This is a genomic window from Psychromonas sp. KJ10-5, from assembly GCF_055808325.1.
Window position 1 is genome coordinate 2,018,501 of sequence record NZ_CM147864.1, and the last position, 230,686, is coordinate 2,249,186.

190 protein-coding genes, 2 tRNA genes, 2 pseudogenes and 1 riboswitch (2 of these 195 cut by a window edge) are annotated in these 230,686 nt (G+C 37.7%); of the genes and pseudogenes, 57 read left to right on the forward strand and 137 right to left on the reverse strand.

What is annotated here, in order from left to right:
• The 4 genes in view from AC0L3W_RS08985 to AC0L3W_RS09000 are tightly spaced (at most 18 nt apart) and all read right to left on the reverse strand, a layout consistent with a single transcriptional unit that may run on beyond the window.
• On the reverse strand, window positions 1–1,092 hold the beginning of the coding sequence (locus AC0L3W_RS08985) for a type I restriction endonuclease subunit R (RefSeq protein WP_409439123.1). The gene continues 2,262 nt to the left of window position 1, outside the view; only the first 1,092 of its 3,354 coding nucleotides appear in the window; the start codon lies at window positions 1,090–1,092; the stop codon falls past the left edge of the window.
• An 18-nt stretch (window positions 1,093–1,110) separates the two neighbouring features.
• Window positions 1,111–4,635 carry a hypothetical protein gene (locus AC0L3W_RS08990; protein WP_409439122.1) on the reverse strand — a complete coding sequence of 1,175 codons (3,525 nt, stop codon included), beginning with the start codon at window positions 4,633–4,635 and terminating at the stop codon, window positions 1,111–1,113.
• A 9-nt stretch (window positions 4,636–4,644) separates the two neighbouring features.
• Window positions 4,645–6,087, reverse strand: a complete 1,443-nt coding sequence (locus AC0L3W_RS08995; RefSeq protein WP_409439121.1) for a restriction endonuclease subunit S — start codon at window positions 6,085–6,087, stop codon at window positions 4,645–4,647.
• A complete protein-coding gene (locus AC0L3W_RS09000) occupies window positions 6,077–7,708 on the reverse strand; it encodes a type I restriction-modification system subunit M (RefSeq protein ID WP_409439120.1) in 1,632 nt (543 codons plus the stop codon). Before AC0L3W_RS09000 ends, AC0L3W_RS08995 begins: the two co-directional genes overlap by 11 nt.
• 265 nt (window positions 7,709–7,973) lie before the next feature.
• On the opposite strand from AC0L3W_RS09000, the gene AC0L3W_RS09005 reads away from it, so the two are divergent.
• On the forward strand, window positions 7,974–8,186 hold the full coding sequence (locus AC0L3W_RS09005) for a DUF3892 domain-containing protein (protein WP_409439119.1): 213 nt from the start codon (window positions 7,974–7,976) through the stop codon (window positions 8,184–8,186).
• 29 nt (window positions 8,187–8,215) lie between these two features.
• Here the strand turns inward: AC0L3W_RS09005 and AC0L3W_RS09010 are convergent, their stop codons facing one another.
• Window positions 8,216–8,527, reverse strand: coding sequence for a helix-turn-helix domain-containing protein (locus AC0L3W_RS09010; protein ID WP_473572787.1), 312 nt, complete (start codon window positions 8,525–8,527; stop codon window positions 8,216–8,218).
• Window positions 8,528–8,632: 105 nt separating this feature from the next.
• On the opposite strand from AC0L3W_RS09010, the gene AC0L3W_RS09015 reads away from it, so the two are divergent.
• A complete protein-coding gene (locus tag AC0L3W_RS09015; RefSeq protein ID WP_409439117.1) occupies window positions 8,633–9,202 on the forward strand; it encodes a hypothetical protein in 570 nt (189 codons plus the stop codon).
• Window positions 9,196–10,590, forward strand: coding sequence for a DEAD/DEAH box helicase (locus AC0L3W_RS09020; RefSeq protein ID WP_409439116.1), 1,395 nt, complete (start codon window positions 9,196–9,198; stop codon window positions 10,588–10,590). The genes AC0L3W_RS09015 and AC0L3W_RS09020 overlap by 7 nt, the downstream gene beginning before the upstream one ends.
• 321 nt (window positions 10,591–10,911) lie before the next feature.
• Here AC0L3W_RS09020 and AC0L3W_RS09025 read toward each other — a convergent pair whose 3' ends face one another.
• From AC0L3W_RS09025 to rpmE, 14 genes are all read right to left on the reverse strand, one after another.
• On the reverse strand, window positions 10,912–11,121 hold the full coding sequence (locus AC0L3W_RS09025) for a hypothetical protein (protein WP_409439115.1): 210 nt from the start codon (window positions 11,119–11,121) through the stop codon (window positions 10,912–10,914).
• A 96-nt stretch (window positions 11,122–11,217) separates the two neighbouring features.
• Window positions 11,218–11,388, reverse strand: coding sequence for an endonuclease (locus tag AC0L3W_RS09030; RefSeq protein WP_473572788.1), 171 nt, complete (start codon window positions 11,386–11,388; stop codon window positions 11,218–11,220).
• 13 nt (window positions 11,389–11,401) lie between these two features.
• On the reverse strand, window positions 11,402–11,728 hold the full coding sequence (locus AC0L3W_RS09035; RefSeq protein WP_409439113.1) for an endonuclease: 327 nt from the start codon (window positions 11,726–11,728) through the stop codon (window positions 11,402–11,404).
• A gap of 257 nt (window positions 11,729–11,985) precedes the next feature.
• Entirely contained in the window at window positions 11,986–12,513 is a 528-nt protein-coding gene (locus AC0L3W_RS09040) for an ion channel (protein ID WP_418135134.1), read from the reverse strand.
• 521 nt (window positions 12,514–13,034) lie between these two features.
• Entirely contained in the window at window positions 13,035–13,850 is an 816-nt protein-coding gene (locus tag AC0L3W_RS09045) for a hypothetical protein (protein ID WP_409439111.1), read from the reverse strand.
• Between the two features lie 224 nt (window positions 13,851–14,074).
• A complete protein-coding gene (locus AC0L3W_RS09050; protein ID WP_409439110.1) occupies window positions 14,075–16,570 on the reverse strand; it encodes a S8 family peptidase in 2,496 nt (831 codons plus the stop codon).
• Between the two features lie 53 nt (window positions 16,571–16,623).
• Entirely contained in the window at window positions 16,624–17,604 is a 981-nt protein-coding gene (locus AC0L3W_RS09055; protein ID WP_409439109.1) for an AAA family ATPase, read from the reverse strand.
• Window positions 17,605–18,351: 747 nt separating this feature from the next.
• The gene (locus AC0L3W_RS09060; RefSeq protein WP_409439108.1) at window positions 18,352–19,443 is read right to left on the reverse strand and encodes a TniB family NTP-binding protein; all 1,092 of its coding nucleotides are present in this window, start codon (window positions 19,441–19,443) and stop codon (window positions 18,352–18,354) included.
• A complete protein-coding gene (locus AC0L3W_RS09065; RefSeq protein ID WP_409439107.1) occupies window positions 19,443–21,299 on the reverse strand; it encodes a Mu transposase C-terminal domain-containing protein in 1,857 nt (618 codons plus the stop codon). The genes AC0L3W_RS09060 and AC0L3W_RS09065 overlap by 1 nt, the downstream gene beginning before the upstream one ends.
• Window positions 21,296–21,925 carry a TnsA endonuclease N-terminal domain-containing protein gene (locus AC0L3W_RS09070; protein WP_409439106.1) on the reverse strand — a complete coding sequence of 210 codons (630 nt, stop codon included), beginning with the start codon at window positions 21,923–21,925 and terminating at the stop codon, window positions 21,296–21,298. Before AC0L3W_RS09070 ends, AC0L3W_RS09065 begins: the two co-directional genes overlap by 4 nt.
• Before the next feature lie 241 nt (window positions 21,926–22,166).
• Entirely contained in the window at window positions 22,167–22,919 is a 753-nt protein-coding gene (locus AC0L3W_RS09075; protein ID WP_409439105.1) for a class I SAM-dependent methyltransferase, read from the reverse strand.
• Entirely contained in the window at window positions 22,919–26,071 is a 3,153-nt protein-coding gene (locus AC0L3W_RS09080) for an ABC transporter substrate binding protein (RefSeq protein WP_409439104.1), read from the reverse strand. Before AC0L3W_RS09080 ends, AC0L3W_RS09075 begins: the two co-directional genes overlap by 1 nt.
• A gap of 162 nt (window positions 26,072–26,233) precedes the next feature.
• A complete protein-coding gene (locus AC0L3W_RS09085) occupies window positions 26,234–30,802 on the reverse strand; it encodes an ATP-binding protein (RefSeq protein WP_290040324.1) in 4,569 nt (1,522 codons plus the stop codon).
• 536 nt (window positions 30,803–31,338) lie between these two features.
• Window positions 31,339–31,554 carry a 50S ribosomal protein L31 gene (gene rpmE, locus AC0L3W_RS09090; RefSeq protein WP_290040327.1) on the reverse strand — a complete coding sequence of 72 codons (216 nt, stop codon included), beginning with the start codon at window positions 31,552–31,554 and terminating at the stop codon, window positions 31,339–31,341.
• Window positions 31,555–31,887: 333 nt separating this feature from the next.
• On the opposite strand from rpmE, the gene priA reads away from it, so the two are divergent.
• Window positions 31,888–34,122 (forward strand): primosomal protein N', encoded by a 2,235-nt coding sequence (gene priA, locus AC0L3W_RS09095; protein WP_409439103.1) that lies wholly within the window; start codon window positions 31,888–31,890, stop codon window positions 34,120–34,122.
• Window positions 34,123–34,220: 98 nt separating this feature from the next.
• On the opposite strand, the gene relA is transcribed toward priA, so the two are convergent.
• Together relA and rlmD are read right to left on the reverse strand one after the other, a co-directional pair.
• Window positions 34,221–36,434 (reverse strand): GTP diphosphokinase, encoded by a 2,214-nt coding sequence (gene relA / locus AC0L3W_RS09100; protein WP_290040331.1) that lies wholly within the window; start codon window positions 36,432–36,434, stop codon window positions 34,221–34,223.
• Window positions 36,435–36,674: 240 nt separating this feature from the next.
• Window positions 36,675–38,012: a 23S rRNA (uracil(1939)-C(5))-methyltransferase RlmD gene (rlmD, locus tag AC0L3W_RS09105; RefSeq protein WP_409439102.1), complete on the reverse strand. Its 1,338-nt coding sequence runs from the start codon at window positions 38,010–38,012 to the stop codon at window positions 36,675–36,677.
• Window positions 38,013–38,127: 115 nt separating this feature from the next.
• On the opposite strand from rlmD, the gene barA reads away from it, so the two are divergent.
• Window positions 38,128–40,911 carry a two-component sensor histidine kinase BarA gene (gene barA, locus AC0L3W_RS09110; protein ID WP_409439101.1) on the forward strand — a complete coding sequence of 928 codons (2,784 nt, stop codon included), beginning with the start codon at window positions 38,128–38,130 and terminating at the stop codon, window positions 40,909–40,911.
• Window positions 40,912–40,962: 51 nt separating this feature from the next.
• Here barA and AC0L3W_RS09115 read toward each other — a convergent pair whose 3' ends face one another.
• The 5 genes from AC0L3W_RS09115 to rplU form a co-directional block, all read right to left on the reverse strand.
• Complete coding sequence (locus AC0L3W_RS09115) at window positions 40,963–42,072, reverse strand: mechanosensitive ion channel family protein (protein ID WP_290040338.1); 1,110 nt, start codon at window positions 42,070–42,072, stop codon at window positions 40,963–40,965.
• A 256-nt stretch (window positions 42,073–42,328) separates the two neighbouring features.
• Window positions 42,329–43,195, reverse strand: coding sequence for a mechanosensitive ion channel domain-containing protein (locus AC0L3W_RS09120; RefSeq protein WP_409439100.1), 867 nt, complete (start codon window positions 43,193–43,195; stop codon window positions 42,329–42,331).
• A 453-nt stretch (window positions 43,196–43,648) separates the two neighbouring features.
• Window positions 43,649–44,818, reverse strand: a complete 1,170-nt coding sequence (cgtA, locus tag AC0L3W_RS09125) for an Obg family GTPase CgtA (RefSeq protein ID WP_290040341.1) — start codon at window positions 44,816–44,818, stop codon at window positions 43,649–43,651.
• Between the two features lie 153 nt (window positions 44,819–44,971).
• Window positions 44,972–45,229 carry a 50S ribosomal protein L27 gene (gene rpmA, locus AC0L3W_RS09130; protein WP_113818176.1) on the reverse strand — a complete coding sequence of 86 codons (258 nt, stop codon included), beginning with the start codon at window positions 45,227–45,229 and terminating at the stop codon, window positions 44,972–44,974.
• 16 nt (window positions 45,230–45,245) lie between these two features.
• Complete coding sequence (rplU, locus tag AC0L3W_RS09135; protein ID WP_113818175.1) at window positions 45,246–45,557, reverse strand: 50S ribosomal protein L21; 312 nt, start codon at window positions 45,555–45,557, stop codon at window positions 45,246–45,248.
• A 572-nt stretch (window positions 45,558–46,129) separates the two neighbouring features.
• Here rplU and ispB point away from each other — a divergent pair.
• Entirely contained in the window at window positions 46,130–47,101 is a 972-nt protein-coding gene (ispB, locus tag AC0L3W_RS09140) for an octaprenyl diphosphate synthase (RefSeq protein WP_409439099.1), read from the forward strand.
• A gap of 456 nt (window positions 47,102–47,557) precedes the next feature.
• Here the strand turns inward: ispB and AC0L3W_RS09145 are convergent, their stop codons facing one another.
• The 10 genes and pseudogenes from AC0L3W_RS09145 to tsaE form a co-directional block, all read right to left on the reverse strand.
• Window positions 47,558–48,874, reverse strand: a complete 1,317-nt coding sequence (locus AC0L3W_RS09145; RefSeq protein WP_409439098.1) for an adenylosuccinate synthase — start codon at window positions 48,872–48,874, stop codon at window positions 47,558–47,560.
• A 173-nt stretch (window positions 48,875–49,047) separates the two neighbouring features.
• On the reverse strand, window positions 49,048–49,914 hold the full coding sequence (hflC, locus tag AC0L3W_RS09150; protein WP_409439097.1) for a protease modulator HflC: 867 nt from the start codon (window positions 49,912–49,914) through the stop codon (window positions 49,048–49,050).
• Window positions 49,914–51,098 carry an FtsH protease activity modulator HflK gene (hflK, locus tag AC0L3W_RS09155; RefSeq protein ID WP_409439096.1) on the reverse strand — a complete coding sequence of 395 codons (1,185 nt, stop codon included), beginning with the start codon at window positions 51,096–51,098 and terminating at the stop codon, window positions 49,914–49,916. The genes hflC and hflK overlap by 1 nt, the downstream gene beginning before the upstream one ends.
• Before the next feature lie 138 nt (window positions 51,099–51,236).
• Window positions 51,237–52,568 carry a ribosome rescue GTPase HflX gene (hflX, locus tag AC0L3W_RS09160; protein ID WP_409439095.1) on the reverse strand — a complete coding sequence of 444 codons (1,332 nt, stop codon included), beginning with the start codon at window positions 52,566–52,568 and terminating at the stop codon, window positions 51,237–51,239.
• A 209-nt stretch (window positions 52,569–52,777) separates the two neighbouring features.
• Complete coding sequence (gene hfq, locus AC0L3W_RS09165) at window positions 52,778–53,005, reverse strand: RNA chaperone Hfq (protein ID WP_113818168.1); 228 nt, start codon at window positions 53,003–53,005, stop codon at window positions 52,778–52,780.
• A gap of 154 nt (window positions 53,006–53,159) precedes the next feature.
• Window positions 53,160–54,095, reverse strand: coding sequence for a tRNA (adenosine(37)-N6)-dimethylallyltransferase MiaA (gene miaA / locus AC0L3W_RS09170; protein ID WP_409439094.1), 936 nt, complete (start codon window positions 54,093–54,095; stop codon window positions 53,160–53,162).
• A 1-nt stretch (window position 54,096) separates the two neighbouring features.
• A complete protein-coding gene (mutL, locus tag AC0L3W_RS09175) occupies window positions 54,097–55,989 on the reverse strand; it encodes a DNA mismatch repair endonuclease MutL (RefSeq protein ID WP_409439093.1) in 1,893 nt (630 codons plus the stop codon).
• An 18-nt stretch (window positions 55,990–56,007) separates the two neighbouring features.
• A pseudogene (locus AC0L3W_RS09180) lies at window positions 56,008–56,292 on the reverse strand (LysM peptidoglycan-binding domain-containing protein); the annotation flags it as partial.
• A 990-nt stretch (window positions 56,293–57,282) separates the two neighbouring features.
• Window positions 57,283–58,557, reverse strand: a pseudogene (locus AC0L3W_RS09185) (N-acetylmuramoyl-L-alanine amidase); the annotation flags it as partial.
• A gap of 74 nt (window positions 58,558–58,631) precedes the next feature.
• On the reverse strand, window positions 58,632–59,090 hold the full coding sequence (tsaE, locus tag AC0L3W_RS09190; protein WP_409439092.1) for a tRNA (adenosine(37)-N6)-threonylcarbamoyltransferase complex ATPase subunit type 1 TsaE: 459 nt from the start codon (window positions 59,088–59,090) through the stop codon (window positions 58,632–58,634).
• 281 nt (window positions 59,091–59,371) lie between these two features.
• On the opposite strand from tsaE, the gene queG reads away from it, so the two are divergent.
• Complete coding sequence (gene queG, locus AC0L3W_RS09195; protein WP_290040359.1) at window positions 59,372–60,553, forward strand: tRNA epoxyqueuosine(34) reductase QueG; 1,182 nt, start codon at window positions 59,372–59,374, stop codon at window positions 60,551–60,553.
• 163 nt (window positions 60,554–60,716) lie between these two features.
• On the opposite strand, the gene tsaD is transcribed toward queG, so the two are convergent.
• Window positions 60,717–61,736, reverse strand: coding sequence for a tRNA (adenosine(37)-N6)-threonylcarbamoyltransferase complex transferase subunit TsaD (gene tsaD / locus AC0L3W_RS09200; RefSeq protein WP_290040361.1), 1,020 nt, complete (start codon window positions 61,734–61,736; stop codon window positions 60,717–60,719).
• A gap of 289 nt (window positions 61,737–62,025) precedes the next feature.
• On the opposite strand from tsaD, the gene rpsU reads away from it, so the two are divergent.
• The 5 genes from rpsU (at window position 62,026) to AC0L3W_RS09225 (ending at window position 66,987) form a co-directional block, all read left to right on the forward strand.
• Entirely contained in the window at window positions 62,026–62,241 is a 216-nt protein-coding gene (rpsU, locus tag AC0L3W_RS09205; RefSeq protein WP_025563760.1) for a 30S ribosomal protein S21, read from the forward strand.
• Window positions 62,242–62,259: 18 nt separating this feature from the next.
• The gene (locus AC0L3W_RS09210) at window positions 62,260–62,703 is read left to right on the forward strand and encodes a GatB/YqeY domain-containing protein (protein ID WP_409439091.1); all 444 of its coding nucleotides are present in this window, start codon (window positions 62,260–62,262) and stop codon (window positions 62,701–62,703) included.
• A 304-nt stretch (window positions 62,704–63,007) separates the two neighbouring features.
• Entirely contained in the window at window positions 63,008–64,756 is a 1,749-nt protein-coding gene (gene dnaG, locus AC0L3W_RS09215) for a DNA primase (RefSeq protein ID WP_409439090.1), read from the forward strand.
• 97 nt (window positions 64,757–64,853) lie between these two features.
• Window positions 64,854–66,701: an RNA polymerase sigma factor RpoD gene (gene rpoD / locus AC0L3W_RS09220; RefSeq protein ID WP_290040367.1), complete on the forward strand. Its 1,848-nt coding sequence runs from the start codon at window positions 64,854–64,856 to the stop codon at window positions 66,699–66,701.
• Between the two features lie 209 nt (window positions 66,702–66,910).
• A tRNA-Ile gene (locus AC0L3W_RS09225) sits at window positions 66,911–66,987 on the forward strand.
• 422 nt (window positions 66,988–67,409) lie between these two features.
• On the opposite strand, the gene AC0L3W_RS09230 is transcribed toward AC0L3W_RS09225, so the two are convergent.
• A complete protein-coding gene (locus AC0L3W_RS09230) occupies window positions 67,410–69,077 on the reverse strand; it encodes a sensor domain-containing diguanylate cyclase (RefSeq protein ID WP_409439089.1) in 1,668 nt (555 codons plus the stop codon).
• Window positions 69,078–69,523: 446 nt separating this feature from the next.
• On the opposite strand from AC0L3W_RS09230, the gene AC0L3W_RS09235 reads away from it, so the two are divergent.
• The 3 genes from AC0L3W_RS09235 to AC0L3W_RS09245 all read left to right on the forward strand — a co-directional run bounded on the left by AC0L3W_RS09235 (window position 69,524) and on the right by AC0L3W_RS09245 (window position 72,051).
• Entirely contained in the window at window positions 69,524–69,916 is a 393-nt protein-coding gene (locus AC0L3W_RS09235; RefSeq protein WP_290040372.1) for a DUF2750 domain-containing protein, read from the forward strand.
• A 12-nt stretch (window positions 69,917–69,928) separates the two neighbouring features.
• Window positions 69,929–70,585 carry a DUF1007 family protein gene (locus AC0L3W_RS09240; protein ID WP_290040373.1) on the forward strand — a complete coding sequence of 219 codons (657 nt, stop codon included), beginning with the start codon at window positions 69,929–69,931 and terminating at the stop codon, window positions 70,583–70,585.
• A gap of 98 nt (window positions 70,586–70,683) precedes the next feature.
• Window positions 70,684–72,051, forward strand: a complete 1,368-nt coding sequence (locus AC0L3W_RS09245; protein ID WP_409439088.1) for an L-serine ammonia-lyase — start codon at window positions 70,684–70,686, stop codon at window positions 72,049–72,051.
• 48 nt (window positions 72,052–72,099) lie between these two features.
• On the opposite strand, the gene AC0L3W_RS09250 is transcribed toward AC0L3W_RS09245, so the two are convergent.
• The 4 genes from AC0L3W_RS09250 to AC0L3W_RS09265 all read right to left on the reverse strand — a co-directional run bounded on the left by AC0L3W_RS09250 (window position 72,100) and on the right by AC0L3W_RS09265 (window position 77,991).
• Window positions 72,100–72,513: an FKBP-type peptidyl-prolyl cis-trans isomerase gene (locus AC0L3W_RS09250; RefSeq protein WP_409440406.1), complete on the reverse strand. Its 414-nt coding sequence runs from the start codon at window positions 72,511–72,513 to the stop codon at window positions 72,100–72,102.
• A gap of 197 nt (window positions 72,514–72,710) precedes the next feature.
• On the reverse strand, window positions 72,711–75,830 hold the full coding sequence (locus tag AC0L3W_RS09255) for a multidrug efflux RND transporter permease subunit (RefSeq protein ID WP_409439087.1): 3,120 nt from the start codon (window positions 75,828–75,830) through the stop codon (window positions 72,711–72,713).
• Window positions 75,830–76,912, reverse strand: coding sequence for an efflux RND transporter periplasmic adaptor subunit (locus AC0L3W_RS09260; protein ID WP_290040378.1), 1,083 nt, complete (start codon window positions 76,910–76,912; stop codon window positions 75,830–75,832). The genes AC0L3W_RS09255 and AC0L3W_RS09260 overlap by 1 nt, the downstream gene beginning before the upstream one ends.
• A gap of 401 nt (window positions 76,913–77,313) precedes the next feature.
• Window positions 77,314–77,991: an NAD(P)H-dependent oxidoreductase gene (locus tag AC0L3W_RS09265; protein WP_290040538.1), complete on the reverse strand. Its 678-nt coding sequence runs from the start codon at window positions 77,989–77,991 to the stop codon at window positions 77,314–77,316.
• Between the two features lie 181 nt (window positions 77,992–78,172).
• Here AC0L3W_RS09265 and AC0L3W_RS09270 point away from each other — a divergent pair, with 181 nt between their 5' ends.
• Window positions 78,173–79,084 (forward strand): LysR family transcriptional regulator, encoded by a 912-nt coding sequence (locus AC0L3W_RS09270; RefSeq protein WP_473572796.1) that lies wholly within the window; start codon window positions 78,173–78,175, stop codon window positions 79,082–79,084.
• A gap of 64 nt (window positions 79,085–79,148) precedes the next feature.
• Here the strand turns inward: AC0L3W_RS09270 and AC0L3W_RS09275 are convergent, their stop codons facing one another.
• Entirely contained in the window at window positions 79,149–81,995 is a 2,847-nt protein-coding gene (locus AC0L3W_RS09275) for an FAD-binding and (Fe-S)-binding domain-containing protein (RefSeq protein ID WP_409439085.1), read from the reverse strand.
• 221 nt (window positions 81,996–82,216) lie between these two features.
• Between AC0L3W_RS09275 and AC0L3W_RS09280 the strand changes: the two genes are divergently transcribed.
• On the forward strand, window positions 82,217–82,513 hold the full coding sequence (locus AC0L3W_RS09280; RefSeq protein ID WP_409439084.1) for a hypothetical protein: 297 nt from the start codon (window positions 82,217–82,219) through the stop codon (window positions 82,511–82,513).
• Between the two features lie 136 nt (window positions 82,514–82,649).
• Here the strand turns inward: AC0L3W_RS09280 and AC0L3W_RS09285 are convergent, their stop codons facing one another.
• Entirely contained in the window at window positions 82,650–84,563 is a 1,914-nt protein-coding gene (locus tag AC0L3W_RS09285; RefSeq protein ID WP_290040385.1) for a methyl-accepting chemotaxis protein, read from the reverse strand.
• Between the two features lie 271 nt (window positions 84,564–84,834).
• Here AC0L3W_RS09285 and mnmA point away from each other — a divergent pair, with 271 nt between their 5' ends.
• The 3 genes from mnmA (at window position 84,835) to purB (ending at window position 88,147) form a co-directional block, all read left to right on the forward strand.
• Window positions 84,835–85,977, forward strand: coding sequence for a tRNA 2-thiouridine(34) synthase MnmA (gene mnmA / locus AC0L3W_RS09290; RefSeq protein WP_417697013.1), 1,143 nt, complete (start codon window positions 84,835–84,837; stop codon window positions 85,975–85,977).
• 95 nt (window positions 85,978–86,072) lie between these two features.
• Window positions 86,073–86,702 carry a high frequency lysogenization protein HflD gene (gene hflD / locus AC0L3W_RS09295; protein WP_290040387.1) on the forward strand — a complete coding sequence of 210 codons (630 nt, stop codon included), beginning with the start codon at window positions 86,073–86,075 and terminating at the stop codon, window positions 86,700–86,702.
• Between the two features lie 74 nt (window positions 86,703–86,776).
• Window positions 86,777–88,147 (forward strand): adenylosuccinate lyase, encoded by a 1,371-nt coding sequence (gene purB / locus AC0L3W_RS09300; protein WP_290040389.1) that lies wholly within the window; start codon window positions 86,777–86,779, stop codon window positions 88,145–88,147.
• Window positions 88,148–88,212: 65 nt separating this feature from the next.
• Here the strand turns inward: purB and AC0L3W_RS09305 are convergent, their stop codons facing one another.
• Complete coding sequence (locus AC0L3W_RS09305) at window positions 88,213–89,142, reverse strand: DMT family transporter (protein WP_409439082.1); 930 nt, start codon at window positions 89,140–89,142, stop codon at window positions 88,213–88,215.
• Between the two features lie 161 nt (window positions 89,143–89,303).
• Between AC0L3W_RS09305 and AC0L3W_RS09310 the strand changes: the two genes are divergently transcribed.
• On the forward strand, window positions 89,304–90,431 hold the full coding sequence (locus AC0L3W_RS09310; RefSeq protein ID WP_409439081.1) for a ribosomal protein uL16 3-hydroxylase: 1,128 nt from the start codon (window positions 89,304–89,306) through the stop codon (window positions 90,429–90,431).
• Window positions 90,432–90,495: 64 nt separating this feature from the next.
• On the opposite strand, the gene AC0L3W_RS09315 is transcribed toward AC0L3W_RS09310, so the two are convergent.
• Window positions 90,496–90,912, reverse strand: coding sequence for a 3-phosphoshikimate 1-carboxyvinyltransferase (locus AC0L3W_RS09315; RefSeq protein ID WP_290040394.1), 417 nt, complete (start codon window positions 90,910–90,912; stop codon window positions 90,496–90,498).
• A gap of 122 nt (window positions 90,913–91,034) precedes the next feature.
• Between AC0L3W_RS09315 and AC0L3W_RS09320 the strand changes: the two genes are divergently transcribed.
• Window positions 91,035–91,655, forward strand: coding sequence for a flavin reductase family protein (locus AC0L3W_RS09320; RefSeq protein WP_290040395.1), 621 nt, complete (start codon window positions 91,035–91,037; stop codon window positions 91,653–91,655).
• Window positions 91,656–91,677: 22 nt separating this feature from the next.
• On the opposite strand, the gene AC0L3W_RS09325 is transcribed toward AC0L3W_RS09320, so the two are convergent.
• From AC0L3W_RS09325 to AC0L3W_RS09435, 23 genes are all read right to left on the reverse strand, one after another.
• The gene (locus AC0L3W_RS09325; RefSeq protein ID WP_409439080.1) at window positions 91,678–92,232 is read right to left on the reverse strand and encodes an NlpC/P60 family protein; all 555 of its coding nucleotides are present in this window, start codon (window positions 92,230–92,232) and stop codon (window positions 91,678–91,680) included.
• A 66-nt stretch (window positions 92,233–92,298) separates the two neighbouring features.
• Window positions 92,299–92,943, reverse strand: a complete 645-nt coding sequence (adk, locus tag AC0L3W_RS09330; protein ID WP_290040398.1) for an adenylate kinase — start codon at window positions 92,941–92,943, stop codon at window positions 92,299–92,301.
• 132 nt (window positions 92,944–93,075) lie between these two features.
• On the reverse strand, window positions 93,076–94,980 hold the full coding sequence (htpG, locus tag AC0L3W_RS09335) for a molecular chaperone HtpG (protein WP_290040400.1): 1,905 nt from the start codon (window positions 94,978–94,980) through the stop codon (window positions 93,076–93,078).
• A 253-nt stretch (window positions 94,981–95,233) separates the two neighbouring features.
• Window positions 95,234–96,115 carry an alpha/beta hydrolase gene (locus tag AC0L3W_RS09340; RefSeq protein ID WP_409439079.1) on the reverse strand — a complete coding sequence of 294 codons (882 nt, stop codon included), beginning with the start codon at window positions 96,113–96,115 and terminating at the stop codon, window positions 95,234–95,236.
• Window positions 96,116–96,277: 162 nt separating this feature from the next.
• The gene (locus AC0L3W_RS09345; protein WP_409439078.1) at window positions 96,278–96,838 is read right to left on the reverse strand and encodes a hypothetical protein; all 561 of its coding nucleotides are present in this window, start codon (window positions 96,836–96,838) and stop codon (window positions 96,278–96,280) included.
• Between the two features lie 26 nt (window positions 96,839–96,864).
• Complete coding sequence (locus AC0L3W_RS09350; RefSeq protein WP_409439077.1) at window positions 96,865–97,800, reverse strand: YHYH protein; 936 nt, start codon at window positions 97,798–97,800, stop codon at window positions 96,865–96,867.
• A 168-nt stretch (window positions 97,801–97,968) separates the two neighbouring features.
• Complete coding sequence (locus AC0L3W_RS09355; protein ID WP_290040408.1) at window positions 97,969–98,880, reverse strand: DMT family transporter; 912 nt, start codon at window positions 98,878–98,880, stop codon at window positions 97,969–97,971.
• Between the two features lie 800 nt (window positions 98,881–99,680).
• On the reverse strand, window positions 99,681–100,427 hold the full coding sequence (locus AC0L3W_RS09360; RefSeq protein WP_409439076.1) for a tyrosine-protein phosphatase: 747 nt from the start codon (window positions 100,425–100,427) through the stop codon (window positions 99,681–99,683).
• A 27-nt stretch (window positions 100,428–100,454) separates the two neighbouring features.
• On the reverse strand, window positions 100,455–102,638 hold the full coding sequence (locus AC0L3W_RS09365; protein ID WP_290040412.1) for a GumC family protein: 2,184 nt from the start codon (window positions 102,636–102,638) through the stop codon (window positions 100,455–100,457).
• Window positions 102,639–102,661: 23 nt separating this feature from the next.
• Window positions 102,662–103,180 carry a polysaccharide biosynthesis/export family protein gene (locus AC0L3W_RS09370; RefSeq protein WP_409439075.1) on the reverse strand — a complete coding sequence of 173 codons (519 nt, stop codon included), beginning with the start codon at window positions 103,178–103,180 and terminating at the stop codon, window positions 102,662–102,664.
• Window positions 103,177–104,364, reverse strand: coding sequence for an outer membrane beta-barrel protein (locus AC0L3W_RS09375; RefSeq protein WP_409439074.1), 1,188 nt, complete (start codon window positions 104,362–104,364; stop codon window positions 103,177–103,179). Before AC0L3W_RS09375 ends, AC0L3W_RS09370 begins: the two co-directional genes overlap by 4 nt.
• A 96-nt stretch (window positions 104,365–104,460) precedes the next feature.
• A complete protein-coding gene (locus AC0L3W_RS09380; RefSeq protein ID WP_290040419.1) occupies window positions 104,461–105,867 on the reverse strand; it encodes an undecaprenyl-phosphate glucose phosphotransferase in 1,407 nt (468 codons plus the stop codon).
• A 341-nt stretch (window positions 105,868–106,208) separates the two neighbouring features.
• Entirely contained in the window at window positions 106,209–107,186 is a 978-nt protein-coding gene (locus tag AC0L3W_RS09385; RefSeq protein WP_409439073.1) for an acyltransferase family protein, read from the reverse strand.
• On the reverse strand, window positions 107,179–108,369 hold the full coding sequence (locus tag AC0L3W_RS09390; RefSeq protein WP_290040423.1) for an O-antigen ligase family protein: 1,191 nt from the start codon (window positions 108,367–108,369) through the stop codon (window positions 107,179–107,181). The genes AC0L3W_RS09385 and AC0L3W_RS09390 overlap by 8 nt, the downstream gene beginning before the upstream one ends.
• Window positions 108,366–109,397, reverse strand: a complete 1,032-nt coding sequence (locus AC0L3W_RS09395) for a glycosyltransferase (RefSeq protein WP_409439072.1) — start codon at window positions 109,395–109,397, stop codon at window positions 108,366–108,368. Before AC0L3W_RS09395 ends, AC0L3W_RS09390 begins: the two co-directional genes overlap by 4 nt.
• On the reverse strand, window positions 109,394–109,969 hold the full coding sequence (locus AC0L3W_RS09400) for a serine O-acetyltransferase (RefSeq protein ID WP_290040427.1): 576 nt from the start codon (window positions 109,967–109,969) through the stop codon (window positions 109,394–109,396). The genes AC0L3W_RS09395 and AC0L3W_RS09400 overlap by 4 nt, the downstream gene beginning before the upstream one ends.
• Complete coding sequence (locus tag AC0L3W_RS09405; RefSeq protein ID WP_409439071.1) at window positions 109,969–110,907, reverse strand: glycosyltransferase family 2 protein; 939 nt, start codon at window positions 110,905–110,907, stop codon at window positions 109,969–109,971. Before AC0L3W_RS09405 ends, AC0L3W_RS09400 begins: the two co-directional genes overlap by 1 nt.
• A gap of 1 nt (window position 110,908) precedes the next feature.
• A complete protein-coding gene (locus tag AC0L3W_RS09410) occupies window positions 110,909–112,018 on the reverse strand; it encodes a glycosyltransferase (protein WP_409439070.1) in 1,110 nt (369 codons plus the stop codon).
• On the reverse strand, window positions 112,019–113,176 hold the full coding sequence (locus AC0L3W_RS09415; RefSeq protein WP_409439069.1) for a glycosyltransferase family 4 protein: 1,158 nt from the start codon (window positions 113,174–113,176) through the stop codon (window positions 112,019–112,021).
• Window positions 113,173–114,216 (reverse strand): acyltransferase family protein, encoded by a 1,044-nt coding sequence (locus tag AC0L3W_RS09420; protein ID WP_409439068.1) that lies wholly within the window; start codon window positions 114,214–114,216, stop codon window positions 113,173–113,175. Before AC0L3W_RS09420 ends, AC0L3W_RS09415 begins: the two co-directional genes overlap by 4 nt.
• 57 nt (window positions 114,217–114,273) lie before the next feature.
• Window positions 114,274–115,719, reverse strand: coding sequence for a lipopolysaccharide biosynthesis protein (locus AC0L3W_RS09425; RefSeq protein WP_409439067.1), 1,446 nt, complete (start codon window positions 115,717–115,719; stop codon window positions 114,274–114,276).
• A 184-nt stretch (window positions 115,720–115,903) separates the two neighbouring features.
• Window positions 115,904–116,902: an NAD-dependent epimerase gene (locus AC0L3W_RS09430; RefSeq protein WP_409439066.1), complete on the reverse strand. Its 999-nt coding sequence runs from the start codon at window positions 116,900–116,902 to the stop codon at window positions 115,904–115,906.
• Between the two features lie 801 nt (window positions 116,903–117,703).
• Entirely contained in the window at window positions 117,704–118,591 is an 888-nt protein-coding gene (locus AC0L3W_RS09435; protein ID WP_409439065.1) for a sulfotransferase family protein, read from the reverse strand.
• A 303-nt stretch (window positions 118,592–118,894) separates the two neighbouring features.
• Between AC0L3W_RS09435 and AC0L3W_RS09440 the strand changes: the two genes are divergently transcribed.
• Window positions 118,895–120,841, forward strand: a complete 1,947-nt coding sequence (locus tag AC0L3W_RS09440) for an acyltransferase family protein (RefSeq protein ID WP_409439064.1) — start codon at window positions 118,895–118,897, stop codon at window positions 120,839–120,841.
• 154 nt (window positions 120,842–120,995) lie between these two features.
• Here AC0L3W_RS09440 and AC0L3W_RS09445 read toward each other — a convergent pair whose 3' ends face one another.
• The 27 genes from AC0L3W_RS09445 to AC0L3W_RS09575 form a co-directional block, all read right to left on the reverse strand.
• The gene (locus AC0L3W_RS09445; RefSeq protein WP_409439063.1) at window positions 120,996–121,757 is read right to left on the reverse strand and encodes a transporter substrate-binding domain-containing protein; all 762 of its coding nucleotides are present in this window, start codon (window positions 121,755–121,757) and stop codon (window positions 120,996–120,998) included.
• A gap of 437 nt (window positions 121,758–122,194) precedes the next feature.
• Complete coding sequence (locus AC0L3W_RS09450) at window positions 122,195–122,644, reverse strand: DUF302 domain-containing protein (RefSeq protein ID WP_409439062.1); 450 nt, start codon at window positions 122,642–122,644, stop codon at window positions 122,195–122,197.
• A 162-nt stretch (window positions 122,645–122,806) separates the two neighbouring features.
• Window positions 122,807–123,832 (reverse strand): threonine-phosphate decarboxylase, encoded by a 1,026-nt coding sequence (locus AC0L3W_RS09455; RefSeq protein ID WP_409439061.1) that lies wholly within the window; start codon window positions 123,830–123,832, stop codon window positions 122,807–122,809.
• A 52-nt stretch (window positions 123,833–123,884) separates the two neighbouring features.
• Window positions 123,885–124,811: an adenosylcobinamide-phosphate synthase CbiB gene (gene cbiB / locus AC0L3W_RS09460; RefSeq protein ID WP_409439060.1), complete on the reverse strand. Its 927-nt coding sequence runs from the start codon at window positions 124,809–124,811 to the stop codon at window positions 123,885–123,887.
• Window positions 124,808–125,416 carry a histidine phosphatase family protein gene (locus AC0L3W_RS09465; RefSeq protein WP_290040456.1) on the reverse strand — a complete coding sequence of 203 codons (609 nt, stop codon included), beginning with the start codon at window positions 125,414–125,416 and terminating at the stop codon, window positions 124,808–124,810. Before AC0L3W_RS09465 ends, cbiB begins: the two co-directional genes overlap by 4 nt.
• A gap of 210 nt (window positions 125,417–125,626) precedes the next feature.
• Window positions 125,627–126,805, reverse strand: coding sequence for a sirohydrochlorin chelatase (locus AC0L3W_RS09470; RefSeq protein WP_409439059.1), 1,179 nt, complete (start codon window positions 126,803–126,805; stop codon window positions 125,627–125,629).
• A 95-nt stretch (window positions 126,806–126,900) separates the two neighbouring features.
• The gene (gene bluB, locus AC0L3W_RS09475; protein ID WP_409439058.1) at window positions 126,901–127,554 is read right to left on the reverse strand and encodes a 5,6-dimethylbenzimidazole synthase; all 654 of its coding nucleotides are present in this window, start codon (window positions 127,552–127,554) and stop codon (window positions 126,901–126,903) included.
• Window positions 127,551–131,342, reverse strand: a complete 3,792-nt coding sequence (cobN, locus tag AC0L3W_RS09480) for a cobaltochelatase subunit CobN (RefSeq protein WP_409439057.1) — start codon at window positions 131,340–131,342, stop codon at window positions 127,551–127,553. Before cobN ends, bluB begins: the two co-directional genes overlap by 4 nt.
• A 6-nt stretch (window positions 131,343–131,348) precedes the next feature.
• Entirely contained in the window at window positions 131,349–132,440 is a 1,092-nt protein-coding gene (gene cobW, locus AC0L3W_RS09485; protein WP_409439056.1) for a cobalamin biosynthesis protein CobW, read from the reverse strand.
• Window positions 132,427–133,230, reverse strand: a complete 804-nt coding sequence (gene cobM, locus AC0L3W_RS09490; RefSeq protein ID WP_290040464.1) for a precorrin-4 C(11)-methyltransferase — start codon at window positions 133,228–133,230, stop codon at window positions 132,427–132,429. Before cobM ends, cobW begins: the two co-directional genes overlap by 14 nt.
• Before the next feature lie 155 nt (window positions 133,231–133,385).
• Window positions 133,386–134,171 carry a precorrin-3B C(17)-methyltransferase gene (gene cobJ / locus AC0L3W_RS09495; protein ID WP_409439055.1) on the reverse strand — a complete coding sequence of 262 codons (786 nt, stop codon included), beginning with the start codon at window positions 134,169–134,171 and terminating at the stop codon, window positions 133,386–133,388.
• A gap of 23 nt (window positions 134,172–134,194) precedes the next feature.
• Window positions 134,195–134,971 (reverse strand): cobalt-precorrin 5A hydrolase, encoded by a 777-nt coding sequence (locus tag AC0L3W_RS09500; RefSeq protein ID WP_409439054.1) that lies wholly within the window; start codon window positions 134,969–134,971, stop codon window positions 134,195–134,197.
• Window positions 134,968–135,705, reverse strand: coding sequence for a precorrin-2 C(20)-methyltransferase (cobI, locus tag AC0L3W_RS09505; protein ID WP_409439053.1), 738 nt, complete (start codon window positions 135,703–135,705; stop codon window positions 134,968–134,970). Before cobI ends, AC0L3W_RS09500 begins: the two co-directional genes overlap by 4 nt.
• On the reverse strand, window positions 135,702–137,117 hold the full coding sequence (cbiE, locus tag AC0L3W_RS09510; protein WP_409439052.1) for a precorrin-6y C5,15-methyltransferase (decarboxylating) subunit CbiE: 1,416 nt from the start codon (window positions 137,115–137,117) through the stop codon (window positions 135,702–135,704). Before cbiE ends, cobI begins: the two co-directional genes overlap by 4 nt.
• Window positions 137,117–137,758 carry a precorrin-8X methylmutase gene (locus AC0L3W_RS09515; protein WP_290040474.1) on the reverse strand — a complete coding sequence of 214 codons (642 nt, stop codon included), beginning with the start codon at window positions 137,756–137,758 and terminating at the stop codon, window positions 137,117–137,119. The genes cbiE and AC0L3W_RS09515 overlap by 1 nt, the downstream gene beginning before the upstream one ends.
• Window positions 137,748–138,542, reverse strand: a complete 795-nt coding sequence (locus AC0L3W_RS09520) for a precorrin-6A/cobalt-precorrin-6A reductase (RefSeq protein WP_409439051.1) — start codon at window positions 138,540–138,542, stop codon at window positions 137,748–137,750. Before AC0L3W_RS09520 ends, AC0L3W_RS09515 begins: the two co-directional genes overlap by 11 nt.
• Complete coding sequence (locus AC0L3W_RS09525; RefSeq protein ID WP_409439050.1) at window positions 138,542–139,705, reverse strand: cobalt-precorrin-5B (C(1))-methyltransferase; 1,164 nt, start codon at window positions 139,703–139,705, stop codon at window positions 138,542–138,544. The genes AC0L3W_RS09520 and AC0L3W_RS09525 overlap by 1 nt, the downstream gene beginning before the upstream one ends.
• Window positions 139,706–139,718: 13 nt before the next feature.
• Entirely contained in the window at window positions 139,719–141,158 is a 1,440-nt protein-coding gene (locus AC0L3W_RS09530; RefSeq protein WP_409439049.1) for a cobyrinate a,c-diamide synthase, read from the reverse strand.
• Window positions 141,155–141,436 carry a nucleotide-binding protein gene (locus AC0L3W_RS09535; RefSeq protein ID WP_409439048.1) on the reverse strand — a complete coding sequence of 94 codons (282 nt, stop codon included), beginning with the start codon at window positions 141,434–141,436 and terminating at the stop codon, window positions 141,155–141,157. The genes AC0L3W_RS09530 and AC0L3W_RS09535 overlap by 4 nt, the downstream gene beginning before the upstream one ends.
• Before the next feature lie 24 nt (window positions 141,437–141,460).
• Window positions 141,461–143,266 carry an ATP-binding protein gene (locus tag AC0L3W_RS09540; protein ID WP_409439047.1) on the reverse strand — a complete coding sequence of 602 codons (1,806 nt, stop codon included), beginning with the start codon at window positions 143,264–143,266 and terminating at the stop codon, window positions 141,461–141,463.
• A gap of 9 nt (window positions 143,267–143,275) precedes the next feature.
• Window positions 143,276–143,971 carry an energy-coupling factor ABC transporter ATP-binding protein gene (locus AC0L3W_RS09545; RefSeq protein ID WP_409439046.1) on the reverse strand — a complete coding sequence of 232 codons (696 nt, stop codon included), beginning with the start codon at window positions 143,969–143,971 and terminating at the stop codon, window positions 143,276–143,278.
• On the reverse strand, window positions 143,955–144,749 hold the full coding sequence (cbiQ, locus tag AC0L3W_RS09550; protein WP_290040485.1) for a cobalt ECF transporter T component CbiQ: 795 nt from the start codon (window positions 144,747–144,749) through the stop codon (window positions 143,955–143,957). Before cbiQ ends, AC0L3W_RS09545 begins: the two co-directional genes overlap by 17 nt.
• Window positions 144,749–145,348, reverse strand: a complete 600-nt coding sequence (locus AC0L3W_RS09555; RefSeq protein WP_409439045.1) for an Ig-like domain-containing protein — start codon at window positions 145,346–145,348, stop codon at window positions 144,749–144,751. Before AC0L3W_RS09555 ends, cbiQ begins: the two co-directional genes overlap by 1 nt.
• Window positions 145,348–145,956 (reverse strand): cobalt transporter CbiM, encoded by a 609-nt coding sequence (gene cbiM / locus AC0L3W_RS09560; protein WP_290040487.1) that lies wholly within the window; start codon window positions 145,954–145,956, stop codon window positions 145,348–145,350. Before cbiM ends, AC0L3W_RS09555 begins: the two co-directional genes overlap by 1 nt.
• A 63-nt stretch (window positions 145,957–146,019) precedes the next feature.
• On the reverse strand, window positions 146,020–147,000 hold the full coding sequence (locus tag AC0L3W_RS09565; protein ID WP_409439044.1) for a DUF4198 domain-containing protein: 981 nt from the start codon (window positions 146,998–147,000) through the stop codon (window positions 146,020–146,022).
• A riboswitch (cobalamin riboswitch) is annotated at window positions 146,999–147,131 on the reverse strand. (Overlaps the previous gene by 2 nt.)
• Window positions 147,132–147,708: 577 nt before the next feature.
• Window positions 147,709–148,887, reverse strand: coding sequence for a hypothetical protein (locus tag AC0L3W_RS09570; RefSeq protein ID WP_290040492.1), 1,179 nt, complete (start codon window positions 148,885–148,887; stop codon window positions 147,709–147,711).
• Window positions 148,888–149,283: 396 nt separating this feature from the next.
• Window positions 149,284–150,105 (reverse strand): AraC family transcriptional regulator, encoded by an 822-nt coding sequence (locus tag AC0L3W_RS09575; RefSeq protein WP_409439043.1) that lies wholly within the window; start codon window positions 150,103–150,105, stop codon window positions 149,284–149,286.
• A 159-nt stretch (window positions 150,106–150,264) separates the two neighbouring features.
• Between AC0L3W_RS09575 and AC0L3W_RS09580 the strand changes: the two genes are divergently transcribed.
• Window positions 150,265–150,750: a YHS domain-containing (seleno)protein gene (locus AC0L3W_RS09580; protein WP_409439042.1), complete on the forward strand. Its 486-nt coding sequence runs from the start codon at window positions 150,265–150,267 to the stop codon at window positions 150,748–150,750.
• Window positions 150,751–151,183: 433 nt separating this feature from the next.
• Here the strand turns inward: AC0L3W_RS09580 and AC0L3W_RS09585 are convergent, their stop codons facing one another.
• The 8 genes from AC0L3W_RS09585 to AC0L3W_RS09620 form a co-directional block, all read right to left on the reverse strand.
• Window positions 151,184–151,654, reverse strand: coding sequence for a nuclear transport factor 2 family protein (locus tag AC0L3W_RS09585; protein ID WP_409439041.1), 471 nt, complete (start codon window positions 151,652–151,654; stop codon window positions 151,184–151,186).
• A gap of 250 nt (window positions 151,655–151,904) precedes the next feature.
• Window positions 151,905–152,723 carry a MetQ/NlpA family lipoprotein gene (locus AC0L3W_RS09590; RefSeq protein WP_290040497.1) on the reverse strand — a complete coding sequence of 273 codons (819 nt, stop codon included), beginning with the start codon at window positions 152,721–152,723 and terminating at the stop codon, window positions 151,905–151,907.
• 47 nt (window positions 152,724–152,770) lie between these two features.
• The gene (locus tag AC0L3W_RS09595) at window positions 152,771–153,457 is read right to left on the reverse strand and encodes a methionine ABC transporter permease (RefSeq protein WP_113819748.1); all 687 of its coding nucleotides are present in this window, start codon (window positions 153,455–153,457) and stop codon (window positions 152,771–152,773) included.
• Window positions 153,447–154,481, reverse strand: coding sequence for a methionine ABC transporter ATP-binding protein MetN (metN, locus tag AC0L3W_RS09600; RefSeq protein ID WP_290040500.1), 1,035 nt, complete (start codon window positions 154,479–154,481; stop codon window positions 153,447–153,449). Before metN ends, AC0L3W_RS09595 begins: the two co-directional genes overlap by 11 nt.
• 487 nt (window positions 154,482–154,968) lie before the next feature.
• Window positions 154,969–157,233, reverse strand: coding sequence for an Lcl domain-containing protein (locus AC0L3W_RS09605; protein ID WP_409439040.1), 2,265 nt, complete (start codon window positions 157,231–157,233; stop codon window positions 154,969–154,971).
• A gap of 201 nt (window positions 157,234–157,434) precedes the next feature.
• Window positions 157,435–159,315 carry a methyl-accepting chemotaxis protein gene (locus tag AC0L3W_RS09610; protein ID WP_409439039.1) on the reverse strand — a complete coding sequence of 627 codons (1,881 nt, stop codon included), beginning with the start codon at window positions 159,313–159,315 and terminating at the stop codon, window positions 157,435–157,437.
• 275 nt (window positions 159,316–159,590) lie between these two features.
• Window positions 159,591–160,646, reverse strand: coding sequence for an alcohol dehydrogenase family protein (locus tag AC0L3W_RS09615; RefSeq protein WP_409439038.1), 1,056 nt, complete (start codon window positions 160,644–160,646; stop codon window positions 159,591–159,593).
• 3 nt (window positions 160,647–160,649) lie between these two features.
• The gene (locus AC0L3W_RS09620) at window positions 160,650–161,165 is read right to left on the reverse strand and encodes a TetR/AcrR family transcriptional regulator (RefSeq protein WP_409439037.1); all 516 of its coding nucleotides are present in this window, start codon (window positions 161,163–161,165) and stop codon (window positions 160,650–160,652) included.
• Between the two features lie 262 nt (window positions 161,166–161,427).
• Between AC0L3W_RS09620 and AC0L3W_RS09625 the strand changes: the two genes are divergently transcribed.
• The 5 genes from AC0L3W_RS09625 to AC0L3W_RS09645 all read left to right on the forward strand — a co-directional run bounded on the left by AC0L3W_RS09625 (window position 161,428) and on the right by AC0L3W_RS09645 (window position 165,066).
• Window positions 161,428–162,123 (forward strand): hypothetical protein, encoded by a 696-nt coding sequence (locus AC0L3W_RS09625; protein WP_409439036.1) that lies wholly within the window; start codon window positions 161,428–161,430, stop codon window positions 162,121–162,123.
• Window positions 162,120–162,347 (forward strand): helix-turn-helix domain-containing protein, encoded by a 228-nt coding sequence (locus AC0L3W_RS09630; protein WP_409439035.1) that lies wholly within the window; start codon window positions 162,120–162,122, stop codon window positions 162,345–162,347. The genes AC0L3W_RS09625 and AC0L3W_RS09630 overlap by 4 nt, the downstream gene beginning before the upstream one ends.
• Before the next feature lie 8 nt (window positions 162,348–162,355).
• A complete protein-coding gene (locus AC0L3W_RS09635) occupies window positions 162,356–163,540 on the forward strand; it encodes an alpha/beta hydrolase (protein ID WP_409439034.1) in 1,185 nt (394 codons plus the stop codon).
• Window positions 163,541–163,640: 100 nt separating this feature from the next.
• A complete protein-coding gene (locus AC0L3W_RS09640) occupies window positions 163,641–164,102 on the forward strand; it encodes an Lrp/AsnC family transcriptional regulator (RefSeq protein WP_409439033.1) in 462 nt (153 codons plus the stop codon).
• A gap of 334 nt (window positions 164,103–164,436) precedes the next feature.
• Window positions 164,437–165,066, forward strand: a complete 630-nt coding sequence (locus AC0L3W_RS09645) for a YitT family protein (protein ID WP_290040508.1) — start codon at window positions 164,437–164,439, stop codon at window positions 165,064–165,066.
• An 80-nt stretch (window positions 165,067–165,146) separates the two neighbouring features.
• On the opposite strand, the gene AC0L3W_RS09650 is transcribed toward AC0L3W_RS09645, so the two are convergent.
• The 5 genes from AC0L3W_RS09650 to AC0L3W_RS09670 all read right to left on the reverse strand — a co-directional run bounded on the left by AC0L3W_RS09650 (window position 165,147) and on the right by AC0L3W_RS09670 (window position 170,683).
• Complete coding sequence (locus tag AC0L3W_RS09650) at window positions 165,147–165,722, reverse strand: TRAP transporter small permease (protein ID WP_409439032.1); 576 nt, start codon at window positions 165,720–165,722, stop codon at window positions 165,147–165,149.
• A complete protein-coding gene (locus AC0L3W_RS09655) occupies window positions 165,722–167,011 on the reverse strand; it encodes a TRAP transporter large permease (RefSeq protein ID WP_409439031.1) in 1,290 nt (429 codons plus the stop codon). The genes AC0L3W_RS09650 and AC0L3W_RS09655 overlap by 1 nt, the downstream gene beginning before the upstream one ends.
• 224 nt (window positions 167,012–167,235) lie before the next feature.
• Window positions 167,236–168,219: a TRAP transporter substrate-binding protein gene (locus tag AC0L3W_RS09660; RefSeq protein WP_409439030.1), complete on the reverse strand. Its 984-nt coding sequence runs from the start codon at window positions 168,217–168,219 to the stop codon at window positions 167,236–167,238.
• A gap of 1,529 nt (window positions 168,220–169,748) precedes the next feature.
• Window positions 169,749–170,318: a PEP-CTERM sorting domain-containing protein gene (locus AC0L3W_RS09665; protein ID WP_290040513.1), complete on the reverse strand. Its 570-nt coding sequence runs from the start codon at window positions 170,316–170,318 to the stop codon at window positions 169,749–169,751.
• A gap of 280 nt (window positions 170,319–170,598) precedes the next feature.
• Window positions 170,599–170,683, reverse strand: a tRNA-Leu gene (locus AC0L3W_RS09670).
• A gap of 161 nt (window positions 170,684–170,844) precedes the next feature.
• Here AC0L3W_RS09670 and AC0L3W_RS09675 point away from each other — a divergent pair.
• Window positions 170,845–171,390 (forward strand): RDD family protein, encoded by a 546-nt coding sequence (locus AC0L3W_RS09675; protein WP_409439029.1) that lies wholly within the window; start codon window positions 170,845–170,847, stop codon window positions 171,388–171,390.
• Window positions 171,391–171,455: 65 nt separating this feature from the next.
• Here AC0L3W_RS09675 and lptG read toward each other — a convergent pair whose 3' ends face one another.
• Both lptG and lptF read right to left on the reverse strand, forming a co-directional pair.
• On the reverse strand, window positions 171,456–172,520 hold the full coding sequence (gene lptG, locus AC0L3W_RS09680) for an LPS export ABC transporter permease LptG (RefSeq protein ID WP_290040515.1): 1,065 nt from the start codon (window positions 172,518–172,520) through the stop codon (window positions 171,456–171,458).
• Window positions 172,521–173,621 (reverse strand): LPS export ABC transporter permease LptF, encoded by a 1,101-nt coding sequence (lptF, locus tag AC0L3W_RS09685; protein ID WP_409439028.1) that lies wholly within the window; start codon window positions 173,619–173,621, stop codon window positions 172,521–172,523. It lies immediately after the preceding gene.
• Window positions 173,622–173,807: 186 nt separating this feature from the next.
• On the opposite strand from lptF, the gene pepA reads away from it, so the two are divergent.
• The 4 genes from pepA (at window position 173,808) to AC0L3W_RS09705 (ending at window position 179,859) form a co-directional block, all read left to right on the forward strand.
• Complete coding sequence (gene pepA / locus AC0L3W_RS09690; RefSeq protein ID WP_409439027.1) at window positions 173,808–175,322, forward strand: leucyl aminopeptidase; 1,515 nt, start codon at window positions 173,808–173,810, stop codon at window positions 175,320–175,322.
• Window positions 175,323–175,354: 32 nt separating this feature from the next.
• Window positions 175,355–175,831, forward strand: a complete 477-nt coding sequence (locus AC0L3W_RS09695; RefSeq protein ID WP_409439026.1) for a DNA polymerase III subunit chi — start codon at window positions 175,355–175,357, stop codon at window positions 175,829–175,831.
• Entirely contained in the window at window positions 175,831–178,689 is a 2,859-nt protein-coding gene (locus AC0L3W_RS09700) for a valine--tRNA ligase (protein WP_409440405.1), read from the forward strand. The genes AC0L3W_RS09695 and AC0L3W_RS09700 overlap by 1 nt, the downstream gene beginning before the upstream one ends.
• 273 nt (window positions 178,690–178,962) lie before the next feature.
• The gene (locus AC0L3W_RS09705) at window positions 178,963–179,859 is read left to right on the forward strand and encodes a type 2 periplasmic-binding domain-containing protein (RefSeq protein ID WP_409439025.1); all 897 of its coding nucleotides are present in this window, start codon (window positions 178,963–178,965) and stop codon (window positions 179,857–179,859) included.
• 11 nt (window positions 179,860–179,870) lie between these two features.
• Here AC0L3W_RS09705 and AC0L3W_RS09710 read toward each other — a convergent pair whose 3' ends face one another.
• A complete protein-coding gene (locus AC0L3W_RS09710; RefSeq protein ID WP_290040520.1) occupies window positions 179,871–181,385 on the reverse strand; it encodes a YifB family Mg chelatase-like AAA ATPase in 1,515 nt (504 codons plus the stop codon).
• 300 nt (window positions 181,386–181,685) lie between these two features.
• Between AC0L3W_RS09710 and AC0L3W_RS09715 the strand changes: the two genes are divergently transcribed.
• From AC0L3W_RS09715 to ilvD, 4 genes are all read left to right on the forward strand, one after another.
• Window positions 181,686–182,156, forward strand: a complete 471-nt coding sequence (locus tag AC0L3W_RS09715) for a hypothetical protein (protein ID WP_290040521.1) — start codon at window positions 181,686–181,688, stop codon at window positions 182,154–182,156.
• A 410-nt stretch (window positions 182,157–182,566) separates the two neighbouring features.
• Complete coding sequence (gene ilvG / locus AC0L3W_RS09720; RefSeq protein WP_409439024.1) at window positions 182,567–184,213, forward strand: acetolactate synthase 2 catalytic subunit; 1,647 nt, start codon at window positions 182,567–182,569, stop codon at window positions 184,211–184,213.
• On the forward strand, window positions 184,210–184,461 hold the full coding sequence (gene ilvM / locus AC0L3W_RS09725) for an acetolactate synthase 2 small subunit (protein WP_290040523.1): 252 nt from the start codon (window positions 184,210–184,212) through the stop codon (window positions 184,459–184,461). Before ilvG ends, ilvM begins: the two co-directional genes overlap by 4 nt.
• 99 nt (window positions 184,462–184,560) lie before the next feature.
• Window positions 184,561–186,399 carry a dihydroxy-acid dehydratase gene (gene ilvD, locus AC0L3W_RS09730; RefSeq protein WP_409439023.1) on the forward strand — a complete coding sequence of 613 codons (1,839 nt, stop codon included), beginning with the start codon at window positions 184,561–184,563 and terminating at the stop codon, window positions 186,397–186,399.
• Between the two features lie 296 nt (window positions 186,400–186,695).
• Here ilvD and AC0L3W_RS09735 read toward each other — a convergent pair whose 3' ends face one another.
• From AC0L3W_RS09735 to rbsD, 6 genes are all read right to left on the reverse strand, one after another.
• Window positions 186,696–187,703: a substrate-binding domain-containing protein gene (locus AC0L3W_RS09735; protein WP_409439022.1), complete on the reverse strand. Its 1,008-nt coding sequence runs from the start codon at window positions 187,701–187,703 to the stop codon at window positions 186,696–186,698.
• 24 nt (window positions 187,704–187,727) lie between these two features.
• On the reverse strand, window positions 187,728–188,648 hold the full coding sequence (rbsK, locus tag AC0L3W_RS09740) for a ribokinase (protein WP_290040526.1): 921 nt from the start codon (window positions 188,646–188,648) through the stop codon (window positions 187,728–187,730).
• A 143-nt stretch (window positions 188,649–188,791) separates the two neighbouring features.
• Window positions 188,792–189,670 (reverse strand): ribose ABC transporter substrate-binding protein RbsB, encoded by an 879-nt coding sequence (gene rbsB / locus AC0L3W_RS09745; RefSeq protein ID WP_290040527.1) that lies wholly within the window; start codon window positions 189,668–189,670, stop codon window positions 188,792–188,794.
• 37 nt (window positions 189,671–189,707) lie between these two features.
• The gene (gene rbsC / locus AC0L3W_RS09750) at window positions 189,708–190,691 is read right to left on the reverse strand and encodes a ribose ABC transporter permease (protein ID WP_290040528.1); all 984 of its coding nucleotides are present in this window, start codon (window positions 190,689–190,691) and stop codon (window positions 189,708–189,710) included.
• On the reverse strand, window positions 190,688–192,193 hold the full coding sequence (gene rbsA, locus AC0L3W_RS09755) for a ribose ABC transporter ATP-binding protein RbsA (protein WP_409439021.1): 1,506 nt from the start codon (window positions 192,191–192,193) through the stop codon (window positions 190,688–190,690). The genes rbsC and rbsA overlap by 4 nt, the downstream gene beginning before the upstream one ends.
• 21 nt (window positions 192,194–192,214) lie before the next feature.
• Window positions 192,215–192,619 (reverse strand): D-ribose pyranase, encoded by a 405-nt coding sequence (gene rbsD, locus AC0L3W_RS09760; protein WP_290040532.1) that lies wholly within the window; start codon window positions 192,617–192,619, stop codon window positions 192,215–192,217.
• 258 nt (window positions 192,620–192,877) lie between these two features.
• Here rbsD and tal point away from each other — a divergent pair, with 258 nt between their 5' ends.
• Window positions 192,878–193,837, forward strand: coding sequence for a transaldolase (gene tal / locus AC0L3W_RS09765; RefSeq protein ID WP_409439020.1), 960 nt, complete (start codon window positions 192,878–192,880; stop codon window positions 193,835–193,837).
• A 337-nt stretch (window positions 193,838–194,174) separates the two neighbouring features.
• Entirely contained in the window at window positions 194,175–195,014 is an 840-nt protein-coding gene (locus AC0L3W_RS09770) for a capsular polysaccharide synthesis protein (protein WP_290040535.1), read from the forward strand.
• Between the two features lie 83 nt (window positions 195,015–195,097).
• Here AC0L3W_RS09770 and tkt read toward each other — a convergent pair whose 3' ends face one another.
• The 3 genes from tkt to glpE all read right to left on the reverse strand — a co-directional run bounded on the left by tkt (window position 195,098) and on the right by glpE (window position 198,033).
• Window positions 195,098–197,086, reverse strand: coding sequence for a transketolase (gene tkt, locus AC0L3W_RS09775; RefSeq protein ID WP_409439019.1), 1,989 nt, complete (start codon window positions 197,084–197,086; stop codon window positions 195,098–195,100).
• Between the two features lie 233 nt (window positions 197,087–197,319).
• The gene (locus AC0L3W_RS09780) at window positions 197,320–197,670 is read right to left on the reverse strand and encodes a DUF6572 domain-containing protein (RefSeq protein WP_409439018.1); all 351 of its coding nucleotides are present in this window, start codon (window positions 197,668–197,670) and stop codon (window positions 197,320–197,322) included.
• 51 nt (window positions 197,671–197,721) lie between these two features.
• Window positions 197,722–198,033, reverse strand: a complete 312-nt coding sequence (gene glpE / locus AC0L3W_RS09785) for a thiosulfate sulfurtransferase GlpE (RefSeq protein WP_290041079.1) — start codon at window positions 198,031–198,033, stop codon at window positions 197,722–197,724.
• 394 nt (window positions 198,034–198,427) lie between these two features.
• On the opposite strand from glpE, the gene AC0L3W_RS09790 reads away from it, so the two are divergent.
• A complete protein-coding gene (locus AC0L3W_RS09790) occupies window positions 198,428–199,267 on the forward strand; it encodes a glycosyltransferase family 2 protein (RefSeq protein WP_417696187.1) in 840 nt (279 codons plus the stop codon).
• A 69-nt stretch (window positions 199,268–199,336) separates the two neighbouring features.
• Here AC0L3W_RS09790 and AC0L3W_RS09795 read toward each other — a convergent pair whose 3' ends face one another.
• Both AC0L3W_RS09795 and AC0L3W_RS09800 read right to left on the reverse strand, forming a co-directional pair.
• On the reverse strand, window positions 199,337–200,437 hold the full coding sequence (locus AC0L3W_RS09795; protein ID WP_409439016.1) for a glycosyltransferase family 4 protein: 1,101 nt from the start codon (window positions 200,435–200,437) through the stop codon (window positions 199,337–199,339).
• A 252-nt stretch (window positions 200,438–200,689) separates the two neighbouring features.
• Entirely contained in the window at window positions 200,690–201,739 is a 1,050-nt protein-coding gene (locus AC0L3W_RS09800) for a CDP-glycerol glycerophosphotransferase family protein (protein WP_290041082.1), read from the reverse strand.
• Window positions 201,740–201,822: 83 nt separating this feature from the next.
• Here AC0L3W_RS09800 and waaA point away from each other — a divergent pair, with 83 nt between their 5' ends.
• On the forward strand, window positions 201,823–203,109 hold the full coding sequence (waaA, locus tag AC0L3W_RS09805; RefSeq protein ID WP_409439015.1) for a lipid IV(A) 3-deoxy-D-manno-octulosonic acid transferase: 1,287 nt from the start codon (window positions 201,823–201,825) through the stop codon (window positions 203,107–203,109).
• Here the strand turns inward: waaA and AC0L3W_RS09810 are convergent.
• Window positions 203,090–203,794 carry a 3-deoxy-D-manno-octulosonic acid kinase gene (locus AC0L3W_RS09810; protein ID WP_409439014.1) on the reverse strand — a complete coding sequence of 235 codons (705 nt, stop codon included), beginning with the start codon at window positions 203,792–203,794 and terminating at the stop codon, window positions 203,090–203,092. The two genes, waaA and AC0L3W_RS09810, sit on opposite strands and share 20 nt — an antisense overlap.
• 37 nt (window positions 203,795–203,831) lie before the next feature.
• On the opposite strand from AC0L3W_RS09810, the gene AC0L3W_RS09815 reads away from it, so the two are divergent.
• The gene (locus AC0L3W_RS09815; RefSeq protein ID WP_409439013.1) at window positions 203,832–204,872 is read left to right on the forward strand and encodes a glycosyltransferase family 9 protein; all 1,041 of its coding nucleotides are present in this window, start codon (window positions 203,832–203,834) and stop codon (window positions 204,870–204,872) included.
• Between the two features lie 140 nt (window positions 204,873–205,012).
• Here the strand turns inward: AC0L3W_RS09815 and AC0L3W_RS09820 are convergent, their stop codons facing one another.
• The 4 genes from AC0L3W_RS09820 to pgi form a co-directional block, all read right to left on the reverse strand.
• Window positions 205,013–206,206 (reverse strand): polysaccharide pyruvyl transferase family protein, encoded by a 1,194-nt coding sequence (locus tag AC0L3W_RS09820; protein ID WP_409439012.1) that lies wholly within the window; start codon window positions 206,204–206,206, stop codon window positions 205,013–205,015.
• 391 nt (window positions 206,207–206,597) lie between these two features.
• Window positions 206,598–207,365, reverse strand: coding sequence for a sulfotransferase family 2 domain-containing protein (locus AC0L3W_RS09825; RefSeq protein WP_409439011.1), 768 nt, complete (start codon window positions 207,363–207,365; stop codon window positions 206,598–206,600).
• 155 nt (window positions 207,366–207,520) lie between these two features.
• A complete protein-coding gene (locus AC0L3W_RS09830) occupies window positions 207,521–208,369 on the reverse strand; it encodes a glycosyltransferase family protein (protein WP_409439010.1) in 849 nt (282 codons plus the stop codon).
• A 363-nt stretch (window positions 208,370–208,732) separates the two neighbouring features.
• Complete coding sequence (gene pgi, locus AC0L3W_RS09835) at window positions 208,733–210,385, reverse strand: glucose-6-phosphate isomerase (RefSeq protein ID WP_409439009.1); 1,653 nt, start codon at window positions 210,383–210,385, stop codon at window positions 208,733–208,735.
• A gap of 376 nt (window positions 210,386–210,761) precedes the next feature.
• Here pgi and ubiE point away from each other — a divergent pair, with 376 nt between their 5' ends.
• The 8 genes from ubiE (at window position 210,762) to hemB (ending at window position 217,332) form a co-directional block, all read left to right on the forward strand.
• Window positions 210,762–211,517: a bifunctional demethylmenaquinone methyltransferase/2-methoxy-6-polyprenyl-1,4-benzoquinol methylase UbiE gene (ubiE, locus tag AC0L3W_RS09840; protein WP_290041097.1), complete on the forward strand. Its 756-nt coding sequence runs from the start codon at window positions 210,762–210,764 to the stop codon at window positions 211,515–211,517.
• 26 nt (window positions 211,518–211,543) lie between these two features.
• Entirely contained in the window at window positions 211,544–212,194 is a 651-nt protein-coding gene (locus AC0L3W_RS09845; RefSeq protein ID WP_409439008.1) for a ubiquinone biosynthesis accessory factor UbiJ, read from the forward strand.
• A complete protein-coding gene (gene ubiB, locus AC0L3W_RS09850; RefSeq protein WP_354669237.1) occupies window positions 212,191–213,831 on the forward strand; it encodes a ubiquinone biosynthesis regulatory protein kinase UbiB in 1,641 nt (546 codons plus the stop codon). Before AC0L3W_RS09845 ends, ubiB begins: the two co-directional genes overlap by 4 nt.
• Window positions 213,832–213,912: 81 nt before the next feature.
• The gene (gene tatA / locus AC0L3W_RS09855; RefSeq protein ID WP_290041100.1) at window positions 213,913–214,122 is read left to right on the forward strand and encodes a twin-arginine translocase TatA/TatE family subunit; all 210 of its coding nucleotides are present in this window, start codon (window positions 213,913–213,915) and stop codon (window positions 214,120–214,122) included.
• A gap of 163 nt (window positions 214,123–214,285) precedes the next feature.
• Window positions 214,286–214,675: a Sec-independent protein translocase protein TatB gene (gene tatB, locus AC0L3W_RS09860; RefSeq protein ID WP_409439007.1), complete on the forward strand. Its 390-nt coding sequence runs from the start codon at window positions 214,286–214,288 to the stop codon at window positions 214,673–214,675.
• A gap of 15 nt (window positions 214,676–214,690) precedes the next feature.
• A complete protein-coding gene (tatC, locus tag AC0L3W_RS09865; protein ID WP_409439006.1) occupies window positions 214,691–215,467 on the forward strand; it encodes a twin-arginine translocase subunit TatC in 777 nt (258 codons plus the stop codon).
• On the forward strand, window positions 215,460–216,245 hold the full coding sequence (locus AC0L3W_RS09870; RefSeq protein WP_409439005.1) for a TatD family hydrolase: 786 nt from the start codon (window positions 215,460–215,462) through the stop codon (window positions 216,243–216,245). The genes tatC and AC0L3W_RS09870 overlap by 8 nt, the downstream gene beginning before the upstream one ends.
• Before the next feature lie 79 nt (window positions 216,246–216,324).
• Window positions 216,325–217,332: a porphobilinogen synthase gene (hemB, locus tag AC0L3W_RS09875; protein ID WP_409439004.1), complete on the forward strand. Its 1,008-nt coding sequence runs from the start codon at window positions 216,325–216,327 to the stop codon at window positions 217,330–217,332.
• Between the two features lie 118 nt (window positions 217,333–217,450).
• Here the strand turns inward: hemB and AC0L3W_RS09880 are convergent, their stop codons facing one another.
• Window positions 217,451–218,407: a helix-turn-helix domain-containing protein gene (locus tag AC0L3W_RS09880; protein WP_409439003.1), complete on the reverse strand. Its 957-nt coding sequence runs from the start codon at window positions 218,405–218,407 to the stop codon at window positions 217,451–217,453.
• 271 nt (window positions 218,408–218,678) lie between these two features.
• Here AC0L3W_RS09880 and AC0L3W_RS09885 point away from each other — a divergent pair, with 271 nt between their 5' ends.
• The 3 genes from AC0L3W_RS09885 (at window position 218,679) to AC0L3W_RS09895 (ending at window position 221,543) form a co-directional block, all read left to right on the forward strand.
• Window positions 218,679–219,101: a TRAP transporter small permease subunit gene (locus AC0L3W_RS09885; RefSeq protein ID WP_290041108.1), complete on the forward strand. Its 423-nt coding sequence runs from the start codon at window positions 218,679–218,681 to the stop codon at window positions 219,099–219,101.
• Complete coding sequence (locus AC0L3W_RS09890) at window positions 219,098–220,417, forward strand: TRAP transporter large permease (RefSeq protein ID WP_290041110.1); 1,320 nt, start codon at window positions 219,098–219,100, stop codon at window positions 220,415–220,417. The genes AC0L3W_RS09885 and AC0L3W_RS09890 overlap by 4 nt, the downstream gene beginning before the upstream one ends.
• An 85-nt stretch (window positions 220,418–220,502) precedes the next feature.
• Window positions 220,503–221,543 (forward strand): TRAP transporter substrate-binding protein, encoded by a 1,041-nt coding sequence (locus AC0L3W_RS09895; RefSeq protein ID WP_290041112.1) that lies wholly within the window; start codon window positions 220,503–220,505, stop codon window positions 221,541–221,543.
• Window positions 221,544–221,742: 199 nt separating this feature from the next.
• On the opposite strand, the gene AC0L3W_RS09900 is transcribed toward AC0L3W_RS09895, so the two are convergent.
• The 7 genes from AC0L3W_RS09900 to AC0L3W_RS09930 all read right to left on the reverse strand — a co-directional run bounded on the left by AC0L3W_RS09900 (window position 221,743) and on the right by AC0L3W_RS09930 (window position 226,700).
• Entirely contained in the window at window positions 221,743–222,108 is a 366-nt protein-coding gene (locus tag AC0L3W_RS09900) for a NirD/YgiW/YdeI family stress tolerance protein (protein ID WP_290041114.1), read from the reverse strand.
• Window positions 222,109–222,236: 128 nt separating this feature from the next.
• Entirely contained in the window at window positions 222,237–222,713 is a 477-nt protein-coding gene (locus AC0L3W_RS09905) for a LabA-like NYN domain-containing protein (protein ID WP_409439002.1), read from the reverse strand.
• Between the two features lie 47 nt (window positions 222,714–222,760).
• A complete protein-coding gene (locus tag AC0L3W_RS09910; RefSeq protein WP_473572829.1) occupies window positions 222,761–222,955 on the reverse strand; it encodes a hypothetical protein in 195 nt (64 codons plus the stop codon).
• Window positions 222,956–223,030: 75 nt separating this feature from the next.
• Window positions 223,031–223,600: an energy-coupling factor transporter transmembrane component T family protein gene (locus AC0L3W_RS09915; protein WP_409439000.1), complete on the reverse strand. Its 570-nt coding sequence runs from the start codon at window positions 223,598–223,600 to the stop codon at window positions 223,031–223,033.
• Window positions 223,597–225,297 (reverse strand): ABC transporter ATP-binding protein, encoded by a 1,701-nt coding sequence (locus AC0L3W_RS09920; RefSeq protein ID WP_409438999.1) that lies wholly within the window; start codon window positions 225,295–225,297, stop codon window positions 223,597–223,599. Before AC0L3W_RS09920 ends, AC0L3W_RS09915 begins: the two co-directional genes overlap by 4 nt.
• Window positions 225,298–225,303: 6 nt before the next feature.
• The gene (locus tag AC0L3W_RS09925; RefSeq protein ID WP_409438998.1) at window positions 225,304–225,852 is read right to left on the reverse strand and encodes an ECF-type riboflavin transporter substrate-binding protein; all 549 of its coding nucleotides are present in this window, start codon (window positions 225,850–225,852) and stop codon (window positions 225,304–225,306) included.
• Window positions 225,853–226,130: 278 nt separating this feature from the next.
• The gene (locus AC0L3W_RS09930; RefSeq protein ID WP_290041122.1) at window positions 226,131–226,700 is read right to left on the reverse strand and encodes a DNA-3-methyladenine glycosylase I; all 570 of its coding nucleotides are present in this window, start codon (window positions 226,698–226,700) and stop codon (window positions 226,131–226,133) included.
• A gap of 350 nt (window positions 226,701–227,050) precedes the next feature.
• Between AC0L3W_RS09930 and AC0L3W_RS09935 the strand changes: the two genes are divergently transcribed.
• Entirely contained in the window at window positions 227,051–227,644 is a 594-nt protein-coding gene (locus tag AC0L3W_RS09935) for a type II toxin-antitoxin system RelE/ParE family toxin (RefSeq protein WP_409438997.1), read from the forward strand.
• A complete protein-coding gene (locus AC0L3W_RS09940) occupies window positions 227,631–227,945 on the forward strand; it encodes a helix-turn-helix domain-containing protein (protein ID WP_409438996.1) in 315 nt (104 codons plus the stop codon). Before AC0L3W_RS09935 ends, AC0L3W_RS09940 begins: the two co-directional genes overlap by 14 nt.
• Window positions 227,946–228,454: 509 nt before the next feature.
• Here the strand turns inward: AC0L3W_RS09940 and AC0L3W_RS09945 are convergent.
• A complete protein-coding gene (locus AC0L3W_RS09945) occupies window positions 228,455–229,717 on the reverse strand; it encodes a DEAD/DEAH box helicase (RefSeq protein ID WP_409438995.1) in 1,263 nt (420 codons plus the stop codon).
• A gap of 177 nt (window positions 229,718–229,894) precedes the next feature.
• Between AC0L3W_RS09945 and AC0L3W_RS09950 the strand changes: the two genes are divergently transcribed.
• Window positions 229,895–230,686: the start of an ABC-F family ATPase gene (locus tag AC0L3W_RS09950; RefSeq protein WP_409438994.1), read on the forward strand. It continues 801 nt past the right edge of the window; only the first 792 of its 1,593 coding nucleotides appear in the window; its start codon is at window positions 229,895–229,897; its stop codon lies beyond the right edge, outside the window.

Below are 230,686 nucleotides of genomic sequence, written 5' to 3' on the forward strand. Positions count from 1 at the left end.
AAACTGCATGGTATAGCTCTTACCACAGCCCGTTGCACCGAAGTAAGTCCCCCCTTTACCATCCCCCAATGGTTTTTGATGCACTTTGATATTTTCAAAGAGCTTCTTTGCCGCATAATATTGTGGATAGCGCGGTACAATTTTTATCTCTTTTTTGCTCGTATCAGGGAAAAAGACAAAATGGCGCATCACTTCACGTAAACGCGCTTTATCAAACAAACCTTGAAGCAGTGTATGTAAGGAGTTTATACCATCTTCTGCAACCAACTCTTGGCCAGTCACCTTTCCCCAAGAGTAAAAGAATTGATAAGGGGCAAACAAGTTTCCCATTTTATTATTCACGCCATCACTGATCACACACAGGGTATTAAATACAAACAATTGTGGAATATCACGACGATAACGAATCGTTAACTGTTCAAAGGCTTCAAATATTGGGGCTTTTTCGCGTATTGCACTTTTAAATTCAAACACAACGAGCGGTAAACCATTGATATACAAAATCGCATCAGGAATACGTTTTTCACCTGTTGCGCCAACAATCTCTAACTGGCTAACGACTCGGTAAATATTCTCATCATCTGTTATTTTATTGGCTTTAGCATCTGCTAAATAAGCCACATTATCTTCGGCTACCTTTAACGTTTTTTGATCAACTACAGAATCAACAACCGCAGCATCAACCAGATCAGGAAATAACGACTGCCTAACGCTCATTTCTACATTGTCGTAATCAAGCAGTTGAATATACAAATCTTTTTGAGAAGCACTGCCCGCAGTACTAGCAGATTCACGCTTTAATAAAAAACCATCGCTCAGCCACTTACAAAACGTTTTGTTACTGTCATATAAATCACTGGCAGGCAGGGTTTCTAGCTTACGAATAATCGATTCAATTTCACCGTCAGTAATTCCCGAAGATTGATAGCGTTTTACTAAAAAAGCTTTTAAATCCGCTTTAATTAACACCTCAGATTGAGCACGCACACCATCGACTAATAATGGATGCTCTCCACCTTTATTGTGTGGGTAACCTTGCTCGCCTAACAGCTCAATAATCGCTTCTTCTAACTTGGCTTCAGTGAATTTCATTCAATTAATACTCTTAAATTAACTTTTTAGTCGTGTTTGTTTGACGTCTCTATCATAACTATCAGCCAACTCTCTAAGTGCGATAGCAATACGGTTAAAGCCATATTCTTCAACTTGTTCGGCTTGCTCTCTATAACTACTTGCAATTTTCATTTCAGAATTCCCCGTAGAATCACGAGTATATACACCACGAGCATTATACTTAGCAGTACGAAACCCATCCCTCATAGTTGGATACTTTTTATCATTCAAAACTTTAGCAATATCTAAATTAATCCATAACCCATTAGAATCACTCGGCGAATAAATCAATTGTTCGCCTACAACAAGTAAAGCAATATCTAGGTGGCCTGATTTTTGAGTTATTTCTATGACTTCATCCAACCAAGAATTAAAAAGAGAACTATCAAAAATATCACTAGATGTACCAGGAACTTGCTTCCACTGTCCCAATAAATTATAAGCATTTGAAGCTAATTTTCTCTGAGCCTCAGTCGCTTCAGGTTGCCTTTCATCATTAGTTGAACGATACATTAACTGAATTAACTCACAAAAAAATGCTGGCTCTGTCGCTAACTTATTTTCTAATGTTAAAGGATTAATATCATTATCTTCAAGTAAAGGAAGATAAGCCCACTCAATATGAAAAAGATCATTAATATCAGTAGCAGAAGTTTGTTGAAGATATTCAATCATTTTAATCGCAGTATTTTGTTCAACTCTATTTTGTTCAGATTTGACCGTTAGAGCCCCGAGTAATGCTTTACTCGCTTGCTCTACATTAATTAAATGCTCATTGCCATAGATAAGTGCTTGATAGCAATTTATTGCTGCTGAAAATCGCCCCACTTCAATTAGCTTACTTATTGCTAATTCAAAGTTTTCATCGTCGTCCCCCCTAAAAGCCCTAGCTTCGGAGTTTTTCCAATAACTTTCTTGTTTATCTCCCAGCCAGCTCTCTACTCGTTTCCAAGTTTCTGTTTTAAATGGCAAGCATAATAAAAAAGTAACATTTTGAGATCGATGCCAAGTACTACGATCTAGCTTATCTACCCATTCCCAACCACATAAAGCCTGTCTAGCCCATATATAAGCTTTTATAAACGGCCAGTTTTTATTGTCTTTGCTCAATAAATTATCAGGTAACAAATTGGAGTCTATTTCAGAATCTCCAATTTTTGCTAGGGTCTGCCCTACAATTTCCGAGTCTTCGACAGTATTAGAAAATCGTAAAACCAACTCTAACTCGCCTACTTCTAATAACTCTTTGATAGCAATGTCCCTTCGTTCACTTCTTACATCTTCATCACGTTCAATTTGAGACGACTGACGATAAGAAAATAAACTTAGATACAAGTTTTCAATTTTTTGGGGAGCAAGTTTATTTGCTAAATGCTGTAGTGGTAATAGTACTTCTTCTGACAGAGACCACTTGGCATTTGAAAATTTTCTATGACGTGCGATTAAAGCATTTAGTTTATTCCAAAGTAATAAACGCTCAGTCTCATCAGCTTCTATTACCGCAGAAACTAAACATTTATGTAAAAAATTCTCTTGGGATTGTTTAGGTAAATTAGAAAAGTGACTAACAATATCGGCAAGAGACTCAATATCAGAGCCTGCTAAATTAATAAGTAAGTTGGCACAAAACAGTGATTGTTCCCAATACTCTTGCTTAGTTACTCCCTTATTCTCCCAGTCATCAGGAAGAACCTTTCTCCATTTGGGTTTATGATTTGGAGTAGATGTTCTGTGTTCATTTGGTAATAAGCTAACAAGTAAGCGACGTCCAACTAATGATTGTTCATTACAAATGGTTTGAATAGCAACGGTTCTTTTTTTAAGGTTAGCTGTAGTCTGGGGTTTCCAACTAAGTAGAATCTCAGTTAAAGAGTTGATTGGGCGGTTTGACCAACGCCCACCGGGGTCTAGTGAAGCTAATTCAGCCAAAACAATTGATACACGAACAAGTAAATTTTCATCCCAAGCTAATGCTTCTAAAGCCCATAATAAACCAGTTAAATAATTTGTTCCAAATACCCTAGTATCCTCCTGATGAAATATCTCTTTAAATATTTCAGGAGTGGAAATAAGTGTATTTTCTAATGCCGTTAAAAAAGCCTCTGGAGCAATTTCAGATAAATCAGGCAGTAACCCATTTAGACCAGCCCAAAGACGCCAATCTGCATTTTCAAAAACATTCCTAATTACTAACGCACCTAAAGATTCGGCTTTATAAGAGCTAGCATTTACAAGCAACTCAGATTGATTACTAATCATTGCCAGACCTTCTACAATACCAGCCCTAAGATTAAGTGAGTATTTAAAGCCTTTTTTATAAATGTTGGCGGCATATCGTTCTTCTGCTTTAAGTTCAAAAGCGGTAGAGATATCTTTTAAGACCGTTAAAGATATCTCTTGAAAACGATCTAAATTCTCATCAAAAATACGAGGAGTTAGTTGCTTAAATAAAATATCTCTATTTTCAACTTTCCAAATACCATTGCTAAAATCTAACGGGCAGTGACTAGACTGTAACGCTTCCCTCAACGATATTTTCCAAACAGAATAATCACTATCTGTTAATACTTTTAATACGTCGACATCAGATTCTTCAGCTTCACTCCAACTACCTATCATCACCGCTACTGAGTAGTAAGTAGCGTAATCAGTGTTGTTAAAGTCGATTAGTTCTTTGTTGCTATTTTTTTCTTCTTGTTCATTCTGCAAATTGGCCGGTATTTGACTTAATTCAGGTAGCTTAAAATGTTTAACTAATTCGCTAGGCAAGTTTTCTAGGGTAATAGTTCCTGCATTCTGATTAAATGACTGAACTGTTGTTATTATTTGAGACAAAATTTCATTCGGAATCTGCTTATTGTACTGACCAATATGAGACTGTAGCAATGATGAAATGATACTGCCTGGCTTCGCTAAGTCATAACCAAGAAGGTGAAAGTCTTTAAGAAATTCATGAAGTTGCAAATTACTAACAGCAACATTGTTATTTGCTTTGGCTAATTGTGTTCGAATTACTGCAAGTTTAGTTCGTGCATTATTAGAGCTAAATTTAGCTCTATCAACATTTGTTAAAAATTCATCAGAATTTTTCGTGTGTCGAGCTTGCTCTAATAAGCCACACACGCCTTGATAATCTGTAGTACTAATGGGGCCAGTTATTAACGCAATAACATCCTTACCCTTTATGAACAAGTCTTCATTATTAAAGTCATCCCATGCTGCTTTAATAACCTCTGCAAAAGTTTCACTGCCTGCAGTAATCGAGATAGAGTGCTTTACCTGACCTAATAATTTTCTGCGATCTTTACTTACAGGTTCTTCAATAAATACGATTAAGTCATCTGTCGCATAACCATCAACCATACCCTGCAATTTAAGTTCTACAATAGGCCAGCAAGGCAAACAAGGAGCATACCCTCCAGTCAGCATTAAGGTAACGAAGTTTGCTTGAACCTGAGATTCAAATCGACCACCACCATTCCCAGTAGAAAACGGATTACTTAACTGCTTTGCTTTTGCCATATTAAATACTTACCTCAGTTTTTTAACATCGGGAATTTCTAATTCGCCTGAGATTAATTTGGGTAACAGCGTGTCACGGAGTTTGGTTAAAACACCGGTTTCATTAGTTCGAATCGTATTCGCTTGATAAAAATCTTTAACAAAATTTGAATAATGCTTTTGGATAACATTTGGCGGAATAACTATATTCCAGTCCATTATTGCTGTTTTATCACCCCTTGGCATTTTAGATCCTTTGGATGTTGCCAGCATGTAATCAAAAAAAACATCTTGAAATAGCAAGTTTAATACGTACTCATTACATTGCTTATCTAGAGCGACGAAGCCTAGTACATCATTTGAGCGACCACCAGATGATGTCGCGAACCAAATCTTCTTAAAATAGGGACGAATATTTGAAATTAATATATGCCCTTCATCAAAAGCAGGGGTCATCTTTATGCTAGGTAGTTTCGATGCTTGAATTACACCAGCTTTATTAGAGAGCATGTTGTCTGTAGATATATAGTTATCTAACGTTAATTTTGTATCATCAATACGGTCTGTGGAAAATTTTACAACAGATGATAACTTACCTTCTTCCCATCCTTTTGGGATCCAACCATTGATGCCGATTGATGGTTCGTCGGTTAATTCAAACTCGCTTGGGAAGTGTTGGTGGGTATTTTCTGCTTGTGATGCTTGTGCCAGTGCGGTGTTATTTTCAGTCACTGCTAGGTTTTGCTGTGTTAGTTTGGCTTTTAGTATTGGGTTATCTTGCAACACCTGTAAGCGTAATGTTGCACGTTGTAGCAATGTTTCAGGCCACGTACTTGGTAGGTTTTCTAGGTTAAAATCAGCTTTCGCTAATGCGTTATCAAACACAGGATCAAAATCAACAAACCAGCTTTTAAACAAGGTCTGCGCCATTTGTTCAAGGGTTTGGTTGGTTTGTTGGTTGAGATTTAATTTTTGATCAAGAATCTTTAGTAGTTCAACAGCTTTATTTTGTTCTTTCTCAGATTCAGGAATACGAAATGTAAAGTCACGCATCATTTTCAAAGACACATTTTTTATTGTGCTACCAGTAGAGCATCTTTGAATATACTCTTGAAATAAATAACCAGACAAAATGTATCTTATAAACTCTTTACTTATACCTGCCTTCAGGTTTATGTAACAGGCACTCTTACCAAGAACAACCTCTTCTCCGTTATATAACGCAACATTACCTATTGTTCCATTTATAGAAACTAATACTGTCGAATTACCTAATTCTTTTTTGTACTTTTGATATTCATCAAAACTTACTCGCTTTGTAGAATCTTTATAAACGATGGTTCCACTTTCCAAATTATTACCATTTACAAAGTAGTACCCTCCATCTTCCGTGTATTTTGGCGTGCCATGTAAACCATCCCCAATCCTTTCTGATATATCAGCAAGGGCAACTGTTTTCCAATCACTTCCCATAACCCAGCGCCTCCAAGTTTTTACGGATGGCTTTGTCCAACTCAGCTGCTTGATTCATTTGGCTGTATAGCGTCTGACTGAGTTCGGTCATTTTGGTTTCAAAGGGAATACCATCATCAACAAGATCTGCTGCACCCACATAACGACCAGGTGTTAATACATAATCGTTGGCTTTCATCTCGTCTAGGGTGGCTGATTTGCAGTAACCTGCGATGTCTTGATATGCGTTGTTTGTTGCTTTCTCACCTTCAACAACCAGTTCTTCACCGCGCCAAATATGGTAAGTTTCGGTGATTTTGGCAATATCGTCATTGGTGAGTTCTTTTAAGGTGCGGTTAACCATCGAGCCCATTTCACGCGCATCAATAAATAAGGTTTCACCTTGGCGATCACGGCGTTTTAATAGCCCTTTCTCGTCATTGCCGCGTTTGTCTTTACTGATAAACCATAAACACACGGGGATTTGTGTGGTGTAAAACAGTTGCCCGGGTAAGGCAATCATACAATCGACTAAATCATTTTCGATTATTTTTTGACGAATGTCGCCTTCACCACTGGTATTTGAACTCATTGAACCGTTGGCTAATACAAAACCAGCTGTACCATGCTCGCTAAGTTTTGAAATCATGTGCATGATCCAAGCGTAGTTAGCATTACCTGTTGGTGGTGTTGGATAACCTGCCCAACGTGCATCGTCGACTAATTCGTTATCAGCACGCCACTGTTTTTGGTTAAAGGGTGGGTTTGCCATAATGTAATCGGCTTTTAAATCAGGGTGTTGGTCTTTAAAGAAGCTGTCCCCAGCTACATCCCCTAAATTGCCCGAAATACCACGTACTGCGAGGTTCATTTTCGCCAGTTTGTAAGTGGTGTTGGTATATTCTTGCCCGTAAATAGAGATGTTTTTTTGGTTACCGTTATGGCTATTAATAAATTTAAGCGATTGCACAAACATACCGCCCGAGCCACAACACGGGTCGTAAATCTTACCTGAGAACGGTTCAATCATATCGGCAATTAAGGTAACTATAGATTTTGGCGTATAGAACTCACCACCGCCTTTACCTTCTGAGGCCGCAAATTTACCTAAAAAGTACTCGTAAACACGGCCGACTAAATCTTCTTCGCTTTTAGCTTCTTCTGGGCTATCGGCACTTTCTTTAGCGATTGTGTCGATATTGTTAATGGTATCGATTAATGCAGACAGTTTGCTGCTGTCTAAGCCTAAACGAGAAAAGTAGTTATCTGGTAACGCGCCTGCCAATGATTTATTGCTTTTTTCGACGGCATGTAACGCTGAGTCAATTTTTACTGCGATATCATCTTGTTTGGCATTCATTTGAATAAACGACCAACGTGCGTCTTCAGGTAAATAAAAGATATTTTCCATGGTGTAAAACTCCACCATATCGATATATTCATTACCATACTCTTCAACAATGGCATTTTTACGCACTTCAAACTTATCACTAATGAATTTAAGGAAGATAAGGCTTAATACGATGTGCTTATATTCAGCAGATTCAACACTACCTCGTAATTTATTAGCAGCATCCCAAAGGGATTCTTCAAATCCAACTTTTGATTTTTTTGTAACTTTTTTAGCGGGAGATTTTGCCATGATTTTTTACCTAAAACGTTGCCTGAAAGAGCTTACTCTTTAATAGCTATAATCATACCGAACTATTCACAAAAATTTTACTTTTAAATCAAGGTGATCAGCACATATTGAAGAATATGTGCAAGAGAAGCTATTTAACATTATTCCACTGTTTATATAAACAGCAAAATTTGAAGCAACGCTTGAGGTGTCGTATAATATATGAGCAGATCAGTATTGATTTGTAATACGTTGCATTAAATAAAAATTATTGAGAGGTTCAAAAATGGCTATAAATATCAGCGGTAATGCAGATAGTAAGAACGGTAGTAATAACAGCTATACAATACGTGGCAGAGGGATAGTCACTCGTGCACAATTAGTTAAAGAGACAATTAACGGGCAACACCCAAATCATCATGTCGTAACAAATAAGAGTGGTAAAAAAGCAATAAGAGCCAACCCTGATAAAACTAAAAATAATAATATAGATAAGTAAGAGACAGATTTGTGGGAAAGGATTCCCTGTTAATCCTTATTACCCGTTAACGCCTCTATTAGCTTGCGTTTTCCTTCATCATCGAGTTTATCAATCAAACATGCCAACGTAGCGCTCTCTTCAGACTCACAAAAAAAATAATTAACGGGTACATTTAATTCTTTAGCCATCTTTTTTAATGTATCTACGTCTGGCATATGGCGACCTGTTTCATAGTGATTCATGCGACCACTTGCTGAACTTGGATCAATCCCTATATTAATGCCTAAATCTTTTTGACTGATTTTCATTTTTTTTCTGGCCTGTTTAAGGCGCTCTGTAAAAAAGGATTTAACCTGCACTAGTACATTATCTCTATGAGTTTTATATAAAACTGATTGTCTAGTTTTTACATTGCCATGTATACTTAGGAATTCTAAGTTTATGATTATTTCCGAGGCAGTGCAATGAGCAATAAAGTAGATATGAATGTATTTTTACATTCCCTTTTAGTAACTAAGCAAATGGATAATTTCACTATATCTGAAGCTAAAGAGGCTCTAATAGCTCATCACGTTGAATTTACAGATTCCGTTGAAGCAAGAAAGTTTATATACCGCCAGTTAACCAGAGGTATTGAAAAAGGCTTAATTAATCGTAGTGACAACCCAAATAACAAAATTAGAAAAGTTATTTATTCAAAAACAGAGTTATTTTTTAACTCTACTTTTGTACCAATAAAAAGAGTAAATAAAGCTAAAAAGCTAATTCAACGTAAACAGCGCCAACAAGAAGTAAAAAGACTAAGTTACCAAGATGAGTTACAAAAAGAACTTTTAACCTATGAAATAGACTTAAACACCTTACTCGAAGAGGCTAAGGAATATAAACGACTATCATCTCGTTTTCCTGAGTTACAAGAAAAATTACAAATACATCAATCTCAAGCTAAACAAAGGTCTGTCAAGCTATTAGGAAAAGTACATGCACTACAAAACTTGCTAGGTTATGAGACTACTGGCACGCCAGCATGTTAAGACAATGGCAACAGGAATGCTTTCAAGAAGCAAGAAAGCACTATTCGGAGCTTAATAAGCATTTTTTATGCTTAGCTACACCTGGTGCAGGAAAAACTGTTCTCGCGTCTGAAATAGCCGCTTATTTGATAGATGAAGATAAAATAGACTTTGTCATTTGCTTTTCCCCATCAACTGAAATTTCAAATGGAATGAGAAAAACATTTTCTAAGCGATTAAACTGTAACTTTGATGGTGTGATTGGTTCAATAGGTTGCTCATACACGTACCAAAATATGCGCTTCTTTAATGATGACTATTGGAAACTGTTAAGAAATAATCGTGTGCTTGTTGTTTTTGATGAAATTCACCATTGCGCTGGTTCATCTAACGAAGATACAAATATGTGGGGTGAAGACATCATTAAAAATATCCAAGATAATGCTTCATATACATTAGCGTTAACAGGTACTCCTTGGCGCTCAGACTTACTCCCTATTACATTAGCTACTTACAGCGATCCGGGTAATAAAATTCAATGTAATTACATCTATTCTCTTCAGCAAGCCGTTAATGATGGCGTTTGTCGTAACCCTAAAATTGTTTTAATTGATAATGAAGAGATCTCAGTTACAACCCAAGCTCAAGAGACTAAAATATTTAGATCATTAAAAGCTCTTTTAAAAGCACCACTCATTTCTTATCAAGACTTAATTACACATGATGCTGTCATTCAATATATTTTGGCAAAAGGTTGCCATAAATTATCTGAGATAAGAAGATTAAATCCAGATGCAGGTGGTTTGATTGTCGCTTCATCCGTTGATCACGCCCAAAAAATAATGACGTTACTTACAGAAAAATTGCTACAAACCGCAGTTATTGTGACTTATAAAGAACAAAATTCATCGGATAAAATTAAATATTTTCGTTGTAGCAATACGCAATGGATAGTTAGTGTTGGTATGGTATCAGAAGGTACAGATATTCCTAGACTTCAAGTTTGTTGTCACTTAAGCAGAGTGAAAACAGAACTATATTTTCGACAAGTATTGGGTAGAATTTTGAGGGTTAATAATTCAATGAATCAAGAGGCTTGGTTATTTACCTTCGCGGAAGAAAAGTTAAGTATTTTTGCTAACAGGATAGAGCAAGAGTTACCCGATACATGCGTGTTAGTTAGAAGCAATGAGGCCACAAGCCGTTTTGATATAGCAGCAAATAACTATAAAACAACACCGTTATTAGACAACTCACCAACTTCAGTTAATACACCACTCAATGATTTATCATTTCAAGAGAAAAGTAGTAATACACAAATTGTAAATGGAACCTCATCCCCTCCAGCTTATTTAAAAAACTTTGGCGGATTCAGAGAAAAGTTAATTGAAGCATTTACTTCTATTTAGATGAATAAAAGCTTATTTTTCTAAGTCGCTTTCGCCCCCAAAACTGAGATAGATAAATTGATTAATGATAGTTGATGTTATCTTTAGATAGGGTTATATTGAATGAGCATTCCAAAGTAGCTTTCTTAATTTGTCCACTAACCAAATTAAACTGCAAAGATGCGTAGTGGCTTTACTTACCATTTAGCCAACTCGCAATAATTAAGCCTGTTTACTCGGGCTTTTTTGTGCCTAAAATAACTACACAAGTTCATTTTACCAAGTCGTTATGTGCCCCGAAATGACTTAAAAATAAAATAGTCTATAGTACCTGTTTAAAGGTTATAGCTCATGGAGTTCAACCGCTATCTCTGGTTGATCTTTTCTACTTTCAACTAGTCGAATTAATTCCATATTTTCTTCAAACTCCACCACTAAATCCGCTAGCTTATCGAGTTCCTCGCCCTCAGGAGTATTAGGCTTAGCATCCCAAAGCTCAGTTATGCGAGATAAAGTAGCCTGATGCTCTTCTTCTGTTTCGATTTTTTTCATATTTTTCTCACTTTAATCGTTTTACCGCCCAGCTTATTAATATTTATACACTTAGGGATCATTAATTACCAAGAAAGAAAATGCTTAAGATTTAAGTTAGCGCTCATTACATCGACTTTCAACTATCTCATTTTTGTTTTTCTGAATGTTTGCTATTGTTCTAGATCTTGTGCATTCCCATTCTGATACTGGGTACATTTTATCCCAAGCGTTCATTAACTGCTTCTGAGACTTACTCATACTATATCTCGAATATGTATCATTCATGTAAAGATACGTTCTAGCAATGCGCCCCACGCGACTCCACTGGCGGTTCTGCTTTCTTATTATTAACCTTCATTAAACAACTACCAAAACCACTTTCAACCTGTGGTAACAACTGAAAGTTGTAATTACTTCTCATCGCATTAACTGCCCAGATAGCAGGAAATAAGTTGTGCATATCTGCCTTCATGTATTTATATTCATCATTTACTCTGTTAGCACACTTTCTGCCTTTATATGCTTTCCCTTTACTCGTCACACATTGCTTATCTCCCTCTCGCCATTCAATAAATGTTCGACCAAAGTTTTCAGCAGGTACTACATGCTCCCATTCAACACGCATTGAACGTTTAACATGTTTATCTGTATGGAGTCCTTGAGGAGAAATAATATTTTTCTTGGGTCATTCTAAACTGGAAAGTACCATTGAGTATTTAGGTGTTGAAATAGAAGATGCTTTAACTATTTCTCAAGCAACAGAAATGTAGTCAGGGGAGCAGCTTAATGGGCCGATAACGCCCCCTAAACGAGACAAAACACTTTAACCTCAAAGAAAGCCAGATAGAACAAGCAAAAATATTAATTTATTATTTAGCTTGTTTATTCTGAATTAATTTCCGCACTATTTTTCATCTTGCTCTTTTTTGAAGAGGAGCTAATCAAATTAGTGTAATTTCTGGCTGATGCTAGAGAATCATTTAACCACAGCCCGATCAGAGCAATTAATATAGCCATAGATAAATAACCATTTAGTGCTTCTATTGTGGTTAACAATCTTAATTCTACTGGCGCAGAAATATCACCATATCCAACTGTAGTCCATGTTGTCCCACTAAAATATAAAGCTGTGGCGAAGTCTACGGATTGATATTGCCCGTTAACAATTAAGCCACTTTTAAAGTATAAAATTGAATACATTAATATAGAAAACACTATGTTAATGATGCATTGAAATAATAATTTATCATATGAACCATTAAACCAAGCAATATTAACTGGCATCATTCGAACGGTTAAAATAGCCATATAAATAAGTAGAAAAGGCACCACATAAATACCTATTGAGGTAAACGATAATGCCACACTCAAAATAATGCATAACCAATAATATATTTTCATCATAACCATATGAAGTACCATTAAACTCTCCGACGAGCACAATAACAAATTAATCTTTCTACAATAGCAATAGGGTATGAGTTTAGTATGAAATCTTTTGGGTTTGTAATTAACACATCAGGATACGAGTTTCTTAATTTCATTTTCAATGATCCTAAATCGATTAAAAAGAACTTGTTTTAGCGACTCTGAGTGCAGCTAAATCTAAATTTATTTAGACTACTTTTCAATAACTATATCGAAAGGCTGTGTGCATTCTTCATAGTTCGTAAAAGTATATAAAAACTACTCTTTCAGCCCCTTCTTTTTATCAATAAACTGGAGTACCAATTTAATTGGCACCGCTAAAGTATCAAGCCCTAATTAAAAAAGAAGTATTAATATCACGTCATCATACTTCAGTTTTTACTTATGATTCGGAAACGCCCCATAGCGTGCCAGAAACTTACGAAAACATGACCAAATTACTCAGCCACAGCTTTCATCAGAAAAGTGTTCAATGACGCACTAACAGCTGCTCGATACAGCATTTACTTATCTATGCTATGGCGAATTCTATTAATGTAAACATCTAGATTGTCGGAATAACTACATGCATTCGCACCAAATTCAGGGCTAATGCATGCTTTCTTTAGAACTAAAAATTCTCTCTTGTACTCTTTGCGGTAATTCATTAAGAACTTTATGCTCGCAAACCTCTTTAGAGGTGATAGCAGAGGGGATTTAAACTGGTTGTCCCAGTGGTACTGGTGCTCTCCATTAACCAGATAAAGTTGCTTGAGTGCTGATTGAATTTCAACATCATATTCCTTTCTAAATGCCAGAATCTGTTCTTCTTCAGCTTTAAGCCAGCCCTTAATCCAAACTTCATAAGGGAAATAGACCGCTGAATTGTATTTACGGTCTATTGGATTAAATATTTTTTCAATAGAATACGGCACGTCTTTAATGTTAATGTTTTGTTTTCTTGCCAAGTATCCCTCTTGAAAGACCTTTAATTCTTGTCCTTGAGCAGCATAAAGCCACCCTTCAAGCAAGCCCGCTAAAACATCACTATAGCTATAACGCCCCAACTCATCATTTATTTTAATAAAAAGACTCGGTACTTTTTTCACTTCACCAGTGAACAAACGGAACCCTATTTCACACGATGCCAACAAATAGCCTTTATACCATTTTCCTCCTTCAGTATTTAAATCATTCCAATTATTGCTGTTACATAACTCGAATGGACAGGCCTGTACTTGCTCATTGGAGTAGCATGCTTTATATCCAAGAGCTACACATGTATCGACTAACCACTCTTCTAATGGTTTATCTTCATAATTGCGACCGTAAATTTTCATGGTTAAACTTATAGTGAGTTTTAAATAATAGAAAATAGTGTATATCACAATATAGGAAGAACAATCCCTTATATCAAAAAAACATCTGCATGGAAAAGTGTTTTACATTCTCAGTCTCCGTAAAAATTCTAAGTCGGTATGTGCCCCTTAACTGGCTAGATTGGTGAGGCGCTAACGCCCCCATAGCGAGATAGATACACATTACACAAATTACTGTGTACAGACTATATAGTAATATTGGCGGCGACTTGAACCCTAACTATATTTTCAACCGCAGTATAAATATCCACTTCTACTTCGGGCGTGGTAATTGAAATAATTAATGCATAGCGTGCTTGTTTTTCAAAATTATTTAATTTTGTTCTTGTTCTCCACCACCCCATAGCGGGATAAACAGCTACTTGTCCACGCTCAGCTAATTCTGCAGCACTTCCTTTCCAAACATCTTTGTGAATTGAACCTTTATTTCTAAAGCTGCCTAATTGCCAATTACTATCACCAGCAGATCGAGCTGTTCCTTGTTCCTCTGATCGAGCATTTCTGTTTAGTCTCGCTTTAAATTGCTGAGTTGACTCATCAGGCCTTTTAACATCGAATCTAAATTGATGACTAGGATAACTATATTTCCCTGACACATTGCGGCTAGAAGGGTTAGGCTCTATAAAATACGAAAGAGTAACTGTCATCTCTACGTCAACATCACCTAGCTGTAATAAAAGGTCTTTTGGCCAGGGTAGTTCATGAATATGCATGTCTTTTGTAGACGGCTGTTTACCTGATTTTTTTTCATACGGTTGAATAACATCTTGAACTATCATGGATAGTGAATTTTTTGCACTCCAAAGAGCTTTATCTATGTTAGGTACACCATAGCCGACAAGTCGCACTAACCGTTTTAACTTCTGCTTCTCTGTCCTCTCTGCGCTAACTAAATTGAACATTTCATTTGTCCAAGTTGCAGAGTGTACTGTTAATGCTCGGATAGTTTCAGGCCAAAAGTTGGGATATTCAGCGCACAATTGTGCATTAAAACGAGCAGAAAGTGCAGTTGCTGCACTTGTCGCATTTGTAGGAGAAAACAGTCTTTGCGATATATCAGAATATGTTGATAGGGGCATTAAACTTGCGAATGTTAGGCATGTGTCATTACCTTTACCTACATTGCCACCCTCAAAGACAACTTCAGGCTTGATAGGTTTACTGTTACCCCATAACACAGAAGTGCTACTATGAGGCGATAGTGAGCCGGCTTTTGCTAATGGAGTATAACTTGCATCTTCAGTGATAGTAACTTTGTTAGTATATGCACCAACAGTCAATACATTCCAAGCCTGAGCTGGATCATGGATGTCCTGTAATTCATTATTTTGAGGGTACTCTAGTAAGTCTTCCTGAAAACCACTTGTGTTTCCAGCACAAACTGTAAATAGTCTTGGGTTAGAGTTATCGCCTAAATCGTCAGAAGCTAACCCATCTAACGCACTCGACCATGAAGAAGGCCTACCAAAATCTCTTCCATCTTTTGACCCTAATGCCATGCTAAAAATACGATTACGATTTGGATTAGCTATTTCGGCCTCAGATACGCCATCACTAGTAATTAATCCTAACGGTTTACCTTGGTTATCTCCTCCTTGTCTTAAAACCTTTACTGACTCTAATCGGTGATTAATGCTAATAGGTTCATTACTTTGTAAAACATCAGCTAAATCTCCCCAAATTGCTAAACCAGCCATTTCAGTGCCATGGCCATCATCATCACTAATAGTCCAGTTAGGCTCTATAACAAACTGATCTTGAGTCGTTGTAAATGGCGATATAAGAGGATGCTCAGGATTTATTCCTGTATCTAATACGCATACATAAGGCAACTCTCCTTCAGCTACATTTAGCCTGGATATTAGCTCATCTGACCATTCTCGTTGTTCTGTTAGATTAAGTTCATCAAAAAATTCTGAGGTTTCCTTAGCTAATCGTAATTCAGATATATTACTTAACAATAAAGTACTAGCGGATAAGAGCTGCTTAGCCCCACAAACATTGATAACAGTTCGCTCAGGGAAGTTCAATTTTCCGGCTTTAATTTCAAGACCTAACTTGGTAGCTATGACAGTAAAATCATGGAGGACAGCTTGTCTATCATCTAATACAGGTAACCACACTTCCCATAAAATATTTTCAGTTTCACTTTGGGGAAATAATGATTCATCATCGGACCATAATGACTCTAAAGCAGCTACTTTGAATGATTGAATGGCATCAATCAGTTTTTGGTTATCTATAGGTTTACCATTCCTATTTGTTTTATATTCAATATAAGCTCGAATCTTTTTCTCAAAAACATTTAACTTACCTTCGGGGATAAATACTGTAGCAATAACTTTCCTATCAACACGTTTCACATTCAGCAACTCAATGCCTTGAGCGGCATTAGCTAAACTTTCAACCACCATATCAACGCCTTCAAAGCTTTCAAAAGCGACTTGAATACCTAATTTAGATTCTAATTCATAATTAGCGGCCTCTTCTTTCTGGCTTTCTAGCTCTGAATTTACCGAAGCTAAATTATTTAAAAGCCTTTCGCTATGAGTTTCTCGAACTTGAAGTGGCGTAGCTACGCTACCCCCACCACCAGAAGCTGGGGAGGTATATGCTTCAGATTGACCTGTGGCGCCTAGAAAAAAGTGAGGTTTATTACTTGTTGTTGAATTGTCTGCCACTGAAGCTCCATTATTTTAATCTGAAATTACCAAGCAGAATATCGAGAGATAAATTACTTTGAGATATGTTCTTTTATCATGCGTCTATCACTGATAGCATGCTTTAATATAGGAAGGGTTATTTTTTCATGATCGTTGATTAAATACTCTTTAATGGCATCTTCTGCTGCCAATGTTATTTCCGCATTACTTAAACCCTCTGCTAATTCCGGTAATTTCTTCCATGCAAAATTCTTAGAAACGTAAGTAGTGAGCTTATTTTTAAATAAAGTAGTAATTTCTTTTGCAGTGGGGAGTTGATATTGAATGACATCATCAAAACGCCTAAACAATGCAGGGTCTAATACCTTCATGTGATTAGTTGCACACATAATAACGCTATTAGAATTATCTTGTTCAATCATTTGTAAAAAACTATTCAATAAACGTCGAGCTTCACCAACATCATTAGAGCTGCCACGATCAGATCCAAGAGCATCAAACTCATCAAAGAAATAAACACCTCTTACTTCTCTTATTGCATCAAATACCTGTCTTAATTTTGCAGATGATTCCCCTAAAAATTTTGTGATTATAGAATCCAATCTTACTTCAAATAATGGGAATCCTAATTCACCTGCTAATATCGAAGCTGTATAGGTTTTTCCAGTTCCAGGGGATCCTGCAAGTAGCAATTTACGACGTGGTGATAATCCATGGTTTTTCAATTTTTCTAGGTGGCGTTGCTCTCGAATTAAACGATCTAGCTTAGTCTTGATACAGTCTGATACAATTAAATTAGCAAGCTTTAGCTTAGGGTGGCTGACAACAAGTAAACCTGTAGAGTCTTTAATACCATTAGCAATAGATACAGGTATATTGTTGAAAGATTTTCTTTTTGCATCTTCAACAATATCTCTTAACTCTTGAGCAATCTTAGAGTGTCCACTCCTCGCTTCATGGGCAGCAACCTGCAATGCGATAGATAAAAATCTATCGTTATCTTGGTCAATATGAGACGTTAATAACGCCTTAATGTGTGAAGAACTGGCCATGGAATCTCTAATGTTTTAAGTTAAAATTAAGAAGTGATAATAATTTTAGTATAACAAAAATTTCGCTGTAAATATTGTTGTTTGCTACTAGTCCAACATATTTAAAATTAAAGCGACGACTTGTCGTCAGAAATAAGTACATCGACTACAGTCTATAATGTGATAACACGGTAAACTTGGACTCTAATTGAGAGTAACATTGATTGTTTTTCTATTTCGTAAAGTGCCCGAAGAGCGATAGCAAGCTGTACTTAACCACATTTGTCTGATTTTTCTAGATTGTGTCGAACTAAGTTTGAATCTCTTTCTTTATATTTTACCGTTCTTTGAGGCGTAGCAATGCAAGTAATTATTTCTATTCTGTAATCGTCTTTGTATTTACGTTTACTGAAAAGCTGATGAATTTACTCTGTAAAATCATTTGCGAGTTCAGCTGAATCTAAATAAAGATCTCTGTGCCTAAGCCTACCATTAGGCTGCACACCAATACCCCGAGTGGGGGAAGAATATTTACTATCTCGTTATGTGCCCCGAAGCGCCTCAGCGAATAAAAATAGTCACGATCGCTTTTTTCCGAAAGCAAGCATAATAGTAAACAGATATTTTTTGATTTTATGGGTAGCTAAGGTAGGAGATGCGAGATAGCCCCCTCATTTAAAATGACGTAAGTTAATTATATAGGCTCATGCAGACCTCGTTGCTAGTCAGCTCAGGTATAAACTAATCCAATCAATCCTACTATCAACATCACTTAGATAAAAGTTGAGCCAACGTTTTCGATTGAGAAAAAATTCTTTCTGTTAACATATCTTCAGGATCCATTGCATTTGGATTGTACTTAGAATGTTGAATAACTTGAGATATCTCGATATCCTCTACGTTTTGCTCAAAAGGGTTCATTGTTTTGACTGGATCATTGTTATTTTCTATATCAGCGGAGTTCTTTTTATTTTTTTTATCCGCCGATTTATCGCTAGAAACCTTTTGCTTTAATAAATAAAGTTTATCATAAGCTTCTATAAAGTGTTTTGTTTCAAGAAACTCTCCATAACTTAATGCTAACTTTAGAGATTCTATAAGAAAATGCTTTAACTTTCTATTTTCACCTCTACAGACAGCAAACAGAGCAACGGCAGTATGCTTACCTCCAAGTTTAGGCGGTTCATTAAAGGGCATATGTTTTGCTAACCCCATCAGGTATTCACGGTAGTATTTATGATCTTTTAGAAGGTTAAAGTACTCAAGCTTTCTTCTGCGAAACAAACGGGATGACCATTGTGGCTCTTCTGCTATTTTATCCGCCCAAGGCATCCCTACTAATACAATTGGCACTTTAGCTTCTTCGCTAATGCGCTTTAATGTATTAGCAACATCTTGCCGATCTCTAAAGTTTTTGAACTCTAATAACTCTTGAAATTCATTTAGAATTAGCAACTCAACTTTAGCCCGTATTAAACTTTTTATTACCTTTCCCGTTAAATCCGTTTGATATCCACGCTTTTTTCTTTGACTACTGCCAAACAGTTCAAGATCAATGAGTATCTGAATTAATGTTGCATCCAATCCTTTTCCATTTGATATTCGACTCACCAAGATTGGCATAGTCCCTCGACTATAATTTTGAGTCGCTAAGACTCTTTTTTTATAATGTTTAATTATATGAGTTTTCCCAACACCTGTATCTCCTGTTAATAACATACATTGTTGATCTGATTGAAATTTACGATTTAATCTTAACTCATCAAAGTCATTTAAAATCACCTGAATTTGAGGGTGAATAACAATACAATCACCAAATATACGCAACTGTTCAAGCTGAGATTCAGTTAACTCATTCATTAAAAAGCCTCTAAATCTTCATCATCATCCCAACTATCCAAGATATTACCCGTACTGATAATTTGCTTATCAAGTACTTCGATCCTTTTTTTATCGCCTTTTATATTAATGGTTCCCTTTCCTGTATTACTAATATCAGCTAATTGAGCCTGTTTTTTCGCAGCAGAAATTTTACGCTTGCTTTTGGAGTTTTTAAAAATTTCTTGTTCTTGCTGTATTCGATCATAAGTTGCCATTCTAGCTTTAGCTAAACCTAAAACATCTTTGCCCTCTCTAATTATTTCACGATTTATTTTTTTTATTATTTTATGCTCGTATAGGCTAAGCCCTTCAGCATACCCAGAGGCATCTGTACAGGGGACTTCAAGATAACCATCTAACTCTTCAAGATAAACATTAATTTTTGAAATATCATCTGGATCAACCTTAATAAGCTTTTTAACTGAGTTTTTAGTTTGCGGATATCGCTTACGATAATCAGCTAATGCTGTTGAGTCATACATTAACTCTTCGAATTTAAATCCATTTCTCGTTAACGTTCGTTCATCAGAAATATACATCAACACATTAAAACGCTCTTCGTCTTGTTCACTCATTTTGAGGGGAGGATAGATTTCAAAGCCTCTTCTCCATTGCTTGATAGGAATACGAGTATCTCGGGAATCACTGTCTTGATGGTAAATATCAACAACCCAACGATGAAACTCTTCAACAAACGTTGAAAACCTCATAATTGCATCTTTCTTTGGATTATATTCTTCTTTTTCAAGAATATTTGAAAAAGTCTTACCGGGTAACTCAGATAAAAAGTATTGATTAATCATTCCAAAAAACCTTTCAACAAAAGGTTTTAACCAGGGTTTACGCACAGGGTTGTATTGAATATTGATGCCTGTAGCTTGACATGCATGCTCTAGGCTTTTTGACCAAAACTCTGCTCCGTTATCTACAACTAAGCTTTCAAATTTTCCATAGCAGGGCCATTCATTTTGCAGCTTAATATTTAAGTGGTCTAATTTTTTTGGTTTGATTGCATGTGAAATAGCCTTTGCTGCAGACACATAAGATGGCGCTTTATAGCTTAGGTGAAACCCTAAAACACAGCTACTAAACACATCAACGACTAATGTTAAGTAAGGTCGCCCAATCGGAATCATTAACTCATCATCCAGTAAAATCAAATCAAGTGGAGTATGATCTATTTCTACCCGCTCTAATATACGTGTAGGCGGTATATGAGATGAGCAATAAGCAAACCATTGATCAGCTTTGAATTTACCATGTCGAGCAATGGCTGTCGGATAAGGGGGAAGTGATTTAATTCGTTTATTAAACGCGTTATAAGAAACAGTTGGAATTTTTCCATCAACAATATTTTCATTCGCAATAATAATAAGATCTTTATAATATTGGTAAGCTATAGATATTTTAGGTCTTTTGGCATCTAGAAAGCGCTCTAACGCTTTATTAAAAAACGAGCTATCACCATCTACACGTTTTGTTCTGTTGCCCATTTTATGATTTCCAGCGACCAATGAAGCAACATCGCCATCACTTTCTATATATTTTTTACGCCAGCGAACAACCGTCCGCCAATTAGGCCTTATTGAATTGTCTTTAACAAATAACTTATCCAATATTGGATCTATATTTTTTTGAGTCCATCCGCCAGGATTTTGTTTGTCTATGATGCTTATAAGCTTATATTTATCAAACGCTTTATCTTTCAAGAAATTAGAAAAGGTATCTAAATCTCTTTTAACCAGGTTTGCATCTTCTAATTTAATATACTGAGGTGGGGTATCGGGCTTGATGGGTATTAACTCTTCCGAAAATTCATCAAAAAAATCACTCATACTGAAAACCATAACTTAGGATTATTAGTTAAATCATCATTGTTTAAATCTGCTTTTAAAAAACCTTTATGAAGCAAAGCATAAAGGAAAGATCGGGCCTCACCTGTTGATAAGTTAAATTCCGAAGATATGTCGTTAAGCTTTACCACACCTGAATTTTTTATTGTTTTAAGCAACTCTTTTTGGATAGCACTTACCCCATAAATACCAGAATAACGATGTAAAAGTTTTAAGTTATTCAAAACAGGATTAACACGGATTTGTTTATCTGTAACTAAAATAAGATCACATCCCAATGCCAATGAAGCTTCTCTTCTAGCTACAAATTTCTCTCTGAATATAGGAGATGAAATTTTACTGTATGGTTTGTATTCATGAAATATTTCTACACCATCAAAATATTCAATTAGTGTATCTGGAGTGTAAGGAAGTGTTTTCCCTCTAAATTGATATTTAAAGCCTTGAGGTTGGCTTCCATAACTTTTAATTGCATCATTATATTCATGATGAAAACAGGCATCGAACTCCAGTGTACTTTCACACATAATCACATCACTAATTTTTGTACTAGCAAATTTAAATACATTTTTATTCGGTGAAGGCTTACGTAAATTTCGTATATACATAAAACAAACCTGATTATTTTTTGTACAATAAAGTATATACTAGTTTAAAAATAAAACAATTTGTCAGACTATGATTGTGATTCACAATAATCCATTGATTTATAAACCTATTTTTTTGTAGTTTAATTACATTATTATTTTTTATGTCAATGTATGGTTTAAAATTGTCAAAGTATGGTTGTTTTATGTCAAAGTATGGTTGTAGCGACAAACAAATATCTATATGGAATAGCTTCCTAGGTTAAGCACCAATAGCTTTTTTGACGTATACGTCAAATCTGTTTTTCTTTGTTTTAATGCTCATGGAAGGCTTTTTATCGTTTAGGAATGGCGCGTAATCGGGGCGCTTTACTACCACTCTATATTTAGCCGCATTTAATGCTACGTCCAATAAATCATCTGCATCGAGATCTGCGCCCACAACGCCTTGGAATACACGCATCTCTTTTTTTACTAATGCGGATTTCTTTTTATGCGGGAACATGGGATCTAAATAAACCACGTCTGCTTGGTGGTGTTGTAAATAATCGTAACCACTGGCATGCGTTAAACGCATACGTTGTTGCATCCAATCGCCTATCTCTGCATCCAAATAGGCACGCTCAAGGCCATCTTCTAATAATGCAGCGGCAACGGGTGAACGTTCAACCATATCCACGTTACAGCCTAGTGAGGCTAATACAAAGGCATCTCTTCCTAACCCTGCTGTTGCATCAATCACATGTAATTGAACACCTGCTTTCATACCAACCGCTTTAGCAATTGACTGCCCTTTGCCACCACCAAACTTTCGACGATGGGCTACAGCACCAGAAGCGAAATCAACAAAAACCAGCCCTTGTTGTTTATCATCTAATTGCTCTAAGGCTAAATATTCTGGTAACAGGCGTAATTGAAACTGTTCACTTTTTTGTGCAACAAAGCCCCATTTTTCACGTAATTTTTTTGCTTTAGGCGCTAAAATATTTTCATTACAAATTAATGCGATATCCATTACATATCATCCTCGGTTAATGAAGTAGATAATAATGCCATCATATCGATCGGCATGGGTTTGCCTAAGTGATATCCTTGCGCAAAATCGACACCAATTTCATTTAACTTTTCAATTATCGCTTCGTTTTCTACATACTCTGCGATGGTTTTTTTACCAAACAGATGGCTTAATTCATGGATCGTTTTAACGATACCAAAGTCTTGCTCGTCAGTGGCCATGTCTTTAACAAAGACACCATCAATTTTTAAGTAATCGACATTAAGACGCTTTAAATAACCGAATGACGATAACCCAGTTCCAAAGTCATCTAAAGCTAATTGGCAACCCAGTTGTTTTAAAGAGTTAATCAGTTTAGAGGCATTAGTAAAATTACCAATGGCGACGGTTTCAGTGATCTCAAAACATAATTTTTCTAAAGGCAGAGAAGAGTGCATGAGTAGCTCTACTAAATCATCAATAAATTGTGGGTCACCTAAGGATTGTCCAGATAAATTAATGGAACACATATTTAACTGTAAAACATGCTCTGGATGATTTTTCAGCCAGTTTAATGTTTTAGTAATGATGATCATGTCTATCTTGTCCGCTAAGTTATAGCTTTCAGCGATAGGAATAAACTTAGCAGGCGGCGCAAGCTCACCGTTCTCATCAATCATGCGTGTTAATATTTCATAATGCAGGTAGTTTTCATCACCATTAACTGGCTTAATTACTTGTGCATATAAACAAAAACGCGTTTCATCACGTAAAGCATCTTGTACTTTATTGACCCACACCACCTCTTCACGGCGCAGTTCTTCTTGGATATCCTCTTCATAAATATGAATACGATTACGGCCTGATTGCTTTGCTGTGTAGCAAGCACTGTCTACACAATTTAAGGCATGAACCCCATCACGATAGAAGTGTGATAACTCAGTTAAACCAATACTAACCCCTAAGGAGAAGTGATGCCCTTCCCATAGGAAATAATGCTTAGCAATGGCTGAAATAATGCTCTCAGCTGTTTTTTGTGCCTCGTCAAGCTCTGCATTAGGTAAAATAATAGCAAACTCATCTCCACCTAACCTTGCCACCATTGCTCTTGCAGAAACACTCTCCGTCAAGATGGTAGAAATTTGACGTAAGACTTCATCACCAGCATGATGCCCACAGGTATCATTGATGATTTTAAATTTATCCATATCAAGATACATTAAACAACATGGTGTGTGGTGCTGTTTTACTTCATCTAAGTTTTTCTCTAACTGGCTTTCAAAAAATAATCTATTTTTTAATCCGGTTAAATAATCATGAGAAGCACGATAATTTAACTCTTTCGATAGCTCATAACGCTCGGTGATATTTTCACAAACTAAAAAGTATTGATCGTGGCCTTCTATTTTACGCACTCTTTCGTTAATCCATACTTTTCTACCATTTTTAGTAGAGTAGGATATTTCGCGAGTACGTAACATATCTTCTTGATCGGCACATTCTGCTAAATAATTTTTTAAATCATCGATATTAATTAACTGAGAATAAAGGGTGACTAAATTACGCCCAACTAACTCTCCGTCACCGTAACCTAATAAGTTACAACCAAATTTATTACATGAAAGAATCAAGCCCTGAACGTTTAACATTAATAGCATGGAAGGACTTTCATCCAACAATAGGTTAGAACGTTTATTGGCTTTTTGAATCTCTTCTTCAACGGCTTTGATGGAACTTATGTCCCTTGCTTCAACAATGATAGAGGTAATTTCGTGACGAGGGTTATTGACACTACGCTCATTTTTTACCGGCTGTATGAAAACATCAAAGGCATTACTATGATGATTTTTATCGATTAAACGACATTCAAAACGTGCGGTTTTACCAACTCTTGCTTGACCCATTGCAGACTTTAGTTTTTTCTTGCTCGCCGCGTCATGTTGCCACCACGGAGTTTCCCATAGGATCTCTCCATTGATGTCATTTTCATCCATGTTAATGAAGTCTAATGCTGTTTGGTTAGCTATTTTTATTTCGCCAACCAGATCTAGAATAAAAATAAAATCATAGGAGACATTAAAGATATTATTCACTCGCTCATGTTGTGCTTTAAGCGAGGTTGTGGTGTTGACTAAGTTCGTATATTTGCGCCATATCCAAATGGTGATTAAACCTAAAATAAACAAAATGGCAGATAAGATAATGATGCTAAAATCAGTTTCATTTTGTTGTATAGGCTCATTAATGATTTCATAACCACTTGGTAAATCGTTACCTTTTAGCCCCCACCTTAATAACTCAGCATATTGTATTAGATGCTTATTACTTAAACTGACTTCCGTTGGTAAATCTTCTACTGCAACCCCCTGAAGTAAAGTTAATACTTTATCTGCAGCTGCTTCACCTTGAGAAAAGCCACTGGTTACTACGCCGCCTAATACTCCTTCCATTAAGTCATGCTGATGAATAACAAATAAAGGAATTCTAGCAATAGCGGTCAGAGATTTGAGGACATCTGTACGGTTTAAACTTAACCCGCCACTATCTTTTGAGAAGTCACTAAAGACTAACAAGGAGTTACTAGGTGCTTGACTAATAGTTTTCTTCAAAGAAGAGGGAGTCTCATTGTTTAAAATGAAAATACTTTGTTGGTTAAAGTCTGATAATAGCTCACGCTCACTTTCATTTAATTGGCTATTCTCTGCACTACCCGTGACAATATAAACATCAATGGTATTCGGAAATAGCTTTAATCCGAGAGCAACGGTTTCAACAATATTTTCTGGCTCTATGACAGCTGATATTGCATGAGTAAACTCAGTTAAGCGATTCTGTTTTAACTTGGTGCCAGTGAAAATAACAGGAATATTGGCAAATAACCTTTGCCCATATTGTCTTACCAATTTTAATGCATTTTCACCACTTACAATAACTGCATCAAAACTCTTGATATCAAACTTTCTTGATAAAAAATCTACTTGGCGAATTAAGGCTTGATCAGACATTAGTTGATTACTGTCTAAATAGGAAACATATAAAGAGATGTTACTATCGGTAAATTTTTGCTCGATCCCCTTCTGTATTTCACGAGTTTCTAGATCGCCTTGATATTCAGAATGAAGTACTAAAACTTCAGCAGATAAAACCTGGAGAGAGATAAAACATGACAACAATATATAGCATTTAACTATAGTCTTTCGGAGGGTAAACTTTAAAAACGTAGACAAGGTAATTTCCATATAAAAACAAATGCTAATCGAACTATCATATACTTTATTCAAAGCAAAAAAAAGCCAGTCAATAGACTGGCTTTCGTTTCTCTAAGGCAATAACGCTTATAGAGGAGTTATGATGTATAACAAGTCGCCACTTGACACTTGTTGTCCGTTTGTATTGATAATACGCTCAATACGGAACTTAGTGTTTGCATCATATAACACAGCATCTTTACGGTTAAAGCTGCCTAGTGTTACTGGTGAGAACATCTTCATTGCTTCCATTAAACCTAATGTTTGTTCAATACCAACAATATCACCTTCTAATACAAAATCAGGTTCAGCTGGAGATGAAGCACGGTAGAAGATACCAGCACTTTGTGCAATTACTTTCAGCTCGTTACTACCATCAACTTGAATTGACTCAGCAGCACCTTCAAGACCAGATGCAGCAGAAGCTTCCATCTCATCAATCATAACTTGCTGATCAAGTTTCGCCATGAACTTAGGTAAGTAAGTTGTATCGTAGTTACCGTTTAAGAACGTTTCATCTTTCAGGATACGTTGTAATAATGGAATGTTTGTTGCGATCCCTTTAATACTTACTTTATCTAAGAAAGCTAATAGTTTCTTAACTGTATCGTTACGATCTTTACCATGACAAATGAACTGTGCCACTAAGCTATCATAGTAAGGTGATACTTCTTTACCTGTTGCTATCATAGACATTACTTCAACGTCATCTTGCTCAGGGATGATGCATTCAACTACTTTACCAGGATGTGGTAATAGTTGCATAACGCCATCAGAGTCAATACCTGCTTTCTCAGCAGTCACACGTACTTCGATTGCGTAACCTTCTTTCTTAGGTGTTAGCTCAGAAATATCTGCACCCGATGCAATATCGTATTGTGCTTTAACGATATCAATACAAGAAGTCGCTTCAGTTACTGGATGCTCTACTTGAAGACGCGTGTTCATTTCCATGAAGTAGATATCATCTGCATCTAGGTCGTAAATAAATTCAACCGTACCTGCGCCCATGTAATCAACCGCGTTAGCTAAAGCAGCGGTATGTTTCAGTGCTTCTTGCTCTAGTTTTTCAGGCAACATTGTAGAAGCAGATTCTTCAACTACTTTCTGGTTGTTACGTTGTACAGAACAGTCACGAATACCTAATACTTTTGTATTACCGAATTTATCACGTAATAACTGAACTTCGATGTGACGAAGAGATGTAATGTATTTCTCTAGGTATAAATCACCGTTACCAAATGCACTACGAGCTTCTGCAGATACTTGGTTGAAACCAGCGAACATATCTTCAGCTTTATTGATAACTAAGATACCTTTACCGCCACCACCATTTACCGCTTTAAGCAGTACTGGGTAACCCATTTCGTTTGCGATATCTAACGCTTGCTCTGCACCGCTTAAAATACCGTGAGAACCAGGTACTACTGGTACGCCATTGGCTTGAGCAGTTTTAATCGCATTAGATTTATTACCCATTGTTAACATACTGTTCATGCTTGGACCAACAAAGTTAACGTTGTGGCTAATACATAAATCAGCAAATTGTGGGCTTTCAGATAAGAAACCGATACCTGGGTGTAATGCATCTACTTGCTCATATTCAGCAACTTTTAATACTGAACTTGCATTCAAGTAACTTTCATCAGATGTGTTACCACCTAAACAAACTAGCTTATCACCTTCGCCTAGCATATCTGCTGGTACAGATGTCATATCTGGGTCAGACGCAACTAACACGACGTTGATGTTATTTTGCTTAGCGATACGGATTAATTTAACCGCAGTACAACCACGTGCGTGAATTAATACTTTCTTAACTGGATGCATTAATTGACGAGGATCTGACTTAGTGAAGTTATCTTCTTCAGCTAGGTTACAAACTGGAACAAAACCAGATAGTGCACGTTGAATCGTCTCTTCAACGGTTGCAACAGGCATTGGCATGTTTTCATCTATTTCACGTAACTTACTATTTAAATCATCAGAGAACGGGTTGATAACTAAACCATCCATTGCACCTGGTACACGAGATAAGTAGTTAGATAACGTTGAAGTCGACGGTAAGTAAGCAGGTACAACCATTTGACCAGCAAACGGCATATTTGTACCAGATAGGTAGTACGTTTGTGCCATTGGGTGTGTTACAAAGCTTGCTTGAGCACCACCGGTACAGTCACCGTAACCAAACATAACAACGGGTAAGTCATTATCACGGATAAAACGAGTGATACGGTCGTTCACTACCGACATAGAGAATAGTGCAGCAGCACCCTCTTTAGTTTGCATACCACCAGAACTGATGAAAGCAATAACCGGCAAATGTTGTTTTGCACATTTAACTAATAACGCACAGAATTTCTCAGCACTTGCCATATCGAAGGCACCAGCTTGGAAAGACAAGTTAGAGACAGCAACACCCACTCGCTGAACTTCACCACTTTGTAAAGTAAAGTCACCGGTACCAGTGATTAAACCACAAGGTTTGATGTTTTTATCTAATGCATCTTCAACAGATAAACGGAAACCAGGGAACTCTAGTAAGTTAGCTGTCATCAAGTCTGCACGAGACTCTTTAAAGTTAGCAAAGAACTTTTCAATGATTGCTTGATGTGAATTGTTCTTTTTGTTTTTCTCAGAACGTAATACAGCTTGAATCAATAGATCTTGGTAACCCATAGTTAAACGGTTCCAGAAATCTTTACGACGACCGATTCGTACTGGGTTAATCGCACCATTGTATGAGCTTTCATCTTCACGGCTGTTGTAGTATTCAGGCAACAGTTTTTCGAATAAATAAGTCAGGATAACAAATAAACTTGAGTTCATTTGCGGTGCACCGATACTCTTCCACTCTTCAACTTTAGCTAGAATTTCACCACGCTCAGATTGCTCTGTAAAGTATTGTAGCCATGCATTGAAAGTCACTTTCAATTGCTCGTAATCATCATCACTTACTTTACTTAGCGCAGCTTTTAATGAACTACGAACTAAAGAAGATACAGATTCACGAGATAGCTCTTTTGTAGCCATCGCTTCTTTAGCAATAGACGCTAAGTTACCCATTGTATTGTCGTATAACGCGTTAAACACTAACATATGACGACAATGTAAGATGAAGCTTTCACGTGTTTCAACATGAGAAACAGCATCAATAATGTTTAAGTCAGCAAGATCAGGCCATGATTCCGTTAACGGTGCTTTCTCTTCATTCTCTAAATGCTTAATCAGTGAATGGAAGTTATTTTCAGCACTGGTTTTCCAACGGTTGTATAAAGACCAAGTTAAGTTAATCATTAACGTACTACGTGCATTATCGTAGTTAGCTTTTGGTTCACCTAAAATAAGTTTGGTCAATACATTACGCTCAACGCTTTTATCTTCACGTTTTTGTAAGAATGATTTCCAGTTCTTGTTTAGCGTATCGTCGTAAATTAACTTATCTGGATTTTCTAACCAGTTTAAGAATATTTGTTTACGATCAGCTTCGATACGTGCTTTTAAATCACCTTCTGGTACAGTCAGTTTTGATAAACGACCGTATTCGTTCTTCTGAATCGCTTTGATACGAGAACGTAGTGTTAAATAACGCATGTAACGGTAAGTCGTACCGAATGCATTATTATGTGATGTTGGGTTTTTAGCTAACAAGCGTGCTTCAGTTGCATTTTCAATCGCAGCAAGCTTACTTGATGGCTCAAGGTAACGAGATAAACTACGGTTGTAATGCTCTAATAACTCTGGATATTGACGAACGAAGTCTACTGACTTAGCTTCAATAGATAAGATACCTGACACAATCGCTTTTTGTAGGTTATGCTGGCGTTCGTCTTGGTCAACTGGAGAATAATCAACAATACCATCGATACAGCCCATTGTAAGCAGCTCTTCTGGAGACACACCTACTGATTGAGCACATTCCTGCCATGATAAGTTGTACTTACGTGCAATGCTTTGTAAACCTTTAGGCTGGATTGTATTAAATATACCATCACGAACAGACAGTAAAATGTTAGCTGTTGCTAATGGGATTGCACCACCAGAGTAACCAACACCTACAACGATACCGATAGTAGGGACATCAACGTTCGCACTTTCAGTGATCATTTGTGAAATAGTATGTGCTTGGTTTTGGCTATTCGCTTCTTCACCAGCATCAGCCCCAGGAGTGTCGATTAAGTACACAATAGGTAATGATAGGTCAGCAAATTTACGAATAGCTTTACTTGCGGCTAAGTGATGCTCAGGCATCCACGCGCCATTATTTGAGCTGCGCTCTTGAGCAATAAAACCAACACGTCGGCTGTATCCGCCGAAATCTAGTTCCATTTCTGCAGAGTAAAAAGCGCCATTAACTTGTTCAGTAACAATCTTACCATTGAAGCCTTCTACAATGCTTTTGGCACCGGGACGTTTGTTACTTTCAGCCGGAGTGACTGTTCGCGCAATATAAGCATCCACATCTAGCTTTTTAATTGTCGCTAAATTTGACTTAATTCGCTTACTTTCAATAAGACCTTCTACACCATCTGTTTTCGATGGTAATGAATTGTCTGGAAATAAAGAAAAATCTTTTGCGATATGCTCAGCATGAATAAATAGCGGATCTGCAATATTATTCACTTCAAACTGAGAAGATGAAGGTTTTCCTGTCATATAATTACCCTTGCAAGAAAGTGATGGAAAAAATAAATGCCGTAATTTACAACTTATTAGCAGATGATTCCAGTATTCAGCTCTATTCAACATGAATCATTTGTTAATAAATTGTATATTCTTTGGCTTGGGGCCAATAATAGCCCAAATATACAACTATTCTGATCTATTAAGATTAAAAAAACAACAAAATAGCAACAGTTACACTAAGTTGTGAAGTCAACCCAATGTAAATAGTATTTAACGCTTTGCTTTAAAAATTTAACAAGTCTCTAAGACTAAGGGAAACTTGATAAGTTTAGTATGCAAATAAATTATTTTAATGGCTCAATACAGCTCACTATCGTAAATCGATTTCTACAATATTTATTTAATGCTTTTTATATAAATAATGTTCATTAAATAAACTATCTGTACCTATGACGATCACAATTGACTTATTATGCCATAAAATAGTTTTACTATTGCTGATAAATTTAACCTTCAAAACAAAAAAAGCACCCGAAGGTGCTTTGTAAAAACGGGGTAATTTTATCTTATTTAGAAGATAAAGCACCGAAACGTTTTTTGAACTTGTCGATACGACCGCCAGTATCAACAACACGTTGAGTACCAGTGTAGAACGGGTGACAAGATGAACAGATATCTAAGCTTAGCTCTTCTTTACCAAGGGTAGAACCAACTTTGATTACGTTACCACATGAACAAGTAGCAGTAACTAATTTGTATTCTGGATGAATTTCGTTTTTCATTAGGAAAACCTCTTTTAGGCCGTGTCGCTGCTCAGCTTGAATGAATTATTTCACTCAACAAAGTACCACACGTATTTATCATTAAATTTCAGGTTGCGAATTGTATAGTAAGGTTCAATAAAAGTACAACTGAAAATCATTAAAATGTTGAGCGTTACTTTTAAACCTAATATCCCTCTTACAACCACACTATAAAAGGGCTTAACCTAATCTACAACTCCCTATATAAAACAATTACTAACGCACATTTTAAAAATAATAAATGAGAACAAAGCAGTTGTTCAATAAACAAGATACAATACCTTTTTTCATTTTCAAGCATCAATTTCACTTATGGCTAACGCATTAATTTGTAGAATTGCACTGGCAATTCCACTACATAAACAATTTGATTACCTGTTAAACAATGATTTAGTGCCTGATGACCCACGCACATTAATTGGACGACGAGTAGTCGTGCCTTTTGGTGGCGGTTATCGTAAGCAGGTTGGTGTAATAACAGACTTACCAGAAACATCGGATTATGCGATAGATAAGTTAAAAGGGATAACCGAACTACTCGACCACCAGCCATTATTAAGTGATTCACTCTACCAGTTACTAAACTGGGCAAGTGTCTATTATCAACATCCTTTTGGTGATGTATTCCAGCAAGCAATTCCAACGTTATTACGCAAAGGCAAACCAGCTGCCTTTAACAGTAAAGAATATTGGCGATGTGTTGATAAAGAGATGGATGCTACACCTTTGAGCAGAGCTAAAAAGCAGCTCGCTGCATTCAACTTGTTAATACAAGAAGATTTATCTTACGAAGCACTAAAGCAGCAAGGCGTGAGTCGTGCCACACTTAATAGCTTACAAGAAAAGCATTTCATTAGTAGTTATCAACAATTGCCTGACAGTAATCTATCTTGGGCAGAGTCAACACAGACAATAGAAGAAACTCCGCAACTCAGTACGGAACAAGCATTAGCCGTGACCAGTGTGACACAACAATTAAACCACTTTAAATGTTACCTCTTAGAAGGGATCACTGGCAGCGGTAAAACAGAAGTGTATTTAAATATACTTAAAGCCGTGTTAAATGCAGGACAACAAGCATTAGTTATAGTGCCTGAAATAGGCTTAACACCACAAACAATAAAACGTTTTCAAGCGCGCTTTAATGTGCCTGTTTATTTAAAACATTCAGCATTGAACGATCAACAACAATTAGAAACATGGTTACATGCACAACAAGGTTCGGCAGCCATCATAATCGGTACACGCAGTGCTATTTTTAGTGACTTTAAAAACTTAGGCGTGATTATTTTAGATGAAGAGCATGATGCTTCCTTTAAACAGCAGGACAGTTTCCGCTACCACGCGAGAGATTTTGCCATTAAACGTGCTTCGCAATTAAATATTCCGATTTTATTAGGTTCTGCAACACCTGCTTTCGAATCATTGAATAACGCGTTAACAGGTCGCTATCACCACCTACAGCTAACCCACCGCCCAGGGAATGCCCGACCTCCTAAAAATGACTTGATCAATTTAACAGGTTTACCGCTTAAATCGGGATTATCGCCGCAACTTATTACCTTAATGCAGCAGCATTTGGCGAAAAATAATCAAGTGATTTTATTCCTTAATCGTCGAGGTTACGCTCCAGTATTAATGTGTCATGAGTGTGGGTGGTTAGCTAAGTGCCAACGTTGTGATGCTTTTTACACTTATCATAAAAGTGCCAACTACCTACATTGCCATCATTGTACTGCCACTCACCCAGTGCCAGAGCAATGCCATGATTGTGGTTCAACTAACTTACACTCTACAGGTGTTGGTACAGAACAACTTGAAGAGACACTTCAACAGCTTTTCCCAGATCACCCAACCGTGAGAATTGACCGCGACAACACAAGAAAGAAAGACAGCTTTAATACCTATTTAAACGACATTAATAGCGGAAAATATAAAATCTTACTGGGCACACAAATGTTAGCAAAAGGCCATCATTTCCCAGACGTAACCCTCGTGGCTTTAGTTGATGTGGATGGCGCATTGTTTAGTAATGACTTTAGAGCCAGTGAACGTTTAGGACAGCTATTTACTCAGGTTGCAGGGAGAGCGGGACGAGCTGAGAAAAAAGGACAGGTTGTTTTACAAACCTTCCATCCAGAGCACAATTTATTACAGGAGTTGGTAAATAATGGTTACGCAGACTTTTCTCGCAGCGCATTAACGGAAAGACGTCTAGCTCAACTACCGCCTTTCTCTTATCAAGCCCTAATCAGAGCGGAGGCATTAAATGCAACACAAGCGGAAAACTTTCTCAGGTTATGTAAACAGACATTACAACAGATAGTAGATAATAATAAAGTCAGCGAACGTGTACTACTATTAGGCCCTATTCCCGCATCTATGGAACGAAGAGCCGGTAAGTATCGCTTCCAACTTTTAATACAAAGTGAGCAAAGAGTACTAGTAACTAAAATGTTGAATACTGCTTTAGCACACTTTGATAAGATGCCAGAAGGTAGAAAAGTGCGCTGGTCGATTGACGTCGACCCTATCGACTTTATTTAGGAAACTAGATCTAACAAGGTTTGATCCAAAAAGGTTTTTTAAACACTATTTATCAAACACCCCTAACCTGAATAAATGATTCAGGTTAGGGGAAAAAGTTAAAGACGATGTGCGTCTGATACATCTTTTAGCTGTTTTAATTTAGCTAATAACTTTTTAATCTCTTTATTACTATCCACTTCCAAAGACAGATCAATAGTTGCCGTTAAGGTTTTAGTATTTGTTTGGCTGTTCACCCCCAACAAATTAACCTTCTCATTGGATAACAAAGTAGTAATATCTTTTAACAAGCCATTTCGGTCATCGGCAATTAAACGTAAAGTAAGCGAATAACCTGATGATTGAGAGTCCCCCCAATTTGCAGTAATAATACGCTCTGGATGTGCATCTTCTAAGTCCGCCAACTGTTCACAATTTTTACGGTGAATAGAAATACCACGCCCTTGTGTAATATAACCAACGATATTCTCGCCAGGTACTGGCTGACAACAACGAGCAATGTGGTGCATTAAATTACCAACACCGTCAATGATAATATCTTTACCGGTATTTTTAGGAGCCGCTTGTACTTTGCGATTTTGAAGCTCTAATAGTGCAGCTGCGTCTTGTTGCTCGAGCGTTTGTTTGTGATAAAAACCATCCAAAAAGTGCACTAGCTGGTTAATACGTAAATCACCATTGCCAATACCTGCGTAAATATCATCAGCCGTCCCAACATTAAAGCGAGTAATCGCTGGTGTCACATCAGCTAATTTTAATTCAACTTTAGCTAACTCAACTTCCAATAATTCACGTCCAGCAATAATATTCTTATCACGATCTTGCTTTCTAAACCAAGTAGCGACTTTATGTCTTGCACGTGGTGCATTGATATACCCCATTTGTGGGTTTAACCAATCTCGACTTGGATTAGGCTCCTTTTGAGTCAAAATTTCAATTTGATCGCCGGTTTTTAATTGGTAAGTAAAAGGAACGATATGATTCGCTACTTTTGCTCCAATACAACGATGTCCAATTTGACTATGGATATAATAAGCAAAATCAAGTGGTGTTGAACCTGCGGGTAAATCAATCACCTCGCCTTTAGGGGTAAATACATAGACACGATCATCAAAAACCTGACTGCGGATCTCTTCCACTAAGTCATCGCCTTCACTCATGTCTTCTTGCCAAGCTAATAGTTTACGTAACCAAGCAATTTTCTCTTCATAGTTACTTGCAGCCTTACCGCCAGCACTCCCCTCTTTGTACTTCCAATGCGCGGCAACACCCAACTCAGAATCTTCATGCATTTGTTGGGTGCGGATTTGTACTTCTACCGGCTTGCCACTATCTCCTAATACCACGGTATGGATTGATTGGTAGCCATTAGGTTTAGGGTTAGCGATATAATCATCAAATTCACGTGGGATATGGTGCCATTTAGTATGAATAGCACCTAACGCGGCATAACAGTCTTGTAGTTTTTCAACGACCACGCGCACCGCACGCACATCATACAGTTCATCAAATTTAAGGTCTTTATTTTGCATCTTACGGTAGATGCTATAGATATGCTTAGGTCGACCATAAGCCGTACCTTCAATATTCATCTCTTTAAGTGAGGTCTTTACGGTATCAACAAAGTCTTGGATGTAATTTTCACGATCGATACGTTTTTCATCTAATTGCTTTGCAATATTCTTATAGGTGTCTGCTTGCAGATAACGGAAAGAGAGATCTTCTAGCTCCCACTTTAATTGGCCAATGCCTAAACGGTTAGCTAATGGGGCATAAATAGTTGAAATTTCATGTGCTAGTTTTACTTTAGTTTCTTCGTCGGCAATTTTAACCTGACGTAAATAACATATTCTTTCAGCAAGCTTAATTACAACCGCTCGTACATCTTCCACCATAGCCAATAACATATGACGTAAGTTATCAACCTGTGACTCTGCCCCCTTTTTACTGCCTTGGCTTTGCAGAGCACGAATACCCTCCATCTCCATTGCGCCTTTTGCTAATTTAGCAATACGCTTTGGCCATAACTCGTCAACTTTTTCTGTGCTTAGTACTTCTTGCGCTAATAATGGAAAAATTAATGCAGCATTGAGAGTGTCCATATCCATATTTAATGTCACTAGGATCTCTACCATTTCACAGCCTAACTGCAAAGCGGCCACTTGTTGCTCAGAATCACATAAACCACTTACTTTGTTGTAATTCTCAAATAGATTATTTTGATCTTGTTTACTTAAACCAAATGTTGTCACCCACTTATCTGGGTCATTTAATGCACTTTGGTAAAAATGTGTATCACGAACTGAAACCATCTAACACTCCAAAAATGAGCTAAATATAAAAGTTAAAAAGAGACCATTTACACTATACATTGCTGTACTGAGTCATAGTGTAGATTTAACTGTCACCTTATCCTTTTAGCTTGGGAAACTACCCTCTCACTATTCTTATTGTGAATTTTAAATCACCTGATTAAAAACTAATAATACTTAAAATTACCAAGTTATAAAGTGATAGTCTGCTTATTCTTAACAAAGCCTATACGTTCAACACTATGCTTTAGTAAACAGTGCCATCGATTCCATATGAGCAGTTTGTGGGAACATATCAATTAAACTAAGTTTGCTCAGCTTATACCCACCACTCAACAATTGCTCACTATCTCTTGCCAACGTCACAGGGTCACAGGAAACATAGACAATATGCGTCGGCTGTTTATTGATTATAAAACCCATGCACTCTGCTGCACCAGCACGAGCAGGATCTAATAACACCTTTTGATAACTGCCCTGTGCCCAGTCCGCTTGCAACGCATTTAAGTCACTTAAATCTGCTTGAAAAAATTGCACATTGTTTAATTCAGCCTGTAACGCATTGACTGTACCGCGATCCACCATTTTTTGCACGCCTTCAACCGCTACCACCTGCTCACTTAATTTAGCAATAGGTAAGCTAAAGTTACCTAAACCACAGAATAAGTCTAATACGCGATCGCTTGGTTTTAACGCTAACCAATCAATAGCTTGTGCTACCATTTTCTCATTTACTTCTGCGTTTACTTGTAAAAAGTCATTAATATTAAATTCGTAATGACAATCTTGTTGCGTTAACGAATAGCTTAAACGCGTATCACTGGTTAAACATTGAATCTCTGTTGAGCTACTTTGCGCGTAGAACTGAATATTTTGGGATGCTGAAAAATCCACGATCAGTTGTTTATCTTGCACTGAAAGCGGCTTTAAATGACGTAGTAACACTGCCACCGTATTATCCGCTTCTACCATTTCTACATGCCCTAGGGACATTTTCCCCTGTAACTGATTTAACAGGGTTTTAATCGGCACAATCAAATGTGCCAAAGCAGGCTTTAGCACAGGACAAGTTTGTTGATTAATTAACTCACTACTCCCTGAGCGACGAAAGCCCATTTGTACTTTTTTACTTTTTTTATCGTAGATAACACCAAATCGAGCACAACGACGATATGCCCAAGGTGATGAACTAATAGTCGGCGCTAATTGTTCTGGTTTATATTTTGCAAAACGTTCGAATAAGTCTATTAAGCCCTGTTGTTTAATACTCACTTGGCTACTTTGTTCAATATGTTGCAAATGACAGCCACCACATTCTTGATAATGTTGGCAATTTGGTTCAATACGTAACTCACTGGCTTTTTGTATTTTTACAATACTGGCTTTTTTATAGCGTTTTTTATCTTCATCAATACATACATCAAGTATTTCACCAATTAATCCCCCTTCCACAAACATGGGTTTATTTTGGTGGAAAAGCATGCCTCTTCCTTGATGATCAAGTTTATCAACCTGACAATGTTTAATTATTCTATTATTTTGCTTATTTGTGCGTGATGCTTTGAAGAACTGGGCCATAAATATTTCACAGGTGAAGTAAGCTATGCCATGATAGCGGTTACGTTTATCGGAACGCTATTGTCACACAAAAAATACAAGCATTCATTACTCCATTTAAATTAGATTTTACCTTATGACTAAATATGGCCTACGCGCACAAGTTATTGCTTACACCGTTTTACCAACCGTTCTTATTGGCGGGATATTAGCAGGATACTTTTCATTCCATCGTTTTCAACAAGCCGATGAGTTTTTAATTGACAGAGCACTGAATATTGCAGATGCATTATCTATCGCCAGTGAATATGGTATGCAAGATGAAACACGTACTATTTTACGTCGTTTGATTGGTACCACTCATCGAAAAAATAGCCCTATGATCAAGAGTATTGCTATTTTCACTGCCGATAATGAACTGTTTGTAATTAGTAACTACCATCGCGACTATGAAAAGTTAAGGTTAGATAACAATCAACCTATCCCTGATTTGCCACAAATTAGTAATACTGGTGATAGCATCGTTATTCATAGTCCAATTATTGATGAAACCAATTACTTAGAATACCAGCTTACCTTTGATCAACCGCGTAAAGTAGTTGGTTATGTAGCTTTGGAGATCAATAAAGATCAAGTTGAGTTACTGCTATATCGGGATGCAGCAATCTCTTTATTAGTGGTATTACTGGGTATCTTAGGGAGCTTGTATCTTGCCTTTAAACAAGCCAAACGTATTACCGCCCCTATTTCCGACATGGCCTCGGTTGTTGAGAAAATCAGTTTAGGTCGGCTTAATTCACGTGTTGAAGGTGAATACACAGGTGAAATAGGCTTATTACAACATGGTATTAATGAGATGGCCTTGGCGATGTCTAAACACCATGAAGAGATGCAGGACAGTATCGACTTAGCGACAAGTGAGCTTCGTGAAACCTTAGACCAAATGGAAGTGCAGAATATTGAGCTCGATATTACTCGTAAAGAAGCACAGCAAGCCGCTTCAGTTAAATCTGAATTCTTAGCTAACATGAGTCATGAATTACGTACCCCTTTGAATGGTGTAATCGGTTTTGCAAGGCAACTACTGAAAACTAAAATGACTAATAATCAAGTAGACTACCTACAAACTATCGAGCGCTCAGCAGGTAACTTACTTAATATTATCAATGATATTTTAGATTTCTCTAAACTAGAAGCTGGTAAATTAGATCTAGAGTACATCCCTTTTGATATCCGAGACAGTATTGATGAAACCATGCATTTATTGGCTCAAAGTGCGCATGAGAAAAATATTGAATTAAGCATGATCGTGGCTCCCGATGTTCCTCAAGAATTAGTCGGTGATGCCATGCGTTTACAGCAAATCCTGACTAACTTAATCGGTAACGCAGTGAAGTTTACTGAGAAAGGTAATATAGAAGTAAAAATAGAACGAACCGAACCAGAAAATGACACCGATAAATGCATTAAACTGAAATTTACTATTTCAGATACCGGTATTGGTATCTCTAAAGACCAACAAGAACAGCTATTTAAAGCCTTTGGCCAAGCAGATAGCAGCATCACACGCCAATATGGTGGTACTGGACTAGGTTTAGTAATTACTCAAAAACTAGTGCGTCAAATGAAAGGTGCAATCGATTTAACGTCAACACCAAATGCAGGTTCAACCTTCTGGTTTACTGTCGTGATTGAAAAAAGTAGCCGAACTCCACTAACATCATTGCCATTAGAAAGATTAGCTGAGCGTTCAGTACTGGCGTACGAAAGTAATGCTTATGCGGTTCGTGCTTGTTCCGAGCTATTGGAGGAGTGGCAAACCAATGCAACAATTATTGATAACCAGGAGCAATGGCAGCAATCGCTCAATAAAAACTATGACAGCATAGTAATCGGTCACAGTAATAACTTAGATATTAATCCTTTATTAACAGCGATTGAACAAGCTAAGCAATATACAGACAATATCATTGTATTAATTAACTGTAGTGATCCAAGTACCTTTGATACGGTTATGAAAACAGGTGTAACTCACTGTTTAGGTAAACCTATTAACCATAAAAACTTTGCTAACGCATTAGTCTCTAATGAAACCGTACCCGCAAGAATACAAATCACCACGCCTTTAGAACGAAAGAAAATCAATGTGATGGCGGTGGATGATAATCGTGCTAATTTAAAACTCATCTCTGCCATGTTAGGAGACCGAGTTCAGCATGTAACCACCTGTAAAAATGGGCAGGAAGCCGTTGACCATGCTAAGACCACACCTTTTGATATTATCTTTATGGATATACAAATGCCGGTACTAGATGGTATTAGCGCCTGCGCTCAAATCAAAAAAGACTCGTTAAATCAAAACAGTCCAATTATTGCTGTTACCGCACACGTATTACCCGGTGAAAAAGAGAAGTTTTTACAAAAAGGGATGGATGACTGTCTAGCCAAACCAATTGATGAACTTGCACTGCAAGCAATTATCAATAAATGGGTACCTGATGCTGAGGTAATTGAAACAATCCAGCAAACTAATATAGAAAATATCACTCCGCAAATGGCAGCCAGCGCAGTTACCGTCAAAAAATCATTTGACTGGAATTTAGCTTTACAGCAATCAGCAGGAAAAGAAGATTTAGCGAAAGAGATGCTCAGTATGCTACTAGATGAATTTGACCCAATTCGTAAGCTTGCAAATAGTGCGATGGTTAATGAAGTGGATAACGAAGCATTTGCACAAGCAATCCATAAATTCCATGGGGGATGTAGTTATAGTGGCGTACCGCAATTAAAAAGCATTGCAGGCTTAATAGAGAAAGAGTTAAAAAGAAATATTAGTCCAGATCACTTAGAGCCTGAGTTATTAGAATTGTTAGACGAACTGGATAACGTAGAGAAAGCTGCACAAGATTATTTAAGCTAGTGAGATATAACGCAGACTTAGTCTAGTCTGCGTTTATAAGCTTTTATGCCTTTATTTAACGCTATCAGCGCTTTCTAATAAACGTTGATGGTCTTCACGATCTAAATGTAGTTGCCGTGTCGGGAAGGCAAACTCAGCGCCGTGCTCAGTGACAATCTTAGCCACTTTCAATAATACATCCTGTTTAACTTCATGGAATAAAATCCAATTGGTTGTTTTAGTGAAAGTGTAAATAAAGAAGTCTAACGATGAATTATTAAACACATCAAAATTCACAATTAACGTCTGTGACTGATCGATATCGTTATGCTCCTGTAGCATCCCACGTACCGCTTTTATAATCGCCTCGACCTGTGAAATATCTTTATAACGTAAGCCAAAGTTCTCTTTAATACGTCTATTGCTCATTCTAGAAGGATTTTCTACCACAATATGCGTGAATAAACTATTTGGCACATATAAAGGACGTTTATCAAAGGTACGAATACGGGTAACACGCCAACCTATTTCTTCAACCGTTCCTTCTATCGATTTATCAGGGCTGCGGATCCAGTCCCCTACTTTGAAAGGTTTATCCATATAAACCATAGCAGCACCAAACAGGTTAGACAGTAAATCTTTAGCCGCCATACCGACGATCAGTCCCCCCATACCACCAAATGCCAATACCCCAGAGATACTAACTCCTAACGTTTGCACGATAGACAATGTCACGAAGGTTAAAATAGATAGTTTAGCTAACTTAGCTAATGCTGTAACAGTCGTTGTGTCTCTTTTTTCATCAGCCACAAAGGTGTGCTCGGCTTTATAAACCAAACGCCAGAATACCCACCCAATTAAAAATAAAGCAGCGACCTTTTGCCCTAGTGGAAGGTAATCAGAAATGCCTAGCCCTTCACTTTCAGCTACAACTCGTAGTGAAGTGGAAGTTCCCATTAACAAAATCAACCAATTAACAGGTTTATTAATGGCGAAAAAGACAATATCGTCCCAGTTATTCGAGGTTTTTAAAATAGCCTCTTCCATTTTTTTGGCAAAGTAGCGCCACACTAATTGTATTAAAATGGTGACACAAAGTAATAATGAGAAATTGACAACCCAACTCTCAATATTTAATGAGCTCACCCAATCGCTGATATATAACTCAACTTTATCAAGCATAAAAAACCTCAAAATAAAAAATAGACTTAATACCGCTCACTCAGTGCCTGTGATTGGTAATAATATATTTACAATATCGATAAATGATCACATAAATAAGAATACTCATAATGAATACACCAGGTTACAAAACTCCCCTTCCCTATAAATCATTATCCATAATGACATAAATAGTGGGATTAAGTTTCAAAAAAGGGCTAATCAGACTTGGTTGCATTCACCTAACCAATTACAACCTAGATTTAAAAAGCTCACCTTAAGTTTTACAATGCACCTGTAGTTGAGCATAGGGAATGTTAATATTAGCGTCATCTAGAGCGACTTTAATCGCTTCTGTTAGCGCGAAACGCACCGACCAATAATCCGATGACTTGACCCAAGGGCGAACCACTAAATTAACGCTAGATCCGGCTAACTCCGACACTGCAATTTGCAGCTTAGGGCTAGCCAAGACTTTTTCATTAGCTAATACCACACTTTCTAATAACGCTTTAACTTGCTTTAAATCACTTTTATAACCAACCCGTATTACCAAATCAATGCGACGTTCCGGTTTACGAGAAACGTTCACAATATTACTTTTTAAAATACTGCGATTAGGCACGACGATATACCTATTATCCCCAGCTTTTAAAATACAATTAAAGATTTGAATCGACTCAACAGTGCCAGAAGTACCAGCCGCTTCAATAAAATCACCTAATTTAAAAGGGCGTAAAACAATTAATAAGATACCAGCTGCAAAATTAGATAATGCGCCTTTTAATGCTAAGCCAATGGCTAGACTGGCCGCCCCTAAAATAGCGATTAAAGAAGCGGTTTGTACACCTATATGTGCTAACCCAGCAATGATACTAATAGTGGTGAATGTATATCGAAATATTAAACAGATAAAGTCACGAATAGTTTGATCAATGGCTTTCTTTATTAACGTTTTATTTAATAAATGGGTGCATAGACGAGCCAGTGAAACACCCACGTAAATAATCAATATACCCACTACCAACTGCATGATAGATTCCCAGATAAGTGTTTGATGTTGTTGGATCCACTCAACCAATGGCATAAACATATTTACTACTGTATTATTTTTTTCTGACACAGCAAGATCAACCGAGGACATGGTTACTCCTAATTTCGAAAACACTAAAAATGGACTATTTTATAGTAAGATAAAAACCAGCTTATTATTAATAGCAATCACACGAATTAACAGATCTAATTTACTTATTAACATAACTGATTTCTTGTTATAAGTTTTGTTAATAGACTAAACACTTACCTCAAGTTAAGCCTTATACCAATCACACTAATTAACTGATCTATTTTACTTGTTAAAATAACTTATTTCTTCGTTTCAATTTTCGCAAATAGAACAACTATTTAACTAAAATTACGCCTTGAACTCAGTCATTTTTCCTGCGTAAAATTTAGATCACTTATTTAATATAATTGGTATTAACCTGGAACATTTTCCCATGTTAAATTTAGATCTCTTATTTGTAAAAATTTACAACAAAAAAGCCGCTTAGATTACTCTAAACGGCTTTTTACTATTCACAATGAAGAGAGTTAATTAATCTCTGACGTAAATGACTTCCATCATTTCATCTTCATCGTCCCAGTCGTCTTCATCATCAATACGAACGGCACCTTCAACTGCATCAATAGCAGATTTATGATAATCATCCCATTGGAATTCAACCTGCTGACGTTCTTCTTCAGGTGTTGTTTCAACTGGTAACTCTTCAATGTAAGCTACTAGCTCTTTACATAGCTCAGTAGTACCTGTTTTAGAGATAGCCGCTACTTTATAAACTGGTCCATCCCACTCTAGTGCATCTTTAACACGTTGCATGACTTCTTCAGCTTCATCTTCTAATAACAAATCTGTTTTATTAAAGATTAACCAACGTGGTTTTTGAGCTAATTTCGGACTATGCTTTTTCAATTCATCTAAAATAACCAATGCGTTTTCAGCAGGATCACTACCATCCGCAGGTAGAAGATCAATCATATGCAGTAATACACGACAACGCTCTAAGTGACGTAAGAAACGAGTCCCTAAACCAGCACCATCAGAAGCACCTTCGATTAGACCAGGAATATCAGCAATAACAAAGCTATTACCATGGCCCATACTTACCACACCTAAATTAGGGATCAAGGTAGTAAATGGATAATCAGCAACTTTAGGTTTAGCAGCTGACACACTACGGATAAACGTAGATTTACCAGCATTAGGTAGTCCTAACATGCCCACATCGGCAAGTAGTAATAACTCTAATAATAAGTTACGTACTTCACCTGGTGTACCTTCCGTTTTTTGACGAGGAGCACGGTTAGTAGACGTTTTAAAACGCGCATTACCTAAACCATGGAAACCGCCCTTTGCGACCATCAACTTTTGACCGTTTTTAGTCAAATCACCAACGATTTCGCCAGTATCATCATCACGACAACGTGTACCAACCGGTACTTTAATGATCTTATCTTTACCACGTGAACCAGTACAGTCTGATACTTGACCATTTTCACCACGCTCAGCGCTATAAAAACGAACAAAACGGAAGTCAATCAGTGTATTTAAGTTTTCGTCGGCTTCTAGATAAACATCGCCACCATCACCGCCGTCGCCACCATTAGGGCCACCACGAGGAATATATTTTTCAGTACGAAAGCCGACTACGCCGTTACCGCCGTCTCCAGCGTCAACTTTAATTCTTGCTTCATCAACAAACTTCATTACAACCTCCAAAAAACATAGCCGCTACTTATAGAGCGACGATTATACCTATTTCTATTGATCATAGATCACATTTTTTATTTTCAATAGAAATAGATAGACAAAAAAAAACCTCGCATTTGCGAGGCTTTTTAAAATTTGCTTCGAAATAAATTATTCAGCTACGATGCTCACGAATGAACGAACAGGCTTACCTTTCTTTTCGAATTTAACAGTACCAGTCGCTTTAGCGAATAGTGTGTGGTCTTTACCTAGGCCAACATTTAGACCAGCGTGGAATTTAGTACCACGTTGACGAACTAAAATGTTACCAGCTAAAACAGATTCGCCACCAAAACGTTTAACACCTAAGCGTTTACTTTCTGAATCACGACCGTTATTAGTACTACCACCAGCTTTTTTATGTGCCATTTTTAATAACTCCTAATTAAGCGTTAATCGCAGTAATTTTAATTTCAGTAAACCACTGGCGGTGACCAGCTTGCTTACGAGAATGTTTACGACGGCGGAACTTAACGATTTTAACTTTTTTACCACGACCGTGAGTTACTACTTCTGCAGTAACTTTACTACCTTCAACGTATGGAACACCAACTTTAACGTCTTCAGCACTTGCTACTAATAGAACTTTATCAAATTCTACAGTTGCACCAGCTTCAACATCAAGTTTTTCCAAACGAAGAGTTTGTTCAACAGCAACACGGTGTTGCTTGCCACCACTCTGGATAACAGCGTACATGTTTCTTACTCCGTTCAGGCATCTCGTGTTGTTTTATTTCAAACAGAACATCGAGAGCGCACTAATTAATCACAATGGACGCGGATTCTACAGAGAGATTGTCAATTTGGCAATGGCTTTTAAGTAAAATATTGCAATTATATTGTAGTTTTTTATTCACCGTAAAAATCACGGTAAAAGTGGCTAAAAATCAGCTGTAATTATTCTCGATATGACGCAAATAAAATACACTGCTAATATTTCGATAAATCTTCAAGGCTCATTATAACAAATAAAAGCCCCTCTAAAAGCAGGAAAACTACCGCCACTCACTCAGTAAATGGTCATGTTAACCACTAAAACAACTTCAAATGTTAAATAGATAAACTTTATAATTCACAATTTACCTAAAAAACAACAAAAAAAGTATTAAAAAGAAGCAAAATAAAATCGTAATAATCAACTAAAATCGGCTTAACTTCATAGTTGATTATTAAATGATGATTAAGGCTCTGTAAATACCCCTATGGAGTTGAGATATGCTGAAGAAACGGGAATAATACACCCACTATTTCCAATGGGACTTTTTTGGCATGGATATTAAACAAATTCAGCAGCTTTCTTCTACAGACATGACTCAAGTTAATCAATTGATTACTGAGCAATTGAGCTCTGATGTTGCATTAATTAATCAACTTGGTTTTTACATCATCAATAGTGGTGGTAAACGCATTCGCCCTTTGATCACAGTACTAGCTGCACAAGCCTTAGAAGTACATTCTCCAGAAACAACAAAATTGGCTGCTATCATTGAGTTTATTCATACGGCCACGTTATTACATGATGATGTTGTTGATGAGTCAGAATTGCGGCGCGGTGAGAAAACCGCAAACGCCCTATTTGGTAATGCTGCTAGTGTATTAGTAGGTGATTTTCTTTATAGCCGTTCTTTTGAAATGATGACCGAGCTAGAAAACCTTAAAGTAATGAAAGTACTAGCTAGTGCGACCAACGTCATTGCTGAAGGTGAAGTATTACAATTAATGAATTGTAATAATCCAGATACGACTGAAAAAGTGTATATGGACGTTATCTACTTCAAAACAGCCAAACTATTTGAAGCTGCGACACAGTTAGTTGCAGTACTAGGTGAGCAATCGACAGATATTGAAAATGCTCTATTGGATTACGGTAAATATCTAGGTACTGCATTCCAACTGACAGACGACGTCATGGATTATGCATCTAACGCTAAAGAAATGGGTAAAAACACCGGAGATGATCTTGCAGAAGGCAAACCAACTCTTCCCCTACTATATGCAATGCAGCATGGTAACGAAGCACAAACTAGCTTGATCCGAGAAGCGATTGAAAAAGGCAATGGGATCGAAAATTTTGAGACTATCATGCAAGCTTTAAACGAAACCAAAGCTCTAGAATATACAAAAGCACGTGCGATGGAAGAAGCCGACAAAGCCATTAATGCTATTGCAATACTACCTGACAGTGATTACAAGCAAGCACTGATCAGTCTTGCGCATATTGCAGCTAACCGAAAAAGCTAACCATTATAGTTAATAGCACTACTCATTAGGTTTAATAGTAGTAACACAATCAACGACAACACGAATAATAGAAGGGACAATATCTACGTATTGTCCCTTTTTTATGTCTATTTTTGACGAGCTTATCGAGGCTTTTACCTAGTTAAACTGACTAACTATTTAATATCTTGCAAGATCAAAAAGGCCCGCGCTATTTTCAAAAATAACGCGGGCCTTTTTTAACACAATTATACCTATACCAACCACACTAATTAACTGATCTATTTTACTTGTTAAAATAACTTATTTCTTCGTTGTAATTTTCGTAAATAGGGCAACTATTAGAGAATTAACATCTTGTCGTTAATTCTCCAACAGACAATTAACCAAGTTAATCGTCTAAAGACTTAAATTACGTCTTGAACTAAGTCATTTCTCAGGCGCAAAATTTAAATCAATTATTCAATGTGATTAATACTATTCGCTAAATGGATTAACGCGGATAATTGTTTCGTTACGATCTGGACCAGTTGATATTAGATCCATAGGGATCCCAGTCAACTCTTCTAGACGTTTAATGTAAGCTTTTGCATTAGCAGGCAGTGCATCATAAGTAGTAACACCAAATGATACTTCAGACCAACCAGGCATTGATTCATAAACAGGAACAGCCTGCTCATAACCATCCGCACACATAGGTGGTACATCAACAACTTTACCGTCAGGCATAGTGTAACCAGTACAGATCTTAATTTCTTCTAACCCATCTAATACATCAAGCTTAGTTAAACAAAAACCAGTAATACTGTTTAACTGTACTGCACGTTTAATCGCAACTGCATCAAACCAACCTGTACGACGTAAACGACCTGTTGTAGCACCAAATTCATGGCCGACTGTGCCCATATGGTGACCAGCAGGGTCTAAGTGTTTAACCCCGTCGTAAAGCTCAGTCGGGAAAGGACCCGAACCAACACGTGTTGTGTAAGCTTTCACGATACCTAGTACGTAATCAAGATGTGTAGGACCAAAACCACTACCAGTAGCAACGCCACCAGCGGTTGTGTTTGATGATGTTACGTATGGGTATGTACCGTGGTCAATATCCAATAACGTACCTTGTGCACCTTCAAACAAGATAAGATCACCACGTAGACGTGCTTTATCAAGCTCATCTGTCACATCAATAACCATGCTAATTAATAGCGGAGCCATTTCAATCATTTGTGCTAATACATCTTCGTAACTTACTGGGTCAGTTTTATAGTAGTTAACTAATTGGAAGTTATGGAACTCCATTACTTCTTTAAGTTTAACGGCAAACTTCTCCATATTAAATAAGTCATCTACACGCAAACCACGACGTGCAACCTTATCTTCATAAGCTGGACCGATACCACGACCAGTTGTACCAATAGCTTTATTGCCACGTGCTTTTTCGCGCGCAACGTCTAATGCTACATGGTAAGGAAGAATTAGAGGACAACCTTCACTAATTGAAAGACGCTCTTTGGCTGGAATGCCTCGCTCAATAAGCATGTTCATTTCATTGAACAATGCATCAGGTGCTAATACCACACCATTACCGATGACACATTTTACGTTTTCACGCAGTATGCCTGATGGAATCAGATGAAGTACTGTTTTCTCTCCATCGATTACTAGTGTATGACCCGCATTGTGGCCGCCTTGATAGCGTACAACCCATTGCGCTTTGTCTGTAAGTAGATCAACTACTTTCCCTTTACCTTCATCACCCCATTGAGTGCCAAGAATTACTACATTTTTTCCCATCAGAATCACATATCTCTAGCGAATTGAGCGGGGATTTTAGCAAAGTTTAAACAGTTGGATCAATATCTTTGTGAGTTTATCGCGACATATATAATTTAAAATAAAAAAAAGGCCGATAAATCGGCCTTTTTACAATCACTTAGTATTTAATTTCGAACTATAAATAGTGAATATTATTTCTTATTGTTCATATATTTAAAGAAGTCTGAGTCAGGGCTTAATACCATTACGTCTTGTTTGTCTGCAAAGCTTTTTTGATAAGCTTGCATACTACGCATGAAGGCATAAAACTCAGCATCTTTAGCAAAGGCTTCTGAGTAAATTTTAGATGATGTTGCATCACCACGACCACGTATCTCAGCAGACTCTTTATTTGCTTGAGCTAGCATAATAGATACTTTACGGTCGATATTAGCGCGTATCACTTCAGATTTTTCTTGACCTTCTGAACGATGCTCTCTTGCAACAGCTTGTCGCTCGGCGCGCATACGCTTGTAAACACTATTACTCACACCATCCGGTAAATTAATTTTCTTGATGCGCACATCAACTACTTTAATACCTAACTCAGATGAACGTGCCATACGTTTCAATGCCGTTTCCATCACTTCACCACGTTTACCAGAGACAATATCTTTAATCGTATGTGAACCAATTTCATTACGCAGACCATTATTGATTTTACGCTTCAATAACGCTTCAGCTTGCATTTTATTACCACCAGTTGATAAGTAATAAACCGCTAAATCATCAATTTGCCACTTAACATAAGAATCAATGATTAAATCTTTTTTCTCTGATGTTACAAAGCGATCTGGTTGGTCATCTAGCGTTTGAATACGTGTATCCATAACACGAACAGTATCGATAAATGGCACTTTGAAGTGTAAACCAGGTGCATAAACCACTGGATTATTATCACTATCACGTTTTACTTTACTAAACTGTAAAACAATACCGTTTTGACCTTCAGAAACAACAAACGCGCTGCTAATGAAAGCTATAAACAAAATTGCTGGTAGTATTAATAATTTTTTCATTAGTAGTCTCTCCCCGTTGTACGGCTGCTACGCGAAGCTCTCTCATTAATTGCGGCACGCTCATCTAGGTCTGCTTTTTGATCTTCACGTGAACGTGTTTCGATCTCAGTTTCAACCGGTAAACGTGTTGTGTTGTTAGACTTATCCATCAATTTATCAAGCGGAAGGAAAGTTAAGTTACCACCTGCTTTGTTATCGATTAATACCTTAGATGCATTACCCAATACTTTCTCCATCGTTTCAATGTATAAACGTTGGCGAGTGACTTCAGGGTTAGCTTGGTACTCAGGTAGTAATTGATTAAATTTAGCAACTGCACCTTGCGCTTCTAAGATAATACCTTCTTCATATGAACGAGCTTGTTGTTCGATACGTTTAACTTGACCACGTGCAATTGGTTCTTTCTCTCGCTCATAAGCTTCAGCTTCACGTACAAAACGCTCTTCATCTTCTTGTGCAGCAATTGCATCATCAAAGGCATCTCTAACTTGTTCAGGTGGACGTGTTTGTTGTAAGTTCACGTCTAGAATTTGGATACCTAAGTGGTAGCTCTCAATAATTTTATTAAGCATCTCCCACGTTTCTTGACGAACCACTTCACGACCTGTTGTTAATGCATCATCCATAGTTGAATGACCAATAACAAAACGTAAAGAACTGTCTAACGCCTGTAATAAACTATTATCAGCATTAGTTACGCTGAATAGATATTTTTCAGGCTCAACGATTCGGTATTGAATTTCCATTGAAACTTGTACAATATTTTCATCTTCGGTCAACATAAAACCAGATGTAGGTAAGGTACGGAAGGCTTCAACGTTAATTGGAATAATTTGATCAACAAACTTTGGATTCCAATGTAAACCAGGTTCAACCTGTGAATGATAAGCACCAAAACGCAGTACAACACCACGGTCAGATTCTTTAATGGTATACCAACCACTGGCGAACCAAACAATAGCGATGATACTTAGTATGGCAATAGCAACAACCTTACCGCCATTACCACTGTTGCCACTAGAAGGACCTTGTGTAGATTTCTTTCCAAATAAGCCACCTAAAAATCCAGATATCTTTTGAAAAACAACGTCTAAGTCAGGAGGTCCCTGCTCATTCTTTTTATCGTTTTTGTTCCACGGGTCTTGATCTTTTTTATCATCTTTACCCGGTTCATTCCAAGCCATGTTAGCTCCTGATTTACTCATAAATTGAATTAATAAAATCTGTTTAATAATGAATCATTTAAAAGAATTTACCAAACACTTAAACTATTACTGCAATGTAACAATGTTCAGTCTAATAATAAAGCGCTTAATGACATATTAGGTCCAATCTTCTTTCTCTAACTCTGCCACTGTTTGATAATTATTATCCACTACAAATTGCTCTATGTAGTCACCTTCTTGCTTTATTAAACGTTGCCAATCGGTGTTATTCAAACGAATATCGATTACACAATTACCATTTTCTGCATAGCTTTCATTTTCAATACACTCTAATTGATAAAATAGAGCACGCAACTTGCCTTGAGCAGGTGGTATTGATAATTGTAATGAACGAATCTTACCCGATAATAAACTGCTTAAAGCATTAAACAATAGATCTACACCAATATTTTGCTGTGCTGATAACCAAACGCGAGTTGGCACACCTAAATCATCATAGTCTATTCTTGGTTCCGCTTCTTCTAGCGCATCAATTTTATTCATCACCATTAAATGAGGCACTTCACTAGCATCAATTTCTGCTAACACTTCTTCTACAGCTTCAACATTGGCCAAGTAGTTTTCATCAGAGCAATCCACTACATGTAACAACAGAGTTGCTTCACGTGTTTCTTGTAAGGTCGCCTTAAAAGCTGCCACTAAATCATGTGGTAAGTGGCGGATAAAGCCTACTGTATCAGCTAAAATACAAGTACCTACATCATCTACTGAAATTTTGCGTAATGTTGGGTCTAAGGTCGCAAATAGTTGGTCAGCAGCATACACTTTTGCTTCGGTAATTTGATTAAACAAAGTCGATTTTCCGGCATTGGTGTAACCCACCAGCGAAACCGTTGGCACTTCATTACGAAGACGAGCTCTACGGCCCTGCTCACGTTGTTTCGATACCTTGTTTAACCTTGATTTAATCGTTGTGATACGAGCGCTTAATAAACGTCTATCAGTTTCTAACTGAGTTTCACCAGGACCACGCATACCAACACCACCTTTTTGTTTATCAAGGTGACTCCAACCACGTACTAACCGGCTCGACATATAATGAAGTTGTGCAAGCTCAACTTGTAATTTACCTTCATAGGTGCGTGCGCGTTGTGCAAAAATATCCAGAATTAATGCAGTTCTATCTAACACTAAACACTCACACTTTTGCTCCATATTACGCAATTGTGCAGGTGATAATGCATGATTGAAGATAACAATATCAGCGCCCATGGTATGAACGGTATCTGCAATTTCTTGCGCTTTACCTGTACCAACAAAAAAACGTGCGTGAGGTGACTTACGAGGACCTGTTACTGTGGCAACAGGTGTAACACCGGCAGAGCTAACTAACAACTTTAGTTCATCAATATCTTCTTTATTATTTTCATCTGTAAAAGAGACATGAACTAAAACAGCCTGTTCACCGGCTTCATAACGATCAAACAAATAATTCTCCAATATAATAAGTAAAGATAATAGGTGGTGCTTAATGACGAGATTTCAAGACTAAACATCAAATTTAATCCTATCACAGCTGTCAGATGAATATACTGTATAGATTAGAAAAGAGACCACTATTAAATAAAAAAATGGCCTGCATTAAGCAAGCCATTTTATTTATAATAGGATAATTCCCATTTCATTAAATAAGTACACTATTCTTCGTGAGTGATACTTGGTAATGCTCTACTAGGTACTACAGTAGAAATTGCATGTTTATATACCATTTGACTAACAGTATTTTTTAATAAAATGACAAATTGATCAAAGGACTCTATTTGCCCTTGTAGCTTTATTCCATTTACTAAATAAATTGCGACAGGGATTCGTTCTTTACGCAAGGTATTTAGGAAAGGATCCTGAAGTGATTGTCCTTTTGCCATTAGCGATTCCTTAAGTGTTCTTTATTATTATAATCAAATATAAGTATAACTAAGGAATAGAAAAAAACCGACTGAAAACGTAAAATTTTGATCCGTACCTCCTTCTATCCTCTTGTAATTTAAATAACTAACGATTTGCACTAGATTTGGACGCTTATAAAACACCTTTAATTTTTTCAAAGTTATCTAGATCGGCACTTTCTAACCAATGGATATTTTGTTTCCAACCTCTTAACCAGGTCATTTGTCGTTTAGCTAGTTGGCGAGTCGCAACGACACCTCGGAAACGCATCTCTTCATAATCCATTTTTCCTTCTATATATTCCCACATTTGACGATAGCCAACACAGCGCATGGAAGGTAAATCTAAATGTAGGTCGCCACGTTCATACAAGGCTCTGACCTCTTCCTCAAAACCACCAGCTAACATCAGATCAAAACGACGCTCTATACGTTCATGTAACACTGCTTTTTCAGATGGCGCTATCGCAAATTGTTGTACATCAAACGGGATTGGATCACTTTTTACTTCGGTCAGCTCCGTCATGCTTTTACCTGTAATACGGTACACTTCAATGGCACGAGCCAATCGTTGTGGGTCGTTAACATGAATACGCTTCGCAGAAACGGGATCTATCTGTTGAAGCTCTTCGTGTAGTGCTTGCCAACTGCTTTCATTAACTTGCTTTTCTATTGCTGCCCGTACTATTGGATCTGCGCTCGGTAAAGGTGATAAACCTTCTACTAAGGCCTTATAATACAACATGGTACCGCCTACTAATAAAGGCGTATTACCTCTAGCAACAATCTCATTCATTAAATGCAATGCATCATCACGAAAATTGCCCGCGGAATAACTCTCTGTAGGGTCAATAATATCAACTAACATGTGAGGAGCTAAAGCTTGCTCTTCTGCACTTGGTTTGGCTGTACCAATATCCATCTGTTTATAAATAAGTGCAGAATCCACACTAATGATTTCACAGCGACATTGTTGAGCCAGTTTGATCGCTAAATCTGTTTTACCTGAGGCAGTTGGCCCCATTAAAAAAATCGCTTTTGGAAAGGCGCTGGTAATGGTGTCGGTCATTCTATTGAATACCCTGTAATAATAATGACAAATTAGGTTGTTTAAAGCAGCTTTGTAGTGCTTCCTCTGACAAACTGCTTAATGCTTCAAGTAAAGGATTTATCTCTGTTGCAGAAAACGCTTTTTCAGACTCTTGAGCTACTAATAAGTGGCTGAGTTGATCACATAATTGCTTCACTTGTTGCTCGCTATTTTGGTTTTCTACTTGGCTATCTACCTGGTTGGATGAATCGAATAGCTGCGGTAAAATAGTCGCAATCGGAGCATGTCTAAAAGCGGCAGGCACTTGACTAACAATCACAAACTGCGATTGAAATTTATAAGTGAAACCTAAGCGAGCTAATAATGTGCTAGCTTGCTCTGCTACAATTAACATCTCAGCATTCAATTTAAAGCGTACTGGCAACAATAAAGGTTGTGAAATCACTTCACCATCTTGCCAAGCATTGAATAGCTGAGCAGACACGCTATTTTTATGCACTTTAGACAGTGACATGATCAATAAACCATTCGATGTTAATGCACTTAATGAAGCAGCAATAGGTTGAATCAGCAAATGCTCTTGATCAATCACACTGACTAATTTAGCCATTGCGGAAGAACTTTGTGTACTCGTTGTATTACTGGGTAACGCAATATCCTGCTGGAACGCTTCCGCCACAAAATCACAATAAGCACCAACTTGTTGATGGTCTAATTGTGGGCGGGCTGGCATCGCAGAATAACCACCAGAAGTACCAGAATACTCACCACGACGAGGGCTCGCTTCGCTGTTCGAAGCTTGATTGTAATCACCGGACTGCCCGCCGGATAACTGACTTGGTGGTTGGTAAGCATGCTCTGCTACGCGGGGTTGCTCAGTAGCTTGCTGCGCTTCAACATCATGACTTAATAATGAGCTATCACTCAAAGTTGAGTTTAGCGTGCTACTGATAAAGTCATGCACCCAGCGAGCTTGATGGAATCGTACTTCATGTTTAGCAGGATGCACATTGACATCCACCTCTTTAGCATCACATTCAATGTAAATAATATAACCAGGAAACATGCCCTGTGGAATAAAGTGTGCAAACACTTGTTTAATCGCATGATTCACTAATTTGTCTCGAATCATGCGTCCGTTGATATAACAATATTGCACATCAGCTAATGGACGAGGAGATAAACGATCCGATACCCAACCGGATATCTTCAAAGCTTGGTCTGCATGTTCAAAAAACACCGCATGTTGAATAAACTGCTCGCTGCAAATAGCTGCAATACGTTTTTCCTGCTGTACCTGTTCTGGCGCAGCTCTGTACTGCCTTACGATTTTTCTATTATGTTTGAGAGTGAGCGCAATATCAAAGCGACTCAATGCAATACGCTTGATTAACTCGTCTATATGTTGAAATTCAGTTTTTTCTGTTTTTAAAAAGCGACGTCGAGCAGGTGTATTAAAGAACAGATCCAACACCTCAACAGTTGTCCCTTGCGGATGAGCGGCAGGCTGTACATTAACTTGCATATCTCTGCCTTCAGCAACGGCTTGCCATGCTTGCTCTTGGTCCGCAGGTTTAGAGGTAAAAGTCAATCGAGAAACAGAGCTTACACTGGCTAATGCCTCACCTCTAAAACCTAAACTGACAATCGCCTCTAAGTCATCAAGATGGCTTATTTTACTGGTAGCATGGCGGCTTAATGCAAGTGTCAATTGATCTTTACTGACACCTTTACCGTTATCTTTAATGCGCATGCACTTAGCACCACCCTGCTCTATTTCTATTTCAATACGGGTGGCGCCAGCATCTAAACTGTTTTCCACTAACTCTTTAACCACAGAAGCAGGACGCTCTACCACTTCACCAGCCGCAATTTGGTTAGCTAAACGTGCAGGTAATATCTGAATTGACATGATAATAGACTCGTTAAACTAGCTCACAGGAATTGTTAACACTTGGCCAACAGCCAATGATTTACTACGTAAATTATTAGTCGAAATAATTGCACTGGTAGTTGTACCATAACGCTGTGCAATTACCGACAATGACTCTCCACTGCGCACTTTATGTTGTGTTTTTTGCGCGCTAGCCGTTGGTATTTTTAAACGTTGACCAATATTTAATGAATTTGAACGTAAGCCATTAAACTGTTTTAACTGTTGTGTAGACACGCCGTATCGGCTTGCAATCACTGACAAAGATTGGCCTTTTTCCACGGTATGTGTTGATGGTCGAACCGGTGCGCTGTAATTTTTACTTGGAATTTTCAGTACTTGGCCTACAGACAAACGTGTCGAACTTAACTGGTTATAAGCTTGAAACTGTTGAGCGCTTCTATCATAGCGTTGCGCAATTACAGACAATGACTCACCACGCTCTACTTTATGCTCTGTTGGCTCCTCTACTTTCACTACAGGTGCTTGATAGTTTGAACTCCCCGCCCCAGGTATTTTAATCTTTTGACCAACACGTAAAGAGGTCGATTTAAGATTATTATAACTTTTTAAAGTCGATGTACTGGTACCATACTTTTTAGCAATGACGGATAAAAACTCACCTTTTTTAACCACATGAAGGCGTCTAGGTTCAGCTTGTACTTGCCCGCCTGGTACTTTCAATTTTTGCCCAACAAAGACACCACTAGATTTTAAATTATTCGCTTGTTTAAGGTGGGTAATATTCGTCGCATACTTTTCAGCAATAACCGATAAAGAGTCACCTGATTTCACCGTATAAATCTGACTTTTTATTTGCGGTTTTATTTCCGGTGCTGGTGCTTTCGGAGCCACCTTTTTCTCCACAACACGTGTCTTTGTTGTTTCGGTGTAAGCACCAGGTATTTTAAGACGTTGCCCGACGCGTAATGTAGTTGAGGTTAGCTTGTTATATGAGGTTAACTGTTTAATACTTTTATTATATTTTTTAGCAATGGCTGATAGATACTCGCCACGAACAACGGTATGAACGACAGGTGTTTTAACCACTACTGTTTGTGTATTCGATGCTGCATTACCCGCACCAGGAATAGCAATTTTTTGTCCCACCGATAGTGTGGTATTTGATAAGTTATTATAAGCCACTAATTGCGCAGTAGTTTTACCGTATCTACTAGCAATTACTGATAAAGACTCACCTCGTTTAACTATATGGGTTGTCGCTTTTTGCACTGAAGTAACACGAGGTTCAGGTTCAACTACAACCTGATAATTCTCTGGAATACTTAATACTTGTCCAATTTTTAAAGAACTAGATGTTAAATGATTAAAGCTTTTGAGTTTTGCCGCACTCACACTGTAGCGCTTAGAAAGAATTGATAGCGACTCACCACTTCGCACCGTATGTTTAGTCGCATGTTTTTTCTGAGCAAACAAAGTCCCTTGAGGTGGTTTTAAACTAAAGTGTTTGTAAATCCCTTTAAACACTGCATTCGCTATTTTAGCTTGAAACTCAGCTTGGTTAAGTAAACGTTCTTCAGTTGGATTAGTAATAAACCCAGCCTCCACCAAGATAGAAGGAATATCAGGTGATTTTAATACTGCAAGACTGGCATGCACAGGCTCTTTTTTATGCATGGTAGTAACTTTAGATAGCTCACTTGTCACTAAGCTACCAATGTTATAACCCACCCCCATGGTATTCCCCATGGACATATCCAAGAGCATTTTATTCAAGAATGGCACACTGTCTGAGTCTTGGATTAAATCTCCCGCACCACCTAATAACTGAGATTGCGCTTCATTTTTTTCCATCCAACGACCTAACTCAGTGGTCGCTCGACGATTAGATAATACCCAAACAGACGCACCTTTAGGGCGACTAGAAGTAAAACCATCGGCATGGATAGACACTAAAAAGTCTGCTTTACCTTTACGTGCAATTTCAGAACGTTTGTTTAAGTTAACAAAATAATCACCAGTTCTGATCAAAAATGATTGCATACCACGTTGTGCATCAATAGTGTTTTTTAAGCGTTTAGCAATTTGTAGTGTGACTTTTTTCTCGTAACTATATTTACCCAAAGCCCCCGGATCATCACCACCATGACCAGCATCTATCGCGACGATAATGTTACGGCCATTAGGCGTTGCCGCTATTTTAGTGGGAACCTTGGTAGCAATTGTTGGTAAATCAATGACTAAACGGTGCCCATAGGGCTTTGCTGGCGGTAAGCTGAAAATTCTTGCTTTACTCGCAGTGGTTAAATCAATCACCAATCGAAAAGTATTCGCTTTTGCTGTTTTACTTTCGCGAATGCGAGTGATCAACTTACCTTTATTAGTAATCGCATTTAAGTTCGCTTTATTAAGCGTTCCAGTTAAATCAATCACTAAACGATCCGGTTTAGTCAGATAATGGGTTTCGTATTGAGGTTTATTGGCGAGATCAAGTACAACCCGAGTATTGTCAGGAGAAGGCCAGGTACGTACACCTTTTAGTTCATTTTGAGCCGCAGCTACACTTAAACTAATGCATTGCATCATCAGGAAAGCGCAAAGCAAACTAACCTTACTAGATAACAGAGGCTTTAATAACATCACTGGATTGTACTTATTCATCATAAATTCTTTAATACTCTTAAGCCATTATCGGTATTTGCTTGTAACGTAATTTCACGCTGCTCACCAACATAAACGATGGTTAAATCTATATCTGGGTTAGGTAAAAAACCAACACCACGCTCAGGCCATTCCACTAAACAATGACTAGTTTCACCAAAATAATCTCGGATCCCCATAAACTCTAACTCTTCAGGGTCTGATAAACGATAAAGGTCAAAATGATAAACCTGCCAGTCAGCTAATTCATAAGGTTCAACTAACGTATAAGTCGGACTTTTTACATTACCAACATGCCCTAACCCCTGAATAAAACCACGTGTTAAGGTGGTTTTACCTGCACCAAGGTCACCGTGTAGATAAATACACGTAGCAGTTTCACAAGCTTTACTTAAACGGTTACCAAATTGAACAGTTTGTTCAGCATCCAGTAACTTTTCTTTTAATAGATTCGACATTGAGATTTATTCATTCCGGTCTTGAGTTGAGTATATTGACAGCTAAATTCTTTAAATAGCATGAAAAACAATCTGAAATTGCGCTATTAATGAAGATAATAACAGAAAGCAGATACTTCACACTAGTGCTAGCCTAGTGCACAGCATAAACAATCACTCCAGAAAGTAAATTAATTACCTCTAGCCGAGCTAAGAGAAACACTCATGTTTAGTAAGTTATGCTAAACTAATGGCCTAGAAAACAGCTAAAAATAGACTTCTCACAACGAAATGCATAACAAATGACAAAAAATCAAAAATCAGAAGTATTACAAACAGATCCCAAAACTCCACTGTCATCGACTGCGTTAAGTGCGTTAGCTGAAAATATAAAAGCCTGGGGAAAAGCATTAGGGTTTCAAGCTGTTGGTATCAGTGATGTTGATTTAAAAGATCAAGAAGCAAATTTACAAGCTTGGTTAGATAACCAATACCATGGTGAAATGGATTACATGGAAAAGCACGGAATGATGCGCGCTCGTCCAGATGAACTTTTACCTGGCACCTTGCGCGTTATTTCCGTCAGAATGGATTATTTACCTGACGATGCACAATTTGCTGCTAATTTAGAAGACAAAGATCTCGCGTATATAAGTCGTTATGCATTAGGCAGGGATTACCATAAAGTACTGCGCAAACGCTTGAAGCAGTTGGGTGATAAGATAAAAAATGAAGTTGGCGAGTTAGGCTTTCGTCCTTTTGTTGATAGTGCACCTATTTTAGAGCGCCCGCTTGCTGAAAAAGCAGGTTTAGGCTGGGTAGGTAAGCATTCATTATTATTAGATAAAGACTCAGGCTCTTGGTTTTTTCTTGGCGAACTATTAATTGATCTTGCTTTGCCCGTTGATCAAGCACAACAAAATCAGTGTGGTCAATGTGTTGCCTGTATCAAGATCTGTCCCACACAAGCAATAGTTGCACCTTATGTCGTGGATGGACGACGTTGTATCTCTTATTTAACCATTGAGCTACAAGGTGCAATTCCTAGCGAATTTCGTAAAGCAATCGGTAATCGTATTTACGGCTGTGATGATTGCCAATTAATTTGTCCATGGAACCGTTTTGCAGAAACCACTCAAGAGTCAGATTACCAAGCCAAAGACTTTTTACAAAACCAGTCACTACTCAGTTTATTTGCTTGGTCTGAAACAACCTTTTTAAAAAATACTGAAGGTTCTCCGATACGACGTATTGGTTATCAGCGGTGGCTAAGAAATATCGCCGTTGCGCTAGGTAATGCACCAAGTAGTATTGATGTAATTACTAGTTTGCAAAATAAACTAACCGAAAGCGAAGATGAACTAGTCAATGAGCATATTGAATGGGCACTTACCGAGCAACAACAAAAATTGCCAATCAATATAGACAGATTAAACCAGCGCTTAATTAAAGCCGTAAAAAAAGGCTTACCTAGAGATGCTTAAAAATAAATAATCTCAATTAAGGATAAGCAAAATGATACAACACTATTCCCGCGGATTTCTGCGTTATAATAATTATTAACCAAAGTGTAGATAAAGTAATAAAAAAGCCGTTAAACAATTTAATGCTCAACGGCTTTTAAAATGCAAGATAAAGGGTTAAAGATTAACTTTTCACACTTTCTAATTGATCTAATGGCCAACGTGGTTTAGCTTTAATTTCTAATCCTTGTATGTGCCCAGCTTTTAAACGTTGCATACCTGCATAAGCAATCATCGCACCATTATCGGTACAAAACTCACCGCGTGGATAAAATGCTTTGCCACCTAGCTTTTGCATTGTTTCAGCTAACTGCTCACGTAATGCCGTATTCGCACTCACACCGCCAGCAACGACTAAACGCTTTAAGCCAGTTTGTTTTAAAGCTCGCTTACATTTTATCGCAATGGTATCAATCACAGCTTCTTGGAAAGCATAAGCAATATCAGACTGTGTCTGTAAATCATTACCTTCACGAGCAATCGTTACAGCTGCAGAGGTTTTTAATCCACTAAAACTAAAGTCTAAACCAGGTCTATCTGTCATTGGACGAGGAAATTTAAAACGCCCAGCTACACCATTTTCAGCCATTTTAGCTAAACGAGGTCCACCTGGGTAATCTAAACCTAACAATTTAGCGGTTTTATCAAAAGCTTCACCAGCTGCATCATCAATACTCTCACCTAATAAAGTATATTCACCAATATCATCCACTTGTACTAATAACGTATGTCCACCAGACACTAATAAAGCTACAAAAGGAAAATCAGGTTTATCATCTTCTAACATAGGTGCTAAAAGGTGCCCCTCCATGTGGTGAACAGCAATCGCTGGTTTATCCCATGCAAACGCAATACTACGACCAATACACGACCCCACTAATAATGCCCCCACTAAACCAGGGCCAGCAGTATAAGCAATTGCATCAATATCCTCTTTAGTGCAATTAGCTAAGGCTAACGCTTCTTTAATAAGTGGAATAGTTTTTCGTACATGGTCACGAGATGCAAGCTCAGGAACAACACCACCGTAATCCGCATGTAATTTCACCTGACTATATAACTGGTGCGATAACAAACCTTGTTGGTCGTCATAAACAGCAATACCTGTTTCATCACATGACGTTTCAATGCCTAAAATTCGCATACTAAACAACCTTATAACTAAAATAATTAGCTTTTCATTAACGCTAATTAAGTAAAATAGAGAACAAAATAAAAAATGTAACGCATTCTAACGGAAAATACAGCCAAGGTGGATTTTTTTATCAAGCGTGATTATAAGCACGGATCTAAAGATCATTAAGATCTTTCTGCTTTTTTAATGAAAATTAATGCGGAATTTCTTTACATCATCCCCCAAATAGGATTAAAATTCGGCACCAATTTAAATGCACTGGTCAATTTACGACCGTAACCATAAAGGTAAGAGGCATATGCCAGTAATTAAACTTCGTGAAAACGAACCATTTGACGTAGCATTACGTCGTTTTAAACGTTCTTGTGAAAAAGCAGGTATCTTAGCAGAAACTCGTAAACGCGAATTTTTCGAGAAACCTACTACAGTTCGTAAACGTGCTAAAGCAGCAGCTGTTAAACGTCACCTGAAAAAACTTTCTCGTGATAACGCTCGTCGCGTACGTTTATACTAGAATAGATAAAGGTCTCCGATGTCTATAAAAACAAGATTACAAGAAGAGCAAAAGCTTGCAATGCGTGCAAAGGATAAAGTCCGTGTAAAGACTATCCGTTCATTAATTGCAGCTGTTAAGCAAATTGAAATTGATGATAAAATTGAACTTGATGATGACGCTGTCACGACAGTTGTTGTGAAATCGGTTAAACAACGTAAAGAATCAATTACACAATTTGAAAAAGCAGACCGAGCTGATCTTGTTGATATAGAAAAAACGGAACTTGCTATTTTAGAGGAGTTTTTACCTCAAGCACTAACTGCTGAAGAAGTAGATGCTCATATTAAACAAGCTATTGCATCTGTTGATGCACAAGGCATGCAAGATATGGGTAAAGTGATGGGAATACTCCAAAAAGAGATACAAGGAAGAGCTGATATGGCTGCAGTAAGTGGGCTTGTAAGAGCTAGCTTAAAATAGTCGTCTCGTCTTCTTGATTAAAAAAACCTCAGCTTATTTATAAGTCTGAGGTTTTTTTGTTTTAATGAAAGCTACTTTGTTAATTAATCATTAACTTTATAGTAAAGAATTTTATAATTAAGCAATAATATAAAACAGTAAATTGGATGTTAACTAATGCACCGCTTAACGCACTTTTAAAAATAAACCAAACACCAATAGTACTTTGAAAATAAATCTCATCTAATCTGAATTAAAAATACAATAATTGTGTCGTATTAAATACTGTGAGTATACTACTCCCTTTTCTCCATAGGACTCTTAAATGGCTGGCCGCATTCCAAAGAATTTCATTGACGACTTAATCTCACGTACCGATATCGTTGATATAATTGATAGCCGTCTTAAATTGAAGAAAAAAGGCAAAAGCTACCGCGCACGCTGCCCTTTCCATAATGGTAATAACGATTCCACTTTCTCAGTAAGTCCAGACCAACAGTTTTACCACTGCTTCAACTGTGGTGTAAGCGGCAATGTTGTCTCCTTCTTGATGGAATATGATGGTATCGAGTTTGTTGATGCGGTAGAAGTTTTAGCAGAGCAATTATCCATTGAAGTCCCGCGCGAAGAGTCTGGCAGTAATCAACCTGCAACGACCTATGTCGATAGAAAAGACTTATATCAATTAATGGCAGACATTACGCGCTTTTATCAACAACAACTACGTACACATAAAAACAGTGAAAAAGTCATTAACTACTTAAAAAGTAGAGGCTTATCTGGCGCAACAGCGAAACACTTCCAAATCGGCTATGCACCAGACGGTTGGGATGAAGTACGTAAAAAATTTGCTATCAATAAACAAACAGAACAACAACTTATTGATGCAGGCATGTTAATCAGCAAAGACAATGGCGGCAGTTACGACCGCTTCAGAGACCGCTTAATGTTCCCTATTTTAGATAGGCGAGGACGTGTCATTGGCTTTGGCGGTCGGGTATTTGATGATACAACACCAAAATATTTAAACTCACCTGAAACACCTATTTTCCATAAAGGGAAAGAGCTATACGGCTTATATCAAGCTAAACAACATAGTAAAGAGATACAGCGTATTTTAGTAGTCGAAGGCTATATGGATGTAGTTGCCTTAGGGCAATTTGATATTCATTATGCCGTCGCCTCTTTAGGCACCGCAACCACACCGGACCATATACAACTTCTATTCAGACAAACCAGTGAAATTATTTGCTGTTTTGATGGAGACAAAGCTGGGCGAACAGCTGCGTGGAGGGCTCTTGAGAATGCCCTTCCCTCAATCCAAGATGGTCGAACGGTACGCTTTATGTTCCTCCCAGATGGAGAGGATCCAGATAGCTTAGTACAAAAAGAAGGTAAAGCGTTCTTCGAAAAACTCGTCGACCAAGCGATGCCTCTTTCTGACTTTTTGTTTCAACAATTGTTAACACAAGTGGATATGACGAGTGCCGATAGCAAATCAAAACTTGCACAATTAGCTATTCCGTTATTAACTAAGTTACCTGACTCAGTATTTAGACAGATGATGGAAACGCGTTTAATTAGCTTATTAGGTATTGAAAAAGAAGGTTTACAAAAGTTATTACCCGCGGCGAAAAAAGTAGAAAAGAAACCAACTTCGCAAAAAATAACACCAATGAGACTGGCGATTTCATTATTGCTTCAGCATCCTCAAATGGCTTATCAGTTGGCTGAAATACCTGAATTTAAAGAGATACAAATACCGGGGTTAACTCTTTTAAATACACTACTTGAAATTTGTAGAGACACACCCCATCTCTCTACAGGACTGTTATTAGAACATTGGCGTGGTCAACCCGAAGAAAAACAATTAATTGCCTTAGCAACTTGGAAAAACCAAGTTGATGAACATACATACGAAGAAGTATTCTTCGATATATTAGATAACTTTTTATCTTTACACCTTACGCAACGTATTGAATTTTTGAAGCAAAAATCAAGACAGGGCGAAGTTTTAACAACAGAGGAGACAGTGCAATTAGCACAACTTCTCAAAGAACAAAAACAACATTAATGGGATTGGCATAAAATTCAATTTAGGCGTATAATCGAGCGCTCAGATTTTTTCCCATTTACACCACATTTTACGACTAATTTTTTGGATGGTACCTATGGCCCAAACACCTCAATCGCAGCTTAAAGAGCTGATCATTAAAGGTAAAGAAAATGGTTTCTTAACCTTCGCAGAAGTGAATGATCACCTGCCGCAAGATATCGTTGAGTCAGAGCAAATTGAAGATATCATTCAAATGATCAACGACATGGGTATTCGCGTTGTTGAGACTGCTCCTGATGCTGATGATCTAATTCTATCTGGTACAGATAACGATGAACCAGATGAAGATGCTGTAGAAGCTGCTGCGCAAGTATTAGCAACAGTAGAATCAGAAATTGGCCGTACTACTGACCCAGTTCGTATGTACATGCGTGAAATGGGTACAGTTGAACTACTAACACGTGAAGGCGAAATTGTTATCGCTAAGCGTATCGAAGAAGGCATCAAAGAAGTACAAAACTCTGTTTCTGAGTATCCTGCCACTATTCGTAACTTATTAGATAACTACGACAGCTACGAAGCTGAAGAAATGAAACTCACTGATTTAATCAGTGGCTTTATTGATCCTAATGATGATATGACTCAAGCGGTAAGTGCAACTAACATCGGTTCTGAATTATCTGAATCTGATTTAGCTGATGACGACGTAGATGATGTAGATGACGACGAAGAAGAAGAGGAAGGCCCTAAAGGTCCATGTCCTGAAGAAGCGGCAGAAAAATTTGCAGAGTTACGCCGTTTAAATAATATTGTTGAAAAATCTATCACTAAAAATGGTCGTAAACATGCTGATACATTAGCTGCGATCAACGAACAAGCTGAATATTTCCAACAATTTAAACTAATTCCTAAACAATTTGACCGTATGGTGAAATTGATTCGCGGTAATATGAATGCAGCTCGTGTTCAAGAACGTTTAATCTTAAAAATCTGTGTTGAACAGTGCAAAATGCCAAAAGCAGAATTCATTAAACTGTTTAAAGGTAATGAAACTAGCAATGCATGGTTAGAGAAAGTATTAAGCGGTGATCAAGCTTACGTAGCAGGCATTAAAGAAGCAGAAGAAGACCTAGAACGTTGTATTCGTAAGATGTTAGCGATTGAAGTTGAAAGCACATTAAGCATTACCAACTTAAAAGAAATCTCTCGTGCAATGAGCATCGGTGAGACTAAAGCGCGTCGTGCGAAGAAAGAGATGGTAGAAGCGAACTTACGTCTTGTTATCTCGATTGCTAAGAAATACACCAACCGTGGTTTACAATTCTTAGATTTAATCCAAGAAGGTAACATCGGCCTAATGAAAGCCGTTGATAAATTTGAATACCGTCGAGGTTACAAATTCTCAACTTACGCAACATGGTGGATCCGTCAAGCAATCACTCGTTCAATTGCTGACCAAGCACGTACTATCCGTATTCCTGTACACATGATTGAAACGATTAATAAACTTAACCGTATCTCTCGTCAAATGTTACAAGAGATGGGGCGTGAGCCACAGCCTGAAGAGCTAGCAGAACGCATGATGATGCCTGAAGATAAAATTCGTAAGGTATTAAAAATCGCTAAAGAGCCAATCTCAATGGAAACGCCTATTGGTGATGATGAAGATTCTCACTTAGGTGACTTCATTGAAGATACAACGATTGCTCTACCGGTTGATAGTGCAACAAGCGAAAGCCTTAAAAATGCAACAAATGATGTATTAGAAGGTTTAACAGCTCGTGAAGCGAAAGTACTACGTATGCGTTTTGGTATTGATATGAATACTGACCATACTTTAGAAGAAGTAGGTAAGCAGTTTGATGTTACACGTGAGCGTATTCGTCAAATCGAAGCTAAAGCACTTCGTAAACTACGTCACCCAAGCCGCAGTGAACAGCTACGCAGCTTCCTGGACGAGTAATCGAGACTTGATTTATAGGCTAATAGAAATCCTACTTCGGTAGGATTTTTTATATCTAAAACGAAAATAAGCATCAGTTATTCAATGATAAAAACCATATAAAATAAATATTTAAGAATGCTAAGCCAATAGCGATGATTTAATAAGCAATCAAACTGAATAAACTAGACAGCGAAATAAGTAGCTTATATAATCAGCGCACAAATTAAGGCCCTTTAGCTCAGTTGGTTAGAGCATACGACTCATAATCGTCAGGTCCCCCGTTCGAGTCGGGGAAGGGCCACCATATATAGAAAGGTTAGTAGGCGTATTGCTTACTAACCTTTTTTATTGGTGCTACACCTAGCTACATTTACCCTGCTTTATAACCTCTATGTATTCTTCATATCACCCACTACAATACAGATTTAATATAGCTTTAACGCTAAATGAATAATATGAGTCGTATACATTCTATTAAATAAGTACTCTCAATTTAGCTTAGTTAAAATGGCATTGTGTAAGGCAGAAGTTGAGCAAGGCTAATGGCGTTAATCTTTATGGGCCATGGAACGAAGGTGTTAATTCGTATGCTTGGTATAACACTAATCAAGCGTAACAACCTTGTTACTGATTAGTTATTTAACCGAATTTAATGAAAAGCGTTTTGAATTAGTCAAAAGAGATGGACTCTCAAGTAACTAATTCAAATTTAATTAAAGTATTTAGTTAGCTATCCTTGATCTGACTGTCATCGATAACCGTACGATTTCGCCCCATCTCTTTAGCTTTATAAAGTGCATCATCTGCTCTATGTAACCAGTCTTTAAACTCTTCATCATGCCTTATGGTGGCCATACCAATACTAAATGTAACTTTATCGACAGTATCAAATTTCATATTAGCGATATTTTCACGCATTTCATCCATATGTTTAAAAGCGCCTCTCGCCGTAGCTCCCCATAATAAAATAACGAACTCTTCACCACCCCAGCGACAGATCAGATCTTCAACACGCATGTTAATGGTTAACTCATTGGCAAAGCGACATAACACTTCATCGCCAACATTATGCCCATAAGTATCATTAATTCGTTTAAAGTGGTCAATATCTAGTATCGCAAGTGTCACCGGCGACTTATGTCTTCTTGCACGTGCAAGCTCTTTATCAAGTAAACGACTAAATGCTCGACGGTTATATAAATGAGTTAATGGATCCTTAGAAACTAACTCTTCAAGTTGATCATTCTGCTCACTCAATAAAGAGTTTTTCGTGGCAATCTCTTGTGTACGTTGATTCACCATTTTTTCTAAATGCATAGTATGAGTACGTATTTTTCTGAAACTACTATCAAATGCTTTAGACAACTGCCCTATTTCATCTTTTGAATCAATACCATGAAAATATTCACTATTACTATTTACAACGCATTTTACTTCTCGAGTTAATTTAACAATAGGTTTTGTCACTTTATTCGCTAATTGACTAATGAACACTAAAAATACAACCATTAACAGTACAGCGATAATGATTACATTATATAGAATTTCATAAATACCTTGAAAAATTTCAGATTCTTTAGTTGTTACGTATAGCACCCAGTTAGGAAGGTATTTGATATGCGCATAAGTGACTATTTTAGACTCATCTAGTACCAAATCCATATAGCGACCGTAGCCATTATTCTTTAATTTAGCTTCTTTCACTATTTCATTAAAACCAGGGTAGTTCGGATTTTCTTCAGTAGTTGCCCTATTTTTCATAATAAATTCAGGGTTGGGATGAGAAACGAGTAATCCTTCCGTATCAACTAACCAAGCATAACTGCCTAAACCCAATTTAATAGAGGCTAATTTTTTAGGCAGAATATCAATAGGTACTGCAGCAGCTATTGTTCCACTCCATTCATTTTTCTCATTACGAATTGGCACTGAAACCATAATTACCGGCTTAGTTTCAAAGCTAGTATTGACAGGATTACTTACATTAAACTCTTTATTCTCCCAATCCTTACCTTTTAACAATGATGGATGAACCGCTTTCATTCTATTGTAATTTGCATCGGTAAGGTTTAATGCTTGGTCAATGTAAATAGCATTAATAAAGTTATCTCCGCCGGCCTTTATTAACCTTTGCAATAATCGGTGAATAGTTTCTTGATCATTATGTACAGGTTCAAAATCACCACTCAACACTTTTAGCATTGCAACATATTGGGCAAACTCTTGGCTTAATTTAGTGGCATGCATTTGTGATATTTCAGTAGAAGTTGTTAACTCCAACTCTAACATTCTATCTTTTTCATTAATGTATACTGTTAATAAAAGTAATGATGCAAATGCAACAATAACAATAGAATAAATAGTAATGATCTGGGCTTTAATACTATGAAACATAATGACCTTAAAATTTAATTAGTAGGCAGATACTTAGCATCAGATTTAAAATGAAGATATATTTATTAATTATCGACCAAATAAAAAAATACTTAACTTCAAATAACAGGTTTGACGTGATTTAAATTATCTATGGTAGATATTACATAAAACATACAATTATGGTTATTATAAACCACTTTTATTTATGTAAAGTTTCATGTTTTATAGATTAAAAGTGATATTCAGCACTTAATCTTGATAATTTTAACATTTGCCTACACCTTAGACATTGTTTTTTTTCAGTTACAGCTTATAAAAGAAAGTATATTACTCTTACTATTTAATCATTAACCATCTAAGTAACCTATCAAAATACAATAACTTTAATCAATCTCAGCTAGCAAAATCTTCCATTTACTTTAAGCTAGCAATGTACTTTATTAACAGAGCGAATAGGACAATATATGAGCGATTTAACGCCACAACGTATTAAAGAAATTTTAAAATTTGATGCTCAACAACGGTTTCAATACTTATGTAAAGAAATTCAAAAACAACAAGAAGTATGGTTATTAGTTGATGAGCATGGCTGTGTAATGCTTAATACGGAAGATGAAGATTGTGTGCCTGTATGGCCTAATAAAGTATTTGCTGAAGACTGGGCGACAGATGAGTGGTCACACTGTACAGCACAAGCCATTGATTTAACAACTTGGTTTTCACGCTGGACACCCGGCTTAACAGAAGACGAATTATCTATCGTGATTTTCCCTGATAACCAATTAAATGGCATTATTTTGTTCCCTGAAGAGTTTGAGCAAGAACTTACGCCTAACTCAAAACAAAAACGCTATTAATAAAACCTTAGTATGTACTTTTTTATCACAAAAAATAAAAGCCTCTGGTGCCGTAAAATACTCTTTATTATAGCGCTGCTATTACCAACGCTTTTATCGGCCCATCCACACGCATGGGTTAATACCAACACTTATTTTGAAACTCACGAGGCACATATTAGGTCGCTCCATATGACTTGGTCATTTGATGCAGATACTTCGGCTTATATGCTACAAGGTGAAGATGTAAGCCCAGATAACCTTGAAGCTACACTACAAAAACTAACAAAGGCTGTTATCGCTAACCTGTATAACGAACACTATTTTACTTATTTATACGACGGTAATACGCCAGTAAAATATAAAAGTGCGATCCACCCACAAATGGTGAAAGATAAAGATAAGATAGTGCTCAGTTTTGAACTTCCGTTATCTTCACCTATTGCTTTTGCAGGAAAAAACTTCAGACTTTATATTTACGATGAAACCTATTTTGTTGATATGTCTTGGTTAAATAAAGGTGATGTACAGCTATCCGAGCAACTTATCTCTGCTTGTAACGGTGAAATAGTAGAGCCTAAAGTGTCAGACGCACAGAGAGCTTATACATTAGCACTGGCTGCAGATGTAACACCTGATAATACCTTGGGAAGATACTTTTCACAGCAATATAAACTCAATTGCCAATAAAAAATATCAGCATTATAAATTAACCACAATAACCTCAAACAAGTGCCTTGGATGTCAACTATCTAAGGCGAGCTGTTGATAATGTTAAGGAGTATTTAATGCTATCCATTTTCGATATCTATAAAATTGGTATAGGTCCTTCCAGCTCGCATACCAGTGGCCCAATGCTAGCAGCTTATTTATTTGCAACTGAAAATAAAGCACAAGCAAAACTAATCACCTCTATCACTGTTCAACTATATGGCTCTTTATCTCTTACAGGTAAAGGACATCATACAGACAGAGCAATTATATTGGGATTAAGTGGCTATAAACCAGACACCATTAAAGCAGCAACTGCAAAGGCACTTTTGCAGAAAACCTCTGAACAAAAAACATTAACATTTCTTAATCACACACCTATTGCATTCGATCCTGCGATTCATATTGAATTTCATAAAACCAGCTTACCTCTGCATGAAAATGCGCTTCGTTTTCTTGCTTACCAGGGAGAAACACTACTTGACTCAGAAACCTATTACTCCACAGGTGGTGGGTTTATTAGTACTGAACAACAATTATTAACCCCGACTGAGAACACTGAGCGTCAAGTCCCCTTTCCCTTTAATTCAGCGAATGATTTACTAGCGCAAGCAGATAAAAATGGATTAAGTATTGGCGGTTTAGTATTGCAAAACGAACTAACCTTTACCAATCAACAAACCCTAGACGCAACGGCTGAAAAGATCTGGAAAGTAATTAGCCTCTGTTTAGAGCGAGGATTAACCAGTGAAGGTATTTTAGAGGGTGGATTACAAGTAGTAAGGCGAGCACCTGCATTATTAAAAACCTTACAAGCAAACGAAGGTATAGATAATGATCCAATGAGTGTTTTAGATTGGGTTAACTTATATGCTTTTGCAGTGAGTGAAGAAAATGCAGCAGGAGGGCAGGTGGTGACCTCACCAACTAATGGTGCAGCAGGAGTAATTCCAGCCGTATTGATGTATTACCATAAGTACCTACGCAAAATTGATACTACGCAGCTTAAAGACTTTTTAGCAGTATCCGCTGCGATTGGTATGTTATATAAGCGCAATGCGTCTATTTCTGGTGCCGAAGTAGGTTGCCAAGGAGAAATAGGTGTTTCCTCTTCAATGGCAGCTGCTGGCTTAACCGCAATCCAAGGGGGCAGTAATGAACAAGTATGTATCGCTGCTGAAATAGCCATGGAGCACTCTTTAGGTATGACCTGTGATCCAATAGGAGGTTTAGTACAAATACCTTGTATTGAACGTAATGCCATGGGCGCAATGAAAGCGATTAATGCATCAAGAATGGCTTTGAAACGTAACAGTAAATCCCTTATATCTCTAGATAAGGTGATCGCGACTATGTACCAAACAGGGAAAGATATGAATAAAAAATATCGTGAGACATCACAGGGAGGTTTAGCGGTTATTCACATGGCACCGCCTTGTGAATAGGCACAACAATACACCTCTCATGATTAAAGGTGTATTGTTATCAAATCATTATGGATTAATTTTTAGTAATTCAACATCAAAAATCAATAATGAACCAGCAGGAATTTTACCTGCACTACGATTACCATAAGCAAGTCGACTTGGGATAAAGAAACGGAATTTATCACCTTCTACCATTAATTGTACACCTTCAGTCCAGCCCGGAATCACTTGGTTTAAACCAAAAGAGATTGGCTCACCACGTTCCACAGAACTGTCAAATACAGTGCCATCAATTAATGTACCATGGTAATGTACTTTAACTTTACTCTTTGCTGTTGGGTGCTCTGTTCCTTCACCTTTTTCTAACACTAAGTACTGTAAACCTGAATCAGTACTAACAACGCCTTCTTTCGTTGCATTTTCAGCTAGGAAGCCTTGCCCTTTTTGGATGTTTACAGGTGCATCTCTCCCTGAAGTCATCGATTGAAAAACAAAAAATGCCACGATTACAATCGCCACAATTAAAATAAACTTAAGCATGATAAACCCTGTTTTATTAATTAAAGCCCAGAGGGTACTAAATTTTAGAAAGGAGTTTAAGAACAATTTCTCTGCGAATATAAAAAAAGCGAGAAGTTGTTACTCTCCTCGCTTTTTAGCATCACTTTATCATTAACTTATACTGATTTATCTTGCTTTGACATTGCTTCACTCAAACGCAGTTCTTCATTTAACAATGCTTCAACATGGCCCGGTGAATGCGTACTCCCGGAAATCAATCGATACATGGCCGGAATAACAAATAATGTTACGATTGTAGCAAAGGCCATTCCGAAGAACACCACCGTCCCCACTGATATACGACTTTCAGAGCCTGCTCCGACAGATAAAATCAATGGAATGGAGCCAGCTAAGGTAGTAAATGCCGTCATTAAGATCGGACGAAGTCGACGCGCAGCAGCATCAATAATAGCAGTATCTAAGCTCTTACCACGGTCACGTAACTGATTGGCAAACTCTACAATTAAAATGCCGTTTTTAGTCACCATGCCAATCAGCATGATCATGCCAATTTGACTGTAGATGTTCAGGCCTTGATTCATTAACACCATACCAATGAAACCACCTAAAACCCCCATCGGTACGGTAAACATAACGACGAGTGGATTAATAAAGCTTTCAAACTGAGCTGCTAATACTAGGTAAGCCACCAGTAATGCCAACCCAAAAACAATTAACACACTGCTGCTATTTTCGCGGTACTCCTGTGATTCACCAGTGTATGAAACAGTAATATCGCTTGGAAATAGTTCGATAGCTTTGGCATCCAAATAATCTAACACTTCACCTAATGATTTACCTTCCGCTGCACTACCACCAAGCGTAATAGATTTTTGCTTATTAAAATGCGATAGGCGACTAGCAGACGCGACTTCTTCAATATCTGCTAATGTATCTAATGTAATCAATTCACCATCTTTAGTGCGCATGTAAATTTGGCTTAAATCACTCACATTATTAAAGCTATTTTCATCGCCACGTAGGTAAACATCATACTCTTCACCACGCTCTACATAAGTAGTATCACTCTTCCCCCCAAGCATCACTTCTAAAGTTTCAGAGATTTCATCTAAGCTAACGCCTAATTCTGCAGCACGCTCTTTATCCAAAGAAACTAACAATTCGGGTGTTTTTTCTGAATAATCTAAATCACTACCAACAACCATCCCATCAGCTTCTGCTTGTTGTCTTAATAGCTCAGCGTATTTACCTAACTCACTATAATCAGAACCGCCTAAAACAAACTCTACTTGATCGCTAGATCCGCCACGGAAACCAGGTAATAAAGGTCGAACCCGAATATCAGGTAAGTCACCTAACGTTCTCTTCACTAACCCTAATGCCTGATTAGCCGAAACGGTACGTTCATTCCAATCCTCTAGCACCATGATAACAAAGCCCGTTTGATCTCCGGCATTGCCGCCAAAAGCAGGTGCTTGTGTACTAAAGGATCTAATCACGCCTTGTCCCAATAAAGGTAATAGACGTTCTTGGATTAAATCCATATTCGCAGACATACGATTAAAGCTGGTGCCTTCTGCGGCTTTTACAAAGGCAAAGATAACCCCCCTATCCTCTTTCGGTGCAAGTTGCGATGGCACTTGTTTCATCAAGAAGTAACTGCCCGCGATACAAGCAAGAATAACCAAAGGTGCCGCTAAACGTAATTTAATGGCATAACCTAAACCACCACGATAAACGCCCTCTAAACGGGAAAATTGTTTATCCACCCAACGATTAAAGCGATTTTGTTGCTGATGCTCCTTGAGCATTTTACTGGCTAAAACTGGAGTTAACGTCAATGCGATAAACGAGGAGAAAATCACCGACATTGCTAATAACACAGAAAATTCAGTGAACAATAATCCAACCATGCCATCCATAAATGAAATAGGTAGGAAGACCATCACTAACACTAACGTTGTTGCTATTACAGCAAAGCCAACCTCTCTGGTGCCTTTATAAGCAGCCATTAACGGTTTTTCACCTTGCTCAATATGGTGGAATATATTCTCCACCACTACAATCGCATCATCCACCACTAAGCCTATCGATAAAATAAGCGCCATTAAAGTAATAAGATTGATCGAAAAACCAAAGTAATAAGCGGCAATGAAAGCAGAAATCAGAGAAACAGGTACTGTGATCGCAGGAATAATGGTTGCTCGAGCTTGACCAATAAAGATATATAACACCAAGACCACTAACCCTCCGGTGATTAATAGCGTGTTATATACTTCATCAATGGAACGCTCAATGAATACCGTAGAATCATAATTTAATTCTAACTCAGTATTTTCAGGTAAGAATTGTTGGATTTTATCAACTTCAGATCGCACTGCAGCGGCAACATCTAAAGGGTTTGCATCGGTTTGTGTAACAACCCCTAAACTGATATTAACAATGCCATTATTTTTAAACGCAGAGTTCTCATTTTCAGCCCCAACATTTACTTCTGCCACATCTTTTAAGTAGATAGGAGTACCGTCATTAGCACGACGTACCACTAAATAATCAAAATCCTCAGGCTGTGCATACAAGCGCGCAGTTCGTACTGACATAACTGTTGTATCATTGCGTACTTCGCCGCCGGGGCTTTCTACATTTTCAGCTTCTAATGCAGAAAGAATATCATTGACAGTGACAGATCGCCCTGCCATTAAATCCGGCAATAACTTAACGTACATGACTTTGTATAAACCACCAGTCACATTGACTGAACTCACTCCACTGATTAAGCTGAATCGGTCCGTTAGAGCACGCTCGGCGTAATCGGTTAGTTGAGTTCGGTCCATGGTTGAGGACCTGAGATTAATGTATAAAGAAGGCTCACCAGAACCATCATCTTTTGACACAATTGGCTCATCAGCTTCATCTGGTAAGGCCCCTTCCGCTTTAGCAACGGCATCTCGTATATCACTCACCCCTTCGGTAAGATCCCAACCGATATCAAAGGTGACAGTAATACGCGACATGCCATTACGAGTGACCGATTCTACTTCGTCAATGCCACTGATACCTGTCACTTGATCCTCGATCACTGACGTCACCTGACTTTCCATGATGGTAGCACTAGCACCTTCATAACGAGTAGTAATCGATACCACTGGACTTTCTACATCAGGCATCTCTCTAACAGCTAGCTTTTCAAAAGAGACAATCCCAAAAACACAAAGTAATAGGCTCATTACAATGGCCATTACCGGTCGTTTTACTGATACATCGGATAACCACATTATTTGTTATCCTTCTGTAACGCATTAACATTCACGGTGGTTTCACCGGCTTGCTCTACTGTACTTAAATCTTTAATAGTTAGTCCGTCACGCATATTAACCAGACCTTGCACAACAATTCGCTCACCAATCTCTAAACCTGATGCAATCACAGCCTGGTCTCTAATACGGGGACCTAATACTACTTCTCGACGAGATACTTTATTATCGTCACCAACGACATAAACAAAACGTTTAGTGCCTGAATACTCTAAAGATTGCACAGCTATAATAGGCTCATTAACGGCATTAAACACTAAGTTCGCAGACATCAACATACCCGGTTTTAAAAACTCATCTTTATTATCAAAAAGTAACCGAACACGTAAATTTAATGTATCTGGATTAATACGAGAATCAATCGCAACCACTCTACCTACAAAAGGTTGATCCCCCCAAGCACGTGTTTTAGCTGATACTTCCATGCCTACTTGTATTTTAGAAAGGTAACGTTCTGGAACAGGTAAATCTAAGGTCATTTCGGAAAGGTTATCTAGTGTCAAAAGCGACTCGCTAATTGCAACCATCTTACCTTCGCTAAAATCTAATAACCCTATGGTGCCATCAAAAGGTGCAGTAATATTGTGATTATCAATAAACACCTGTGCGGCTAATAATCGAGCTTTACCGATTGCAACGACTGAAGCTTGGCTATCTAACTCTGTTTGCGTGATCGCTTGTTTACCGATAAGACGCTGATAATCTTTTAAGGTACGTTGCTCATTGGCTAAATAAGCTTTTGCTTCAGCTAATAATGCATTGGCACCAGCACTATTCAACTTTATAAGCAGCTGACCCTTTTTAACTTTTTGATTAGCTTGCACTGCAATTTGGGTTACTTTGGCCGCAACCTCAGACTCGATGCTCACATACTCCTTAGCTTGTAACTTTCCAATTAAAGATAAGGATTCTGATACTTCATAAGCACCGACTACCTCGCTATAAATAGGCACTGCTGGAGAAGGCGTGAGTGCCATAGCAAAACTGCTAAATAGACTCAGTAAAAAACTTATTAAGATAAAAACTGGGTTGAATTTTTTCATTTTATTTCTTCTATTTAAAGTGAGGTAAAGCGTATAGGTAGTGTTTATAACAGCTAACACCAATAAAATTAAGCGAATGATCTTAATTGTCATCAATGGTATTGCATTCATCATAAAGTAAAAACCGGAAAAGATTGTGAAGAAAATATGGAGAAATTGTAACAAACGTTACGCAAAACAAGGGAGGTAAATATTAAGAGGTAGTTGCAAAGCTTAATTTGATATCAATCAAGCGAGCTAACTGTTCTAGTTTGCTTGATAAAAAACTGATTGAATATAATTAGTATTAGCACTAAAGAACGGGTTACAAATTGATTCAAAAGTGTCAATAATGACTTGAAATGATATCACTTCAAGTCATTATTTTTATAAAAGACCTAACTGTTCAGAAACTTAGTTGATTAAAGAACCGTTAATACATCTGATAATGCTAGGCGTGTTTTAGGTAAACTAAAATTGTAATCTTCAGAAGCATGATGGTAACCAATAACCAATGCAACGTGACATTCGAAACCATTTAGCTCTTCAGCGAATATCTCACCAACGAGTTCATGGTCAATGCCTTCCATAGGCGTTGAGTCAACTTTCAAACGCGCCAATGTATGCATTGCATTACCTAATGCAATATAAAGCTGTGCTTTAGTCCATGCACTGTTATTCCCTTGCTGGTCAGTATTGCTCTCAGCAAAATGGAATCCACCAAAGGCTTTTTCTCTATTTTCTAATGCAGTGCGTTTATCCTGTATACCTTTATCAACGACTTTTGCATAATCAGCACGGGTATAAGTTGGATTGTGTGCAAATAAAATAATATGCGAACTATCAAATATTAGGTGCTGATTAAACTGATGTTTATTGGCAAAAGAGTCATGCATTCTCTGTTTTGCAGCATCACTTTCAATCACAATAAACTTCCACGGCTGAGAATTAATTGAAGAAGGAGAAAGACGCAAACTTTCATACAGCACCGCTAAATCCTGTTGTGACACTTTCTTGCTAGGATCGTATTTTTTGGTTGTATAACGTGTCGCTAAATCACTAATAATTTGCTCGTGCGTCTCATTTGTTGTTTGCTTCATAGACATACCTTTCGTCGTACTTAAATCAAAGAATTTAATATTCATAACACCAGCGATGTTACCGATATAAAAATAAGCTGGATTCATAGACCCACTGCTAGTTTATAAATACATTGTACGCTTGATTATTTTATTTGATAATAACGAATAAATTTGAATAACTTTAAAATTATTTTTGAATATGTATCATTTAAACGACCTGAAATTGGCGATTCGAATTGCCGATCTGAACAGTATTTCTGCTGCTAGCCGAGAATTAAACTTAACGCCAGCGGCAGCAAGCGCTGCACTTAAACGCTTGGAGAAAAGGCTAAACTGCCAAATATTTATTCGTTCCACGCGAAATATGCAATTAACCGAAGAGGGAAAATTGTTCATTGAAAGCAGTAAAGACGCCATTCAAATATTGGAAGTCGCCAGTAATACGTTAAACAACAATAATGACCAAGTGAGCGGTGATATAGGGTTAAGTGTGCCATCTGACTTAGGTCGCAATATAGTTAGTCACTGGCTAGAAGAATTTTTATCCGCAACACCTTCAGTCACCATGACGCTGCATTTAAGTGATCACAACAGTGATTTAATAGAGCAAAACTTACAAATAGCATTACGTTATGGGCATTTAGCAGACTCGCCATTAAAGCGTAGATACCTAGCTTCATCACCACGTTATGTGGTTGCCTCGCCAGATTATATTAAACAGCATGGTCAACCAAACAGTCCTGCCGAGTTACAACAGCATCGTTTATTAAACTGGAATTTAGGTAAAAACAAACAACATATATGGAAATTTCAAAAAGATAACCAAGCATTAGATCTTAGTATTGAGCCAGCTAAAACCACCAATGATGGCGCACTGTTAAGGGAATGGGCGATTGCCGGCCATGGGATCGCCTATAAAAACTGGATAGATATTGCTAAAGATGTTGAACAAGGCAGATTGATCATTTTATTAAAAGAGTACCGCAGCGAAGATGTACCAGTGCAGCTAGTCTACTTACAAACTGAATATCCAAGAAAGAAGTTACGCATGGTAATCGACTTTTTACTGCAAAAATTTAACGAGTTTAGTCAACAATATCCGTGCCCTTAACAAGTATTCATAATATGTAATACTTGTCAAGGACACTCATTAAAAGACGACTGTAACTTTTGATTTAGCTACTGACTTCATCAACCAAGTACAAAATAGACTGGTAAGCAATGCCACTATGGTGTGATAAACCTATCTCACAAGTACGGCTATTACTATAACCTCGAGTACATCCATTGGGTATTTGCGACCTTAAAGGTGATAATGCAGCACTATTTAATTCAGGTGTTGTAAAACCTTTATCACCAGCCCAACCACAACATTCAATGTGCTCAGGGACAATCACTTCAGAAGCACACTGCTGTGCTAACTGTAGCATCTGTTTATCTAATGCCATTTTTCGTGTACTACAAGTAATGTGTAACATAATCGGCTCTTGTAGCGGCGTAATATTCAAGTATTCAACCAAATAATTAAGTACAAACAAACTCGGCTCTACTACCTGCATCTGCTGTACAGTTTCTTCTGAAAAAGCCTCAATACTGCGTTTTGCACAAGGGCTAGTATCCATTAACACAGGCCACTTGCCATGCTCACTAGCTTCCCATAACGCAGTTTCCAGTTGCGCTGATTTCTGTTTTGCTATATCAAAAAAGCCTTTGCTATCATGTGGCTGACCACAACAAAGGTCATTAATATTATCTGGAATGATTACATCAAAACCTGCTTTAGCTAACAGAGAGCTAGTCACTTCAGTCAAAGAACGTTGATCTTTATTATCAGCTTGCTGCCCCATGCTTCGACTTGAACAGGATGCTAAATACACAACTTTTTTATCGTTTTGTTGACCATGAAGCTTATTGAAAGTACTTTTTAACTTAAAAGTATTTGCGCCAGGCACTTCTGCCGACCAACGTTGTACTCCGTTATTAGATAGATTTGCAATGCCTTTACTAGCTTTATTAAGCCGAGCAGAGCCAAAGGTTTTTTGAGCGACTTGGTTAACCTTCAAGCCTACATTTAATAATTTATTCGTAGTACTAAAATGATTCGCAGTCCAACGAGCAATAGGTGCAAACTGTTGATATTTTAGAGAACGTAATTTTTTTACGAGATCACCAGTATTAATTCCCACCGGGCAACGGTCTGCACATAGCCCAGTCGCTGCACAGGTATCAATACCTTGATACTGAAAAGTATCTGCTAAAGATTTACTGTATGCACTATCACCGCTTTGTTCACTACGTTTCATCTCTCGGTACAACACAATACGCTGACGCGGTGATAATGTCAGCGTACGTGACGGACAAACGGGTTCACAAAAGCCACACTCAATACAACGGTCAATTAGATCATCCGCGGCAGGCATTGGTTTTAGATTTTCAATATGTGCTTGGCTACTTTCATTAATAATCACACCAGGATTCAATAATCCGTTGGGATCAAAAATCGCTTTAATCTTCTGCATTAATGCATAGCCTGCTTTGCCCCACTCTAATTCGACGTATGGAGCCATGTTTCTGCCTGTACCATGCTCTGCTTTTAGTGAGCCTTTATGTTTAATCGCCACTAACTGAGTTAATGCATCCATAAAATCACTGTAACGAACTATTTCAGATTCTGTTTCAAAGCTTTGTGTGAATACAAAGTGTAAGTTACCATCTAATGCATGACCAAAAATAATTGCTTCATGGTAATCAAACTGATCAAACAGCGCCTGTAAATCTCTAACCCCTGCCGCTAAATGCTGTACAGGAAAAGCGACATCTTCTATGATTACTGTTGTACCAACTTCTCGAACAGCCCCAACAGCAGGAAACAAACCTTTGCGTATTGCCCACAAGCTTTCTACCACACTTGGGTCGCGCGTAAACTCGATGGATTCTTTAACGGTATAATTAGAAATAGCCTCCATCACGGCCGCACACTGCTGATTAAGACTCTCTAAGTCACTGGCTCTAGATTCTATTAATAAGGTGCCGACCTCTAAGTCTAACTGCTTAATAAAAGCAGCCATACCAGGTTTATCTGCAATCGAATGCATAGCTCGCCCATCCATCATTTCCACCGCTGACACAGGTAGTTTCGCTAATACAGAAACCACTTGGCAAGCCGTTTCAATATCATTGAATACAATTAATGCAGAGGCTTTATATCGATGCTCAATCACCGTGTTATAGGTAATTTCCTTGATAAAGCCTAAAGTGCCTTCTGAACCAATCATTAAATGTTGAATTACATCAATCGGATCTTGGTAGTCCACTAAGGCATTTAGGGAATAGCCAGTGGTATTTTTAAGGCGATACTTATGTTTAATTAACTTACTTAAAGCGCTGTCATTTTTTACTTGTTCACACAGATCTTTAAGGTCATTAATTAAAGAAGGATGAGACATTTTAAAGCGACTCACACTGTTATTATCGGCAGTATTTAATTGCGTTCCATCAGCAAAAATAAGCTGCATACTATCGACTGTTCGATATGAGTTTTGTGCGACACCACAACACATACCACTGGCATTATTAGCAGCTATCCCACCTATTTTGCAGGTATTGATAGAAGCAGGATCAGGACCTATTTTACGACCATAAGGTAATAGATATTTATTCGCATCAGCACCTATAACACCCGGTTGTAATGTAATCTTATGACCTTGTTCAAGTATTTCATGCCCACGCCATTGATCACTTAATGTAATTAATACTGAATCAGATACCGCTTGGCCAGACAAACTGGTTCCCGCTGCTCTAAATGTGCAAGAGATGTTTAAGGCAGCACAACTTCGAAGTGTATAAATAACTTCATTCGCATTATGCAAACGCACTACTATCTTAGGCACTAAGCGATAAAAACTAGCATCAGTCCCATAGGCAAGTAACTGAGCTGGCTCAGTAAAGATACGCGCTTTATCAATACAAGCTAATAAGGTTTCTTCAAGCTGCTCAAATTGTTTCACATTACTTGCCAACATCACTACTCCTTAACTAACATTTCAGAAAAGCAGCGAACATAGTAGAATGAAGTTAACCGTTTAAATGTGATCTTGCTGGTATTCTATCGATAGCATTATTGATCCCCCCTAGGTTTTTAATAAACACTGTTTAATAACACCCATCATATTTTTAATATCAAAGACATAAGTGGCTTTTTAATGTAGAGTTTCTTGCAAAATATTAAAGAGAGCAAAACAGAATGTCAGAAAGTAAAAATGATAATGCACTACAATTAACACAACTAATTACTCCATTAAACGCAATGCATTTAGCACAATTAACTGCTTTTAGTTTTGGCCTACCTCCACTTTATTTCTGCCGTGAATATCAATCTCTAACATCAGACACTATAAAAAAACAATGTGAAGAGCGGTTATTAAAACAGCTCAATAATGAGCAAATAACAGTACAAGAATTGCAACAATTACTATTGGATAAAGAGTACTTTGATGAAGAAGAAGCAGGCCTACGAGTTGCTCCGCTTACTGAAGAATAGTCTTAGTCATTATGAAATAAGTCTTTTAGATTAAAGACTCCTATTTCAGTTTCGACTAAATAAAATAGTGAAATACAACCATCAGCATTACAGAGGGTGACCAGAAATGCTGATGGTTGTTGATACAGGTGCAGTGCTATTTATCTAATTTAAAGCGTCCTACAATATTATTAAGCTGCTCATTAACTTCATGAATATGATGGGTTTCTTGATTCACATTTGCCCCCGTTACCGTTAACTCTTGTACAATTGAGTGAATACGCGCCATGTTTTGACTCACCTCTCTAATAACTGCATTTTGTTCCTGCGCCGAAGAGGCGATCTGATTACTTAAATCATTAATTTTTGAAACAAAACTATTCATTACTTCTAAGCTCTCAGCCACACTTGCAGCCTCTGAAACGGTTTGCTGGCTAGTGGCTCTTGTACTATCAATTGAGCTCACTACTGCTGTAGATTCATGGCGTAGTTTTTCTAACGCATTTTCCACTTCACCCGTACTGGTTTGAGTACGTGCAGCTAGGGCTCTCACCTCATCAGCTACTACTGCAAAGCCTCTCCCTTGCTCTCCTGCACGGGCAGCTTCAATCGCTGCATTTAACGCTAACAAGTTGGTTTGGTCTGCAATGGCACCAATCACACTTAAAATAGATCCTATATCTTGTGTTTCCTGACTCATATTAGCCACATTAACCGTTGCACTTTCAACCTCTTTAGATAAGCGTTGCAAGCTCACCTGAGCATTAGTAATAATATCTTTAGACGTTTCACCAGAATGATTAGCTTCCTGCGTAAACTGTGCAGTATCCTGTGCGTTAGCAGCTACCATTTCAGCAGTCACACTCAACTCTTCAACCGCGGTGACAACTTGATCCGTTTCCTGCTGATGTTGCGCTAAGATGCCTGCACTATTATCAGAATGATTTTTCAGTGTTTCCACGCCTTCAGATAAACGCCCACTCACCTTTTTTACATCCAACATCATCAACTGTAATGTTTCGATAAAGCGATTTACACTACTGGCAATTTGCCCCAAATCATCATTCGAGTTAACCGCTAAACGTTGCGTTAAATCACCATCACCATTGGATAAATTACCCACCAGCGTTTTCAGTGCTATTACGGGTTGATAGATGCGATTAAGTACAAAAATAAACACTACAATAAATAATAACGTGATCATTAATACCCACAATAACAATGCCCAAGTTGCCTTAGAGACTGCAGCAAAAGCTATTTCATCTTTAACTGCAATCATCAAATACCATGGCGCGCTACCTTCCAACTCAACACGGGTAGAAACCAATAAACTTGGCTTTCCAGCTAATGTAGTATCAGCAATAACACGTTCATTTTTTAACATATTGGCTGAAAAATCACTGAGTTCATCTATTTCTTGTATTTGCTCCTGTGGTTTTACTACTTCACTAGTTGAAGCTAATACCATCCCCTTTTGGTCTACTAGAATCGCCACTGAATCCTTGGCGACATCCACACCTTCCACTAATGTTTGTAAACGAGTTAAACGTACATCGGACGCAATCACTCCATCCTGAACAGCTTGTACTGCAAGTAATAATAAGACGCCCTCTTTAGTGGCAAATACTTCACTTAACGTCAATTTTTCGCTTTTTTTACCAAGTTGATACCAAGAACGCGTACGAGGATCATATTTAGATGGAATACCAATACCATTAGGGAAAGATTCCGATGCTCTTGATGTATAAGATCGCCCATCATCAAACCCTAGCGTCAACTTAGCAACCCCAGTGGCCTCTTTAGCAAATAACATATGCTTCTCATGGTCTGTTTGGTAATTGTTCGCTTTATATAATGCAGCTAAATTACTGACAGGTTGGGAATATGAAGCGATATATTGCTTAATATTATTTGCTTCATATTGAGATGCACTGCTGATCTTATTAATCAACGTACTCTTCGTCGTTTCTGATAACTTATCAATAGAGATAAAAGAAGTGATACCTAGTGCTAAAATCAGCAAACTGGTAATCACTACAATTAAAATATTTTTAAAACCAAGCTTATTCATGAATTTTCCTTGTTGAAACGTGAAACCAATAATGAGTTGACCTTGCGCTCTGTTAGTTTCTGACACTATTCCAACAGTCTAACGACTACTGCCCATGAGTTTTTAAGAGAATGTTAAAAGTATGACTATTACCCCATTAGTAATACAAATGATTTTTAAAAAGTTTTAACTCCATCAAGAAATGACATTTCCTGTTTAAAAACACCACAAAACCAGAGTAAATCGGCTCGATAGATCTTGCTCACATTATTAGTTCAATTGACTGTAAATTCTGCTAAAATCTGCGCCTGAATTCGTTGGAGAGTATTTTATGAAAGACAATAGCCAAACTAAAGTGATCGTCGGAATTTCCGGTGGTGTTGATTCCTCAGTATCTGCGTACTTGTTGCAGCAGCAAGGCTATCAAGTTGAAGGCTTATTCATGAAAAACTGGGAGGAGGATGATACTGATGAGTATTGTTCTGCTGCTGAAGACCTTCAAGATGCTAAAGCTGTTTGTGATAAATTAGGTATCAAACTACATACCATCAATTTCGCAGCAGAATATTGGGATAATGTATTCGAACATTTTTTAGAAGAATACAAAGCGGGCCGCACACCTAATCCAGATATCATGTGTAATAAAGAGATTAAGTTTAAAGCCTTTTTAGAATTTGCAGCAGAAGACTTAGGTGCTGATTTTATTGCAACAGGTCACTACTGTCGCCGCCGCGAAGTTGATGGTAAAGCACAATTACTACGTGGATTAGATACTAACAAAGACCAAAGCTACTTTTTATATGCGGTGGGCGGCGAACAAATTGCCAAAACCTTATTCCCTGTTGGTGAACTAGAAAAACCAGAAGTGCGCCGTATTGCGGAAGAGCAAGATCTAGTGACACACAATAAAAAAGACAGCACAGGTATCTGCTTTATTGGTGAGCGTAAGTTCACTGATTTCCTACAGACTTATCTACCAGCTCAACCCGGCGACATTGTTACGCCTGAAAATGAAGTCATTGGTCAACACCAAGGTTTGATGTACCACACGCTAGGCCAACGTAAAGGTTTAGGCATAGGTGGTTTACAAAACTCAAATGAGAACCCATGGTACGTAGTGGGTAAAGACATGGAAAACAACCGTTTATTAGTCGCTCAAGGTGCAGACCACCCAGCGCTATTTTCTTATGGGTTAATTGCTAAAAAATGTGATTGGGTAGATAGAACAGCGAAGAAAGAAAGCTTTAAATGTACCGTTAAAACACGTTACCGCCAAACGGATATTCCTTGTACTGTAAACCCAATTGACGATGATACGTTAGAAGTTATCTTCGATCAGCCACAAGCGGCAGTAACACCTGGACAATCAGCTGTATTTTACCTCGATGAAGTTTGTCTTGGTGGTGCGATTATTGACCAGCACTTGCAAAAGTAGCTGGTAGCCCAAATATAAGCTGTATAAAGCAATAAGGCTTAGAGGTAGATAAATGTCTACCTCCACATTCATTTATAATAAGAAGTGTACTGATCATGTCATTCCATACCTTAGAATCTCGTAGCATTGCTTTTGCGGCAATGTGCCAAGCAGCTTACTTAGTCGATAAGATTGCGACTAAGGGTATTTGTCCCGATGCAGTTGCCTTTAATGCCTCATTACGTTCAATAGTACGCACTGATAGTGCTGCTCCGTTGGATATTTTAGGTGGGCATGAATCACTAAAACTTGGTTACAAAACCGTGATTGCACAACTGGATAATGTCGACAGCAGCCGTAATATGCAAATCACTAAATATGTAGCAGGTTTGATGGCCTTAGAGCGTAAATTATCAGCTAATTCAGGTACATTAAATCTACTTGGTGAACGTATTAACCAAGTGAATCGTCAATTAGCACATTTCGAAATTGATGACAGTAGTGTGTTAAGTAACTTAGATTCTATCTATAAAGATCTAATTAGTAACTTAGGCCCGAAAATTCAAGTTAATGGTAACCCTAGCTACTTGCAACAATCACAAACACAACATAAAATCCGCGCATTATTATTAGCCGGTGTGCGTGCCGCTGTACTATGGCGTCAAATTGGCGGTAAACGTCGTCAATTATTATTATCTCGCAAAGCGATAGTGCAACAAACCAAACAAAATTTACTAAGAACATAATATTCGTATTACTCTTTCCCAGTAAGGGAATAAAGAAACTATTTAAACAACCTACATATCATTAGGAGCAACAAATGGAACTTTCAGGACTAACAGCTGTATCACCAGTTGACGGCCGTTACGGTAGCAAAACTGCAATTTTGCGCGATATTTTTAGTGAGTTTGGTCTAATCAAATTCCGCGTACAAGTAGAAGTACGTTGGTTACAAAAACTAGCACAAACAGACGGTATCGCAGAAGTTCCTGCTTTCTCTGCTGAAGCAAACGCACACCTTGATGCAATTGTCGCTAACTTCGGTGAAGCTGATGCACAACGTGTCAAAGATATTGAAGCAACGACTAACCACGATGTAAAAGCGGTTGAATACTTCTTAAAAGAAAAAGTGGCTGACGTTGCTGAACTTAACGCTGTATCTGAATTTATCCATTTTGCTTGTACATCAGAAGATATCAATAACTTATCTCACGCTCTGATGTTATCAACAGCTAAAAATGACGTTATCTTGCCTTACTGTAATCGTGTTGTTGATGCGATTAAAGAAAAAGCAATCGAATACAAAGCAATGCCAATGATGTCTCGTACACATGGTCAACCAGCTTCACCTACTACACTAGGTAAAGAGATGGCGAACGTAGTAGCACGTCTACAACGTCAAGTTAAGCAAATCGAAGCAACTGAACAACTAGGTAAAACAAACGGCGCTGTAGGTAACTACAATGCTCACCTAAGTGCTTACCCAGAAGTTAACTGGCAGGGTTTTGCTGAAGAATTTGTAACAAGTTTAGGCGTTACATTTAACCCATTCACCACGCAAATCGAACCACACGATTACATCGCAGAGTTATTTGATGCGATTGCACGCTTCAATACTATTCTATTAGACTTTGACCGTGACGTATGGGGTTACATTTGCCTTGGTCACTTCAAACAAAAAACCATTGCAGGTGAGATTGGTTCTTCAACTATGCCACATAAAGTTAACCCAATTGACTTCGAAAACTCTGAAGGTAACTTAGGTTTAGCAAATGCTATCTTTGATCACTTAGCAGCGAAACTACCAGTTTCTCGCTGGCAACGTGACCTAACAGACTCAACGGTATTACGTAACCTAGGTGTTGCTATCGGTTACTCAGTGATCGCATACGAAGCAAGTTTAAAAGGTATCAGCAAGCTTGAAGCAAATGAAGAAAACATGCTGAAAGACTTAGATGCAAACTGGGAAGTATTAGCAGAGCCAATTCAAACGGTAATGCGTCGCTACGCAATCGAAAAACCATACGAGAAATTAAAAGAGCTAACGCGTGGTAAACGTGTAGATGGCCCAGGTATGAGTGAGTTTATCGATACACTTGAACTACCAGAAGCAGTTAAAGTTGAGCTAAAAGCAATGACACCAGCTTCATACATTGGTCAAGCAGTTGAGCTTGTAGAGAAAATGGCTTAATCCGCTCATTAAGCTAATTGATAAGAGGCAACCTTAGGGTTGCCTTTTTTATTGCGCTAAATATATTATTTCTCAGTGAGTACCTTAGTATCACTTCTCTTACAGCTAAATAACCAATCTAAAAATGGTTGTAGACTACTGTAACAAGCAATACCTACAGAACAGATCAAAATAGCAACCGCCATCTGTAAAGTTAATGTTTGATCCAAAATCCATATAGCTAACAATACAGAAACCACAGGCACTAAGGCCATAATCGCCGACGCTGATACCGCCCCTAACTTATTGATACAGTAACTCATACAAAACAAGGCTAAAATACTAACAACTATCCCTTGATATACACCTTGTAGAATAATCTCAGATACTGGTGCAATGCTGAGGTGAGTAGGTAGAAAAAACCAAATCGGCGTAAAAAATAACGCATTCACAATCGGAACAGAGATCATAATCGTCTTAATATTGATCTGCCATATTTTCATTGAAACAGAATAAAAAGCGATGAAGAAAGCCGCCAGTAGTAACCATAACAAAGCAATTAGACTCGCCCCACCACTACTCGTAAACAGTAAACTATTAGCCACCAAAATCAGAGTAATACCCAAATATTGAGTACGGCCTAAACGCCCTTTTTTCCACACATACAAAATCAGCGCACACATAATCGGCATAGTCCCATTAATGATCACGCCAGTATTCGCAGCATCTGAAATTAATAAACCAATCAAACTAGCGCAGACATATAAAGCACCGCAACATAGACTACAAATAATAATAGGTAAGGTGAAAATAGACTTAAGTGAAGTTTTACTAAACAAAGCATATAGAACAACAATCGCTGCCGCTGTTAAAAATCGCACGCCAGTTACATCCCACACCGTTAAAGAACGTGATAACCCCCATTTAGAAATAATGATCCAACCTGACCAAATCATCACCACCACTAACCCGGCGAGTAAACCCGTGACCTTATCAAACTTGATCGACCTTTCCATTATACTTCCTTGAAAATGAACTAATATGAGGATAACTTCATCAACATTATCACAAAAATCGGCTTTTAATGATGAATATCTAGCGGCATAGCGGTATCGCTACCCTGCTTATAAACGACCTGTTACACTCCAAATTATTTTATACAGAAAGGCGCGACAACATGTTTGAACTTAATTTTGAAATTAACCAGTTTTTAGATACTTACTGGCAAAAGAAACCCGCTTTACTCAAACAAGCTTTTATCGACTTTCAAGATCCAATTGCACCCGATGAACTAGCAGGACTGGCCATGGAAGAAGACTTGGAAAGCCGATTAGTTTATCAACAAGATGACCAATGGCATGCAGAATGTGGCCCATTTAAAAGCTTTGAACGTTTAGAAAAAGATGGCGCGACTTTACTGGTTCAAGCCGTTGACCATTGGCATCCAGATGCACAACAACTAGTACGCCCTTTTCGCTTTCTACCTAACTGGCGCATCGATGACCTAATGATCAGTTTTTCAACACCTAAAGGTGGTGTTGGGCCACATATTGATAACTATGATGTATTTATAATTCAAGGTGAAGGTAAACGTCACTGGCGTGTTGGTGCTCGTCAAACATTACCTGAATTTGCTGCACATGGTGCACTAAAACACTGTGGTGAATTTAATGCCGCTATTGATGTAGAAATGGAACCAGGTGACATCCTATACATCCCAAGTGGCTGTCCGCATGAAGGTTATGCGATTGAACCATCTTTAAATTACAGTGTTGGCTTCCGAGCACCAGACCAAAATGATTTACTGAGTAGCTTTACAGATTACAACATCGACAACCATGACAATGCTTTGCGTTACACTGACATTCCAATGCAAGTACGCGAAAAACCGGGGTGTATTGAAGACTCTGAATTAAATAAGCTACATCACGTAATGCTTGCTAACTGTAAAACACCAGAACAACTTATTCCTTGGTTCGGGCGAATGATCAGCGAAGCAAAACATGACTTAGACATCGCAGCACCAGAATACCCGCTAGAAAATAAAGAGATCCTAGAGTTTTTAGAAGACGGCGCTCAATTTACTCGCCTAGGCGGATTACGTGCCGTTTATTTTCAACAAACGCCAAAGTTAGTGTTTATCAATGGTGAAGAATACGACTTCTCAGGGTTTACAGAATTAGCACATTGCTTATGTGATCAAGATGAAGCCGCGAGCGAGTTACTTACAATCTTTAAAGATGAAGAGGCGGCACTCACTTTGTTCACTAAATTAGTGAATCTAGGTTATTGGTATGCAGAATAAAAAGTAGCGACGCTAAACGCCTCTTACTATGGAAAGAGGTGTTTAAAATACCCACCAATCAGCGCTAAACCCACAACCCTTTAAACCATCCCCAGATACCAAATGAGAAGTTTGGAATCAGGTTAATACCTAACGCAGACTTGATTAAATAAACCACTAACAACCCCACTAAAGTGCAAAATATCAATAGTATCGTTAGCATAATCGCTTTACTAATTAATGATAAATTCTGCTCTTGCCTTGATAGCTTTCGAAAGTTTTTACCCGCCAAAAATACATAATAAAAACGTCGGCGATAAAGGGGGATCTTAAAAGTGCCGCGCAAATCAATACTATGTTTAGCCCAGCTGCGCGAGCTTAAAATAGTAAATAAATGAGTCAGTTGCTCTTCATTAAAACTGTCAGCAACAGGCTTAGGCATTTTACTTAATAAGTTAACAATCGTTTGCTCATCTTTAATATTCTTTTTTAAATTAGCCAACGCCTCACCTTATAAATATGCTATATGTAAATTATAGAAATCGAATATAGCGTTATATTAACACTTTATATAATTAAACCATCAAAAAAACACTCAATTAGACATTATCATCAGAGGATTATATGCAGCTTAATTTTTCAAAATACAGTGCTTCAGAGCGTTATCACTTAATGACTCAAACTGTTATCCCTCGTCCAATCGCTTGGGTATTGACGGAATCAGAAGGCACACCAAGCAGCTTTAATCTAGCGCCATTCTCTTATTTTACAGCCGTATCAAGCGCCCCTGCTTTATTGATGCTTTCAGTAGGTAAAAAGCCTAATGGCGATGATAAAGATACGCTGGTTAATGTTTTGAAAAACAAAAAGATGGTGATTCATATTGCTTCCGAACAACAAGCAGACCTGGTTACTCAAACTGCCGCAACGCTAGCACATGGTGAATCAGAGCTAACCAACACCTCTTTAAGCACAACAGAATTTGCAGACTTTTCACTGCCACGTATTAGCCAGTGTGATATAGCTTATGCTTGTGAACTATATGAGATAAAAGAGATTGGCGATGTACCACAAACATTGATCTTTGTAGAAGTTAAACACCTTTACGTTAGCGATAGTGTGATTAATAAAGAACAGACTGAACGTATTGATATTGCAGCAGAGAAAGTCAATCCACTAGCACGTTTAGGCGGCGGTGAATACGCATCAATCACAGCACCATTTAAACTCAATAGACCAGATTAACTGACGTTCAGATTTAAAATAATTAGATTATACGGCGTGACTGCCAATAGTGCTTGCGCCAATATGGGTTAGATAGCGAAGAGATTTTTGTGCCCTTGCTAGTAGATACATGAAAAAACTCATTGTTTCCCATATAGATGCCAACATGGCGAGTTGTTCGGCTGGTTTTAAAGAAGACTAAATCACCGACTTTTAACTCGCTCTTCTTAATAGCAAAACCTTTCTTAACTTGGTATTCGGTAGTGCGAGGTAAAGGGATATTGAAGCTATTCTTAAACACCTGTTGCACTAGACTAGAACAATCAATGCCACGTAAAGTATTGCCGCCTAGTCGATAAGGGCTACCTGCCCAATACGTATATTCGCTGCGGAGAATGGCATACAGTAAATCATCAGGCTGCATATTAGATTGTTGTTTTGAAGAAGATTGAGTGGGTACTTTAATACTTGCTGGTTGACCAGACAGACTTTGCTGATCTGTTTGCTTATCAGGAGTAGAACTACAAGCGGCGATAAAATAGAGCAGGGATAATAAACTAAAATGTGGTGAATAACTTTTCCATAGTCTCAACTGCATTTGCTCTCCTTATCCCTGTAAAAAAGGGGCTAACGCCCCTAATATTAATGATTTATGTAATAAAGCTTAGCCTAAAATAGTGGCTAACTCTTTACTAATAACATCAACAGCTTGTGTACCATCAAATTTATGATGAGCGCCGTTACCTTGCGCCGCTTCATTTTTGTAGTAAGCGATTAAAGGTGCTGTTTGTGTATGATAAATATCTAAACGTTTGCGTACTGTTGCTTCTTCGTCATCAGGACGAATAGAAAGGTCTTCACCTGTTACATCGTCTTTACCTTCCACTTTTGGTGGGTTGTAAACGATGTGGTAAGTACGACCTGATCCAGAGTGAACACGACGACCCGCCATACGCTTAACAATCTCTTCGTCAGGCACATCAAATTCCAATACAAAATCAACAATCACGCCAGCGGCTTTCATCGCATCAGCTTGTGGAATAGTACGAGGGAAACCATCTAGTAAGAAACCTTTTGCACAGTCTTCTTGTGCGATACGTTCTTTAACCAAACCAATAATTAAGTCATCAGAGACTAATTGGCCTGCATCCATTAATTCTTTTGCTTTTAATCCAAGCTCTGTACCTGCTTTAGCAGCGGCACGTAACATGTCACCCGTAGAAATTTGTGGGATTCCATATTTATCCATCATGAATTGAGCTTGTGTCCCTTTACCGGCACCTGGGGCACCTAATAAGATAATGCGCATTCTAGCTTCCTATATAATTAATAAATTCTACAGCGAAATTTACACCGTTGTGAGTGAATTCACAAGATTATCCACTAAAAAGGCCTGCATAAGCAGGCCTTTAACACATTTATGAGTAGATAAAGCGCTTCATTAAGCGATTAATAACTTGTTAATGCGAGCAACAAATTCAGATGGATCATCCAAGCTACCTTTTTCAGATAGGATTGCTTGTGCTAATAATAACTCAGTCCATTCTGCAAATAACTCTTCATCAGCCATATCAGCTAATTTAGTAATCATTTCGTGCTCTGGGTTAAGTTCAAAGATAGGCTTGCTATCTGGTACTGGTTGCCCCATTTGCGCCATCAATTTAGCCATTTGAGTGCTCATATCATCGCTATCAGCAACAATACATGAAGGCGTTGACGTTAGACGTTGCGTTAAACGTACATCTTTTACTTTATCACCTAGCACTTTCTTAGTACGTTCGATGAAGCTAGCAAATTCAGTTTCTTGTTTTTCTTGCTCTTTCTTCTCTTCTTCAGTATCTAATTTACCTAGGTCTAAATCGCCCTGTGTCACACTGATGAAGGCTTTACCGTCATACTCTGGTAAATGGCTTAATAACCATTCATCAACTCGGTCTGATAGTAATAATACTTCGATACCCTTCTTACGTAGGATCTCTAAGTGAGGGCTATTTTTAGCCGCATTAAAGCTATCTGCAGTGATGTAGTAAATTTTATCCTGCTCTTCGTTCATACGAGAGATGTAAGCGTCTAAAGAAACAGTTTGGTCTGCTTTATCAGTTTCAGTTGAAGCGAAACGGAATAATTTAGCAATCTGCTCTTTGTTGCTTGGATCTTCAGCAGGACCTTCTTTTAATACTTGGCCAAACTCTTTCCAGAAAGCGTTGTACTCAGTTTCATTTTTCTTAGCAAACTTAGTTAACATGGTTAATGCACGTTTCGTACAAGCACTACGTAGCTTGGTGGTTACACGTGTATCTTGTAGGATTTCGCGTGATACGTTTAGTGGTAAGTCATTTGAATCCAATACACCTTTAACAAAACGTAGGTAAGTTGGCATGAACTGCTCAGCATCGTCCATGATAAATACACGTTGAACGTATAGTTTTAGACCATGTGCTTTTTCACGGTTCCATAGATCATATGGTGCGCGCTTTGGAATGTATAGTAAGCTAGTGTACTCTTGCTCACCTTCTACTTTGTTATGAGACCAAGTTAGTGGATCTTCAAAGTCATTTGCGATGTGCTTGTAGAACTCTTTGTATTCTTCGTCTTTTAAATCACTCTTAGCACAGTTCCATAGAGCTGTTGCTTTGTTGATCGATTCCCAAGTTGCTTCAACAGCAGGTACTTTCTCGCCATCAGGACCTTCAGACTCAGGTACCGCGTCTTTAAACATTTGTACAGGGATACTGATGTGATCTGAGTATTTAGAAACAACGCTACGTAATTTGTAATCGTTTAGGAATTCAGTTTCATCGTCACGTAAATGAAGAATGATTTCAGTACCGCGATCCGCTTTTTCGATATTCGCTACAGTGTAGTCAGCTTCACCCGTTGATTCCCACATAGTACCTTGGCTAGCGTCATCACCTGCTTTACGTGTATTAACCGTCACTTTATCGGCAACAATAAATGCAGAGTAAAAACCAACACCAAACTGACCGATTAACTGTGAATCTTTAACTTGATCACCAGATAATTGTTCGAAGAAATCGCTTGTACCAGATTTAGCAATAGTACCTAAGTGCTCAATGACTTCGTCTTGAGTCATACCGATACCGTTATCGCTAATAGTGATTGTTTTTGCTTCTTCATCAAAGCTTAAACGCACGCGTAAGTCTGCATCGTCTTCAAAAAGACTACCATCAGATAATGCTTTGAAGCGTAATTTGTCTGCAGCATCTGCAGCATTTGAAACAAGCTCGCGTAGGAAAATCTCTTTATTTGAGTATAAAGAGTGAATCATTAATTTAAGAAGTTTACCAGTGTCAGCACTGAAAGCATGGTTTTGTTGCTTTTCCATATTTCTATTTCTCTCTTAATTAAGGGTTACTACTAATAAGTTAATTAATAGATGGAGACAGTTGATTGGATTTCAAGAGGGAAATTGATTTTTTTAATGTTGTTTTTTAAAAAAGTGAAGAAAACAACTATATATTTATGCATCATGAAGCTGACTTGCAGGTTTGTAGATTCAATAAACACCCTAGCTAATACAGGTTAATGAGAGGCTAACTTTAACAACTAATGTAAGCTAATAGCATCTCCGCTATTTATCATTCACTCATTCGCTTAAAAAAGTTATCAATGTCTTCTGCAACGTTTACCTCGTTTGCAAACCAAGGATGTAATTTCATTAAGATTTTTACATGCGTAACTTTCTGCCCATAAATTAAAGTCTCAACCTTATCTGCATTGTTTGTTAATGCCTCTGCCATTATCTGTTGATTGAATAAACCTACCGTTGTATCACCTTCAGAATGAATAAGCAGCGCAGGTGGCTCATTACCATTAAGGTGATTTTCTATTCTCATATCATTGAAGTTTTCTTCACCAAAAATATCAATATACTGCTGTTCTTTAGGAGTGAAGTTATAGGGGCCAGCAATACCCGCCACCGCTTTAATAATAGATGTAGGTTGGTGTTCAGCAGCTAAATACTGATCATTAAAAGCAACCATCGCCGCAATGTAAGCGCCAGCAGAGTGCCCTGCGATAAACAGCTGTTCAGTATCACCACCGTATTTAGCGATATGTTGGTTGACCCAGGCTACGGCTTTAGCGCCATCTTTTACAAACTCAGGGTATTTAGCTGTTGGATAAAGCGTGTAATTAGGAATAACAACGAGATAACCTTTGTCTACAAAGCTATCTGCAACAAAGGTAAAATAATCCTTATCTCCCCAACGCCAACCACCTCCATAAAAAAATACAAGCACTGGACGCTTAGTGTCAGCTTTCCAGCCCTTTCTACTGTATATATCAAGCTTTAGGTCTTTATTGGCATCAAAAACAATATCTTTTTGCACTATCAAGTTTGATGATAAGGATATCGCAGTATTAAGTATTTTTAGCTCAGTGGCAGCACTGTCTTTTAAGAATGAGAAAATGAGGATAGCGATAGGAATCAGTGCGATAAGGAGTAATAGTTTCTTCAATGGGACACTTATTTATTGGCGAGTAAACAGGTTATTACGTTACTCAAGTTATTGAGATCATTATTAATTGGTAAATATTCATTTTTATATAAAGCTCATTCTCATACAAGTGTTATTAGAATGAGCTAATTAACCCTAGCGCTAGCTAAGCAAATAGACTGCTTAATTAAATACTGAAATCGAAGGTTGACTAGGGATCACTTCAAATTCGTGAGTCAATTTTTTGTTTTTATCAGTAGCCACAAAATCATACTGTTGAGTGGTCATATCATCACTAAAAAGAGCAACATTTAAAGCAACTTTAGCATTGCTTGATGTTAATGCATAACGCCCCATAATAGTAACATGCTTAATGCTTTCACCTGCAGTATGCCTATAATTACCCGCTTCTTCACGGCCAGTAGTCGGCTCCAATAACAAGCCATCAACAACAAACTTACGTTTATCTTCCGTTAAATAGATATTTTCTTTTATTTTTTCGCTTATCAAATCACGATGATTATTAAATTCTTGGATAGTAACGTGTTTATCACCATTATCATCAACACCTTTAAAGGCAGACATAGGCAAAGATAACGCGATATAAACATTACTACCAATAAAGCTCAACGTACCATGCTGTGCAGCCATTAAGTGAGCAAAGCTGGTATTTGGTGTTGTTAAACATAACGCACAAGTTAAACTTAACAGTCCTTTTTTCATTAATTTCATATTCTTTTTCATTATTTAATTACCTGTTGCACATCAATTTAAATTTTCCCTTTCACACAACGTTGAAAGTAGGGGTAACTATCCGTTGCGTAATAATGATAAATTCCTTCAGGGAACTCAGGTGTGACACCAATTTGACCATTACATTCATCTAGATCTCCAGATCCTGGCACATATTCCCAGTCTTGCTTAAAAGTCCCTAGAGGGTAAATGTCCAACGGCGGTCGTTTGTCACTAATATCACTGACCAATTGATAACTGCCTCTCATCAACTTGATTGCAGAACTGGAATCAGCAGGATTTGAATACCCATAGCGCGCATAAATAGGAAAGCCATCAGCAGCCCAACCAATCAGAGTCATTCGATCACTATCACCGCCTCGGCTAGCGATAAAGCCTTCAGGCATGCCATGGTAATGATAAGTGCCATTAGGCTGCACATGCGCATTATTTTTATCAATACCAAAATTAAAAGCACTTTGCCCTATAGTTTCGATACTCCAATTGCCTCTGTAATCCGTCGCACTACACTTTTTACCTAAATCATCACAGCTACCGCCTATACCGCCTGAAATTTTCACGCCATTCAGCGTCACGCCAATCATTGCATGCTCCCCACTAAGCCTAGTAGCCACTTTGGTTTCAACTGGGTGCAAAGGAAAGCTTTCGATAACAGACTGTTGAAAAATAGTATAAGGGTTATGCGCGTTCGGAAACTTCCCTACTTGATGGTCAGGGATACCATTAGCATCGAGATCTCTCGAATTGCTATCACATGACCAGTAAGCAACACTGTTTGCTTCTACTGATTTTGAACTGTTGTATTGGTTATATTGATAGTTACATAAAACATCAGCCGTTGATTGATGTGGCTCAACCTTTAATAAAACTGATTGATGCTTATCAGAGCAAGCGTTTAATAATGTTAACAACATACTAACCAATAAAATTTTAAAAAATTTATAAGCAAACATTCTGCTTATATCCTCCAAGTTACTAATAAATAATAGCATAACCATTAATTGTGCAAAGACTGTGCACTTTAACAAATAGATAGAAGGATAACTTTCAGAGAGGGATTGAAGACATTAAAGTGCACTCTTTAAACGATGAGTGCACTTATTAATCGTAATCAAATAAAACTAGGTTGTTAATGAAGGCTTTCGTTGCACCATCGTACTCGCTGCAACTAACGTAACTGCACCGAGTAGTTGAATTTGAGTCATTTCCACATTTAAAAATAGCCAATTTATTAAGATTGCCGCCACCGGGAAAAACATTTCAGCTAAGGTAGCCCAATGCGCAGGTATACGCTTTAACCCTTGGTAATAACAATACATCCCCAAGACACCAGACAGCACAGCTAACATGGCAATTTTTTGTAGCACGGTTAACTCAATACTAGTTATCAAACTCGGTGTAATAAAAGCAAAAGGCAACATACCAAGTAGGCCAAAACTAAAACGCCCGGCCATTAAATCTAAGCTACTAAGTCCTTGGGTACTCAGTTTTTTACCAAATACCGTTGCACTTCCCCAGCTCACAACAGCAAATAAAGCGAGGCCATAACCCCATAATGCTTTTTGTCCATGCTGTAAATCCCCCTCTTTAAAATCGGCTAATAACACTTGGAAGTCAGGCCAAATCAATAACAAACTGCCTAAAATAGCTAATCCTAACCAAAGGAAAAACCGAGAATCTATTTTTTCCTTCAATAAAACACAGGCGAGTGTTACCGCAACGAGTGGCTGTAACTTTTGTAGCAAAATAACCACAGTAGGGTTAGACAAATAGAATGCTTCGGTAAACGCTAAGGTACCTAAAGCAGAGCCAAAAAAACCAATCACTAAAAAAGGGATGAAGGTTTGTCGAGAGATGAAGTTAAATTTACGACGTTTAAATAAAAAGATGCCAGCTAATACAGCAACTAATATTAAATGCTCAAACAACACAATTTGTTGTGCGCTGGAGCCGCCAAATAAAAGAGGATAACGTATCAATGTATCTGCGGCCCATAATAAGCACGCAAAAAATATAAAGGTAATACCTGTCATTACAATTCCTAAACTAAAAAGGAGAGAAAGACAGAGCTTGGAAAGAACGTTATACCGCCCACATCATTAACCATTCCATTTATTTTCTGGAATAGTTTCATTAAGGCTAACGGTATTATTCAATAGTTGTAACACTAAAGAACTGAATAAATAACTGACAATTTTGCAGTATAACCTGCCCTCATTGGAATAATGAAGGTCAACAATTTCTGTAAGGGATCAAGTTCATGTCCCCAATTATCGTATTAAAACGATAGGGTCGAATAGTTGATATTTTGCACGCTATTTACTCTCGATCTTCTTCCATCCGGACTATAACCGTCGGCTTTGGCCTCTCACCAAATCTGCTGACCCTAATAAAGCTATTACTAGTAATAATTAGGCGCTCGTGGGCTCTTTTACTGATACCTAATACCAATTATATTAAATGAGAGATCTAAATTTTGCGTAGAATAAATGATTTAGTCCAAGAGATAAGTTGAGGTAAATGGTTATTCCCTTTACCAGACTTACAACGAAGCAATAAATTATTTTTAACAAGCAAAACAAATCAATTAATTAGCGTGATTGGTATACATATCGTAAAAATACCACCGGTGGGGAATTACACCCCGCCCTGAAGTCGAATGACTTAACTTGTTATATCAATAACAGTGATTAAGTCATTGCTCATCATAATAAGGATTTTAAAAAACACAAGAGAAATGCTTAAGATCACATTTTCTGCGGAGAGATAAAAGTAAAGAGAGAAACCAAAAGACAAATAACCCAAAGCTATTAGTTCAGAAACCTCAAACTCTCTATTGATTGGTCCAAATAGTTGGATTAGATTCAAATATCAAATTGGGTGTTTTTACAAATAACTGTTTAGCACATTCATCGCCAAGTTGATTCGCCACGGCTGAAAAAGCTTCTTTCATTTTAGAAGGCCGACGATTAACATTATGCATATCTGAGGCAACTATAGTAACTTCGTCTTTTTGTAGTAAATCCCAAACTAGTTCCTTAGATCTTTCACCAAAATCCCCCACTATCGAAGCTGCAGTGACTTGAAATAAACAACCACGCTCTTTAAACGGAGCTAACAATTCAGAAGACTCCCAAACGCCTCTGTTACGCTCAGGGTGTGCAATCATCGGCATAATGTTATGTGCCAATAACCAATCAACTAACTTTTCACTACCGGGTGGGATATGGCTGTGCGGGAACTCTAATAATAATAAGCTGTAACCTTGCCATTTCCCCATAAAAGGTAATTGTTGAGTGCTAGCCAACATCATAATTTCAGGACAGATTCGTACTTCCGCGGCATAAGCAAGAGAGAGTTTTTGAGAGGAGGAACTTTCACTAACAGAAGAAACAAGTTTATTAAAAGCCTGCTTGATCGTAGTTAAATCATTATCAAAGGTGCCTAAATGAATATGCGGTGTCGCTAATATCTTTTGCACACCGCTGTTTGTAGAACCTTCAATTAATTGCAGAGAATCAACTAAGGAGCGAGCCCCATCATCAATTCCTGCTAATATATGACTGTGTAGATCAATCATTGTTCCACTTGTATGCCCTCAGGAATATTATTGACCGTAGCCATAATAGCCTTCGTAATCTTCTTTATCTGCTTTTTTGATATCGACTCTATTTAAGACGATACCATCTATGTGAGCGTTAACTTGCATTAAACGAGACACACCTTTTTTAACAGCAGCTTGCTTCGTAGAATCAGATTGAACGACATAAATAACAGAGTCTGCACGTTTAGATAACACTAACGCATCACTCACAGCTAAAGCAGGTGGAGAGTCAATTACGATACGATCGTATTTCTGTTTTAGAATCACCATCGCCGCATCAAATTTCGCGCTTGATAATAATTCAAGCGGATTACTCGGTATAAAACCAGAAGGTAAAATATCAAGTCCAGATGCTTCATCATGCACAATTACATTCTCAAGTTTTTCAGATCCTGAAATTAAGTTAGATAGGCCAGCTTGTTCAGCCCCTAATTTAAATACACCAAGGAAACTTGGACGACGCATATCCGCTTCAATCAATAACGTTTTTTCAACTTGAGATATCGCAAACGCAATATTAATTGAGGTAGTCGTCTTACCTTCACCAGGAATAGATGAGGTAACGAGTACGACTTTATGTTGATCATCAATATGTGACAAAACAAAGCCTGTGCGCAAGGTTCTAACCGCTTCAGAAAATGCTTTATTCTTATCATCAAAAAATACATGAGGCGATAAAGATTGATTACGCTTTAATTTAATTAACGGTAATAAGCCTAGCAAACGTAAACCAAGTTTAGATTCAATCTCGGCAGCCGTTCTGAAAGTGTCATTTAACGCATCAATCACAAATGCATAGACAACCGCAAAAGCAAACGAAGCAATAAAGGCTAAAATAACCAGTAATTTTTTATTGGGTTTAATAGGTGATAGCGGCACTTCTGCTTTATCTAAGATTTTAGCTTGTTGCACATCAAGGTCAGTAGTGACTTCAGTTTCTTTATAACGTGTTAAAAATGTATCATAAAGACTTTGGTTCGCTTCAACTTCACGCTGCAGTTTTAAATAACCTTGTTCAGTACTAGTGATATCTTGATATTTACGCTTTTCTTGTTCTAATTCATTAATCAGACGTTGTTCATTATTTTTCGCTGCTTGTAACTCTTTAGCAAAGCCTCTTACTAACTTATTAGCTTGCTGTTTCAATTCCTCTTGAATCGATGCTAATTGTGCTTTCGCTGCCACCAATTTAGGATGCTTATCACCATAACGAAAACTTAACTCAGACACCTTTTGCTGTGTTTGGTTTTCAATATTTTTAATATTAGTGATCAGTGGATGTTGGCTAATTTCAGGCAAACTCATCAAATAATTTATATCATTACCGCTGGCATTACTAACAAACAAATAAAGCGTTTCTGCTTCAAAGCGAGTTTGTTTTGCTTTTAAATAACTGTCCGTTAAGCTCTCTAGCTCATCACTGGCGATACTACGTACACCTGTTGCGTTTAAATCAATTAGGTTTTCTTTAATACGGTACGCTTCTAATGCATTAATTGACTCTTCAAGATTAACACGTAACTCTTCTAATCTTATCTCCAACCAATCAGCGGCTTTTTGCGTTGAAGTAGATTGACCTAATACTTCTTGATTTATATAAACACGCGCAACCGTATTTGCTACAAGTGCCGCTAATTCAGGATCTTTGGCATCAAAAGAGATATTAACAAGTTGAGTATTACGAACAGGAGTAATCGTTAATTTTGATTGAAAAGCATCAATTAACATTACTTTTTCACTACGTGGGCTCAGTGATGTTTTCTCTTCCTTACTATCTAACTCCGCAGGTAATAAAGACTTAATGTAATCAGTTAGTTCTTTTTTTAAGCTCACTTCATCATCAGGCATAAACTCTTTATTTGCGCCTAAATCAAGCTTATCAATCACTTGCTCAGATACAGAACGTGATTTTAAAATTTCAAACTGAGTCAAAAAGTAATCTTGACGGCTAGTGTCCAAAGGTAACACTGAGTCAATTGAAATCGTATTATCGGTACTGGTTTTTATCAATAACGAGCCCGTTGCACGGTAAATAGGCGTTAAACTCGTGACAAAGACCGCAACTAAAATAGTAATGAACAACGAAAAACCTAAAATTTTCCATTTTGCATTCATCATCACAGACCAATAAGCTTTCAGATCAATGACTTGTTCTTGTGAATTTAAAGGTTTATTAACTGATTGCATAATATTTATGATCCAATTGCTTGTTAGAAAAAGCTCTGTTTAATAGTAATAATATCACCAGGTGAAACCGCATAGGTTAACTCAACCTTCTGCTCCCCTTGTGTTTGTGACTTTTTAAGGTATATCTTTGAAACTGAAGCTCGAGCGGTTAACCCACCTGCTAATGCAATAGCTTGGTCAATATTTAACCCTGGTTGATATGGATAACCACCGGGTTGGTTGACTTCTCCATGGATATAAAAAGAGCGATAAGTGATAATATCGACTTGTACAGAAGGGTTTAATAGATAATCCCCCAGTAACCCATCATGTATCACTTTTTGTACTTCAGGTAAGGTCTTACCCGTCACAGAAACAAGCCCAATAAATGGGAAGTTAATATTTCCGTCATCATTGATAACGGTTTCAATGGTTAAGTCTGGCTCGTCATATACCAAAATTTTAATTTCATCCCCTGCATCTAAGCGATAGTTTGTTAGCTCTGCAGCAGACAAATTAAAAGAGGAGAAAAACATTAGTAAAACAAAAAAGTAATTCATCATAAAGCAACCACAATCCCTATATTAACCGAGTTTTTATCGTAACTAATGTCGGTTTCTGTTGAGTTTTTATCAGTAAATTGGTATCCCGCGTTCAATTTTATCCAGCGAGTTACAGTGTAATTTAAATTTAATGCCAAGTTTTTGGTTTTATCGTTACGAGCAAAACCAACATAATCTTCATCGGTATAAGTGAATTTAAAAGTAGAGTCAAAATCTTCCGTCCAAGACTGCTTCCAAGCTAATGCACTATCAATTTCAAGGATGTAATCTCCAACTGTGCTTGAGTCTTTCGCTGCACGACTAAAACTCACATTAAAAGTAGAATATTCTTGCGGCTGCCAAGTTGCGCCAAGCTCCACTGTGTTACCAGAGAAATTAACACGGCTATCTGACTCAAAAGTTTTATATTGATAACCGGCTTTAGCAGTGACCGTTGTTTTACCTAACCCTAGCCATCTAAAACCAAGCAAGGCACTAGAGTCCTTGTTATCACTGCTATCTTCACCAGCTTCTAATTCTTCATACTTAACATCAGTTGTTGATATATCAAAGGTTAAATAAGTTACATTACCCGCTTGATAATCTGCATCAGCAAAAAAGGTAAGCTTACTGACGTCATCAAACTGAGTCGTGACTCTAAAATTTCTATAATCTTTATCAGTAAAATTAACCCCACCACCAATTCGCATTAACGCATTGAGGCTACCAAATTGATAGTAACCTCTAGCAGTTAGTTCATTGTATTTAATAGGTTCATTATAAAAAGAGGCATTACCTTCACTGAGGCCACTCCCCCTGTCTTCATGTAAATTGGCAAATGAAAAAGTAAGGTCTGTACGGTGTCTATCTGTAAATTCAGAGTGTGCTAATAAACTTAAGCGGTGATCCACATAATCATCTTCACTACCGTTTTCATAAGTTGCAGCAGTTAAACGATAAGAACCGCCATAACGGTTAATCCCGTCATCAACACCAAAACGAATAGAGGGAGAAACAATATAAATAGCAGAAGAAGTTGTATCATCTTCCTGCTCATAAATATTATCGTCGAACTCCACGCTGCTTGTTAACTGTGGCACAACTAAAAAACCATCTGTAACTTTAATAGGAGCAGGATCAAACTCTGTTGCAAAAGCGTTAACAACAAGTCCAGGAGAAAGTGCTAAAAGGGTAAAATATTTCACTTTTTTCATCCTTAAATAAAGCGCTCAACGACAGCGTTTTTAAAATAAACGATTTGTTTCTTCAACACCGAGGCATTCAACAACTATTTACTATAATTAGTAAGCGTTCTTATTAATGAATCCTTTAAAAACAGTTAAAAATACGATTCTGATATCGAGCAACAACGACCATTGACGGATATACTCCAAATCAAACTCAATACGCTTTTCCATTTTTTCAAGGGTATCCGTTTCGCCACGCCAACCATTTATTTGAGCCCAGCCTGTAATGCCTGGTTTCATTTTATGGCGTAACATATAAAAATCGACTAACTTTCTATATTCTTCATTGTGTGCAACAGCATGAGGACGAGGCCCAACAATTGACATGTGCCCTTGCAAGACATTAATAAACTGCGGAAGTTCGTCAAGAGATGTACGTCTTAATACAGCGCCTAACTTAGTAATACGGGCATCACCTTTGGTGGCTTGCTTCACTACGCTACCGTTATCAGCAACCGTCATAGATCGGAACTTCCAAACATTAATCGCTTTTCCATCCAAACCATAACGTTTCTGTTTGAAGAAAACTGGACCACGTGAATCCAACTTAATTAAAATAGAAATAATCAACATAGGAATCGCAATCATCGACAATATAAGCGTTGCACCAATAAGATCTTCCAAACGCTTAGCGAAAGAAGAAAGCCCACTTAATGGTGATTCGTATACGCTGATCGTTTGAATAGAGCCAACATGAGAAAGGTGGCCATTTAATAAGTTAAAAGTAAAGAAGTCAGGCACTAAATGCACATCAACCGTGGTATCACCTAATTCACGTAAAATAGATTCAATGCGCTTTTGTGCAGCTAAGGGTAAAGCAATATAAACAAGATCATATTTCCCCTGTTTAGCCAACTCAATGCCTGTTGCTATATCGCCCTGTAACTTTGAGAAAAACTTAGAGTTAGCTGATAACCGGTCATTGGTTCTGTCATCAAAGAAAGCACTTAATGTAAAGCCGATTTCGGGGTGATTAGCAAATTCAGTGGCCAAACGAAAACCAGAGCTAGTTAAGCCAATAATGGCAACTCGTCTAGTGTTCAAACCTTTACGACGACGTTTGTATAGGTATAAACGAAAGGACATACGCCAGCCAATTAACAACAACGCACTACTAATAAACCAAGAACCAATAACCAATCGAGAAAGATCGTCACTCATTTTACTGAAAAACAGATAAACAACGACCATAAAAACAGCAAAGAACCAACTTAGGAAAGTATAAAGGGATAGACGAGAAGACGATCCGGTTCGCCACGAACGATATAAACGAATATTTTCAGCAAAAATAATGAAAGAGAGTGACCCAATAAGACCTACAATAATATAAGGATCACTCACTTCAATAGAATGAGCGCCAATACAGAAAAATAACAAAAATTGAACAATTGAAAAATCAACAATCCGATATACCGCAGACAATTGATTTATATTATTCTTGACGAAATCTTGTTCAGTCATAAGTCCCTTTACATCACTCTATATAGATCGCTTCATTGGATCACAAAAATGTGATCACAATAACAAAACAAACGGTGTTTAACAATATTTAAAACGTCGAAAAAAAGGTATTCTCAAATAAAAAATGAGAATTAAAATACTTAATTTTATCACATATAAATTTATAAAAACTTATTAAAAAACAACAAGTAAAAAACAAAACAAATAAGTACCCCCTATGTGTTAGACAAGTACTCAATAAAAACTCACAACTAAAAAATCAAAAGAATATATTGAGCAATAAAAATCAAATAAAACAAAAACTTTAGATGAAAATTAAAAATAATATGTCACTTTATAGCTTATTTAAATAAGCTTTTAGCATACTTATTTAAATTAGTTTCAATATATATAAAAACCAAGTGCCCAACTATTAATGAACTAACTACCAGATATAATAGATAACTAAAAAGCTCTCCCGCCCCAAAAAAGTAAAGGTATATTTTATTGAAAACAACCAAGGTAAAAGTATGGGATAAATAAAGCGAATATGAGGAATTACCTAAATTATGTAAAAATTTACCTAAAATACTTAGCTCAAAAACATTTAATTTATTATTAATTAATAAACCTATATGGAAAATCAACCACATTGGTAAACCATAGATAATAAACCGATTAGACAACCCTGCGACATTAACTAACAATAGGAACAGTACTAAAACAGCTAATAAGCAGCTAATTTGTAAGTAGCTGTTAACTTTTTTATGATAAGCGATGTATGACAGAGTCCCCATCGCAAACTCTAGTAAGAATTGGTCAAAAAAGAAGTATATAGATGATGGGGTTAAATAACTTATCAATGGCAATAAGCACAATAAAGTTAATAGCCATATTTTATTTAACCTACAAACAAGAATAAAAGAACAGATTAAATAAAAATAAAACTCATAAGATAACGTCCAACCATTTTGAATCAAATATTTACTTTCAGTAGGAATTAAAAAAAATGATTCCAAAATAAGTGTTTTACCACCACTACTATTAACCATCGTAGGCACTAAAAAATAGGCAATTAAAGCAATTAAAGTAAAAAACCAATATAAAGGAATAATCCTAAGCACTCTAGATTTTAAAAAATTCAAAACCTTGAAATTTTTATTATCCGTTACAAAACAAATAATAAACCCAGATATAATAAAAAACAGATCAACACCTGACTCCCCAACATTAAAAATTGATGCGTCAGTTATATTATTTTGTACAGCCTTAATGGTTGAATGATAATAAACAACTAAAATGGCGGCAATTCCACGTAAATATTGAATAGAATTAATCATGATGCTCAAATAAGTAAGGATTTAGAAAAGAAAACAGAAAAACTATTAACACCGCTTGTCCATCAGCCATAAAAGTAATTACAAACAAACAATACAGATTAAACAGTAGGAGATTTATTGAAAACCTTTTACTTGAATAACTAAAAAAAGATAGCACGGCAGCCCATAATAAGTGTAAGAAAAGGCCAATAACTCCATATTTTACAGACATGTCCATATAAAAATTGTGCGCACCATTATTAAGGCGTTGGTCAGCATAAAACTGTCCCATAAACTCAGTTATCCTATCGGCACCAATACCAAAAAAGAAATTGTCTCTAATGATTTGATAGGCATTAATTAATAAGCTCTCTCTATGCATATTAGATGTAAAAAGAGCCAATTTTTCATCTAAAAAGTAACTTTCATAAATCTTACCATCAATAAAATCACTCGCTTGAGTCAAAAGATAAGGGATAAATAACATAGTAAATCCAGTTAAAAATATCACAGCTCCTTTAAGTTTTGGTTTAGCAATCACCACTCTTATTGAAGCGACTAATATAATCACTAAAATAACTCCCAATACCCCCTTCCGCTCCATTGACAAACTAAGTGGTATTAAGCTCATCGCAAAATAGATCCAATATCTACGTTCACTAGAGCTATTAGCTTTTAATAATAACAGTACTGTTAATAAGCCAAAGGCATACTTACCATCAGAAGCAAGTTTATAACGTGTAAAATGCCCTAAAGAAAAGTGATAAAAAATGGTATATAAAGCGGATAGAGCAAGAAATATTAACATCCATTTGAAGAAGGCTTTACTATCCCACTGAGTATAAATTGAAGCAATTCCCAAGTAAAAACATACCCATAAGAACTGAATGGACTCTTTAACTGAACTAGCAGTGTTCTCTAAAAGCATTCCCTGAACAATAATATAGCCAACTAACAACCACATTGGTAAGAACTTGACTTGAAAGAACTTTAAATAAAATTTAGGAAAAATAAGCAATGTCAGAAAAAGAGTAACTGCACAAACTAAGTCAGCAATTCTTAGCGTTGCACCAAAGACATGGTAACGAAACATAGAGAAATATAAAGGCAAGATAGACGCAGCTAAAATAGTTAACATGCGTTTATATTTGAGCATAGTTGGTGTTTCTAAATATATTTTGTGTAAAGCTACTTCAGGTATCATTTCATATTTCCATTATAAAAACGCTGATACATTAATGCAGTATTTTCAGCAGAAAAATATTGCGCTTTCTGCAATGAAGCTAAAGACATTTTAACGTACAGCTCTCCCGATCCTTTAATATCTGTAATTAATGCTAGTAGCTTTTCAACATCAGCAACATTAAACAAAGCCTCTTTTGATACGATATCATTAAGCCCTTCAACATTTGTCGCTAAACATGGAAGACCTGCGGCCATAGCTTCAACTGCAGCCAGCCCAAACCCTTCCCAATTTGATGATTGCACATAAAGATCTAAGGATTCTAAAAACTCAGGAATATTATTAACTTGCCCATAAAAATAAACCTTATCCGAGACACCAATTTCATTAGCGTAAGATTCAAGCTGTGAACGTAACTCGCCATCTCCAGCTAAATGGAGTTCGCAATGACTGTCTAACAATTTAATACAATCTATTAGTGTTTTAATGTCTTTTTGAGGATGAAGACGACCGACCATACCTATTTTAAATTGCTTGTTTTCAAGGGGTAGCTCTTTGCGTTTTAATGAAAATCGACTTAAATCTATCCCATTGCATATAACCTCAGTCTTATTAGAAGACCAATTTAAATCCCTTAATAGAGCATTTTGAACGCCGTTAGAAATACAAGCAGTTTTTTTAAATTTACGAAAGAGTAGACTTTCCAGCGTTTTAATAAAAAGAATATCACGACGTCGGTAATGTGGATTATGCTCAGTAATAACTGTAGGTGTCGACGTTAGTAATGCGATATACAATGACGGAAAAAGATGTGCATGCACTAAATCTGCTGCATTCATACGTTTAATGACACCACGTAATCCGATATCACGTTTATGATATACGCTCACCCCTAGTTGATTTAATTCGTCAACATACTCATTCTCACCTCGAGTAAGAATCACTTCAAACTGGAAATCGTCTTTTTGTAAAGTCATTAGGTCAACTAACAAGCGCTGGACACCGCCCAGGCGTTGAAGGTCATTGGTGATATGTACTATTTTTTTCATTTTGGAGCCTTATTAATAAACTCATCACTGCATAAATGAATTGAATATTGGTGAATATCATCGACCTTCTTGATCACCTTCGCAGGTGAACCGACAACAACAGCACTTTCTTCAATATCTTTAACTGCGACAGTTCCAGCACCTAACACAACATTGTTACCAATGACAATATCACCGACAATATTTGTATTTGGGCCAATATAGACATTATCGCCAATCGTCGCAGCAATGCTGTTATTCATAGCTCCAATAGATACAAACTGGAGTAAACTGCAATTATTACCAATTGTTGTCTTCGCATTTACAACAATATTTCCATGCGGGATGTATAAGCCATATCCGATCGACACTTTAGGGCTTAGTTGAACATTCACTTTTCTACCCAAACCTGCTTTTAATAATTTAAAAAAACACGATATAAAGTAATTATTAGCCTGTGTCATTCTCAAGTAAACTTGAAAGCGAAAATAAGGATTTTTCATTAATAACTTAACAAATATTTTTAAATCGCATTCTCCTTCATAGCGAAATAAATCACTCCGGATAAATGCGATCGGACTATGGTTTTTCATTATAAAAATTTCCCTATCGAGCAAATAAATTGTGAAAATTTAAATTTAAATTTAACCATTAATGAATGATTAAATTGCTTTAATAACGGAGTAAAAGATAAATTGATTTTCTTGCACTGTTTAAAGAAATGGCGACGATCACTACGATCTTTAATTGTAAAACCTTTAAGGCTAACCAAAAACGAATATCTAACAACCTGACTAACTACTTCAGCTTTATCTTGAAAACACTCAATTGTAGAATTTGTTGAATTAACTAAGTTAAGTAAAAGGTTAGAGTAACTCGACGTTCTGCCGCTGGTTGTTGAACCTTCACGTTTTCTATAAAATACTAAACAACTCGATAAGCGTAAGGTGCTTTTTGCTTCTGAAAATGCATGTACGTTATAAAATATGTCTTCAAAAATCACCCCTTCAGGAAAGCGTAACTCCTCAACAATGGATTTTTTATATAACCTTGTCCAAACAAAAAAACCATAATGAAAAGGATTTAAGTTTGAAGAAGGTAACTCGGTAATATCAGTTTTACTAACTTCAGGTAACGTTTCCTTAAACTCTTCAAAGGTAAATTCAATAATGTCATATTGCGCAGCAAGCGCATAAGGGCGTAAAGCTTCCCAGTAATAGGGAGAAATAGCATCGTCAGAATCAATAAAACCAATATATTCGCCTTGAGCAATAGCTAATGCGACATTTCGAGCGGCTGCTTGGCCTTGGTTAACAGACTGCTTAATAATTTTATATTGAAATTTAATCAGTTCAGCGTGTTCGGTGAGGAACTGCTCACAAACCAGGATAGATTGTTCTGGGCAACAATCATCAACAAAAACAACTTCTACTTGCTCACTATTAACACCGTCTAATAGACTCTTCATTAGCTCAGGTAAATAAGCAGCCACTTTATAAACGGGACAAATCAGTGATACGCTAACTGTCATTTTAAACACCCTGCTTTGGCTTTAATACACCATACTCTTCAGCATAGCTGGTTAACATGACAGGTAATGAATACTTTTGTTGATATAGCGTATAAGCAGCTAATCCATGCTCAACAATCTTTTGTTTATCATCGACATATTCAATCATTGATTGAGCCATGATTTTAGCATCTCTTATTGGCACTAAGTATCCAGATTTTTGTTCGATAATTAATTCAGAACACCCTCCAACATCAGAAGTTACTACGGCTTTTTTACAAGCCATTGCTTCAATAATACTGCGTGGCAGTCCTTCCCAAAAACTAGATAAAATAAATACATCTGCTTCCGCTAACTTGTCAGCAAAGTTATCCACCACACCACAAAAATGGATCATACCTTCAGGAAAGTCAGCAAAGCGTGCTTTTACTTCTGATTCATATTGACCATCACCATAAATACTCAGTGTAAAAGCTTTATTCGCAGCTAACAGCTGATAACAAGCAGTAGATAAAGTCACATAGTCTTTTTGATCTTCAAAACGAGCGGCTGTAATAAAATGCACCGGTTTATCGGTTAATTGCCACGTATTATTCTCTTTGCCTAACATCCCGTTACGGATCACTAATAATTTTTTATCTGGCACGCCGATACGTAAATATTCATTTTTATCGAATTCACACACACCAATAATTTTGGAAGGCAAAATAGACAACATTTTTTCAATTAGCTGATACTTTTTATACCCTCTGTTTTCTGGGGTGTTAACAAAAGGTACACCGTGCGGCACATAATAAGAACGTTTAAAAGTTAACATCGCCGCCATACGGCCTAATGCACCAATTTTGGCAGTGTGCCATGAACAAACCTGTGGCTTTTCACATAAAATTAACCACACCAACTTCAATAAAGAAAAAAGATCACTTAATGGGCTCACTTCTCTTTTCAAATCAGTCAATGCATGCACTTTAAAACCAGAGTCACGTAACTTGTCAATTGCTTCACCGTTACCACCAATGGCATAAACGACCTCTGCACCTTCCTTGCGAAATTTTTCACCAATTTGGCAAATATGTTTAAATGAACCAGATACAATAGTATCCGAACGTGTCATGCCAATTAAAATTTTCATTTACACTGTCCCTGTTAATTTTTTATAAAGCGCTAAATATTGTTCTGCAATGACCTCAACGGTAAAGTTGTCAGCTATTAACTGAGCAGAAAACTGCTTAATAGACTCAGTATCTTGCTTATGTAATTGAATTCCTTTTATTGTGCTATTTTTAATATCTTCTGCTTTAAAAGAATCTGAAATGTAACCGTTTTTCCCAAGGCATATCGCATCACTGGCACCACTTACTGGCGTAGAAACAAGTACCTTGCCTGCTAATAAAGCCTCTAATAATGAATTTGAAAACCCTTCAGCTTCAGAAGCATTAACAAAAACATCAAATTGCTGTATGAATACAACGGGGTCGCTCACTTCACCATGAAACGTCACCTTGCTCTCTAAACCTTGCTGTTTAATATAATCTTTAGCAGAGGCTAAAACACTACCACTGCCAATCAAATGAAAATGTATATTTGGGTATTCGGCTGCTAATAATGCAAATGATTCCATTAATACATCAACTTTTTTAATACTTTCCAATCGACCATGGTAAAACAGGTTAATCACATCATTATCTTTTTGTACTGACTGATCAGCGTACTGCTGTTTACCGATCAAGTTAGTATCAATACTATTTGGAATATTAATAATGTTATTAAACCCAAAGTCTTTACAGTTTTGAGCAATAACATCGGTGATAGCCACCACAGTAGGGTTTGTTTTCAACACAAAGTTAGCCATGATTGGCCCAACAAACTTTTTAGCTTTTAATGCTTTAAAGTCCATAAACTGATTAGAGTTGCCCACTTTAATGAGTATTGGTTTTTTAAATAATCGAGCTAAACAACAACCAACAAACGCACCAAATTTACCTTGATGACAATGAATAACATCAAATTGTCTATGGTTAAAAAATCCCCATACAATCACTCTCAATAACCAGTAAACAGAAAATGGCAACCAACGTCCCAATAAATCAGGCGCTATGGGCGAATACAAACGTGTAACAGGCACTTCATTCAACACCTCTTTTGCCTTGCCTTTGTATTGCTGGCGAGAAGTTAGAATTTGTATATCTAAACCTTTATTTTTAAGGCCCTTAGATACTCGTCCACATTGTTTTTCAGCACCACCAAATACATCCGGCATATACTGGCATGTAAGCATTAATATTTTCATTTAGTCACAAACCTTTTCATATATAGATTTAAATTTCTTTCTACTAACGAATACACAATGCACCCAAAAAGTATCGAAATAAATGTAATAACTCCCCAAACAATAACGGTAGGAATATTGAGAAACTCAACGATAGGTATTTTCTTAAACACCCCACTTAACACCATGATTGGAAACATATGGAATAAGTAGATTGAATAAGATGCATCACCTAGATAGATAAATAAATTAGGGACTTTACAATCACGTATTGGACAGTAAAAAACAGCTATAATAAAAATAGAAATAGCAATAGGAGCACGGGAAATAAGAGAAGTGTAATGCCATAACCAAGTAGAGTAGAAGAATAATGACAGCCAGATCAATGCAATTAGTAGTAAAATATACATCTGTATTTTAGTAATAGTAAAACCAGCCAAATAAAATCTAGCCAACCATCCACCGATTACAAACTCAAATAAGATAGGGTTTTGCAATAAAGCAAACAAAGCTAAATTAGAATCTATAGCGTCTGAAAAAATCCATAAGCAAACGATAATACTTGTTATTAGCTCTAATCTTTTGTTTTTTGTTAAAATGAAGCAAATCCCAAATAAACTATAAAATAGAATTTCATAATTTAAAGTCCATCCCACTTTTAAGAAAGGAGTAAGGCTTCCATCAGTATAATGAGGCATTAATAATGATGAATATAATACGTGCTTCCATTCAAAAACAGCTGAAGTACCTGGCAAAATTGTAATTACACTCATAAAGAAAATAGCAACAAACCAAATTGGATAGATTCTTACAACTCGCTTTTTAACATACAACCATAAATCGCTTGAATGTCGAGAAGTATAAAAAATAATAAAGCCAGATAGGATAAAAAATACATCTACACCAATAGCGCCAATTTTTACAAATTGATTTTCAACCAACCAAAATCCATGTTCAGCACCGATCTCAGAGGCACGCTTAGTAATTAAACCATGAACATGGTAAGCGACAACAACAATTGCAGCTACCCCTCTTAAAAACTGTAATGTTAGTAATTTCATAGTTCTCTTACATCCATTTATATTCAAAATATATTTTTGAACCATCAAACTTAACAATCATTTTCGTAAAGCCTTTATATTTACGATAATCTCCGAAGCTTTCTTAGGAAAAACAACCCTATAAAATAATGCGTAAGTAATGCAACCGATGGCAATACTAATAATGACTTTAAGGATAGTGCCAAGATTATTCAATTGTGTTTGTAAAGAAAGGTAAATCACAGCCCCCATCAACAGAGCAGAAATCAAAGAAGGTATAATTCCTTTAAAAATGCGACTAACAGAGAATAAAAACTTCCTTTTAAGAATAAAAATCATCACTATGCTAATAAGGGTAGCGACTAACACTGTAGAATAAACAACATAGTAAATTGAATATTGAGCAGCAAAGCTCACAAGGCTTAAAACCACAATAAATTCAATTACACGTATTCTAAAGGGAATATGAGAATTATTAGTAGCGTGGCAAAGTTGGCCAAAAAAGTAATTTAATGTAACGCTCATCCCACCCAGGCATAAAACCGATAATACTTGCCCACTTCTAAGCCACTTTTCTCCAAAAACTAAATTAACTAAATCGGCCCCAATAATAAATGTTCCCATAAATGCCGGTAGTGCAAAGATTGCACATGTAGTGATAAAATTTAGATAGCATTTTTCTAACTCAATTGGTGAGTTTTTTAGATTTGCAAAGGCTGAAAAAGATACATCAACAATTGGTTTAATCGTAAACTGAACAATAACATCTAGTAGTTTTCCTGCTATTTTAAAAATTCCTAAAGTAGCGACTCCCAAAAAATAACCAACAATTAATTCAACAAATCTAAAAATTCCTTGGCCAATTAAAGAGCTTAAAACAATAGGTTGTCCTTGTTTTAAGATATTAATAGTACCTAAGTAAGAAAAATGGAAAGCAGGTCGCCATTTAGTACTTTTCCATACTAAAACTAGAAGAATTGTTGTAGATATAATTTTTTGGATGATTAAGCTATAAAACCCAAAGTCATTATAAGCAAGGCCAATGGCGACTCCTCCTGCAAAAACAGAAGAACTTAACAACCTTAAAGCTAATGCTTTAAATTTGAACTCTCTTCTTAATATGCCCTCAGGTATAGTTGATAAAGCCTGCATTAAAGGAACAACAGCTAAAATTTGCAATGATATAGCCAACCCAGGTGCATCAAAAAATAACTCTAAAGAAGGAGAAAAAACAATAAATAAAACACTAGTCATTAAACCTAATAATAAAGTCGCAATAAAAGCATCGTTTTCAATAGAATCATCCGACGAATTAACGTTGCGAACAACGACTTCAACTAAACCATAACGCACAAAAACATTAGTTAATTCTACAAAAATAATTGCCAGTGCAGCTGTACCAAAATCTACAGGAGATAAAAGACGAGAAAGAATAACAAATATAATTAGGCCCGACAGTTGATAGGAAGAATTACCTATCAAGCTCCAAATTGAACCTTTTACTATTTTTTTATTTAAAGTCATATTTACCATTAAATTTATATTTGGGAGGGACTATTTATAACCTAACAATGTAATTTACTGTCTAAGATATTATTTGTATTTTAATGGTATTTTCTGAATCAAAGAATTTAAAACCCACTAAAAATCAATCAAAAAAGCATGATGAAAGAATAATCAATAATCATGCCTGGTACTTAATATAACCTTATGAATGATACATTTTGTACCAATCAACAAATTGCTGCATACCGTACTCAATTTGAGTATCTGGTTTAAAACCAACCTCTTCTTTTAAACTATCAATATCTGCAAATGTCGCAGGCACATCACCTGCTTGCATTGGCATGAAGTTTTTCTTCGCTTCTTTACCAGCCGCTTTTTCTATGGCTTCAATAAACGTCATTAATGCAATTGGTTCGTTATTGCCGATATTAAATACTTTATAAGGGGCTTTGCCTGATGAAGGTGAAGTATTTGGGTTTTCAGCATTGCGCACTGGCACTACATCTTGAATACGAATAATACCCTCAACAATGTCATCAATATAAGTAAAATCACGTTTCATCTTGCCGTTGTTAAACACTTTAATTTCGCGGTCATTTAAAATAGCATCAGTGAATAAGAACGGTGCCATATCAGGACGTCCCCATGGACCGTATACGGTAAAGAAACGTAACCCTGTAGTAGGTAAGTCGTATAAATGGCTATAGCTATGGGCCATTAGCTCATTTGACTTTTTAGTAGCAGCATACAAAGAAACAGGATGGTTAACTTCATCTTCAGTGGAGAATGGCATTTTCTCATTCATGCCATATACAGAGCTTGATGAAGCGTAGACTAAGTGTTTTACTTTATTATGACGGCACCCTTCTAAAATAGTAGCCATCCCCACTAAATTAGAATCAATGTAAGCCATTGGATTTTCAATAGAGTAGCGAACACCAGCTTGAGCAGCGAGGTGAATAACACGGTCAAACTTTTCATCAGCAAATAAAGCCTGCATGCCATCTCTATCAGCTAAATCAAGTTTGACAAAAGTAAAATTTTCAAACTTATCAAGACGCTTTAAACGAGCTAGTTTAAGGTTAGGATCATAGTAATCATTTAAGTTATCTAACCCAACAACATCATGCCCAGCATCACATAAACGCTCTGACACAAAATTTCCAATAAAACCAGCTGCACCTGTTACTAAATATTTCATAATTTTACTACCTTTAAAAAATTAGGTTTTATATAAATAGCAAAACAAGCCCTACTTATATTGCTTTTATACTTTTTAGATAAGAGAAATTGAGTTTTAACTACACAGGAGGACAATAAGCCCAAATGTGAAAATAGCATTAACCAAACAAGGGGATTTAACAAGATAAAGCAGAAAAGGAAAATTTTTATTCATTAGAAATTCCGTTTATCTGGCCTAGCGTATTTCTGCTGATTAGCAAAAAAGCTAAAAATACAATCCGTTGTACTTGTTCTAAAATTAATGAGCAATCAGTTACGCTTATATCTAATGATTCACTTTATATAGCGGAGCCACTTAATTTAAGTCACTATTACTATTTTATTTTTAAAGACACTACAAATATCATTTCAAAAATAAAATACCGAATTAGGCACTAATTAAGCTTTATTTTCACGCTAGTAGAATAAATTTATTACTGTTAATTTTGTCAAAAAAAAGCAATCACTCATTAAATTTTAGTGATTTAGATCTCTTTTGTCACTTCTTTTTGTTAATTAATAACAGCTTTAGTTCCATAAAAAAAGATATCGTTTTAATTTCGAACAAAAACACTGATAACTACCACCTTGTGGCTAGTTAGTTAAAAAAATCAAATACCTACAAGTAAATAGAAATATCTACTCGTTACAAGAGAAAGGCTAAATCAAACTTTTAATTTAAAAACAATGCACCATGTCACCCTAACGCTTTAATTGATGGCAGATGTTAAAAATATAAAATATTAAGCAGGATGGGAGGGAGAAGGAAAGAGAATACAGGTTATTTTCGTTTCAACTTATATTTCCGTGGGTTAATTACTTTTTTAAACCACAGCTCTTTAAAAAACTCTTTGATCATGTGCTTTTTCGTTACTTTTTCGTTGCTAGTATCGATTAATTCATAACCCAAAATATTTAAGGCGTCACCAGCATAGTATTGAAAATCTGCAATATTCTGTTGAGTTAGTTTTGCTTTCCAAGCCTGTGAACGGCTTGTTTCAGGCGCTTTCCCTACCAACGCGTGCTGTTTTTTTGAAAAGTCAGGCACAAAGTCATTGTTTATTGAACCGCCATTCAGCTGTGGATTACCTAGAAGCGTTAATATTTTTGCAATCTCTTTTTCGCTGTCTAAAAGTAAATCTTCATATTTAATTAAAATCGTCTTTTCGGGGAATAAGCTTTGCGCCATGAAGCCATATAAAATTTTATTTAACCACGCTCTTGATGATTGTAAGAAAGTATTTTCCCCCCATTCTAGTGGTATTTGTGAATTTGCAACGGCCCGTCCATCTCTAACAATATGTATAAAATAACTCTCTTTAAATGTTGAGTTGAGTAACTTTGCATACATTAAGTTATTTGGTGAGTGATCGATCCAATATTGTGGTGCAGGGTTTGAAGAGTACAAACTTAAGATGTCTTGGTAGATATCATCGTAGGTTTGATAATCAGTGTTATTGAGTCGGCTTGTATCTACGCCCCAGCGTTTGAAGCGTTTATCTTTATTAAGCTGCTGGCTATAATTTTCAATTGAGATAGGGTATTCAAATGGGATGTCTGTTTTAAATAAGGATTCTGGTGCAACCACGCTATCTTTAATATTAGCTAATAAAGAAGCCAACATAGTTGTACCACTTCGATCTGCCCCACCAATAAAAATACACTTCATATTTCACCTAAGATTATATATAACAGTAAAGTATCTTTTGAGAGTTATTGGCTAACACCAATAAAAGCAACATATCAAACTAGAGAATAATGTAAAAAATACAAAAAAAATACATTAATTTGTTTTTTTGATTTAATTATACGGAAAGGTTTCGCTTCACAAGACAGTACTATACTTTTAAAATTTATTCACTCCATCTGTTAGACCTTTATTTAGTAAATAGTTCCTCTACTCTTTTAGTCTAGTTAACTTAACTTAAGTTTTGCTTTAAAGTTGTTCTAAAATCAAAAAGAAAAAGAGAAAATGAAATTTAGAGCAGATATAAATGGACTTAGGGCAATTGCGGTTATAGCGGTTGTATTATTTCACTTTAATGAATCATGGCTCCCCGGTGGCTTTGCCGGTGTTGATATTTTTTTTGTTATTTCTGGTTTTTTAATGACCAGTATTATATTTAACGGTATTGAACGGCAACAATTTTCAACAGTACAGTTTTATATTGCGAGAGCAAATAGAATTATGCCAGCTTTAGCCGTTCTATCTACTGCTTTGTTACTTTTTGGCTGGTTCTTTATTACCCCCTCAGATTACACTGCTTTAACTAAACACGTTACTAGCAGTTTGTTATTTTTATCCAATATTACATATTGGAGTGAAGCTGGATATTTTGATATGGCTTCACACAATAAATGGCTTTTGCACACTTGGTCTTTATCCGTTGAGTGGCAGTTCTATATTATCTACCCGCTTCTTTTAGTGACAATGCAAAAGTTCATGTCGTTAAAATCAATGAAATTAGCGCTGCTTATTAGCACCATTGTTTTGTTACTTTTTAGTATAATAGCAACTTTTCAATGGCCAAACCCTGCTTATTATTTGCTACCAACTCGCGCCTGGGAAATGATGTTAGGTGGCATAGCATACGCATTTCCTTTTGCGATTAAGCAGCAATATAAAAGCTTTGTTCAATTGACTGGATTAGCCATGATTATTGGTGCTTATCTATTTATTTCCAAAGAAACGCCATGGCCAGGTTACCTCGCTATATTCCCTGTTCTAGGGGCCTTCCTAGTTATACAGTCACAGCACTACGAAAGTGCTATTACTAATAACTTTATTTTTCAAAAACTAGGGGCTTGGTCGTATTCTATATACCTTTGGCATTGGCCTTTTGTTGTGGCTATCTATTATTTTTCATTAGAATCTCTTTACGTTTATTTAGGCATTTTATTATCTATTTTATTAGGCTGTCTTAGTTATCATTTAGTAGAAAAAAGAAAGTTTAAAAAGGCCTTAGGTTCTTGGTCTCTTCTTAAATATAAACCTCTTCTCACCATATTAATTATTATTAGCTTTTCTTCTTATAGTTATATAGATAATGGGGATAATGGGTGGTTATCACGACAGGATATTCCTACACAGCAAACCTACAGTTTATTAACCCGTATGAGTCACTCAGGTAGAAACTGGGGATTAGACGAAACAGGGCAACAAGACTTTTCACAGTGTCGATTTAATGCCTCTGATTTAACTAATGGCATCGCCTCACGTTTAAAACAGTGTGCGGCAACCTATGGTTCAGGTGTATTAATCCTTGGAGACAGTCATGCTATCGATTTATTTGGCATGATTTCATCTCGATTTAATCACTCTTTTATAGTTGGTATAACCAGTGCTGGTTGCCGTATATGGAATGATCAGAAAGTATGCCCTTACGATGAAGTTACAGCTTTTATTAAAGAGAATAAAAATATATTTGATCATGTTATTTACGAGCAAGCTGGCTTTTACTTATTGCTTGATGAGCATGGTCAAAAAGGGTCTCGGTTTATGTTCGATAAACTAGCATTAGATGCTCCTATTGAAAGGATTAGCATCGATACTGAACATGTCAAACTAGTTATTGATTACTTAACTGAGCTAAGCAAATTAACTCACGTTACTTGGTTTGGTAGTCGAGTTGAGCCCCACTTTACTTATAAGCAAATACTACAAAAAAACTGCACATCCAACTTTACATTAAGAAGTGGGCAGAAAGCCCCTTTTATTAAACTTGATGACCATATTCGCTCAAAAGTGAAACCAATCCCTAACTTAAAATTTGTTTCACAAAATAAAACGCTTAATTATAGTTTCCCGCAAGATTTTATGAGTTGTGAACATTTACTTTGGGCTGATGGCGATCATTTATCAGCAAATGGTGAAGTGCTTTTTGGTAAACGTTTACCTGATGATTTTTTAAAATATTAGTTTAATGAGGACGCTTTTAAGTACCAACGAAGAAACACTGACTAGTAACCACTAGCAGTGTTCCTTTTGAACTCAATATCAGTCACACTGGTAATAATACGAAACAATTTAAATGACTTTAAAACCCCTTCTATACCGATCTTTAATAAAAATATTACATTAGCGAATTATCTTTCATTAATTGAATATCTACACCTTTTAGCTTCATCTCATCCATTATGAAGTTAACAGTATTTAGTAATCGCTGTTCACCCACTGGCATTAAGTAGCCAAACTGGCTTTTGGTAAATGGGTTTTCTTCACGAACAGCCTGTAGTTTCTTATTAATCGTTTGATAATAAAGCGCTTCCGGTGTTTCAGTTACCATTACATCTACATCACCATTGGCAACAGCTTTAGGAACATCTAAGTTGTTTTCATATTTTACTAAAGTCGCTTCCGTTAAAAACTGCTCGGCAAATTTTTCATTAGTGCCACCAATATTAACTCCGACTTTTACGCTAGGACGATTCACTTCTGCTAAGGTATCAAATTGCGCTTCTTTACCATTGGCAACTAAAAATAGTTTACCAAAAGTCATGTAACCTTGTGATTGTTCTGCAGCTAGTTGACGAGAGATACGACGAGTAATTCCTCCCATGGCAATATCATATTTACCCGCTTGTAGATTAGGCACTAAGCCTTTCCAGGTCGTTTTTACAAACTCTACTTTTACGCCTAACTGTTCACCAAGATGTTTAGCAACATCAATATCGTAACCAGAGTAGTTTGAACCATCGTAATAAGAGAAAGGTTTATAATCACCCGTTGTACCAACCGTGATAACACCCTTTTCTTGAATATCATCGAGTAAATCAGCTTGTGCATTAAACGTTAATGCAGCCATAGAAAGTAAAGCAATTTGAGAGAGTTTCATAAATATCCTTATTAAAATTGAATAGATGTCAGGCTACTATACCAATCATACTAATTAACTGTTCTATTTTACTTGTTAAAATAACTTATTTCTTCGTTGTAAATTTCGTAAGGGAACTGCCATTAAAGAATAAATACTTTTTCTTTCATTCTTCGACAGACGATCAACGAGGTTAACCTTAGCAAGGCTCAGTTTATGCTTTAAACTAGTTTATTTTTCCTGCCCAGAGTTTAGATAGCTTTATTTAATATAATGGCCCAGAAATGAAGCTATTTTAATAAAATGACTTATAGAAGATACATAATAAGTTGAGATTGATAGGAAGTGATAAAGGTTTATTTGAGAAGTATTTAACTGTCTCAGCACTGGGTAATTATTGCAATGAGATGAGTAATGTAGTCTCTAGGAAACTACTTTACTCATTTAGAAGGGAGATACTATTTTGCAGCTGCGTTGGTCAAGGCACTTAATACATTAGCTACTTTGGAAAATACAGCATCACATCCAGTCACCTGATGGCGTTGCTTTATGTACTCAGGGTCATTGTAAGATAACCACACGTTCCCGTCAGCGTCTTTAGCAATTAACACTTTCTGTGGTAAATCAATCGCAACTTGTTGCTCACATTGCATTAATGGTGTGCCTACTTTTGGGTTCCCGAAAATTAGCACTTCTGTTTCTCTTAGCTCCAGATTGACACTTTTCGCATTTTTTTGGTGATCAATACGCGCAAAAAGAGTTAACCCTTTTTTAGACAATATATCTACAAATCTATCAGCGGTTTCTTTTACTGAATGGTGGCTCGCAACAGAAGTAACACTCTCTGATGCATGGCTGTAACTAGTTACAAAAAATGATAAAAATAGTAGTGGTATTAATTTTTTCATGATCATATCTCTCGGTTTAGGTTTAAGGCTCTTATCACGCTAAAAATAAAACAAGATTCAAAGTAACACCTATTTTTTTAACAGGCTACTTTACTTTGTAGGTATTCAATATTGATAATTATCCACTCTTTTACAGCGCTCACATATTGAGATTTCAGATACTTAAGTAATTGTCGCTAATGTTTCATCTAAACGCTGCATATTTAACATATCAGTTAAACCGAATCGAAGAGCGTTACCTTCATCTGTTAACCTTACATATACAGCTTGGCGGCATAATTTTTCATAAATATCAGGTGCATTATCTAAGAAAACAGTAATGAACAAAGCATTCGCTTCAATGCGTGCATTCAATAAATACGATTTCAGCAATAGTTGCATCGCTTCACTTTGTTGATTAAGTCGTTCATTCTGTGCAACTTGCCACTGTGTATCTTTTAATGCTTGCTCAGCGATAAATAATGCAGGCCCATTAATTGACCAAGGGCCAATACTTTCTTTAATGATATCTCGCCATATTTCAGTGGTGCATACAAAGCCGATGCGGATCCCTGCTAGGCCAAAGAACTTACCAAATGAACGCAATACGATCAGCTCATCATATCCATTATCATTGGTGATATGAGGCACAAAGCTGAATTCAGGTGTAAAAATATCGGCAAAAGCTTCATCAATAATAAGCAGTGCTTGCTGCTGCTGACAGTGCTTTTTTAATTGGGTTAGTTGTTGGATAGAGAAAGTATCGGTAAGTGGATTATTTGGGTTAATCACTATCACTACGCTATTTTTTTCGATGTTATTTGGCAAAAATTCTTGATAAAAATGCAGTTGATAACCGGCTAACGACCAAGCTCGTTGATGTTCTTTATAACCGACTTTAGGCAAATACGCATGCTTTGCTTCCCCTGCTTTTATCGCACTATTTTTATCGTTCCAAAGTGATGGTAATTTTTCGATTAATTGTTGACTGCCTGCAACAGGCCAACAGAATTCGGCTTGGTAATATTGCTGTGCAGCGGTAATTAAATTCGGTGAAATAGTTGGGAGATCTTGCCATATTTTTTCTGGAATCGCAGGAATAGCATAACTAAATGGCGCAATACCCGTTGAAAGATCTAACCATGCTTGTTCAGGTATCGCAAACTGCTTTGCTACTTTACTCAGCTGTCCGCCATGTATTATTGCCATTATTTTAATAAACCTTGTTTAATCTGTTGTTTATAAATTAAAAATGTACCAATCACAAAATGCTTTGCCATAATGCAACCATCAACAACCAAAGTAATACTGCTTTTTTTACTAACGTTAAGCTTGCAGCGATATGTTTACTTTGTACTGCTTCACCTTCACCTAATTGTGGAGAAACCACTGTTTTGCCAAAATAAACCGCACTGCCGCCTAAACAAACCTGTAAAACCGTTGCGCCTGATGCCATCACCCAGCCACCATTGTGACTTTTATAGTCTCTACTCTGTTGATAAGCATTATTTAATGCCTGTTGTGCAGTGCCATTAAACAAGCCAATGATTGCAAATAATAAAGCGGTGATTTTAGCGCTGATAAAACCTAATAGATCATCAATACGGGCGCTGCATTTACCGAAATAGTTAAACTGTTCGTTTCGATATCCCCACATCGCATCCAGCGTATTACTTAAGCGATGTATAATAACTAATGGTGCGCCACCTAATACAAAATAGATTAAGGTCGCAGTTACGCCGTCGTGACCATTTTCTAACATGGATTCAGTGGTTGCTCGGCTTATCGCTTGGGCATCAAGTTCACTGGTGTCACGACTTACAATGTAAGAGCAAAAATGCTGTGCTTTTGATAAATCGCCTTCACTTAAAGGCTGATAGATTTGCATACCATGTTGGATAAGGCTATTTAATGCCACGGCCCAATACACAATATAGATGTTAACTAATAGTAAGAGATAAACAGGTAAGATCCACATTAAGAGTAAGTAAATCAACGGTACAGGTAACACTAATATAGCCCAGCTAAACACGCCTTTAATAAAGCGTTGTTGCGGCGTACCTTTGTTTAATTTTTTTTCCAGCGTATTCGCTAGATTGCCAAATAAGACTAATGGATGGTAACGATTAGGCTCACCAATAAAGTAATCAATAACCAAAGCAATCACTAGGGTGAAAAAAACCATCATAGACTTGTAAAAGTACCAGAATCTTGATCGTAGCTTAATGCTATCAGCTCGGCATTTTTATAATCATAACCTGTGCTTACGTTATCCTTAGAGCCCGAATTGGGGGTTAGATGAGGGATAAACTGCGCCATAAAACAACGTAAGATATCACCATGAATAATGATTAAACTAACTTCCTTTGCTGCGTTTTTAAGCTCTTCTCGTAAGGTGGCTTCAAAACGGGTTACTAACTGTTTTGAACTCTCACCATGCTTGGGTTTGCAGTCGGTAATCTGAGAAGTTATTTCATCATAATCACTTAACGTATTCACTTGATGGGTAAATTTACCTTGCCAATCGCCAAAATGACGCTCTTCAAAACCTTTCACTGGCACTGGCGTTATTTGTAAGAGTTGTCCACAAACATCCGCGGTTTGCACTGCTCTGCCCAAGGGGGAAGTCAAAATTTTAGTGATATTTAATTGGCGACACTGCTCTGCTAATAATGCAGCTTGTTGTTTGCCTTGTGGCGTAAGTGGGCTGTCTAGTTGACCTTGAATACGCTGTGCAACATTCCATTCAGTCTGTCCATGACGGGCAAGATAAAAAGTAGTTTGGTTATTCAATGTACACTCTTAAATTAGTAAAGGTGAAAGTTAAGACAATCATAATCAAATTTGATTCAATAGACTAACTGATTTTAACGTATCTAAGCTATTGAATATAAGAGCATAGTATAAGGAGCGAAATGGAGAGTAAACAGTTATCAAAGATTATTGATAACTGTTTCTTGGTAAGCTTTCTACGTAAGCCCCCAATTTAATAGTGCGCGAATACTATTTACGATGTGCTAGTGCTTCGCCTTGTACACCATTCTCGATACGCTCTTTTTCTTCATCCAATAATTTTTGAGGAAATTGACTCATAAAGCAGTTACAAATACCCTCACCAATCATTGTTCTTGGCCCTAGTGGGTGTGCAATGTGCTTATAGACACCATGGCTATGAGGTTCTGCATGACTGTGACTATGTGCATGACTATGATCGTGCGAATGACCGTGAGCATGGCTGTGATCATGAGAATGGTCGTGGCTATGGTCATGCGAATGACTGTGGTCGTGATCATGGCTATGCGCTTCAGGATCTTGATACTCTGCATGGTGGTGATGAACGTCTACTTCACCCGCCGCTAAACGACGCTTAAAGGTCGCCATTAAATCTTCACCTTGTACTTGTTGGTTATCCATAATATTACGAACACGTACTTCAAAGGCATCAATTACTTTGTCGTGATCACGTAGGTACGGTGTGTTAATGAATTCAACTTCTGGGTTCTCTTTTGCTACTTTATCAATATATCCAGAAATACGTTTAATTAAACGACCAGTGAACAAGAAGTAAGGCGCAACAACAATACGCTTAAAGCCAAGCTTTAATAGTTTCTCAAGACCTACACCCACTGACGGATAAGTCACACCAGAGTAAACGGTATCAGCCCAACCAAAGCCCATATTTTCACTTACAATACGTGTTAGTTTAGCAGCTTCTGCATTAGCCTCAGTATCTGAAGTACCACGCCCTACTACCACCAGCATAGTATCGTAAAGTTCTTTAGGGGGATTGTCCGCATCCAGTCCTAATGATTCATAAATACGTGCTTGAAAGGCGTTGATCATAGGTTGTTGTAAACCTAATTCTTGACCGTAAGTCACTTGTAAGCCCGCATTTTTTTCTTCAAAGGTGGTTAATACCGATGGAATATCATTTTTCGCATGAGTGGCTGCAAATAACATGCCTGGTACCGCATATATATGGTTAACCCCTTGTGCGATTAGGCTATTCAATCCCATATGGATATTAGGTGCAGAATACTCTAAAAAACCATATTCAATAGGCATATCAGGGAAGCGTTTTTTTAACCCTTCTGCTACTAATGAAAATTCAACTTCAGCATCTTTATCACGACTACCGTGACCACATACCATAATGCCTTTTTTAACTACTTGTTCATTCATTTTAAATCTCTTTTTCTTATCTATATTTATGCTGAGCTGATTTGGCTGCCATGGTACCAATAGCCATAAAAACAGCAACGTTAACGTATCATTAATTACACTTTTTCTGGCCAACGGTTCTCAAACAAAAATGTTTCTATGGGAGCGGCCTCTCCCCACTTTTGCTCGATTAACATTGGCTTTTCATAAAACTTTTCAACATGGCCAATGCATAAAATCGCAATGGGCCGGCTGTCTTCTGGCATATTCAATAGGTTAGCTAATTGAACTGGTTCAAACAATGACACCCACCCTAACCCAATACCTTCTGCTCGCGCTGCTAACCACATATTTTGAATAGCACAGGATACTGATGCTAAATCCATATCCGGCATAGTCCGACGGCCAAATATATGCTTTTCACGACCATCGGGTAATGCAACAACAATCAATTCTGCACATTCAGCAATTCCCTCTACTTTTAACTTTAGGAATTCACTTTTACGTTCATCTAATAAATTAGCCGTTGCAGTTCGTTCTGCGGCAACGATCTGTTGAATATCACTTCGTAGCGGTTTACTGGTCACACGTATAAACCGCCACGGTTGCATTAAACCTACACTTGGCGCTTGATTTGCGACGGTTAATAAACGCAACAATAAGCCTTCTTCCAACGGTTTAGGGCTAAAGTGACGCATATCGCGGCGCTCTTTAATCACTTTATAGATAGCCTGCTTTTCACTTTCTTGATAACTGTGCTGGCTCTTCATGACTTACTCTCTTGCATCTCATCACACTGTAACAATAAGTCTTGTAGCTTTTCTTGATATTCATCAGGTGCTTGCCATAAACCACGCTGTGCAGCTTCCATTAATCGTTCAGCCATTTCTTCCATTATCTGTGGGTTATTGTCTTTTAAAAATTGTTGGTTAGTCGGATCCATCAACAAGGTGTCGGTGACTTGCTGATATTGATAATCGGCTATCAAATCAGTAGTCGCATCGTAGGCGAACAAATAATCTACTGTCGCCCCCATCTCGAAAGCACCTTTGTAACCATGTTCTCGCATTGCTTCGATCCATTTCGGATTCAATACGCGAGAACGCAGTACTCGGTTTAATTCCTCTTTCAAAGTACGGATCACTGGTTTGCTTGGATTGCTATGGTCACTATGATAAATGGTCGGCGCTTTCCCAGAGTAAACCTGAGCAGCATTGCTCATGCCACCTTGGAATTGATAATAATCATCGGAATCCAGCAGATCATGCTCACGATTATCTTGGTTTTGCACCACTACGTCGATATTGCTTAGCCTATCTAGAAAGGCCTCTTTTGCCTGTACGCCATCTTTATCGCTGTTACCATAAGCGTAACCGCCCCAGTTTAAGTACGCTTCAGCTAAATCGCTTTTTTCTTCCCAACAGCGCTCATCAATCAAACCTTGTAAACCTGCACCGTAAGCGCCCGGTTTCGAGCCAAATACACGATAACTTGCTTGTCGTTTTGCTTCGTCAATTGTCATACCGTCGGCAATTAACTCTGCTTCGCGTTGTTGTATATTATGCTGAATTAAATTGCCATTACCTGGCTCATCAAGTTTACTAATGGCCACTACGGCGGCATCAAAGAGCGCCATTACGTTTGCAAAGGCATCACGGAAAAAACCAGATACTCGTAGTGTTACGTCAACACGCGGTCGGTTCAGTAATTGGAAGGGAATAATTTCAAAATCTACTACACGATGACTCCCTTCTGCCCAAATGGGTTTTACACCCATTAACGCAAAGGCCTGTGCAATATCATCACCACCGGTACGCATAGTCGCCGTTCCCCACACCGATAAACCGAGTTGTTTAGGGTAATCCCCTTGCTCTTGTAGATGACGATGTATTAACGCTTGGGCCGATTGCTGGCCTAATACCCAAGCGGCTTTAGAAGGAATAGCTCGGTTATCTACGGAGTAAAAATTACGCCCGGTAGGCAAAGTATCTAATCGGCCACGCGTAGGTGCGCCACTTGGCCCGGCCTCAATAAACTTACCATCAAGCCCATCTATAATCGCGCTCAACTCATTTTCAACACTTTGTTGTAAGGCGCTATGGATAGTGTTTTGGGCATAAACCAGTAAAGCATGGCTTGCAGGAAAAGCTATCAATTCAGCGAGATCGTTATTCGCCAATAAATAGTGCTCTACCCACTGTAAAGCCAGTAACTCTAAACGTTCTCGCGTGTCTGCAGTACTACGCCATAATGACTCACTGATATTGACTAATAGCGCTGGTTGTTCGCCTAACCATGGCTCACGTCCAGCGCTTAAGGGGTCAAATAACTCGCCATCAATCCGTAGAGAAAAGTCCTTCACTAAACAATGCAAAATACCTTGGTTGATCTGCCCTTCTCCGCGTGGCAAACGTAATAAGGCAACCAAAGTATTGGCCACTTTATGCTGCTCTGGCAATTGTCCTAAAATATGTAAACCATGGCGGATTTGCGCTTCTTTGATATCACATAAATAGGTATCTAACTCTTCTAAAACTTGGTTTTCATCGCCACGCGCTGCTTCATTTAATTCATCTAAGATGTTGGTACTTTGTACTTTTTCTAAAATTTGTTCTCTTAACCACACTTCACGGCGTGTATCCAACCCTTGCGCTTGATAGTATTCATCCACCAGCCCTTCTAATTCGGCCATATCACCATAGGTTTCCGCACGCGCCATCGGTGGCATCAGGTGATCCACTATTACCGCCTGTGTTCGACGTTTAGCCTGTGCCCCTTCACCGGGATCATTGACAATAAACGGATAAAAGTGAGGCATTGGGCCTAATACTGCATCTGGCCAGCACTCATTAGATAACGCTAATCCTTTACCGGGTAACCACTCAAGGTTGCCATGTTTACCTACGTGAATAACGGCATTCACTTGATAAGTAAAACGCAACCAAAAATAGAAGGCTAGGTAGTTATGTGGTGGCACTAAATCAGGATCGTGGTAATTGGCTAATAAATCGATATTAAAGCCACGCGCTGGCTGAATACCAATAAAGGTTTCACCTAATCGGATCCCTGCAATCATCAAACGTCCATCACGACATTTTAGGTCATCTTCAGGTTGCCCCCAGCGATCGGTAATCGCTTGCTGACTGACTAACGGTAATGCTGCAAAATACCTTTTGTATTCAGTTAGAGAGAGACTTTGCCAACACGCTAAATGATGTAAGGTATTTGGATTGTTGGTAACGGATTGTAATAGCTGTTCAATCAGTTGGTTACCATTTTCTGGAACCTCACCAATCGGATAACCTGCTGTTTTTAGTTTAGTTAATATATTGACTGTCGAGTTCGGAGTATCTAACCCTACACCATTGCCTATTCGACCATCTTTTGTTGGGTAGTTTGCTAAGATCAAGGCAATGCGTTTATCTTGATTAGCGGTTTGAGATAACTGAATATATTTTTTAGCCAATTCAATCACAAACAACGCACGCTCTTGGTGTAATTGATATTGCACGAGTGATATTTGTGTTTTTTCGTCATAAAAGGCTTCACTTTTGAAGCTAATGGCGCGAGTTAATACCTTGCCATCCATTTCCGGTAACACCACTTGCATGGCGATATCACGACTACGTAGGCCTTGCTTATAATCATTCCAATCTTCTAAAGTACTACTCGATAAGACTAACTGTAAAATAGGAATATCTACGTCAAACAAGCGTGTAAAGCTATTTGGCTGAGAACTTAACCCCGGCGTGCTGACAGTGTTTGATGCAAAGCCTGTAGAGTTTAAAATCAAACGACAATCATGCTCAACAAGCAAGGCATTGACAACTTGCATTGCCTGCGGATCTTTTAATGAGCTGATCACTATGGGTAATGGATTCAATCCACTATCTGACATTAATTCAATAAGCTGATCAAACATCTGGCAGTTAGCTGATTGTAAATGACTACGATAAAAAAGCAGTGCAACTACTTGCTGCCCAGCTTGCCAGTGTATTTTTTCTTGGTTATAAAACTGTGCAACAGGTAGAAATTCCGCCTCAGTATAATGCACTGAAAGGTCAAAAAACTGCTTATTTAAAAAGGTAAATAACTGTGCACTATTATCAATGCCACCAGCTCGGCAATAGCGCCAAACTTGATGCTGAACTTGCGTAGACACAGTCGATAACTCAATCAACTCGGGATCGATGTTATCATCACCAGGCACTAAAATAAGATGGCGATTAGGTGCTTCTTTCGACCAACGAATCAGTCCTTCCACACCATATTGCCAATAAGCTTTGCCACCTAATAACGACACCACCACCACCTGCGCTTGCCCTAGTACTTTATCTTCATAAAGATCAAAGGCGGCTGGCTTTAATAAATTAGTCCAATTCACTAAACGCGTTTCTGCTAAAGCGTGTGTTTCACTCACTGCTTGATATCCAGCAGAAAGCGCCGTTAATTGACTATCGGCGGCGCTGAACACCACTAAAGGTGCAGGGGATTGTGCTAAATCCACAATCCCCTCTTGCTCAACAAACCCGCCTGGTTGTGCTGCTAATAGGTGCATTAACGATTAAACCTCTGCGCTTTTTAAAATAGCGGTCACGGTAGCTTCATCTAAGCCTTTACCGATTAATACTAGTTCTGTCTTTGGCGTTTCAGCGGCTTCCCATAAACGGTCAAAATGTACATCTAAACGTTTACCAACGGCTTGTAATACTTGGCGCATCGGTTTGTTTTGAACAGCTGCAAAACCTTTGATACGAAATAAATTAAACTCGTTTAATAGTTTTTCAACGTTTGCTTTAAGTTTGTCAGCATCAACAGTACCTAAGCTGATCACCATTGAGTCAAAGTGATCATGTGCGTGGTCGTGGTGTGCGCCATGAGCATGATGATGGTCGTGGTGGTTATGTACTTTATCGATATTTTTCTCAGAGCCTGCATTGATACCGATTAATACTTCCAGTGGCACATCACCGTTATTGATGTAAGCGGTTTTTACCGAGCTTGGTAAACGTTTTTGCACGACCTCTTTAACACGCAATTGCTCTGCTTCGTTTAATAGATCGCTTTTGCTTACAACCACTAAATCAGCAGAATTCAATTGATCGTCTAATAACTCTTGTAAGCTTGGATCGTGATCTAGGCTCTCATCCATGGCACGTTGCTTTAATACTTTATTTTCATCAGCAGCAAAGCGCCCTGCTGCAATCGCAGGACCATCAACCACAGTGATAACGGCATCAACCGTACAGTGCTCTTTAATACCAGGCCAGTTGAAGGCTTGTACTAATGGTTTTGGTAGGGCTAAACCCGATGTTTCAATCAGGATATGGTCGATTTGGTCACGACGTTCAACCAGTTTTTCCATCACAGGTAAAAATTCTTCTTCAACGGTACAACAGATACAACCATTGGCCAGTTCGTAAATACCATCTTCGCCGCCAACTAATTCAGCCGCTTCATCTTCACATTCTAATGGGCAGCTTCTAAGCAGTTCTGAATCGATATCTAATTCACCAAATTCATTCATGATCACGGCAATGCGCTTACCTTTTGCTTTTTTAAGTAAGTTAGCTAATAGCGTTGTTTTACCACTGCCTAAGAAGCCAGTTACGACTGTAGTTGGTATCTTATTTAATGAAACGTTACTTGTTGTCATGTTGAGCCTCTAGTTCTTGTATTGATAGTTCGCCTTTACGACGACGGAAAATATTCGGCTTATCTTTGTGGTAAAGATAAGAGTCTTCAAAGTTGGTGGTATCCAGTACATGGCCAACTAAAATAAGCGCGGTTAATTTGAAGCCTTTAGCTTCAACTTTTTCAGCAATATCCGCTAAGGTCCCGGTCACTTTGTCTTGATCTGGCCATGAGCTGCGATAACACACTGCAACAGGACAGTCTTCACCGTAATGTGGGATCAGCTCCGCCACTATTTTTCGAATTTTAGTGATGCCTAAATGGATCGCTAGAGTTGCACCGCTTTGTGCCAGTTGCGGTAAACGCTCGCGCTCTGGAAAAGGCGTTTTCCCTTCGTAACGAGTCATTATGACTGTTTGTGATACACCAGACAGGGTTAACTCTTTACCTAAATAAGCCGCTGAGGCTGCTGTCGCACTGACACCTGGAATCACTTCATAGTCAATACCGTGTTTTTCTAAACGACGAATTTGCTCTGCGATAGCGCCATATAATGCAGGATCACCACATTGTAGACGTGCCACATCTTTGCCTGCTTTTGCTGCTTCAACAAAGTAGGCTTCCATCTCATCCAAATTGATCTTTGCGGTATCAACAATTAATTCCGCACTGTCTTCAACATCTTGTAATGTTTGACGTGGAATTAACGATCCAGCATACAAGACAACAGGACACTGCTTTAATAAGCGTGCCCCTTTGATGGTCATCAACTCAGGATCACCCGGCCCTGCTCCAATAAAGTAAACTTTCATAGTTATTCCATTTTTTAATAATTAGTTATTAATCTTTTACTTTAATCCAAATAGGAAAAGTGATTTATAGCTAAGCAATTCCTATTAGCTCAAGGTAAAAGCACAAAGGTTGGTTTACCAAGTAAGTGCTTTCACAGATAAATTAACGTACGACGTTATAATTTCTTTTTATAACCACGCGGTGTATAAACCCAGTGTTGGCTTCCATTAACAATATGCTTTGACTCACTATTACCCACACTGACTAGAGTAAACATATCAACGTCTTTAGCATCTAATTCATCTAAACGAATAATACGAATGGTTTCATCTTCACGGGTTAATTGACGGCCTAATAAAACAGGTGTTGAAGCTGGACGATATTTTAATAATACGTCACGTGCATGGTTAAGCTGCCAATCACGCTTTTTCGACACAGGGTTATAGAAAGAGATAACAAAATCTCCTTCACCAGCACTATGAATACGCTTATCAATAGTTTCCCAAGGCGTTAATAGATCTGACAAACTTACCGTACAGAAGTCATGGCCTAACATAGCACCAATTCGGCTTGCGCCAGCTTGCATAGCAGATATCCCTGGTACTACGTCAATTTCAACGTCTAGCCATTCAGAGTGATCTTCAAGCCCTTGAAGTTGTCTATCTAACAATTCAAACACCAAGGTGGCCATCGCATAAATACCAATATCACCACTTGAAATAAGCGACGTGGTTTTGCCGCTTGCCGCGAGATCTAATGCTAAACGAGCACGACCAATCTCTTCCCCTAACGGTAAATCATGATGAACCTTGTTGTTACAAGGCTCACCTAACAAGTCTAAATACAGTCCATATGCGACTAAATCAGTACTTTGCTCAACCGCTTTTAATGCTTTTGGTGCTACTAAATCTGCATTTCCCGGTCCCATACCGACAACAAAAAGTTGTTTTTTTAAACTCATTTTATTTCCTAGTTTTTAATAATTTACAGGCTATAACTTCTGGCAATCGCACAGGTAGCTTGTTTGTTTTTATGTTTATTAAGTAGCAATTCACTACCGTTATTAGTTAGCTGCTGCGCTTGATACAGTGCCGCAGATTCTGCCACGCCATACACACCAACAGTTTTAAAAATATAATCAGACTTAGTGGAAAGGCGATCTTCCATTAAACTTAGCGTCTGAGCAGAAAAAGTTAGATAAGGTTTTTGTAACGTCTCAGCCAAGCCAATTAATCCCACTTCATCGTTTTTAATATCAATGCTAGTAATGGCACTAATGTCGTCTATGGTAAGTCCTGCTTTTACTAAACATTCCTCTAACAAACCTTGTAACACCTGCTCAGGACAATGACGCTCACAACCCATTCCCACTACATATTTAGGTTTTAAATAGCTATTTGCTGTAGTTAACACCAGTTGGTTTTCAAGCAATTCGCTAACTTGTCTCGCTAATTCATTCGCTCCACCTTCGTGACCGGATAATAGCGGGACCACAAACTGCCCTTGCTCATCTAAAACCAACACCGCAGGATCGCTATATTTATCCTTTATCACAGGCGCTAAGGTTCGCATCACAATACCCGTTGCGCAGATAAAAATAAGCGTATCACCTTGAGTAAAGTAGCCTTGTACCTGCTCCTTAAAAGGTGATGGTTTATAGCAAATACCACTGTTTACAGATGTTGAAGCACTATCTAAAAGGTGCTGTAAACGCCTCGAGAGTTGCAAACCAATCTCTGTTAAACAGATAATGCGGATCACGCGGTCAGCTCCTCTCGGGTGATCACAAATAATGAGAAATAAGGACCTGCAACGTTATCTAACTGATTTAAATCTCGAATTATTTTCTGTTGGTCACGACTGACATACTCCAAATAATTGGCATCATCAAATCGTTTTGTCTCTTTTAATAAGCTAATTAAACGTGGACGTTCAATCCCCGCTTTCATGATCACAACCGCATCATGCTCTAATAATGCGGCTTTAATTTTGTCATCACTATGACGCCCCGTGATCACTGCAAAAGACTGTTTTAATACGGTTAATGGCAGCTGTAATTCAGCCGTTGCCGCCACAAAAGCTGGAACACCGGGTATTACTTGCGATTGATACTGACTTTCTAAGCGTTCTAATAGATAAGTGAAAGAACCAAAGAATAATGGGTCACCTTCACATAAAAACACCACGGTTTTACCTTGCTTAAGCTCAGCTTGAATTTGCATAATCGCTTTATCATAAGCAGCATTAGCAGCAACACGCTGACGTGACATAGCAAAACGCACACCTAAGTATTGTTGTGTTTTAATTGGATCTTTTAAGGCCTCGCTGGCAATGGTTAACGCCTGTGATTCCCCAGCTTCATTCTCTAAATAGCAGATCACATCGGCAGCTTGAATCGCTCGGAACGCTTTTAACGTTAATAACTCAGGATCACCAGGTCCCACACCCACACCGATGAATAATGCCGTGTTTGGTGTTGAGGTTAATTCGCTCATGACACTGCCTTTTTAGTGAAACTAAATAAACTAACTGCTAGCGCAGGACGGTAAGCTAGTTGCCCTCCTAGGGTTCTACTTTTATTGACAGCAATCTGTAATGTTTCTAATTCAGCATCTTTTAAGTCTTCACGTTGAGAGTAAAAGTCTAACAACTGAGCTTTGGTTTTTTCCATTACAGCAGAAACAACGATTTGGCCATGTTCAGGTAATTTAGCCCATAACTGCGTTAATAAAGTAGGTAGTTCACCATCACTTCCACCAATGAAGATTTTATTTGCTGCAGGTAGCGTTGCTAATCCTTCTGGTGCACGCGAAAATTGCGGTTTAAGATTTTTGACAACACCAAATTTTATCTGATTTTTCATCAAGCAATTAAACCTTTCTTGGTTATGCTCAATAGCATAGACAGTGGCTTTTGATTGCCAATAAGCCAATTCAATAGAAACGCCACCACAACCTGCACCAATGTCCCAAATTAAATCACCTTTGCTTGGTTGCAATAATGATAAAATAGCCAAACGCACTTCACGTTTGCTGATCATCCCTTTACTACCTAATTCTCCGGTTTCAAAATCGGCATCTTTAATCCCTGGAAACTCAGGTAAGAAGCCTCTATTTTCCCCACAAATGACGAAGGTGACATGTAGAGTATCAAATGCTGGTCGTTGCCCATTCGTTTCAGCTTCACATAATTCAGCAGCAGTGAATCGTGATATTTTTTGCTCTTTGTAACCTAAGCGCTCACACACCATAATTTCCGCATCAAAAAAGCCACTTTCTAAACAAACGCTAGCCACATGTTGAGGTAAGCTATCTTGATCGGTTAATAGCAACAAGGTTTGCTGCGCTTTTAAAGCCACTTTTAACCTTTCTAAAGGTCGTCCATGTAAACTCACTACATTCACATCTTGTTGCGCTATCGATAAACTATGACAAGCTTGTGTAATGCTTGATACAGCAGGAAAGAAGCGGACGGATGCGTCTTTAAAGTTTTTGCTAATCCAAGTGCCAATACCATAATAAAGTGGATCACCAGACCCTAACACCACTACATTTTGTTCTGTTTCTATTAACGCTTTTAAGTCTTTTAATTTAGGCAGTATTTCGGTTCTTGGCGGAAGATGATCCCCCTTAGGTTCAACAGCTTGTTGCTCCCCCTCTTCTAGTGAGTCGATAGCCGGCGGTACTGCTAAATATTTCTCTAAGGTTAATAGTTGGCGCTCAGAGCCAATCACTAAATCAGCCGACTGTAACGCTAATAATGCTTGCTCACTTAACGTGGCATTCTCCGCAACCCCTAAGCCAATCACCGAGATCTCTCGTACGCCAGTTGCATGCGATCTAATCTGGTTACTTGTACTGGAAGCTAACCCTAATTTATTAACTAATTTACTGAAAAAATTCATCATTAATATAATTCCCCTTTAATACAACGTAATAAGGCATTACAACTTGCACTTGATACTGCACTGCCACCTTCGCGGCCTAACAGTGTGATGCATTCAATACCTAAAGTTTGGTGTAGATCCCATAAAGCTTGTTTTGATTCCGCGGCGCCAACAAAACCCACAGGCATACCGATAATCAAAGCGGGTTTAGGCGATCCTTGGTCGATCATCTCTAATAAACGAAACAGTGCAGTTGGTGCATTTCCAATAACTACTACACTGCCTTCTAAATAGGGTAACCATGCAGTTAATGCAGCCATGGTACGGGTTTCACCGGTTTCCTTCGCTCGCTCAGGCACACCAGGTGCATTCAAAAAACAATAAGGATCGGTATTAATCATTCGTTTGGTAATGCCCTGCTTTACCATCTCTACATCACATAGAATTGGCGCGCCTTTTCTTAAGGCTGCAATACCAGACTGGCAAGCATTCGCACTGAATTTAACTTGTGTTGCGACAGCAGGAATACCAACGCTATGCACCACGCGCATCACTACTTGTTGCGCTTCAATAGATAAGTGTTCTAAATCAGTTAAAGTTCTGATTTGACGAAAGCTTTCATTTTCGATCAAACTCGGATCGTGGATATAATCAAATTTCATTATTTGGCTCAATTATTCTGGTATTAGATGTGGCTTCAGATTCAGCTAAAGTCGATGATGATTGCAATAATGCAATACAACTTAGTGCATCATCAAACTGATAAGTTAAGGCTTGTAGCACGGGACGCTTAAATTGATAAACGGGAATATTCGCTAACGCAGCAGCTTCAATCTTGGCATAAGTGGCATCTCCACCACTGTTTTTACTGATCACCGCATCAATATGGTAAGTTGCTAACAACTGTTTTTCATCTTCGAGATGAAATGGACCAATTGCTTTTAACCAGGTGACATTAGCTGGCAAAGTAATTTTAGCGGGCATCGCAGTGCGCAATAACACCTGACTCGACTGCGCAGATAAAGCATCAATCACTGATTGTGATACTTGTCCTGCGGTGATGAATAATGAGTTATGTTTAGCTACTTTTTCAATCAAACATGGCCAATCATCTACTTCTACCCAATTATCCCGTGTTGTTTTCTGCCAAGCTTTACGGTGAAAACGAATGGCAGTAATAGACAAGTCCTTAGTCACTTTGGCAATGGTATTACTCATAGTTTGAGCAAAAGGGTGTGTGGCATCAATAACATGGGTCACTTTATTATCCATTAGGTATTTAGCTAACCCGCCAAATTGCGTAAAACCGCCACTAATAGACAGGCAAGGTACCGTCGCTTTGCGCACGATTCCAGCAATGCTGTAGATAACATCAACCCCTAATTCATGTAATTGAGTTGCTAATTTACGCCCATCTGCAGTGCCGCCAACGACTAAAACTCTCATTAGTTAGCCTTTGCTTGATTGATTATGTTGCCATGAACATCGAATTTATCTTGATGACTATTTGCCACAAACAAACCTTTTCTATTTACAGCCCAGACTTCCACCTCAATGGATTCATGGACAATGGTTTTAGCAAATTTTAACGCTTCAACACATACCACAGTGGCGATATCTAAGCCCGCTTGTTTAGTCATATTAAGTACTTGAATGGTGGTGTTTGCGGTTACAATTTGTTGTTGTAGCTTAGCACTAGCTCCCAAATCTTTTGCGATAGTGGCTAACTGCTCAAAATCGATACTAGACTGGCGACTATTTAAATCTAAATGCCCGTTGGCTAACTTAGTTAACTTGCCAAAACCAGCACTAATGCTGAGCTTTTTAATACGGTTCCCTGATTTAGGATCGATCTTTTCACGGCGCAAATATTTCAGCATAGCCCCAACAAAGTCGCCCATTTCAATCAGGCTTACCTCATCCATTTGATAAAACTCTTTAATGGCATGTTCACTGGCAATACCCGTTGAAGCCGCTAAATGAGTAAAACCATTGACTCTGGCCACATCAATACCTTGATGAATAGATGCGATATAAGCAGCGCAAGAATAAGGGCGTACGATACCTGTGGTGCCTAAAATAGAGAGACCGCCAATGATACCTAATCGACTATTCATGGTATTAGTTGCGATTTGTTCACCGTTAACAATACCTACTGACACTTCAAAGCCGCCCTGATACTGGTATGCTTGCGCATAATGCTCAAGATGCCCTGTCATCATTTTACGTGGCACTGGATTAATCGCTGGCTCGCCAATCGCCAGTACTAATCCATCACGTGTTACCGTGCCTACTCCTTCAGCCGCTTTAAATATAATGCCCGGCGTTGGCAGTAAACGTAATTCGACAAATAAGGTTGCGCCATGTGTTGCATCAGGGTCATCTCCGGCATCTTTAATGGTGCTGGTACGCATGCCCTTTTCAAGGGATTGATAGTCGATAATATCGAGGTTAACGACTTCACCACGCGGCAAAGTAATCTCAACACTGGCTGGTTGTTTGTTGGCTAATAACGCACGCACAGCAGCAACACAGCAAGCTGTTGCACAACTTCCCGTGGTTAAACCATTACGTAATGGTTGCTCTGTTTCGCTAGTTTCCGGCCACATAACTTTATTGTTCCTATTGCTGCGCTTGCATTGCTGCTTGCTGCTGAGTCTCTTTGCTAACTGGGCTCGCCACAGATTGATGATTGTAGTTTTCCCACGCCACTAACTTTTTCTGGTCAACCGCTTGTAATTTCCCGGTAAAAATATCAGCAATTAACACAGGATTAGATGGGAAAAACAGGTGTAAATAACTCGCAGTTAAGTTTCCCGTACGATAAATGGCTTCACCAGGTGCAGGATGACGTTGGCGTTGTCCGTAACCAATAGGCTGCATGTTCATAATGGCACGGGATCTATGGTGTGCATGCCCATGAATCTCACCTTCGGGTAAGATGGCTTTTTGCATTCCCTGACAACCACGTTTACCTGACATGCTTCCATAGCCATCTAATAAGCCAAGCATTTTATGATGTTTTTCATCCAAATCCACCAGCTCATTGAGGCAATATAAAAAGCCACCACATTCCGCTAGGATAGGTCTTCCTGCTTTATTAAACGCGCTAATTTGCGATTGTAAGGCAGCGTTCGCTGCTAGATTTTCAGCGTATAATTCAGGATAACCACCGGGCAACCATAATGCGTCCGCTTCAGGCAATTGCTCACCCTGTAATGGGGAGAAATACTGTAGCTTTGCCCCCATTTCTTCTAATAAACGGGTATTGGCTTGGTAGATAAAACTAAAAGCTAGATCCTGGGCTATTGCGATATTTTTACCCACTAATAATGGTGGAACTGGAGATTGTTCAGCGGAGTAAAAATCAACAGGCGCAGGTAAATTTAATAACGGGCTATTAGCATCCGCACGATTTACGCCATCAACTAACCATTCGCAGCCAAGCGTAAATTTAGCCTCTAATTCATCAAAGACTTCACTGGCTTGTACTAAACCTAAATGACGTTCAGGTAATGCCACTTCAGGATCTTTTTTCAAGCAAGCTAATAAAGGCAGCTGTTCACCTAAGGCATCTCGAATTAATTGCGCATGACGTTCACTGCTACAGTTATTTGCGATCAAACCATGGCAAGTATAATCATCACGGAAATTAGCTAAGCCAATTGCCACAGCAGCCGCAGTTTGCGCCATGCCTTTTACATCCATCACAATTGCAACGGGAATATGAAAACGTGCCGCTAAATCTGCGCTTGAAGGTTCGCCATCAAATAACCCCATTGCTCCTTCAACCAAAATTAGATCCGCTTGTTGTGCTGCTTCAAATAACTTTTGCTGACAGTAAGCTTCACCTGCCATCCACATATCCAACTGTTCAACATGGGCTTGTGATGCTTGCGCTAAAATTTGCGGATCAAGGTAATCAGGGCCTGTTTTAAACACGCGTACCACTTTACCTTGCTCAGTAAAGTAACGTGCAATCGCTGATGTTATGGTCGTTTTACCTTGTCCCGATGCGGGTGCCGCTAAAAATAGTGCAGGACAACTTGCTTTGTTGGTCATTTGATTCCTTTATGTTGCTCTGTTTTAAGATGAGCTTCAAATAACTTTTGCTGACAGTAAGCTTCACCTGCCATCCACATATCCAACTGTTCAACATGGGCTTGTGATGCTTGCGCTAAAATTTGCGGATCAAGGTAATCAGGGCCTGTTTTAAACACGCGTACCACTTTACCTTGCTCAGTAAAGTAACGTGCAATCGCTGATGTTATGGTCGTTTTACCTTGTCCCGATGCGGGTGCCGCTAAAAATAGTGCAGGACAACTTGCTTTGTTGGTCATTTGATTCCTTTATGTTGCTCTGTTTTAAGATGAAAGTGTAAAATATTGCGCATCTAATTGTGCTGCTAGGAGCTTACCTCGACCACGTTTTATGGTAGATTTTTCGATATCCACCAATAACGTAGGTACCTTTAATTTCAAATCATCAATATCTACACGGCTACGACCATCGGTGATCAAGTAACAAAACAACGCAAGGTCAGGCGTTTGTATTGTTAACTGTTTAATACTCTGTAACGCCTTTTCTAATACTTGACGTAAAGGCGTACCACCTACTGCACTAATATCATCCAATAAATTTTGTACTTTTTTAGGCGCTTTACCCGCTTTAATTAAGGTTTCAACTTGATTATTACCAAACCCTAATAGACTCATTTTTTCGCGTTGAAGGTAAGCACTATCTGCGATATTCATTACTACTGACTTGGCTAATGACGATAAACTTTGTCCTAGTGTGGAAGCCGACGTATCCAATAAAACGAGGTGATGTTTAGCTTGCCCTGTTTTAGCTTTTTTAAAACTAAACTGTGTAGGCGGCCACTGCCCTAAATTTTTAGACAGGGTATTAAACCAATCTGGTTTGTGGCTATCTAAAGTTGATTTTCTTAACCCTTTTGCTGTTTTACCTTGTACATTTTGTTGTAACTCGCCTTGCAGTACGCTGTTATTCAATACTTGAGTTAATGACTTATAATGTAATTCTGGTAATTCAATGGCTTGCATTACCGTTTTTTGTTTTTCACCTGATTGTGGTGGCATTGCTCCCCATTCACCAGAAGGTTCAGAGGTGTCATCTTGATCGTTACTCGATTGACTTTCCTGCTCTGATTTGTGCTCAGATATTTGCGATTTAGGATCATTTGACTGAGGAGGTGTTGGACGAGAAAAACCTCCGTTTTGGGGTTTATCTTTAGCAGCATCATCGGGCGATTGCGGCGAACTCGGTGGTGTCCCAGATGGTTGCGAACGATGTAATAGTACTAATGGCGCAACTTCCTCTATATCCTGTAACGAGACAGCCGATCTACCGCACCAAGCAGCATGGGTTAAACTCGCACGATGCATCATAATATCTGCGCGTAAACCATCCACATTAGCTTGCTGACAGCGTGTGGCGATTTCAATTAAACAAGCATCATCACAGGTTACTTTAGGCAGTAATTCCTGCGCGTCACTTATTTGTTGTTGCAGTGAAATTTGTGGTGCCTGGTATTCATCACAAAAAGCCACTTTATCGAGTTCGAATGCTTGGCGTGTTTTAATAATGCTAATACGCTCTTCTATACTGTATTGATTATCTAACTCAACCATTAAGCCAAAACGATCTTTTAGTTGTGGGCGTAACTCACCTTCGTCAGGATTCATTGTGCCTATCAGTGTAAAGCGAGCATCATGACGATGGCTAACACCATCTCTCTCAACAATGTTAACCCCACTGCTTGCCACATCTAGGATTTGATCAACAAGGTGATCAGGCAATAAGTTAACCTCATCAACATAAAGCACACCAGTATGCGCTTTTTGTAATAAACCAGGTGAGAACTTAACTTGTTTACCTTTTAATACATGGTCTAAGTCCAGGGTACCAATTAACATCTCTTCACTAGCACCTAGAGGCAAGGTAACAAATTGTGAAACAGTGTGTTCAGTCACAGGTAAAAGGTCTGCCACCGCGCGCGCTAAGGTCGATTTTGCGCAGCCTCTTGGGCCAGAGATTAATACACCGCCAATTAATGGGTTCACGGTTGCTAATAACAAGGCTAGTTTAAATTGCTTTTGTCCCTGCACAGCGCTAAAAGGAAAAGTGATATCTTCAATGTTATTATTCATATTGCTCCCCTAGGCCACTGCTATTGTTTGTTTTGTTGCTTCACTATCGATTAGTGAACCTTCTTTTAAGGTTAATTGTCGCGTTGCTAATTGCTCAGAAAATAATTTGTCATGAGAGATAATAATCATTGCCTGGGGTAATGCCTCTAATACAGATAACAAGCGTGCTTTGGCTTTTTCATCGAGTGCGTTAGTTGGCTCATCTAAAATCAATACTTTCGGTTCCATTACCAACACACTGGCTAAGGTTATCATGCGTTTTTCACCACCTGATAGCTGATGAGTGATCCGTGATTCAAAACCTTGCATTCCAAGACTTGCTAATGTTTGCATCGATTTCTCAACGGCTTGTTGTTTAGTAAACCCTAAGTTTAATGGCCCAAACATCACATCTTCTAATACGGTAGGACAAAATAACTGATCATCGGGATCTTGAAATAATAAACCCGCTTTAGCACGTAATTGATTAAATTCTTTTTCAGTTTTACAAACTTGACCAAATCCTGATACTTGGCCTTTTTTCGCTTTTTTTAAACCAACGATAAGATGTAATAAGGTGGTTTTTCCAGCCCCATTATCACCATTAATTACTACTCTTTCACCTTCATATAACGAAAAATTAACTGCGTTTAACACACTGCCACGCCTTGGGTAAGCATAGTTAAGATCTTCTATCTTAATCAGGGGGTTATTTGAATAAGCCATCAATATTAAGCCCTATTAGCAGTATTAAAAAAGAGATAAACACGATACTAAAAATCCAATCAATTGAACGGATTTTCATTTCGTCGTTAAGATAATAACGCCCGCAAAAACCACGGCATTTCATGGCATCTGAGATACGTTCTGCACGTTCAACTGAACGAATTAATAGCATACCAAAAAGATAACCAATACTCTTCCAAGTATGTAAATTAGTACGTAATACAAAAGCGCGAGCCTGCATAGCTCTTCGCATTTTTTTATATTCTTGGCTGATCACATCCAAATAACGCACCATGAATAACATTAAATGTACCAATTTATCGGGTACCTTAAGGTGTGCAAGTGCATGCCCTAAGGTTGATGCACTCATGGTAGCGACCAAAGAAAATAACACTAATAATACCGCATTTGCTTTCACCGTGATCAGTAAAGCATGAAGCAAACCCTGCCAACTTGCGGTTAAACCAAACACTGTAAACATTGCATCGCCTGGTGTGGTAAACGGTAAGATACAAATTAATGTCAACATAAATAAATCCATCGCTACCACACGACGTAGGGTTCGTTTAATGTTCAGCTTGCTGGCTTTCACCAACAGAAAAGCACAGAACAACCCTAACAAAGTAGGGGCAAAAGAGTGACTCGATACCACCACTAATGCAAATAAAGCAGAGCAAACTACACGCACACGTGCATCAATATCATCAATCCAAGAGGCTTGATGTTTAAGGGCTTGTCCTGACCAAGATGTTAAGCTGTGCTCTAAGCTTTGTGACATTAAGATTTAACCTTTTGCTTACGCTCACGTAAAAAAGCAACTAACCCGAGCAGTCCAAAAATATAGCCAATGCCACCAAGAATATCACGCAACCCTGACTTCTCTTTTAACTCTTGTATTTCACGTCTTAAGGGCTTGAGCTGTTTAGCAATAGCTTTTTCTAGCATCAAATTAGTCACTTGTTGTGCATTGTTTGATGCTTGCTGATCAGGAGAATTAATAGAAGAATGTGCATCTACCTTCTCAAAGCTATTACTCGTTAAATCATCATTTGGGCTGTCAGGTAACTCTTCAGCGGGTAACTGCATTTTCAATATATGCCCAGCTCCCATATTAACTTCAAAATGATGAGTAATATGCTGTTTAGCAGTAAACACAAAAGCGCCTTCTTCATCTATTAAGACTTCGCCTAAAGCATGCCCTTGATCGTCAGTGACTTTCACCACTGTGCCCGGATTTGCCATAGCACCATTAGAAAAGCCTGCTTCGCCTTCGATTTCAAACCCTTCTGCGTAGACGCCGCCCATGACATTATGAGCAACTGCATGACAGGAGATAGATAAGCTTAAAACAGTAAGAAAAGAGATTAACCATTTCATTAATTTGAACCTTTACTTATAAACTCTGGTTTAACGGTATGGATGAGATAGACAGCAGCATAAGAAACAAATCCTTCAATCACCATAATTGGAATATGTGCAGGTACCACGGCTTTTGCCGCTAAAACAAAAGACTCACCAGATAATGCTAATGAAAATGCCACCATCAACGCGGTAATAAATATCGCGCCAGCACCACCAACAGCTCCCCATGTTGCCGCGACTTTAGGGCTTTCATGACGTACGCCTTTATAGCAAATGTAATAGATAAGCACAGCAGGAAGAGCGATATTAAGCGTGTTAACACCTAACACTAATAGCCCGCCAAAACCGAAGAAAATCACCTGTAACAATAGCGCAACTAATAAAGCAGGAAAGGCTACCCAGCCTAAAATAATACCTAATAAACCATTCATAATTAAATGCACACTAGAAAAGCCTAATGGTAGATGAATATAAGATGCAATAAAGAAAACAGAGGCGAGTACCCCAACCAAAGGTAAATGATCATAATCCATTTTTTTAAGGCCAATAAAGACGCCTATTGCGCTCAATACAGCTCCACTTATTAATACTGGTGAAGATAAGGCGCCATCAACTATATGCATAATTTACCTTTTTATATTTTAATAGGAAAAATACTCACTGATCTTCAATGAGTATTAATTTAGCTAGGGTAATTTAGTCGCTTCAACCCAGATAACCGCATCTTGTGATAGCGCTTTATCTTTATAGACTTTCTGCTCACCTACGTCTAATGCAGCAAATCCCCATTGCCCAGCCTTAGGTAATACATAATTAAAAGTGCCGTTGGCATCAGCATAAATGGTTTGTGTAATAAATACATCTGCCGCAGGTATCATCAATGGTGTTTTAGCAAAACGATTATTTTCCATTTCAGGAACATAATTAACAAACTCCACTTCAATTTCTGCAAAAGGGACTGCTTGCCCACGAGATTTAACCACACCAGTAAAAATGCCACCTTCGTAAATTGCATAAGGTTTGGTTAATGGAACAATTTCTGCAGCTAACCCAAAGTCCTTATTCCAATCCGTTGGCAGGCCGCCTACGTTGACAATGGTTTTAGTGATTTGCTGAATATAAAAGCCTTCTTCAGCTTCAAAATATGGCGATGGCTTAGAAATGAATACATAATCACCTAATCCACGTAACTTCACATCAGCTTGATAAGCATGCCCTTTATCAACAGCACTTTCCCACTCAATTTCAGAGAGGCTGTCTATCAGGTTAGTTTTTTTGCCTTTTTTAATCATGTAAAAAGCTTGAGGATGATCAACCTTCATCACATGACCACTTGCCGCAGGATGCGTAAAAGGCATTTTAAGGCTGATATTTCCACCCTTGGCACGGAGTAATTCTGGGGTATAGATCATTTGAAAGTGTGCACTGGCATAAGTTGGTAATATACAACCTATAACTACAATTGCAGGGGCAATAAAACGCTGTAAATTAATGGTTTGTGTTAGCTTTTTAAGCTGTGTAAAGTTTAGCAAAGGAAAATCTCCGTCTGAGTTAATAACAGGCGAAGTTGTGGAGGAGATGGCATTCTTAATCCCTAAAAATAACTTTAGATAAGATAAACCAGCCGGTGAAGCCCTCCGCAACACCACGGTACTTGCCTCATGCAAGTATCATCCAAAGGTTTGGTATCCGGGCTTAACAAACGTAATTTGCTCTACCGTTGCGGGGGCAGCCTTGGTATTTGACCAAGTTCCCAAACACATCATTCCTAGTTTATTCTAAGATGAGATGCATAGCTTTAAGACTATATCCTAAGGAGGCTGAACAATAGCGTGTAACTGGGTAAACAGTCAATATAAAGCCGTCGTTTCAGACGTTTTTACAACACATTACATCTTTTCTTACCTATTATTCACTAACTTTAATGGTCAGCAATAAGCGGAAACTTTTACACTGTCAATTGATGCATTTCAACGGGCTGGATTAAACGGCTACATCAGTGGCTACTTTTACCAACAAAGCTTGGTGGTAGGAAAAGGCTCACTTGATTTTTTTAAAACGATTATTAAAAACTTAAAGTTTCCGCCCCCATCATCACAATGGTCAGCGATACTGATGAAAAGGATATTAAACTAGCGTGCGAGCTTGAAATAAAAACTATTTGACTAACGGGTATCCATATAGACACACCAAATGGGAGTATACTGAACAGCACTACCTTACCGAGTTAATCGATATGACCTAGATTTATTTCAATCACAGTTCAATAAAACAACTTATGCAAGAAGCGGTTTATAATGCTATGGATATAAAAAAAGTAACGACGAAACCGTCGTTACTTTTTAGGGTATTTCACTTTAAACACTTCTTAACTTTTACAAAAATGTTTCTTGTGTTTCAGCTTCTGGTTCTAGTCCCATAAAGTATAAATAACCTTTGTCTACTTTTTCATTCAGCGAACTTTTAGGCTTTAACTTTATCACTGGTTTATGTAAGTCTTTATTAGGCGGTGTAGTAGACACATTAGGATAATCTGTTTTTACTGTTTGTTTTTTTGCTGCCGCTGATTTTTTGGCTTTATTTTTTTTATCTGTATTGGCAAAAGTATAAAAGAACTCGCCATTACCTTCGACAACTTCGACACTAGACTGACCTACGGAATTATACGAAGCTAAAATACCATGGCGACCTAACGCCACTTCCTGGGTAATCTCTTTACCACTACCGACTTTATTACCATCAATATACCAATCTACATCTACGTTACTTTTTAACGTTAATACTGCTGATTTAAGACCAAATTTTTCATTTAAGATAGATTCGATTTTATTGTTGTAAGCAGGTTTAAATGTCATGGCAGCACGGTAAGCTAACTCACCATCTAAATTCATGCTTGCATCTACAATTTTGTAAGAGAGTAATACACTACGCTCATTTAAGAAGTTGTCAGATTTCTTTGCATCTTTAACAATGAAGTTTTCATTTTCACTTAAACATTGATTGATAGATTGGTAAGTCGTACAACTTAATGTGCCACTCAAAGAAACATCTTTCACACTTTTAGGGTTTGCTAACTCTTCTGTTAAACGAGCTACTACTCTCTGTTTTAATGATGCTAATTCACTGTTTCTTTTAATGCGTGCATCTTTTAATTTTTTACCATCTTCAATGATGGATTGATGCTCTTCTTTTAAAGCTCGGCCTTTTTCTTCGTACTCTTTCTCTAATGCATCAATTTTTAAAACCAGTGCTTCTAGATCTTTAAAGTACTGAGCAACATTATCCTTCGCCACAACTTTATCAGCTAACGCATTAATATTGTTCTGGTAGATGTTTTTGTTGTTTTCGATCTCTAAACTTAAGGCTCTATATTCAAATTCATTTTTGTTGTAGCGGCCAAGTTTATTATTAGAGGATATTAAAAGACTATTAATATCGTATTGTTGATTTATATTTTCAATAGCGGAATCTTCAGATGCTGTGATCAGTTCTAAAGCAGATAGGTTAGTTGCAAATGACAACATCAAAGCAATTGTAAGCTTACAGTATCTCACTTTTTCTCCATTATAAATGAGCCGCTTGACCAAATAATATCGCCAAGGGGAGTTATGTTAAGTTTATTGTCCATATGAACTTTACTATGCTTTAAAAAAAGCTGTCAGTAATACCTGTTGTTTCCACGAGATAATACATGATATTTAGCTAAAACTATACTCAAACTAGGTCAATATGCAAAGTAGAATGTTTAAAAAAGCTATTGAAATCCTTCTATTTGCAGTAGTTATTAGTTAATAATTGAACTCACTGTTTAAGATTCTCTTGTTTGTAATTAAAAATTGAATAAATACACTGCTTATAAACATCATTCCAGCTTGAGATCCATCTCATATTCAAAAAATGACAGCACAATTAAACTTTTGTTAAACAACTGGATTTATCCGCCCTTACCTTTACTGCTTTGAAACGAGCCATTCTTTAGGTGAAAGCCCTAATTTTTTCCTAAATACACGCGCCAAAGCAGAGCCATTTTCATAACCAACGGCATTCGCTACTAACGCAACTGACTTATTCTGTTTTAATAACGTTTTAGCAATAATAATTCGCCAATCAAGTAGATAGTCGCCAGGGCTTTGCCCTACTACCTGTTTGAATAACTCAGCAAACTTAGATCGAGACATTAAGGCAATATCAGCCATTTCTTGTAATCCCCATGAATATTCAGGAGTAGATTGAATAGCTAATAATACTTTTGATAATTGTGGGTGAGCAAGCCCTGCTAATAAGCCATGTTTCATCATTTTATTATTCAATACAAAACGTAATATATGAATAATAAAAATATCGGTTAAAGCGTTGAGCATTGGCAATCGACCACATTTATCTTGAAATGCTTCATCAAATAACCACTGAGCAGTTTGCTTGATATTAGGGCACTCATTAAAATTAAAGTGTAAGAGAGCAGGTAATGCATTTGCAATGGGATTGGAGTGAGTTTGGTCATAAATAACGTTGGCACAAACTAATTCTGGTGGTTTTTCAACACTGCCAATAATCTGATGACGATATGGTAGAGGAACAAAAATAACTGTCGGTTGATTAAACAGTAATGCTTTCCCTTGCTCATCTATAAAAGTTAATTCTCCACTCCGTAATAAATGTAAGTGCCCTTGATTGGGCAGTTTATCTAAATAGCTAACACCACATAAATTACCAGTAAAAAACACCTCAGTATTCATTGTAAAACGCTGCAAGATATTTGAAAGCTGATCCATTTCAGTTCTCTTTATTATTTCTGGACGATTGGGTTCAATATAAAGACTATCTCATCCCTTTCATAGAGTAAAAAGTCATATATTACTTATCAAGCCAAGGGTGAGTCCTGACTTTAATTAATACATAACTACTATCTAACTCGTTACAAGGAAAAAACTATGTCACTTTCATCAATAATTAAATCAATATTAGTGAGTACTGCACTATTAGCAAGTAGCCTTAGCTTCGCTGCTAACATCGAAGTGAACGCAAACCAAAATGACCTAGCAATTAAGGGTTATGATACGGTTTCATATTTCACTAAAGGTAAGCCAACAAAGGGTTCGGATAAATACACAGCAGCTTATAATGGCGCGATTTATCATTTCACTAGCGCTAAAAATCGAGACTTATTTAGATCTGATCCAGCAAAATATGCACCACAATACGGCGGTTTTTGTGCTTATGGTGTTGCGGTTAATCAAAAATTTGATGTAGAGCCAACGGCTTGGTACATCGAGGATAATAAGCTTTATTTAAACCTAAATAAAAATGTACAAAAAGAGTGGTTAAAAGATGTGCCAGGCAATATTGAAACCGCGCAAGTAAACTGGACCGGCATTAAAGGATTAACTGAGAAACAAATTGCAGCGTTAAACAATTAGTTATTGAAAAATCAATTAAATAAAAGGGCTGATACAATATAGTTAGTATTATATCAGCCCTATTTTGTTGATCACTTATAGAGTCATCAAGTTGAATCAAAAATGGTCAACATAATTTCTCTTGATAGTAAAAATAACGGCGGCGCTTAATAGATGGACTCAATCATTTACAAAGACAAGGTGATTATTCTTACCAACAAAAGTATCAACAATAAAGACCTTCCTACATCTGAATAAATTTCACTAAGAGCAAACTATACTCAATAAATATTCTAAATATTGTGTAGGAGCAATGGCTTGGTTTAAGGCATAAGTTTCGTAAATGGTTGTTCCCTTTACGAAACTTACAAAGAGGAGATAGTTTATTTTAACAAGGGAAATGGTTCACTTAATGAGCGTAATACACGTTATCAAATGTAGGAAAATAAGGCATCTATAAGCCTAACTCGGATAAACCAGGGAAATCATCTGGGCGCTTTGCCCCTTCCCAAGTAAACAAACGATCTTGCTCATTAATGGGTAAATCATTAATACAAGCAAAGCGTTTTTGCATCAAACCTAACTCATCAAACTGCCAATTCTCATTGCCATACGCTCGAAACCACTGATTATCTTTATTACGATATTCATAAGCAAAACGAACTGCAATACGATTACCACTGAATGCCCACAACTCTTTAATTAACTTATAATCTAATTCGTTTTCCCACTTGGTTGTTAAAAAATCGACAATTTCAGCGCGGCCATTAATAAATTGTGAGCGGTTTCTCCACTGACTATCTTGGCTATAAGCATGTGAAACGGCTTCGGGGTCTTTATTGTTCCAGCCATTCTCTGCGGCTCTGACTTTTAGAGTAGCACTTGCAACATTAAAAGGGGGTAAAGGTGGACGTGCGATTTTCATTGTTAATCTCCAATAAATTAAAAATAACCAATAGGCATATATTTCTGATAAGTATTAAGATTTAAACAATAGAATAACGGCTTTTTTATCTTTTTCCTATGTTGGAAATAGCATTTAGTCGGACATGATTTACAGAAAAAATATGAACAGTTTTAACTCAGCCATTAATTAGTCAAAATGAAGGTATAAAAAAAGGTATTAAGCAACGCTTAATACCTTTTTAATCACTCTACCGTTATTAAAAGTCGGATTACCAACCTTTAACGGCACCGCCTTTGAATATTTCTAAAGCAGCTTGGTACACTTCATCTGATTGATATGCTTTAACAAAGTTTTGCACGTTTTCAGCATTTACATTATCTTCACGCGCAACAATTAAGTTAACGTATGGAGACTCTTTATTTTCAACAAATAAACCATCATGCTCTGGTGATAGATCAATTGAACTTGCGTAGGTTGTATTAATGATTGCTAATGCAACATCATCTAAAGAACGTGGAAGTTGTGCTGCTTCTAGTTCAACAATTTTTAGGTTCTTTTCACTGCTAACAATATCTAATACTGTTGCTTTCAGGCCAGCACCTTCTTTCAGTGTTAGTAAGCCTTGCTTCTCTAATAAAATTAAAGAACGCCCTAAGTTAGTTGGGTCACTTGGTACAGCAATTTGGTCACCGTCTTTTAATTCATCTAATGATTTAATTTTGCTTGAATAACCAGCGATTGGATAAACTAATGTGTTACCTGCAACAGAAAATTTGTAACCACGATCAGCAACCTGTTGATCCAAGTAAGGTTTGTGTTGGAATGCATTTGCATCGATTGAACCTTCATCTAATGCAGCATTAGGTGTAATGTAATCAGAAAAAGTGACTAATGATACATCTAGGTTATATTTCTCTTTCGCTACTTTAGCAGCAATCTCTGCTACTTGTGCTTCAGCACCAGCGATTACACCAATTTTTACTTTATTGTTATCAACTGCCGGTGCTTCTTTTTCACCACAACCAGCTAGCGCAAATACAGACGCAAAACCTAATACAGCGATTACTTTTTTGATATTAACATTCATACATTTTCCTTTGAGATGTTGCTTTAATAAAATTTAAAATGAAACGATTAACGGTGGTCTACACGCTTAACAAGATAATCACCTAGAGACTGAATCAGTTGTACTAGGATCACCAGAATAACGATAGTAATCATCATCACAGTGGCATCAAAACGTTGGTAGCCATAACGAATACCAACATCACCAAGACCACCACCACCAACGGTCCCTGCCATCGCTGAGTAACCTACTAAAGTCACTAATGTAATGGTTGCCGCATTGATAATGCCGGGTAATGCCTCTGGTAATAATACTTTCTTAATGATTTGTAGTGGCTTAGCTCCCATCGCTTGTGCGGCTTCAACTAATCCAGCTGGAACCTCTAATAACGCACCTTCAACAAGACGTGCGATAAATGGAATCGCACCAATGGTTAGAGGCACAATTGCAGCTGCAGTCCCAATTGACGAGCCAACAATAAAGCGAGTCACTGGAATTAAAGCAACCAGCAAAATAATAAATGGGATTGAACGGCCGATATTCACCACAACACCTAATATTTTGTTCAAGCTAGTGCTTTCTAATAAACCATTCTTTTTACTTAGGTGTAATAACACACCCAGAGGAATACCGACCACAAAACCGATAAAACCAGACGTAAACACCATGATTAATGTTTCCCACAATGAACTAACTAATAGCTCAATTAGGCGTGTGTTTTCAGCCCACCAAGTAACCACTGCATTAAATGACATAGCCAAGCACCTCTAGTTCAATTTTTTGTTGTTTTAAATACTCAATGGCTTTTTCTGCACATTCATCTGGGCCAATAAATTCAGCTAACATCAAGCCAAACTTAACACCACCTACATAATCCATATTAGAACTTAAGATACTGATATCAATATTAAATTCACGAGCTACATGACTAATTACTGGCGCATCAACAGAGGCACCAGTGAACTCTAAACGAATTAAAGGGTAACTGTTTTCAACACGTGTACTGTGCAAACGCTCTTGGTAATCAGCTGGGATTGATAAGTCTAATGTTGAGCGAATAAACTCACGCGCTAGCTCTGTTTTAGGGTGAGCAAAAATGTCTCCCACCAACCCATTCTCAACTAACTTCCCTCCACCGATAATAGCCACTTCCTGACAAATACCTTTTACTACCGCCATTTCATGGGTAATTAAAAGAATAGTCAGATTCAACTCTTTATTAATCTTACGAAGTAACTCTAAGATAGAGATAGTCGTCGCAGGATCTAATGCACTAGTTGCTTCATCACATAATAATACTTTAGGATCCGACGCTAATGCCCGCGCAATTGCCACACGCTGTTTTTGTCCACCACTCAAGTTTGCTGGGTAAACATCGCGCTTTTCAGCTAAGCCAACTAACGCTAATAGCTCTTCAACTTTACTTTTTATCTCGCTTTTACTAACGCCAGCAAGCTCTAAAGGTAAGGCGACATTATTAAAAACCGTGCGTGATGATAATAGGTTAAAGTGTTGGAAGATCATTCCAATTTTACGACGAGTATTAGTTAACTCTTGATCTGATAATTTGGTTAAGTCGACACCGTCGAGCAACACTTCACCAGAGCTTGGACGTTCTAATAAGTTAACACAACGTATTAATGTACTTTTGCCCGCGCCAGATGAACCGATCACACCAAAAATACTACCTTGTTCTATGGTTAGGTTAATATCGGAAAGCGCGTTAATCGCCTTATCTCCCTGATAAAACACCTTGTTTACATCTTTTATTTCTATCATCAGATTTCCTGAAATTTAAATACTGGTTACATATTAGGCATCATAGAAAATCTGTGAGCTAAGTTGTAATAATGGATGCATACTAAGCCATCTAGACGTCTAAATCAATTAATTAAAATAAACAAATTTGATTTACATTAATTGATAGAGCAAAAAACTTAGTTTGATGATTTTCACTAGGCAAAAAAAACATCACTCTAAGGTGATGCTTTAAAAGTAAGGTTAAAAAGTCGTTATTTTTTTAAAGGGAGTAAAATCTAATCCTAATAGACCTAATGCAAAAATAGCAGCCCTCGCTGCTGCTGATACATCAATAATTGATAAGTGAACCTCTGCGACTGCTTAGCTAGTTGCAGAGTTTGTCCACCGTTCGTCCTGTTAATTCGGACACTCACTAATGGTAATAACATAAAAAATAGGCATTAAGGACAAATTATATCTTTAAACCTTTATGAATAGAGTTATTGAATATTATCAAGGCTTTCTGTTATTTTTTAGCAGGTCCGGTTGGCGCTTCTTGAACACTGATATAACCATCTTTATTAGTGTCTAAATAATTAAACTGAGTTCGATTGCCATGGAACTCATCGCTAGACACTCTATTGTCGCCATTTTTATCTAAGCGTTTAATAAAGCGATTATGTTGAGATGATTGCTTCTGTTGCCCATGGGTTTCGTTATCACTTTTAGTAAAAGCTAGGTGAGTCTTTGTATCTGTAGTTTGCTCGGTATCCTTCACGCCTCCTCGCACGCTTCGGACATAGTTATAAACTCTGATCATATCCCCCTGCGGACCTCTAGACATTGCCTTACCAGTCTTAGGGTCGCTACGCTGCGCGCCAGCACCATGTACGTCCATCACCGTGCCACGCATTTCACCTAACCCTTTACCAAAGGCAACATAAGCAGCACTACTCTCCGGTATAGGGCCATCTAAGTGAGTCGTTGAACTCCAAAAGTAAGGATAATCTTTATGACCACTTTCATCTTTTATAATTGTCGTTTCAAAGATTGTATCAATCGCAGCAGAATCAGTCGTTTCTGGTGAGCGAGTATAATCGACAATACTTTGTAACTCCTTCGCATTAGGTAGTCTCCAATCATCATGCCCCCCTAACTGAAGTTGGGCTGAATAATCTAACGCTTGCTGCCAGTTCATTGCTTGTTGACTATCCTGCTTTTGCCAAGTTAATCCAGTTGCATGATCGGTGACAGTGCCATCACCATTGTCCGTAAAATTATTTTTACCGTAAGCAACATTCCCTCTCACAAATCTAAAGTACATTTTATTTGCTTGATGGGTACGTGGATTATATTTGGGATACCCTTTGATTCTTCCATCGACAAAATTAACACCAAAAATGGTTTCATCATTATTCATAGTTTTGGCTACATACTCAGTGCTACTCCAAACTTGCGCGTCAATTTCACGCTCACCTAAGTTTGTATCTCCTAAGGGTTGCTTAAAGTAATTTGTGTCGATAAAAGGCGTGATAGCTTTTTGCCCTTTTACAGAGCCAGTGAATTGAATTAAGGAATACAACTCTTTGATGTTAGCAATACGCCAATCAGAATAACCGCCTAATCTAAACTGCTTCACTTTTTGTAAGGCTTCTTGATAGGTTAATTTTTCGGTCAGCCCCTGTTGCCATTGCAATCCAGTGATATTGTCTTGAATTGTGCCATCATGATTATCGGTATAGGAAGGCTGATTAATCACATATTGCCCATCTTGACCAAAAAAGGCTTCTTCCACAGTAGGCTCTTTAATCACTTTTTTATCACTGTAAAATGCGACTTGGCCAGTATCAACCACAGGATAAGTGAGATTGTTTGAGACTGTTTTATTTACTTGATTCACTACCATCAAATCCTCACCAAAAATAACTGGCCCTTGATAGTTTTTTCGGATCTGCTTTAGGCTTTCTTTAGTATCAACCTCTCCCTTAAGAAAGTGTGTATAAACGAGTTGTTTAACGCCAGCTTGGGAAGCTAACAAACTAGAATCATTTAAGTCTAAATGCGCACGTTTAGTGGCTTGTTTATGCTTACTTGGATTAGTTTTTTGTTTTTTAGGTTGCATATTTGACATCACCATGCCGCCAGAGTCGATAATCATATAATCGGCATTTTTCGCAAACTTAGGTAATGCTTTTGAATAGGTTAAATCTCCAGTGACCACTATAGATTGTCGGTCATAATCAAAACGATACGCAAGGGTCGCAATAGTATGTGGCACTGCGAGTGTAGACACATTAATCGCACCAATTTTAAACTGCTCTCCACCTTTTAACTCACTAAGGTGAATTGCTTTTTTACGCTGATCAAAGTTTCTATTGGTTCTCCCTAGACGATAACTAATATCTTCTTGATAAAGGTTTAAGTTCGCTTCTGTAAAGTGTGTTGTATTCTCTGGTCCTACGATATCAAAGTCATGATTAGACATTAATAGACCAATCAATAAAGGAGCAAACTCTTCATTATGATCTAAATGATGATGGGTTAATAATAAGCTTGATAAGCTAGCAATCGGTACACCTAGTTTATGCAGATTAGCTTGTGTTCCATTCCCCATATCCACCAGAATGTTAGTTTCACCATTACTAATAAGCACACTTGCACTCGCTCTTTTCTCATTATAAATAGGTGAACCAGACCCAATAATGGTAGCTGTTAAGGTTTGTGACGCTTGTGTAGGGAAGGCCAGAAGAGCACTTAAGATTAGGCAGTTGCTCAGTATTATTTTTATCATATTGGTCACCCACTTTGGTTAAAAAAAGGCCAATATAAAATAACAATGTGCAAGAATAATGAAGAATTTATAATAATACCTATCACATTCATTAATGTGACAAGTATAACAGAAAAGCTTTTAAGTGAAGGTGTTAGCAGCCACTCCCTTAAAATAAATTAAGAATGTGGCCGCTTAATATGACCAGTTATAGGTGAAAAATTAAACTTTAAATTTATTGAGTTGCTCAGATTGTGCTTGCACCTGTTTATGCATTAGGCTTGCTTGTTTTGCTTGCTCGTGTGCACCTTCAGCAACATCTTGACTGATATCACGAATGTTAGTGGTATTTCGATTTATCTCTTCAGCTGTCGCAGACTGCTCTTCTGCAGCGGAAGCTATCTGGATATTCATATCCGTAATTTCAACGATCGCATTGCGAATAACTTCTAATGACTCATTAGCTTTAGCCGCTTCTTTTGAGGTCATCGTTGCCGCCTCTCTGCTCTCTTTAATTTTACTTTCGGCTTTATGAACACCTGTTTGTAGTTGCTCAATCGTTGATTTTATTTCACTGGTTGATTCCTGCGTACGTGATGCTAAAGAGCGTACTTCATCGGCCACAACAGCAAACCCTCGTCCAGACTCCCCGGCTCTTGCGGCTTCAATGGCTGCATTTAATGCTAACAAGTTAGTTTGATCGGCAATTTCAGTAATCACCGATAAAATAGACTCGATGTTATTACTAAAGTGCGTCAACTCAACCACAGATTCAACTGCTATTTCCAGGTGTTGTGCAAGCTCATTAATTGATTCGGTTGTATTAGAGACCACCATCACACCATTTTGTGTTTCTTGATCTGCGGCACTTGCAGATTGCGCAGCTACTTGTGCATTATTTGCTACTTCAGTGGAACTAGAAGCCATCTCATTCATTGCAGTGGCAAGTTGGTCTAACTCGGAAAGTTGTAATTGTAGTTCACGTGATGCTTTACCCGACTTTTCTGTCACCACATTAGCACTGGTTCCAGTGTCTTCAGCTAATGCTTTTACATTAATAATAATACCCTGCAGATTATCTACAAATTGGTTAAATTGTCTTGCTACTTCGGCAAATTCATCACGTGAAATGATCGGTAAGCGTTTACTTAAATCACCATTACCACTATTAATATCCAATAATGATTGAGTTAATAAAGCAATCGGTTTCAAAATAAACTTCATTGCATAGCTGAATACTAGAATACCAATGACTAAACTAATTAATGCACCAATAAATGAGCTAACACCAATATGATCTGCTTCAGCCATGACGATATCAGCATCAACAACTACGCCTATATACCAGTCTACTCCACGTAGCCCGGTTAAAGGTGTAAAACTAACCCAGGTTGATTTACCATTTACTTCCACTTCTTGAATATCTTTAGTAAATGACAAGGATTGCCCAGCAAACAGTTCACTATAATTATGACCATTATTATCTTCATTAGGGTGACTGATGATATTACCGTTTTTAGCCATTAAGAAAGCATAACCAGCATGATTAAAGTTTAAAGTATTAAGCGATTCAGAGACTGTTTTTAAACTTAAATCACCACCAAATGCCCCTTTAAATTGACCTTGGTCAGTTAAGTTTGCAACCACTGAAATGAGTATCTCATTAGTTGTGAAGTCTATGTAAGGTTCAGTAATAACTGCTTTATTGGCACGCTTTGCTAAACTGTACCAAGGGCGACTTCTTGCATCCCACCCATCAGGGTTCCATGATGCATCATTACTAATTGGCTTTCCATTTGTCTCTAACCCACCAAAAACTAATAAAAAGTTATCTTTTAATACTTGAACATCAAAAGTATCTTGAATTCGCTGATCGTTAAAGTCACCATCTACTATTTGTGCCGTACTATCAATTAGCTCCAATTTGCCTGTTAACCAGTTAGTAATTTGTTGTGCTAATGCATCACTAGACTCTTTAATAGCACTGCTCGAATGGCTTTGAATTGTGCTTTTTACACTTTGATATTGAAACCAAGATAAAATGGTGATGGTGAGTGCTAATACTATTGATGAGACAAGTATGACTTTCCCTGATACTTTCATATATGACCTTTATTAATTATAAGTAGATAAATAACTGAATACTCATTATTTATGTCCTGTATGTGTGAAAAAACACAACATTAAAACCAAGACGTAAACTGTATCGGCCAAAAGATAAATAACTTAACTTATTTTTATCAACTTTATGAAAGTCATCGCTTTAAGGTGTCGATGATGAACAAAGAAGGTCTGCATCTGAGAGAGTTGATTAGTGATTATCCATTGATCAAAATGAATGACCACCAATCATTAATTGAGGGCGAATTTACAAAGGATTAAACATCAGCAATGGTTAGCACAATTTTACCAACATGCTGTTTGGCTAAAAAGACTTCCTGCGCAGTGGCGATAGATTGCAACGGGAAAGTTTGCGCAATAACAGGTTTAATTTTACCTTGTTCAATGCAGTGTACTAAGTTTTGAAAGACCTCTGGCTCAAGTATAGTACAACCAAAAAAGCTTAAATCTTTAAGGTAAAGTGTGCGAACATCTAACTCCACCAGCGCCCCACCAATTGCTCCCGAAACAGCATAGCGCCCTTTGGGTTTTAATAAGGTTAAAAATTGTGGCCACATATCACCAGCCACCAAGTCCACTACCACATCAACACTATTTTCACCCAATGCCTCTACCATATCAGCATCTCTAGATAACACCTGGTCTGCACCTAGATCTAATAGTTGTTGGTTTTTACTTGGGCTAGTAATAGCAATAACATAAGCACCACGTGCTTTAGCTAATTGCACCGCTGCCGAACCAACACCGCCAGATGCGCCAGAGATTAACACACGATCTTGCTGCTTAACTTGCGCTCGTGTCAGCATATTTTCAGCCGTAGAATAGGAACATGGAAAAGAAGCTAACTCCACATCGGTTAAGGTGCTGTTAATCGCATAAGCATGTTTTTCTGCAACAAGGGCATATTCCGCAAAACCGCCATCACACTCAGAGCCAAAGTAGTAAGCATTTTCAAGGGGCTTTCCATTTAATTCATTTAAACAAGGTTCAATTAATACACGCTCACCAATACGCTTCTCACTAACCTGCTCACCCACGGCCACAATCGTACCGCATACATCTGCACCTTGAATACGAGGAAAAACTAAAGCAGCACCGGACCAACTTGCATCATCGCTATCACTATCGCCTTTTGAATACCAAGCGGTACGCGTATTGATATCGGTATTATTAACTCCCGCAGCAGTTACCTTGATCAATACATCACGAGGACCGGGGGTTGGCGTTGTTATCTCGTGGTTAATTTGTAACATTTCAGGGCCACCATGCCCTATTAATTGCATACCTTTCATGGTTTTTCGAATAGTAGACATAGATTATTCATCCCCTAATAGTTGTAATAAAGTTTGTTGAGCAGCGCTTACTGCACTTTTTCCTAATAAAGGCCAAGCACTGGACACCCCTTCATGTAATAAAAATAGTGCCATTGATGATTCTTCTCGCAGACTTTGTTTTCCTAAAAAAATGCGCACATCTTGCTTATGCTGTTGCACCGCAGCAGTAACTAAGCTGTTATCAGGAAAAGCAGCAATGGCATTCATGGATAAACAGCCATGTGGTGCATATTCATGCATCCATAGCTCTAACTGCTTAAAGATATGCACGGCACATTGAGTGCCTGGCTCAGGCGCGTTTTCAAGCAAAAATGCAAGGTAACGCTGATGGCGGTATTCAAGTGCCGCTACAATCATGGTTTCTTTCGATGGAAAGTATTTGTACAAGGTTCTCAAACTCACCTCGCACTCATTTTTTAGCTGGGCAACACTGGGTTTTGCAAAACCATGTTGACTAAAAGCTGTTTCAAGACGTGCAGCAATTTGTTGTTTTAACATTACAGATCCAAGTAGAGTGTTTATTCTACCGACAAGGTAGAGTAAACACTCTACCTTGTCAATAACCATCAAAAAAACAATAAACAGGAAAATCGATAACTATCATTTAAGAAATGTATAAGTAGGTGGACTGTATTTAAGTATGATCAGTATTTACTGCGAGGGTAGCAAACAAGATTTTGCTATTATGAGTATTCATTAGCATGACCAGAATGAATATAAAGGCATGTTTGTCTAGAAAAATTAACAAAGGAAAGTGGTGATGAAGTCTGTCTCTATTAACTCTATTTCTCAATTACATGATTACTTGCAATTACCTAGACCTAGTCACCCACTTATCTCCGTGTACCCCCATAATGCGCTACAGGGTAAGATTAAAAGTGGTGTGCAATATACTTTTGGTCTGTATCAAGTGTCATTAAAAGATGGCTTACAATGTGTAATGGGTTATGGACGTAGTCATTATGATTTCGATGATGGCTCTATGGTATTTATGTCTCCAGGGCAATCAGCTTCTGTTGACAATGTTCAATCAAACACCAGTACAAAAGGTTGGACCATTGCTTTCCACCCTGACTTTATTAAACAAGGCGTACTCGGCAAAAACATCAACCAATATCACTTTTTTGAATACGCTTGTAATGAGTCTTTACACTTGTCTGAAAAAGAGTGCCAAGTGGTCACTGATATTTCAAAAGAGATTGAATATGAATTATCACAAAGTATGGATCGCCACACCCAAACATTATTGCAGTCTAGACTCGCCTTGTTATTCAATTACTGCGTGCGATTTTATGACCGACAATTTTATGTTCGAGCCGACCTTAACCAAAGCTATGTTGATCGATTTGAACAACTATTGATAGATTATTACCGTAGTGACAAACCATTAGAGCAAGGTATTCCTTCGGTTCAATACTGCGGTAAAGCATTAGCCTTATCTCCCTATTATCTTTGAAGCGCGAGACAGGTAAGAGTGCATTAGAGTACATCCATCTATTTTTAATCGACAGAGCTAAAACGCTGATCTCAGAATACACTTTATCCATTACACAAATATCCTATGAACTTGGTTTTGAGTATCCACAGCACTTCTCAAAATTATTTAAAGCTAAAACGGGCATGAATCCCAGTGCTTACAGAGGAACAGGATCGTCAACTAAGCCTAACTACATCAACTAAGAGAACCCATGCTGAACAATAAACAAAAGATCATTGCTGCCACACTTATTTTTGCGATTATCAGCCTAACCACAGGTTGTGTGGTATTTAATAGTAAACCCTCGGTTTCCTTAGATCAGTCGGAACAATACTACCCATATATTCAGCCGACTTTTAATCAATACTTGGCAGAGACTAAGACTTGGTTAATGGCACATCGACAGTTTATTAATGCTGACCATACAGAAGAACTAGCAATGAATATGCCTTTTCAGCTGTTTCCTGAACAAGCTACAGATAAAGCTATCTTATTAGTACATGGTTTAGGAGATTCACCTTATAGCTTCTCCGATTTAGCCGTTACATTGCAGTCTCAGGGGTTCTATGTACAAACCTTGTTATTACCAGGACACGGCAGTAAAGCCGACGACCTGAAGCTAGCCACTTATGCTGATTGGCAACAGATTGTTGACCATTATGTTGAGCTGCTTAAACAAGATTATAAACAGGTCTGGTTAGGTGGTTTCTCTACCGGTGCGAATCTAGTGACTGTAAACGCAATAGACCATGGTGGTATTGCAGGTTTATTGTTGTTTTCTCCCGGTTTTGAATCACATATGCCAATTTTAGAAAGGCTAACACCACTTTTAGCCACTGTATTTGATGGTTGGGAAGGGATAGAAGATAATTATGTAAAATATAACTCTGCTCCCACATTAGCTGGAGCCGCTTATGCAGATAGTGCGGTAGTGACAAGAGATAAAATAGACCACAACAATATAACCATTCCTACTTTAGTGGTGGTCAGTGAAGCTGATAGTGTGATCAACTCTGAAGCAACTGAAGAACGCTTTCACGACTCTTTTACTAACCCTAAGAACCAGTTAATTTGGTATGGGGATAAACAACAAGCTACTGACAATGTCAGTGTATTTCCGATGCATTTAGATCAATATAAAATAAGTACCGCTTCGCATATGAGTCCGATATTTGCCCCTGATAACCCCTATTATGGTCAATATGGCGAGAAAATAATTTGTGAAAATAGCTTTGATAACCAAGCCATCGAAGCCTGTAAAAGTGGCGCTGAAGTATGGTTTTCTGCTTGGGGTTACTCACAAGCAGATAGAATTTATGCACGCTTAACCTGGAACCCTTATTACAAAGAATTAACGGAATCGATTAAACAGATTACAGATTCAATTACTCCCTAAAATAACGATATTAATAAGGCATTAGACTATTTATTCTTAAAGCCAGTTGATATTTTCTTTGTTAGACTCTGTGTCCTTAACTTTAATAAGAGGCGCAGGAATGTCCAATATTGATGAATATGATGTAAAGATATTAACCTTATTACAGGAAAATGGACGCCTCACTAATCAAGAGCTCAGTGACTTAGTTGGTTTATCTCCATCACAATGTTCACGTCGTCGTATCAGTCTGGAGCAACAACAACTTATTTTGGGCTACCACGCTCGCCTCGCACCAAAAGCATTAAAACAAGAGATGCAGGCAATGGTAGAAGTTAAACTCATTAACCATGAAAATGAAAATGCACAAGACTTTCACCAATTTATTGTGAATGAACCGAGTATAATCGATGCCTATAAAACCACTGGTGATGCAGACTATTCACTTAAAATGGTAGTTTCCGATCTAGACAGTTTGAATGCGTTACTTTCACGAGTATTCCAAACCAAACTCATTTCACATATCAAAACGTCTCTCGTACTTGAACGAATCAAAGAAAGTGGCATTAAAACGGTAAACTGAAATAACAATACAATGAGGTGGAGGGCTTTATATAATATCAACCAAAATAGAAAAGCCTGTAAATCTCCGTTCAACTTTAGAACAGAAAAAATGGATTTCATTACCACCTTAGACCGCTAAGTAACACAACTAATCTTTAAACCTTTTTCTTCTAACTCTCACGAAAATAGCAATGACATAGCAGATAAAAGCGACATCTCAAACGTGCACCAAAATAGACAAAAACGCACCAAAAATACACAATGAAAACAAAATAAAACAACTTATTGCACAATATAATCACCATGGTATAAAGCATGCACGACTAATGCAAAATACAATAGGACTGCAAAGGATGTCAGATACTGGACTAGTAGATAACATACAGAAAATAACAACTGGGCATCGTTGGTTTGAAGATGCGATGGCTATATTAATTGGAACTAGTTTGGTCTCATTTGGTGTTTTATTTCTAAAACATGCAGGATTACTCACAGGCGGAACAGCAGGACTATCACTATTAATTCATTACAAACTTGATCTCAATTTTGGTGTTATTTTCTTTTTCATTAATCTCCCTTTTTATTATTTAGCGCTACATCGTATGGGGAGAATGTTTACCCTAAAAACCTTTATTGCAGTGCTACTAGTTTCTATATTCAGCTCCTTACACGACCAATTCATTAGCATTGAAGCACTTAACCCTATTTATGCTGCTATTTTTGGCGGCTTTATTTTTGGTGTAGGTTTTATCGTATTATTTCGCCACAAAGCCAGTTTAGGTGGTTTTAATATTCTCGCGCTGTATTTACAAGATAAGTTTGCAGTCAAAGCTGGCTGGCTATTGATGGGAGCAGACCTGACAATCATGTTAATTTCTTTATCTATTGTCTCGCTATATCAATTAGTTTTGTCTATTTTCTGCGGTATTGTACTTAACTTAATCATTGCACTTAATCATCGTAAAGACAGGTATACAGTATAATAAAGGCAACCAAACTGATTGAATTGATCAGTTTGGTTGTATTTTGATAGTCATATCTAGAAAAATAAATGGTTTGGTTTTTATTGCTGTACTGGGTGATCTCCGTGCAACAAACGTTTAGCCGCAATAACTACATCAACGATTGAGTAGATCAACATGATCATCGAAGAGATCGGGACACAGGAGTAGAGGATCCATTGCTTAATTTGGAAGGCAGTGGTCACTTGATTTGTTCTTAAAGTTAACTTAAGCGAATACCAAAATAAGATAGCCATAAAAGTCGCAGAAATAAGTAATATCAGTAACTTATATAAATTTTGTAAGCGTATACTATTAATACGCGGCGTTATCCAGTCCCCTACTGAAAAGTGTAACTTGGCACACCACAAAGCTGCCGCACCATAAAAAACCAGTGCAGCAAAACTCAATTCAATAATCTCATCAAACCAATAAAAAGAGTTAATAGTGATTACACTCTGAATAAAGTTGGCAGTTCCCTCCCAGCCATTCACTAGCAAAAATTGAATTAAGTCGTTAATTAAACGTAACGAAATATTCGCAATCAATAAAAGAGCGAGAATTGAAAACATAGTAATAGCAATATAGCGTAGTATTCTTTGCACCCAAATATCAATGCTTTGCAATAATCCCACCATCACATTTCCCCCATAATAAGATTAGGTAAAAACAAAGAAATACTCGGCACAAATGCAATTAACACAGTGATAAGAAATATCATCAATAAATATGGCCATACCCTTTTAGCTAAGGCAGGCATGCCGACTTTTGCAAAGCTATCAACGGCAAATAAACACATGCCTACTGGCGGTGTTAAGTTACCAATCATAATCAATAACACCATCACGACACCGAAGTTAACCAAGTCAATGTCAAACATGGTGGCAATCGGCATAAACAGCGGTAAGGTAATTAAAAAGATAGCATTACCCTCTAAAAATAACCCCATAGTGAGCACTATGCCTATCACAATCCACATCACTATCGATTGTGTTGCTCCAAATCCGACTAAGGTTTCAATGACGCTATCTGGAATTTTTTGATGGATAATCAACCATCCAAAAAAGTTAGCCGAGGCGATAATAAATAACAAACTAACTGATTGAGTAATGGATTTATAAATTATGCCCGGTAATGCTTTTAGCTTTAAATCTCTGTAATAGAAACCCAATAATGCTGCGTATACACAAACGACTACGGATGCTTCAGTGGGTGTAAAAAAGCCACTCATAATGCCGCCAACAATAATAACCGGTGCCATCAATGGCCAAAAAGCACCATTAAACGATGATAAACGATCTCTGAATGTGGCTTTAGTATCTGCACAGGGATAGTTTTTACGTTTTGCTAAGATACTTAACGCAACCATCATTCCTAACGCCATCAACACACCAGGTATAAAACCAGCTAAGAATAAGCGAGCCACTGACACACTGGTAATTGAACCGTATAAAACGAAGGGAATGCTAGGCGGTATAACAGGACCAATAACAGAGGAAGCAGCGACAAGTGTTGCCGAGTCTGCAGGCTCATAACCTTGGTCAACCATAGCTTTATGCTCTATTTGCCCTAAGCCAGCTGCATCAGCTACAGCAGAGCCCGACATGCCAGAGAAAATGACACTCGCCACAATATTAACTTGGCCAATACCGCCAGATATGTGGCCAACCATGGTTTGTGCAAACCGGAAAATACGATCGGTAATGCCTCCTGTATTCATTAAATTGCCAGCTAAAATAAAAAATGGGATGGCTAATAATGTAAAGCCCGTTGTGCCGTAATACATGCGATGAGGTAACATAGCTAATAGCCGCACATCGCCAAGGCCAACAAAAAAAATGACCGATGTTAACCCAATGGCCACCACCACAGGAACATTAATCAACAGTAGGAAAATTAAAAGCCCGAATATCGCTAAGGTCAACATACAAGGTTACCTGTTCGTCATATCTAATGCATTTAAAACAACTATAATTCAGCCAACACTCACTAAATATGACTGGTATTAATGAAGCTAGCCAAATTTGTTATAGATCTTTTAATGAGAGATTGATTTCAAACTATAAACTGCTTCTGGATGCATTAGTAAAATTGAAATATTTCGCCTTTATTCAAGACGAAATAAATAGGGTTTAGCATTTATAATGTTGATTATTTAAGAGACTCAGCCATCTCAATCCATTTATCAAAATTAGCGGCACCTACTTTCTTTTTAATTTGTTCATAGGCTGGCCCCATCATTGCTTGGAAAGGTGCAAGATCAGGCTCATCAATTACAATACCTTTAGCGCGCATATCTGCGATTTGTTTTAATTCTTCCTCTCTCATTAACTTACGCATTAATAAACGGGCTGAATCAGACTCCTCACTGATAATCTTACGTTGCTCATCATTTAAGCGATCCCAAGCATCTTTAGAAACAACATGAACCATTGAGCTATAAAGGTAATTAAGAATTGAAATATATTTCTGAGATTCATACAGTTTTAAACTATAAATAACCCCAATTGGATTCTCCTGACCATCAACCACACCTTGGCGCATCGCCATCACCAACTCACTGAATGAAATAGTTTGCACATTTGCTCCTATCGCCTGCATTGCAGCTTGATAAGTCATAGCAGGAGGTGTTCGAATCTTTAACCCTTTGACATCTGCAGGGGATAAAATAGGACGCACTGAGTTAGTCAATTGACGAAATCCCCAATCCCAACTGGATAAATAAACCAAGCCAATTTTATCTAACTCAGGTGTAGCCCACTCTTTAAAAGGGCCATCTAGAACTCTATCCGCATGCTCAGCATTAGTTAATGAAAAAGGAATACTCACGGTATCAAATAATGGAACATGTTTTGCCAATTGATCCTGTCCTGATAGACTCATATCAACAACCCCCATTATTACTTGTTCTAGCACTTCTGGCGGGCTACCCAAAGCATTATTAGGGTAAATTTCAACTTCAACTTCGCCATTTGTACGAGCCTCAACCTGCTTTGCAAATTGCATCGCTGCTATGTGTGAAGGATGGTTTTCAGCACCAAAGTGACCAAGCTTAAATTCGACTGCAGCATACGCAGAGGATGCCCACGCTAAGCACAATGCTGAAGCCAAGCTCTTTTTAAAATTAAAACCCATAATTAACTCCTAATATAATCAGTTATCTTTCTTTATCTGAATGTTTATATTGTTAAAACACTCTCCACACAGTCCTCTTTCTTTTGCAGAAGTAGCACTTTGTATTTCTCGGTTACCGCTTATTCAGTAAAACTGAGTAAAAACGATATGTATCAATGAACACCAATACCTTTGAAATAGATGGTCAGTATTCACTAAAAATAATTGACGACTTCCATGTACAAATAACTTACGAAGCAGATAAATTTCAAAATATTAATAAAGTTAATAAAACGATCACTTTGGTAAAAATAAAAAAGTGACTCAGGCCCTCTCAATAGAATAACTACTTTCAATACGAGCAAATAAAATATGAATGCAATCCACTTGATTGATATTTAAAAGTTATTTGAACAACCTTAAATGACACTTTGTATTACAATAATATAACAATAAAAAAGCATAAAAAACTCAAGGCCCGCTCTAATTTTTTGTTTGATTTTTGTACAATTAGGTGAGTGAGCGCTCAGTAAAGAGCTAAAGTAGATAAATAGGGATGTAGAAGATGCTAGATGTTTACGCTAAAACTGAACATACCATTTAAATAAAATGACGATTAATGGAGTTTAGATAAGAGGTTTTCAAAGCTGTGATCAAACTGTAATAACTGAGTAAGTATTTATAAAAGGTTCTACTATTTATGTTTAAAAATCGTTTACCTTAATAACTCTTAGTTGGTTATCCTTTAGAAACTGATTTCTTTATTCTGTTTGTTACTAATAACAGTTAAGAACATGATTTAACGGATTTTAATTTAACAATAAGGTAACACGTTATCTCTTATTTTCCAGTTTCTTATTCACTCTCTCACTGTGACTTCACAGGATATGATAGTTGGGCTTCCCATCAATATATCGGCCTTGTAGAGAGAAAACCACAAACTAGAGGCGCATGATGTGATGAGTGTGACACTATCGTTCAATCCCTTTCCCCTATCTTAAAAGGCATACAACTAAAAAACGAGAGGACACGATTGATACAATTAACTATTTTAAAAGCACACTATTTTATTATTTTTCTAAAAAAAGAAAAAACAACTACGTGATCAAAAAAAGATCATAACAAAAGAAGGGAATCGATTTCTTTAATAGATCGACGTTCAAACCTATATGCCTATCATGCACCTCTCATAACATAAGAGAATTGAAGCCTTTTACCACTTATGCAGAACATTACTTTTCACTTTCTATGTCTGATGCCCCGGCAGAGCCAACTGGAATAAGACACTCCTGTGGGAGCGAAATAGAAGCAAGTATTCACGATCGATTTAACCTCAACTATAACTATAAACCAAGAGTCATTGAGTTTGATGAGCAAGGTATAGTAATTAATCAAGACTCATAGTAGAAAAAATAATCTTTAAGAAGTTAAGAAGTGATTGACCTGATTTATTGTGGATTAAGTGATGCACTTTAATATTAAAAACAGGTTATAAAAAAACGGCTCTATTAGATAGAGCCGTTCGTCAGATATATAATAGTGCTATTAGATTATACGTTTGTTTTACGTCTGTAAGCAAAAGCAATAAGTGCAAAACCTAATACAAATAACATGCTTGGTTCAGGAACAGAGGCTGTACCACTCCAAATCACACCAGTGTTACCATTAGCGCTATTAGTTACAGCGAAAGTTAGTTTGTTATCTGCAGTGATTAATGTTGTTAGTGAGCTATCGAAAATGTCATAAACATTTTTCCAAGCTTTTTCAATATCAGTTTGTGTAGAGTCAAAGATAACATCTGAACCGATTGAGACAATCAGCTCGTCATCATAAGAAACGAATAACGATGTTAGGTTGTAATTATCAACAGTAACAAGATCTAGCTCATAAAAACTATACTCACTACCATCAACATTCCAAGCATCACTTGGTTGAATCCATGTTGCACCATCTAAATCAGTACCAGTTGGATCAATCCAATTATGATCATCATCAGTAAGTGTTGTTGTTGGACTAGTGCTACTAGAGCCATCGTCTACACTTGAGTAAAAAGAGATAGCCGAAGCATATGTACTTGACAGTAAAATGATAGCTGTCAGTGCTGTTTTGAATAAATTCATATTATTTCCTTAATGTTATGAATAGCTATTTACATCCTAACAAAGCACTAAACATGCCAAAAATATAAACTATTGTTTTAAAATACTTTTTTATCATTTTTTTATTTTTAAATATCATTAGTGTTAAAAAATCCGACAACCATTATCTTTTAATAAACTTTTACTAACTTAAATCAAATATAGATAGAGGCTAATAGCAAAACAGGTATTGGATAAAAACAGAATGTTCATTATTCAGAAACAAAAAAGCCCCAACTATTGTTGAGGCTTTCTTTGAATATGGTGCCCGAGGACGGACTTGAACCGTCACTCCTCTCGGAAACGGATTTTGAATCCGTCGCGTCTACCAATTTCACCACTCGGGCTGAGTGGAAAGGATTATACCTACAGGACAATGACAAACAAGCATTTTGTTTACAATCCTGCGTAAGCGATTAAAAACCGTTCAATCTTTATGAATAATAAATAAAATGCCAAGTTATTAGCCATTTGCTACACTGTTTTTTCACATATTTGAGGGATTATCATGGCCAAACAGAATAAAAAAAAGAATCAAGCGCTCGACTTAGCGGAGCAATATCAAGGCTGCAAACGCGCCTCTTTTTGGAGACGCTTAGGAGCTTATATTATTGATCTTTTTACAATAGGATTCGTCATTGCCTTTGCCACGGCACTGGCATTATTGGTAGTGAATATTGTAGCGAAGTTGGGTGGTATTGATTTAAGTTTATATCAAGATAGCAGCGATTATTTAGGTCATAGCATGTGGTTTTTAGCCTATATCTCATTACTTATTATTGCTTTCTTCATTTATTTTTGGAGCTGTTCAGGACAGACTATTGGCATGAAACTGGTTCAATTGAGAGTACAAAATAGTGATGGTAGTAATATAAGCATGACGCAAGCTGCGATTCGCTTAGCCACCTCTGCTTTTGGTTTAGGTAGTTTTATGGCGTTACTTAAAGATCGCAATGCTTTTCAAGATTTATGGGCTGAGTGTGAAGTCGTGGTATTACCAAAATCTTTAAACACCTGGGCTCTATTTAAAAAGGTAGAAGGAAAAGAAAAGTAAGAAATATTATTACTTACTCAGTTAAAGCTCCATTTAACTGAGTAAGTAAATTATCATTCCATTCTTTAAGTTTGCTTTCTTAACTGATACATAGCAATTACTAACACTAATATACTAGGCAATAAAGCACCTAAAATCGGCGGTAAGCCAAATACTAAACTAGCGGGACCAAATAACTCTCCAGATACATGGAAAGTAAAGCCACTGGCTATACCAAAAATAAGACGTGTACCCATGGGGACTGATCTTAAACCACCAAATATAAATGAAACCGATAGCAACATCATAACGACCACGGTGAAAGGCAATACCGCTTTACGCCATAGTATTAACCAATAACTGCTCGCATCTTGGTCATTACTTTCCAAATAAGTAATGTAGTCATAGATATCACGCATCGACATCTTATCTGGTTCACTGATAATGACTTCTAGTTTTTTCGGTGTTAATTCAGTTTCCCATACGTAATCAGGGAAATTTTCAACCCGCGTTTCACCATCGTAAAAACTGGTTTGACTCACCTCTTGTAATAACCAAGACCCTTCTTGGTAAGTTGCTTGCTTAGCAACCATTGCTCGACTCAAGGTTAGGTCTTTAGCAAAAAAGTATAGCTGTACATTATACAATTCTGCTTTGCTGTTCATTCTGCCAATACTCACAAATGAGTTGGCATCTTTTGCCCAAACACCATATTTGTTATCAACTCGTTCAGTCCCCTTACGAAGCTGATCGCGCATGAAATAAGCTTCTTTATCTGTTTGCGGGGCAACAAACTCACCTAGTAACATAACAGCAATAACCATTGGAATAGCAGTTTTTAATACGGCCGTCGCGATTCTAAATTTAGACATACCCGCCGCTTGCATAACCACTAACTCACTACTGCTAGCTAACGAGCCTAATCCAATTAAAGCACCGATTAAGGCTGCCATCGGGAAGAATAATGCTATCTCAACCGGCATTTTTAAAAGTACAAAATAGGCCGCAGATAATACTGTGTAAGCACCAGTTCCGACACTCTTCATCTGCTCAACAAATTTAATAATGCTACTTAAACCAATCAGTACGAATAAGCTTAAAAACGTTGCCGCAAAGATTGTGCGACCAATGTATCTATCTATAATCCCCATTTACTTCCCCAACTTAGGCGTCAATTTTTTTCTACGACTAAAATTTAGCTTACCGATTGTTTGTAAATGTAAAACAATACCCACAATAAAAAACAATATCTGTCCTGCCCACATACCAATAGCAGGAATGGCACCGTCTTCTATTAAACTTTTAGATGCACTCAATAATAAGAAAAAGCTAAGGTATAAAGCTAAGGCAGGCAATAATTTCGCGTAACGCCCCTGACGTGGATTGACTCTAGCTAATGGTACGGCCATAAACGTGATCAATAAAATAGAAACAGGAATAGCAATACGCCATTGCAACTCAGCTTGGTATTTAGGGTTATCTACACCAATCAATTTTGATGTGGGTAAAGCCTCTACGTCACGAGATTTGTTCTCTACGGTAGAGTTGGCAATATGTACTTGGTATGTTGAAAACTTTGAGTTTTCGAATTCATTTTCACCCACAACCCCTGCATAGCGTTGGCCATTTTCTAAGGTTAACCAGGTCCCATCTTTTTTCTCAGCCACATTACCACTTTTTGCGGTGATCACGGAAGGAGAAACCCCTCCTTCTTTTGGCCAATGTGCAGCAAATACGTTTTGTAAATTTTGCCCCTCTACATATTTTTCTACGTAGACCACACCGCCATTCCCAGAAGCTTTATGGAAACGCCCTTCAATTAGCGTTGCTGTACCCGCATTTGCTTCGGCTTGCTCAATAATAGACATCATCTTATCTTCCGCACTCGGCGCAAGGAATAAACTATTAAAACAGGCAAAGGTAAAGGTTAATAAGGATAGTGTTAAGGTTGCCTTAAGTACTTTATTAGGGCTATAACCACATGAGGTTAACGCCACCATTTCACTCTCACTGTGTAATCGACCATGTGCAAAAAGGATTGCTAAATAAAAACTAATAGGCAACATTAAGATGCCTAAAGTCGGCAAATTTAGAAACAAAATAGTTAATACTAAGTCAGCAGGTATCACGCCATTAATAGCTTGAGCAAGAATAGTGATGAATTTTTGGCTAACAAAGATGAGGATTAAAACAAAGAGAATGCCAACTTGGCTTTTAAATGTTTCTAACATTAAATAACGAAGAATTATCAAGCTGATCTCCAATGTAAAATAAGAATGCTACAAAAGCGGTAAAATAGTGGATTAAGAGAGCAATTGCGGTAAAATTGCTATTTTAGTAAGTTTATATTACGTTTCAAGATCCACAAGAGCTAATGATAACTGCATTTTTATAAAAATAGCACAGTTAATCTTAATATAATCGTTTTAAGGATACATATGGAATTTCTAGTTAAAAGTGGTAGCCCGGAAAAGCAACGTAGCGCCTGTATTGTTGTAGGTGTTTTTGAACCTCGCCGTCTATCCCATGCAGCCGAAGTATTAGATGAAATCAGTGAAGGTTATTTAAGTGCTTTATTACGTCGCGGTGATATTGAAGGTAAAGTAGGCCAAGTTTTATTTTTACACCACGTGCCAAACGTACTGAGTGAGCGTGTATTATTAGTTGGCTGTGGTAAAGAACGCGAATTAACTGAAAAACAGTACAAGCAAATCATTGAAAAAACCATTACTACCTTAAATGACACGGGTGCGTTAGAAGCAATCTGTTTCTTATCTGAATTACATATCAAAGGCCGCGATAGCTACTGGGCAGTTCGTCAAGCAGTTGAAGCAACACAAGATAGCTTATATAACTTTGACCAGTTTAAAACTAATAAAGACAACACACGTCGTCCTTTACGTAAACTAACCTTCAATGTACCAAGTCGTAAAGAATTAGCACGTGCTGAATTAGCATTACAACATGGTATTGCAGTCTCTGCAGGTATGAAGCTTTGTAAAGATCTAGCTAACATGCCACCAAATATTTGTACTCCGTTATACCTAAGCCAACAGGCACAAGAGTTAGGTCAGCGTTTTGATAAAATCACCACTGAGATTATTGATACGCCGCAAATGCAAGCACTAGGTATGAATAGTTACCTAGCCGTTGCACAAGGTTCAGCGAACCCAGCTTACATGTCGATCATGAACTATAAAGGTGGTCCAAGCGATCAAAAACCTATTGTATTAGTGGGTAAAGGCTTAACCTTTGACTCAGGTGGTATCTCATTAAAACCAGGTGCAGGCATGGATGAAATGAAATATGATATGGGTGGTGCTGCTTCGGTGTTTGGTACTATGCAAGCGATTGCTGAATTAGACTTAAAAATCAATGTTATTGGTTTGGTCGCAGCTGCTGAAAACATGCCATCAAGCAAAGCTTATCGTCCAGGTGATATTCTAACCACTATGTCAGGGCAAACGGTTGAAGTATTAAATACCGATGCAGAAGGCCGTCTAGTATTATGTGATGCACTAACTTATGTAGAACGTTTCGAACCTGAATGTGTAGTAGATATGGCAACCTTAACCGGCGCTTGTATTATTGCTCTAGGTCATAATATCAGTGCATTAATGAGTCCGCACAAAGGCTTAACACATGAACTGTTAGGCGCATCAAACCAAACCGGTGATAAAGCATGGCAATTACCAATGGATGATGATTTCCAGAAGCAATTAGACAGCCCATTTGCTGATATGGCGAATATCGGTGGTCGTCCAGCGGGTTCAATCACTGCCGCTTGCTTCTTATCTCGCTTCACTAAAGCTTACACATGGGCGCATTTAGATATTGCTGGTACAGCATGGCGTTCAGGCACAAACAAAGGTGCAACAGGACGCCCTGTTCCGTTATTAACTCAGTTTGTGATTAACCGCAGTGAGCAAGAACTAACGGATATAGAAGCGTAAATGTACCAAGTTAAGCAAGGTACAAGCTAATAATGAGCCAAGTTCTTTTCTACATACATTCGCAACCCGATACGAATGCTGGTTTGCCTGCACATTTTGTGCAGGCTTGCCAGTTAGCGGCTTATTATTATCAACAAAATAAAAAAGTGTTTATTTATACAGAGAATCAACAGGATGCTTTTGTTGTTGACGAGTATTTATGGCAATTTGATGGTGATAGTTTTGTACCCCATAATTTAGTGGGTGAAGGCCCTCGATATGGTTCTCCAGTTGAGATTAGCTGGCTTGCTCCACAGCACCCTCGCGCTGTGTTAATCAACCTAAACCAATCTATTCCGAAGTTTAATTTAAACTTCCAACAAATTATTGATTTTGTGCCAGCACAAGAACAACTAAAAATTAATGCGCGAATGCGTTACAGTGCCTATAAAAAACTAGGCCACACCCTCTCTACTCAAGATGTTGAAGCAACATCTCAAGAGTCAACCAACCAGACAGAAGACAAATGATGGAAAAAACATACAACCCAAGTGCGATTGAGCAAAAAAATTACCAAACCTGGGAAGAAAAAGGTTACTTCAAACCACACGGTGATACTGATAAAGAAAGTTTCTGCATCATGATCCCACCACCAAATGTCACTGGTAGTTTACACATGGGTCACGCTTTCCAAGATACGATCATGGATACTTTGATTCGTTACCAACGTATGCAAGGCAAAAACACGCTTTGGCAAATGGGTACCGACCATGCAGGTATTGCAACACAAATGGTTGTTGAGCGTAAATTATTTGCTGAAACAGGCCAAACACGTAAAGAATTAGGCCGTGAAACTTTCATTGAAAAAATCTGGGACTGGAAAGCTGAATCAGGCGGTAATATTTCACGCCAAATGCGTCGCCTAGGTACTTCTGTAGATTGGGATCGTGAACGCTTTACCATGGACGATGGTTTATCTGAAGCCGTTAAAAAGACCTTTGTTGATTTATATAACGACGATTTGATCTACCGCGGCAAACGTCTTGTAAACTGGGATCCAAAATTACACACTGCGATTTCTGACTTAGAAGTAGAAAACAAAGATGTTAAAGGTTTCATGTGGCACTTCCGCTACCCGTTAGCGAATGGTGTAAAAACTACCGACGGTAAAGATTACATCGTAGTGGCGACAACACGTCCAGAAACGGTATTAGGTGATACAGGGGTTGCTGTTAACCCTGAAGATCCACGTTACAAAGACCTTATTGGTAAAACCATTTTACTGCCATTTGTTAATCGTGAAATCCCAATTATTGGTGATGAACATGCGGATATGGAAAAAGGCACGGGTTGTGTAAAAATCACACCGGCACATGACTTTAACGACTACGAAGTAGGTAAACGCAATAAACTGCCAATGATCAATGTATTAACTTTTGATGCTTGTATTCGTGATAGCGCAGAAGTGTTTAATACTAATGGTGAAAAGAGCGAAGATTATCCAACAGAATTACCAGCACAATTTCAAGGCTTAACACGTGAAGCTGCGCGTAAATTAGTGGTAAGTGAACTAGATGCACTTGGTTTATTAGATGAAGTGAAAGACCATGACTTAACCGTACCTTACGGCGACCGTGGCGGCGTAGTTATTGAACCAATGTTAACAGACCAATGGTATGTACGTGTTGCTCCTCTTGCAAAAACAGCAACAGAAGCGGTTGCAAATGGTGATATTAAATTCGTACCACAACAATATGAAAACATGTACAACTCATGGATGAATGACCTTAACGATTGGTGTGTATCTCGTCAGTTATGGTGGGGACATCGTATCCCAGCTTGGTATGACGAAGCTGGTAAAGTTTATGTAGGTCACGATGAAGCAGAAGTACGCGCTAAACATAACTTAGATGACAGTATTGTGTTAAATCAAGATGATGATGTACTTGATACATGGTTCTCATCTGGTTTATGGACTTTCTCTACATTAGGTTGGCCAAACCAAACCATGGATCTTAAAACTTTCCATTCAACTGATGTGTTGGTGACTGGTTTTGATATTATCTTCTTCTGGGTTGCACGTATGATCATGCTCACCATGCACTTTATGAAGAACGACGATGGCACCCCACAAGTTCCTTTTAAAACCGTTTATGTGACTGGGCTTATTCGTGATGAAAATGGCGATAAAATGTCTAAATCTAAAGGTAACGTATTAGATCCTTTAGATATGATTGATGGTTTAGATCTTGAAAGCCTAGTGACCAAGCGTACAGGCAACATGATGCAACCACAACTTGCTAAGAAGATTGAAAAAGATACACGTAAAACCTTTGCTAACGGTATTGAAGCACATGGTACCGATGCACTTCGTTTCACATTAGCAGCAATGGCATCCACAGGTCGTGACATCAACTGGGATATGAACCGTCTTGAAGGTTACCGTAACTTCTGTAACAAGCTATGGAATGCAAGCCGTTATGTATTAATGGATGCTGAAGACCAAGACTTTGGTTTTGGCGACAATAAAGCAATGCAATTTAGCCTTGCCGATCGTTGGATCCAAGGTCAGTTACAAAATATGGTCAAAGAGTTCCGCCAAGCATTAGATACATACCGTTTTGATATCGCTGCGAATATTTTGTACGACTTCATCTGGAATGAATTCTGTGGTTGGTACTTAGAATTAACAAAACCTGTTTTATTCAAAGGTAGCGAAGAAGAGCAACGTGGTACACGTAATACATTAATCAATGTATTAGAGACATTATTACGTGTTGCACATCCAATGCTGCCATTTATGACAGAAGAAATTTGGCAACGAGTGAAAACAATCACTGGTCAAGGTGGCGATACCATCATGTTAGAGGCTTATCCTGAATATGATGCATCACAAGTGGATGAGCAAGCTGTTGCAGACCTTGAGTGGGTTAAACAAGTGATTGATGCTGTACGTAATATTCGTGGTGAAATGGATATTAGCCCGAAAGTGCCACTCAATGTATTAGTTAAAAATGCAGATGATCAAGCAATTCGTCGTTTCACTGATAATGAAGCATTCTTAGCTGCATTAGCTAAACTAGAGAGTGTTACTTTTGTTGCTGAAGGTGAACAAACACCTGTGTCGGTTACAGCATTAGTTGGTGATTTAGAGTTACTTATCCCAATGGCTGGGTTAATTGATGTAGAGGCTGAATTAGCACGTTTAGCTAAACAACTTGAAAAAGCGAAAAAAGAGTTAGATAAAGTCTCTGGGAAGCTAAGTAATGAACGCTTTGTAAGTAATGCACCTGAAGCGGTTATTACGAAAGAAAAAGCAAAACAAGCTGAATACCAAACTACTTGTGACAAGTTAAGTGAGCAAATTGAAACGATTAAAGCACTTTAACCCTATCGATTAGCTTAATTTCTTAATGCGCTTTAACTTTTTGAGGGACTGTTTAACAGTCCCTTTTTCATATCCAGCTTTTAACATGCATAGTAAAAACGCCTACCACTCACTGATCTGAAATGAAGCTCAAAATTAATTAGAAGCTCTTTACTCTTGTTTCCTGATAAAAACCGTGATTACTTCATAAAAATTAAAAATAACTGCTTACATTTTTAGCAACTTTGTGAAAATGATCTACACTAATAGCCTCTTTGGCTTTTATGAAAAAATATGTTCTCTCTACAAACAACAATTCAGTCTTTTTTATTTTTATTAATAGCCATTTTATCTACATCAATATATGCAGATCAAAATCCCTCTCTTGCACACACAAGAATTACCGTATGGCAACATACTATTGAACATCCTGATCCTATTTTTATCACAATATTAATCAAAGCTTTGGATATAACTCGTCATGAATATGGGGAGTACGAAATTGTCCCATCAAAAGAGATGGAACAAGGAAGAGCTGTACAGCGGTTAGCGATAAAGTATGAGGGAGTCTTAGATGTAGCACACTTTGCTTCTAGTCTAGAAAGAGAAAAGGGAGCAATTGCTGTTAAAGTCCCTCTGTTAAACGGGTTATTAGGTTATCGCGTTTGTTTGATTAATAAAGGAGATCAACCTAAATTTTCAAACATCAACAATAAACAAGCATTTATAGACAATCGCTTAACCATAGGTCAACATCAAGACTGGCCTGATGCACACATTCTAAAAAGCAGTGGTTTAGATGTACGTACTTCTTATAAATACAGTTTATTATTTCAACAATTAAAAAAGCAACGTTTTGATTGTTATCTTCGTGGTATTAATGAAGTAACTGATGAATACGAAAAATACGCTGATTTAAATTTTGAAATAGAGAATACACTATTATTTCATTACCCTTTTCCAATTTTCTTTTTCGTCCATGAGAGTGACCCAGAGCTTGCTCAAAGAATCACTCTGGGCTTAACTAGGTTAAAAGAAAAGGGAGCATTATCTGAGCTCGTAAAGCTGTATCACAAGGCACAAATAGACAAATTACATTTGGATAAACGCAAGCTTATCGCCATCGATAACGTTATATTGCCGGAAGACTCCATACAGACATTGACACCAATTCCATGGTTACCTCTATAACTTAAACGACCTTAGTTGAAGCTACTTAATAGTCTATCCATTGCTCGATAGTTTAATGCTTCGCACAAGTGGGCTTTAGATATATCAGTTTGTTGTTGAAGATCAGCAATACTCCTGGCCACTTTTAGTAAGCTATGCCAAGCACGAATAGATAATCCCATTTTATCAATCGCTTGCTCTAAAAAAACAGCATCCTCTTTGCTTAATACACAAAATTGATTAACTTCCTGACTTGATAAATAATGATTTAATTTCCCTTGCCGTGTTAGCTGAATATGACGAGCAGCTAATACTCTCTCTTTGATTTCAGCACTGGTTTCTATTCTATTTTTTGCACCTAGTTGTGAGTCAGCTAATAAACCTTTTGGTAATAACGGCACCATAATAGCTAATGCAAAACGATCTAAGAAAGGGCCTGATAAACGTCCTAAATAGCGTAATATTTGATCTGGCGTACTGCGCCTTAAATTACCTGAAATATGTCCACAAGGGCTAGGATTCATCGCTGCAATCAATTGAAAATGCGCAGGAAAAGTTACTTGGTTTGCAGCACGAGAAATAGTAACTTGATGGTTTTCCATCGGCTGACGAAGACTATCTAAGACTTGTCGGGGAAATTCAGCTAATTCATCTAAAAACAACACCCCATGATGCGATAATGAGATTTCTCCCGGCTTGGGTTTACCTCCTCCGCCCACCAGCGCCACTGCCGAAGCACTATGGTGAGGAGCACGGTACGGTGGTAAAAACCAATCACTCCGTTGCTTGCCACATACCGAGTAGACAGCAGCAGTTTGTAAGGCTTGATGCTCCTCTAAGTTAGGCAACAACGTCATAAAACGTTCAGCTAACATACTTTTTCCAGTACCAGGAGGACCAATTAAGAGTAAATTATGCGCCCCAACAGCTGCAACTTCCAACACTCTCTTGGCTTGCTCCTGACCAAGAACATCACTGAAGTCTAGAGAAGAAGCTTCGATGCTGGTAGTTACATCTTGCTCAGCAGGTGGCAAAGTAAGCTGTTGCTGTAAATAGGCACAGACATCAACTAAACAATGAGCAACAACACCATTCGCTCCCGTTAATGCACATTCATGGGCATTTTCTGTACACACAATGACTTGTCGTTGTTGCTCTTTTGCGGCTAATGCACAAGGGATAATGCCATCGACATGGCGTAACTCTCCCGATAATGATAACTCTCCATAACACTCAAATTGTAGAATTTCAGGACACTTTAATTGCTCTGAGGCGAGTAAAATACCCAAAGCAATGGCTAAATCAAAACGTCCCCCCTCTTTAGGTAAGTTAGCAGGAGCGAGGTTCACCGTGATCCGCTTGCTCGGAAATTTGTAATTACTATTTAAAATAGCACTACGTACTCGGTCTTTTGCTTCTTTGACTGACGTTTCAGGTAATCCAACTAATGAAAAAGCAGGTAACCCAGTACCAAGGTGGACTTCAACCTCTACTTCAGGAGCATCTACTCCCGAAATAGAACGACATACTAACCTCGCTAATGCCATCTTAACTCCCTTTACCAGCTATCCGTTTTGAATGTGCCTTTAAGTATAGGTGTCAAAAGTTATTCAGCAAAATAGTGTGTCTAGAAACACATAATCAAAGGCAATAATTAGATCTGTAATACAAAATTTAAAGTCACAAACAAATCCGGTTTATCATTTTTCTGGTAATTAAAGTGAGTGACTCTTCACGGTATTTTTTATTTTTAAATAGTATGGTATGACAACTTAAAAGGTTAAATGATCAAGGTATGTTAATCATTTATATAACCACTAATGCTCAACAGAGTAAGGAAATGATGAATGAGAAGTAATAAAGAAATAGCATTAGATGCTATCGACTTGGTGACCCCTGCAATACTGAAATTATTTGAGCGTACCAACAGAAAAGAATTACATATTGTGATTATGGATCCTACCTTAAAACCATGGGAGTCTGATTTTGATAGCGCTATTTTAGTAGAAAAATCATTGGGTTCTCCAAAAGAGTGGACAATCCAATTTGATGAATTAGCTAGAAAAAAAGCACATCAAGCTTGGCGTAACAGTTGTGCTAATGTTGATATTCAATCTAAACACCCTTCTGCATTACAAGATGGTGATATCTTATTTTATGGATCATTTGTGTACGGAAACATAGTGGTAGCTTGTAGTGGTGTTGAACAGCATTATGACATGTTAATGAGTAGTTGGATTGCATTAGCCTTTGAACAGTTAACTGTCGCAGAATATACAAAAAGTAAAACTGACACACCTACAAAAGCATTCAGATAACACTAAGCAGTAGCATAAATAGAGGCTGATACTAGTCCGTCTCTATTTATTAGTTTCATCCCTATAATTCTTCTATCAACGCTAATATTAACCCCAAGAAACGACGGGTCTGTTTTACTAATCAAGCTAATCGGCTAATGAGTTCTAGAGGTTATAAAGGGAACAATCTTCCATGTTAACTTGCTCATTTAAATTTAATTATTTTTCTGTGTAAAATTAAAATTACCTGCTTAATATGACGACTCAAACACTATCACTTTCAAGTGAATGCCTACTCAATAATTTGTTTAAAAATGTAACAAAAGTTGTTTGAACAGCGCTTTTTTGCTATAAAGACCACCCTTTTTAAAATCAATCTTCAACGCATTAAAAACAGATTGATTAACCATCATTAAATTCAGGAAAACCCCATGAATGGTGCAAACTTTGTTGTTCACGCTCTCAAAGAGCAAAATGTAACACAGGTATTTGGTTACCCAGGTGGTGCTATCATGCCACTCTACGATGCACTATTTGATGGTGGCGTTGATCATCTTTTATGCCGTCATGAACAAGGTGCTGCAATGGCAGCGATCGGTTATGCACGCTCTACGGGTAAAGTGGGCGTATGTATTGCGACCTCAGGTCCAGGTGCCACTAACTTAATAACTGGTTTAGCAGATGCCTTATTAGATTCTATTCCTATCGTGGCTATTACTGGTCAAGTGCCAACCCATTTAATTGGTACTGATGCTTTCCAAGAAGTCGATGTATTAGGTTTATCGCTAGCATGTACAAAGCATAGTTTTATGGTGGAAACTGCAGAGCAATTAGGTCCAATTATTGAGCAGGCTTTCGAAATCGCCACCAGCGGACGCCCAGGCCCTGTATTGATTGATATTCCCAAAGATATCCAAGTCGGCCCAAGTGTCGCCTATGCCTTGGCACAATTAGCAGATACACAGAAACCACTGGATCAAAACTTAATATCACATAGCAAACTATTAATTAGTGAAGCTAAAAAACCATTACTTTATGTAGGTGGTGGTGTCGGAATGGCAAAAGCAGTATCTGAATTACGCACTTTCATTGAGCAAACTCAGATTCCGAGCGTATGTACGCTAAAAGCAATTGGTTGTATTCAACATGACTCAACTTATTTCATGGGTATGGTGGGTATGCATGGCAGTAAAGCCTCTAATTTAGCGATTCAAGAATGTGATTTGTTAATCGCTGTGGGTGCACGATTTGATGACCGTGTAACAGGTAAACTAGATGAATTCGCACCACATGCTAAAGTTATTCATCTCGACGTGGATGCAGCTGAAATAGATAAATTACGCCAAGTCACCATCTCTATGACAGATGATCTTAAACAAGTACTACCCGCAATCACTGTACAACCTAGTATTGAACAATGGCAACAACATATTAGCGAAATGAAAGTCACGCACGCTAATCGTTATGATCATCCAGGTGAGCCGATTTTTGCGCCGGCTTTATTACGCCAATTAGCTGAAACTATGCCTGCAGATACGGTGATTTGTAGTGATGTAGGTCAACATCAAATGTGGGTAGCGCAACACATGTTTGTAGATCGCCCGGAAAACCATATTTCTAGCTCTGGTCTTGGTACTATGGGCTTTGGTGTACCAGCAGCTGTTGGTGCACAGGTAGCACGTCCAAATGATACGGTGATCGCAGTATCGGGTGATGGTTCCTTTATGATGAACATACAAGAATTAGGTACTATTAAACGTAAACAGTTACCAGTAAAAATACTACTCATTGATAACCAACGCTTAGGCATGGTAAGACAATGGCAAGAGTTGTTCTTTAATGGTCGTTTCAGTGAAACTATTTTAACTGATAATCCAGATTTTGTGACACTAGCTAGTGCCTTTGATATTCCAGGTGAAACCATTGTTGTAAAATCTCAAATAGAGCAAGCATTACAACGTTTATTAAATAGCGATGGCCCTTACTTATTACATGTATCTATCTCTGAAGAAGAAAATGTATGGCCATTAGTTCCACCAGGTGCAGCAAATGATCAAATGATGGAGAGCGTAGGATGAATAACACATTAACAATTGAAGCTAAGCATAGCCCAGAGTTTTTAGAGCGCCTATTGCGTGTTTGTCGTCACCGCGGTTTCTCCATTGTAAGCATCAATGCAACTATAGAACAACAACTTACACATATTGAATTAACCGTTAGTAGTGACCGTGAAATAACACTACTTACTAAACAACTTGATAAAGTGATTGGTATATTAACGGTCACTCTATTAGCATCAAGCGGAAATATTAAAGCAAGCGCATAAATTGCAGATTGTACCCTTAAGGGTTATCTGTTTTACTTGCACTACTATTACTATCAAGGCCCATTGAGTTGGCCAGCAAAGCAGTTTAAGGAAATTAACATGCCAGATTATCGTTCGAAAACCTCAACACATGGCCGTAATATGGCTGGTGCACGTGCACTATGGCGCGCAACTGGCGTAAAAGATGATGACTTCGGTAAGCCAATCATCGCAATTTCAAACTCATTTACACAGTTTGTACCTGGCCACGTTCACCTGAAAGATATGGGGCAACTTGTAGCAGGTGCTGTTGAAGCAGCTGGCGGTATTGCTAAAGAATTTAATACTATCGCTGTTGATGATGGTATTGCAATGGGCCACTCTGGCATGCTTTACAGCTTACCTTCACGTGATTTAATTGCAGATTCAATTGAATACATGGTAAATGCTCACTGTGCTGATGCGATTGTTTGTATCTCTAACTGTGACAAAATCACACCGGGAATGTTAATGGCGGCATTACGCTTAAATATCCCAGTGATTATGGTATCGGGTGGTCCAATGGAAGCAGGTAAAACTAAGCTTTCTGAGCAAATTATCAAACTAGATTTAGTTGATGCTATGGTAATGGGTGCCGATAAAACAGTATCTGATGAAGATGTTGAAAAAGTTGAGCGTAGTGCTTGTCCTACTTGTGGTTCATGTTCAGGTATGTTCACTGCTAACTCTATGAACTGTCTAACTGAAGCCTTAGGTTTATCATTACCAGGTAATGGTTCAATGTTAGCAACACACGCCGACCGTGAGCAACTATTCTTAGATGCAGGTACTCGTATTGTTGATATCGCTAAACGTCACTACCAAGAAGACGATTACTCAGTATTACCGCGTTCAATTGCTAACCGTGCCGCTTTTGAAAATGCAATGGCGTTAGATATTGCAATGGGTGGTTCTACTAATACTATCCTGCATCTTTTAGCCTGTGCTCAAGAAGCTGAATTAGACTTTACTGTAGCCGATATGGATGAGATGTCTCGCCGTATTCCTCAACTATGTAAAGTAGCGCCTTCTACACCTAAATACCATATGGAAGATGTGCATCGTGCAGGTGGTGTAATGGCTATTTTAGGTGAACTAGATCGTGCAGGTTTATTAAATGGCGATACTCCAACCATCTTAAACATGACGATGCGTGAGCAGTTAGCACAGTACGATATTATGCAGACCAAAGACCAAGCAGTGATCGACTTCTACCGAGCTGGCCCTGCTGGTATCCGTACCGTAAAAGCATTCAGTCAGTCATGCCGCTGGGATACAGTAGACAATGACCGTGTTGAAGGTTGTGTTCGTTCAATCGACAATGCCTTCAGCACTGAAGGTGGCTTAGCAGTATTATTTGGTAATATGGCAGTTGATGGCGCAGTGGTTAAAACCGCGGGTGTTGATGACGATAACCTAACATTCACAGGTCCTGCAAAAGTATACGAAAGCCAAGATGACGCAGTAGCTGCAATCTTAGGTGGCAAAGTAGTTTCTGGTGATGTAGTTGTTATTCGTTACGAAGGTCCACAAGGTGGCCCAGGTATGCAAGAGATGCTTTACCCAACCAGTTACCTGAAATCAATTGGTCTTGGTAAAGAGTGTGCATTAATTACCGATGGTCGTTTCTCTGGTGGTACATCTGGATTATCAATCGGTCACGTTTCACCTGAAGCGGCTGCCGGTGGTTTAATCGGTCTAATCGAAAACGGCGATATCATTGATATTAATATTCCAACACGTGCGATGGACTTAAAAGTATCTGATGAAGTCTTAGCAGAGCGTCGTGCAAAACAAGATGCAATTGGTTGGAAGCCAGCCAACCGTATCCGCCCTATTTCAGTGGCATTACAAGTATATGCATCAATGGCAACTTCTGCCGATAAAGGTGCTGTACGAGATATCACTAAACTTAAATAAGCCCTCAGTGTAGAGTGCTTAAGTAGCAAGATATCAAAAAGCCCATTATGTAAGTACATAATGGGCTTTTTTAATTCTCAAACACTATTTTATGCCATCCCCTCAATTCAGGTGAATAACAGCGGAATTATATTTGAAGTTATAATATTATATTTTTTGACTATACCGTGCCGTTAGTTTTGCGAAGTTTAAAGCGAGTCATTGAAACAATAACAGATTATTAAAAGATATTTTAACATCGCAAACCCGCTAAAATAACGACCCTGTATTGCTTATCTCGCATTGAGGTTTGATAGTCAAAGTAGAAGATTTTTCACACTACTTCTTTCCACTAGTGTTGGCTCTAATTGGATCTCTAAATCACTTTCTCGCTTAGTTTGTATTTTGTCTAAAAGCGTATCAAAAGCTTGCTGTCCTAAATTAAATTTAGATTGATGAATGGTCGTTAATGAAGGTGTCATATAACGCGCAATCTTAATATCATCGTAACCAATAATCGATAAATCATCGGGAATAGATAATCCTAAACTATTTGCTGCATTAATCACGGCCATAGCCATCATGTCATTACAAACAAAAATAGCCGTTGGTAATTCCCCTTTTTGATAAAGCTTTTTAAAAGCAATAGCAGCATCTTCACACTCAAAATTAGATATCTCTACCCAATCTGAATTGATATTTAAATTCGCCTCATGCATTGCTTGTTCAAAACCAGCATAACGTTTTTTCGCAGTGGGTTTATCAATAGGACCGCGAATACAGCCTATTTTAGTATGGCCATTATCAATGAGATATTGCGTGGCTATCAAACCACCTTTATAGGCGTTATCTTGTATTTTATCGGTTGGGAACCCTGTATCACCATTATCCATCACAACTGTAGGCACAGGATCATGACGTTCAAAAATATCAATGTTTTGGTTGACTAGTTCATCACTCATTAACAATAAACCATCGACACGTTTCTGTAATAACATATCAATATTAAAGCGTAAGCGCTCGAAATTACCTTCTGTATTACATAACAATAAATTGTAGCCTTGCTCATAACAACGTCGTTCAACCCCCTTTACGACTTCAGCAAAGAAAGGGTTAATTGACGTTGTTACAAGCATGCCAAAGGTACGAGTATTTTTAAGCTTTAAGCTCCTCGCCAACGCTGAAGGTGTATAATTTAACAACTCAACCGCAGCTTTTACCTTTTCAGTGATTTCTTCGCTAACATAACGCGTTTTATTTAATACATGACTAACTGTGGAAGTAGAAACTTGCGCATGTTTCGCTACATCTTTAATAGTGGCCATTATGTTATGAATTCCTTAGTTCGCTTATCTTTGTTTACTTAAAAATGCATTAACATCATCTCGATAGGGAATGGATGATTGAGCCCCCTCGGCCATCACCGTTAATGCTGCGGCAGCATGGGCAAAAAGAATCGAGTCATCTAAACTTTTATCTTCTAATAACCCTGTTAACAAAGCGCCATTAAACGTATCGCCTGCGGCTGTAGTATCAATAGCTTGTACACGATAACCTTCAATACGTTGACCACTAGAGCCTTTACTTAACCAAACACCTTTACTACCTAGGGTGATTAATACCGTTTCTATGCCTTTACCATGCAATACATTGGCAGCTTGCTGGGCAGACTGATCATCAGAGACTTTAATTCCAGTTAATATTTCTGCTTCAGTCTCATTAGGCGTAATGATATCCACTAAAGCAAGAAGATGATCAGATAATGCTTGCGCGGGCGCAGGGTTAAGTACCACGGTTGTACCAGATAGATTAGCAATTTCTGCTGCTTTTTCAATGGTTTCAATAGGAACTTCTAACTGCAGTAATAAAATATCTGCTGTTTCGATTTTACTTTGATGAGGTGCGATTCTTTGCGGAGTTAAACACGCATTGGCTTCTGCACAAATACAAATACTATTTTCACCACTTGCTGATACTTGAATCATGGCAATACCGGTTGGAGTGTCTTCTTCTATCATCACCCCTTCTACATTGATGCCATCTTGCTCAAAGGTTTTACGAATTCCCATACCAAAACTATCATCGCCAACACTGGCAATAAAATTAACACTCGCGCCTAAACGAGCCGCGGCCACAGCTTGATTTGCTCCTTTACCGCCAGCAATTACCGTGTAACCTTGCCCATGTAATGTTTCTCCAGGGCGAGGAAAACTATTTACCTTAACAACATGATCCGCATTAACACTTCCAAGCACCGTGAGTTGACGCATAAATAAACCTTTATTAAATATTGAAATAGACTTATTAATGGTGAATATTTAAGCGCTTATAATATATAAACGCTTATAAAACTCGACGACTCGAACCTACAAAATGTAGAAATAACACTAGTATCGAGTTTTATTCACCAATCTTATTTAACTACCATCATTAATGGCACAGGAATGTTTTTATCGACACTTTTACCAGTTAACGTATCAACAGCTGATTGTACGCCAATTTCACCAATTAAAGCAGGCTGTTGCGCAATAGTTGCACCTAACAATCCACGCTTAACAGCCGCAATACCATCATCAGTACCATCAAAGCCAACAATAAATATATCTTTACCAGAAGCTTGCACTGCACGGAAAGCACCTAGTGCCATTTCATCATTTTGTGCAAATACAGCTTGTGTTTCAGGTTGAGACGATAATAAATTTTCCATGACGTTAAGGCCTTTAGTGCGGTCAAAGTCAGCTGGTTGACTGGCTAATAGATCCAAGCCTTGGCTTTCAACAGCTTTCATAAAACCTTCACCACGTTCACGTGCCGCTGAAGTACCTGCAATACCTTCTAGCTGAACCACCTTCGCATTTTCACCGATTTTTTCACGAATAAACTTACCTGCCATTTCCCCACCAGCGACATTATCTGACGCAATATGGCTAACGACGTCACCATTGTTAGCAGCTCGATCTAAAGTTAATACCGGTATTGATGCTCGATTAGCTAAACGCACTGCGTTTGATACTGCATCAGAATCCGTAGGATTAATAAGAATAGCTTTTACTCCACGAACCAATAGGTCTTCGACATTAGCTAACTCTTTACTCGGATCATTTTGTGAATCCAGTACAATTATTTTATAACCTAATGCATCAGCCTTTTTCTCTGCCCCCTCTTTCATTGAAACAAAGAAGGGGTTATTCAACGTTGAAACGACCATTGCAATCGTATCTTGTGCCATCGCACTAGCATTGAATGTTGCTGAGATCACTGCCGCTGAAATTAATGTTGTTAACTTTTTCATTGGACTTTCCTTTTATGGGTTTAAAAAAATATAAGGTTTATTTCTGTTTGTTATCTACTAACACCGCTAATAAAATCACCGCTGCTTTCACTATCATTTGGAAATATGAAGACACATCTAATAGGTTTAATGCATTATTTAATACACCAATAATTAATGCCCCAATCAATGTCCCCATAATGTAGCCACGGCCGCCAGCAAGACTCGTTCCACCAACTACCACGGCCGCAATTGCATCGAGCTCATAGCCCATACCAGCTGTTGGTTGTGCTGATGATAACCGCGAAGTAATAATGATTCCGGCTAATGCTGACAATAAACCACAAATGGAATACACACCGATTTTGATGCGATCGACATTGATGCCTGATAACTTAGTCGCTGACTCATTGCCGCCCAAAGCGTAAACATAACGGCCAAAGCGAGTATGATTGAGTAAATACCAAATCCCAGCGAACACAAAAATCATTAACCAAACTGGCACAGGAACTCCAAATAAGTAACCAGTACCAAACCAAGCAAAATGATCTGCAACATCAGTAAAGCCAGTAGAAATAGGACGACCATCGGTATACACCATGGTTACCCCACGAAGTAATGTCATCATCACTAATGTCGCGATAAATGCCTGCACTTTCCCCTTCGATATAATTAACCCAGTCATTGAGCCTAATATTGCTCCACCTAATAAAGAGACTGGAATAGCAATAAACACAGATATCTCTAAACTGATCATACTGGCAGCAAAAGCACCACATAACGCGAGTATTGAACCTACGCTTAAGTCAATACCAGCAGTTAAAATAACTAATGTCATGCCCGCAGCAAGAATTGCAATCACCGAGGTTTGACGCAAAATATTAAGGAGGTTATCAAGCGTAAAAAAGTACTCATTAAGCACAGATACAACTGCAATTAAGGCAATCAAAGCAATTAATGATTTTTGCTCAATAAACCAAGCTTTAGTAAAAATATGCCTTTTAGACTGATTAACCTCAGGGGCTGTAATGTTTGAACTCATGCTGCTACCTCATTGTGATTTTTACCAACAGCGCAAGCCATTAGTTTTTCTTGATCTGCTTCTTGTGCACTAAACTCGCCACTAATCTGGCCTTGATGCATCACTAAAACACGATCACTCATCCCTAATACTTCAGGCATTTCTGATGACACTAAAATAATACTCATGCCTTCAGCTTTAAATTTATTGATCAGTTGATAGATCTCTTTTTTAGCCCCCACATCTACGCCACGTGTTGGCTCATCTAAAATCAGCACTTTAGGCTTTGTCATCAACCCTTTAGCAATGGCAACTTTCTGTTGATTACCGCCAGATAAATTGCCAATTATTTGCTCCATTGAAGGGGTTTTAATATTAAAAAGGTCAATAAAATCGTTAACTGCTAAGCGCTCTTCTTGATGTTTTAACTGCCACCCACTAGAAAGGCTTTTAAGTGCACACAGCGACATATTGTCTTTCACTGATAAACCAAGCACTAAACCATCACCCTTTCTGTCTTCTGAAATATAAGCAATACCATGTTGTAACCCTTGCAATGCAGAGCGAGGATTAATGACTTCACCTTCTAATATGATATCTCCAGCATGTCGTGGTAATGCACCATAAATCACTTTCATCAGTTCCGTACGACCCGCCCCCATTAACCCAGATATGCCTAAAATCTCACCATGTTTTAACGTAAAACTTACGTTATTTATCGCCTCTCCATAAAGGCTTTTAATGGTTAAGCAGTTACTTTGATGTACACACGGGATACGCGGATATTGTTCATCTAAACGGCGTCCCACCATCAGCTCAATTAATTTGTCTTCATCTATTTGGGCAACTGGCTTTTCAGCAATAAATTTACCGTCACGTAAAATAGTAATGTCATCACATACTTCAAAAATCTCTTTTAAACGGTGCGAGATATAAACAATCCCGTAACCTTCATCGCGTAGCTCATTAATCACACTAAATAACGCTTCGACTTCACTATCCGTCAAAGCATCTGTAGGCTCATCCATGATGATCACTTTAGATTCAAAGGAGAGTGCTTTAGCTATCTCTACCATTTGTTGTTCACCTAAACTCAATTCACTGAGCATGGTCGATGACTTATGCTTTACATTTAAACGCGCTAACAATTGATCGGCTTTTTGATACATAGAAGACCAATTAATGGCACCAAAGCGATTGGTCATTTCACGCCCTAAAAAAATATTTTCTGCAATCGTTAAAGCAGGTAATAAATTCAGTTCTTGATGAATAATACTGATGCCCGCTTGTTGTGAGTCCCTTGGACCTTTAAAATTAACATTGATATTTTCATAAAAAATCTCACCTGCATCCAATGTATAGATACCAGTGATCACCTTCATTAGCGTCGATTTCCCAGCACCATTCTCCCCTAATAAAGCCATTACTTGTCCGGGGTATACATTTAAAGACGCCCCATCTAGCGCTTTCACACCAGGGAATGATTTATGGATTTCAGTGAGTTGTAATATCGGCTCTCTCATCGTATTTCTCGCATCATCAATTTAAAAAACTACACCAGATTGAAAAATCACATTAGCGTATGGTGTACACTCTCCAGTACGGACAATCGCTTTACTATTGAAAGTCTTAGCTTTAAAAGCATCATGACTAACATAAGTTATCTCGACAGCTTGATATGTTTTAATAATAGCTAATAGCGCCTCATGTAACTTAGGGCTAACCAGTTTCATCTCTTCAGCTACTATCACCCCAGTAATGTGCATCTCACTCAATACCACTTTAACCGTTTCTAAGAATCCGGGTACACCATGCGTTAAAGCAAGATCAATGCGCTCAACTTGAATGGGAATAGGTAAACCCGCATCGCAAATAGTGACCTCATCAAAATGTCCTAATGAAGCAATACAATGAGATAGCTTGGCATTTAATAATGCAGATTTTTTCATTTCCCCCCCTTCTTTTGTGTTCATTTTAAAACTAAATACATTAAGAAAAACTCATTAGAAATCGATTGCGCAATCGTTTCGATGGGTGGGAATTTAAACATTAATAAAAAAATTGCACTCCTTACATTGATAAAAAGAGAGCAAGTTCACGTAAAATATTTTAAAACTGTTAAACCACAATAATTCTCTAAAATCTTGCTTGCTTAAGCACTTCAGGCTTGTTACTAATAAAATAAAACAACCATGATGGAAATATTTATGAGCAACCAATTAATACAATTAAAACAAATGTCTACCGTAGTGGCTGATACCGGCGATGTACAAGCTATTGCAAAATACCAACCTCAAGATGCAACCACTAACCCTTCTCTATTATTAAAAGCGGCGTCTTTACCTCAATATCAAGAGCTATTAACGCAAGCAACTGAGTGGGCAAAACAACAATCACAAGATGCACAGCAACAAGTGATCGATGCCAGTGATAAGCTTTCAGTGTTAGTCGGATTAGAAATACTTAAAACCATTCCTGGGCGTATTTCTACAGAGGTTGATTCTCGTCTTTCCTTTGATACACAAGGGTCGATTGTTAAAGCACGTAAATTAATTACTTTATATAACCAAGCAGGCATTACAAACGATCGAATTCTTATTAAATTGGCAGCAACTTGGGAAGGCATTAAAGCCGCAGAAATACTTGAAAAAGAAGGTATTAACTGCAACTTAACACTGTTATTCAGCTTTGCTCAAGCGCAAGCCTGTGCAGAAGCAAACGTATACCTTATTTCACCTTTTGTTGGTCGTATTTTAGATTGGTACAAGAAGCAGACCGGCAAAACATCCTACCCAGCCGACCAAGATCCAGGGGTAATTTCAGTTACTAATATCTATAATTACTACAAACAACAGGGTTACCAAACTGTGGTAATGGGCGCGAGCTTCAGGAGTGTGGAGGAAGTATTAGCGTTAGCAGGTTGTGACCGACTCACTATTAGCCCTGATTTGATGGCAGAGCTACAAAATAGTGACGCCCCTATCGAGCAAAAACTAAAAGAGCAAAATACACCAAAACAACAAGTAACACCATTAACAGAAAGTGAATTTAGATGGTCATTAAATGAAGATGCGATGGCAACAGAGAAACTAGCAGAAGGTATTCGTAACTTTACTTTGGATCAAATAAAGTTAGATGAACAACTAACCAATTTACTAACTGCATAATTAACATTCATCGTTTTTCACGCTTGATAAGAGAGCTTGCTAAAATAAGCTCTCTTTGCTGAGGCATTAACTATTAATAATTAACTTAGAACTCATAACCTTCAACATTTACCATACAAAACTTGCTACAAGTATCAGGAACATCAATAATACTCGCCTTTAATTAACCTTAACTCTTATTTGCTTATTTGCTTATTTGCTTATTTGCTTATTTTATTATTTTATTACTTTATTACTTTATTACTTTATTACTGAATAAAAATATTGTTTTATGCTTTTAAAACAATAACAGCCAGTTTGCTCGATATAAATGAAATACTTTTCTATAGGAACAGCTTTGACAAAACAGAAAAAATTAATACCTAGAAAAATTTGGTTACTTTGGTATCAAGGTCTTGAGAATGCCCCGTACCTTATAAAAAAATGTATAGCATCCTGGGTTAAGCACAATCCCACTTGGGAAATCATTGTATTAGATGAAAGTAATTTACATAATTACATCACGTTAGAAACCCCACAAGAAACATTAACTAAGTTATCTCCAGCCCATCGGTCGGATCTTTTACGTTTAAAATTATTGCATGAATATGGCGGTGTTTGGGCTGATAGCACCACTTTTTGTAATAAACCTTTAGATCAGTGGATAGATACATGCAGTCAATCTGGATTTTTTGTTTTTGATCGCCCTGATAAAGATAGACTCATGTCGAGTTGGTTTTTTGCTTCTCAAGCAGGTTGCCCTATTACTATTAAACTCCATGACTTAATGGAACAATACTGGATTAAAAACGACTTTAATGAGCCCACTGAAATACAAATAAAAATAACAACACTCTTATCAAGAATACTAAATAAAAAAACAACAACTACAAAATATTGGTTTAATCCTATGATTACTAAGGTATTGGGAATCACCCCTTACTTTGCACTTCATTACAAATTCGAAAGATTAATAGCACAGGATAAAACATCAAAAGAGATTTGGGACAATACGTTAAAGGTCAGTGCAGATACACCTCACCTAGTACAACGAGCAGGATTATTCTCAACGCCTACAACATCCATTAAACAAAAGTTAAAAGAGGCTGATGCGCCACTGTATAAGCTTACTTGGAAATATGATCATAGCAATTATGAAGCAAATACATTGCTTTATCATATTTTAGAAGAGTGTTAATGAAGATAAAATGAATGAGCCCCAATCATATACTTATGATTGGGGCTCATTCAACGCTTATAAACCGAGATAAAAACGGTTAATTATAAAGCGTTAGCTGTCTCAACTACATTTGCAACAGTGAAACCAAACATTTCGAATAGTTGCTCGGCTGGTGCAGACTCACCAAAGGTCGTCATACCAATCACTTTGCCGTTTAAGCCGACATACTTGTACCAGTAATCTGCAATACCCGCTTCGATAGCAACACGTTTAGTCACTGCCGCTGGTAGTACTGACTCTTTGTATTCTGCTGATTGCAGTTCAAATTGCTCTGTACAAGGAATCGATACCACACGCACCGCTTTGCCTTGCGCTGTTAATTCAGCTGCCGCTTGCATCGCTAATTCAACTTCTGAGCCTGTTGCGATTAAGATAATCTCTGCAGGTGTTTCAGAATCTAATAATACGTAACCACCTTTAGCAACGTCAGCTAATTGCTGTGCATCACGCGCTTGTGGTTTTAGGTTTTGACGACTGAAAATAAGTGATGTTGGTGCATCCACTGATTCAATAGCAAATTTCCAAGCTACAGCTGATTCAACACTGTCACATGGACGCCATGTATTCATGTTCGGTGTTAAACGTAAACTAGCAATTTGCTCTACTGGTTGGTGTGTTGGGCCATCTTCACCTAAACCAATTGAGTCATGCGTAAATACTTGAATAGCACGTTGCTTCATCAATGCTGACATACGCAGTGCGTTACGCGCGTATTCCATGAACATTAAGAAAGTCGCACCGTAAGGGACAAACCCTTTGTGTAACGCAATACCGTTAATAATAGCGGCCATCGCAAACTCACGAACACCGTAGTGTAAGTAGTTACCTGATGCATCATCTGCAGTAATCGCTTTCGTACCAGACCACATGGTTAAGTTAGATGGTGCTAAATCTGCAGAGCCACCTAGTAACTCTGGTAACATTGCGCCGTAAGCTTCGATACAGTTTTGCGATGCTTTACGCGTTGCAATATTCGCTTGGTTTGCTTGTAAGTCTGCAATGTAAGCTGAAGACTTCGCTTCCCACTCAGCAGGTAGTTCGTTATTAACACGGCGTTTATATTCTGCTGCTAACTCTGGGTAAGCCGCTGCATACGCTGCAAATTTCTCATCCCAAGATTGCTCTGCCGCTTGGCCTTGTGCTTTGTTATCCCAACCTGCGTAAACGTCAGCTGGGATTTCAAATGGACCGTGCTCCCAACCTAATGCTTTGCGTGTTGCTGCAATTTCATCGTGACCTAATGGAGCACCGTGACAATCGTGTGTGCCTTGCTTAGCAGGAGAGCCAAAGCCGATAATCGTTTTACAACAAATAATCGTTGGTTTAGTGGTTTCCGCTTTAGCAGAAATAATCGCCGCTTTAATTTCTTCTGCATTGTGACCGTCTACTGACAGTACTTGCCATCCGTAAGACTCAAAACGTTTAGGCGTATCATCAGTGAACCAACCTTCTACTTCACCATCGATAGAGATGCCGTTGTCATCCCAGAAGGCAATCAGTTTGCCTAAGCCTAATGTACCCGCTAAAGAGCAAGCTTCATGCGAGATACCTTCCATTAAACAACCATCGCCTAAGAAAGCGTATGTGTTATGGTCAACAATCTCATGGCCTGCTTGGTTAAATTGTGCCGCTAAAGATTTTTCAGCAATCGCCATGCCCACTGCATTGGTAATACCTTGGCCTAGTGGACCTGTTGTTGTTTCAATACCTGGTGCGTAACCATACTCTGGGTGACCCGGTGTTTTTGAATGCAGTTGACGGAAGTTTTTAAGGTCTTCGATTGAAAGGTCATAACCGGTTAAATGCAATAGAGAATAGATAAGCATTGAACCATGACCATTAGAGAGAATAAAGCGATCGCGGTCAGCCCAATCTGGGTTCGTTGGGTTGTGCTTTAGGAAGTCAGTCCATAACACTTGTGCAATATCAGCCATCCCCATTGGTGCGCCAGGGTGACCTGAATTGGCTTGTTGTACTGCATCCATACTAAGGGCACGAATGGCATTAGCTAACTCTTGACGAGAAGGCATCTGTTTCTCCTGATTACATTTAGATTTAATAAAGAATATGTGCGGATATATCTGGTGCGGATTATCACAAATACGTGGTACGGGGGCAAACGATAATTTACAAATTGATCACATAATTGGAGAAAATAAAGTTTAACTGGGGAATAGTAAAGAAAATGCAAAAAGTATAGGTTAAGTAATATGAAATAAAATAATTAAGGGTAGATTAAATACCCTTAATAAAGACTGTTAAACTAGCTTTGTTGCTCCGCATATCCAGTATTTTTATTTGGACCAAAAACAAAAATAATTCCCAGATCTAATAATATTTGTGTGGTTTTATCAAAAAAGGTAATGGCTTGATCCGTTGGCATATGCTTAAGAATCAACTCAATCGCAATATCAAACCCTTCCGCATCTGGTAGTGCTTTTAATAGTTCGCCAGACTCAATGAAGTACAAATAAGTATTAATTTTTTCTTGTAGTGTAAAAAGGTGTACATCGTCGTGATCCCAAACTAACGGGTCAATAATACTTAAAAATACACGTTTCGCTTCCTTTTCCATGCCAATAGCATCAATGCTATCTGTTTCAACTACGCTCATTACTATTCCTAACTTTTTATCTAATTAATGCTGATGTATACGACTAATAACCTAAACCATTGGATATAATTCGCGCCACATGGCCATTCCACCTTCAACGCTATAAGTATCCTTATAACCTTGGTCGGCTAAATATTGAGCAACCCCTTTACTACTATTACCATGGTAACAAACAACAAATACAGGTGTATTAAACTGCACTTTTTCAAAAAACTCTTTTAGTGTTTCGTTATTTAAATTAAAAGCACCTTCTGCATGATCAGCAGCATAAGACTGAGCATCACGCGTATCCACAAGAACAGCCTCTTCATTCTCTAAACGTTGTTTGGTTTCAGCTATTTCTATTAGCTTAAATGTGGACATTTTTTATTCCTTTATTAATTAAACATTTATCAATGCTAAGATAAGCAATTATTTTATCGTATAAAAACATATAGCAAGGATTTTTATGTTATTACAAGGTGACGGTTAATACAAAAAGATATCATTGTTATTACAAAACAGTCTCTATCAACTATAATAAACAATAACATAAAGGCAACGACAAAGAATTGCTACATAATGGATAAAAATAAACACTAATCCAGAGAAGGTATCATTTTCGAAGTTTAATAAATAACATACAATATGTTGACTATAATATTACTGAAACTTTCGAGTTCTTAAGTAAACATACAATAATGGACGATATTTTGATATTAGTACTTCAATATCAAACATGGATACGAATACAGTTTAATTTACAGGTACCTCTTTAATGAAATTTATAATAATAAGTGCAGTCTATAATATGGCTGATGAACTAAAAGCTAACATAGAGATACTTAAGCAACAAGACTATACAAATTTCGAGGTTTATTTTGGAGATGACCTTTCTACTGATAATAGTTGTGAAGTTATTGAAGAAAATATAAAAGATGACGAACGATTCCACCTTATTAAACACCAAAATAAACTGTTTTCTATGGGTAATATCTGTACTTGTATAAAAGCCGCTAATCCAGAAGATGAAGATGTGATAGTACTGGTCGATGGTGATGACAAACTATCTTCTGTAGATGTACTAAGCTATCTAAAAGAAGTATACACAAAGCAGCAGTGTTTAATGACTTATGGCTCATACCAGTCAGATGGAGTTAAGGATAAAAACTGTAAACCTTATCCCAAAATCGCCGCTTACTTTAATTTATTTAGATTTTGTAAGTGGAGAGCATCGCACCTAAAAACATTCAAATACAAGCTATGGAATAAAATTGATCGAACAGATTTAACTATCACTAGAAAATGCTACGAAAAAACCATTAAAAACGCCTTACATAGAGGTCAATTAATTACTTGGTCAAATCTAAGAAAAGTCCAATATGAAGATATTGTTACTTCAACATATGAATATGTAAGACGTTGTGATGATAAAACCTTTACACTACCAATGCTCGAAATGGCCGGCAGTAGAAGCTATCACATATCGCGAGTACTTTATGACTATAACAGAAGAGGTCCGCATGATTTCGGTTGCAGTGATAAAAAATGGGCTCAACGCTTTATTCGTAAAACTGTATTTCTAAAACCAAGATACAAAAAATTAGATTTTAACTAATATACCGGACCTGTTTTCAGTATCCTTCGCTTAGCATAAATTAGGCGAGCGATACTGAAATAAAGATTGTTAATTTTTTAGCAGTACCTTTTGATAAACATCAAGCGTTGCTTCCACCCCTTGCTCAACATTAAATTTATTCACCGCTCTTTCTTTGGCATTTTTACCGTAAAGTGCACATAACGCCCTATCATTATATAACTTCATAATGGCATCAGCTAATTCTTGAGGTTTAGATGGCGGAACAACAATGCCTGAATGACCATTTTTCACTAACTCGGCATTACCGCCTGTATCAGATACAATGGCAGGGATACCATAGGAGTTAGCTTCTAATACAGCACGACATAAGCCTTCTCGTTTGGTTGTTGGTAATACAGTTAAATCAGAAGCAGCAGCGACTTCTGGCGCATCAGTTCGATAACCTAACGCATGTACTCGACCAACACGGCCACTTGATTCAATCAAAGCCTGGATTTTTGGTGATGAAGGATCAGCCCCTACTAATAAAACGTCAAGGTTTGTATCCTTAGGCAATAAAGATAATGCTTCCATCAAAACAGGTAAGCCTTTACGCGGTCTTAAATTAGCAACTAATGAAATAATAAAGCTATCATCTGCTAATTTTAAATCAGATAAATCAGCTTTTGGATTTTGATACCAGCTACTATCGTGACCTTTATAGACAGTCACGGCTTTATCTTTATGTCGGCCAAGGTGAGTTTTTAGCTCTAACTCAACAGCCTTTGCAACACAGATAATTTTATCTAAACGCGGGTGAAGTAAAGTTAAATAACTAGCAGGATCAAGTCGACTCATATTGCCAGTCTGCCCTCTGTAAGCAATTGCTTTTACATCAGTACCGATAGCCGCCATTGCGCCATTACAACAAGCTATATTATTAAACAGATGGAGAATTTTAATATCATGCTGTTTAATCAACTGTTTAATTTTTTTGATGCTAGATAATGAGAATTTTTTATTTAGCTTATCAGTGAACACTTCTATTCCATTCGACTCAAACAACGCAATAAGTGGCGAATTTGGGTTGCATAAAGCCGTTACTCTCACTTTCCCTGTTTTATGTAGTCCTATTATTTGAGATGCCTCAGGACGTATAGGGTTAATATTTTCACGAGCATGGTGTGTCACCACTAAAACATTGATCATGGTAATTCTAAATCCAAAAAATTGATAAAATGAAGGCCGACTCCTAAAAGGAACTTTCAACCTCAAAAGAATACGAGTAAAAGATTGTTGATTAATGTTAATTAATCTAAGGAAAATAGTTATCTATTTTTCTACTTTAATGATTAGTTATCAAAAGCTATAAACAATAAGTATATGATGTGTAGAGTATCTTATCCCTTAACACCAATCAAATGAGATAAATAAAACCGATTTATTAAGCAAATAAATAATTTAATGTTTCCAATACTTTAACTTTTTGCGCATTTTAATATTTTGGATAAAATTACGCGGCTTTGTGTCTTGCCAATCATTTTCAATCATCTCTTCAACTGCAGATAAAATTCGACTAGATGAGTTACCATCAAGAAAAGGAGTGATAGCTGGACCATATGCCTTAATTTGCTCTATTAAAGCAGAAGAAGGAGACAAAGCTTGCTGAATTGCTCCCTTTAGTTCGGCAGCTTCGGTAATATTAATAAAGCAATCCAACGGAGACCTATTATTAACAGTAATAACAGGTTTATTTAGTAGTAAAAATTCTTGAAAGATAGAGGAATTATCACAAATCATTAAATCTGCTCGGTGCAAAGCCTCAATCACTTGATCATTACCAAAAAAAACTAAATTCTCACCCTGTAAATCTTTATACTTTTGTACTGTCTGTTTGGCCATTTTAGGATGTAATGTCACTAACCATTGCCACTGGCTATCTTTACTTAGTCTCTTAATTTCATCATACACAAGTTCAGCGCAGGATAATGAAGTTGAAAAAGTCGATGAAAATAAAATTTGTGGACGTGAAAAAGTCTCTTTAGATTGGTATCTAAATAAAGCATCTAACTTTACCCAGCCGGTTTCAACTACTTTACAATGAGCTTTATCTTTAATTGCTTCCAATAACATACCAGTTCGTTGCGGCCCTTCAGTGCAATAAAGATCAAACAAGCCTCTCTCAGGATAAACGTTACCGCGTTTACTTTGGTTTAAACCATGAAAAACTTGTACTTTAATGCCAGGTATAAAACGGGGTACATGATTGCCAGGAACAAAAACAGCATCAGATTTAAAAGCAATGGCATCGTCAATGGAGGCTAGCATTTGCTCATCATCTCGCAAATATTGAGTAGAAGCGTCATTTCCGACAATTAGCCATTTTACTTGGTAACCTTGATTAATAGCTTCAATCTGTATTGGGCGAAGAATATCGAAGGCATAATTTTGCTCAACATAAAAAAGAAATTTTAACGACTTTCTTTCTGTATTTGATGGTGATACCTGCATTGATTTACCCTACAATTTGAACTAAAAATAAATAATAGTAGTGTACACTACATCTTTTTAGCAAACAGCGAATAATTGATAATATGCTTTTACGTTTAATTTACCGCCTTTTATTAATATTAGTAGCGCCAATTTTTTTAATTGGCTTGTATAAGTCAAAACCAAACAAACCTAAATTTGGAAAACGCTGGAAAGAGCACTTTGGTATCACTCCGCCAATTAATAAAACATTTAACAATCCAATATGGGTTCATGCAGTCTCTGTTGGTGAAGTCGTCGCTATCACCCCTTTAATTAAAGAACTCAAAAAACAAACACCTTCACTTAATATTCTCTTAACCACGACCACCAGCACAGGTGCAAATGAAGTGAAAAAGTTAGGGGATTTAGTCGAACACCGTTACATGCCTTTAGACTTTCCTTTTGCTATTAAAAGCTTTATTAATCGCATGCAACCTAAAGCATTATTTATTATGGAAACTGAGCTTTGGCCTAACACATTACATTACTGCCAAAAAATGAACATAGCGGTAACAATTATTAATGCCAGATTATCTGAAAGATCTGCCACACGTTATAAGAAGTTTCCCTTCATCTTTAATCTATTATTGAGAAATATTGATTTTGTCTTAGCGCAAACTCAACATGATGCACAACGTTTTATTAACCTTGGTCTTTCTCCGCAGCAAACTCAAGTGACAGGTTCTATTAAATTCGATATCAAAGTAACGCCAACACAATTAGACGAAGCAAAGAAGTTAAGAGCAGCTTTGGGTAATGCGCGACCTGTATGGATTGCGGCGAGCACACATAAAGGTGAAGATGAACAGGTTATTGCAGCTCATCAACAAGTATTAACGAGCATACCAGAGGCATTATTAATTATCGTGCCGCGTCACCCAGAGCGCTTTAGCTCAGTACAAGAACTCGTTACCAAAAATAAGTTATCGGTAATATCAAGAAGCAGCCAACACAACATAACAGAACAAACTCAAGTTTACCTTGGTGACACCATGGGTGAGATGATGGTTTTACTGGGCGCATCAGATGTTTGTTTCATTGCCGGAAGCTTAATTGGTGATAAGGTCGGCGGGCATAATCTACTTGAAGCTGCAGCACTCAAAAAACCTATTTTGAATGGGCCCAGTTATTTTAATTTTAAAGAGATAACAGAGCAGCTAACGATATTAGGCGCTTGTACTATTTGCCAAGATGCAAAAGAGATCGCTAATGCAATAAAGCATTTATTCGCAAACGAACAAATACAAAATGAACAAGGGAAACAGGCATTAGCTTTTGTTGAAAGGAATCAAGGTGCTCTACTTAAAACCAGTAAAGCGATACTAAGTATTATTGATGATAAGCCTTAGATAAACACTCCCAATCTTGCATCTCCCATTTAATTTGACGCTTATTGAGCTCTTTATTAAAAGAACGTAATAGGCGTTTTAAGTTTCCTTCTTTCCATTCGCTCCCTGTTTGTTCATAACATTTATCAAAATCAATGATCCATGCTTTGCCTTGTTTATCCAGCAAGATATTGTGAATGTTTAAATCCGTGTGATTAACCTGCGCTTGATGCATTTTTTTAATCTGTATTGCTATCGCATGGTATTCAGCTTCGTTTAATTTACGTTGTTGTAAGATATCCACCAAATCCTGCGCATCGGGTATTTTTTCTGATAACAAATCTGCTTGATAAAAAAAACCATGCTTTATAGCTCGAGCTGCGATTGGGCGAGGTACATTTACATCGAGGCTATTAAGCTTTTGTAATAGATTAAACTCAGCAATGGAACGTGCCACCTCCCAGCCATTAAATACATAATGATCAGAAATAATTTTGCCAAATAACCCTCCACGTCGATAATGACGTAGCGCCCCTTGTATGGCGTCTAACTGCACAAACCATGTTGTCCCTCGACCTGTCGCACTACCAGTTACTTTATTAAGTTGCTCCCAGTATTGAGGATCAAAACAACGTTCTATATCATCGCTAATTAAGCTATCATCAAACATGATATAACAGTTATTTTGTTCAAACGTTTTTAACATGATGTGATTCCATTTACCGAAAAGAAAAGATATTAACATGCCTCTATTTACAACTGCACCAAAATCTATCTGCCTATTGCGTCTATCTGCTATCGGTGATGTTTGTCACGCAGTCGCCATGGTACAGGCTATTCAAAAGCAATGGCCTTCGACTAAAATAACTTGGATCATGGGGAAAATTGAAGCGCAGTTATTACATGACCTACCGAATGTTGAAGTTATTATTTTTGATAAAAAAACGGGTTTTAAAGGCATGAGAGCGATATGGAAACAACTCTCTGATAGAAGGTTTGATGCTTTGTTACATATGCAACTGGCATTAAGGGCTAGTGCATTAACTATCGGCATTAAAGCAAAATATAAAATAGGGTTTAACCGCAAACGCGCTAAAGAGGGACAATGGCTGTTCACCAATAAAAAAGTACCAGATACAGCCTCCCAACATGTGTTAGAAAGCTTTTTTGAATTCGCTTATTACCTTGGTATTGATAAAACCACACCGACATGGCATATCCCATTAAGCGAGTCAGATATCCACTTCGCACAGAGCATTAGCCCATCAGGTAAACCACTCTTTGTGATTAGCCCTGCTGCAAGTAAAGATGAGCGTAATTGGTTAACAGACCGTTATGCAGCCATTGCAGACTATGCCGCAGAAAAAGGTTTTGAGGTTGTGTTATGTGGTTCCCCTGCCCCGAGAGAAATAACATTGGGCAATAATATACAAAATTTAATGCAACAATCAGCGATCAATTTAATTGGTAAAACGTCATTAAAGCAACTCACGGCAACATTAAAGCAAGCACAAATTGTACTAGCGCCAGATTCAGGCCCAGCCCATATAGCAACCACACAAGGTACTACTGTTATTGGTTTATATGGTCACAGTAACCCGCTCAGAACAGGCCCATATTTGAGCCAAGATAATGTGGTCAGCGTGTATGAAAAGCATGTTGAATTACAGCATAATAAACCGCTCTCGGAGTTAGCTTGGAGTGCAAGGGCAAAAGGAGAGCACATTATGCAAGATATTAACGTGGAAGATATTATTGATGTTATCGGAAAAGCTAAATATTAATTTAAACTTTTTGTTACATAGGGCTACTAAGGATTCGTCCTGTAAATAGCCCATAAAAGTAACTTACATCAGATAAACTTTATAAATAATCAATGTATCTAGTTATTACCAATAATCTAACAATTGATGAACTCATTAAATTAAAAATTAAACAATTTATTGTTATTTTCTATAACTAAAGAAATTAACCTTTTAGCATTACTTTCAAGTTCAAACTTATTGCTGCTATTGATTAATTTATTGAGATCTTCTATTTCAGAAACAGAGTAACAATGATCATACGGTGCAATACTCCAATCACGTAAAAAAGCATTGAGCTTTTGGATAGAGCGATTAATACCAAAGTGGGGTTTTCCAAATGACATTGCTGTTATAGCACCATGCAAACTAGTTCCTATATAACAATCAGAGTTCTTAATTAGATACATAATCTCCCATATATTTAACTCAAATTTTATATCACTGTAATCCAGCATTTTTTTGTGCATATTATTTAGCAAATAAAAATCATCATGACCGGCTGCGTAACCAATAGGTAAAAGTAATATTCTCTTGTTGGTTTTTTTAGACAAAGCTCCTAATTTTTCTACTGCATTCGTTAAACTATCACCTAGCTTAGATGGTGCAGCTTGAAATATTATGTATGGACTTTCCACATAAGATAAAATATCTCCTCTTACCTTGGAGCTTAAAAAACTATCAGAGCATAAATCAGACATGATAAACGCAGAGTCCGGGTATAACTCTACATTATTAATATGATCTAACCTATCGTAAGTTCTTTTGTCTCTAACAGATAGAAACTTTGAAGCTTCAAGCCTATTAGTTAAATCAACTTTCTTTGTAGCAGGTAGTTTTCGAGGTATACCACCACCGATAGTATTATATTTTACTATTACCCCATCATTTAATAGTTTTTGGTCAGGTAAATAAGGATAATCCCATGGAGCTTTGTACTTTAAATCAGCCCAACTTTTAAATAGTTTTTTAATTAATGGGAAGCTATTTAACTTAGTATAGAAGTCGTTGAGCAGTTTTGGCTTTGGCATATGTAGGTACAGCCCAGCATTAGAAGCGCAAAGTACTTCACCTCCCACTACAATAATCACATCACCTTCTTCTAACTTTTCTATGGTGCGTGTAATTGATTCTGTTTTAAAACATGCAAAAGAACTAAGGTCAGAATCACTAATTGAAGCGTGAATGAATTGATATGAATCTAACTTTTCAGGCAAATATTTATCAACGTACATTTCTAATAATATTGGCATTAAATTATCGCCATAATTGTACCGGTCGTATGCTCCGAATAAAACCACTTTCTTTTTCATCATAATCCTTTCAATTACTCATTCCATTTGCATGAAAACTTTAATATAAAATATAGAATGTATTGTAATATAGAAAGTAAATTACCTCATAAATTTTTATGCAGATAAATAATAAATATTATAATAAACACTTTCATTTTCTTAAAAAGAGTTTATCGCAAGTGATAATTTGATAATTGCAAAAGAAAATTTATTAATGAAAGATATTGAGTGAGTTAATATAAGATCACTTTTATAAAAGAATAAAAGTTGAACCAGGATAAATATAATAAATTAGTAAAAAATAAAATAAATTGAGCAGCCCAAGGCTATGGGAAACTTAAGGTTATTAACATTAACCAGGACAAAAAACTATTTTTCAGAACATGCTCTAAATTATCAATTACTCTAAGTATTAAACTATTTTTCTATAACCTAATAAATCTAAGTCTTTTTTATAGCACAAGTTAACAATAGCTAACATGTTTTTCGAATATACATCCTCTAGCACAGGTTCGCTTTGGCTCATCATATTAAGATGTGTAAAAGTAACCCTTCTTTGTAGCTTTTCACTTAACATCTCCTCAGCCTCATTAATAGCTTCAACTTTTCCCAAAAAACTACATTGCAACTTTTCATTGTTGTCAAAAATAAATTTATATTGAGGAATAAAATGCTCAGCTCTTTTCTCAATAGCATATTCTAAACCACCTTCAATAATAAAAGACTCAAAACTATCGTATTTAGCGAGGTATAACTCCCACCAAGCGCGATCAATTTTATTCATTCCACCATTTTTTAAGTAGTTATATGCTGAATATAGGCGGGTATATGGATTACGAGTTATAGCAAATGAAAAAGCTTGTTGAAACTTATCCGCATCTTCATTTAAATAATCAGATGCGGAAGCATGATGAGACTTATTTTGATTATACAATGACTTAACAACAGACATTCCTGCTGCTTTAGGAATATGAATAAATAACACTTCATTATTTACATCATTAAATAATGTTCTTTTATTATAACTAATCCCATTATCCTTTAATTTATGTTTGATTTTATTAACTTTATAAGTAATCTTTTTACTTTTATATATTGATAGTCTGTTGGCAAATATTGATGGAAAGTAATCAAAGCTCCTCCCAAAATAATTACTCTTTAATTTTTCAGTAAATAACATAAATTATATCTCCTCATTTAAAATATCCATTTATGATAAATTTTAAATGAGGAAAAAATGTGCAAAGATAAGTTTCAGATATAATTTATTTGTAAAATATAATTAATATTTATTATACTTAGTTGGATTTTTTTAAAAATATAATCAAAGACTAATCAACTTCTATAATGCTTTCCAGATAAGAAAGCCTTCACCACATACAAAAAACTAACCTTATACCTTTTTCCTAGACATAATCTTTTTAAAACACTAGTACCCGTTTTTAACAGTAAAAATAGCGTCTTACTTAAAGGCATATAATACCTTAATTTTAAACCGAGCTCGTAACTTCGCTCAATACGCCTAAAACGAGTCATAGTTTCACTTTCCATTTCTAGTTTAGATAGAGAGTGATCAAAACCAGTAATCAGTTTTACATGTTTAACTTGCTCACTTTCATTAACTCTTAAACAAAATGTCGTATCAACACCATATAAATAAAAGCGTTCATCAAATACGCTGTTGTAATATTCATTTAATGCATTAACAATATTAATACCAAGCACTAAGCCACTACCGATCGTCGTAACTCGGCTACTATCTTTTATTATTGTTTCTGATGAATAACGTTTGCGGTCAATACTTGGATATTGCACTTTTCCGTTACTAGTAATAATGGGTAAAGAAAGATGTTCAGGTTTGCTTAAAGCAGAGGCTTTAATAAATTGCTCGCTCAGCTCAGAATCATCATCAAGTAAGATATACTTTTTAGCCTGATTGGCTTTTATGAAACGGTTATATATAACTGCTAAGGAATCATTAGTGACTGTTTCAACGATCTCTGTTTGATAGCCTAAGTCGATAAGGGCTTGAGAGTTGACAGAATTTAACTTTTTAGGGCCATTATTCCAAATAACAATTTTAGCGTTTGAATATTGAGCTGTCGATTTGATTAAAGAGTTTAAAGTACTACTGTCTTTTATTTCTTTATTGTAAAGCAATACCAGAATGGCTGTTTCTAACATGTATGTCTCGGTAATTTGGTTAATGCATATTGCAATAATAGACTATTATTGTTTAATAATAGGCAGTTTCCGTACTATCTATTTTTACCTATTCACCTAATATAAAATTATCTACAACAACTCTTCAATAAAGCATTGCAGCCAATCATTAAACAATATTACTTGTCATAAGTTGATCGGCAAGAATAAAGAATAATTTAAACTAAATAAGCACTTCAGCATTACTCGCTATAAAACGATAATACCAAAGGGTTATAGTAATGATTTATCAACAATGAGTAAAATATAAAGAGAACTAAGCATGCTGACTGCCTCAAATTAATACAATCTGAGGCAGTCAATTTTAGAGTGGGGAGATAAAACTTATTTCCAAGCTTTCCAAGCGTTGATTAAACCATTAGTAGAACAGTCATGGCTTTCTACACAATTATCATTACTTAATTCCGGTAAGATTTGCCCTGCTAATTGCTTACCAAGCTCAACACCCCATTGGTCGAAAGTAAAGATATTCCAAATAACGCCTTGGGTGAAAATCTTTTGCTCGTACATAGCAATCAATTGCCCTAGTGTTTTAGGTGTTATTTTTTTAACAAGAATAGAGTTAGTTGGCTTGTTACCTTCAAATACTTTATAAGGGACTAAATCAGCGACTTCTTCTGCTGATTTACCGGCAGCTGTAAATTCAGACTCCACTTGCATTTTTGTTTTACCAAAAGCTAATGCTTCGGTTTGAGCAAAGAAGTTTGATAGTAATTTTGGATGATGGTCACCTGCTGGGTTATGACTTACGGCCGGAGCAATAAAATCACAAGGAATTAACTTAGTCCCTTGATGTACTAACTGGTAGAAAGCATGTTGCCCGTTTGTACCAGGTTCGCCCCAAATAATAGGTCCTGTTTGGTAATCAACTGGGTCACCGTTACGGTCTGTACATTTACCGTTAGATTCCATATTGCCTTGTTGGAAGTAAGCAGGGAAACGGTGCATATATTGATCATAAGGTAAAATAGCCTCAGACTCAGCGCCGTAGAAATTGTTATACCAGATACCAATAACCGCTAATAATACTGGAATGTTATCTTTAAAATCAGTCGTCGCAAAATGTTGGTCCATTTCATGCGCGCCGGCTAATAGCTCTTCGTAATTATCAAAACCGACAGTTAAGGCAATAGATAAACCAATCGCACACCAAATAGAATAACGGCCACCAACCCAATCCCAGAATTGGAACATATTCGTCGTATCAATCCCAAACTCAGTGACTGCAGTGGCATTCGTAGATAATGCAGCGAAGTGTTTCGCTACAAACGCTTCATCTTGCGCAAAATTTAAGAACCAATCGCGAGCACTATGTGCATTGGTCATAGTTTCTTGTGTGGTAAAGGTTTTAGACGCGATCAAGAATAACGTTGTCTCTGGATCCACCTTAGTTAGGGTTTCAACAATGTGTGTACCATCAACGTTAGATACAAAGTGCGTCTCAATGCCATCGACTTTATAAGGACGAAGTGCTTCAGTGACCATATAAGGGCCCAAGTCTGAACCACCAATGCCAATATTCACCACATCTGTAATCCGTTTACCAGTATAACCTAACCACTCACCCGAATGTACCTTTTCACAAAATGCTTTCATTTGTTGGAGTACTTGATTGATTTTTGGCATTACATCTTCACCATCAACAAATACCGGTGTATTACTACGATTACGTAAAGCAGTATGTAATACGGCACGCTGTTCTGTGATATTAATTTTCTCGCCAGAGAACTGTGCTTTAATAGCACCTGATAAATCGACCTCTTCAGCTAAATCCAACAGGCTTGCTAAAATTTCTTCAGTAATTAGATTTTTAGAGAAATCTAATAAAAAGTCTTCATTGAATTGACGAGAAAAAGTCTCAAAACGCTGTGCGTTTTCAGCAAATAATTGCGAAATCTGCATATCTGCGTGTTCATCGAATAACGATTGTAGCGTAGACCAAGCCTTGGTCTGTGTTGGTTTGATATTTTTCAGCATAAGAGGTTCCCAAGTTTATGATATTAAAGCTTTTGCAGTTATTGCTCATTGACTATAAGTTATCAGAAATAACCACACACTGTTCATTAAATATTGATAAAAAAGGCAAAACAATGAGTTACAACAACTAATGTACCTTTAAAAAGGGCATACTTAAATAACTCTTGTGAATAATTTAATACTAAACCGTGTGTGGTAGTGTGAATTATTAGCGCTGAATAATAGCCAATAAAAGAGTGAGCTTTTGTAAGAAAGCGTAACATTAAAACAAGCAATGTAAGGGTCGACAATAAAGATCCAAATATCCTTTAAAAATTGGTATCATTCGAGGATATCCAATTAAGCCAATATATTTATCAAAAGGTAAACAGATAAGATGCAAGAAAACTCAGACAATACAACTCACTTTGGTTTTAAAACCGTTGAAGAGGATAAGAAGGTAGAGCTCGTTGCCGATGTATTTCACTCTGTTGCCGCTAAATATGACATCATGAATGATGTGTTATCCATGGGTATTCACCGCATTTGGAAACGTTTTACGATTGATTGTTCAGGCGTACGTCAAGGTCAAAAAGTATTAGATCTTGCAGGTGGCACTGGCGATCTAACTGCCAAGTTTTCACGTATTGTTGGCACAAAAGGTGAAGTGGTTTTAGCTGATATCAATGATTCCATGCTCAAAGTCGGCCGTACTAAACTGCGTGATATGGGGATCGAAGGTAACGTTAGCTATGTTCAAGCAAACGCTGAAGAACTGCCCTTCCCTGATAACCATTTTGACCTGATCACTATCGCTTTTGGTTTACGTAATGTGACAGACAAAGATAAGGCATTAGCTTCTATTTACCGTGTATTAAAACCAGGCGGTCGCCTTTTAGTATTAGAGTTTTCTAAACCTGTATACACGCCGGTTGAGAAGTTCTACGATTTCTACTCATTTAATATTTTACCTAAGTTAGGTAAGTTAATCGCTAACGACAGTGAAAGTTACCAATACCTTGCTGAAAGTATTCGTATGCACCCAGACCAAGACACCTTAAAAGAGATGATGAATAATGTCGGTTTTGAAGGAACAGAATACTTTAACCTAAGTGCAGGTATTGTCGCACTTCATCGCGGTTACAAATACTAAATAGCCTTTTTACAGCGAGAGATAATATGCCATTAACCAACTTACTTTGCGGCTTACTAGAAACAAGCGTGAATCAGCTACATCAATTAGATAGCAGTGCAATAAGCAAACGTAAACAACTTAATGGCACTATCATTGCGGCGAGCTTACAAGAGATAGACTTACCACTGTATTTTATTATTTCTGAGCAGCAGGTTGATGTGCTTAATCAATTTGAAGGTCAACCTGACTGTACTATCAAGGTCAGTTTTCAGGCACTGAATAAACTGCAAGATAATCGTCAATTAACGCAATTGATTAAATCGGGCGAGTTAGAAGTTGATGGCGACATCCAGTTAGTGCAGAAGTTTGCTATGTTATTAACTGATATGCAGATCGATTGGGAAGAGCATTTATCACAGAAAGTGGGTGATGTTATTGCACATAAACTCTGCCAACATGCTAAAACAGCGTTTCAAACGACCCAATTTCAATATAAACGTATTGAAACGCAATCTGCACTGTATGTAACGGAAGAGATCAAACTCGCTCCAAGTGCATTGGAAGTTGCGTACTTTTGCGATCAAGTCAGTAGTTTAGCAACGGATGCAGATCTGTTACTCAATAAGATCAACAATAAGCTGGATAAGCAGCTCAACAACCTATCACAAACCAAGGTATTAGCTGACAAAAAATGATAAAAATTAAAGAGCTATCGCGTTTATACCAGATACAAAAAACCTTCATAGAATACGGCTTAATTGAACTAGTCCCTAAAGCACAAAGACCAAAGAGCTACTGGGTTCTGCGCCTATGTTTATTTTGGTTACGCAATCAACATCAGCATTTAAGTTTGCCAGAACGCTTACGTTTAAGCTTACAGTCATTAGGCCCTATTTATATCAAACTTGGGCAAATGTTATCAACTCGCCGTGATCTATTAGCGCCAATTTATGCAGACCAGCTTGCTCATCTACAAGATAATGTTCCCGCCTTTTCTGGTGAACTGGCCATCAAACAAATAGAAAAATCTTTCCAACGCCCTATTCATGAACTTTTTGATGATTTTGACAAAGTAGCATTAGCATCAGCCTCTATCGCACAGGTTCATACAGCGATTTTAAAAGAAGACGGTAGAGAAGTTGTAATTAAAGTCACGCGCCCAGGTATCGAGAAAACGATTTCAGCAGACTTACAATTAATGAAATGGTTTGCCGGGTTACTGCAACGCTTCTTAAAAGATGCAAAAAGATTACGCCCAGTTGAAGTGATCCGCGAATATGAAAAAACCATCGTAGATGAATTAGATTTAATGCGAGAAGGTGCAAATGCGATTCAATTACGTCGCAATTTTTTAAACTCTAAACTGTTATACGTACCTGAAATATATTCAGACTACTGCACTAAAGATGCGTTAGTAATGGAGCGAATTTACGGTATTCCAGTATCCGATATTGATGCATTAAAAGCACAAAATACTGATTTAAAATTATTAGCTGAGCGAGGTGTAGAAGCCTTTTTCACACAAGTGTTTAGAGACAGCTTTTTCCATGCGGACATGCACCCTGGTAATGTATTTGTCTCTTACGAACACCCAGAAGATCCGCTTTGGATTGGTATTGACTGTGGCATAGTAGGTACATTAACTAACGAAGATAAACGTTATTTAGCCGAAAACTTCTTAGCTTTTTTCAACCGAGATTACCGCCAAGTTGCCCAACTACATATTGATTCTGAATGGGTGCCTTCCGATACACCTGTAGAAGAGTTTGAATTTGCTATTCGTGCCGTATGCGAGCCTATTTTTGAGAAACCATTATCTGAAATATCTTTTGCACAGGTATTAATTAATTTATTCAACACTGCACGTCGCTTTAACATGCAGGTTCAACCACAATTAGTATTGTTGCAAAAAACCTTGTTATATATTGAAGGGTTAGGACGTCAGTTATACCCTCAATTAGATTTATGGGATACCGCAAAACCTTTCTTAGAAAATTGGATGCGTGAGCAAGTAAGCCCTAAAACCCTAATCAATAAATTAAAAGTAAAAGCACCATTTTGGTTAGAGAAATTACCAGATATTCCAGAGCTGGTTTACCATAATTTAGCGCAAACCAAACAAGTTCAAAAACAACAGCAGTTATTGATGCAACGCTTAAATGAACAACAAAATCGCAATAGTAAAAACCAAGTGATTACAGCCTTGGCTATTACCCTAAGTATTATCTCTGCGCTGTTATATTTACAGGAAGATGGCAATATTAACTTGTATTTAACAATACCCGCAGTAATATCTTGGGTACTTGCTTGGCGATTTAATAACAAATTGTGACAATTGTAGTAAAAATTTCACATTAATGGGTTATTGTTTACCAGTTAACTTACAACATTATTTACACATAGGAAGAAGATTATGGGCGGCATCGGAATTTGGCAGTTAGTTATCATAGCAGTGATTGTTATTGTTTTATTTGGCACTAAAAAGCTGCGTGGTATTGGCGGTGACTTAGGTGGCGCAATTAAAGGGTTTAAAAAAGCAATAAAAGATGAAGACAACGCTACAGAGTTAGATAAAAAATCACCAGAAAGCCTAAAGGCTGAAAAAAGCGAACAAAAAGACTAATACTACTCACACTCATTAAGTCATCTATTTTACTAGGCGATACCACGCAAAATATAGATAGCTTTTGAGTGTCATCGACATAACTTTTTGAAGACCATCACCTATCTAGCTTGATTTCATTGTATAAGTGCCAGGTAGGTTTTAGTAAAAGGCACATTATTTAATGTTTGATATTGGCTTCTGGGAGATCGTTTTGATCTCCGTGATTGGACTTGTTGTGTTAGGTCCACAACGCTTACCTATTGCTATTCGCACCGTTTTAAAATGGGTTAATACTGCTAAGAGCATGGCAAACTCAGTTAAAAATGAGATTTCTCAAGAACTTGAATTACATGAAATGAATGAGAATATGCTCAAAAAAGGTAAACAAGAGCTAGAACAATTAAATCCTAACTTAAAAGCCTCAATTGATGAAATGAAACAGGATGTTGAACAGCTCACACAACCTTATAAAAACAATGTTGACGACATCATTAAATCAGTAAAAGAAACACCTAAACAATCCATTGCTGATGATGCAATACCTGAAAAAACACCTTCGCAGGACAAATAACGCATGAGTGAGTCGATGTCAGAACAAGAACAACATAGCTTACCGCTAATCACCCACCTTTTAGAATTAAGAGATAGAATTTTAAAAATTGTAGTGATTGTCTTAGTCTTATTTTTGGGCTTAGTTTATTTCTCCAATGATATTTACCAATACATTGCGATCCCGCTTACTAGCCAATTACCTGAAGGCTCAAGCATGATTGCAACAGGTGTTGCCACGCCCTTTTTTACACCCATCAAATTAACCATCGTGCTATCTATATTAATTGCTATACCAGCCATTTTGTATCAAGTATGGGCTTTTGTAGCACCAGGATTATATAAACATGAGCGCAAGCTTGTTGCGCCACTTGTCGCGAGCAGTGCATTTTTGTTTTATCTGGGTATGGTTTTTTCTTACTATGTTGTATTTCCCTTAGTATTTTCATTTTTTACCAGTACAGCGCCAGAGGGAGTTACCATTGCAACAGATATTAGCAGCTATTTAGATTTTGTATTAAAGCTGTTTTTTGCTTTTGGTTTGGCCTTTGAGATCCCAGTCGCCACATTATTACTATGCTGGACAGGCGCAACTACACCTGATTCATTAAGAGCGAAACGTCCTTATATTGTTGTGGCTGCATTTATTTTTGGCATGTTGTTAACACCACCGGATGTTATTTCACAAACCTTACTCGCAGTCCCTATGCTCATTTTATTTGAAGTTGGTTTACTGTTTGCACGTTTTTATGTAAAGAAGACCGATCAGGAAGAAGAAAATAATATCGATAAAGAGTCTGCTCGTAATGATTGATATCGGCGTTAATTTAACTAACTCGCGTTTTGATAAAGATTTACCAGCGGTGCTTGAACAAGCCAAACAAGCTGGATTAAGTAAACTGATTGTTACTGGTACTAATATCACTGAAAGTGAGCAAGCACTTACTTTATCAAAATCATACCCAGGTTTTCTGTATAGCACTGCGGGTGTTCACCCTCACGATGCGAGCAGTATGGATCAACGAGCACTAACAAAGCTACGAGAGTTGTTAGTCCAACCAGAAGTAAAAGCGGTAGGTGAATGTGGATTAGACTTCAACCGTAACTTCTCCACACCTGCCGAGCAAGAACATGCTTTTATACAACAGCTTGAATTAGCCGTTGAGTATCAACTACCTGTGTTTATGCATGAACGAGATGCCAGTGTACGATTCATTGAATTAGTATCTCCTTACATTAAACAACTCTCTAATGCCGTCGTGCATTGTTTTACTGGCACACAAGCTGAGCTTGAGCAATATTTAGCATTGGGTTTACACATTGGCATCACAGGTTGGATTTGCGATGAACGCCGCGGCCAACACTTACTCGATATCGTTAAAATGATTCCCGATAATCGTTTAATGCTCGAGACAGATAGTCCCTATTTACTACCACGTTCAATGCGACCTAAGCCAAAGTCGAGTCGTAACGAACCCAAGTACTTGCCTTATATTGCAAAAACCATTGCCGATGCAAGACAACAAGATTTACAATTACTCTTAAGCAATACACAACAAACAACGAATACGTTTTTTAATTTAACAATTTAAATAAACGACTCTGTATTTAGTCGATTTCATTACGCTGACTAATAACACTAAATACAATACTGTTCACCTTGGAGCCATTATGACTGTTTCTCAATCTTTTCCCGCTCGCCGTCTACGCCGTTTACGTAAGCATGATTTTTCACGCCGCCTAGTACAAGAGAATCAATTATCAGTAAATGATTTAATCTATCCTATGTTTGTGATTGAAGGCACTAATTGCCGTGAGGCGATTCCTTCGATGCCTGGTATCGAACGTTTATCCTTAGATCTTTTAGAAGTTGAAGTTAAAGAACTTGCTGCCTTAGGTATCCCTGCTGTCGCCATATTTCCAGTAACACCAAGTTATATTAAAACGGAAATGGCAGAAGAAGCTTACAATGAAAATGGCCTAGCGCAACGTGCCGTGCGATGCATTAAAGCAGCAGCACTAGATCTAGGCGTGATCACCGATGTTGCCTTAGACCCTTTCACCACGCATGGGCAAGATGGCATTATCGATAGCGAAGGTTATGTATTAAACGATATCACCACTGACATCCTAGTGAAACAAGCCCTCTCACATGCGCAGGCCGGTGCTGATATTGTTGCACCGTCAGATATGATGGATGGACGTATTGGTGCAATCCGAGAGGCATTAGAAAATGCAGGCTTCATTAATACTCAAATCATGGCTTACAGTGCAAAATACGCATCAACATACTACGGCCCTTTCCGTGATGCAGTAGGCAGTGCAGGTAATTTAAAAGGTGCGAATAAATTTACCTACCAAATGGATCCTGCAAACAGCGATGAAGCAATTCATGAAGTTGCCTTAGATATTCAAGAAGGTGCAGACATGGTAATGGTAAAACCTGGAATGCCATATTTAGATATCGTACGTCGTGTAAAGCATGAGTTACAGGTACCGACTTTTGCTTACCAAGTCAGTGGTGAATATGCGATGCATAAAGCAGCCATCGATAACGGCTGGTTAAAAGAAAAAGAGTGTGTTTTAGAGTCACTATTATGTTTTAAACGTGCAGGTGCAAACGGTATTTTGACCTACTTTGCTAAGCAAGTAGCTATCTGGCTGAAAGAACAAAAGTAACCGCATTCTCACAGGCAAAAGTAATGATTACATTTTTGCCTGTGTCCCCCTTCCCCTCATTCAAAAAGCAAACACTCACCCTATTAAAAATTAACGGCTCTTTGCCTTTAAAGTGGTTTTAGTTATTTTTATATTGCAATGTTTGCCGCGGCGTCTCACCAAACAAACGTTTATAACTCCCGCAGAATTGGCCTAGATGAAAAAATCCATAATTAAATGCAACATCAGCAATGGTATGAAATTCCTCGCTACTTTGTAGCATTCGTCTCGCCTGATTAAGCCGAACCACTTGAATATACTGCTTAGGCGATATCCCATAGCATTGAGCAAAAGTATATTGTAATGTACGACGACTTACATGCACTGCCGCGCATATTTCACTCATCGTAATTGGAGATTTTAAACGAGATTCCGTTAAATACTCTTGGACTCTAGCCATAATACGCTGCCGTTGCGGTGAAGTCACATAGGCAGCTGACGTTCGTTGTGCCTTAGTAAGTAGCTCTAAAATAGCATCATGAAGAATAGACTCATGAGTACTGCTACTCCAATGATTACCTTTCGGTGCTAATAATAAAGAGAGATATTGGCGAAATTTATATAATTCATCTAACGCAATATTATCCAACCATAGGCCATCACTACTGCTGTCATACACTTCTTCTTTTGTTTGCTCAGTCAACCCAGTAAAAAAGCTAGGATGTAAAACCAGCCCATAAATGGAAAAGTTATCAGGCGTTAATAATTCAAAGTCTTGGCCACCTGATCGACATAGAAATTGGTTAAAAGTCGTCGGCTCATTATTAATTCGGCAGCTTTTATCATTTGCACTAAAGCCTAACCACAGTCCACCATCTTCTATACGACACTGTTGCTTCAAGCTATGACTCGTGTCCTCTCGAAATGCATGAAGATGAGGAAAGTGAAGCTCGTTAATAACCCCAATAAAATGTCCTTGGCTAAGTTGATCAAACTCCTGCTGCCAATTAACTAAGTTCGCCGCCTGATGATTTGCATCATATGAGTGAATACTGCTCATCATTAGTGCATTGTTTTTAAAGGTCAGTTCATCCATCTACATTTCCTTGTTTTATATCATGAACCAATATAGTGCTTAATTTCTCTATCTAACTGTTAAATAAGACCTTTTCTATTTGCCGATTTTTGATATTAGTTAGGTACGAATATCGCTAGTACTTAATCGATAACCGTTGATTCTAAATCAGCAAAAAACGAACCAATTCGCATAAGGACAGCAGATGCCTGGTTTTATTCTCTTTTATATTAAGTATGTCGATAAATTTAATTATTTTGTCGGCCGTATCGCTATGTATGGAATCTTTCTTATGGTTTCCATACTTTTGTGGTCATCAATCTCTAAAACTTTTTTCATGCCCTCACTTTGGACGCTTGAATCGGCACAATTTACTATGGCCGCTTATTATATCCTCGGTGGTGCGTACGCAATTCAACTAAAAGCAAACGTACGTATGGACTTGTTCTATGGTAACTGGTCAATAAAGAAACGCGCTTGGATGGATATATTTACCGTATTTTTTCTCATTTTTTTCCTATTTGTACTCCTATATGGCGGCTTGGAAAGTCTGCTTTACTCCTTTGAATATGGGCAACGTACAAGCACCGCTTGGCGTCCACTTATTTGGCCAATCAAAGCCGTTATGTGCGTAGGATTCATCATGATGATCTTACAAGCTATTTCAGAGTTTTTTAAAGATGTTGCTGTTATTCGAGGAGTAGAAATCAAATGAGTTATGAAATGATCGCAATCGCGATGTTTGCCTCGATGGCATTATTAATGGCAACCGGTCAACGCGTATTTGCCGCGATAGGCGCTGTCGCCTCTATTTCTGCGATTATGTTGTGGGGAACTGGCGGAGCAGAAATCCCTTTTACTGCTGCAATGAAAGTAATGAATTGGTATCCAATGCTTACTTTACCCATGTTTATTTTTATGGGGTATGTACTGTCTGAATCAAAGATTGCTGACGATCTTTATAAGATGTTCCATGTTTGGATGGGCCCTATGCCTGGTGGTCTAGCGATAGGCACGATAGGTCTAATGGTACTGGTATCAGCAATGAATGGGCTTTCAGTCGCAGGTATGGCTATCGGCGCCACTATTGCGTTACCGGAATTACTAAAGCGCGGCTATAACAAAAAAATGGTCACAGGTGTTATTCAAGCAGGCTCTTCCCTTGGTATTTTAGTGCCACCTTCTGTTGTACTCGTTCTCTATGCAATGATTGCACGTCAACCTGTTGGGCAACTATGGCTAGCCGGGATTATCCCAGGGCTAATTATGGCTACTCTTTTTATTATCTATATTGTCGTTTGCTGTCGACTTAACCCTTCTTGGGGACCAGCACTCAATAAAGAAGAACGAGATATTCCTCGTGCTGAAAAATTACGCTTATTAAGAGCAGGGCTATTACCACTTGGTATTTTTGCAGTCATGATGGTGCCTTTTGTAAATGGTTGGACAAGCTTAGTGGAAAGCTCTGCAATCGGGGCAATGGCAGCATTCGCAGCCGCTATTTTTAAAAGACGTATGACTAAAATCGTCTTTGAAAATTCTGTTCGTAATACATTGGCTATCTCTTGCATGTTTATGTGGATTATTCTCGCTGCGTTAGGGTTTGGCGCTATATTTGATGGCCTTGGTGCAGTTAAAGCAATTGCCGATCTATTTACAGAGCAATTAGGGCTTAGCCCATGGGCAATACTGATCTTAATGCAGTTATCTTTTTTGATCATGGGAACATTTCTCGATGATACTGCGATGTTAGTTATTGTTGCACCATTATTTGTTCCTTTAGTGCATGCCCTAGGATTTGACCTGATCTGGTACGGCGTGTTGTACACCATTACTTGTCAAATTGCTTACATGACACCGCCCTTTGGTTATAACTTATTTTTAATGAAGGCAATGGCTCCACCTGAGATTTCTTTACGAGACATCTACGGCTCAATCGGACCTTTTGTTGGCATTATGATACTCGCCCTGATTCTTATCATGGTCTTCCCACAACTTGCTTTGTGGTTGCCAAATTACGTTTACGGATAACAGAACCATTAGTATTTCTATTTAGCTCATTATTTACTTCGGATGAAAAAAAGTCCGTTACCAATTAATTAACAGGAGAAATTTTATGAATTCAAGACGTAAGTTTTTAACAAGTGCAGCAGCACTAACAGCAGGTACTGTATTAGCACCAGCAAAAACCTTTGCAGCTTCACCTAAAATAAAATGGCGTATGCAAACTTATGCAGGTCCTGCTCTTGCAGAACACGTTGTTAAGCCTGCAATAGAGGCATTTAACCGTATTGCTGGTGAAGAGATGCAAATTGAACTTTATTTTGCGGATCAACTGGTACCGACTGGTGAATTATTCCGCGCATTACAAAAAGGAATTATTGATGCCGTTCAGTCTGATGATGACTCTATGGCCTCTCCAACTGAAGTCACCACATTTGGTGGTTACTTTCCTTTTGGTAGCCGTTATTCACTCGATGTACCTGTATTATTTAACCAGTATGGCCTAGATAAAATCTGGAAAGAAGAGTACGCAAAATTTGGCATTAAACATATCTCTGCTGGTGCATGGGATCCTTGTCATTTTGCCACTAAAAAGCCCATTAATAGCTTAGCAGATTTGAAAGGATTGAGAGTATTTACATTCCCTACTGCTGGTCGTTTTATGTCAAAATACGGCGTCGTACCAGTATCTATTCCATGGGAGGATGTAGAGGTTGCACTGCAAACAGGTGAGCTAGATGGTATCGCATGGTCTGGTATTACTGAAGATTACACCGTAGGTTGGTCTAAAGTTACGGATTACTTCCTAACCAATAATATTTCTGGTGCATGGATTGGACACTTCTTTGCTAATATGGATCGTTATAACGAACTACCTGAACACCTTAAAGAATTGCTAGCCTTGTGTATGGAAACATCACATTACTACCGCCAATGGTGGTATTGGGGTGGAGAAGCGCAATTACGTGTTAACGGTCCAGACATGAAGTTAACGACTATTCCTGATGAAGAATGGGCACAAGTTGAATCTGATGCGCGTGATTTCTGGGATGAAATTGCAAAAGAATCACCAACAAAAGCGAAAATTGTTGAGATATTCAAACAATACAACGCAGATATGGAAAAAGCAGGAAGACCTTATCGTTATAGCTAAACATAAAAGCCTAGAGTAGCAGCTAGACTCACTGCTGATTTTGACTTTAAAATGGCCACTTTCATTAATATGATTGGCACTAAAAGTCAGTAGCGAAAATACGATATATAAAAACTAAAATGCCGCATCTAATGCGGCATTTTTGTTGATGTTGATGTTGATGTTGATGTTGATGTTGATGTTGATGTTGATGTACAGATTATTTAATGATCTCTATATGCTCAACGTCTACTTTGCTTTCCGTCCACTCTTTATCAACTTCCCCAATAATGCGAATTTTATCTTCAGGCGTTACTGTAATATGGCGAAAGTCTTCATCTTCAATTTCTACCATAACTACGCCACTTTGGTCTTTAAATAGGTAATGTTCTTCAGCCGTTTGCTTCACTAATGAACCTTGTAAAGCCACTTTACTATCATCGGCTAACTCAAGCGCCTCTTTAGCTGTAATGGTTTGGATGGATGTAGCACCTGGACCAACGAATGCTGCAAATGCACTCATAGAAAATAGGCTGGCGAATAGTGCTGACATTAAACCTTTAAGCATAAACTTAGAATTAATCATAGCGTTCCTCATTTAGTAAAAATAACACAGCGTTAGTATTTACAGATACAAAATGTAAATACTCAGCGCTCTCATTATTTACGACTAAACAAGTGCTAATTCGTTCACACTAACTTTAACAGGCAAAGTTAACCCATTAATAAATCAGAGTCGATAGGATGAAACTGAGTACAAGCATCAATTAAAGCTTTAGCTGACAACTTAGGGACACCATAGGCTTCAGTAGTGACACCAAACTTACTGTTAACTTTATCTAACAAAATAGCAAAATCACCGTCTCCTGTAAGTAAAATAACCGTATCAACTTCAGCGGCTGACTCCATTACATCAATAGTAATCCCTACATCCCAATCCCCTTTTGCAGTGCCATCACTTCGTTGAATAAAGGGTTTTAAACGTACATCAAAACCCACATGCCTTAGCATCTCTTGGAATTTTTGTTGCTGATTATCTCCACGTTCAATGGCATAAGCGTAAGCACAAATAATTTCACCTTGCGCGCTAATTTGTTGCCATAGTTTTCGATAGTTAAATTGCTTTCCGTACGCTTGGCGAGTGGTGTAATAGATGTTTTGAACATCAGCAAAAATAGCAATTTTTTTCATTAATAATGACCTTGTACTTTGATGGTTAGCGTTTGCTGATATGAATATTAATTAAACGGGTACCAAAATAGCTGCGCTTCAAACACACGCTTAACAATCGCTAGTGATACACACACTAAAATAGTAGATAAACAGATCCAATCCTTTCTCATTAATGGCTTTAAGCTATACCAAGTACGTGATTTATGTCGCCCAAAACCACGTAACGTCATCGCATTGGATATCTCTTCTGTTCTATCCAAACTGGTAAAAATTAATGGGCCTAGAATGCTTGTTAGATTTTTTAAACGAGAAAAAAGAGAGGCTTTCTTAGATAACTAAACACCACGCGCTTGCTGCGCATGCATGATATTAATGTAATCTTTCTTAATTTCAGGTAAATAACGTAGCGTCAAACTCACCGCGTAAGCAACTTTATAAGGTATACCTAAACGATTCAAACTAGCAGAAAATTCTGTCGGATGCGTGGTAAATACAAACACTAAAGCAATCGGAAACATACTGAAGTATTTTAAGGTTACCGTCACCAAATAAAACAAGGTTTCCTGAGTAACAGAATAAAAACCAAGAGGTAATAAAACCGTCTCAGTTCCCATATACGCAGTCCCCTGTTGCGGCGCTAATAAAAACATAAACAACGCATTTAATGACAACACGCTGGCAGTCGCAATCAACAAGGTACGGTACACCTTTACTGGCACCTTGGTCATCTTCAGCAACCATAAGCCCACACCCACTAATACAATGATAAGGCGTAAATCAAAGGTAGTGAGTACTACGGTCACCCACGCCATAAAAAGTACAAACTTTGTAATACCATTTAAGCGATGGAGTACAGAACCAGTCTCAACATAACTTATTCCAAAGGCCATTTTTTCTGCTTTCATGCACTGTTTCTCGCTTGTTCTGTTTGAATAAAACACTGCATAAACGCACTGGTATTCTCAATGTCTAAATTGACTGCTAATTGATATAGGCTGGTTGTTGTTAGGTTAGCTTTAGCTAATAACTCAGGTTGGCTAAACACCTCTGTCATTGGCGCATCGGCAATCAAATGACTGTCAGATAACACAATAGATCGCGTTGTATATTCCAATACTAGGTGCATATCGTGAGAAATAATCACCACTGTAATACCGAGACGAGTATTAAGCTCTTTAATGAAACTCAACATCGCCGTATAACTCTGGTAGTCTTGCCCAGCAGTAGGCTCATCTAAAATAAGTAACTCTGGCTCTAAAACAAGAATAGAGGCAATAGTGACGCGCTTTTTCTGTCCATAACTAAGGGCATCTATTGGCCAGTGACGATATTTTTTCAAACCGCAAAGCGCCAATACTTGCAGCACTTTCTGTTCTATAAGCTGCTCATCAACACCACGGTTACGTAAACCAAAGGCAATTTCGTCAAATATCATATGATGCGAGATCATATGATTCGGGTTTTGCATCACCACACCAACCGCTTGGCTACGCTCAAAAATGCTTAATTCCGAAAGGTCTTTACCATTTAGTATTATCTTACCTGAATCCGGCTCAACAACGCCCATTACCAATTTAGTTAAGGTTGATTTTCCAGAGCCATTTTTACCAAGAATCGAAACAAACTCACCTTTATTAACGGAGAAACTAACATTATCAACCGCATTCACCTCCCCATGATAGGAATAGGTTAACCCTGATAAGGTTAATAGAGGTGTTTGCTTAGATTGTTCTGCTTGTAAATCAGTGACATGAAACCACTCGAGAAGATTATTTTTGTATTGTACTAAAGATAAAGTATCAAGACTCGCGGGCTTGTTCTCAGCTTCAATCGTGCAGTTTGCTGATTTCAATGCTGATAAATAAAGCGGTTCACGTATACCATGGGTAGTTAACAATGAACTGGATAACAGTACATCGGGTGACATATCTGCAACTATTTCACCATGATCCATTAGAATGATTCGATCAACATTTCGATGCAACACATCCTCTAAACGGTGCTCGATGATAATAATCGTTTTACCAGCATCCCGATGTAATTGATCAATGATCTCAATAGTCTTTTTACTGGTTTTAGGGTCTAAGGCTGCTAATGGCTCATCAAAAAGTAAGATATCAACGTCATCGACTAAAATACCAGCTAATGACACTCGCTGTTTTTGCCCACCAGACAAGTCCTGTGGAGAAGCATTTAGCAAAGCAACTAAGTCCACCATTTGTGCTGTAGATTTAACAATAGGATACATATCAGCCGTTGCTGTACATTGATTTTCTAATGCAAAAGCAATATCTTCACCGACTGTTAACCCAACAAATTGGCTATCAGTATCTTGCAATACTGTGCCAACATGCTCCGTATAATGGTGCATCTCAAAATGACTTGTCTCTTTTCCTGCAATTTTAAGTTGCCCTGAACACTGGCCTTTTATTGCATGTGGAATAAGACCATTGAGGCAACGCCCAATGGTCGACTTACCGCTGCCACTCGCACCGATAATGACAATTTTTTCGCCCTTCTCTATTTTCAGATTAATATTTTTAAGCGTTGGTTTATCTAAGGCTTTATATTGAAAAGAGAAATTCGAAAACTCAATCTGCATGCCTAACTATCCTTCGCTCAAGTTGCTACTTTGTTGGTTACGTTTGGCAACCGATTTCAAAATAAAGTAGCCCACCACAGCGATTAAGACAGTGTTACCAGAAGCGATAATAGTTAATTGCGTAAAGACTTTACTGAAAGGTTCGGCATATAAAATAGTGTCTAATAGCGCAGAGCAACCATATCCAACTACATTACCAATTAAGGCAAGTACAACAAATAGCACAAAATCTTTGATCTCAAATACACCAGACTGAATACGTCGATGAGTTAATCTAGGGAACAAACCAATCACTAAACCAACAATCCCAGATCCTAATACCCAGGTAAACCAAACGCCCCATCCTGCGAATAAATCAGTCACCCAATGACCTATGAAGCCTACTAAAAAGCCAACAAGAGGCCCAAATAAAACGGAAAATAACGCAAGGATCGCCATTGCAGGTTTTAAAGTGGTATTAGCAAACACTGGAATACCAAACATAGGTAAACCACCAATGCCATAAAGAGCAGCACCAATAGCAATTACAACAACGGTTTTAGTGGACAGTTTCATGTAGACCTCATTAATTAAGTTAGTGGCGCTGATTATACGGGTATTAAAAAGCAATAAGAAGTCTGAGAGTCTAGATGTCTAGCAATAAAAAAGCAGGATCTGAATGGCAAAGAACGAGAATTCAAATCTACTTGCCTTAGTACAATTTAAACAGAGTAACTTCAAAGAGGTGTCGCAATAGAAAGCCACTCATTTAAGATGAGAATAATCTACATTCAATGCCTATTTGATTAGGATAAGTAACAAATCAGGGTTATCGTTAACTGAGCTTTTTTAATTTATTCGTATACATTAAAGCGAAAACAGTCCGTAGTATGGTCATTAAGCAGCCCAACAGACTGCATAAAAGCGTAGGTAGTGGTTGGCCCTAAAAACTTAAAGCCTTTTTTCTTCATGTCTTTACTGATTAGCGTCGATAACTCAGTTGATGCAGGCACTTCTTCCTTTGTTGGCCAATGACCAACAAGGGTTTTGTGATCGGTAAATTGCCAAATGTAATCAGAAAAACTGCCGAATTCCTTTTGCACATTCAAAATACATTGTGCGTTATTTATGATCGCAGATATTTTTGCACGATGTCGAACGATGCCTGCATCCAACAATAGTTCTTCAACTTTTGCATCATCAAATGCCGCCACACTTTTAAGATCAAACTGATTAAAGGCAGCACGATAACCTTCGCGTTTATTTAAGATGGTATGCCAACTTAACCCCGACTGACAAAGCTCTAAAGACAGTGCTTCAAACAGTTTTTGATCGTCATAAACAGGTACGCCCCATTCCGTATCATGGTAAGCCTCTTCAAGTTTAGTTTTTAAAGCCCACTGGCATTTTTTGATGTCGTTCATTGGTAATGGTGACCTGTTGAGTGTGTAGTCTTGATTTTATTTGTTTGCATACAGTAATGAAAAGGCCCAGGTTTAGCTAGTTGTAAGTTATTTTTTGTCTTTAAGCAATTATAGGTACTGGCTCGTCGAGGCCTTAGATATTTACTGGCAGTGGTTTCGCTCTATCGGCGAGTGACCTTCTTAACGCACCTATTTATATAACAATTCCCTGTGTCGAATGACCTTACAGCAAACTTCTTGCTTGATGTTAATTATTTGAATTTTGGCTCGTCTGCGCTCGTCGAGTCTGTTGGATACTTATTTGCAGTGGTTTCGCTCTATCGGCGAGTGACTTTCTTTTGCTTGCCCAAATGAAAGTCACCAAAGAAAAAGGCACACCGAATCGCTTTTTAATCCCAATCAATCCCTTCATTTTAAACGTACCGTTTCGGACGTACATCCATGCACTAGCCTCAACTCCCTCAAACATCCTGTTTGGTGTTACTAAAATGAATCCATTGCTTAGGAAAGTTCAACGGGGAAATAAATGTAGCCACATTGATACATTCTTCATTCTCAGCACCCCATTATCTAATATTGCTTTCTATACGTTATTTACGTACACTTTATTTATGAAATGTATATTTGTAGAATCAAAAATATTTGAGAAATACCGAGATGAATATCTCAGTGATGAAGAGTTTAGACTGTTTCAAGCTGAGTTAATGTCAAATCCAAAACAGGGAGATGTGATTCAAGGTACAGGAGGCTTGAGAAAGATTCGAGTTGGAAGTAAGGGTAAAGGAAAACGTGGTGGCTCACGTATTATTTATTACTTTCTAGATGAAAAAAGACGTTTCTATTTACTTACTATTTATGGAAAAAATGAAATGTCAGACTTAACAGTAGATCAAAAGAAACAGTTAAAATCTTTTATGGAGGTATGGCGCAATGAGCAATCGTGATTTGTTTAAAGAATTAAACTCGGCTCTTGTTGAGGCAAAAGAGCATTCAGAAGGGAAACTAACCCTTAAAACGCATCAAGTAAGTGATGTAAGTGAGCTTGATATATCACCTAATGAAATAGTAGGTATTAGAGAAAGTTTTAATATGTCTCGTGGTGTATTTGCGAATGTACTTCATACCTCGTCTCGTACTTTAGAGAACTGGGAGCAAGGACGCAGTATCCCAAACGGGCAAGCTGTTACTCTTTTAAAGCTAGTGCAACGTCACCCTGAAACTCTCAAACACATAGCTGAGTTATAATAAATTGCTTAAACGGAGTAACTGCACTTTTAACACAACAGTTTATACAACACTCCCCTATGCCAAATGAACTTACAGCAAACGTATCGTTTGCTATTGATGAAAGTTACCTATTATTTATGAACACTTAACGGTAAGAATGGACATATTGTTCGAAGCTCTATTATAACTAATTAATATGGTAAACTTCGACTATTTACTAAATAAAACAATTACTTTGAAACATAAATACTGATATTCATTTGAAGAAACTGGGGGTTCGCTTTTTCATATAAACTACCTTCATCGCTGAATCTTCTTCTAGTTTTTTTCCCAGTTTAAGATCATTCAATATAAATATAATTTGGTTATATCTATTAAACTCTTGAATTATTTTAGATTTCGCAGTTTCCAAATTCTTTTCACCATAAATAATCACGATCAAAAAAGCCCTTATCACCAATCAAGAAGATTGAATAATAAGGGCTTATTATTAGCGGTGATTACCTTCACATAAAGTAAAAGCTAACCTAACTGCCTACAAAATTGTTACGTACACCACGAGGTTTTTTATTACCACCAGCACGATTAGCTGGCTTAGCTACTTTAGGCTTTTTGATTTTCTTCTCGCGTGTATCTAACACTGACGCTTGTAATGGCTCACCAGGTTCAAAACCCGGTTGAACGCGACGTGGCACTACTTTTTTGATAAAGCGTTCGATATCTTTTAATAGTTTGAATTCTTCCTGACACACTAATGAAACAGCAAGACCTTCATTACCCGCACGACCAGTACGGCCAATACGGTGAACATAATCTTCACTTACGTGTGGTAAGTCGAAGTTTACTACGTTTGGTAACTGGTCAATATCGATACCGCGAGCAGCGATATCGGTCGCCACTAGCACTTTAATTTGGCTTTCTTTGAATTGTGCTAAGGCTTTAGTACGTGCACCTTGGCTCTTATTTCCGTGAATAGCTGCACTACGGATGCCACGCGCTTCTAAATTTTTAACGAGGCGGTTTGCACCGTGTTTAGTTTTAACAAACACTAATACTTGTTGCCATTTATTATCTAAAATTAACTGGCTTAATAATGCTGTTTTCTTGGTTTTATCCACTTCATATAACACCTGTTCGATTTTTTCTACCGTGGTATTACGTGGTGTTACTGATATTTCCACAGGATTATTCACTAAGCCTTTTGCTAAGGCACGAATATCATCTGAAAAAGTTGCTGAAAACAGCAGATTTTGACGTTTAGGTGGCAGCACTTTCAAGATTTTTTTAATGTCGTGAATAAAGCCCATATCCAACATACGGTCAGCTTCATCAAGCACTAATACTTCTAACTGTTGAAAACGTACGGCATTTTGTTGGTAAAGATCTAATAAACGCCCTGGCGTTGCTACTAGAATATCCACCCCACTGCGCAGGTTTTGCATTTGAGGGTTAATTTTAACACCACCATAAACAACCATGCTGCGTAATGGCATGTTTTGCCCGTATTTTTGTACGCTTGCTTGAACTTGTGCGGCTAATTCGCGCGTTGGCGTTAAAATAAGTGCACGAACTTGATTCGGTTTAGCACGCGGTCCTTTTTCCAACTTTGCCAATAATGGCAAGGTGAAGCCCGCCGTTTTACCAGTACCTGTTTGTGCTGCTGCCATTACATCTTTCCCAGCAATTACAGCAGGAATGGCTTGTTCTTGAATAGGAGAAGGTTTTTCATAACCTTGCGCTTTAACAGCTTCTACTAACGATACGGGTAAACCTAGTGAATCAAAACTCATATAACATCTCATTAAAATACGGCATATGCCTAAGGCGCGTAGCTTACCTTAAGCAGGCTTTACACGCTATCGAAACCAACGCATAAAATTCATACAATTGAAAGGTGATTAACCTCACGGTATATGTATAATACTCCTCTTTAAAAAAGCAATACTCAAACTATTTAGGAATAAGCCGTGTTAAGTACAAATAACATCACCATGCAATTTGGTGCAAAACCACTTTTTGAAAATATCTCTGTGAAATTTGGTACTGGAAACCGCTACGGTTTAATCGGTGCAAATGGTTGTGGTAAATCAACCTTCATGAAAATCTTAACCGGTGATCTAGAGCCAAGCGCTGGTAATGTAACTAAAGATCCTAATGAGCGTATTGCTAAACTACATCAGGACCAGTTTGCCTTTGAAGAGCACACAGTACTAGATACAGTATTGATGGGCCACAAAGAGATGTGGGAAGTAATGAATGAGCGTAACCGCATTTACTCTTTACCTGAAATGAGTGAAGAAGATGGGATGAAGGTAGCTGATTTAGAAACTGAGTTTGCAGAAATGGATGGGTACACAGCCGATTCACGCGCTGGGGAAATCCTATTAAGCGTTGGTATTCCATTAGAACAACATTACGGCCCAATGTCTGAAGTTGCACCTGGTTGGAAACTACGTGTGTTACTAGCACAAGTACTTTTCTCAAATCCAGATATCATGCTTCTTGATGAGCCAACCAATAACTTGGATATCGATACTATCCGCTGGTTAGAAACTGAATTAAATGCACGTCAATGTACTATGGTTATCATCTCGCATGACCGTCACTTCTTAAACTCAGTATGTACACACATGGCTGATATCGATTACGGTGAATTACGTTTATATCCAGGTAACTACGATGAGTACATGACTGCCGCGACACAAGCACGTGAACGTCTATTATCTGAGAATGCGAAGAAGAAAGCACAACTATCTGAA

Excerpts from the sequence above, each read along its gene's own strand:
- tatA (WP_290041100.1), top strand. The coding sequence starts at position 213,913 with ATGGGCGGCATCGGAATTTGGCAGTTAGTTATCATAGCAGTGATTGTT.
- AC0L3W_RS09430 (WP_409439066.1), bottom strand. The coding sequence starts at position 116,902 with ATGAAATATTTAGTAACAGGTGCAGCTGGTTTTATTGGAAATTTTGTG.
- purB (WP_290040389.1), top strand. The coding sequence starts at position 86,777 with ATGGAACTTTCAGGACTAACAGCTGTATCACCAGTTGACGGCCGTTAC.
- AC0L3W_RS09210 (WP_409439091.1), top strand. The coding sequence starts at position 62,260 with ATGTCTATAAAAACAAGATTACAAGAAGAGCAAAAGCTTGCAATGCGT.
- tkt (WP_409439019.1), bottom strand. The coding sequence starts at position 197,086 with ATGCCTTCTCGTCAAGAGTTAGCTAATGCCATTCGTGCCCTTAGTATG.
- AC0L3W_RS09525 (WP_409439050.1), bottom strand. The coding sequence starts at position 139,705 with ATGTGGCCGGAAACTAGCGAAACAGAGCAACCATTACGTAATGGTTTA.
- AC0L3W_RS09825 (WP_409439011.1), bottom strand. The coding sequence starts at position 207,365 with ATGTTATTTACTGAAAAATTAAAGAGTAATTATTTTGGGAGGAGCTTT.
- AC0L3W_RS09535 (WP_409439048.1), bottom strand. The coding sequence starts at position 141,436 with ATGACCAACAAAGCAAGTTGTCCTGCACTATTTTTAGCGGCACCCGCA.
- tsaE (WP_409439092.1), bottom strand. The coding sequence starts at position 59,090 with ATGTCGAATCTATTAAAAGAAAAGTTACTGGATGCTGAACAAACTGTT.
- AC0L3W_RS09280 (WP_409439084.1), top strand. The coding sequence starts at position 82,217 with ATGTCAGAAAGTAAAAATGATAATGCACTACAATTAACACAACTAATT.
- AC0L3W_RS09885 (WP_290041108.1), top strand. The coding sequence starts at position 218,679 with ATGGTTTCCATACTTTTGTGGTCATCAATCTCTAAAACTTTTTTCATG.
- relA (WP_290040331.1), bottom strand. The coding sequence starts at position 36,434 with ATGGTTTCAGTTCGTGATACACATTTTTACCAAAGTGCATTAAATGAC.
- hflD (WP_290040387.1), top strand. The coding sequence starts at position 86,073 with ATGTCATTCCATACCTTAGAATCTCGTAGCATTGCTTTTGCGGCAATG.
- AC0L3W_RS09260 (WP_290040378.1), bottom strand. The coding sequence starts at position 76,912 with ATGAAAAAATTCAACCCAGTTTTTATCTTAATAAGTTTTTTACTGAGT.
- AC0L3W_RS09940 (WP_409438996.1), top strand. The coding sequence starts at position 227,631 with ATGAGCAATCGTGATTTGTTTAAAGAATTAAACTCGGCTCTTGTTGAG.
- AC0L3W_RS08990 (WP_409439122.1), bottom strand. The coding sequence starts at position 4,635 with ATGGCAAAAGCAAAGCAGTTAAGTAATCCGTTTTCTACTGGGAATGGT.
- AC0L3W_RS09360 (WP_409439076.1), bottom strand. The coding sequence starts at position 100,427 with ATGATTGATCTACACAGTCATATATTAGCAGGAATTGATGATGGGGCT.
- hflC (WP_409439097.1), bottom strand. The coding sequence starts at position 49,914 with ATGAAAAAATTATTAATACTACCAGCAATTTTGTTTATAGCTTTCATT.
- AC0L3W_RS09925 (WP_409438998.1), bottom strand. The coding sequence starts at position 225,852 with ATGAAACTGTCCACTAAAACCGTTGTTGTAATTGCTATTGGTGCTGCT.
- AC0L3W_RS09645 (WP_290040508.1), top strand. The coding sequence starts at position 164,437 with ATGTCAGATACTGGACTAGTAGATAACATACAGAAAATAACAACTGGG.
- AC0L3W_RS09270 (WP_473572796.1), top strand. The coding sequence starts at position 78,173 with ATGTATCATTTAAACGACCTGAAATTGGCGATTCGAATTGCCGATCTG.
- AC0L3W_RS09040 (WP_418135134.1), bottom strand. The coding sequence starts at position 12,513 with ATGGTTATGATGAAAATATATTATTGGTTATGCATTATTTTGAGTGTG.
- adk (WP_290040398.1), bottom strand. The coding sequence starts at position 92,943 with ATGCGCATTATCTTATTAGGTGCCCCAGGTGCCGGTAAAGGGACACAA.
- cobI (WP_409439053.1), bottom strand. The coding sequence starts at position 135,705 with ATGAGCGAATTAACCTCAACACCAAACACGGCATTATTCATCGGTGTG.
- AC0L3W_RS09440 (WP_409439064.1), top strand. The coding sequence starts at position 118,895 with ATGAAATTTAGAGCAGATATAAATGGACTTAGGGCAATTGCGGTTATA.
- cgtA (WP_290040341.1), bottom strand. The coding sequence starts at position 44,818 with ATGAAGTTTGTTGATGAAGCAAGAATTAAAGTTGACGCTGGAGACGGC.
- AC0L3W_RS09030 (WP_473572788.1), bottom strand. The coding sequence starts at position 11,388 with ATGAATGATACATATTCGAGATATAGTATGAGTAAGTCTCAGAAGCAG.
- pepA (WP_409439027.1), top strand. The coding sequence starts at position 173,808 with ATGGAATTTCTAGTTAAAAGTGGTAGCCCGGAAAAGCAACGTAGCGCC.
- AC0L3W_RS09350 (WP_409439077.1), bottom strand. The coding sequence starts at position 97,800 with ATGTTTGCTTATAAATTTTTTAAAATTTTATTGGTTAGTATGTTGTTA.
- AC0L3W_RS09555 (WP_409439045.1), bottom strand. The coding sequence starts at position 145,348 with ATGAAATGGTTAATCTCTTTTCTTACTGTTTTAAGCTTATCTATCTCC.
- AC0L3W_RS09410 (WP_409439070.1), bottom strand. The coding sequence starts at position 112,018 with ATGAAAATTTTAATTGGCATGACACGTTCGGATACTATTGTATCTGGT.
- AC0L3W_RS09655 (WP_409439031.1), bottom strand. The coding sequence starts at position 167,011 with ATGTTGACCTTAGCGATATTCGGGCTTTTAATTTTCCTACTGTTGATT.
- cobN (WP_409439057.1), bottom strand. The coding sequence starts at position 131,342 with ATGCACCTATTAGCAGCACAACCAGGCGGGTTTGTTGAGCAAGAGGGG.
- cobJ (WP_409439055.1), bottom strand. The coding sequence starts at position 134,171 with ATGAGTTTAAAAAAACAACTTTTTGTTGTCGGTATGGGACCGGGAAAT.
- AC0L3W_RS09610 (WP_409439039.1), bottom strand. The coding sequence starts at position 159,315 with ATGAAAGTATCAGGGAAAGTCATACTTGTCTCATCAATAGTATTAGCA.
- AC0L3W_RS09640 (WP_409439033.1), top strand. The coding sequence starts at position 163,641 with ATGTCCAATATTGATGAATATGATGTAAAGATATTAACCTTATTACAG.
- AC0L3W_RS09085 (WP_290040324.1), bottom strand. The coding sequence starts at position 30,802 with ATGACAGGAAAACCTTCATCTTCTCAGTTTGAAGTGAATAATATTGCA.
- queG (WP_290040359.1), top strand. The coding sequence starts at position 59,372 with ATGACAAAAAATCAAAAATCAGAAGTATTACAAACAGATCCCAAAACT.
- rbsD (WP_290040532.1), bottom strand. The coding sequence starts at position 192,619 with ATGAAAAAATCTGCATTATTAAATGCCAAGCTATCTCATTGTATTGCT.
- AC0L3W_RS09890 (WP_290041110.1), top strand. The coding sequence starts at position 219,098 with ATGAGTTATGAAATGATCGCAATCGCGATGTTTGCCTCGATGGCATTA.
- ilvD (WP_409439023.1), top strand. The coding sequence starts at position 184,561 with ATGCCAGATTATCGTTCGAAAACCTCAACACATGGCCGTAATATGGCT.
- AC0L3W_RS09470 (WP_409439059.1), bottom strand. The coding sequence starts at position 126,805 with ATGAATGAACAAGTAGTTAAAAAAGGCATTATGGTATGTGGTCACGGT.
- cbiE (WP_409439052.1), bottom strand. The coding sequence starts at position 137,117 with ATGATGAATTTTTTCAGTAAATTAGTTAATAAATTAGGGTTAGCTTCC.
- AC0L3W_RS09520 (WP_409439051.1), bottom strand. The coding sequence starts at position 138,542 with ATGAGAGTTTTAGTCGTTGGCGGCACTGCAGATGGGCGTAAATTAGCA.
- AC0L3W_RS09070 (WP_409439106.1), bottom strand. The coding sequence starts at position 21,925 with ATGTATATACGAAATTTACGTAAGCCTTCACCGAATAAAAATGTATTT.
- AC0L3W_RS09120 (WP_409439100.1), bottom strand. The coding sequence starts at position 43,195 with ATGTCCTCGGTTGATCTTGCTGTGTCAGAAAAAAATAATACAGTAGTA.
- hflK (WP_409439096.1), bottom strand. The coding sequence starts at position 51,098 with ATGGCTTGGAATGAACCGGGTAAAGATGATAAAAAAGATCAAGACCCG.
- AC0L3W_RS09060 (WP_409439108.1), bottom strand. The coding sequence starts at position 19,443 with ATGAATGAGTTAACTGAATCTCAGCTTGAACAGTTGCGTATATTTGGT.
- AC0L3W_RS09305 (WP_409439082.1), bottom strand. The coding sequence starts at position 89,142 with ATGGAAAGGTCGATCAAGTTTGATAAGGTCACGGGTTTACTCGCCGGG.
- AC0L3W_RS09870 (WP_409439005.1), top strand. The coding sequence starts at position 215,460 with ATGATTGATATCGGCGTTAATTTAACTAACTCGCGTTTTGATAAAGAT.
- AC0L3W_RS09370 (WP_409439075.1), bottom strand. The coding sequence starts at position 103,180 with ATGATGAATTACTTTTTTGTTTTACTAATGTTTTTCTCCTCTTTTAAT.
- AC0L3W_RS09665 (WP_290040513.1), bottom strand. The coding sequence starts at position 170,318 with ATGAATTTATTCAAAACAGCACTGACAGCTATCATTTTACTGTCAAGT.
- rbsK (WP_290040526.1), bottom strand. The coding sequence starts at position 188,648 with ATGCGTCAACTCACGGTGCTTGGAAGTGTTAATGCGGATCATGTTGTT.
- AC0L3W_RS09815 (WP_409439013.1), top strand. The coding sequence starts at position 203,832 with ATGCCTCTATTTACAACTGCACCAAAATCTATCTGCCTATTGCGTCTA.
- ispB (WP_409439099.1), top strand. The coding sequence starts at position 46,130 with ATGGATATTAAACAAATTCAGCAGCTTTCTTCTACAGACATGACTCAA.
- pgi (WP_409439009.1), bottom strand. The coding sequence starts at position 210,385 with ATGCTGAAAAATATCAAACCAACACAGACCAAGGCTTGGTCTACGCTA.
- hfq (WP_113818168.1), bottom strand. The coding sequence starts at position 53,005 with ATGGCAAAAGGACAATCACTTCAGGATCCTTTCCTAAATACCTTGCGT.
- AC0L3W_RS09660 (WP_409439030.1), bottom strand. The coding sequence starts at position 168,219 with ATGGGTTTTAATTTTAAAAAGAGCTTGGCTTCAGCATTGTGCTTAGCG.
- AC0L3W_RS09250 (WP_409440406.1), bottom strand. The coding sequence starts at position 72,513 with ATGACTTCAGGGAGAGATGCACCTGTAAACATCCAAAAAGGGCAAGGC.
- AC0L3W_RS09255 (WP_409439087.1), bottom strand. The coding sequence starts at position 75,830 with ATGTGGTTATCCGATGTATCAGTAAAACGACCGGTAATGGCCATTGTA.
- AC0L3W_RS09800 (WP_290041082.1), bottom strand. The coding sequence starts at position 201,739 with ATGCAGGTATCACCATCAAATACAGAAAGAAAGTCGTTAAAATTTCTT.
- rpmA (WP_113818176.1), bottom strand. The coding sequence starts at position 45,229 with ATGGCACATAAAAAAGCTGGTGGTAGTACTAATAACGGTCGTGATTCA.
- AC0L3W_RS09015 (WP_409439117.1), top strand. The coding sequence starts at position 8,633 with ATGAGCAATAAAGTAGATATGAATGTATTTTTACATTCCCTTTTAGTA.
- miaA (WP_409439094.1), bottom strand. The coding sequence starts at position 54,095 with ATGACCGACACCATTACCAGCGCCTTTCCAAAAGCGATTTTTTTAATG.
- mutL (WP_409439093.1), bottom strand. The coding sequence starts at position 55,989 with ATGTCAATTCAGATATTACCTGCACGTTTAGCTAACCAAATTGCGGCT.
- rbsB (WP_290040527.1), bottom strand. The coding sequence starts at position 189,670 with ATGAAAAAGTTAACAACATTAATTTCAGCGGCAGTGATCTCAGCAACA.
- AC0L3W_RS09810 (WP_409439014.1), bottom strand. The coding sequence starts at position 203,794 with ATGTTAAAAACGTTTGAACAAAATAACTGTTATATCATGTTTGATGAT.
- htpG (WP_290040400.1), bottom strand. The coding sequence starts at position 94,980 with ATGGAAAAGCAACAAAACCATGCTTTCAGTGCTGACACTGGTAAACTT.
- AC0L3W_RS09035 (WP_409439113.1), bottom strand. The coding sequence starts at position 11,728 with ATGCGTGTTGAATGGGAGCATGTAGTACCTGCTGAAAACTTTGGTCGA.
- tal (WP_409439020.1), top strand. The coding sequence starts at position 192,878 with ATGAGCAACCAATTAATACAATTAAAACAAATGTCTACCGTAGTGGCT.
- rlmD (WP_409439102.1), bottom strand. The coding sequence starts at position 38,012 with ATGGCCCAGTTCTTCAAAGCATCACGCACAAATAAGCAAAATAATAGA.
- AC0L3W_RS09700 (WP_409440405.1), top strand. The coding sequence starts at position 175,831 with ATGGAAAAAACATACAACCCAAGTGCGATTGAGCAAAAAAATTACCAA.
- AC0L3W_RS09545 (WP_409439046.1), bottom strand. The coding sequence starts at position 143,971 with ATGGCTTATTCAAATAACCCCCTGATTAAGATAGAAGATCTTAACTAT.
- AC0L3W_RS09025 (WP_409439115.1), bottom strand. The coding sequence starts at position 11,121 with ATGAAAAAAATCGAAACAGAAGAAGAGCATCAGGCTACTTTATCTCGC.
- AC0L3W_RS09310 (WP_409439081.1), top strand. The coding sequence starts at position 89,304 with ATGTTTGAACTTAATTTTGAAATTAACCAGTTTTTAGATACTTACTGG.
- lptG (WP_290040515.1), bottom strand. The coding sequence starts at position 172,520 with ATGGGGATTATAGATAGATACATTGGTCGCACAATCTTTGCGGCAACG.
- AC0L3W_RS09695 (WP_409439026.1), top strand. The coding sequence starts at position 175,355 with ATGAGCCAAGTTCTTTTCTACATACATTCGCAACCCGATACGAATGCT.
- AC0L3W_RS09930 (WP_290041122.1), bottom strand. The coding sequence starts at position 226,700 with ATGAACGACATCAAAAAATGCCAGTGGGCTTTAAAAACTAAACTTGAA.
- bluB (WP_409439058.1), bottom strand. The coding sequence starts at position 127,554 with ATGAAGAGCCAGCACAGTTATCAAGAAAGTGAAAAGCAGGCTATCTAT.
- AC0L3W_RS09625 (WP_409439036.1), top strand. The coding sequence starts at position 161,428 with ATGAAGTCTGTCTCTATTAACTCTATTTCTCAATTACATGATTACTTG.
- ilvM (WP_290040523.1), top strand. The coding sequence starts at position 184,210 with ATGAATAACACATTAACAATTGAAGCTAAGCATAGCCCAGAGTTTTTA.
- AC0L3W_RS09355 (WP_290040408.1), bottom strand. The coding sequence starts at position 98,880 with ATGACAGGTATTACCTTTATATTTTTTGCGTGCTTATTATGGGCCGCA.
- tatB (WP_409439007.1), top strand. The coding sequence starts at position 214,286 with ATGTTTGATATTGGCTTCTGGGAGATCGTTTTGATCTCCGTGATTGGA.
- AC0L3W_RS09590 (WP_290040497.1), bottom strand. The coding sequence starts at position 152,723 with ATGAATGTTAATATCAAAAAAGTAATCGCTGTATTAGGTTTTGCGTCT.
- rplU (WP_113818175.1), bottom strand. The coding sequence starts at position 45,557 with ATGTACGCTGTTATCCAGAGTGGTGGCAAGCAACACCGTGTTGCTGTT.
- rbsA (WP_409439021.1), bottom strand. The coding sequence starts at position 192,193 with ATGAGAGAGCCGATATTACAACTCACTGAAATCCATAAATCATTCCCT.
- AC0L3W_RS09905 (WP_409439002.1), bottom strand. The coding sequence starts at position 222,713 with ATGAAAAAAATTGCTATTTTTGCTGATGTTCAAAACATCTATTACACC.
- AC0L3W_RS08995 (WP_409439121.1), bottom strand. The coding sequence starts at position 6,087 with ATGGGAAGTGATTGGAAAACAGTTGCCCTTGCTGATATATCAGAAAGG.
- rpoD (WP_290040367.1), top strand. The coding sequence starts at position 64,854 with ATGGCCCAAACACCTCAATCGCAGCTTAAAGAGCTGATCATTAAAGGT.
- waaA (WP_409439015.1), top strand. The coding sequence starts at position 201,823 with ATGCTTTTACGTTTAATTTACCGCCTTTTATTAATATTAGTAGCGCCA.
- AC0L3W_RS09650 (WP_409439032.1), bottom strand. The coding sequence starts at position 165,722 with ATGGTGGGATTATTGCAAAGCATTGATATTTGGGTGCAAAGAATACTA.
- rpsU (WP_025563760.1), top strand. The coding sequence starts at position 62,026 with ATGCCAGTAATTAAACTTCGTGAAAACGAACCATTTGACGTAGCATTA.
- AC0L3W_RS09715 (WP_290040521.1), top strand. The coding sequence starts at position 181,686 with ATGAGAAGTAATAAAGAAATAGCATTAGATGCTATCGACTTGGTGACC.
- AC0L3W_RS09380 (WP_290040419.1), bottom strand. The coding sequence starts at position 105,867 with ATGACTGAACAAGATTTCGTCAAGAATAATATAAATCAATTGTCTGCG.
- AC0L3W_RS09435 (WP_409439065.1), bottom strand. The coding sequence starts at position 118,591 with ATGAAGTGTATTTTTATTGGTGGGGCAGATCGAAGTGGTACAACTATG.
- ubiE (WP_290041097.1), top strand. The coding sequence starts at position 210,762 with ATGCAAGAAAACTCAGACAATACAACTCACTTTGGTTTTAAAACCGTT.
- priA (WP_409439103.1), top strand. The coding sequence starts at position 31,888 with ATGGCTAACGCATTAATTTGTAGAATTGCACTGGCAATTCCACTACAT.
- ubiB (WP_354669237.1), top strand. The coding sequence starts at position 212,191 with ATGATAAAAATTAAAGAGCTATCGCGTTTATACCAGATACAAAAAACC.
- AC0L3W_RS09395 (WP_409439072.1), bottom strand. The coding sequence starts at position 109,397 with ATGAAAAAAATAGTACATATCACCAATGACCTTCAACGCCTGGGCGGT.
- AC0L3W_RS09515 (WP_290040474.1), bottom strand. The coding sequence starts at position 137,758 with ATGAAATTTGATTATATCCACGATCCGAGTTTGATCGAAAATGAAAGC.
- AC0L3W_RS09795 (WP_409439016.1), bottom strand. The coding sequence starts at position 200,437 with ATGATCAATGTTTTAGTGGTGACACACCATGCTCGTGAAAATATTAAC.
- AC0L3W_RS09235 (WP_290040372.1), top strand. The coding sequence starts at position 69,524 with ATGAGCGATTTAACGCCACAACGTATTAAAGAAATTTTAAAATTTGAT.
- AC0L3W_RS09900 (WP_290041114.1), bottom strand. The coding sequence starts at position 222,108 with ATGATTAATTCTAAGTTTATGCTTAAAGGTTTAATGTCAGCACTATTC.
- AC0L3W_RS09115 (WP_290040338.1), bottom strand. The coding sequence starts at position 42,072 with ATGCTTGATAAAGTTGAGTTATATATCAGCGATTGGGTGAGCTCATTA.
- AC0L3W_RS09710 (WP_290040520.1), bottom strand. The coding sequence starts at position 181,385 with ATGGCATTAGCGAGGTTAGTATGTCGTTCTATTTCGGGAGTAGATGCT.
- AC0L3W_RS09420 (WP_409439068.1), bottom strand. The coding sequence starts at position 114,216 with ATGAAATTACTAACATTACAGTTTTTAAGAGGGGTAGCTGCAATTGTT.
- barA (WP_409439101.1), top strand. The coding sequence starts at position 38,128 with ATGACTAAATATGGCCTACGCGCACAAGTTATTGCTTACACCGTTTTA.
- AC0L3W_RS09620 (WP_409439037.1), bottom strand. The coding sequence starts at position 161,165 with ATGTTAAAACAACAAATTGCTGCACGTCTTGAAACAGCTTTTAGTCAA.
- AC0L3W_RS09230 (WP_409439089.1), bottom strand. The coding sequence starts at position 69,077 with ATGTTTCATAGTATTAAAGCCCAGATCATTACTATTTATTCTATTGTT.
- AC0L3W_RS09935 (WP_409438997.1), top strand. The coding sequence starts at position 227,051 with ATGAAAGTCACCAAAGAAAAAGGCACACCGAATCGCTTTTTAATCCCA.
- AC0L3W_RS09005 (WP_409439119.1), top strand. The coding sequence starts at position 7,974 with ATGGCTATAAATATCAGCGGTAATGCAGATAGTAAGAACGGTAGTAAT.
- AC0L3W_RS09445 (WP_409439063.1), bottom strand. The coding sequence starts at position 121,757 with ATGAAACTCTCTCAAATTGCTTTACTTTCTATGGCTGCATTAACGTTT.
- tsaD (WP_290040361.1), bottom strand. The coding sequence starts at position 61,736 with ATGCGAATTTTAGGCATTGAAACGTCATGTGATGAAACAGGTATTGCT.
- AC0L3W_RS09455 (WP_409439061.1), bottom strand. The coding sequence starts at position 123,832 with ATGGCAATAATACATGGCGGACAGCTGAGTAAAGTAGCAAAGCAGTTT.
- AC0L3W_RS09075 (WP_409439105.1), bottom strand. The coding sequence starts at position 22,919 with ATGGATATCGCATTAATTTGTAATGAAAATATTTTAGCGCCTAAAGCA.
- AC0L3W_RS09020 (WP_409439116.1), top strand. The coding sequence starts at position 9,196 with ATGTTAAGACAATGGCAACAGGAATGCTTTCAAGAAGCAAGAAAGCAC.
- metN (WP_290040500.1), bottom strand. The coding sequence starts at position 154,481 with ATGATAGAAATAAAAGATGTAAACAAGGTGTTTTATCAGGGAGATAAG.
- AC0L3W_RS09415 (WP_409439069.1), bottom strand. The coding sequence starts at position 113,176 with ATGAAAATATTAATGCTTACATGCCAGTATATGCCGGATGTATTTGGT.
- AC0L3W_RS09045 (WP_409439111.1), bottom strand. The coding sequence starts at position 13,850 with ATGAAAATTTACGGTCGCAATTATGAAGATAAACCATTAGAAGAGTGG.
- AC0L3W_RS09705 (WP_409439025.1), top strand. The coding sequence starts at position 178,963 with ATGTTCTCTCTACAAACAACAATTCAGTCTTTTTTATTTTTATTAATA.
- AC0L3W_RS09145 (WP_409439098.1), bottom strand. The coding sequence starts at position 48,874 with ATGGGAAAAAATGTAGTAATTCTTGGCACTCAATGGGGTGATGAAGGT.
- AC0L3W_RS09635 (WP_409439034.1), top strand. The coding sequence starts at position 162,356 with ATGCTGAACAATAAACAAAAGATCATTGCTGCCACACTTATTTTTGCG.
- AC0L3W_RS09320 (WP_290040395.1), top strand. The coding sequence starts at position 91,035 with ATGCAGCTTAATTTTTCAAAATACAGTGCTTCAGAGCGTTATCACTTA.
- AC0L3W_RS09880 (WP_409439003.1), bottom strand. The coding sequence starts at position 218,407 with ATGGATGAACTGACCTTTAAAAACAATGCACTAATGATGAGCAGTATT.
- AC0L3W_RS09390 (WP_290040423.1), bottom strand. The coding sequence starts at position 108,369 with ATGATACCTGAAGTAGCTTTACACAAAATATATTTAGAAACACCAACT.
- AC0L3W_RS09405 (WP_409439071.1), bottom strand. The coding sequence starts at position 110,907 with ATGACAGTTAGCGTATCACTGATTTGTCCCGTTTATAAAGTGGCTGCT.
- AC0L3W_RS09830 (WP_409439010.1), bottom strand. The coding sequence starts at position 208,369 with ATGTTAGAAACAGCCATTCTGGTATTGCTTTACAATAAAGAAATAAAA.
- glpE (WP_290041079.1), bottom strand. The coding sequence starts at position 198,033 with ATGTCCACATTTAAGCTAATAGAAATAGCTGAAACCAAACAACGTTTA.
- rpmE (WP_290040327.1), bottom strand. The coding sequence starts at position 31,554 with ATGAAAAACGAAATTCATCCAGAATACAAATTAGTTACTGCTACTTGT.
- AC0L3W_RS09845 (WP_409439008.1), top strand. The coding sequence starts at position 211,544 with ATGCCATTAACCAACTTACTTTGCGGCTTACTAGAAACAAGCGTGAAT.
- AC0L3W_RS09580 (WP_409439042.1), top strand. The coding sequence starts at position 150,265 with ATGTCACTTTCATCAATAATTAAATCAATATTAGTGAGTACTGCACTA.
- AC0L3W_RS09425 (WP_409439067.1), bottom strand. The coding sequence starts at position 115,719 with ATGACTTTAAATAAAAAAATAGTAAAAGGTTCAATTTGGAGCTTGATA.
- AC0L3W_RS09345 (WP_409439078.1), bottom strand. The coding sequence starts at position 96,838 with ATGAAAAAGAATATGAAATTAATGAAAAAAGGACTGTTAAGTTTAACT.
- AC0L3W_RS09065 (WP_409439107.1), bottom strand. The coding sequence starts at position 21,299 with ATGAGTGATTTTTTTGATGAATTTTCGGAAGAGTTAATACCCATCAAG.
- AC0L3W_RS09915 (WP_409439000.1), bottom strand. The coding sequence starts at position 223,600 with ATGAAAGCAGAAAAAATGGCCTTTGGAATAAGTTATGTTGAGACTGGT.
- AC0L3W_RS09325 (WP_409439080.1), bottom strand. The coding sequence starts at position 92,232 with ATGCAGTTGAGACTATGGAAAAGTTATTCACCACATTTTAGTTTATTA.
- AC0L3W_RS09820 (WP_409439012.1), bottom strand. The coding sequence starts at position 206,206 with ATGATGAAAAAGAAAGTGGTTTTATTCGGAGCATACGACCGGTACAAT.
- cobM (WP_290040464.1), bottom strand. The coding sequence starts at position 133,230 with ATGAAAGTTTACTTTATTGGAGCAGGGCCGGGTGATCCTGAGTTGATG.
- AC0L3W_RS09530 (WP_409439049.1), bottom strand. The coding sequence starts at position 141,158 with ATGACCAACAAAGCAAGTTGTCCTGCACTATTTTTAGCGGCACCCGCA.
- cbiQ (WP_290040485.1), bottom strand. The coding sequence starts at position 144,749 with ATGTCACAAAGCTTAGAGCACAGCTTAACATCTTGGTCAGGACAAGCC.
- AC0L3W_RS09605 (WP_409439040.1), bottom strand. The coding sequence starts at position 157,233 with ATGATAAAAATAATACTGAGCAACTGCCTAATCTTAAGTGCTCTTCTG.
- AC0L3W_RS09595 (WP_113819748.1), bottom strand. The coding sequence starts at position 153,457 with ATGTCATTTAATGCAGTGGTTACTTGGTGGGCTGAAAACACACGCCTA.
- AC0L3W_RS09540 (WP_409439047.1), bottom strand. The coding sequence starts at position 143,266 with ATGAATAATAACATTGAAGATATCACTTTTCCTTTTAGCGCTGTGCAG.
- AC0L3W_RS09895 (WP_290041112.1), top strand. The coding sequence starts at position 220,503 with ATGAATTCAAGACGTAAGTTTTTAACAAGTGCAGCAGCACTAACAGCA.
- rbsC (WP_290040528.1), bottom strand. The coding sequence starts at position 190,691 with ATGAGTTCAAACATTACAGCCCCTGAGGTTAATCAGTCTAAAAGGCAT.
- AC0L3W_RS09240 (WP_290040373.1), top strand. The coding sequence starts at position 69,929 with ATGTACTTTTTTATCACAAAAAATAAAAGCCTCTGGTGCCGTAAAATA.
- AC0L3W_RS09780 (WP_409439018.1), bottom strand. The coding sequence starts at position 197,670 with ATGAGCGTAGTTGAAACAGATAGCATTGATGCTATTGGCATGGAAAAG.
- AC0L3W_RS09000 (WP_409439120.1), bottom strand. The coding sequence starts at position 7,708 with ATGGCAAAATCTCCCGCTAAAAAAGTTACAAAAAAATCAAAAGTTGGA.
- tatC (WP_409439006.1), top strand. The coding sequence starts at position 214,691 with ATGTCAGAACAAGAACAACATAGCTTACCGCTAATCACCCACCTTTTA.
- AC0L3W_RS09285 (WP_290040385.1), bottom strand. The coding sequence starts at position 84,563 with ATGAATAAGCTTGGTTTTAAAAATATTTTAATTGTAGTGATTACCAGT.
- AC0L3W_RS09450 (WP_409439062.1), bottom strand. The coding sequence starts at position 122,644 with ATGAAAAAATTAATACCACTACTATTTTTATCATTTTTTGTAACTAGT.
- dnaG (WP_409439090.1), top strand. The coding sequence starts at position 63,008 with ATGGCTGGCCGCATTCCAAAGAATTTCATTGACGACTTAATCTCACGT.
- AC0L3W_RS09055 (WP_409439109.1), bottom strand. The coding sequence starts at position 17,604 with ATGGCCAGTTCTTCACACATTAAGGCGTTATTAACGTCTCATATTGAC.
- hemB (WP_409439004.1), top strand. The coding sequence starts at position 216,325 with ATGACTGTTTCTCAATCTTTTCCCGCTCGCCGTCTACGCCGTTTACGT.
- cbiB (WP_409439060.1), bottom strand. The coding sequence starts at position 124,811 with ATGATGGTTTTTTTCACCCTAGTGATTGCTTTGGTTATTGATTACTTT.
- AC0L3W_RS09735 (WP_409439022.1), bottom strand. The coding sequence starts at position 187,703 with ATGGCCACTATTAAAGATGTAGCGAAACATGCGCAAGTTTCTACTTCC.
- cbiM (WP_290040487.1), bottom strand. The coding sequence starts at position 145,956 with ATGCATATAGTTGATGGCGCCTTATCTTCACCAGTATTAATAAGTGGA.
- AC0L3W_RS09275 (WP_409439085.1), bottom strand. The coding sequence starts at position 81,995 with ATGTTGGCAAGTAATGTGAAACAATTTGAGCAGCTTGAAGAAACCTTA.
- AC0L3W_RS09920 (WP_409438999.1), bottom strand. The coding sequence starts at position 225,297 with ATGCAGATTGAGTTTTCGAATTTCTCTTTTCAATATAAAGCCTTAGAT.
- AC0L3W_RS09265 (WP_290040538.1), bottom strand. The coding sequence starts at position 77,991 with ATGAAGCAAACAACAAATGAGACGCACGAGCAAATTATTAGTGATTTA.
- AC0L3W_RS09945 (WP_409438995.1), bottom strand. The coding sequence starts at position 229,717 with ATGAGTTTTGATTCACTAGGTTTACCCGTATCGTTAGTAGAAGCTGTT.
- AC0L3W_RS09575 (WP_409439043.1), bottom strand. The coding sequence starts at position 150,105 with ATGGATCAGCTTTCAAATATCTTGCAGCGTTTTACAATGAATACTGAG.
- AC0L3W_RS09365 (WP_290040412.1), bottom strand. The coding sequence starts at position 102,638 with ATGCAATCAGTTAATAAACCTTTAAATTCACAAGAACAAGTCATTGAT.
- AC0L3W_RS09790 (WP_417696187.1), top strand. The coding sequence starts at position 198,428 with ATGAAATTTATAATAATAAGTGCAGTCTATAATATGGCTGATGAACTA.
- cobW (WP_409439056.1), bottom strand. The coding sequence starts at position 132,440 with ATGACAACAAGTAACGTTTCATTAAATAAGATACCAACTACAGTCGTA.
- AC0L3W_RS09385 (WP_409439073.1), bottom strand. The coding sequence starts at position 107,186 with ATGATTAATTCTATTCAATATTTACGTGGAATTGCCGCCATTTTAGTT.
- ilvG (WP_409439024.1), top strand. The coding sequence starts at position 182,567 with ATGAATGGTGCAAACTTTGTTGTTCACGCTCTCAAAGAGCAAAATGTA.
- AC0L3W_RS09615 (WP_409439038.1), bottom strand. The coding sequence starts at position 160,646 with ATGTCTACTATTCGAAAAACCATGAAAGGTATGCAATTAATAGGGCAT.
- AC0L3W_RS09675 (WP_409439029.1), top strand. The coding sequence starts at position 170,845 with ATGGCCAAACAGAATAAAAAAAAGAATCAAGCGCTCGACTTAGCGGAG.
- AC0L3W_RS09585 (WP_409439041.1), bottom strand. The coding sequence starts at position 151,654 with ATGAAAATCGCACGTCCACCTTTACCCCCTTTTAATGTTGCAAGTGCT.
- AC0L3W_RS09245 (WP_409439088.1), top strand. The coding sequence starts at position 70,684 with ATGCTATCCATTTTCGATATCTATAAAATTGGTATAGGTCCTTCCAGC.
- AC0L3W_RS09400 (WP_290040427.1), bottom strand. The coding sequence starts at position 109,969 with ATGAAAAACCATAGTCCGATCGCATTTATCCGGAGTGATTTATTTCGC.